General features: G+C 71.2%; 197 protein-coding genes, 4 tRNA genes and 1 pseudogene. 63 read left to right on the forward strand and 139 right to left on the reverse strand.

Translation table 11 applies throughout. The annotated features are described in order from the left end of the window. Window positions 1-22: 22 nt before the first annotated feature. Genes ABT070_RS02990 through ABT070_RS03010 form a run of 5 tightly spaced genes read right to left on the reverse strand, consistent with a single transcriptional unit; the run spans window position 23 to window position 5,603 of the window. Complete coding sequence (locus ABT070_RS02990) at window positions 23-988, reverse strand: SCO2521 family protein (protein WP_351753752.1); 966 nt, start codon at window positions 986-988, stop codon at window positions 23-25. A 1-nt stretch (window position 989) separates the two neighbouring features. Next, complete coding sequence (locus ABT070_RS02995; RefSeq protein ID WP_451099188.1) at window positions 990-1,988, reverse strand: SCO2522 family protein; 999 nt, start codon at window positions 1,986-1,988, stop codon at window positions 990-992. After that, window positions 1,985-2,905: an SCO2523 family variant P-loop protein gene (locus ABT070_RS03000; protein WP_351753754.1), complete on the reverse strand. Its 921-nt coding sequence runs from the start codon at window positions 2,903-2,905 to the stop codon at window positions 1,985-1,987. Before ABT070_RS03000 ends, ABT070_RS02995 begins: the two co-directional genes overlap by 4 nt. Window positions 2,906-2,907: 2 nt before the next feature. Beyond that, complete coding sequence (locus ABT070_RS03005) at window positions 2,908-4,767, reverse strand: SCO2524 family protein (RefSeq protein ID WP_351753757.1); 1,860 nt, start codon at window positions 4,765-4,767, stop codon at window positions 2,908-2,910. 50 nt (window positions 4,768-4,817) lie between these two features. Continuing rightward, window positions 4,818-5,603: an SCO2525 family SAM-dependent methyltransferase gene (locus ABT070_RS03010; protein WP_351753758.1), complete on the reverse strand. Its 786-nt coding sequence runs from the start codon at window positions 5,601-5,603 to the stop codon at window positions 4,818-4,820. A 177-nt stretch (window positions 5,604-5,780) separates the two neighbouring features. Between ABT070_RS03010 and ABT070_RS03015 the strand changes: the two genes are divergently transcribed. Beyond that, window positions 5,781-6,242 carry a GNAT family N-acetyltransferase gene (locus tag ABT070_RS03015; RefSeq protein ID WP_351753761.1) on the forward strand — a complete coding sequence of 154 codons (462 nt, stop codon included), beginning with the start codon at window positions 5,781-5,783 and terminating at the stop codon, window positions 6,240-6,242. Here the strand turns inward: ABT070_RS03015 and ABT070_RS03020 are convergent. Further along, complete coding sequence (locus ABT070_RS03020; protein ID WP_351753763.1) at window positions 6,232-6,684, reverse strand: protein-tyrosine phosphatase family protein; 453 nt, start codon at window positions 6,682-6,684, stop codon at window positions 6,232-6,234. The genes ABT070_RS03015 and ABT070_RS03020 overlap by 11 nt on opposite strands. Window positions 6,685-6,764: 80 nt before the next feature. On the opposite strand from ABT070_RS03020, the gene ABT070_RS03025 reads away from it, so the two are divergent. Both ABT070_RS03025 and ABT070_RS03030 read left to right on the forward strand, forming a co-directional pair. Further along, on the forward strand, window positions 6,765-7,391 hold the full coding sequence (locus ABT070_RS03025; RefSeq protein WP_351753765.1) for a SigE family RNA polymerase sigma factor: 627 nt from the start codon (window positions 6,765-6,767) through the stop codon (window positions 7,389-7,391). Continuing rightward, complete coding sequence (locus tag ABT070_RS03030; RefSeq protein WP_351753768.1) at window positions 7,388-8,368, forward strand: hypothetical protein; 981 nt, start codon at window positions 7,388-7,390, stop codon at window positions 8,366-8,368. The genes ABT070_RS03025 and ABT070_RS03030 overlap by 4 nt, the downstream gene beginning before the upstream one ends. Before the next feature lie 123 nt (window positions 8,369-8,491). Here ABT070_RS03030 and ABT070_RS03035 read toward each other — a convergent pair whose 3' ends face one another. The 5 genes from ABT070_RS03035 to leuA form a co-directional block, all read right to left on the reverse strand. Next, window positions 8,492-9,106: a response regulator gene (locus ABT070_RS03035; protein WP_451099396.1), complete on the reverse strand. Its 615-nt coding sequence runs from the start codon at window positions 9,104-9,106 to the stop codon at window positions 8,492-8,494. A gap of 56 nt (window positions 9,107-9,162) precedes the next feature. Continuing rightward, on the reverse strand, window positions 9,163-10,470 hold the full coding sequence (locus ABT070_RS03040) for a sensor histidine kinase (protein ID WP_351753774.1): 1,308 nt from the start codon (window positions 10,468-10,470) through the stop codon (window positions 9,163-9,165). A 68-nt stretch (window positions 10,471-10,538) separates the two neighbouring features. Next, the gene (locus ABT070_RS03045; protein ID WP_351754429.1) at window positions 10,539-12,632 is read right to left on the reverse strand and encodes an MMPL family transporter; all 2,094 of its coding nucleotides are present in this window, start codon (window positions 12,630-12,632) and stop codon (window positions 10,539-10,541) included. 159 nt (window positions 12,633-12,791) lie between these two features. Next, a complete protein-coding gene (locus ABT070_RS03050) occupies window positions 12,792-13,487 on the reverse strand; it encodes a TerB family tellurite resistance protein (protein WP_351753776.1) in 696 nt (231 codons plus the stop codon). A gap of 186 nt (window positions 13,488-13,673) precedes the next feature. Further along, window positions 13,674-15,395, reverse strand: a complete 1,722-nt coding sequence (gene leuA / locus ABT070_RS03055; RefSeq protein WP_351753778.1) for a 2-isopropylmalate synthase — start codon at window positions 15,393-15,395, stop codon at window positions 13,674-13,676. 552 nt (window positions 15,396-15,947) lie between these two features. Between leuA and ABT070_RS03060 the strand changes: the two genes are divergently transcribed. The 4 genes from ABT070_RS03060 (at window position 15,948) to ABT070_RS03075 (ending at window position 19,804) form a co-directional block, all read left to right on the forward strand. Next, window positions 15,948-16,832 (forward strand): M4 family metallopeptidase, encoded by an 885-nt coding sequence (locus ABT070_RS03060; RefSeq protein ID WP_451099393.1) that lies wholly within the window; start codon window positions 15,948-15,950, stop codon window positions 16,830-16,832. A 21-nt stretch (window positions 16,833-16,853) separates the two neighbouring features. Beyond that, on the forward strand, window positions 16,854-17,120 hold the full coding sequence (locus ABT070_RS03065; RefSeq protein ID WP_351753784.1) for a protealysin inhibitor emfourin: 267 nt from the start codon (window positions 16,854-16,856) through the stop codon (window positions 17,118-17,120). A 102-nt stretch (window positions 17,121-17,222) separates the two neighbouring features. Beyond that, window positions 17,223-18,545 (forward strand): GH1 family beta-glucosidase, encoded by a 1,323-nt coding sequence (locus ABT070_RS03070; protein ID WP_351753787.1) that lies wholly within the window; start codon window positions 17,223-17,225, stop codon window positions 18,543-18,545. Beyond that, complete coding sequence (locus tag ABT070_RS03075; RefSeq protein ID WP_351753790.1) at window positions 18,542-19,804, forward strand: MFS transporter; 1,263 nt, start codon at window positions 18,542-18,544, stop codon at window positions 19,802-19,804. The genes ABT070_RS03070 and ABT070_RS03075 overlap by 4 nt, the downstream gene beginning before the upstream one ends. Before the next feature lie 3 nt (window positions 19,805-19,807). Here ABT070_RS03075 and ABT070_RS03080 read toward each other — a convergent pair whose 3' ends face one another. Beyond that, window positions 19,808-20,659: an NAD-dependent epimerase/dehydratase family protein gene (locus tag ABT070_RS03080; protein WP_351753792.1), complete on the reverse strand. Its 852-nt coding sequence runs from the start codon at window positions 20,657-20,659 to the stop codon at window positions 19,808-19,810. Window positions 20,660-20,785: 126 nt separating this feature from the next. Here ABT070_RS03080 and ABT070_RS03085 point away from each other — a divergent pair, with 126 nt between their 5' ends. Next, a complete protein-coding gene (locus ABT070_RS03085) occupies window positions 20,786-21,646 on the forward strand; it encodes a helix-turn-helix transcriptional regulator (protein ID WP_351753793.1) in 861 nt (286 codons plus the stop codon). Between the two features lie 13 nt (window positions 21,647-21,659). On the opposite strand, the gene era is transcribed toward ABT070_RS03085, so the two are convergent. Further along, complete coding sequence (gene era / locus ABT070_RS03090) at window positions 21,660-22,613, reverse strand: GTPase Era (RefSeq protein WP_351753796.1); 954 nt, start codon at window positions 22,611-22,613, stop codon at window positions 21,660-21,662. Window positions 22,614-22,787: 174 nt separating this feature from the next. Here era and ABT070_RS03095 point away from each other — a divergent pair, with 174 nt between their 5' ends. Beyond that, the gene (locus ABT070_RS03095; protein ID WP_351753799.1) at window positions 22,788-24,098 is read left to right on the forward strand and encodes an ammonium transporter; all 1,311 of its coding nucleotides are present in this window, start codon (window positions 22,788-22,790) and stop codon (window positions 24,096-24,098) included. Further along, window positions 24,095-24,433 carry a P-II family nitrogen regulator gene (locus tag ABT070_RS03100; RefSeq protein WP_351753802.1) on the forward strand — a complete coding sequence of 113 codons (339 nt, stop codon included), beginning with the start codon at window positions 24,095-24,097 and terminating at the stop codon, window positions 24,431-24,433. The genes ABT070_RS03095 and ABT070_RS03100 overlap by 4 nt, the downstream gene beginning before the upstream one ends. Here the strand turns inward: ABT070_RS03100 and ABT070_RS03105 are convergent. The 12 genes from ABT070_RS03105 to ABT070_RS03160 all read right to left on the reverse strand — a co-directional run bounded on the left by ABT070_RS03105 (window position 24,430) and on the right by ABT070_RS03160 (window position 35,580). Further along, window positions 24,430-25,458: a WxL protein peptidoglycan domain-containing protein gene (locus ABT070_RS03105; RefSeq protein ID WP_351753804.1), complete on the reverse strand. Its 1,029-nt coding sequence runs from the start codon at window positions 25,456-25,458 to the stop codon at window positions 24,430-24,432. The two genes, ABT070_RS03100 and ABT070_RS03105, sit on opposite strands and share 4 nt — an antisense overlap. 143 nt (window positions 25,459-25,601) lie before the next feature. Continuing rightward, window positions 25,602-26,942 carry a beta-xylosidase gene (locus ABT070_RS03110; protein ID WP_351753806.1) on the reverse strand — a complete coding sequence of 447 codons (1,341 nt, stop codon included), beginning with the start codon at window positions 26,940-26,942 and terminating at the stop codon, window positions 25,602-25,604. 171 nt (window positions 26,943-27,113) lie between these two features. Next, complete coding sequence (locus tag ABT070_RS03115) at window positions 27,114-27,590, reverse strand: hypothetical protein (protein ID WP_351753809.1); 477 nt, start codon at window positions 27,588-27,590, stop codon at window positions 27,114-27,116. Window positions 27,591-27,858: 268 nt separating this feature from the next. Beyond that, the gene (locus ABT070_RS03120) at window positions 27,859-28,212 is read right to left on the reverse strand and encodes a cytidine deaminase-like protein (RefSeq protein ID WP_351753811.1); all 354 of its coding nucleotides are present in this window, start codon (window positions 28,210-28,212) and stop codon (window positions 27,859-27,861) included. Window positions 28,213-28,355: 143 nt separating this feature from the next. Next, entirely contained in the window at window positions 28,356-28,715 is a 360-nt protein-coding gene (locus ABT070_RS03125; protein ID WP_351753813.1) for an MmcQ/YjbR family DNA-binding protein, read from the reverse strand. 101 nt (window positions 28,716-28,816) lie between these two features. Next, window positions 28,817-30,124, reverse strand: a complete 1,308-nt coding sequence (locus tag ABT070_RS03130; protein ID WP_351753816.1) for a hemolysin family protein — start codon at window positions 30,122-30,124, stop codon at window positions 28,817-28,819. Further along, a complete protein-coding gene (ybeY, locus tag ABT070_RS03135; RefSeq protein WP_351753819.1) occupies window positions 30,121-30,618 on the reverse strand; it encodes an rRNA maturation RNase YbeY in 498 nt (165 codons plus the stop codon). The genes ABT070_RS03130 and ybeY overlap by 4 nt, the downstream gene beginning before the upstream one ends. 13 nt (window positions 30,619-30,631) lie before the next feature. Then, window positions 30,632-31,690: a PhoH family protein gene (locus ABT070_RS03140; RefSeq protein WP_351753822.1), complete on the reverse strand. Its 1,059-nt coding sequence runs from the start codon at window positions 31,688-31,690 to the stop codon at window positions 30,632-30,634. 135 nt (window positions 31,691-31,825) lie between these two features. Further along, window positions 31,826-33,007 carry a carbohydrate kinase family protein gene (locus tag ABT070_RS03145; RefSeq protein ID WP_351753825.1) on the reverse strand — a complete coding sequence of 394 codons (1,182 nt, stop codon included), beginning with the start codon at window positions 33,005-33,007 and terminating at the stop codon, window positions 31,826-31,828. 94 nt (window positions 33,008-33,101) lie between these two features. Then, the gene (locus ABT070_RS03150; RefSeq protein ID WP_351753828.1) at window positions 33,102-33,359 is read right to left on the reverse strand and encodes a hypothetical protein; all 258 of its coding nucleotides are present in this window, start codon (window positions 33,357-33,359) and stop codon (window positions 33,102-33,104) included. Next, window positions 33,356-34,645, reverse strand: a complete 1,290-nt coding sequence (locus ABT070_RS03155) for a glucarate dehydratase family protein (RefSeq protein WP_351753831.1) — start codon at window positions 34,643-34,645, stop codon at window positions 33,356-33,358. The genes ABT070_RS03150 and ABT070_RS03155 overlap by 4 nt, the downstream gene beginning before the upstream one ends. After that, window positions 34,642-35,580 carry a 5-dehydro-4-deoxyglucarate dehydratase gene (locus ABT070_RS03160; RefSeq protein WP_351753833.1) on the reverse strand — a complete coding sequence of 313 codons (939 nt, stop codon included), beginning with the start codon at window positions 35,578-35,580 and terminating at the stop codon, window positions 34,642-34,644. Before ABT070_RS03160 ends, ABT070_RS03155 begins: the two co-directional genes overlap by 4 nt. 141 nt (window positions 35,581-35,721) lie before the next feature. Here ABT070_RS03160 and ABT070_RS03165 point away from each other — a divergent pair, with 141 nt between their 5' ends. Both ABT070_RS03165 and ABT070_RS03170 read left to right on the forward strand, forming a co-directional pair. Then, complete coding sequence (locus tag ABT070_RS03165) at window positions 35,722-36,504, forward strand: IclR family transcriptional regulator (RefSeq protein WP_351753836.1); 783 nt, start codon at window positions 35,722-35,724, stop codon at window positions 36,502-36,504. Between the two features lie 176 nt (window positions 36,505-36,680). Then, window positions 36,681-37,964, forward strand: a complete 1,284-nt coding sequence (locus tag ABT070_RS03170; RefSeq protein WP_351753839.1) for an MFS transporter — start codon at window positions 36,681-36,683, stop codon at window positions 37,962-37,964. Window positions 37,965-37,992: 28 nt separating this feature from the next. Here ABT070_RS03170 and ABT070_RS03175 read toward each other — a convergent pair whose 3' ends face one another. From ABT070_RS03175 to ABT070_RS03190, 4 genes are all read right to left on the reverse strand, one after another. After that, complete coding sequence (locus ABT070_RS03175) at window positions 37,993-40,650, reverse strand: immunoglobulin domain-containing protein (RefSeq protein WP_351753842.1); 2,658 nt, start codon at window positions 40,648-40,650, stop codon at window positions 37,993-37,995. Between the two features lie 125 nt (window positions 40,651-40,775). Beyond that, window positions 40,776-41,312, reverse strand: a complete 537-nt coding sequence (locus tag ABT070_RS03180; protein ID WP_351753844.1) for a hypothetical protein — start codon at window positions 41,310-41,312, stop codon at window positions 40,776-40,778. 185 nt (window positions 41,313-41,497) lie between these two features. Next, window positions 41,498-42,481, reverse strand: a complete 984-nt coding sequence (locus ABT070_RS03185; RefSeq protein WP_351753847.1) for an HtaA domain-containing protein — start codon at window positions 42,479-42,481, stop codon at window positions 41,498-41,500. 78 nt (window positions 42,482-42,559) lie between these two features. Next, entirely contained in the window at window positions 42,560-43,348 is a 789-nt protein-coding gene (locus ABT070_RS03190) for a hypothetical protein (RefSeq protein WP_351753850.1), read from the reverse strand. 85 nt (window positions 43,349-43,433) lie between these two features. Between ABT070_RS03190 and ABT070_RS03195 the strand changes: the two genes are divergently transcribed. Next, entirely contained in the window at window positions 43,434-44,486 is a 1,053-nt protein-coding gene (locus ABT070_RS03195) for a heme/hemin ABC transporter substrate-binding protein (RefSeq protein WP_351753852.1), read from the forward strand. 27 nt (window positions 44,487-44,513) lie between these two features. On the opposite strand, the gene ABT070_RS03200 is transcribed toward ABT070_RS03195, so the two are convergent. The 10 genes from ABT070_RS03200 to hrcA all read right to left on the reverse strand — a co-directional run bounded on the left by ABT070_RS03200 (window position 44,514) and on the right by hrcA (window position 55,487). Beyond that, a complete protein-coding gene (locus ABT070_RS03200; protein WP_351753855.1) occupies window positions 44,514-45,503 on the reverse strand; it encodes an adenosine deaminase in 990 nt (329 codons plus the stop codon). Between the two features lie 115 nt (window positions 45,504-45,618). After that, the gene (locus tag ABT070_RS03205; protein WP_351753858.1) at window positions 45,619-46,524 is read right to left on the reverse strand and encodes a ribonuclease Z; all 906 of its coding nucleotides are present in this window, start codon (window positions 46,522-46,524) and stop codon (window positions 45,619-45,621) included. A 6-nt stretch (window positions 46,525-46,530) separates the two neighbouring features. Further along, complete coding sequence (locus tag ABT070_RS03210; protein WP_054244874.1) at window positions 46,531-46,884, reverse strand: histidine triad nucleotide-binding protein; 354 nt, start codon at window positions 46,882-46,884, stop codon at window positions 46,531-46,533. A 155-nt stretch (window positions 46,885-47,039) separates the two neighbouring features. Then, window positions 47,040-50,246, reverse strand: coding sequence for a S41 family peptidase (locus ABT070_RS03215; protein ID WP_351753861.1), 3,207 nt, complete (start codon window positions 50,244-50,246; stop codon window positions 47,040-47,042). Between the two features lie 45 nt (window positions 50,247-50,291). Next, a complete protein-coding gene (locus tag ABT070_RS03220; protein ID WP_351753863.1) occupies window positions 50,292-50,789 on the reverse strand; it encodes a hypothetical protein in 498 nt (165 codons plus the stop codon). A gap of 92 nt (window positions 50,790-50,881) precedes the next feature. Beyond that, window positions 50,882-51,274, reverse strand: a complete 393-nt coding sequence (locus ABT070_RS03225; protein WP_351753866.1) for a VOC family protein — start codon at window positions 51,272-51,274, stop codon at window positions 50,882-50,884. Between the two features lie 25 nt (window positions 51,275-51,299). Then, window positions 51,300-52,046 (reverse strand): 16S rRNA (uracil(1498)-N(3))-methyltransferase, encoded by a 747-nt coding sequence (locus ABT070_RS03230; protein ID WP_351753869.1) that lies wholly within the window; start codon window positions 52,044-52,046, stop codon window positions 51,300-51,302. After that, on the reverse strand, window positions 52,043-53,131 hold the full coding sequence (locus tag ABT070_RS03235; protein ID WP_351753872.1) for a nitronate monooxygenase: 1,089 nt from the start codon (window positions 53,129-53,131) through the stop codon (window positions 52,043-52,045). Before ABT070_RS03235 ends, ABT070_RS03230 begins: the two co-directional genes overlap by 4 nt. Window positions 53,132-53,333: 202 nt before the next feature. Next, window positions 53,334-54,470 (reverse strand): molecular chaperone DnaJ, encoded by a 1,137-nt coding sequence (dnaJ, locus tag ABT070_RS03240; RefSeq protein ID WP_351753874.1) that lies wholly within the window; start codon window positions 54,468-54,470, stop codon window positions 53,334-53,336. After that, a complete protein-coding gene (gene hrcA, locus ABT070_RS03245) occupies window positions 54,471-55,487 on the reverse strand; it encodes a heat-inducible transcriptional repressor HrcA (protein WP_351753877.1) in 1,017 nt (338 codons plus the stop codon). Between the two features lie 159 nt (window positions 55,488-55,646). On the opposite strand from hrcA, the gene ABT070_RS03250 reads away from it, so the two are divergent. Beyond that, on the forward strand, window positions 55,647-56,363 hold the full coding sequence (locus tag ABT070_RS03250) for an MBL fold metallo-hydrolase (RefSeq protein ID WP_351753879.1): 717 nt from the start codon (window positions 55,647-55,649) through the stop codon (window positions 56,361-56,363). Window positions 56,364-56,394: 31 nt separating this feature from the next. Further along, window positions 56,395-57,198: a DUF3097 domain-containing protein gene (locus ABT070_RS03255; protein ID WP_351753881.1), complete on the forward strand. Its 804-nt coding sequence runs from the start codon at window positions 56,395-56,397 to the stop codon at window positions 57,196-57,198. Window positions 57,199-57,334: 136 nt separating this feature from the next. Here the strand turns inward: ABT070_RS03255 and hemW are convergent, their stop codons facing one another. From hemW to lepA, 5 genes are all read right to left on the reverse strand, one after another. After that, window positions 57,335-58,567 (reverse strand): radical SAM family heme chaperone HemW, encoded by a 1,233-nt coding sequence (hemW, locus tag ABT070_RS03260; RefSeq protein WP_351753884.1) that lies wholly within the window; start codon window positions 58,565-58,567, stop codon window positions 57,335-57,337. Window positions 58,568-58,704: 137 nt separating this feature from the next. Next, window positions 58,705-59,796, reverse strand: a complete 1,092-nt coding sequence (locus ABT070_RS03265; protein ID WP_351753887.1) for a Dyp-type peroxidase — start codon at window positions 59,794-59,796, stop codon at window positions 58,705-58,707. A gap of 234 nt (window positions 59,797-60,030) precedes the next feature. Continuing rightward, the gene (locus tag ABT070_RS03270) at window positions 60,031-62,058 is read right to left on the reverse strand and encodes a SpoIIE family protein phosphatase (RefSeq protein ID WP_351753890.1); all 2,028 of its coding nucleotides are present in this window, start codon (window positions 62,056-62,058) and stop codon (window positions 60,031-60,033) included. Window positions 62,059-62,274: 216 nt separating this feature from the next. Next, window positions 62,275-64,149 (reverse strand): AMP-dependent synthetase/ligase, encoded by a 1,875-nt coding sequence (locus ABT070_RS03275; RefSeq protein WP_351753893.1) that lies wholly within the window; start codon window positions 64,147-64,149, stop codon window positions 62,275-62,277. 248 nt (window positions 64,150-64,397) lie between these two features. After that, window positions 64,398-66,266 (reverse strand): translation elongation factor 4, encoded by a 1,869-nt coding sequence (gene lepA / locus ABT070_RS03280; protein ID WP_351753896.1) that lies wholly within the window; start codon window positions 66,264-66,266, stop codon window positions 64,398-64,400. Window positions 66,267-66,534: 268 nt separating this feature from the next. Here lepA and rpsT point away from each other — a divergent pair, with 268 nt between their 5' ends. Continuing rightward, window positions 66,535-66,801 (forward strand): 30S ribosomal protein S20, encoded by a 267-nt coding sequence (rpsT, locus tag ABT070_RS03285; RefSeq protein WP_020127768.1) that lies wholly within the window; start codon window positions 66,535-66,537, stop codon window positions 66,799-66,801. A 333-nt stretch (window positions 66,802-67,134) separates the two neighbouring features. Here rpsT and ABT070_RS03290 read toward each other — a convergent pair whose 3' ends face one another. The 8 genes from ABT070_RS03290 to leuS form a co-directional block, all read right to left on the reverse strand. Continuing rightward, entirely contained in the window at window positions 67,135-67,530 is a 396-nt protein-coding gene (locus ABT070_RS03290) for a nuclear transport factor 2 family protein (RefSeq protein ID WP_351753900.1), read from the reverse strand. Between the two features lie 111 nt (window positions 67,531-67,641). After that, a complete protein-coding gene (gene holA, locus ABT070_RS03295; protein ID WP_351753903.1) occupies window positions 67,642-68,631 on the reverse strand; it encodes a DNA polymerase III subunit delta in 990 nt (329 codons plus the stop codon). A gap of 218 nt (window positions 68,632-68,849) precedes the next feature. After that, window positions 68,850-69,095, reverse strand: coding sequence for a hypothetical protein (locus ABT070_RS03300; protein WP_351753905.1), 246 nt, complete (start codon window positions 69,093-69,095; stop codon window positions 68,850-68,852). 246 nt (window positions 69,096-69,341) lie between these two features. Further along, window positions 69,342-72,092, reverse strand: coding sequence for a ComEC/Rec2 family competence protein (locus ABT070_RS03305; RefSeq protein WP_351753907.1), 2,751 nt, complete (start codon window positions 72,090-72,092; stop codon window positions 69,342-69,344). Beyond that, on the reverse strand, window positions 72,089-73,225 hold the full coding sequence (locus ABT070_RS03310; RefSeq protein ID WP_351753909.1) for a ComEA family DNA-binding protein: 1,137 nt from the start codon (window positions 73,223-73,225) through the stop codon (window positions 72,089-72,091). The genes ABT070_RS03305 and ABT070_RS03310 overlap by 4 nt, the downstream gene beginning before the upstream one ends. 107 nt (window positions 73,226-73,332) lie before the next feature. Next, window positions 73,333-74,178: a DegV family protein gene (locus ABT070_RS03315; RefSeq protein ID WP_351753911.1), complete on the reverse strand. Its 846-nt coding sequence runs from the start codon at window positions 74,176-74,178 to the stop codon at window positions 73,333-73,335. Between the two features lie 158 nt (window positions 74,179-74,336). After that, a complete protein-coding gene (locus tag ABT070_RS03320; RefSeq protein WP_351753914.1) occupies window positions 74,337-75,077 on the reverse strand; it encodes a hypothetical protein in 741 nt (246 codons plus the stop codon). A 256-nt stretch (window positions 75,078-75,333) separates the two neighbouring features. Continuing rightward, entirely contained in the window at window positions 75,334-78,219 is a 2,886-nt protein-coding gene (gene leuS / locus ABT070_RS03325) for a leucine--tRNA ligase (protein ID WP_351753917.1), read from the reverse strand. 428 nt (window positions 78,220-78,647) lie between these two features. On the opposite strand from leuS, the gene ABT070_RS03330 reads away from it, so the two are divergent. Together ABT070_RS03330 and ABT070_RS03335 are read left to right on the forward strand one after the other, a co-directional pair. Then, window positions 78,648-79,964, forward strand: a complete 1,317-nt coding sequence (locus tag ABT070_RS03330; RefSeq protein WP_351753920.1) for a ferric reductase-like transmembrane domain-containing protein — start codon at window positions 78,648-78,650, stop codon at window positions 79,962-79,964. Continuing rightward, complete coding sequence (locus ABT070_RS03335; RefSeq protein WP_351753923.1) at window positions 79,961-81,571, forward strand: NADH-ubiquinone oxidoreductase-F iron-sulfur binding region domain-containing protein; 1,611 nt, start codon at window positions 79,961-79,963, stop codon at window positions 81,569-81,571. Before ABT070_RS03330 ends, ABT070_RS03335 begins: the two co-directional genes overlap by 4 nt. 184 nt (window positions 81,572-81,755) lie before the next feature. Here the strand turns inward: ABT070_RS03335 and ABT070_RS03340 are convergent. From ABT070_RS03340 to ABT070_RS03355, 4 genes are all read right to left on the reverse strand, one after another. Continuing rightward, window positions 81,756-81,828: transfer RNA gene (locus tag ABT070_RS03340), tRNA-Ala, on the reverse strand. 131 nt (window positions 81,829-81,959) lie between these two features. Further along, on the reverse strand, window positions 81,960-82,193 hold the full coding sequence (locus ABT070_RS03345; RefSeq protein ID WP_003976229.1) for a hypothetical protein: 234 nt from the start codon (window positions 82,191-82,193) through the stop codon (window positions 81,960-81,962). A 3-nt stretch (window positions 82,194-82,196) separates the two neighbouring features. Beyond that, window positions 82,197-82,370, reverse strand: coding sequence for a hypothetical protein (locus tag ABT070_RS03350; RefSeq protein ID WP_199920286.1), 174 nt, complete (start codon window positions 82,368-82,370; stop codon window positions 82,197-82,199). Window positions 82,371-82,439: 69 nt separating this feature from the next. Next, window positions 82,440-83,942, reverse strand: a complete 1,503-nt coding sequence (locus tag ABT070_RS03355; protein ID WP_451099172.1) for an MFS transporter — start codon at window positions 83,940-83,942, stop codon at window positions 82,440-82,442. A gap of 94 nt (window positions 83,943-84,036) precedes the next feature. Here ABT070_RS03355 and ABT070_RS03360 point away from each other — a divergent pair, with 94 nt between their 5' ends. Further along, window positions 84,037-84,981: a helix-turn-helix transcriptional regulator gene (locus ABT070_RS03360; RefSeq protein ID WP_451099170.1), complete on the forward strand. Its 945-nt coding sequence runs from the start codon at window positions 84,037-84,039 to the stop codon at window positions 84,979-84,981. 91 nt (window positions 84,982-85,072) lie between these two features. Here ABT070_RS03360 and ABT070_RS03365 read toward each other — a convergent pair. From ABT070_RS03365 to ABT070_RS03395, 7 genes are all read right to left on the reverse strand, one after another. Next, window positions 85,073-85,145, reverse strand: a tRNA-Ala gene (locus tag ABT070_RS03365). 92 nt (window positions 85,146-85,237) lie between these two features. Continuing rightward, window positions 85,238-85,909, reverse strand: a complete 672-nt coding sequence (locus ABT070_RS03370; RefSeq protein WP_351753926.1) for a histidine phosphatase family protein — start codon at window positions 85,907-85,909, stop codon at window positions 85,238-85,240. Next, a complete protein-coding gene (gene rsfS / locus ABT070_RS03375; RefSeq protein WP_351753929.1) occupies window positions 85,906-86,358 on the reverse strand; it encodes a ribosome silencing factor in 453 nt (150 codons plus the stop codon). Before rsfS ends, ABT070_RS03370 begins: the two co-directional genes overlap by 4 nt. Window positions 86,359-86,479: 121 nt before the next feature. Further along, window positions 86,480-88,312 carry an LCP family protein gene (locus ABT070_RS03380; protein ID WP_351753932.1) on the reverse strand — a complete coding sequence of 611 codons (1,833 nt, stop codon included), beginning with the start codon at window positions 88,310-88,312 and terminating at the stop codon, window positions 86,480-86,482. Window positions 88,313-88,328: 16 nt separating this feature from the next. Then, window positions 88,329-88,955 (reverse strand): nicotinate-nucleotide adenylyltransferase, encoded by a 627-nt coding sequence (nadD, locus tag ABT070_RS03385; protein WP_351753934.1) that lies wholly within the window; start codon window positions 88,953-88,955, stop codon window positions 88,329-88,331. Window positions 88,956-89,052: 97 nt separating this feature from the next. Next, complete coding sequence (locus ABT070_RS03390) at window positions 89,053-89,217, reverse strand: hypothetical protein (protein ID WP_310430738.1); 165 nt, start codon at window positions 89,215-89,217, stop codon at window positions 89,053-89,055. 144 nt (window positions 89,218-89,361) lie between these two features. Then, window positions 89,362-89,523 (reverse strand): hypothetical protein, encoded by a 162-nt coding sequence (locus ABT070_RS03395; protein ID WP_020127786.1) that lies wholly within the window; start codon window positions 89,521-89,523, stop codon window positions 89,362-89,364. 156 nt (window positions 89,524-89,679) lie between these two features. Between ABT070_RS03395 and ABT070_RS03400 the strand changes: the two genes are divergently transcribed. Next, on the forward strand, window positions 89,680-90,837 hold the full coding sequence (locus ABT070_RS03400; protein WP_351754435.1) for a M48 family metallopeptidase: 1,158 nt from the start codon (window positions 89,680-89,682) through the stop codon (window positions 90,835-90,837). Window positions 90,838-90,903: 66 nt separating this feature from the next. Here ABT070_RS03400 and ABT070_RS03405 read toward each other — a convergent pair whose 3' ends face one another. From ABT070_RS03405 to proB, 5 genes are all read right to left on the reverse strand, one after another. Continuing rightward, window positions 90,904-91,974 carry an SCO2583 family membrane protein gene (locus ABT070_RS03405; RefSeq protein ID WP_351753938.1) on the reverse strand — a complete coding sequence of 357 codons (1,071 nt, stop codon included), beginning with the start codon at window positions 91,972-91,974 and terminating at the stop codon, window positions 90,904-90,906. A 66-nt stretch (window positions 91,975-92,040) separates the two neighbouring features. After that, on the reverse strand, window positions 92,041-92,625 hold the full coding sequence (locus ABT070_RS03410) for an SCO2584 family spore wall biosynthesis protein (RefSeq protein ID WP_451099165.1): 585 nt from the start codon (window positions 92,623-92,625) through the stop codon (window positions 92,041-92,043). Between the two features lie 94 nt (window positions 92,626-92,719). Further along, complete coding sequence (locus ABT070_RS03415; protein ID WP_351753944.1) at window positions 92,720-94,006, reverse strand: glutamate-5-semialdehyde dehydrogenase; 1,287 nt, start codon at window positions 94,004-94,006, stop codon at window positions 92,720-92,722. Between the two features lie 144 nt (window positions 94,007-94,150). Beyond that, on the reverse strand, window positions 94,151-94,708 hold the full coding sequence (locus ABT070_RS03420) for a DUF8830 family protein (protein ID WP_451099163.1): 558 nt from the start codon (window positions 94,706-94,708) through the stop codon (window positions 94,151-94,153). A gap of 123 nt (window positions 94,709-94,831) precedes the next feature. Beyond that, window positions 94,832-95,938, reverse strand: coding sequence for a glutamate 5-kinase (proB, locus tag ABT070_RS03425; RefSeq protein WP_351753947.1), 1,107 nt, complete (start codon window positions 95,936-95,938; stop codon window positions 94,832-94,834). A 238-nt stretch (window positions 95,939-96,176) separates the two neighbouring features. Between proB and ABT070_RS03430 the strand changes: the two genes are divergently transcribed. Beyond that, entirely contained in the window at window positions 96,177-97,577 is a 1,401-nt protein-coding gene (locus ABT070_RS03430) for a polysaccharide pyruvyl transferase family protein (RefSeq protein WP_351753950.1), read from the forward strand. 68 nt (window positions 97,578-97,645) lie between these two features. Here ABT070_RS03430 and ABT070_RS03435 read toward each other — a convergent pair whose 3' ends face one another. From ABT070_RS03435 to rplU, 7 genes are all read right to left on the reverse strand, one after another. After that, complete coding sequence (locus tag ABT070_RS03435) at window positions 97,646-98,872, reverse strand: glycosyltransferase family 2 protein (RefSeq protein ID WP_351753952.1); 1,227 nt, start codon at window positions 98,870-98,872, stop codon at window positions 97,646-97,648. A 176-nt stretch (window positions 98,873-99,048) separates the two neighbouring features. Next, a complete protein-coding gene (locus ABT070_RS03440) occupies window positions 99,049-101,148 on the reverse strand; it encodes a CDP-glycerol glycerophosphotransferase family protein (RefSeq protein WP_351753955.1) in 2,100 nt (699 codons plus the stop codon). A gap of 156 nt (window positions 101,149-101,304) precedes the next feature. Further along, the gene (locus ABT070_RS03445) at window positions 101,305-102,804 is read right to left on the reverse strand and encodes a D-ribitol-5-phosphate cytidylyltransferase (protein WP_351753957.1); all 1,500 of its coding nucleotides are present in this window, start codon (window positions 102,802-102,804) and stop codon (window positions 101,305-101,307) included. Between the two features lie 248 nt (window positions 102,805-103,052). Next, window positions 103,053-104,252, reverse strand: a complete 1,200-nt coding sequence (locus tag ABT070_RS03450) for a hypothetical protein (RefSeq protein WP_351753960.1) — start codon at window positions 104,250-104,252, stop codon at window positions 103,053-103,055. Window positions 104,253-104,485: 233 nt separating this feature from the next. After that, window positions 104,486-105,922, reverse strand: a complete 1,437-nt coding sequence (gene obgE, locus ABT070_RS03455; protein ID WP_351754440.1) for a GTPase ObgE — start codon at window positions 105,920-105,922, stop codon at window positions 104,486-104,488. A gap of 112 nt (window positions 105,923-106,034) precedes the next feature. After that, entirely contained in the window at window positions 106,035-106,289 is a 255-nt protein-coding gene (gene rpmA, locus ABT070_RS03460; protein ID WP_007381992.1) for a 50S ribosomal protein L27, read from the reverse strand. A gap of 14 nt (window positions 106,290-106,303) precedes the next feature. Continuing rightward, window positions 106,304-106,624, reverse strand: a complete 321-nt coding sequence (gene rplU, locus ABT070_RS03465) for a 50S ribosomal protein L21 (RefSeq protein WP_006374708.1) — start codon at window positions 106,622-106,624, stop codon at window positions 106,304-106,306. Between the two features lie 620 nt (window positions 106,625-107,244). On the opposite strand from rplU, the gene ABT070_RS03470 reads away from it, so the two are divergent. The 5 genes from ABT070_RS03470 (at window position 107,245) to ABT070_RS03490 (ending at window position 114,562) form a co-directional block, all read left to right on the forward strand. Beyond that, entirely contained in the window at window positions 107,245-108,915 is a 1,671-nt protein-coding gene (locus ABT070_RS03470) for a D-glucuronyl C5-epimerase family protein (protein ID WP_351753962.1), read from the forward strand. Window positions 108,916-109,018: 103 nt separating this feature from the next. Beyond that, on the forward strand, window positions 109,019-109,621 hold the full coding sequence (locus ABT070_RS03475) for an acyltransferase (protein WP_351753964.1): 603 nt from the start codon (window positions 109,019-109,021) through the stop codon (window positions 109,619-109,621). Window positions 109,622-109,863: 242 nt separating this feature from the next. Beyond that, entirely contained in the window at window positions 109,864-110,967 is a 1,104-nt protein-coding gene (gene wecB, locus ABT070_RS03480) for a non-hydrolyzing UDP-N-acetylglucosamine 2-epimerase (protein ID WP_351753967.1), read from the forward strand. Between the two features lie 200 nt (window positions 110,968-111,167). After that, entirely contained in the window at window positions 111,168-112,412 is a 1,245-nt protein-coding gene (locus tag ABT070_RS03485; RefSeq protein WP_351754443.1) for a glycosyltransferase, read from the forward strand. After that, the gene (locus ABT070_RS03490) at window positions 112,409-114,562 is read left to right on the forward strand and encodes a glycosyltransferase family protein (RefSeq protein WP_351753970.1); all 2,154 of its coding nucleotides are present in this window, start codon (window positions 112,409-112,411) and stop codon (window positions 114,560-114,562) included. The genes ABT070_RS03485 and ABT070_RS03490 overlap by 4 nt, the downstream gene beginning before the upstream one ends. Before the next feature lie 98 nt (window positions 114,563-114,660). On the opposite strand, the gene galE is transcribed toward ABT070_RS03490, so the two are convergent. The 9 genes from galE to ABT070_RS03535 form a co-directional block, all read right to left on the reverse strand. Next, window positions 114,661-115,629 (reverse strand): UDP-glucose 4-epimerase GalE, encoded by a 969-nt coding sequence (gene galE, locus ABT070_RS03495; RefSeq protein WP_351753973.1) that lies wholly within the window; start codon window positions 115,627-115,629, stop codon window positions 114,661-114,663. Window positions 115,630-115,702: 73 nt separating this feature from the next. Continuing rightward, a complete protein-coding gene (locus ABT070_RS03500) occupies window positions 115,703-116,986 on the reverse strand; it encodes a nucleotide sugar dehydrogenase (RefSeq protein ID WP_351753976.1) in 1,284 nt (427 codons plus the stop codon). A 9-nt stretch (window positions 116,987-116,995) separates the two neighbouring features. Further along, on the reverse strand, window positions 116,996-118,705 hold the full coding sequence (locus ABT070_RS03505) for a glycosyltransferase family 2 protein (protein WP_351753978.1): 1,710 nt from the start codon (window positions 118,703-118,705) through the stop codon (window positions 116,996-116,998). A gap of 110 nt (window positions 118,706-118,815) precedes the next feature. Beyond that, window positions 118,816-119,841 carry a Gfo/Idh/MocA family protein gene (locus ABT070_RS03510; protein ID WP_351753980.1) on the reverse strand — a complete coding sequence of 342 codons (1,026 nt, stop codon included), beginning with the start codon at window positions 119,839-119,841 and terminating at the stop codon, window positions 118,816-118,818. Then, window positions 119,838-120,953 (reverse strand): DegT/DnrJ/EryC1/StrS family aminotransferase, encoded by a 1,116-nt coding sequence (locus ABT070_RS03515; protein WP_351753983.1) that lies wholly within the window; start codon window positions 120,951-120,953, stop codon window positions 119,838-119,840. Before ABT070_RS03515 ends, ABT070_RS03510 begins: the two co-directional genes overlap by 4 nt. 441 nt (window positions 120,954-121,394) lie before the next feature. Then, window positions 121,395-125,543: an Rne/Rng family ribonuclease gene (locus ABT070_RS03520; protein WP_351753986.1), complete on the reverse strand. Its 4,149-nt coding sequence runs from the start codon at window positions 125,541-125,543 to the stop codon at window positions 121,395-121,397. A 277-nt stretch (window positions 125,544-125,820) separates the two neighbouring features. Further along, window positions 125,821-126,585, reverse strand: a complete 765-nt coding sequence (locus tag ABT070_RS03525; protein ID WP_351753989.1) for a TIGR03936 family radical SAM-associated protein — start codon at window positions 126,583-126,585, stop codon at window positions 125,821-125,823. A gap of 48 nt (window positions 126,586-126,633) precedes the next feature. Continuing rightward, complete coding sequence (locus ABT070_RS03530; protein WP_351753992.1) at window positions 126,634-127,788, reverse strand: hypothetical protein; 1,155 nt, start codon at window positions 127,786-127,788, stop codon at window positions 126,634-126,636. Between the two features lie 61 nt (window positions 127,789-127,849). After that, entirely contained in the window at window positions 127,850-129,001 is a 1,152-nt protein-coding gene (locus ABT070_RS03535; RefSeq protein ID WP_351753995.1) for a glycosyltransferase, read from the reverse strand. A gap of 199 nt (window positions 129,002-129,200) precedes the next feature. Between ABT070_RS03535 and ABT070_RS03540 the strand changes: the two genes are divergently transcribed. Further along, a complete protein-coding gene (locus tag ABT070_RS03540) occupies window positions 129,201-130,355 on the forward strand; it encodes a collagen-like triple helix repeat-containing protein (protein ID WP_351753997.1) in 1,155 nt (384 codons plus the stop codon). A 91-nt stretch (window positions 130,356-130,446) separates the two neighbouring features. Here ABT070_RS03540 and ABT070_RS03545 read toward each other — a convergent pair whose 3' ends face one another. The 11 genes from ABT070_RS03545 to ABT070_RS03595 all read right to left on the reverse strand — a co-directional run bounded on the left by ABT070_RS03545 (window position 130,447) and on the right by ABT070_RS03595 (window position 145,925). Then, the gene (locus ABT070_RS03545; RefSeq protein ID WP_351754000.1) at window positions 130,447-132,399 is read right to left on the reverse strand and encodes a TIGR03960 family B12-binding radical SAM protein; all 1,953 of its coding nucleotides are present in this window, start codon (window positions 132,397-132,399) and stop codon (window positions 130,447-130,449) included. Between the two features lie 91 nt (window positions 132,400-132,490). After that, entirely contained in the window at window positions 132,491-133,996 is a 1,506-nt protein-coding gene (locus ABT070_RS03550) for a CYTH and CHAD domain-containing protein (protein WP_351754003.1), read from the reverse strand. A 103-nt stretch (window positions 133,997-134,099) separates the two neighbouring features. Further along, the gene (rodA, locus tag ABT070_RS03555) at window positions 134,100-135,299 is read right to left on the reverse strand and encodes a rod shape-determining protein RodA (RefSeq protein ID WP_351754005.1); all 1,200 of its coding nucleotides are present in this window, start codon (window positions 135,297-135,299) and stop codon (window positions 134,100-134,102) included. Continuing rightward, a complete protein-coding gene (gene mrdA, locus ABT070_RS03560; RefSeq protein WP_351754007.1) occupies window positions 135,296-137,545 on the reverse strand; it encodes a penicillin-binding protein 2 in 2,250 nt (749 codons plus the stop codon). The genes rodA and mrdA overlap by 4 nt, the downstream gene beginning before the upstream one ends. A gap of 199 nt (window positions 137,546-137,744) precedes the next feature. Continuing rightward, the gene (gene mreD / locus ABT070_RS03565; RefSeq protein WP_351754010.1) at window positions 137,745-138,416 is read right to left on the reverse strand and encodes a rod shape-determining protein MreD; all 672 of its coding nucleotides are present in this window, start codon (window positions 138,414-138,416) and stop codon (window positions 137,745-137,747) included. Between the two features lie 14 nt (window positions 138,417-138,430). Next, window positions 138,431-139,369, reverse strand: a complete 939-nt coding sequence (gene mreC / locus ABT070_RS03570; RefSeq protein WP_351754013.1) for a rod shape-determining protein MreC — start codon at window positions 139,367-139,369, stop codon at window positions 138,431-138,433. Between the two features lie 182 nt (window positions 139,370-139,551). Then, a complete protein-coding gene (locus tag ABT070_RS03575; RefSeq protein WP_054244925.1) occupies window positions 139,552-140,571 on the reverse strand; it encodes a rod shape-determining protein in 1,020 nt (339 codons plus the stop codon). Window positions 140,572-140,802: 231 nt separating this feature from the next. Further along, on the reverse strand, window positions 140,803-141,216 hold the full coding sequence (gene ndk, locus ABT070_RS03580) for a nucleoside-diphosphate kinase (RefSeq protein ID WP_351754016.1): 414 nt from the start codon (window positions 141,214-141,216) through the stop codon (window positions 140,803-140,805). An 83-nt stretch (window positions 141,217-141,299) separates the two neighbouring features. Continuing rightward, entirely contained in the window at window positions 141,300-141,665 is a 366-nt protein-coding gene (locus ABT070_RS03585) for a DUF4233 domain-containing protein (RefSeq protein ID WP_351754018.1), read from the reverse strand. 11 nt (window positions 141,666-141,676) lie between these two features. Next, entirely contained in the window at window positions 141,677-143,203 is a 1,527-nt protein-coding gene (gene folC, locus ABT070_RS03590; protein ID WP_351754021.1) for a bifunctional tetrahydrofolate synthase/dihydrofolate synthase, read from the reverse strand. Window positions 143,204-143,300: 97 nt separating this feature from the next. After that, window positions 143,301-145,925, reverse strand: a complete 2,625-nt coding sequence (locus ABT070_RS03595; protein ID WP_351754024.1) for a valine--tRNA ligase — start codon at window positions 145,923-145,925, stop codon at window positions 143,301-143,303. A 135-nt stretch (window positions 145,926-146,060) separates the two neighbouring features. On the opposite strand from ABT070_RS03595, the gene ABT070_RS03600 reads away from it, so the two are divergent. Continuing rightward, the gene (locus ABT070_RS03600; protein WP_351754027.1) at window positions 146,061-147,062 is read left to right on the forward strand and encodes a hypothetical protein; all 1,002 of its coding nucleotides are present in this window, start codon (window positions 146,061-146,063) and stop codon (window positions 147,060-147,062) included. A 76-nt stretch (window positions 147,063-147,138) separates the two neighbouring features. Here ABT070_RS03600 and clpX read toward each other — a convergent pair whose 3' ends face one another. The 5 genes from clpX to ABT070_RS03625 all read right to left on the reverse strand — a co-directional run bounded on the left by clpX (window position 147,139) and on the right by ABT070_RS03625 (window position 152,435). Beyond that, entirely contained in the window at window positions 147,139-148,428 is a 1,290-nt protein-coding gene (clpX, locus tag ABT070_RS03605; RefSeq protein WP_351754030.1) for an ATP-dependent Clp protease ATP-binding subunit ClpX, read from the reverse strand. Between the two features lie 182 nt (window positions 148,429-148,610). Then, window positions 148,611-149,291 (reverse strand): ATP-dependent Clp protease proteolytic subunit, encoded by a 681-nt coding sequence (locus ABT070_RS03610; protein ID WP_351754032.1) that lies wholly within the window; start codon window positions 149,289-149,291, stop codon window positions 148,611-148,613. Between the two features lie 413 nt (window positions 149,292-149,704). Then, window positions 149,705-150,310: an ATP-dependent Clp protease proteolytic subunit gene (locus ABT070_RS03615; protein WP_028806515.1), complete on the reverse strand. Its 606-nt coding sequence runs from the start codon at window positions 150,308-150,310 to the stop codon at window positions 149,705-149,707. Window positions 150,311-150,726: 416 nt separating this feature from the next. Further along, window positions 150,727-152,112: a trigger factor gene (gene tig, locus ABT070_RS03620; protein WP_351754034.1), complete on the reverse strand. Its 1,386-nt coding sequence runs from the start codon at window positions 152,110-152,112 to the stop codon at window positions 150,727-150,729. Between the two features lie 246 nt (window positions 152,113-152,358). Continuing rightward, a tRNA-Pro gene (locus ABT070_RS03625) sits at window positions 152,359-152,435 on the reverse strand. 165 nt (window positions 152,436-152,600) lie between these two features. Between ABT070_RS03625 and ABT070_RS03630 the strand changes: the two genes are divergently transcribed. Beyond that, window positions 152,601-152,671, forward strand: a tRNA-Gly gene (locus tag ABT070_RS03630). Between the two features lie 69 nt (window positions 152,672-152,740). Here the strand turns inward: ABT070_RS03630 and ABT070_RS03635 are convergent. The 14 genes from ABT070_RS03635 to ABT070_RS03700 all read right to left on the reverse strand — a co-directional run bounded on the left by ABT070_RS03635 (window position 152,741) and on the right by ABT070_RS03700 (window position 160,153). Then, window positions 152,741-153,910, reverse strand: a complete 1,170-nt coding sequence (locus ABT070_RS03635) for a tyrosine-type recombinase/integrase (protein WP_351754037.1) — start codon at window positions 153,908-153,910, stop codon at window positions 152,741-152,743. Next, window positions 153,910-154,131, reverse strand: coding sequence for an excisionase family DNA-binding protein (locus tag ABT070_RS03640; protein WP_351754040.1), 222 nt, complete (start codon window positions 154,129-154,131; stop codon window positions 153,910-153,912). Before ABT070_RS03640 ends, ABT070_RS03635 begins: the two co-directional genes overlap by 1 nt. After that, entirely contained in the window at window positions 154,124-155,542 is a 1,419-nt protein-coding gene (gene repSA, locus ABT070_RS03645) for a replication initiator protein RepSA (protein WP_351754043.1), read from the reverse strand. The genes ABT070_RS03640 and repSA overlap by 8 nt, the downstream gene beginning before the upstream one ends. A gap of 2 nt (window positions 155,543-155,544) precedes the next feature. Then, complete coding sequence (locus tag ABT070_RS03650) at window positions 155,545-155,751, reverse strand: hypothetical protein (protein WP_351754045.1); 207 nt, start codon at window positions 155,749-155,751, stop codon at window positions 155,545-155,547. Between the two features lie 5 nt (window positions 155,752-155,756). Continuing rightward, window positions 155,757-155,942: a hypothetical protein gene (locus ABT070_RS03655; protein ID WP_351754047.1), complete on the reverse strand. Its 186-nt coding sequence runs from the start codon at window positions 155,940-155,942 to the stop codon at window positions 155,757-155,759. Window positions 155,943-156,035: 93 nt separating this feature from the next. Continuing rightward, window positions 156,036-156,581: a GGDEF domain-containing protein gene (locus ABT070_RS03660; protein WP_351754050.1), complete on the reverse strand. Its 546-nt coding sequence runs from the start codon at window positions 156,579-156,581 to the stop codon at window positions 156,036-156,038. Between the two features lie 3 nt (window positions 156,582-156,584). Next, window positions 156,585-156,899 (reverse strand): SpdD protein, encoded by a 315-nt coding sequence (locus tag ABT070_RS03665; RefSeq protein ID WP_351754052.1) that lies wholly within the window; start codon window positions 156,897-156,899, stop codon window positions 156,585-156,587. 14 nt (window positions 156,900-156,913) lie between these two features. Continuing rightward, a complete protein-coding gene (locus ABT070_RS03670) occupies window positions 156,914-157,069 on the reverse strand; it encodes a hypothetical protein (protein ID WP_328479507.1) in 156 nt (51 codons plus the stop codon). A gap of 12 nt (window positions 157,070-157,081) precedes the next feature. After that, a complete protein-coding gene (locus ABT070_RS03675; RefSeq protein WP_351754055.1) occupies window positions 157,082-157,270 on the reverse strand; it encodes a mobile element transfer protein in 189 nt (62 codons plus the stop codon). Between the two features lie 20 nt (window positions 157,271-157,290). After that, window positions 157,291-157,959 carry a DUF2637 domain-containing protein gene (locus ABT070_RS03680; protein WP_351754058.1) on the reverse strand — a complete coding sequence of 223 codons (669 nt, stop codon included), beginning with the start codon at window positions 157,957-157,959 and terminating at the stop codon, window positions 157,291-157,293. Then, window positions 157,956-158,228 (reverse strand): hypothetical protein, encoded by a 273-nt coding sequence (locus ABT070_RS03685; protein ID WP_351754060.1) that lies wholly within the window; start codon window positions 158,226-158,228, stop codon window positions 157,956-157,958. The genes ABT070_RS03680 and ABT070_RS03685 overlap by 4 nt, the downstream gene beginning before the upstream one ends. 79 nt (window positions 158,229-158,307) lie before the next feature. Continuing rightward, a complete protein-coding gene (locus ABT070_RS03690; RefSeq protein ID WP_351754062.1) occupies window positions 158,308-158,487 on the reverse strand; it encodes a hypothetical protein in 180 nt (59 codons plus the stop codon). Then, on the reverse strand, window positions 158,484-159,824 hold the full coding sequence (locus ABT070_RS03695; protein ID WP_351754064.1) for an FtsK/SpoIIIE domain-containing protein: 1,341 nt from the start codon (window positions 159,822-159,824) through the stop codon (window positions 158,484-158,486). The genes ABT070_RS03690 and ABT070_RS03695 overlap by 4 nt, the downstream gene beginning before the upstream one ends. 2 nt (window positions 159,825-159,826) lie before the next feature. Further along, window positions 159,827-160,153 carry an SCO3933 family regulatory protein gene (locus ABT070_RS03700; protein ID WP_030792406.1) on the reverse strand — a complete coding sequence of 109 codons (327 nt, stop codon included), beginning with the start codon at window positions 160,151-160,153 and terminating at the stop codon, window positions 159,827-159,829. A 190-nt stretch (window positions 160,154-160,343) separates the two neighbouring features. On the opposite strand from ABT070_RS03700, the gene ABT070_RS03705 reads away from it, so the two are divergent. Both ABT070_RS03705 and ABT070_RS03710 read left to right on the forward strand, forming a co-directional pair. Next, entirely contained in the window at window positions 160,344-160,664 is a 321-nt protein-coding gene (locus tag ABT070_RS03705; protein ID WP_351754067.1) for a putative quinol monooxygenase, read from the forward strand. Continuing rightward, window positions 160,661-161,899, forward strand: coding sequence for a helix-turn-helix domain-containing protein (locus ABT070_RS03710; RefSeq protein WP_351754069.1), 1,239 nt, complete (start codon window positions 160,661-160,663; stop codon window positions 161,897-161,899). Before ABT070_RS03705 ends, ABT070_RS03710 begins: the two co-directional genes overlap by 4 nt. Before the next feature lie 591 nt (window positions 161,900-162,490). Here ABT070_RS03710 and ABT070_RS03715 read toward each other — a convergent pair. Both ABT070_RS03715 and ABT070_RS03720 read right to left on the reverse strand, forming a co-directional pair. Further along, complete coding sequence (locus ABT070_RS03715) at window positions 162,491-163,219, reverse strand: TRADD-N-associated membrane domain-containing protein (protein WP_351754071.1); 729 nt, start codon at window positions 163,217-163,219, stop codon at window positions 162,491-162,493. Window positions 163,220-164,161: 942 nt separating this feature from the next. Then, window positions 164,162-164,356: a hypothetical protein gene (locus ABT070_RS03720; protein ID WP_351754074.1), complete on the reverse strand. Its 195-nt coding sequence runs from the start codon at window positions 164,354-164,356 to the stop codon at window positions 164,162-164,164. 401 nt (window positions 164,357-164,757) lie between these two features. Between ABT070_RS03720 and ABT070_RS03725 the strand changes: the two genes are divergently transcribed. Continuing rightward, window positions 164,758-165,966 (forward strand): acyltransferase family protein, encoded by a 1,209-nt coding sequence (locus ABT070_RS03725; RefSeq protein ID WP_351754076.1) that lies wholly within the window; start codon window positions 164,758-164,760, stop codon window positions 165,964-165,966. On the opposite strand, the gene ABT070_RS03730 is transcribed toward ABT070_RS03725, so the two are convergent. Together ABT070_RS03730 and ABT070_RS03735 are read right to left on the reverse strand one after the other, a co-directional pair. After that, a complete protein-coding gene (locus ABT070_RS03730) occupies window positions 165,963-166,421 on the reverse strand; it encodes an HD domain-containing protein (RefSeq protein WP_351754078.1) in 459 nt (152 codons plus the stop codon). The two genes, ABT070_RS03725 and ABT070_RS03730, sit on opposite strands and share 4 nt — an antisense overlap. A 90-nt stretch (window positions 166,422-166,511) precedes the next feature. Then, the gene (locus ABT070_RS03735; protein WP_351754080.1) at window positions 166,512-167,696 is read right to left on the reverse strand and encodes a SpoIIE family protein phosphatase; all 1,185 of its coding nucleotides are present in this window, start codon (window positions 167,694-167,696) and stop codon (window positions 166,512-166,514) included. 259 nt (window positions 167,697-167,955) lie between these two features. On the opposite strand from ABT070_RS03735, the gene ABT070_RS03740 reads away from it, so the two are divergent. Then, window positions 167,956-169,167 (forward strand): GNAT family N-acetyltransferase, encoded by a 1,212-nt coding sequence (locus tag ABT070_RS03740; RefSeq protein ID WP_351754083.1) that lies wholly within the window; start codon window positions 167,956-167,958, stop codon window positions 169,165-169,167. A 22-nt stretch (window positions 169,168-169,189) separates the two neighbouring features. Here ABT070_RS03740 and ABT070_RS03745 read toward each other — a convergent pair whose 3' ends face one another. Beyond that, window positions 169,190-169,996 carry an Fpg/Nei family DNA glycosylase gene (locus tag ABT070_RS03745; protein ID WP_351754086.1) on the reverse strand — a complete coding sequence of 269 codons (807 nt, stop codon included), beginning with the start codon at window positions 169,994-169,996 and terminating at the stop codon, window positions 169,190-169,192. Between the two features lie 99 nt (window positions 169,997-170,095). After that, on the reverse strand, window positions 170,096-170,581 hold the full coding sequence (locus ABT070_RS03750; protein ID WP_351754089.1) for a ribose-5-phosphate isomerase: 486 nt from the start codon (window positions 170,579-170,581) through the stop codon (window positions 170,096-170,098). Between the two features lie 216 nt (window positions 170,582-170,797). Between ABT070_RS03750 and ABT070_RS03755 the strand changes: the two genes are divergently transcribed. Continuing rightward, complete coding sequence (locus ABT070_RS03755) at window positions 170,798-172,324, forward strand: amino acid permease (protein ID WP_351754092.1); 1,527 nt, start codon at window positions 170,798-170,800, stop codon at window positions 172,322-172,324. 71 nt (window positions 172,325-172,395) lie between these two features. Here ABT070_RS03755 and ABT070_RS03760 read toward each other — a convergent pair whose 3' ends face one another. Further along, window positions 172,396-174,558, reverse strand: a complete 2,163-nt coding sequence (locus ABT070_RS03760) for a serine/threonine-protein kinase (protein WP_351754445.1) — start codon at window positions 174,556-174,558, stop codon at window positions 172,396-172,398. A 212-nt stretch (window positions 174,559-174,770) separates the two neighbouring features. On the opposite strand from ABT070_RS03760, the gene ABT070_RS03765 reads away from it, so the two are divergent. Beyond that, window positions 174,771-175,493, forward strand: coding sequence for an LPXTG cell wall anchor domain-containing protein (locus tag ABT070_RS03765; protein WP_351754094.1), 723 nt, complete (start codon window positions 174,771-174,773; stop codon window positions 175,491-175,493). A gap of 110 nt (window positions 175,494-175,603) precedes the next feature. Here the strand turns inward: ABT070_RS03765 and ABT070_RS03770 are convergent, their stop codons facing one another. Then, entirely contained in the window at window positions 175,604-176,182 is a 579-nt protein-coding gene (locus tag ABT070_RS03770) for a biotin transporter BioY (RefSeq protein WP_351754097.1), read from the reverse strand. 466 nt (window positions 176,183-176,648) lie between these two features. Between ABT070_RS03770 and ABT070_RS03775 the strand changes: the two genes are divergently transcribed. From ABT070_RS03775 to ABT070_RS03825, 11 genes are all read left to right on the forward strand, one after another. Next, on the forward strand, window positions 176,649-177,878 hold the full coding sequence (locus ABT070_RS03775) for an ROK family transcriptional regulator (RefSeq protein WP_351754100.1): 1,230 nt from the start codon (window positions 176,649-176,651) through the stop codon (window positions 177,876-177,878). Window positions 177,879-178,153: 275 nt separating this feature from the next. Beyond that, window positions 178,154-179,221 carry an ABC transporter substrate-binding protein gene (locus ABT070_RS03780; protein WP_351754104.1) on the forward strand — a complete coding sequence of 356 codons (1,068 nt, stop codon included), beginning with the start codon at window positions 178,154-178,156 and terminating at the stop codon, window positions 179,219-179,221. Between the two features lie 5 nt (window positions 179,222-179,226). Continuing rightward, the gene (locus ABT070_RS03785) at window positions 179,227-180,219 is read left to right on the forward strand and encodes an ABC transporter permease (RefSeq protein ID WP_351754106.1); all 993 of its coding nucleotides are present in this window, start codon (window positions 179,227-179,229) and stop codon (window positions 180,217-180,219) included. Then, on the forward strand, window positions 180,195-180,932 hold the full coding sequence (locus ABT070_RS03790) for an ABC transporter ATP-binding protein (RefSeq protein WP_351754109.1): 738 nt from the start codon (window positions 180,195-180,197) through the stop codon (window positions 180,930-180,932). Before ABT070_RS03785 ends, ABT070_RS03790 begins: the two co-directional genes overlap by 25 nt. Then, window positions 180,929-182,287, forward strand: coding sequence for an LLM class flavin-dependent oxidoreductase (locus ABT070_RS03795; protein ID WP_351754111.1), 1,359 nt, complete (start codon window positions 180,929-180,931; stop codon window positions 182,285-182,287). The genes ABT070_RS03790 and ABT070_RS03795 overlap by 4 nt, the downstream gene beginning before the upstream one ends. Window positions 182,288-182,310: 23 nt before the next feature. Then, window positions 182,311-183,204 carry a TauD/TfdA dioxygenase family protein gene (locus ABT070_RS03800; RefSeq protein ID WP_351754114.1) on the forward strand — a complete coding sequence of 298 codons (894 nt, stop codon included), beginning with the start codon at window positions 182,311-182,313 and terminating at the stop codon, window positions 183,202-183,204. 168 nt (window positions 183,205-183,372) lie between these two features. After that, a complete protein-coding gene (locus ABT070_RS03805) occupies window positions 183,373-184,014 on the forward strand; it encodes a superoxide dismutase (protein ID WP_351754117.1) in 642 nt (213 codons plus the stop codon). 181 nt (window positions 184,015-184,195) lie between these two features. Then, on the forward strand, window positions 184,196-184,438 hold the full coding sequence (locus ABT070_RS03810; protein ID WP_351754118.1) for a hypothetical protein: 243 nt from the start codon (window positions 184,196-184,198) through the stop codon (window positions 184,436-184,438). Window positions 184,439-184,574: 136 nt separating this feature from the next. Beyond that, window positions 184,575-186,818 carry an MMPL family transporter gene (locus ABT070_RS03815; protein WP_351754120.1) on the forward strand — a complete coding sequence of 748 codons (2,244 nt, stop codon included), beginning with the start codon at window positions 184,575-184,577 and terminating at the stop codon, window positions 186,816-186,818. A gap of 5 nt (window positions 186,819-186,823) precedes the next feature. Further along, window positions 186,824-188,023 carry a sensor histidine kinase gene (locus tag ABT070_RS03820; protein WP_351754123.1) on the forward strand — a complete coding sequence of 400 codons (1,200 nt, stop codon included), beginning with the start codon at window positions 186,824-186,826 and terminating at the stop codon, window positions 188,021-188,023. 5 nt (window positions 188,024-188,028) lie between these two features. Further along, entirely contained in the window at window positions 188,029-188,679 is a 651-nt protein-coding gene (locus tag ABT070_RS03825) for a response regulator (protein WP_351754126.1), read from the forward strand. A gap of 28 nt (window positions 188,680-188,707) precedes the next feature. On the opposite strand, the gene ABT070_RS03830 is transcribed toward ABT070_RS03825, so the two are convergent. Both ABT070_RS03830 and ABT070_RS03835 read right to left on the reverse strand, forming a co-directional pair. Further along, window positions 188,708-189,481, reverse strand: coding sequence for an SAM-dependent methyltransferase (locus ABT070_RS03830; protein WP_351754128.1), 774 nt, complete (start codon window positions 189,479-189,481; stop codon window positions 188,708-188,710). Window positions 189,482-189,527: 46 nt separating this feature from the next. Beyond that, on the reverse strand, window positions 189,528-190,172 hold the full coding sequence (locus ABT070_RS03835; protein ID WP_351754131.1) for a mycothiol-dependent nitroreductase Rv2466c family protein: 645 nt from the start codon (window positions 190,170-190,172) through the stop codon (window positions 189,528-189,530). A gap of 151 nt (window positions 190,173-190,323) precedes the next feature. Here ABT070_RS03835 and pepN (ABT070_RS03840) point away from each other — a divergent pair, with 151 nt between their 5' ends. Both pepN (ABT070_RS03840) and ABT070_RS03845 read left to right on the forward strand, forming a co-directional pair. Continuing rightward, window positions 190,324-192,918, forward strand: coding sequence for an aminopeptidase N (gene pepN / locus ABT070_RS03840; RefSeq protein WP_351754133.1), 2,595 nt, complete (start codon window positions 190,324-190,326; stop codon window positions 192,916-192,918). Window positions 192,919-193,138: 220 nt separating this feature from the next. Next, complete coding sequence (locus ABT070_RS03845; protein WP_351754135.1) at window positions 193,139-194,206, forward strand: hypothetical protein; 1,068 nt, start codon at window positions 193,139-193,141, stop codon at window positions 194,204-194,206. A 122-nt stretch (window positions 194,207-194,328) separates the two neighbouring features. On the opposite strand, the gene ABT070_RS03850 is transcribed toward ABT070_RS03845, so the two are convergent. Next, on the reverse strand, window positions 194,329-194,682 hold the full coding sequence (locus ABT070_RS03850) for a MerR family transcriptional regulator (RefSeq protein WP_351754138.1): 354 nt from the start codon (window positions 194,680-194,682) through the stop codon (window positions 194,329-194,331). Between the two features lie 72 nt (window positions 194,683-194,754). On the opposite strand from ABT070_RS03850, the gene ABT070_RS03855 reads away from it, so the two are divergent. After that, entirely contained in the window at window positions 194,755-195,213 is a 459-nt protein-coding gene (locus tag ABT070_RS03855) for a hypothetical protein (protein ID WP_351754140.1), read from the forward strand. Window positions 195,214-195,296: 83 nt separating this feature from the next. On the opposite strand, the pseudogene ABT070_RS03860 reads toward ABT070_RS03855, so the two are convergent. The 3 genes and pseudogenes from ABT070_RS03860 to ABT070_RS03870 form a co-directional block, all read right to left on the reverse strand. After that, window positions 195,297-197,110: pseudogene (locus ABT070_RS03860) on the reverse strand (TIGR03767 family metallophosphoesterase). Between the two features lie 293 nt (window positions 197,111-197,403). Then, the gene (locus ABT070_RS03865) at window positions 197,404-197,880 is read right to left on the reverse strand and encodes an NUDIX hydrolase (RefSeq protein WP_351754142.1); all 477 of its coding nucleotides are present in this window, start codon (window positions 197,878-197,880) and stop codon (window positions 197,404-197,406) included. A 9-nt stretch (window positions 197,881-197,889) separates the two neighbouring features. Further along, complete coding sequence (locus ABT070_RS03870) at window positions 197,890-198,816, reverse strand: pyridoxamine 5'-phosphate oxidase family protein (RefSeq protein ID WP_351754447.1); 927 nt, start codon at window positions 198,814-198,816, stop codon at window positions 197,890-197,892. A 169-nt stretch (window positions 198,817-198,985) separates the two neighbouring features. Here ABT070_RS03870 and ABT070_RS03875 point away from each other — a divergent pair, with 169 nt between their 5' ends. Together ABT070_RS03875 and ABT070_RS03880 are read left to right on the forward strand one after the other, a co-directional pair. Further along, window positions 198,986-199,525 carry a CGNR zinc finger domain-containing protein gene (locus ABT070_RS03875; RefSeq protein ID WP_351754145.1) on the forward strand — a complete coding sequence of 180 codons (540 nt, stop codon included), beginning with the start codon at window positions 198,986-198,988 and terminating at the stop codon, window positions 199,523-199,525. 216 nt (window positions 199,526-199,741) lie between these two features. After that, window positions 199,742-203,059, forward strand: coding sequence for a S8 family serine peptidase (locus tag ABT070_RS03880; protein ID WP_351754148.1), 3,318 nt, complete (start codon window positions 199,742-199,744; stop codon window positions 203,057-203,059). Between the two features lie 166 nt (window positions 203,060-203,225). On the opposite strand, the gene ABT070_RS03885 is transcribed toward ABT070_RS03880, so the two are convergent. Both ABT070_RS03885 and ABT070_RS03890 read right to left on the reverse strand, forming a co-directional pair. Further along, window positions 203,226-204,191, reverse strand: coding sequence for a hypothetical protein (locus ABT070_RS03885; RefSeq protein WP_351754150.1), 966 nt, complete (start codon window positions 204,189-204,191; stop codon window positions 203,226-203,228). Between the two features lies 1 nt (window position 204,192). Beyond that, on the reverse strand, window positions 204,193-204,729 hold the full coding sequence (locus tag ABT070_RS03890) for a sigma-70 family RNA polymerase sigma factor (protein ID WP_351754153.1): 537 nt from the start codon (window positions 204,727-204,729) through the stop codon (window positions 204,193-204,195). Between the two features lie 207 nt (window positions 204,730-204,936). Here ABT070_RS03890 and ABT070_RS03895 point away from each other — a divergent pair, with 207 nt between their 5' ends. Next, window positions 204,937-205,953, forward strand: coding sequence for an aspartate-semialdehyde dehydrogenase (locus ABT070_RS03895; RefSeq protein WP_351754156.1), 1,017 nt, complete (start codon window positions 204,937-204,939; stop codon window positions 205,951-205,953). 250 nt (window positions 205,954-206,203) lie between these two features. Here the strand turns inward: ABT070_RS03895 and ABT070_RS03900 are convergent, their stop codons facing one another. Then, on the reverse strand, window positions 206,204-206,728 hold the full coding sequence (locus tag ABT070_RS03900; protein WP_351754159.1) for a DUF1203 domain-containing protein: 525 nt from the start codon (window positions 206,726-206,728) through the stop codon (window positions 206,204-206,206). Between the two features lie 171 nt (window positions 206,729-206,899). On the opposite strand from ABT070_RS03900, the gene pepN (ABT070_RS03905) reads away from it, so the two are divergent. Continuing rightward, window positions 206,900-209,467, forward strand: coding sequence for an aminopeptidase N (gene pepN, locus ABT070_RS03905; protein ID WP_351754161.1), 2,568 nt, complete (start codon window positions 206,900-206,902; stop codon window positions 209,465-209,467). A gap of 272 nt (window positions 209,468-209,739) precedes the next feature. On the opposite strand, the gene ABT070_RS03910 is transcribed toward pepN (ABT070_RS03905), so the two are convergent. Beyond that, window positions 209,740-210,699, reverse strand: a complete 960-nt coding sequence (locus ABT070_RS03910) for an EamA family transporter (protein WP_351754164.1) — start codon at window positions 210,697-210,699, stop codon at window positions 209,740-209,742. A gap of 108 nt (window positions 210,700-210,807) precedes the next feature. Here ABT070_RS03910 and ABT070_RS03915 point away from each other — a divergent pair, with 108 nt between their 5' ends. Further along, window positions 210,808-211,329, forward strand: a complete 522-nt coding sequence (locus tag ABT070_RS03915) for a MarR family winged helix-turn-helix transcriptional regulator (protein ID WP_351754167.1) — start codon at window positions 210,808-210,810, stop codon at window positions 211,327-211,329. 111 nt (window positions 211,330-211,440) lie between these two features. Here ABT070_RS03915 and ABT070_RS03920 read toward each other — a convergent pair whose 3' ends face one another. Both ABT070_RS03920 and ABT070_RS03925 read right to left on the reverse strand, forming a co-directional pair. Continuing rightward, window positions 211,441-213,408 (reverse strand): amino acid adenylation domain-containing protein, encoded by a 1,968-nt coding sequence (locus ABT070_RS03920; RefSeq protein ID WP_351754169.1) that lies wholly within the window; start codon window positions 213,406-213,408, stop codon window positions 211,441-211,443. A gap of 118 nt (window positions 213,409-213,526) precedes the next feature. Continuing rightward, on the reverse strand, window positions 213,527-215,143 hold the full coding sequence (locus tag ABT070_RS03925) for an FAD-dependent monooxygenase (RefSeq protein WP_351754172.1): 1,617 nt from the start codon (window positions 215,141-215,143) through the stop codon (window positions 213,527-213,529). Window positions 215,144-215,314: 171 nt separating this feature from the next. Between ABT070_RS03925 and ABT070_RS03930 the strand changes: the two genes are divergently transcribed. After that, a complete protein-coding gene (locus ABT070_RS03930; RefSeq protein WP_351754175.1) occupies window positions 215,315-215,905 on the forward strand; it encodes a TetR/AcrR family transcriptional regulator in 591 nt (196 codons plus the stop codon). A gap of 144 nt (window positions 215,906-216,049) precedes the next feature. On the opposite strand, the gene ABT070_RS03935 is transcribed toward ABT070_RS03930, so the two are convergent. From ABT070_RS03935 to ABT070_RS03955, 5 genes are all read right to left on the reverse strand, one after another. After that, entirely contained in the window at window positions 216,050-216,331 is a 282-nt protein-coding gene (locus ABT070_RS03935; protein ID WP_314225819.1) for a hypothetical protein, read from the reverse strand. Window positions 216,332-216,467: 136 nt separating this feature from the next. Next, on the reverse strand, window positions 216,468-218,552 hold the full coding sequence (gene malQ / locus ABT070_RS03940; protein ID WP_351754179.1) for a 4-alpha-glucanotransferase: 2,085 nt from the start codon (window positions 218,550-218,552) through the stop codon (window positions 216,468-216,470). Continuing rightward, window positions 218,553-218,759: a hypothetical protein gene (locus ABT070_RS03945; RefSeq protein ID WP_451099130.1), complete on the reverse strand. Its 207-nt coding sequence runs from the start codon at window positions 218,757-218,759 to the stop codon at window positions 218,553-218,555. It abuts the gene before it with no gap. 265 nt (window positions 218,760-219,024) lie between these two features. Further along, a complete protein-coding gene (locus tag ABT070_RS03950; protein WP_351754181.1) occupies window positions 219,025-219,663 on the reverse strand; it encodes a putative immunity protein in 639 nt (212 codons plus the stop codon). A 313-nt stretch (window positions 219,664-219,976) separates the two neighbouring features. Then, window positions 219,977-220,513, reverse strand: coding sequence for an HNH endonuclease (locus ABT070_RS03955; protein WP_351754184.1), 537 nt, complete (start codon window positions 220,511-220,513; stop codon window positions 219,977-219,979). A 324-nt stretch (window positions 220,514-220,837) separates the two neighbouring features. Between ABT070_RS03955 and ABT070_RS03960 the strand changes: the two genes are divergently transcribed. The 8 genes from ABT070_RS03960 to ABT070_RS03995 all read left to right on the forward strand — a co-directional run bounded on the left by ABT070_RS03960 (window position 220,838) and on the right by ABT070_RS03995 (window position 230,624). After that, window positions 220,838-221,947, forward strand: a complete 1,110-nt coding sequence (locus ABT070_RS03960) for a mechanosensitive ion channel family protein (RefSeq protein WP_351754186.1) — start codon at window positions 220,838-220,840, stop codon at window positions 221,945-221,947. Between the two features lie 344 nt (window positions 221,948-222,291). Continuing rightward, window positions 222,292-223,503 (forward strand): ROK family transcriptional regulator, encoded by a 1,212-nt coding sequence (locus tag ABT070_RS03965; RefSeq protein ID WP_351754188.1) that lies wholly within the window; start codon window positions 222,292-222,294, stop codon window positions 223,501-223,503. Between the two features lie 119 nt (window positions 223,504-223,622). Further along, complete coding sequence (locus ABT070_RS03970; protein ID WP_351754191.1) at window positions 223,623-224,972, forward strand: ABC transporter substrate-binding protein; 1,350 nt, start codon at window positions 223,623-223,625, stop codon at window positions 224,970-224,972. A gap of 2 nt (window positions 224,973-224,974) precedes the next feature. Continuing rightward, window positions 224,975-225,916, forward strand: coding sequence for a carbohydrate ABC transporter permease (locus tag ABT070_RS03975; RefSeq protein ID WP_351754193.1), 942 nt, complete (start codon window positions 224,975-224,977; stop codon window positions 225,914-225,916). Window positions 225,917-225,920: 4 nt separating this feature from the next. Next, the gene (locus tag ABT070_RS03980) at window positions 225,921-226,814 is read left to right on the forward strand and encodes a carbohydrate ABC transporter permease (protein ID WP_351754196.1); all 894 of its coding nucleotides are present in this window, start codon (window positions 225,921-225,923) and stop codon (window positions 226,812-226,814) included. Between the two features lie 6 nt (window positions 226,815-226,820). Beyond that, complete coding sequence (locus ABT070_RS03985; protein WP_351754199.1) at window positions 226,821-228,086, forward strand: 6-phospho-beta-glucosidase; 1,266 nt, start codon at window positions 226,821-226,823, stop codon at window positions 228,084-228,086. Then, a complete protein-coding gene (locus ABT070_RS03990; RefSeq protein WP_351754201.1) occupies window positions 228,077-229,051 on the forward strand; it encodes an N-acetylglucosamine kinase in 975 nt (324 codons plus the stop codon). The genes ABT070_RS03985 and ABT070_RS03990 overlap by 10 nt, the downstream gene beginning before the upstream one ends. A gap of 163 nt (window positions 229,052-229,214) precedes the next feature. Continuing rightward, complete coding sequence (locus ABT070_RS03995; protein ID WP_351754203.1) at window positions 229,215-230,624, forward strand: GlnX family signal transduction membrane protein; 1,410 nt, start codon at window positions 229,215-229,217, stop codon at window positions 230,622-230,624. Window positions 230,625-230,686: the final 62 nt, after the last annotated feature.

The following is a 230,686-nucleotide window of genomic DNA, read 5'->3' on the forward strand; positions in this document are numbered from 1 at the left end:
CGCGAGCAGCTGTCGTGGTGCGTCAGGACAGGGCCGGCACCTCGCCCCGCACGAGGTTCTGCAGTGCCAGCTGGTCCCGGATGCGCTGTGCCATGGTGTTCCACTGTCTGCTGAACCCCGGGTGCCGCTCCAGTTCCTCCCAGGGCGGGCTCAGGGCACGGTCCAGGCGCGCCTGGGGCATCCACAGGTGCAGCAGATGCTCGACGAGCGGCCGCAGCACCTTCATCGCGGCCTTCTGGTTCTCGGAGCCGGGCGGCAGGCCGTCGAGCTTGTCCCCGACCGTCGTCAGCAGCCAGTCGTGCAGGGCCAGGTCCTCGCACAGCGTGGCCGCCGCCACGGGCGTGGTCCCTCGCGGCAGCCGCAGTTCGACGATCCGCAGGCCCGAGCCGAGTTCGGTGAAGAGCGCCGACGCCGGCTCGCCGTCGTCGGCCGGTGACGCGGTCCAGCGCAGGCTGGTGTCGGTCGTGGTGAGCGGGGCGTCGTGGTCCAGGAGGTCGTGCCGGCGGGAGATCCTCGCCAGCAGACTCTCGGCGATCGAGCCGACGTCCAGCCGGTCCTGCTGATGCCCGGTCAGGAAGCCCTCGGTGACCGACTTCTCGGGCAGCCTGCCGACCGGGACCAGGGACCCGGGCCGGACCAGGTAGTACCCCCAGGGGCGGCGCCGGTCGGGCCCGGTGGCCGGGGCGGAGAAGTACGCGGTCGACTGGAGGACGCGGCCCTCGACGAGCCCCGCGTGCGCCGCGACGGTGCCGACGGCGCGGATCTTGGCCCCGGTGGCGGTGGGCAGCCGGCAGTCGACGCCGGTGAGGACGTCCGGGGAGAGCGCGTGCCGGTTGGGGCGCCGGGAGGTCCGGACGGGTTCGTCGGCGCGCAGCCGCAGCAGCCGCACGGCCGTCCGCTCGTCCACCGCCTTGCGGGTGGGCAGCAGACAGGTCCGCACCTCGCCGCAGACGAGGACGGGACCGGAGGTCGTGCCCAGGCCGCTCATGTCACAGCCCCGGCGGGAACACGTAGGACGTGCGGTCCACGACTCCCGAGGGCACCGTGAAGCCCTCGCCGGCGGACCGCTCGGCGACCTGCTCCAGCGCCTCGGCCTCGACGTGGACCTGGTCGAGGATGACGCGTACGGCGTGCTCGACGGGCAGGAACCGGCTCGGCAGGACGCTGCACGTGCCGTAGGCGGTGAAGGGCGTCGCGGAGGGGTTGAGCTGGAGGACGGGCGGCAGCGCGTCCCACTCGGCCGGGAACTCCTCGCCCTGCCAGCGGGTGGGGGTCAGCACGGCCGCGCCGTTGTCCCGCAGCAGCCCGAGCCGGACCAGTTGCCAGACGGAGGCCAGGAAGGCGCAGGACCAGGTGCGCGCGTCCTCGGACCCGTTCCACAGTTCGACGTCCAGGAACACGGAGTGGCCGCGTGCCTCGGTCTCGCTCGGCGGCTGCCAGACGCCGCCGGAGTCCAGGGCGGCCGAGGTCCGCTGGGAGGGGGCGCGGCGTCCGTTGGTGAGCCAGCCGGTCCGGCCGACGGGCGGGCGGAAGCCGTTGCTGCCGGGCGGCGGCGACTCCACCAGCCGGTGCAGCACGGACTCGGCGAGTGCGGCCTTGTCGCGGTGGGCGGAGCCGCCGGCGGCGAGGGCGGGGCCCGCGCATCCCGACTCGCGGGCCAGGTAGTCGATGGTCAGTCCGGCCTCGGCCGCCGCCTCCAGCAGGGGCGGGATCAGCTCGGCGGGCGTGGACAGCCGGGAGAAGTAGTCGTCGATCAGGAAGCAGGTGCTGATCCGGGGCCGGCGGCCCGGCGGGAGCGGGCCGAGACCGGCCCGGGCCGCGTCCACCCAAGGACGTACGCCGGCGAAGTGCCGACGCAGCCGCGTGGCCCCCTCGGCGAAGTCCTCCATGTACAAGTGGCCTAATTCCAGGGAGAGATGGGAGAAAGGCAGGGATTCGGTGCGCGGGTCGGCGCTGCTCTCCCGGAAAGCGGTGCCCGGCCCCGTCACAACTGCCCCCAGAACTTGTCGTCGGTCAGCCGTTGCGCGAGATCTCCCATGGCCTGCCAGGTCTCGTTGTTGGCGATCCGGCGGTCGTGCACGTCCTCGTCGGTGATGAGGCGTTCCTGCCACTGGAGGACGGGTTCCAGGGGAATGGACGCCAGCACCCTGGTTCTGCCGATGCCCCGGCCCGCCGCGAGTTCCTCGAGTTCCTTGTCGCACTGCCGCATCCACGCGTACTGCGCGGGCGAGACCTGGGACCACAACGGCGACTCCAGATCGGGCACCGCGGCGCGTACGAACCTGATGGCGCCGCCCAGCACGTCCGGGTCGTGGCCGATGGCCGTACCGGCTTGCACAATGCCCTGTTTCCCGAATACGAGTTCGGCTGCCGCCATGACGTGCTGGCGGGTCCAGCGGTGATAGACGAGCCAGCGGTTCTTGAGGCGGCCGAGCCCGCCCCGGGGCGAAGTGGCGGCGAGTGCCAGGTCCATCGCATAACTGCGGCCGGCGCTCAGGTCGATGATGATGACGTCGAATTCGCGTTTCAGCCGAAGGACGAGGTCCACACAGCGGTGCAGGTTCTCCTCGTCGGTGACGAATTCACCGGCCGTGCGGTCGCCGGGCAGCAGCACCAGCCGCCCGGAGCCGCCGGGCCTGCCGCGCAGCACCGGGTGTTCGGTGCGCGCCCAGACGTCGACCCGCAGCGGCTCTCCCGTCTTGCCCTTCAGATAGGAGTGCAGGCCCCGCCCCTCGGCCTCGGAGAGGACGTCGGGCAGGTCGAACACGGCCGCGGCGGTGGGCGAGCCGAAGTCGAAGTCCAGGTAGCAGACGTCGTCCCCGTCCAGCGCGCGGTGGTACGCGAGGTTGGCGCTGGTGACGGAACGGCCGGTGCCTCCCTTGTCGGAGGCGGCGAAGACGATCACCTTCACACCCCCCGGGCGTCGGCGCCCCGGGCGCGGGCCAGGGCGTAGAGCCGGGCGAGGACGCCGAGGGCGAGCGAGTGGGCGGTGCCGGGCTGTTTGTCGACGAGCTGACGGGCGCGACGCAGGTCGGCCTCGATGCCCTTGATCTCTTCTCCCTGGGGGCTCTTGGGGGCGGGGGCGGGCTGCTCCAGCTGCTCCTTGCCGAACAGGTGGGCGGCCTCGCTGAGCGCCGCCTGGGCGAGCGCGGTCATCTCGGAGCTGCGGATCGGGTCCTGCGAGTAGAGGGCGTGCGCGGCGACCATGCACTCCGTGACGCGCTCGGTGATGCTCCAGGACAACGGTCCCGCGCGGACCGGTGATTCGGGGTACACGGCGTGCACGTTGTCCCACAGGCCGACGCCCTCGCCGTCGCTGACGCGACGCGCCCACAGGTGGTCGAGGATGTTCTCGGCCAGCGTGAGCAGACGGTCCTGCGAGCCGATGTTCCGGGACAGCGCGCAGAGTTGGACGGTCCGCTTGAGCAGCTGTGCGGAGAAGTCGCCCATCGTCCACTTCATGGCCGGGCCGATCTCCTCACTGCCCAGCAGCGGGAGGGTGACTCCGGGGTTGTGCAGGCCGATCGCCGGGTCCTCGCGGGCCGTGCGGCTGGTGATGCGGCCGCGTTCGGCGAGCCGTTCCATGACGGCGACGGTGCGGGTGAGGTCGTCGTCGGTGGCACGGCGGCGCACCAGGTCGTGGACGAGGATCGAGGCCACGGACAGGGAGAAGTACTCGGACTCCAACTGCTGGAGCGTGGTGCGCCACGGGATCTCCTCCAGCGGCCAGGTGGCGCCGTCGAAGCGGGCGATGCCCGACCAGTACTGCTGGGTGATCTCCCAGCGCAGCCGCAGCGCGTCGGCCAGCTTCTGCTGTTCGGCGGTGAGCAGGCCGAGGACGAGGGTGCGCTCGGAGGACAGGTCGGGGATGCCGTCGAGGGCGACGACGGTGAAGTACAGGTACGGCACGGCGTGGGCCACGCCCTGGGGCTGCTTGCCGATGTCCTGCGCGGTCTGCGCCTCGACCTCGACCTCGGGGGCGCCCTTCACCAGGCTCCAGGCCCAGCCGCACTCGAACAGCCGGTTCTCGTTGCGGAGTTGATCGGCGACGTCGGTGTCCAGGCCGAGGGTGACGCTCTCGCTGATGAGGGCGCGCAGCGACTTGAACCGGTCCTGGAAGCGTTGCAGGACCTGGCGGTCGGACAGCCGGCCCCGGCCGAGCAGCCGGGCGAGCGCCTGCCCCTGGTCGGAGGCGATGTCGACGACGTTGACGGTGAAGGAGCGCAGCAGGCTCACCATGGCCGCGGTCAGGCGGGCGCTGGTCGCCTCTTTCAGCTTGTCGATGCGGGCGAGGGTGCTCGCCCGCTGGGTCTTGCCCCGGTACACCTTGAGGAAGCCGAGGGTGGCCAGGCAGAGGGTGATCGACATGGAGTAGGAGTCGACGACTCCCACTTCCCCCTGCTCCTTGGAGAGCTCCTGCTCCGGGTCCTCCGGGGCGAAGTAGTAGCCGCCGGCGAAGGTGGGGCTCTCCTCCCCGCGGTGGTTCTCCATGAAGTCGCCGAGGATCTCCAGGAGGTTCATGGGGATCTCGCTGGAGTCACCCGCGTTCCTGAGGGCCCTCTCCACGTCCAGCTGAGTGGTGTCGGGGTCGTCCAGGCGGAACGGTTCGATTTCGGTGGCGGGGTAGAGAAGGCAGAGCAGACGCTCCGCGTCGGCGACGCTGCTGCGACCGCCCCATTCACCCCATTGCCATTCTCCGTTGTCGAAGGAATGGCGGGCGATGGCCTGCCACACCTCGAGCAGGTTCTGTCTCGGCTTGATCTGCATGCCCATTCCCCTCGCACAGGCCCGTCACCATGTAGAAGAACTCCGACTGCTCATTCGTCGCGTCGCTCTTTACGTTGCCCGCAGGCCAGGATCATACCCGTGTAGCCGTCCCGTACAAGTTGCTTCGGATTGGCCGTGCGGTGAATCTCGACATGGTCCGCGTAACCGCCCAGAACCGCCCGCACTTCGGCTTCGTCGATATCGCGGGCGGGGAATTCATGGGAACCGACGCGGTATCCTTCGGAATGCTCCATGAAGGCGGCGGCGAAAGGCGCGCCGGAATTCAGGGCGTTCATGAAGCACCCCACTCCTCGTCGGAATTCGGCGAGGGAGGTGGTGATGGATTCGGCGACGAAGAACATCGTGCCGAGATCCCAGCGGCGCTTGTCGGCGCAGAGATCGAAGAGACTGCCCGCCTCGGGCTGCTGGACGGCCTCTTTGAACCGGACCCTGGGTGTCATGTTGAGCGTGGCATATGCCTCGTCCTTGCACAGGACGTTCCAGAACTGATCCCAGTGGGGGGCATAGTCGGGGCACTGCCCCCGGAGGTAGTCCAGATTCCGGGCGGACCGCTCCAGAAGCGTGATCCGGTCGCACCAGGGAAGCATGGCCAGGGCCGGATAGAGATTGGGCCCCGCACCGACGTCGATACCGGAAGCCACCCGCCCGCGACCTCGGAAGTGATCACTGAAGTGATCGCGCACATGGGAGAGGATCTCCTCGTCCACGGCCTGCATCTCGAGGTAATTGTGGCTGATGTACACACCGGGATCGAAGTCGTCCCAGAGCACATCACCATTCAGCTTTTGGTCAGCGGCGGGAGGTACCGAGGTCATGATTCAGCGTAGCAGGACGCATGGGTCTTGAAGGAGTGGGTGCACAGAGCAATGATGGAGATCAGGTACGCAAATCGCACTGGCTGCAATTCGATTTGTCGACATTCACAAGGGGACCGCATGACTCCTCTTCCCGGAGATCGTTTTCCGTCGGGCACCGGTTCGACAATGAGCCAGATGTCCGGAGAAAGACCCTTACGGATCAGAGCGGTCACCGAGGCGGATCTACCCCATATCGTGCGCCTCGATGCCGCTGCCTTCCCCCACGGTCCCTACCCCTACTTCGTCCTGCGCCAACTCCTCGCCGCCTGCGCCGACCTCGTGTATGTCGTGGACGACGGCGCGGACCTCTACGGATACGTGCTCGGGACCTCGCCGAACGACGCGCAGAGCTGGGTTCTCAGCCTCGCCATCACCCCCGGACTGCGCGGAAAGGGTTTCGGCCGGCAACTGCTGACGAAACTGCTCGGTCAGCTGCGCGCGAAGGGCGCCCATTCCGTCCGGCTCTCCGTGGAGCCGCGCAACGACTCGGCCATCGCCCTGTACCGCTCCCTCGGCTTCGTCCCCGACCCCGGCGGACCCCGCGTGGACTACTTCGGCCCCGACGAGGACCGTCTCCTCATGACGCTCACTCTGTGAGTCCCCCGAACCCCCGCACATACCCGCGCTGCCAGGGCGTCTCCACCGCGCGTCGGTCGTAGTGGCGGCGGACGAACTCCACCGCCTCGCCCGGCGGTACGCCGTCCAGGACCGCCAGGCACGCCAGGGCCGTGCCGGTGCGGCCGCGGCCGCCGGCGCAGGCTATCTCCACGCGTTCGCCGGCCGCGCGGCGCCACGCCTCGATGAGGGTCTCCCGGGCCTGCGCGCGGTCGCCGGGCAGACGGAAGTCGGGCCAGCGGAGCCAGCGGGACTCCCAGGGCGGGCGCGGGGGCCGCGCGCCGAGGAGGTAGACGCCGTACGCGGGCGTGGGGGCCGTAGGGTCGAGGGGCCGGCGCAGGCCGCGGCCCCGAACCAGCCGGCCGGACGGCAGCAGGAGCACCCCGGGCTCGCCCTCACGCCAGACCCACGCGTCGCTTCTCATCACCCCATTCGAACGTGGTCACGCGGGACGGGCAACCGATTCGGCGCAATCGGTGGTCTGGGGGGCGAGGAGGGTGCTTGATGCAGGCCGAACAAGAGGACCGGTTCCAGGAGTTCGTCAGAGCCCGGTGGTCCCGGCTCGTACGGACCGCCTATCTGCTCACGGGGGACGTCCACCACGCGGAGGACCTGACGCAGACCGCGCTGGCCAAGGCGTACCGGTCGTGGCGGCGGATCTCGCGCAGCGACAACCCCGAGGCGTATGTGCGGCGGATGCTGGTCAGTTGCAACAGTGACCGGTTCCGCAAGCGGCGGGTCACCGAGGCGCTGACCGCGGCACCGCCGGAGCGGGCGGGGCGCGACGAGGGCGCGGGGCGGGTGGAGGAGCGTGGCTCACTGCTGGCCGGCCTCGCCCAACTGCCGCCGAAACAACGGGCGGTGGTGGTCCTGAGGTACTGGGAGGACCTGTCCGAGGCGGAGGTGGCCGACGTGCTCGGCTGCTCGCCCGGCACGGTCAAGAGCCAGGCGTCCAAGGGGCTCGCGAAGTTGCGCGCGTATCCCGGGCTGACCGCCGACCGCACGATGTCCGGTGGCCGGGGTCACGGGCCGGAGCGGGAACAGCGGCCGGAACAGCGGCCGGAGCAGGGGCAGGGGCAGGGGCACAGCCAGGTTCGGATCCAGGGTCGGGTTCAGGGAGGCAGCAGGTGAACGGGGCGGGAAAGCAGGTGGACCAGGGGGACTCCGGGTTCGAGGAGCGGATGCGTGAGCTGCTCGCCGAGGACGCGTACACCATCCAGCCCTCGTCGGCGCCGTATCCGGCGATCCGGCGGCGTGGACTGGCCGAGCGGCGACGGCGCGTGGCGATGACCTCGGCGGCGCTGATGACGCTGGCCGCGGTGCCGGTGGGGGCGTACGCCGTGGCCGGGGGGACCGGGGGGCGGGACGCCGACACGGCGGCGTCGAAGCCGTCGGTCAGCGCCCCGCACAGCACGGCCGGGAGCACGGCGGGAAGCACGGGTGGAAGCACCGGCTCAAGCCCGTCCGCGACCTCGGCGGGCACAGAGGGCGGACCCGCGCGGCCCGCCACGGACGGACAGCTGCTCGACGGGATCACCTTCGCGCAGGCGGCGGACGGGCTGGAGGAGTGTCTGGACGCCGAGGGCGGGCCGGCCGGCGGCGCCGGCGATCTCGGCGAGGCCGACGACTACCGGATCATCCTGGCGATCAAGAGCACCGGCGACTCCAACGACGCCGGGGACGGCATCTACGTCGTCGCGGTGAAGGAGCGGCCGGCGGGATTCCGGGTGGTCTGCTCCCTCAAGGACGGTGTGGCCTCGGGCATCAGCACCAGCTCCAGCGACGCCGACGCGCCGGGTGCGGGCCCGGTCGTGGCAGACATCAACGGCGGCAAGCTGTACCAGCAGTCGTTCATCGACAAGGGCAGGTGGAAACTGCCGTTCCGGTGGGGGGTCATCGGTACCGTCGAGGCGTCGGTGGCCAAGGTGACCGTCTCCTACGGCGACGGCGGCCCCGTGGCAGCGACCCTGGACCACGGCTGGTTCGTCGCCGCCGGCCTGCTGGACCAGCAGGTCACGCTGGCCCCGCACATCAAGGGCTACGACGGTTCCGGCAAGCTGGTCTACGACTCCGACGAGGACGAGACCTACGACCGGAAGCTGCCCTAGCGGCACCCGTCAGAACCCGGCACCCGCCAGGAGGCGGCACGTGTCAGAACCCGGCACCCGTCAGAAGGCGGCACCTGTCAGGGCGGCACCGCTCCCTGACCGGCACCGCCTCGGGCCTGCCGTTCAGGGAGCGCTCGGCCCCGGGGTCACCAGCCCCGACTCGTAGGCCACGATGACCAGTTGGGCCCGGTCCCGTGCGCCCAGCTTGCCCATGATCCGGCTGACGTGCGTCTTCGCGGTGAGCGGGCTGAGGCCCAGCTCCTCGGCGATCTCGGTGTTGGTGAGGCCCCTCGCGACCAGGGCCAGCACCTCGCACTCCCGGTCGGAGAGGCACTCCGGGCCGCCCGCCGCGGGCGGCCCGGAGGGGCTGCGCAGGAACTGGGCGATCAGCCGGGCGGTGGGCCCCGGCGACAGCAGCGCCTCGCCCGCGGCGACCGTGCGGATGGCGTCGAGGAGGTCGGCGGGCCGGGTGTCCTTCACCAGGAAGCCGGCCGCCCCCGCGCGCAGCGCCTCGACGATGTTCTCGTCGGTGTCGTACGTGGTCAGGACGAGGACGCGTACCCCGGCCAGCTCCTCGTCGGCGGCGATCAGCCGGGTCGCCTCGATGCCGTCGAGGTCGGGCATCCGGATGTCCATCACCACCAGGTCGGGGCGTCGGCCGCGGGCCAGCGCCACGGCCTCCCGGCCGGTTCCGGCCTGTCCGACCACCCGCATGTCCGGCGCCGACTCGACGAGCATCGCGAACGCCTCCCGTACGAGGGTCTGGTCGTCGGCGAGCAGCACTCTGAGCGGCTTCACCGGTCCCTCCCGTGCGGCAGCACGGCGCTCACTTCGAAGCCCTTCCCGTCGTCGCGCGGTCCGGCCTCCAGCGAGCCGCCGACGCTGCGCGCCCGCTCCCGCATCCCGACGATCCCGAAACCGGGCGCACGACCGCCTTCCGCCGCCCGGCCGCCTCCGCCCGCGCCGCCGTCCGCCCCCATGCCGCCGTCTCCCCCCGTGTCCGCGCCCGCGCCGTCGTCGGTGACCCTGAGCCGCAGGGCGTCCTGCTCCTCGTACACCCGGACCCGCACTCCGACCCCCGCCGCCAGGTCGTCGGGTCCGCCGTCCCGGCCGCCGTGCCGCACCGCGTTCGTCAGCGCCTCCTGCACGATCCGGTAGGCGGCCGCGCCGACCGCGGGCGGTACCTCCCCGGACCGTACCGTCAGTTCGACCCGCGCACCGGCCGCGCGGGCCGTCTCCGCGAGGTCGGGCAGACCGTGCAGACCCGGGAGCGAGCCCCGGGCGTCCGGTGCGCCGAGGTCGCGCAACACCTCCAGCGTCGTACGGAGTTCGCCGCGGGCGCTGCGGCAGGTCCCGGCGATGTCGTCGAGGGCCTTGGCGACGGCCGCGCGGTCGAGGCGGTCGGGGTCGGCGGCCAGGACGTGCGCGGCGACGGAGGTCTGCACACCGATCAGGGTGATGGTGTGCGCGAGGAGGTCGTGCAGGTCGCGGGCGATGCGCAGACGTTCCTCGGCGACGCGCCGGCGGGCCTCCTCCTCCCGGGTGCGTTCGGCGCGTTCGGCGCGCTCGACGATGGCGGCGACGTACCGGCGGTAGTAGCGGACGTCGATGCCGCAGAACAGACAGGCGATGATCCAGCCGGAGATCCGCAGGAGCTCCAGCGCTTCGGCCGGGTCGGTGAGGATGTCGACGATCAGGGCAGGGCCGAGGACGGCACCCCCGGTGATCAGGGTCCGGCGCACCGTGCCGGTCGCCGCGACCGTGTACAGCGCCACCATGGTCGTGGCGACGGGCCCGGCGTGGTTGTTGTCGAGGGCGTGGTACGGGGCGACGCAGGCCACCACCGCGAGCAGGACAAGTATCGGCCGACGGCGTCGCCACGCGAGGGGCACGTTCGCGGTCAGCAGCAGCGTCCAGCCGAGCGCGTCGGGCCGGGGCCCGTCGTCCACGAACAGGGCGAGGACCGTTCCGAGCAGGGTCGTCGCGACGGCCAGCAGTACGTCGTTGCGGGTGCCGTGCGGGGCGGTGCGGGGGTCGCGGTTGATCGCCGCCATGATCCGCTCGCCCCGGCGGGGTGACACCGTGGTCGTGGTCTCCTGCACGGGTTCATCCTGCGGCACGGGGGCGCCCCTCCGGGAGAGGAGGGGCGCCCCGCCGGTCCGCGAGCGGCTCACACCGGTTCCGTCTGCCGCTCGGGCCGGTCCGGCTGCTCGGGCCGCTCGGGCTCCGTCCCGGGCTCCCGCGACAGCCGCCCCGGCCACCACACCTTGCGTCCCAGCGCCACGCTCGCGCTGGTCACGAGATAGGTGCGGACGAGGAACGTGTCCAGCAGCACCCCCACCGCGATCACGAAGCCCAGCTCGACGAGTTGGACGAGCCCCATGTTCGTCAGCACGGCGAAGGTCGCGGCGAGGACGAGGCCGGCGGACGCGATGACCCCGCCGGTCGTCCGCAGCGCGGTCAGCGCCGCGGCGACGGGATCGGTGCCGCGCATGGACTCCTCCCGCATCCGGTGCATGAGGAAGATGCCGTAGTCGACCCCGAGGGCTACCAGGAACACGAAGGACAGCAGCCCCAGCCCCGGATCCGTGCCCTCGAAGCCGAACACCGGCCCGAACACCAGCCCGCCCAGGCCGAGCGCCGCACCCCACACCGCGACCACGGCGGCGACGAGCATCAGCGGCGCGACGAGCGAGCGCAGCAGCACGATCAGGACGAGCAGGACGGAGACGAGGACGATCGGCACGACGATGAGCCGGTCGCGGGCGTTGGTGTCCACGAGGTCGATCTGCTGGGCGCTCGGCCCGCCGACGTAGGAGCCGGCCAGCCGGTCCCGCAGTGCCTCGATGGTCGCCGTCTCGGCGGTGGACTGCGGCGGCGCGGCGGCGGTCACCGCGATCTCCGTCCAGCCTTCTGCGGTCCGGCCCTTGCGTGCCTCGGCGACGCCGTCCGTGTCCCGGATCGCGGCGAGGGTGGCGTCGGCCCGGCCGGCCGGGGTCAGCACGTCGATGGGCTGGGCGGACTGCTCGGGGAAGGCCTCGGCCAGCGTCTGCATGGCGACGACCGACTCGGGCCGGTCGACGAAGGAGTCCTGCTGCTTGACCGCGCCGGGCAGGTTCAGCACGCCCAGCGCGAGGGCGCCGAGCAGCACGGCGCCGGCCGCCAGGACGGTCCGCGGACGCCGTCCGGCCGAGGTGCCCATCGCGGCGAACAGCGACCGGCGGACCTTGGGTGTGCTGCCGTAGGCGGGCACCAGCGGCCAGAACACCCGGCGGCCCAGCAGGACGAGGAGCGCGGGCAGCAGCGTGAGCATCGTGACGAGCGCGCACAGCACCCCCACCGTGCCCAGCGGGCCCATGCCCCGGTTGGAGTTGAGGTCGGCGGCGAGCAGGCACAGCAGTCCGGCGGCGACGGTCCCGGAGGAGGCGAGCACGGCGGGACCGCAGCCGCGCAGCGCCGCCCGCATGGCGTCGTACGGCCGCTCCACGCGCCGCAGTTCCTCCCGGTAGCGGGAGACGAGCAACAGCGCGTAGTCCGTCCCCGCACCGAAGACGAGGATGGTCATGATGCCCGAGCTCTGCCCCGACACCGAGGTGCCGAAGCCCTGGTTGAGGCCGTAGGCGACGCCCATGGACAGGTAGTCGGCGATCCCGGCCGCGGCGAGCGGCACCAGCCACAGCACCGGGCTGCGGTAGATGAGGATCAGCAGGACGGCGACGACACCGACGGTGGTGTAGAGCAGCGGCCCGCCGAGCGAGTCGTAGACCTTGCTCGCGTCGGTGGCCAGCGCCCCCGTCCCGCCCACCTCGACGGTCAACCCGCCCTCGCTGTGGGCGACTTCCCGTACGTTCTCGACGAAGGCGTCCCGCTTCTCCTCGTCGGTGCCGGGCTCGTTGGTGGCGACCGGGTACATGAGCGTGGTGCCGTCGGCGGACGGGACGCCTCGCGGGGCCCCGGTCAGCGCGTGGTCCCCGGCGATCTCGGCGACCTGCTCCCGGGCCGTGGTCCGGTCGGCGGCGGTCAGCCCGCCGTCGCGGTGGTAGACCAGCACCAGCTCGGTGCTCTCACCGCCGGGCAACTGCTCCTGGAGCCTGGCGACCCTGGTCGAGTCGGCGCTCGCCGGCAGGTAGTCGGTGACCCGGTCGTGCTGTACGTCGGCGAGCTTGGCGGCGAACGGCGAGGCGAACGCGAGTATGCCCACCCACAGTGCGAGCACCACCCAGGGGATGGCGCTGCGCCGGCCCTTCGTCTTCCCGGTCCCCATGAAATCTCCGGCCCCCATGAAACGGGCCTCCCTTCGGCACGGCTGTCTGGTTGCGCTCTCCAGACTTCCGGCCCGCGGCGGGCGGATCGTCGCGCGTGAGGGCGAGTTCGGGAGTACTGCCGGGGGTGACCGGACGGGGGGACTACTCCCCGGGGAGTATCAGGACGGTGTCCGGGCCGCCACCAGCAACCGGGTCACGTCCTCCGCGCGGATCGTCAGGGCCGCGCCCACCGTCGTGAGGACCTCTCGTTCGGCCGGGGTGTACGGGCCGTCCGCGAGGGCGATGCGGGCGCCCTGGAGCAGGATCGATTCGCGGCCCACCGCGGCGAGGTGCGGGGCGAGCGGGTCGAGTGCCTCGTGGAGCTCTATGGCCAGTCCCGGGCCGTACGGTTCGCCGTGGTTCTGGCCGGTGTCGGAGGCGAGGGCGGCGACGAGCGCGGCGAGCTGTTCCTCCGTGCAGTCGGCGAAGCCGGCCGCCCGCACCGCGCCCGCCGCCGTCTCCAGGGACGTACGGGCGCAGGCGCCGCCCGCGGACAGGACCGCGAGGGCGACGGTGTGGACGGCGTCGCGGAGCATCGCCGAGAAGCGGATGGTGGTGGGGTGGTCGAGGACGTCGGTGCCGAAGTGACGGCGGCAGGCCGCGCACTCGACGACCGGGCCGGTCTCGCCGCGTGGCACGACCGGCATGCCGAGGAGGGTGAAGCGGCGCTGGCCGGTCAGCCGCTGGTAGTTGCGGTCGCCGCCGCAGCCCGGGCAGAAGAACTCGCCGTCGCCCGCGGGTGTCCACGCGGTACGGGTACCCAGGATGCGGGCAAGCCCGGTGACACGGCCGTCACGTCCCCGTTCTGGCAGCACGTCGCACCTCCGTAACCCCGCGGCAACATCGCCGCACGCCTCCGTGATGTTAGCCACATCCATGAGGTGTAGTCAGCACCCAGGACGAGACCTTCCCGTTACCTCCACCGGGGCGTGGCCGATATACGACGGGGCCCCGGCCGCCGTATACAGCGGTCGGGGCCCCGAAAGTCCCGGTCAGGCCGGTCAGCGGGTCGCGCGGTTGACGGCGGAGACGACCGCCTTCAGCGACGCACGCGTCGTGTTCGCGTCGATGCCGATCCCCCACAGGATCTTGTCGTCGATCGCGCATTCGATGTAGGAGGCGGCCTGCGCGGAGGCGCCCTCGCTCATCGTGTGCTCCTGGTAGTCGAGCAGGCGCACGTCGATGCCGACGGACTCCAGGGCGTTGAAGAAGGCCGAGATCGGGCCGTTGCCGGAGCCGGTCAGGACGGTGTCCTCGCCGTCGACCGTGGCCTCGACGGTCAGGGTGTCGACGCCGTCGGTGTCGGTCGTGGACTGGCCCGTGCGGACCTGGATACGGCCCCAGGGGTTCTCCGGGTTCGGCAGGTACTCGTCCTGGAAGACCCCCCAGATGGCGCCGCCGGTGACCTCGCCGCCCTCGGCGTCCGTCTTCGCCTGGATGAGCTTGGAGAACTCGATCTGCATCCGGCGGGGCAGGTCCAGCTTGTGGTCGTTCTTCAGGACGTACGCGATACCGCCCTTGCCGGACTGCGAGTTGACGCGGATGACGGCCTCGTAGGAGCGGCCGACGTCCTTCGGGTCGATCGGCAGGTACGGGACCGCCCACTCGATGTCGTCGACGGTGACGCCCTTGGCGGCCGCGTCGGCCTCCATCGCGTCGAAGCCCTTCTTGATGGCGTCCTGGTGGGAGCCGGAGAAGGACGTGTAGACCAGGTCGCCCACGTACGGGTGGCGCGGGTGGACCTCCATCTGGTTGCAGTACTCCCACGTGCGACGGATCTCGTCGATGTCGGAGAAGTCGATCTGCGGGTCGACGCCCTGGGAGAACAGGTTCATGCCCAGGGTGACCAGGTCGACGTTGCCGGTGCGCTCGCCCTGCCCGAACAGACAGCCCTCGACGCGGTCGGCGCCGGCCATCAGCGCCAGCTCGGCGGCGGCGACGGCCGTACCGCGGTCGTTGTGCGGGTGGACGGAGATGACGACGTGCTCGCGGCGGGAGATGTTCCGGCTCATCCACTCGAAGCGGTCGGCGTGGGTGGAGGGCGTGGAGCGCTCGACGGTGGCCGGCAGGTTCAGGATGATCTCGCGGCCCGGGCCGGGCTGCCAGACGTCCATGACGGCCTCGCAGACCTCCAGGGCGAAGTCCAGCTCGGTGTCGGTGAAGATCTCGGGGCTGTACTGGTAGCCGAACTCCGTCTCGGGGCCCAGCAGCTTCTCCGCGTACTCGACGACCAGACGGGTGCCGTCGACGGCGATCTGCTTGATGTCGTCCTTGGAGCCGCGGAAGACGACCCGGCGGAACACGGGTGCCGTGGCGTTGTACAGGTGGACGGTCGCCCGCTTGGCGCCCTTCAGGGACTCCACGGTCCGCTCGATCAGGTCCTCGCGGGCCTGGGTCAGTACGGAGATCGTCACGTCGTCCGGGATCGCGCCCTCTTCCTCGACGATCGAGCGCACGAAGTCGAAGTCGGTCTGGCCGGAGGCCGGGAAGCCGACCTCGATCTCCTTGTAGCCCATCGCGACCAGCTGGTCGAACATCCGGCGCTTGCGCTCGGGCGACATGGGGTCGATCAGGGCCTGGTTGCCGTCACGCAGGTCGGTGGAGAGCCAGCGAGGGGCGACGGTGATCCGCTTGTCGGGCCAGGTGCGGTCGGGGATGTCGACCTGGTCGTACTGTCCGTACTTGTGGATCGGCATGTGACTGGGCTGCTGGCGGTTCGCCATGATGCGGTGGCTCCTCGGGGTGACCGGAGATTGTCCGGACGGAAGGACGGCCGACGCGCAACACCAAGCACCGCGGGGAGGGGGTCGGCCTCGACTACAGGCCCTCGCCGCGGCAGCTAAGGAGAAGCAGCCCGAAATGCATAGTGCTCCGCAGCCTAGCCGAGCCGCTTCCGTCACGCGGGACCGTTCCAGTATGCGGGACCGACGGGAGGAACCACAGGAAAAGGTACAGAACGTGCGCCACGCCACTCGACCCCCCTCCGCCATAGCATCCGGCGTCGCGGGTCGAGCCCCTTTGTCACCGTATTTCACCAATCATGGTTGCCGGTGGTGACAGCGGTATGACGCAGTGCAAAGGTGCCGGACATGACGACTCACGGGGGCTTCGAGCCCGTCTTCTGCACCGTCGTACCGCCGCACGTCCTCGACCGGCTGGCGCGGAACGACAACCCCGCTCTCTCCGGTCCCGCCCGGCGCACCATCCTGCGCGACAGCGAGCTGCGCGCCCTGCGCCAGGTGAACACCGAGTACGGCCTGCTGGCCGCCCCGACGGTGAAAGCGCCGTCGGACCAGCCGCTGCGCACCCTCTACGACGCCGAGCACGGCACCTCCCTGCCCGGCACCAAGGTCCGCGCCGAGGGCCAGGACCCCGGACAGGACGCCACCGTCAACCGCGCCTACTCCGGGCTCGGCGCCACCTTCGACCTCTATCTGAAGGCCTACCAGCGCCACTCGATCGACGGCGACGGCCTGCCCCTCGACGCCACCGTCCACTACGACGAGGGCTACAACAACGCCTTCTGGAACGGCGAGCAGATGGTGTTCGGCGACGGCGACGGCGAGATCTTCGTCGACTTCACCAACTCCATCGACGTGATCGGGCACGAGCTCACCCACGGCGTCACGCAGTACACGGCGAACCTGACCTACAACGGCCAGCCGGGCGCCCTCAACGAGTCGATGTCCGACGTCTTCGGCTCGCTCATCAAGCAGTACTCGCTCGGCCAGACCGCCGCCGAGGCCGACTGGCTGATCGGCGCGGGCCTGCTCGCCCCGGACGTCACCGGCACCGCCCTGCGCTCCATGAAGGCGCCGGGCACCGCGTACGACGACGACGTCCTCGGCAAGGACCCGCAGCCCGCGACGATGGACGAGTACGTCCGCACCGGCCGCGACAACGGCGGCGTCCACATCAACTCCGGCATCCCCAACCACGCGTTCTACCTGGCCGCCACCGCCCTCGGCGGCTACGCCTGGGAGAAGGCAGGCCAGCTCTGGTACGACGTCCTGACCGGCGGCGAGCTCTCCGAGCGGGCCTTCTTCAGCGACTTCGCCAAGCTGACGGTGAAGGCCGCGCGCGAGCGCTTCGGCAGCGGCGGGGAGGAACTCCAGGCCGTGGAGAAGGCGTGGGAGCAGGTGGGGGTGCGGATTCTCTGAGTCCGTAATAGACAGGGACCCATGCGTATTCAGGTGAGTCGCACGGGCGGGTTCGCGGGCATCGAGCGCCGTGCCGAGGTCGACACCTCGGGACGGCCCGACGCCCCCGAGTGGCACGCCCTGGCCGAGCGGGCGGTCGCCGCCGGCCGGGGCGCGCCTCCGGTCGGCGTACCGGACGGCTTCAGCTACGAGATCACCGTGGACGGCAGGACGGTGCACGCGGCCGATCCCCGGCTCACGGAGGAGCAGCGCGAGCTGATCTCGCGGGTCCTGAAGGAAGGCGCCTGAGGGGGCGCGCGGGGGCTTGCGAAGAGCTCGCGGGAGGGTCATAACTGGCAGTTCACGCCGGGACGTTGACTTCCTTACCCAGCGGTAAGCATGATCCCGCCCATGGCGAACGATCCGCGCGACGCGGCGAACCCGATGCCCCGGTTCCCGGCAGACTTCCTGTGGGGCGTGTCCACCTCCGCGCATCAGATCGAGGGCGCGGCGGAGCTCCGCGAACCTTCGGTCTGGGACACCTTCACCGCCGTGCCGGGACGGGTGAAGGACGGCTCCACGGCGGCGGTGGCCTGCGACCACTACCACCGCTACCCCGAGGACGTGGCGCTCCTGTCGGGCCTGGGCGTGGACGCCTACCGCTTCTCGGTCTCATGGCCGAGGGTGGACTCGCCCGGCGGTCTCGACTTCTACGACCGGCTCGTCGACGAGCTGTGCGCGGCCGGCGTACGCCCGGTCCCCACCCTCTTCCACTGGGACCTGCCGGCCCGGCTCGACTGGCTGGAGCGGGACACGGCGGCCCGGTTCGCCGAGTACGTGTCGGTGGTCGCCGGGCGTCTCGGCGACCGCGTGCGGAAGTGGATCACCATCAACGAGCCCGCCGAGCACACCCTGCTGGGGCACGCCCTCGGCACCCACGCGCCCGGCAGGCAGCTGCTGTTCGACGCGCTCCCGGCCGCCCACCACCAGTTGCTGGGGCACGGCCTCGCCGTCCAGGCGCTGCGCGCGGCCGGGGCCACGGACATCGGCATCGCCAACTCCCACGGCCCGACCTGGCCGGCCTCCCGGGAACCGGCCGACATCGAGGCGGCGGCCTTCTACGACGTCCTGCTGAACCGGCTGTTCGCGGAGCCGATCCTGCTGGGCGAATACCCGGAAGGCCTCGGCGAGTTGATGCCGGGAGACGTGCAGGCCGACCTCAAGGTGATCTCGGAGCCGCTCGACTGGTACGGGATCAACTACTACGCCCCGACGAAGGTGGGCGCCCCCCAGGGCACGGAGATCGAGTTCGGCGGCATCCGCATGCCGGCCGAACTGCCCTTCTCCGTCCAGCAGATAGAGGACGTCCCGGTGACGGACTTCGGCTGGCCGGTCGTCCCCGAGGGCCTGACGGAACTCCTCACCACCTTCCGCGACCGCTACGGCGACCGGCTCCCCCCGGTCGTCATCACCGAGAACGGATGCAGTTACGAGGGCGTGGACGACCAGGAGCGCATCGCCTACCTGGACGGCCATCTCCGGGCCCTGCACCGGGCGGTCGAGGCGGGCGTCGACGTGCGCGGCTACTTCGTGTGGTCGCTGCTCGACAACTTCGAGTGGGCGGAGGGGTACGAGCGCCGCTTCGGCCTGGTCCACGTGGACTTCGAGACCCAGGAGCGGACCCCGAAGGCGTCGTACGCCTGGCTGCGGGACGTCCTGCGGGCCCAGAGATGACGACGGCGGACAGGGCTCCGGCGGCCGCCGCCCTGGCCGAGCCCGTCGAGCGGGTGGGCCGGGGCTGGACGTCGGCCCTGTCCCTCGCCAACGGGGCGATCTGGGTGGGCTGGTACGGCCCCCTCCAGATCCTGCTGGCCTCCCAGGCCGAGGACTTCGCACCCGGCTCGGGCATGTCGAAGGAGACGATGCTGGCCTGGGTGACGGGCGTGGGCGCGGTGGCGTCCCTGGCCGCGAACCCCCTCTTCGGCGCGCTGTCGGACCGCACGACCTCCCGCCGGGGCCGCCGTACGCCGTGGATCGTGGCGGGAACGGCGGGCGGCGCCCTCTCCCTGCTGCTGCTCGCGGGAGCGCACGGGGTCTGGACCATGGCGGCGGGCTGGTGCCTGGTCCAGCTCACGCTGAACGCGGCCTTCGCGGCGGTGACGGCCGCCGTCCCCGACCGGGTCCCCCGGCTCCAACGGGGCTCGGTGGGCGGCTGGTTGGGCGCGGCCCAGATCCTGGGCGTGGTCGGCGGCACCGGACTCGCGACGGCCGCCGGGGGCGTCGGCGCGGGATACGTGGCGTGCGCGGTGTTCACGACGCTCGGCGTGCTGCCCTACGTGCTGCGGTACGAGGATCTGCGGCTGGCGGCGGCGGACCGGCCGGCCTGGTCCTGGCGGGGCTTCGCGGCCGGGTTCTGGCTGAGCCCGCGCACCTACCCCGACCTGGGCTGGGCATGGCTCACCCGCTTCCTGATGAACCTGAGCAACGCGCTGGTGCTGCTCTACCTCCTCTACTACCTGCGCGACCGCCTGCACCACTCCGACCCCGAACAGGGCGTGCTGATCCTGACGGCGGTGAACGGGCTGACGCTGCTCGCCACGGTGGTCGTCGGGGGCGCGTGGTCGGACCGGGTCGGCAGGCGCAAGCCGTTCGTCATCTGGTCGGGCGTGCTGATGGCGGTGGCGACGGCGGGACTGGCGCTCTGGCAGACCTGGCCGGGGGCGATCGTCGCGGCGGCGGTGCTGGGCATCGGCTTCGGCGTGTTCACGTCGGTCGACTTCGCGCTGATGACGGACGTGCTGCCGAAGGCCGGCGACCGGGGCAAGGACCTGGGCGTCATCAACGTGGCCAACGCCCTGCCCCAGGTCGCGGCCCCCGTCCTCGCCGCGCCGATCGTGACCTACCTGGGCGGCTACCGGGTGCTGTACCTGGTGGCGGCGGTGGTCGGGCTGGCGGGGGCGGTGCTGGTGGGCCGGATCCGGGGGGTGGACTGACCGTCAGAGGACTCCGGCGTCCCGGGCCGCCCAGACGCTCGGATAGAGGGGCCGGAAGCCGAGGTCACGGCGGATGCGCTGGGTGGACATGATCCCGAACCACGGGTCGGGATCGGTCCGGGTGCGCAGCTCGTCGGGCACCTCGACGCCGTTGAGCTGGTGCAGCTCGACCGCGGTCACCGGGGCGTCGTCGGCGATGTTGTAGACCGGGCTCGTGACGCCCGGCGCGTACAGCAGACGCAGCAGGCCCTGGGCGACGTCCGCGTGGTGGGCCATCTGGAGCCGCTGGGTTCCCGCCCAGTGCGCGGCCCAGCGCAACGACTGGGCGAGATGCGGATCGCCCTCGCCGTAGACGAACGGCAGCCGGCCGACGCGCACCTCCATGCCCTCCGACGCGAGGAGCTCCCGCTCGGCCGCCGCCTTCGACTCGGCGTAGGCGCCCCACATCTCGCCGCCGGGCCGGATCTCGTCCTCCTCGGTCAGTGGGCGGCCCCGCCCCACGCCGTACACGATCCCCGTGCTGACCTGCACGAACCGCTTGACGCCTGCGGCCAGCGCGGCGCTGCCGAGTGCCACCGCCGCGTCCCGGTTGACGGCCCACGCCTCCTCGTCCGGCACCCCGCGGAAGGACGCCGCGACATTCACGACCGCGTCCACCCCGGCCACCGCCTTGCCGAGCGCCTCCGCGTCCCGCAGATCCCCGGTCAGCACCTCGGCGCCCAGCTCCGCGAACCGCTCCGCGCGGGCGGCGTCACGCACCAGCACCCGCACCTTCCCCGGTCCCGCCTGCGCCAGCAGCCTCGGCACGAAACGCCGTCCGACCTGCCCTGTCGTACCCGTCACCAGTGTCAACATCGTCGTCCGCTCCATTCGGTCTGGTCCCTCCACCCTCGGGCGGAGCCGCGGCGGCCGGGAGAGACCCGTCGATCAGGGGATCGGCAGTCCCTGGATACGAGCGGCGGAATGCCGCAGCCTGGAGGGGTGAACCGAGCCGAACTCGCCGACTTCCTGCGCCGCGAACGGGCCCGTCTGACCCCCTCCGACGTGGGGCTGACGGCGGGCGCCCGCCGTCGCACGTCCGGGCTGCGCCGCGAGGAGGTGGCCCAGCTGGTGGGGATGTCGGTGGACTACTACACGCGGCTGGAGCAGGCCCGGGGGCCGCGCCCGTCCCGCCAGATGCTGACGGCGCTGGCCCGCGCGCTGCGGCTGACCGCCGACGAGCGCGACCATCTGTTCCATCTGACCGGCGAGGAGCCGCCGCGCCGGGAGACGGCGTCGACCCACGTCGCGCCCGGGCTGATGCTGATCCTGGACCGCCTGGACGACACCTCGGCGCAGGTGGTGACCGACTGCGGGGAGGTGCTGGCCCAGAACGCGATGGCCCGTGCGCTGACCCGCGATGTCATGTCCCGCCCCCGGCGGGCGCGGAACCTGGCCCGCGTGTACTTCCTGGACCCGGACGCGCGCGAAATGTTCCCGGAGGAGGACCGGGCGGGCCACGCCCGCGCCCATGTGGCCAATCTGCGCGCGGTGGCCGCCGCCCGTCCCGACGACCCGGAACCGGCCGCGCTGGTCGCCGAACTGCGCGCCGGCAGCGAGGAGTTCGCCCGCCTCTGGGACGAGCACCAGGTGTCCCTGCGGCACAAGGCGACGAAACGCTTCCTGCACCCGCTGGTCGGCCTGCTGGACCTGGACTGCGAGGTCCTGCTCAGCCACGAGCACCGCCAGCTGCTGATCATCCACACGGCCCGCCCGGGCACGGACTCCTACGAGCGGCTCCGACTGCTCCGGGTGGTGGGGCTCCAGGACATGTCCCCGCAGCCGACGCCCCTCGACGGATGAGCTGGAGGACGAGCTAGAACCCCAGCTTGCGCAGCTGCTTCGGGTCGCGCTGCCAGTCCTTCGCCACCTTCACGTGCAGGTCGAGGAAGACCGGCGTGCCCAGCAGCGCTTCGATCTGCTTGCGGGACTTGATGCCCACGTCCTTCAGGCGCTTGCCCTTGGGGCCGATGATGATGCCCTTCTGGCTGGTGCGCTCGATGTAGATGTTCGCGTGGATGTCGAGGAGCGGCTTGTCGGCCGGACGGTCCTCGCGCGGGAGCATCTCCTCGACGACCACCGCGATGGAGTGCGGGAGCTCGTCGCGTACGCCTTCCAGCGCCGCCTCGCGGATCAGCTCGGCGACCATCACCTGCTCGGGCTCGTCCGTCAGGTCGCCCTCGGGGTAGAGCGGCGGGCTCTCCGGGAGCATCGGGGCGAGCAGGTCCGCCAGCAGCCCGACCTGCTGGTCGCCGACCGCCGAGACCGGCACGATCTCCGCCCACTCGAACCCCAGCTCCTTGCCGAGCTGGTCGATCGCGATGAGCTGCTCGGCGAGCGTCTTGGAGTCCACGAGGTCGGTCTTCGTCACGACCGCGACCTTCGGGGTCCGCTTGATCCCGGCCAGCTCCTTGGCGATGAAGCGGTCGCCGGGGCCCAGCTTCTCGTTGGCCGGCAGGCAGAAGCCGATGACGTCGACCTCGGCCCAGGTGGCGCGCACGACGTCGTTGAGCCGCTCGCCGAGCAGGGTGCGCGGCTTGTGCAGGCCCGGGGTGTCGACCAGGATCAACTGGGCGTCAGGGCGGTGCACGATGCCCCGTACCGTGTGCCGGGTGGTCTGTGGACGGTTCGAGGTGATCGCCACCTTCTTCCCGACCAGAGCGTTCGTGAGGGTGGACTTGCCCGCGTTGGGACGGCCCACGAAGCAGGCGAAGCCGGCGCGGTGGGGGGCCTCGGCCGACTGCTCGGATGACTGGTTACGGACGCTCATGGGCCCCATTCTCCCTGATCCACGGAGCCCCGCCGCACACACGAGCGGCAGTGCCCTCCCTCGTGAGCTCCCGGAAACCTCCACGCAACGAAACGTCATGGAAACACACCTGTACGCGACCCGAAACCGGAACCCGTGAACCTCTGACGAGCCCCCGCATCGTTGGAGACCCCCGTGACTCTGGCCGCCGCCCATGCGAACACCGGCGACACCGCCTGGCTGCTCGCCGCCACCGCCCTCGTCCTGCTGATGACCCCGGGCCTGGCCCTCTTCTACGGCGGCATGGTCCGCACGAAGAGCGTCCTCAACATGCTCATGATGAGCTTCGTGTCGATCGCGCTGGTCACGGTGGTGTGGCTGACGGCCGGCTACTCGCTCGCGTTCGGCGACGACGTCGGGGGCGGGCTGATCGGCGGGCTGGAGCACGCCGGGATGGCGGACCTCGGCCCGGACAGCGTGCAGGGCACGGTCCCCACCCTCCTGTTCGCCACCTTCCAGCTCACCTTCGCGATCATCACGGCCGCCCTGATCAGCGGCGCCATCGCGGACCGGGCGAAGTTCGGCGCGTGGCTGGTCTTCGTACCGGTCTGGGCACTCCTCGTATACGTTCCCGTCGCGCACTGGGTGTGGGGCCCCGGCGGCTGGATCCTCGACCGGCTCGGCGCCCTCGACTTCGCCGGCGGTCTCCCCGTCGAGATCACCTCGGGTGCCTCGGGACTGGCGTTGTGCCTGGTCCTGGGCCCGCGGCTGGGCTTCAAGAAGGACGCGATGCGTCCGCACAACCTTCCCATGGTGATGCTGGGCGCGGGTCTGCTCTGGTTCGGCTGGTTCGGCTTCAACGCGGGCTCCGCCCTGGGCGCGAACGGGCTGGCGGCCGCCGCCTTCCTCAACACCATGGCCGCCGGCTGCACCGGCCTGCTCGGCTGGCTGTTCGTCGAGCAGAAGCGCGACGGCCACCCGACGACGCTGGGCGCGGCGTCCGGCGCGGTCGCGGGCCTGGTGGCCATCACACCGTCCTGCGGCTCGGTCTCCCTGCTCGGCGCGCTGGCCGTCGGCCTCACGGCCGGTGTCGTCTGCTCCTACGCCGTGGCCTGGAAGTTCCGGTTCGACTACGACGACTCCCTCGACGTGGTCGGGGTCCACCTGGTCGGCGGGGTCATCGGCACGCTCCTCATCGGCGTCTTCGCGGTGGACGCCATGACCGGCGGCGCCGAGGGCCTGCTCTACGGCGGCGGGCTCGCCCAGCTCGGCAGGCAGCTGGTCGCCGTGATCGTCGTCGGGGCGTACGCCTTCACCGTCACGTACGGCATCGGCAGGGTTCTCGACAAGACGATCGGCCTGCGCGCGCACGAGGACCACGAGCACACCGGCCTGGACCTTACGGTGCACGCCGAGACGGCATACGATCACGGCGTCCTGGGCCACGGCGCCCCGGTCGGCTCGCACTCCGCCCTCTCCGCCCAGAAGGTCAAGCCACAGGAATGAAGCTCATCACCGCGATCGTCAAGCCCTACCGCCTCGACGAGGTCAAGACGGCCCTCCAGGAGCTCGGCGTGCACGGCCTGACCGTGACCGAGGCCAGCGGCTACGGCCGGCAGCGCGGCCACACCGAGGTGTACCGGGGCGCCGAGTACCAGGTCGACCTCGTGCCCAAGGTGCGGATCGAGGTCGTCGTCGACGACGCCGCGTCCGATGCCGTGATCGACGCGGTGGTGCTGGCCGCGCGGACCGGGAAGATCGGGGACGGGAAGGTCTGGGCCGTGCCGGTCGAGACGGTCGTGCGGGTGCGGACGGGCGAGCGGGGGCCCGACGCGCTTTAACCTCCGGCGGTCCGGCTGAGTTTCGGCTGCGGGTCCGTGGGGGCTTGTCGCGCCCCGCGGCGGAGCCGCAGAATGTCAGCGCCCCGCGCCCCTTCAGAGCGCGTTCGCCGGCGTCTGATCAGCAGCCAGACGCCTGCTCCGACCCCGGCCGCCAGCAAGGCCGCCACCAGCCAGGGCACCGCCACGAAGGACGCTTTCGCCGACTCCTCGGTGCCCTTGGCGGTCGCGGTCAGCCTGACGTCGGTCCAGTCGAGCTGGGGGGCGTCGCCCCAGCGTTCGGTGAGGCGGACGCGCTGGCCCGGGAGGAGCTGGGAGGGGAGCTTCTTCAGATCCCGGGTCAGGAGCGTACGGCCGAACAGGCCGCTGGCCTTCAGCTCCACCTTCGGTGCGAGGGTGACGTTGCCGGTGTTGTGCAGGGTGTAGGAGATCGTCGCCGTGCTGTCGCCGAGGCCGGGGATCAGCGGCTGGCCGTGGCTGATCTCGACGTTCTCGACGGCGAGCGCGGGCAGTGTGGGCCCGCCGACCTGGAGGTAGACCCGGGCGCCGACGGCCCGCTGGACGCCCAGCGCGACCCCGCCGTCACCCTGTTCGACCCGTTCGTCGAGGGCCACGATCGCCCCCGGATGGTCGCCCGGCTCGGCGCCCTCGGGCACCCGGACGGTGAACGGCACGGTGACCGTCGCGCGGCCGGGCACGGTGACCCGGTCCTTCGGCAGCTCGGCCCACGCGCCCACGCCGCGCATCTTCTCGCCGAGCGACTTCACGGCGAACCCGCCGTCGCGCGCGGTGTTGTAGGCGTCGGCCGCGTACAGCCGGAAGGTGAGGGGCTCGTCCGTCTTGTTGGCGACGACGACCTCGTCCTCGATCGTCTGGCCGGGATCGGCCGAGACATAGAAGTAGGGCCGCGCGGCGACGGCCGAGGAGACGGGATAGACCGACCAGCTGCCGTTGTCGGCGGCGCGGGCGGGGGTCGCGAGCGTCAGGAACAACAGCAGCGGCAGGAGGAGGACGTACGGCTTGCGCATGGGTGCGGACCCCCGGCGAACGGGTCCCGGCCGGCGGGTCCCGGTCGGCGGGCCCCGACGAACGGGCTTGGACGGTGGGGCGGACGGGCGGGTGCGGACCTGTGGGGCGGGCGCCCGGCCACCGGTGGACGTGGTGCGTACGCTCAGGTGAGCGTGAGGGTCAGGACGCCGGCGTAGCTGCCCGGAGGCGTGAACGACGGTACGTCGAGGGACAGTCGGGCGTCGGTGGTGAACTCACCACCGGTGGCCGTGCCGTCGGGCGTGGACGCCAGGGTCGCCCCCGCGGCGCCGATCGTGCCCGCCGAACCGGCCTGACAGGTGCTCGGGCTGCCCGCCTTGGTCGTGCACGCGGGCGTCCAGCTCAGCTTGCCGGCGTCGATCTTGGCGCCGGGGCCGCTGAAGTCGGTGACCTTGCCGGTCAGGGACCAGCCCGCGGGCCCGCCGCGGAAGTCCTTGACGGTCACGGTCTGCAGCGCGCCGGTCGAGGCCCCGCCCTGGCCGAAGTCGACCGCGGACAGCTGGACGGCGTCCCCGGCCTGGGACATCGACAGCGTGCCCGCCCGGACCGTGGTGGTCACCTTCTGGCTGCCCTCCGGTACGGGCTGGTCGTCGATGACGACGTACGCGACCGGTCCGGCACCGAGGTCCGAGCTCCACGCGCCGCCCTCGTACGCCACGACACCGGTCGTGGTGAGGTCGCTGACGACGAGCGAGCCCGAGATGCCGCCCTGCGCGTCCGCGGTCACGGTCGCCGTGTCCGCGGTCTGGGCGGACGCGGAGCGCCCGGCCAGCGTGACGCTCGCGCCCGCGGTGAAGCCGCTGCCGGTGACGGCGACGGCCGCGCCCGGGCTTCCGGAGGCCGAACCCAGCGAGATCGCGCGGGTGTTGGCCGGCGGGTTGTCGGCGGCCGTGACGGTCTCCGACACCGGGGCGGGCGGGTTGGTCACCGTGCAGGGGGTGTCCAGCTCCAGGATGTAGCTGGTGTGGATGTTGTAGTCACCGGGCGAGAGGGTGATCGCGCCGGGCGTGGTGACCGTGAAGGTGCCGGTCATGGAGAACGACGGGAAGGCGCCCTTGCCGGGCACCGGGTCGTTCTTCTTCGGCCCCGTGACCGTGACGCTGCCGGTCTGCGCACCGCCGAGGGTGACCTTGCCCGTCGGCGTCATGATGTCGGCCGGCAGGGCGAGGTCGGTGGGGTTGCTCGCGGCGGGCGTGACCACCGTGTACGTGACGGCGACGGTGTCGCCGACGTCGGGAGTGGTGTTGTCCACCGTGATCTTCGCGGTGGTCGTGCCGTCGATCGGCGGGAGGCCCGCGATGGCCGGCGGGATGCAGTGCGTGGGGTAGTCCACGTTGGACGCGGCGCCGGCCGGGGCCGCCAGCGCCCCTCCGGCGGTGACCGCGAGCGCGGTCGCCCCGAGCAGCGACGCCCAGCGCCGTCTTCGGGAACCTCGGGTGCTTCCGGAACTTCGGGGTGAACCCATGTTGCCCCCTCCTCCAGGGTGCGGGCGCAGCGGCTCTTCTGCGCCGACAGGGGGCATTGAGATGCGGATCGCACGAGAAGTCAATGGACATCACGCGGTGAACTGATGGGCCGTCAGCTTCCTGGCGCAGCCGGGAAACCGACGGCCTGTCGGCTCAGTTTCCAACCGCTATCAGCTGAACACGAACGGACCCGGCGTCTGCGTCGCGCTCGTCGTACAGGTGACGGTGATCCCGAAGACGACCATCTTCAGGGAGCCGCCGTAGAAGTTCAGGCTGTCACCCGAGGCCACGGTCCCGTTGAGCGGACCGACCGTGATCGTGGAGCCGGCCGGCATGGCGGGGTTCACCGTGCCGGAGAAGACCCTCGCGGAACCGGTCGAGTTCGCCATCGTGAGCGTGGAACTGATGCTGTTCGCGCCGATCGAGATCGGCGTGGTGATCGCGGTGGACGTGAGCTTGAGGGTGGCGGCCGTGCCCGTCTGGGTGGCCGTGAGGGTGGCTGCGCCGCCTCCGAAGAGACCGCAACTGGCGGTGACGTTCGCCGTCAGCGGGGTGACGGCGACAGCCGAGGGCGCGAGGGCCAGTCCGGTGACCGCGAGGGCCCCGACCAGCATTGCCGCACCTGATCCGATTCGCTTGCCTCTCATGGGATCCGCTCCCTTCCCGAGTACGGGAATCCATGTGGGGGGTGGATGGACGGGAGATACCGGCGGACCACCGCCCGGGAGGGATGGGTGCGGACACCCTGCCCGGGTTCAGATCTGACGGTCGGGTCCGATGATCAGGCCTGACGGTCGAATCTGACGGTCCGTCGGAACTTGCGGTTCCATTGATGCGCGAGCGATACGAGAACGGCAAGGTTGAAATCCGGCCTACCTCCGGCCGGCCCCCTCGACGAGCCGCTTCCGGCTCCCGTCAGCCCGCGGAGAGGGTGAGCCGAACCGTCCCGTCCGGGGAGGCCACCAGCACCGGCGTCCCCGCCCCGCCGAGATCCCGTACGGCGGCCAGATCCGCCTCGGCGGCCGCCTCCGACGAGGTCACCACGGCCGCCGCCTCCAGGGACTCCGCCCCCGAGGCCACCGCCATGGCCACCGCCGTCTGGAGCGCGCTCAACCGCAGCGACGGCAGATCCACCGTCCCCGCGACATACGTACGTCCGGTCTCGTCCCGTACGGCGGCCCCCTCGGGCACACCGTTGCGGGCCCGCGCGGAACGGGCCAGGGTGACGATCTTGCGGTCCTCGGGATCGAGCACGTTGCTGTCGGTCATGCCCCGAGCATACGAAGAACCGATGCGCTCACCGCGTCTGCCCTGCGCGTTCGCGTGACGGGTGGTGCCGCCACCACCGGCAGGGACGACTCCCCGGCCGTTGCGATGGCCGGAAGGGCGCGGGCCGCGCGGCCGCGGAGGGCTCAGGGCCGGTCGAGCCGCAGCCGTTCGGCCCGCGGCAGACCGGCGACCACCAGATCGTAGGAGTCCTCGACGAGTTCCCGGACCAGCCGGTCAGGGAGCTCCCCGTCGACCGTCACCGTGTTCCAGTGCCGCTTGTTCATGTGCCACCCGGGGACGATCAGCCCCTCGTGCTCACCGCGCAGGCGCACCGCGTCGTCCGGGTCGCACTTGAGGTTCACCGTCAGGGGCCGCGCGTCCAGGGTCGTCAGGGCGAACAGCTTGCCGCCGACCTTGAACACCGAGATCTCCGGCCGGAAGGGGAAGTCCTCCACGACCGCGTTGAAGGAGAGACACAAGGCACGCAGTTGCTGAGGTGTCACTCCATCACTCCATCACTCGGCCACTCGGTCATGCGGTCACTCGGTCACTCGGTCACGCGGTCACGCGGTCACGCGGAACCGTGGCTCCGGCGGGGACCCCGTCATTCGGGTTTCGTCTCGTCCTCCGGCCGGTCCGCCGGTTTCACCGGCTCGACCAGCACTGTGACGATCTTGTTCCGGCGGCCGGCCGCGGTCTCCGCCGTCAGCCGCAGCGCGCGCCCGTCCGGCAGGTCGACCACGCTCGACGCCCCGGCGATGGGCACCCGGCCCAGGGCCTTGGCGAGCAGCCCGCCGACGGTCTCCACGTCCTCGTCGTCGTACTCCTCGATGCCGTACAGCTCGCCGAGGTCGGTGATGTCGAGGCGGGCGGTGACCCGGTGCCGGTCGTCGCCGAGCTCCTCCACGGGCGGGAGTTCACGGTCGTACTCGTCGGTGATCTCGCCGACGATCTCCTCGAGGATGTCCTCGATGGTGACGATGCCGGCCGTGCCGCCGTACTCGTCGATGACGACGGCGACGTGGTTGCGGTCCTGCTGCATCTCCCGCAGCAGGTCACCGGCGTTCTTGGTGTCGGGGACGAAGGCGGCGGGCCGCATCGCCGTCGACACCAGCTCGCCCTCGGCGTCCCGGTTGATGTGCGTCTTGCGGACCAGGTCCTTCAGATACACGATGCCGACGATGTCGTCCTCGTTCTCGCCGGTCACCGGTATGCGGGAGAAACCGGAGCGCAGGGCGAGGGTCAGGGCCTGGCGGATGGTCTTGTACCGCTCGATGACGACGAGGTCGGTCCTCGGGACCATGACCTCGCGTACGAGGGTGTCGCCGAGCTCGAAGACGGAGTGCACCATGCGGCGCTCGTCGTCCTCGATCAGGGACTCCTTCTCGGCGAGGTCGACCAGCGCGCGCAGCTCCGCCTCGGAGGCGAACGGGCCCCGGCGGAAACCCTTGCCGGGGGTCAGCGCGTTGCCGATGAGGATCAGGAGCGACGGGATGGGGCCCATGATCCGCGCCAGCGGAAGCAGTACGTACGCGGCCGCCGTCGCGGTGTTCAGCGGGTGCTGGCGGCCGATGGTGCGCGGGGACACGCCCACGGCGACGTACGACACGAGGACCATCACGCCGATCGCCGCGAACAGGGCCGGAGTCGTGCCGTCGATCTGCTGGAGGCAGGCGTAGGTGACCAGCGCGGCGGCCGCCATCTCGCAGGCGACGCGGACCAGCAGCGCCACGTTCAGATAGCGGGTGGGGTCGGCGGCGATCTGCGCCAGCTTGGCGCTGCCCCGCCGGCCGGAACGCACGGCTTCCTCGGCGCGGAAGCTGGAGACGCGCGCGAGGCCCGCCTCCGCGCAGGCGGCGAGCCAGGCGACGACGACCAGCGCGATCGCGCCGGCGACGAGGGTCGGACTCATGAGACGGTCGGGGCCGGGGACGGGCCGGTCAGGCCCTTCTCCGCACGCCAGCCGTCGACGATGGCGGCCTGCAGACCGAACATCTCGGCCTTCTCGTCGGCCTCCTCGTGGTCGTAGCCCAGCAGGTGCAGCACCCCGTGGACGGCGAGCAGTTGGAGCTCCTCGTCCATGGAGTGCTGCGTCGGCGCCTCCGTGCCCTGCCGGGCGGCGACCTCGGGGCAGAGCACGATGTCGCCGAGGAGGCCCTGCGGGGGCTCGTCGTCGTCCTTCGACGGCGGACGCAGCTCGTCCATCGGGAAGGACATGACGTCCGTCGGCCCCGGCAGGTCCATCCACTGGATGTGCAACTGCTCCATGGCGTCGGCGTCCACGACGATCACCGAGAGCTCGGAGAGCGGGTGGATGCGCATCCGCGCGAGCGCGTAGCGGGCGATGTCGAGGATCGCCTGCTCGTCGACCTCGGTTCCGGACTCGTTGTTGACGTCGATCGACATGGTGCTGACTTGTCTACTTCCGCTTGTTACGGCCGCCCTGGTGGGTGCCGTTCTCCGTACCGTTCTCGCTGTCGTACTTCTCGTACGCGTCGACGATACGGCCGACCAGCCTGTGCCGGACGACGTCCTGGGAGGACAGGCGGGAGAAGTGGACGTCGTCGACCCCCTCCAGGATGTCCTGGACCTGACGCAGACCCGACTTCGTGCCGTTCGGCAGGTCCACCTGGGTCACGTCACCCGTGATCACGATCTTCGACTCGAAGCCGAGCCGGGTGAGGAACATCTTCATCTGCTCGGGGCTCGTGTTCTGAGCCTCGTCCAGAATGATGAAGGCGTCGTTCAGGGTCCGACCCCGCATATAGGCGAGCGGCGCCACCTCGATCGTCCCCGAGGCCATCAGCTTCGGGATCGAGTCCGGGTCCAGCATGTCGTGCAGCGCGTCGTACAGCGGGCGCAGATAGGGGTCGATCTTCTCGTACAGCGTGCCCGGGAGGAAGCCGAGCCGCTCCCCCGCCTCGACCGCCGGGCGGGTCAGGATGATGCGGTTGACCTGCTTGGACTGGAGGGCCTGGACTGCCTTGGCCATGGCCAGATAGGTCTTGCCGGTACCGGCCGGGCCGATGCCGAAGACGATCGTGTGCTTGTCGATCGCGTCGACGTACCGCTTCTGGTTGAGGGTCTTGGGTCTGATGGTGCGACCGCGCGAGGACAGGATGTTCTGCGTCAGAACCTCGGCCGGGGTCTCCTGGCCGTCACTCGTCCCGTTCTCACTCGCCCGCAGCATGGCGATCGAGCGTTCCACTGCGTCCTCCGTCATCGGCTGCCCGGTGCGGAGCACCAGCATCATCTCGTCGAACAGGCGCTGGACGAGAGCGACTTCCCGTGGGTCGCCGACCGCGCTGATCTCATTGCCCCGGACGTGGATGTCAGCCGCCGGGAAGGCCGTCTCTATCACGCGCAGGAGGGAGTCTCCGGATCCCAGCACCGCCACCATGGGGTGCTGGGCGGGAACGGTGAACTGTGCTCTCGCCTTGCCCTGCGCGGGCGTGTGAGCTGTGGGTGTCTGAGTCATAGGCCGGCCCGAAGGCCTCTACGTCCTCCCGGATGCGTCGCGCCTGCCACAAGGGCGGCCTGGCGAGTTCAAGGGTACGCCAGGGGACTGACAACGCCGTAGGGCTTTTCCGGGTCCCGCGACGGGGCCGGACGACTATGCGGAGCGGCCGAAACCGATCGTCGGCACCGCTCTGCGCAGCGGCCACGGGGTGGCCTCCTCCGCCGCAGTGAGCAGTGCCGGGAGCAGGCTGTCGAGGAACGCGTAGCGCCGCAGCGCCTCGGGGTCCTGGCTCTCGACCGACTGGACCCTGCGCCACCAGGCCGCGATCTCGGACCAGCCGGGGGCGGAGAGCGAGCCGCCGAACTCCTGCACGGAGAGGGCCGCGGTGAGGCCGGCGAAGGCGAGGCGGTCGGCGAGCGGCCAGTCGGCGAGCGTGCCGGTGACGAATCCGGCCACGAAGACGTCCCCGGCGCCGGTCGGGTCGAGGGCCTCGACGGCGATGGCCGGGACCTCCGCGGACTCGCCGGTGCGCCGGTCCACCGCGTAGGCGCCCTCCGCGCCGAGCGTCACGACCGCGAGCGGTACGTGCTCGGTGAGGGCGTGGGCGGCGGCACGGGGACAGGCGGCGCCGGTGTAGCGCATCGCCTCCTCCGCGTTCGGCAGGAAGGCCTCGCAGTGCGCCAGGTCGGTGAGGCCGGCCAGGTCCCAGGCACCGGTGTCGTCCCAGCCGACGTCGGCGAAGATGCGGGTGCCGCGCCCGGCGGCCCGCTCGATCCAGGGGTCGCGCCTGCCCGGGGTGAGGGAGGCGACGGCGGCGCGGGCGTGCGGCGGGTGCTCCGGGGCGCCCTCCTCGGCCGTCATGGCTTCCGGCGGCGGTTCGTGTCCGTGGGAGACCATGGTCCGCTCGCCCTCGTAGGCCATGGAGACGGTGACCGGCGAGTGCCAGCCGGGGACGGAGCGCGAGGTGCTGAGGTCGATGCCCTCGCCCTGTTCGAGGGCGTCCCAGCAGTACTCGCCGTAGTGGTCGTCCCCGAAGGCCGCCGCGAGGGAGGTGCGCAGGCCGAGCCGGGCGAGGGCGGTGGCCATGTTGGCGACCCCGCCCGGGCTCGAGCCCATTCCGCGCGCCCAGGACTCGGTCCCGCGCACCGGGGCGGAGTCGAGTCCGGTGAAGATGATGTCGAGGAAGACGGTGCCGGTGAGGTAGACGTCCCACGGCGGATCGCCGGGGGCGCGCCGGGCGGCCAGGGGGTCGACCCGGGCAGCAGGGCAGATCTGGCCGGCCTTGCCGGTCTGGCGGTGGCGTCCCTCTCCGGTGGACGCGTTGGACGCGGTCACGGTGCGCTCCCTGACGTGGTGCCGATCCGGCCAGTGTGCACCACGCCACCGACAACACCCCGTCTGTCACACGCGGCGCGGGGACACCTACCCCTCAGTACCCGCGAGCGGCGCCCTCGGGCCACACCCCGTCCACCGGCAGACCCGCCGCCCGCGCTGCGAGGCCGGTATCGGCGGGGCGGGCTCCGGCCTCGGCGGACGGCAGGCCGGCGCCCCCGGCGGGGCGGGCGACGCCGATCGGCCGTCGATCGCGCGCGGACACGGCACCGACGTCGGCGCCGCCGGCCCGCAGGGCGTGCGGTCCGCCGATGCCGTCCACGATCGACGGCAGGGCCCCCGGCCCGGAGGTCACCAGCGGGGGACGGCCGGGGTGACCCAGTCGGGGTCGGCCTGGCGCATGGCCGCCGCGTCGTCGCGCTCGCGCAGGGCGCCGTCGTCGTCGAGCCAGCGCCGGTGCAGGAACCGGAGCTTGTCGCGGTCGAGTTCGACGCCCAGGCCGGGCGCGTCCGACACGGTGACCTTGCCGTCGTCGAAGGTGAGGCGTTCGGTGAGGACGTCCTCCGACTGCCAGGGGTAGTGGGAGTCGCAGGCGTGGTGGAGGTTCGGGACGGTGGACGCCACCTGGGTCATGGCGGCCAGCGAGATACCCAGGTGGGTGTTGGAGTGCATGGAGATCCCGACGCCGAACGTCCGGCAGATCTCGGCGAGTTGCCGGGTGTTGCGCAGTCCGCCCCAGTAGTGGTGGTCGGAGAGGACGACCTGGACGGCGTCGCGGGTGAACGCCTCCTTGATCTCGGCGAACGTCGTCACGCACATGTTGGTGGCGAGCGGCACGTCGGTCCTCGCGGCCACCTCGGCCATGGCCGGGGTGCCGAGGGCCGGGTCCTCCAGGTATTCGAGGAGGCCGCCGATCTCGTCGGCCACCCTCAGTGAGGTCGCCACGGACCAGGCGCCGTTGGGGTCGAGCCGCAGCGGGTGGCCGGGGAACGCCTCGGCCAGTGCCCGTACGGCGGCGATCTCCTCGTCCGGCGGGAAGACACCGCCCTTGAGCTTGAAGGAGGTGAAGCCGTAGCGCTCCTTGAAGCGCCGGGCCTGCTCGACGACCCCGGCCGGGTCGACGGCGGCGCCCCAGCCGTCCTTCTCCGCGGGGACGCCCTCGGGGTGGTCGGCCCACTTGTAGAAGAGGTAGGCGCTGTATTCGACCGCGTCGCGCACCTTGCCGCCGAGCAGCGTGTGCACGGGCAGGCCGAGCGCCTTGCCGAGGGCGTCGAGGCAGGCGACCTCGAAGGCGGAGACGACGGACAGCCGCAGCTTGTCGGCGGTCTGGACGCCGCGCAGCCCGCCGACGTCCACCTGTCCGGAGACCCGGGAGCCGTCGACGGCCACCTCGTCGGCGATGGTGAACAGGCCGTTCAGGTCGCTCACCGGGCGGCCGTGCAGCTTCTCGGCGAACGGGCGGGCCAGTTCGAGGTACTTGGTGTCGCCGTAGGTCTCGCCGACGCCGGTGACCCCGTCCGCCGTCTCGACCTCCACGATCAGCCGGGGCGTGTACGGCTGGTGCACGCCCTGCGTGTTGAGCAGGGGCGGGTCGGCGACCAGGATCGGGGTCAGGCGGACGTCGGTGATCGTGAGGTTCACAGCGCGGCTCCTACGAGGTCGAGGCCGGTGCTCAGCAGGGTCCTGAGGTCGGCGAGGTCGGTCGGCGAGGGGTCGGTGAGCGGGGCGCGGACCGGTCCGACGGGGCGGCCGCGCAGCCGGGCCGCCGCCTTCACCAGGGACACGGCGTACCCCGGCACCCGGTCGCGGAGTTCGACGAGCGGGACGTAGAAGTCGCGCAGCAGCCGGTCCACCGCCTTGTCGTCGCCGTCGCGCAGCGCGCCGAAGAAGGCGTTCGCGATCTCCGGGGCGAAGGCGTGGACGGCGGAGGAGTAGGCGGGCACGCCCACGGTGGCGTAGGCGCGGGCCTGGATCTCGGCGGTGGCGGCGCCGTTGAAGAAGAGGAAGCCGTCGGGGGCGGCGAGGGTGAGCCGCTGGAGGCGGTCGAGGTCGCTGTGGCCGTCCTTGAGGCCGATGACGCCCGGGATCGCGGCGACCCGCCGCAGCGAGGCGGCGGTGAAGGCGACCTGGCCGCGCTGGTAGGCGATGAGGGGCAGCCGGGTGCGGGCGGCGAGCTGCTCCAGCTGGGCGACGAGGCCGTCCTGCGGGGCGGCGACGAGGTAGTGCGGCAGGACGAGGAGGGCGTCGGCGCCGGCCTCTTCCGCGATGCGCGCGAACCGGGCGGCCTGGGCCCAGCCGTAGCCGACCCCGGCGACGACGGGCAGGCGGCCGCCCGCCTCCTCCACGGCGATCGTGACCACCTGCCGGTACTCGTCCTCGTCGAGGGAGAAGAACTCGCCGGTGCCGCAGGCGGGGAAGACGGCGCCGGGTGCGGTCGCGATCCGGTCCGCGACGTGCGTGCGGAAGCCGTCGGGGTCGAGGGAGCCGTCGTCGTGGAAGCTCGTGAGCGGGAACGACAGCACCCCCTGTGTCATGCCGTCCCGCAGGCGTCGGACCGTTTCCCTGTCGAGGCTCACCCTCGGTCATCTCCCTATGTAGACGCTATCCACGTATGAGGATGGAGATTAGATACGCGAACGCCGACCGTCAATGGGCGTGCGCCGCGACGCACCGGCCGGGCGTGCGCCCCTCCCCCCGCACACCCTTACGATCGGCACATGTCGGAGACAGGCGGCGTCCGCGAGGTGAAGTCCGCGGCGCGCACGGTCGAGCTGCTGGAACTGCTCGCGGCGCGCGGCGACCGGCCGGCGCGGCTCCAGGAGCTGGCGGACGAGCTGAGCGTGCCGCGCAGCTCGATGTACGCGCTGCTCCAGACCCTGATCAGCCGGGGCTGGGTGCGCACGGACGTGACCGGCTCCCTGTACGGCATCGGCATCCACGCCCTGCTGACCGGCACGAGCTATCTCGACTCCGACCCGCGCGTGCGGCTGGTGCGGCCCTACCTCGACGAGGCGTCCGAGGCGCTGGGCGAGACGATCCACCTGGGCCGGCTGGACGGCCGCGGAGTGGCGTACCTGGCCACCCGCGAGTCGCACGAGTACCTGCGCACGATCAGCCGGGTCGGGCGGCGGCTCCCGGCGCACGTCGGCGCGCTGGGCAAGGCGCTGCTGGCGCAGCGGCCGGACGGCGAGCTGCCCGAGGGGCCGTACGAGGCGTTCACCCCGCACTCCCGCACCAGCCGTCAGGCGCTGCTCGCCGACCTCGCCGGGGTACGGGCGCGCGGGTACTCCGTGGACCGCGAGGAGGGTGTCCTCGGCATCGTCGGTTTCGGGTTCGCGCTGCGCTACGACACCCCCGCGCAGGACGCGGTCAGCTGCTCGGTGCCGGTGGCCCGGCTGACGCCGGAGCACGAGGAGCGGATCGTCGCGGTGATGTGGGAGATCAGGGCGAAGATCGAGGCGACGGCGCCGGGTTCGAGCGGCGCGGCCGACTGGCGTTAGCGCTCGCCGCTACCCGGTCTCCCCCGCTCCAAACGCAAAGTGATCCACATCACCCATCCCCCTCTTCATCTCGCACCGCGTGCTTGATACAAATTGCCCGCGCGTTCCTGTCCGTCGACGGTCGGCGCCCCACCCCCTCTTTCCGAGCCGTCCCTTTCGCATGCCCTGGAACGCCCGTGTTCGCCCCTCGCACCACCCTGCCCTGGCCCGTCGTCGCCCTGTTCGCGTCCGGGTACCTCGCCCCCTATCTGCTGCCGACCGTGGTCGGCCGACTGGACGCCGGGCTGCCGCTGTCCGCCACCGAGGCCGGAGCCGTCGGCAGTGCGCTGCTGCTCGGTTCGGCCGCCGCCGGGTTCCTGCTCGCCTCCCGCGTGGAGCGGATCGGGGCGCGGAGCCTCGCCCGGACCGGACTGGCCCTCGCCGTGCTCGGCTACGGCGGTGCCGCCCTCGCCGGCGGGGTGAGCGCCGTCGTCGCGGGCGCGGTCCTCGGCGGTTTCGGCTCCGGCACGGTCACGACGGTCGCCGCCACCCGGATCGCCGCCCATCCCGACCCGCACCGCGTCTCCACGGCGGGCCTGCTCGGGGTCTCCGCGCTCGCGGGCGCCGTCTATCTGACGGTTCCGCACCTGGGCGCGGGGCACGGGCAGCCGCTGGCCGCGATCGCCCTCACCGCGCTCGCGGTATGGCCGCTGACGGGGCGTCTGCCCGGCCGGACGGCACCCGCCCGCACCCGCCGTGCGGACCGCCCGCCGCTGCCCCGGCTCCGCGCCGGACTCGTCCTGGCCGCCGCCATGCCCTGCTGGTCGCTAGTCCAGAACGCGCTCTGGGGCGTGAGCGGGCGCATCGGCCTGACCCAGGCGCACCTCACCGAGGCCGGCGTCGGCGTCGTCTTCGCGGTGGCGCTGGGGGCCGGGCTCACCGGAGTGCTGGGCGCGGGGGCACTCGGGGCGAGGCTCGGGCGGGCGGTGCCCATCGGCGCCGGGACCGTCCTGATCGCCGGCTGTGTCGTCGCCAGCGCCCGAGCGACCGGGCCGGTGGGTTTCGCGGCCGGCGAGATCGCCTGGAACACGCTCTACCCGATCGTGCTGTCGTACCTGATCGGGCTGGCCGCCTCGCTCGACCCGCGCGGCCGCTGGGCGGTGCTCGTCGGGTCGGCGGGCTCGCTGGGGACGGCGGCGGGGCCGCTGACCGGGAGCGTGCTGTCGGCGTGGGCCGGGTTCCCGGTGATGGGGCTGGTGCTGGGGGCCGGGCTGCTCGTGGTCGCGGTGCCGATGACCGCCGTCGCCCTGCGCACGGGCGGCGGCACGCGCTCCGCGGGCGCGGTCCGGCGGCGGGGCGGCGCCCCGGAACCGCAGGTGGTGGTGGAGATCCCGGTGGAGGGCTCGGCGGTACCCGTCCGGGAGGCGTACGGCACGGCCGGACCCCGGCGGGCGGGCGCCGCGCCGGGGTCCGGTGACTGAGGCCGCCCGACCGGCCCCTCGTCGTCCGCTACTCGGTTCGCGCCGCCCTTGCCCGCCGGTGGACGTACCAGCCGGCCGCGGTGAGCAGCAGCGCCAGGCCGGCCGCCGTGCCGACGGTGGCGCCGGTGGCGGCGAGGCTGCCGCCGGAGGTCGAGCCGGTCGCCGACGTGCCCGTGCCGCTCGTGCCACCGGTGCCGCCGGTACCGCCCGTGCCGGAGCCGGACGTCGTGCCGCCGGACGTGCCCGAGGTCGAACCGCCGTCCGCGCCGCCGGTGGTGCCGCCGGTCGTGGTGCCGTCGTCGGTGTCCACCGGGTCCTGGCCGACGAACGCGACCGGGACCTTCACGTCCTGGGAGCGGTCGCCGGACAGGGTGTGGTCGGCGCGGGTGGCCAGCACGCACTTCGCCTTGAAGCAGTCGGTGAACTCGTCCTTCGCGTCCACGGTGAGTTCGACCGAGAAGGTGCCGCCGGTGCCGTACGGGGTCGCCAGTTCCTCGCCGTAGTCCGGCGGGTTGGAGGAGATCCACGCCGAGCTGTGCGAGCCGCCGGTCATGTCGACGCCGCCGATGCACGGGGTCGGCAGTTCGCCGTCGCCGTTGTCGACGCACAGGGCGACGTAGACGCCCTTGTCGACGTCGTAGCCGGAGCCGGTGATCTTCACCGTCTGGCCCTCGGTGGCGAGGTCGTTGACCGGGGTGACGGTGAGCTTCTGGCCCTCGGCGCCGGTGCCGGTCCTCGTCCCGGAGGGACCGGAGGGGGTCTCGCCGCCGCCCCCGGTGGCGCCGCCGTCGCCGCTCGCCTCCGTGACGGTCAGCGTGATCGGTGACGTGCGGGTCGTGCCCACCGTGTTGGTGAACTCGGCGCGGTACTCGTAGCCGTCCTGGCCCGCCTTCGCCGTGAAGGCGTACGCGTTCTTCGTCGCCCCCTCGATCCTCGACCAGGTCTGGCCGCCGTCGGGGCTGACGCTCCAGCTCACGGTGGGCTCGGGGGTGCCCTCGGCCGCCGCGACGAAGGTGACCGCGTCACCGGGTGCGACGGACCGGTCGGTGGGCGACTGGACGACCTTGGGGGACATCCGGACGTCGAGCCTGACGACCTTGCTCTCGGCCGCCTTGGTGACGTAGACGGAGGTGGCGCCGGGGGTCACGGCGACGCCCGCGTAGGTGCCCACCCGGACGCTGCCCGGCAGGGCGACCGGGGCGGCGGCCGGCTCGAAGGTCGCGCTGTCGAGGATCTCCAGCGAACCCGCGTTGTCCGTGGCGCCGTCGGCGAGGTCCTCACGCAGTACGAAGGCCCGCCCGGTGACCTTGTCGAAGGCCACCGCCATGGCCCGGTCCGCGCCGGTCAGGGTGGTCAGCAGCCTGGCGTCCTTGTCGAGGACGAGCACGGACATCCCGTTGCCGACCCAGACGTTGCCGGTCGCCGGGTCCGGCTCGACGAAGGTGAGGACGTCGGGGGTGAGTTCGGCCGTGGCGGTGACCTCGAAGGAGGCGGTGTCGACGCGGCGCAGCACCGTCCTGTCCCCGGCGGTGCCGAGGGACCAGGCGGCGCCGTGGGCGGCGTCCACGCCGAGCTCGCCGCCGCCCTCCAGGGTGACGGTGTCCTTGACGGTCGCGGTGGCGGTCTCGACGCGGCGCAGCTCGGGTCCGGCCGCGATCAGGACGGTGGACGTGTCGGCGTCCTGGCCGACGCCGGTGTAGGAGGTGCCGGTGGCCCAGATGCCCTGCGCGGCCGTGTCGCCGTCCTTGGCGGTGCCGATGCCGCGCAGCGGGTAGTGGAAGACGACGCCGTCGCCGGGGAGCGGGGCGATGATCCGTCGGACCACCCGGGCGGCCATGGCGCCGTTCAGACCGGGGGCCTGCGCGATGTGGCCGAGCGCGGTGCCGTTGCGGGCGTCCAGGACGTACAGGCCCTGTTCGGCGACGGTCGAGGTGTCGGGGATGTTGTCCGCGCCGACGTACAGCTTTCCGGAGTCGGGGTGCAGCAGCAGGTCCAGGGGCCGGCCGGCGTTGGTGCCGGCGAACTCGGTCGCCTTCGCCTCCACGTAGCTGACGGTGCCCGCCGGGACGTCGACGCCGTCGCCGCCGTCGTCTCCGTCGCCCGGGTCCTGGCCCTCGAAGGTGAGCGGGATACGGACGTCCTGGGATCGGTTGCCGGAGCCGTTGTGGTCGACCCGGGTGACGACCGAGCAGGCGACCTGGAGACAGTCGAGGCCGGCGTCCTCGGCCTTGACGTTCAGGTCGACGCCGAAGGTGCCGCCTTCGCCCCACCGGACGGCGACCGTGCCCGCGCCCTCGTCGGAGGCGTCCCTGGGGATGATCCAGATCGAGGAGCCGCTGCCGCCGTCCTGGTCGGCGCCGCCGAGGCAGGGGGTGGGCACGCGGTCGTCGCCGTTGTCCTTGCAGACGGCGACGTAGATGCCGAGCGTGTCGTCGTAGCCGGAACCGGTGACGCGCAGGGTCTCGCCGTCCGGGTCGAGGCCCGCGGAGGCGGAGACCGTGAGCTTCTGGCCGTCCTTGCCGAGCGCCGTCCTCGGGGTGTCGGCGGCCGCGGCGGGCGAGCCGGAGGTGACGGCCATGGCTGCGGCGGCCACCAGGGCGGCGGCTCCCAGGAGCGCCGCGGGACGCCTGAGCCGGGCTCTGATCGTGCCGTCGTGCCGCTGCCGGCCGGTGCTGTCGTCTGTCATGAAGGGTTCCTCGGGTGACGGATGCTCACTGGAAGGCGGGACGGTCCGGAACGGGCCGGCCGGGTGGCCGGCCCGTTCTTCGGCCCGTGTGACCGGCCCGTGAATCCGGTCGGGGCTACGAACGCCTACGAGAAGGTGACCGGGACGTGCACGTCGTACTTGCGGTCGTTGGTGTCGAAGTGGTCGGCGCGCGTGACGACGGCGCACTCGACGTCCTGGCCGCAGACGCTGCCGTCCTCGAGGGTGGCCTGGACGTAGATCTGCACGCTGAAGGTGCCGCCGGTGCCGAACTTGGAGCTGTTGGCGAACAGGCCGCCGAAGACGTTGTTGATCCAGTGCGAGGCGCCGGTGGAGCCCGACTCGTCCTGGCCGCCGAGGCACGGGGTGGGCTTGTTCACGCCCGCGGCGCCGTCGACGACACACAGGCCGACGTAGATGCCCTGGCCGGTGTTGTAGCCGGAGCCGGTGACGGTGATGACCTGGCCGGCCGCGGCGGCCGTGGCGGGGGCCGTCAGCGAGAGGTTGTAGGTGGTGCTGCCGTCGACGATCGTGCGGGTCGAGGTGGCGGCGGAGGCCGAGGTGGCCAGGCCCAGGGTGAGGGCGGCGGAGGCGGCGACGGCGAGACCGGCGCGGGCGATGGTGCGGGGGGCGGGAACTCTCATGACGGAAGGCCTCTCTCGTCCGGGGAAGAACTTAGGTAAGGCAAACCTAAGTACGATCTTCGGTTGTTTGTCAACAGACGGCAAAAAACCCCAACCGACCTGCTGTTCAAGGGCTTTCGGGCATGCCGAGGAGCGGACCGACCGGCCCGCTCCTCGCTGCGACTGCAAACGGCGTAACACGCCGATCAGCTCGGGGCCTCGACCCCGAACCGGGCGCTCGCCGCGCCCTGTTCACCACCCACGACGGTCAGCTCCACCGTGTGCTCCCCCTCGAAGGCGTTGACGTACACCGGGAAGCTCCGCTCGATCCCGCCCCGCGCGTCGGCCACCGCCTGGTAGCGCGTGTCGCCGTCGATGGCGACCAGCACGACCGCACCGGGCGTGAACCCCTCACCGGTGACCGTCTGTTCGGCGCCCGCGGTGAGCGCGGCACGGGCCACGGCGACGACGGGTTTCCCCGGTCCGCCCGCCTGCGGTTCCGCTTCGGCGCCCGGGGACGCCGACGGCGGCCCGGTCCCCTCCGGGGCCGACGGCCCCGCCTCCCCCGCCTCCTCGGCCTCTCCCGTCCCGTCCGCCCCGCTTGTCCCCGCTGTCACGTCGAGGACGCCCAGCCCGTCCCCCGCCGTGAACTCCGCCCCGCTCCAGGAGGACAGCAGCGCCGCCCCCTCCGCGGTGAGGGACGCCCGCAGCCCGGTCCAGGTCACCGCGGTCGCCCGTACGACGGGGTCGGCGCCGCCCGCCGCCAGCCGGGCCAGGGCCAGCTCGCGCGCCCGCCCTTCGACGACCGTGCGGGCGTACAGGGCACCCCCGTCACCGGTCAGCCGCAAACGCAGCCCGGCGAGGACGAGCGGCTGCGCCGCCGGGCCCTCCAAGCGCGCCGCGCCGCCCAACTCCAGTTCGGCGGAGCCGGTTTCGGGGTCGGCGTCGCCACCGAGGGCCGGGAACGAGGCGCGATCCGCGCCCGCCCGTACGGCAGGCCGCGTGACGTCGAGCGACACACCCCGGCGGGCCAGTCCGGCCCCGGCCGTGGCCCAGCTCGCGGAGCCGCCGGACACCTCGCGCGCCGGCGCGTCCCCCTCGGCCCGGACCTGCGCGGCCGCCGCGGTCGGACAGCACAGCGCGAACAGGGCACCGGCCGCCAGGGCCGCGGCGCCGGGTCTCTTCACCATCTTCGGTTCTCCCTCTGCGATATGAGGTGATGTCAGCTCGGTGCCCGCGGTGGAGTCAGCTCGGTGCCCGCGGTGGAGTCAGCTCGGGTTCGGGGCGCTTCCGGTACGGCGTCGGCGGGCCCAGAACCAGACGCCGGTCCCGGCGCCGACCAACCCGGCGGCGGTGAGCCCGGCGGGCAGTGCGAGGTCGGACCCGGTGCTGGCCATCGACCCGTCGGCGGCCCCGTCTGCCGCCTCGGTGGCGCCCGATCCCCCGGTCGTGCCCGCCCCGGCCGTCGCGCTCGCGCTCGGCGTCGCCGGCGTACCGGAGCCGCCCGTCGCGCCCGACGCCCCGAACGTCACCGGGATCCGGACCGTCTGGGTCTGGTCGCCGCCCCGGGTGTGGTCGTTGCGGGTGATGACCGCGCAGGTCACCCCGGCGGCGGCGCAGTCGGTGTTGGCGTCCTTGGCGCGCACCTTGAGCCGCACGCCGAACGTGCCCTTGTGGGCGCTGCCGTCGTACGGCTCGGCCAGTCCCTCGCCGTAGGAGGGCGGGTTGGAGGAGACCCACACGGACGCGCCCGACTCGCCGGACATGTCGACGCCGCCGACGCAGGGCGTGGGGGTCTTGCCGGCGCCGTTGTCGACGCAGAAGGCGACGTAGATGCCCTTCTCGGTGTTGTAGCCGGAGCCGGTCACGGTGACCGTCTCGCCCGCCGGGTCGAGGCCGGACGACTTGGACACCGTGAGTTTCTGACCCTCGGGGCCGGTCGCCGATCCGCCCGCCGCCGCGGCCGGGGAGGCCGCGGGGAGCAGGAGTGCGGACGCCGAGGCGACCGCCAGGAGACAGCCAACTCCGTGGCCGCGCAGGCCACTTGCCGAGATCATGGAACACCCCCACCACGTGGAACTAAGGGAAGGCTAACCTAAACTATTCTCCAACTGTGCACCAGCGGAGCGGAAAGGAAAGGCCATGCGCGTAGCCGGGAGACGCCGGTCCGGAAGACGCCTCGCCGCCCTCGGGCTGGCCCTCGCCGTACTGACGGGGGCCTGCGCGGGAAGCGGCGCGGGAAGCGGGAACACGGGAGACCCGGACGCGGCACCCACGTCCGCGAGCGCGCGGGCCGCCGCCGCGCAGGAACAGCTCGCGAAGAACTCGCTCGTCCCCCTCGAAGGACCGGCCCCCACCCCGGAGTTGCCGGTCACCGTCGACTCCTCCGACGGCCGCCGGGTCACCGTGACGGACGCCTCGCGCATCCTGCCGCTCAACGGGGGCGTGGCGGAGATCGTGTTCACGCTCGGGCTGGGCGACCGCGTCGTCGGCCGGGACATCACGGCCACCTTCGCGGAGGCGAAGAAGCTCCCCCAGGTCACCAAGGCGCACGACGTGAGCGCCGAGAGCGTGCTGTCGCTGCGGCCGACGGTGGTCCTGGCCGACACGGACACCGGCCCCGCGGAGGCGGTCGAGCAGATCCGGGACGCCGGGATCCCCGTCGTCGTGCTCGACCCGGCGACCGAGCTCTCCGACGTCACCACCCGCACCACGCTCATCGCCCAGGCCCTGGGTGTGCCGGCCGCCGGGAAGGCGCTCGACGCGCGGATGAGCGCCGAACTCGCCGCGGCCCGCGCGGGCGTGCCCGAGGGCAGCGAGCCCAAGGTCGCCTTCCTCTACATGCGCGGCAGCGCGGCCGTCTATCTGATCGGCGGCAAGGGCTCCGGCGCCGACTCGCTGCTGGCGGCGGCGGGCGCGCGGGACGCGGGCACGGCGGCCGGGCTGGACAAGCCGTTCACCCCCGTCACCACCGAGGCCCTCGCCCAGGCGCAGCCGGACGTCATCCTGATGATGACCAAGGGCCTGGAGTCGGTCGGCGGCCTCGACGGCCTCCTCCAGATCCCCGGCATCGCCCAGACCCCGGCGGGCATGAACCGCAGGATCGTCGACCTGGAGGACGGTGTGCTGCTGAGCTTCGGCCCCCGCACACCCCTCGTCATCGACATCCTGGTCGACCGCATCCACCGGGCCTGACCAGGACAGTCCCGGGCCGTGTCCGGCCTAGAACGTGTAGGCGTCGACCTCCGCGAGACACCGCGCCCGCCGCTCCTCGTCGTCCTCCAGGAAGGAGGCGACGAAGGAGTTGCGGGCCAGCTCGCGCAGCCGCTCCTCGCCCAGGCCCAGCGCGGCGCCCACGGCGTCGAAGTTGTCGCCGGCGTACCCGCCGAAGTAGGCGGGGTCGTCCGAGTTGACCGTGCACAGCAGCCCGGCGTCGAGCATGGCGGACAGCGGGTGGTCGGCGAGGACGTCGACGGTCCGCAGCCGCACGTTGGACAGCGGGCACAGCGTCAGCGGGATCCGCTCGCGCACCAGCCGCTCCACGAGCGCCGGGTCCTCCATGCACCGGAGCCCGTGGTCGACGCGCTCCACGCCGAGCACGTCCAGGGCCTCGGTGATGTACTCCGGCGGCCCCTCCTCACCGGCGTGCGCGACACGCCGCAGCCCGAGCGCGGCCGCCGCCTCGTACACCTCGCGGAACTTCACCGGCGGATGCCCGACCTCGGCGGAGTCCAGGCCGACACCGATGATCCGGTCGAGGTGGGGCCGCGCCGCCTCCAGGGTCTCCATCGCCGACTCGGCGGACTCGTCGCGCAGGAAGCACAGGATCAGCCGGGTCGAGATGCCGTGCGCGGCCTCGCTGCGGCCCAGCGCGCGCCACAGTCCGTCCACGACCGTGCCCATGCCGACCCCGCGGGCGAGGTGGGCCTGCGGGTCGAAGAAGATCTCCGCGTGCCGCACGCCCTGTGCGGCGGCCCGCGTGAGGTAGGCGTTCGCGAGGTCCTCGAAGTCGCGCTCGGTGCGCAGGACCGTCATGAGCTCGTAGTACAGGTTCAGGAACGACTGGAGGTCCTCGAACCGATACGCCTTGCGGAGCTCGTCCGTGTCGGCGTACGGCAGCGCGACCCCGTTGCGGGCGGCCAGCTCGAAAGCCAGCTCGGGCTCCAGGGTTCCTTCGATGTGCAGGTGCAGTTCAGCTTTGGGGAGGGACATCAAAGCATCGTACGGCTGCTCCCGCTCGGATTCCGCTTTGCGAGGTCTGCGCCGACCACCCCTGCCGACCTGCTTTTCCGCCGGGGGTCCGGAGGCTGTCCCCCGGACCGGCGTGCTACCGCCGTTTCGGAACCGGCACTCGCAGCAGGTCGTGCGCCACGGTCAGCTCGCCCTCGAACCCGGCCGCCCGCGCCTGCCGCTCGAACTCCTCCGGCTCGGAGTAGCGCTGACTGAAGTGGGTCAGGACCAGATGCCGCACCCCGGCGTCACGGGCCACCCGCGCGGCCTGACCGGCGGTCAGATGGCCGTGGTCCGTGGCGAGTTGCTCGTCGTCGTCGAGGAAGGTCGACTCGATGACGAGCAGATCGGCGCCGTCGGCGAGCGCGTGCACCCCCTCGCACAGCCGGGTGTCCATCACGAACGCGAACCGCTGCCCGCCGCGCACCTCGCTCACGTCGTCCAGCGACACCCCGTCGATCGAACCCTCCCGCTGGATCCGGCCGACGTCCGGCCCCTTGATGCCGTGCGCGGCGAGCCGCTCGGGCAGCATGCGGCGGCCGTCGGGCTCGACGAGCCGGTAGCCGTAGGACTCGACGGGGTGCGAGAGCCTGGCGGCTTCGAGACGGTAGGACGCGGTGGTGGCGAGGACCCCGTCCGCGTCGACCGGGGCCTCGGTGATGCCGACGGTCTCGCGATAGGCGGTGGAGTAGCGCAGCCGCTCGAAGAAGCGCTGACCGGAGCGCGGGTAGTGCGCGGTGACCGGGTGCGGGACCTTGTCCAGGTTGATGCGCTGGATGACACCGGCGAGCCCGAGGGAGTGGTCGCCGTGGAAGTGCGTGACGCAGATCCGGTTGAGGTCGTGCGCCGCGACCCCGGCACGCAGCATCTGCCGCTGGGTGCCCTCGCCCGGGTCGAAGAGGACGCCCTCGCCGTCCCAGCGCAGCAGATAGCCGTTGTGGTTGCGATGCCGGGTCGGGACCTGGCTGGCGGTGCCGAGGACCACCAGTTCACGTACGGACACGGCGGCCTATCCGGGGGGCCAGTGCAGACCGCGGCCGCCCACGACGTGCGCGTGGGCGTGCCAGACGGTCTGGCCCGCGCCGGCGCCGGTGTTGAAGACGACGCGGTAGCTCTCCAGCTTGTCCTCGTCCGCGACCGCCTGCGTCTCGCGCAGCACGTCGGCGGCGAGCTCCGGCGCGCCGGCGGCCAGTGCGGCGGCGTCCCGGTAGTGCGCCTTCGGGATCACCAGGACGTGGGTGGGCGCCTGCGGGTTGATGTCCCGGAAGGCGATGGTCGTCTCGGTCTCCCGCACGATCGTCGCCGGGATGTTCCCCGCGACGATCTTGCAGAACAGACAGTCGTCCTGCGGTTCCCCTGCCATGCGGGTTCCTCCTCAGACGGTTGATCAGTACGGGGGCATGGTAGCCGGGGGCGCGTTGTTCCAGCCTGCCCGGCGTTCGAGGACGAGTCCGTTCCGGCCGGAGCGGGGTCCCCGGGGGCCGGCCCCCGGAGACGGCCGCACCGACGCCGGGCGGGCTACGACCCCGGGAGCGGCGGAGGCGTCTTCGCGGGGGTTTCCCGCAGAGCGGCCAGCGCCAGCGAGACCGCCTCGTCCAGCTGGACGTCCCTCCCCGCGACGTAATCCTGCGGAGCGCAGATCACCTCGACGTCGGGATCGACGCCGTGGTTCTCCACGCCCCACTCGTACCCCTCCAGCCAGAACGCGTACTTGGGCTGCGTGACCAGCGTCCCGTCCACCAACCGGTACCGGCTGTCGATCCCGATCGTCCCGCCCCACGTACGCGTGCCGACGACAGGCCCGATCCCGAGCGCCTTGATCGCCGCGTTGACGATGTCCCCGTCGGACCCGGAGAACTCGTTGGCTACGGCGACGACGGGCCCCCGGGGCGCGTCCTCCGGATAGCTGGACGCCCGCATCCCGCGCGGCAGGTCCCAGCCGACGATGCGCCGGGCGAGCTTCTCGACGACCAGCTGCGAGGTGTGCCCGCCCCGGTTCTCCCGGACGTCCACGATCAGCCCCTCCCGCGCGACCTCCACCCGCAGGTCACGGTGGATCTGGGCCCACCCGGGCGCCTGCATGTCGGGCACGTGCAGATACCCCAGCCGTCCGTCGGACGCCTCGTGCACGTACGCCCGCCGGTCGGTGACCCACGCGTGGTAGCGCAGCGCCTCCTCGTCCGCGACGGGGACGACGACGGCGTGCCTCGGCTCGCCCCCGCCGGACGGCGAGATCGTCAGCTCGACGACCTTGCCCGCGGTGCCGACGAGCAGCGGTCCGGGCCCGGTGACCGGGTCCACCGGCTGCCCGCCGACGGCGACGATCGCGTCGCCGGCCCGCACCGCGACGCCGGGCGCGGCGAGCGGGGAGCGCGCGTCGGGGTCGGAGGTCTCCGAGGGCAGCACCCGGTCGATGCGCCAACTGCCGTCCGGGTGAAGGGAGATGTCGGCGCCCAGCAGGCCCTGCCGGGCGCCGCCGCCATGGCCGCCGCGCGGCATGACGTAGGCGTGCGAGGTGCCGAGTTCGCCGTGCACCTCCCACAGCAGGTCGACGAGGTCGTCGTGGGTGGCGACCCGTTCGAGCACGGGCCGGTAGCGGTCGAGGACGCCGTCCCAGTCGACGCCGCCCAGGTCGGGCCGCCAGAAGTTGTCCCGCATGATCCGGCCGGTCTCGTCGTACATCTGCCGCCACTCGGCGGCCGGGTCGACGCTGCGGCGGATCCGGCCGAGGTCGACGGTGATGTTGCTGTCGCTGTCCTCGTCGCCGGAGGCGCGCCGGTCGCTGGGCACGACCTTGAGCTTGCCGTCCGTCCACAGCAGCAGCCGCTTGCCGTCGCCGCTGACCTCGAAGCCGTCGGCGTCGGCGGCGAGGTGCTCGATGCGCTGCTGGGCGAGGTCGTAACGCTCCAGTTCGGTGTGCGGGTCGGGGTCGTCCGGGGTGGCGCGGGAGGCGCCGAGGACTCCGCGCACGGGATGGCGCAGCCACAGCACGCCGTCCTTCGCCGCGGCCAGCCCGGAGTAGCGGCCGGCCTCCACGGGGAAGGGGACTATCCGGTCGGCGAGGCCTTCGAGGTCGATACGGGTGGTCGGGGTGCCCTCGCTGTCGGGGGTCTCGTCCTTGTCGGGGGTCTCGAAGGGCCTGCCGTGCCGCTGCGGGCCGAACGGGGACGGGGTCGTCGCCGCGAGGGTGATGAGGTGCGGGCGGGCCCCGGCCACGAAGGACAGGTCGAAGACGTGCTGGTCGTACACCGGGTCGAAGGCGCGTGTGGAGAGGAACGCGAGGTGCTTGCCGTCGAGGGTGAAGGCGGGCGCGTAGTCCCGGAAGCGCAGCGGGGTCGCCTCGGTTACCGACAGGTCGGTGACGTTGGCGAGCTTGAGCTGGCTGAGCGGGCGCGGCCCGGGGTGCGACCAGGCCAGCCAGGCCGAGTCGGGCGAGAAGACCAGGTCGGACACCTCGCCGTCGGAGCTGCTGTCGACCTCGCGGACCTCACCGGTCTCCCGCTCGACGAGCAGCAGCCGTCCGTCGTGCGCGGCGACGGCGGCCCGGCTGCCGTCGGGCGCCATGGCGAGCTCCAGGACCCGCCCGAGCCGTCCGGCGGCGAGCCGGCGCGGAGTGGCGCCGGGGGCCGCCCCGGTGGCCGGGGCGAACTCCAGCGCGTCCTCGCCCTCGGCGTCGGTCACCCACACGACCCACTCCTCGCCCTCCGTGCGGAAGGTGCGCGGCAGCCGGGCCCGGACACCGGGTTCGGCGGCGAGCGCGCGGGCGGGCCCGGAGCGGTGGGTCACCCAGTGGACGGCGCCGCGCACCTCCACGGCACTGCCGCGCGCGGTGTGGTCGGGCGCGGCCTCGCCCAGCCACCGGGAGGCGGCCACCGGGTACGGCCTGCGGTCGGTGCGCTGCCCGCCGAGGCGGATGTCGAGCCGGCGCGGTTCGGCGCCGTCCAGGTCGTCGAGGAGCCACAGCTCACCCGCGGACATGTACACGACCCGAGTGCCGTCACCGGCGGCGTGCCGGGCGTAGAAACCCTCGAGAGGCGTGTGCCGCCGCAGGTCGGCCCCGTCGGCGAGGGACGAGTACAGCGCCCCGGTGCCCTCGTGGTCCGACAGGAACGCGATCCGCTCCCCCGCCCACACGGGGTACTCGATGTTCCCGTCGAGCTCCTCGTGCAGCCGGACGAACTCCCCGTCGCCCTCCCGGTCGATCCACAACTTGCCCGCCGTACCGCCCCGGTAGCGCTTCCAGTGGGCGGCCTCCCGCCCCATCGGCGCGGACAGCACCACGGTGTGCGGGCCCTGCGCGACCGTGCCGACCGGCCCGTACGGCAGGGTCTCCGCCGGTCCGCCGTCGACGGGGACGGCGCGGGCCCAACTGCGGCGCAGGGTCGCCTGGTCGTAGGTGCTGACGGCGAGGACCCGGCCGTCCGGGGTCCAGCCCCGCACCCGGGTCTGCCAGCTCCCCCAGTACGTCAGCCGGGTCGAAGGCCCGCCGTCGACGGGGGCGATGTGCACCTCGGGGGCGCCGTCGCGGGTGGATGTCCAGGCCACGGTGGTGCCGTCGGGCGAGATACGCGGCAGGGTGACCGGCACGTTGTCGGCGCTGACCCGCCAGGCGCGGCCGCCGTCGAGGGGAGCCAGCCACACGTCGTCCTCGGCGGCGAAGGCCACCGACTCGCCGTGCAGATGGGGGTATCGGAGGTATGCGGCAGGCGTCGCGGGCTGTGTCACCGAATCACTGTATGCAACGGCGGGACCGCAGGTCAGGGGTTTCGATCACTTCTTTCCGCCGCCACCGCCACCGCCGCCGCCCACGGTCTCGGTGACGGTCACGGTCACGGTGACCGTCGGCCGGCCGCCGGGCCGGTCGGAACCGGACGGCGCGACCGGCGACGGCGTCGCGGACTTGCAGTCGCCGAGACCGCTCACCCGGAACAACTGCTTCTTGCCGACGACGGCGGTGAGATCCCCCCGCACACAGGCCCCGTCGACCGCCCGCGCGACCTGCCCCTCGACCGTGATGTCCCGCCCGTCGGTGGTCTTCCCCCGGCAGTCCACGGAGGCGACGGTCCCCGCCTTCTCCTGGTCCTCGTACTGAGCCGTGCAGGTCAGCCAGCGCACGTTCACGTCCCGCCGCTGGATCTCGGCCGTCGCGGCCTCGTCGGTGGTGTACGCCACGGACATGCTGCTCAGCCCGCCCGGCTCGCACGCCACCACGCCGACCGCCGCCACGGCCACCAACGGGAGAAGCCAAATCCGCCTCAATGCCCCCATGGACGGCAGCGTGCCACTCGGGCGGGCGGTGCGGTAGCCCGTATGCGGTCACGTTCGCCGCGGGTCCTCCGGCGGACGCGTCGCCGTGGCGCTCAGCCGCGCAGCAGCAGCCACTCCTGAAGCTCCACCAGATTGCCCTCCGGGTCCTTCAGATGGGCCACCCGCATCCGGTCGGCCATCGGGGCGGGTCCGTGGATCAGGGGGACGCCGTGGGCGGTGATCCGCGCGCACGTGGCGTCCAGGTCGTCGACGCGCAGGGCCACCAGGGAGCGGTGCCCGTTCGCCGTGCCGCCCAGTTCGCCGAGCACCTCCGCCATCATCGCGCGGTCCTGGATGGCTATCCCCGTCGAACCGGTGGCGGGCGAGAACTTCTCGTACGGTCCCCGCTCCGCCCCCGACTGCGGCTTGAGGCCGAGGACCTCGGCGTAGAAGCGATAGCAGGCGGCGAAGTCGGTGACCAGCAGCCTTACCTGGACGAATTCCACGATGTCCTCCCGGAGAGCGGGCGGGTCAGGACCAGCGGCCGGTCCTGCCCAGGATGAGGGACGCGGCCGCCGTGCCGGCGGTCGAGGTGCGCAGGACGCTCCGCCCGAGCCGGTACGCCCTGGCGCCCGCCTCCGCGAAGAGCGCCAACTCGTCCGGGGAGACTCCCCCTTCGGGTCCCACGACGAGCACGATCTCGCCCGTGGCGGGCAGGGCGGCGGTGGCCAGCGGCTCGCTGCCGTAGTCACGGTCCTCGTGCAGGACGGCGGCGAAGTCGGCGCGGGCGAGAACCTCCGCCACCTGCCGGGACGTCGACACGTCGGCGACCTCGGGGAAGCGGACCCGACGGGACTGCTTGCCGGCCTCGCGGGCGGTGGCCCGCCACTTGGCGAGCGCCTTCGCGCCGCGCTCGCCCTTCCACTGGGTGATGCAGCGCGCGGCGGCCCACGGCACGATCGCGTCGACGCCGGTCTCGGTCATCGTCTCGACGGCCAGCTCGCCCCGGTCGCCCTTGGGCAGCGCCTGGACGACGGTGATCCGGGGCGCCTCGGCGGGCTCCTCGATCACCTCTCCCAGGCTCACCACCAGCCGGTCCTTGCCCTCGGCGGCGACGACCCCGCCACGCGCCCAGCGTCCGGCGCCGTCGGTGAGGACGACCTCCTCACCGGTCCGCAGCCGCTTCACCGAGACAGCGTGCCGGCCTTCGGGACCGTCCAGCACGAACTCGGAGCGGGAGGCGGGGAGTTCGTCGACGACGAAGACGGGCGCCGTCATCCGGCACCGCCCTCACCGGCCGGGAACTCCGACAACGCTGTCCGCGCGTCGGCGAGTTCGGAGACCAGGACCTCCACCAGCTGCCCGGCGGGCAGCTCGCGGGCCAGCCGGTGGCCCTGGCCCGCCCACAGCGCCATGCCCTGCGCGTCGCCCGCCTTGGCGGCCGCCTTGCGCAGCGGCGAGGTGAGGTGGTGGACCTCCGGGTAGGCGGCCGGCGCGTACGGGCCGTGCTCGCGCAGGAAGCGGTTGACCAGGCCGCGGGCCGGGCGGCCGGAGAAGGCACGGGTCAGCTCGGTCCGCACGAAGAGGGGGTTGGTCAGCGCCTGCTTGTGCACTGCGTGCGCGCCGGACTCGGGCGTGACGAGGAACGCGGTCCCCAGCTGGGCCGCGTCCGCGCCGGCCGCGAGGACCGCGGCGATCTGGCTGCCGCGCATGAGCCCGCCCGCGGCGACGATCGGCAGGTTCACGGACTCGCGGACCTGGGCGATCAGCGCGAGCAGCCCTATGCCGGAGCGGTCGTTCTCCGGGTTGTCCCGGTGGGTGCCCTGGTGGCCGCCGGCCTCCACACCCTGCACGATCACCGCGTCCGCGCCGGCCCGCTCCACCGCGCGGGCCTCCTCGGCGGTGGTCACCGTGACCAGCGTGACCGTTCCCGCGCGCCGCAGGGAGTCCAGCGCCTCGCCGCCCGGGATGCCGAAGTGGAACGACACCACCGGCACCGGGTTGTCCAGCAGCACCGCGAGCTTGGCGTCGTAGCCGTCGTCACGGCCGCTGTCCGGATCGCCCAGCTCGGTCTCGTACCAGGCGGCCTCACCGGCCAGCTGGTGGGCGTAGACCTCGATGGCGCCCGTCTCCGCGTGGTCGGGCTGCGGCATGAACAGGTTCACGCCGAAGGGACGGGCGGTGAGGCTCCGCAGCTGCTTGATCTCCTGGTACATGCCGTCGGCCGTCTTGTACCCGGCGGCGAGGAACCCGAGCCCACCGGCCTCGCACACGGCGGCCGCGAGCCGCGGGAGGGAGACACCGCCCGCCATGGGGGCCTGCACGATCGGATACGGGAAGAGATCGGTCAGTGCGGAGGACATGACGGCATGTTGTCACGTCCTCCGAACAAGTCCGAATCGACCCTTCCCCTTGACACCTGCTGTCACGTGTCGGCGGATCCCGCCCGTCGGGTGACCGAGGACGAGGCCCGTTCAGGGCCGGCACGGGGGGCTGGGGGCGCGGCCCTCAGGGACGGGAAGGGGATGCGGCGGCGGGGGCGGAACCGCCCCCGCACACCCACCGTCACCGCCCGTTGAACGCGTCCTTCAGCCGGGAGAACAGCCCCTGCTGCCCGGGCTGGAACTGCCCGATGGGCCGCTCCTCGCCCCGCATCTTGGCCAGCTCCCGCAGCACCCGCTCCTGCTCGGGATCGAGCTTGCTCGGCGTCTGGACCTCGACGTGCACGATGAGGTCACCGCGCCCCCCGCCCCGCAGATGCGTGATGCCGCGGCCGTGCAACGGGATCGACTGGCCGGACTGGGTGCCGGGCCGGATGTCGACCTCCTCCAGCCCGTCCAGCGTCTCCAGCGGCACCTTGGTGCCGAGCGCCGCCGCCGTCATCGGCAGCGTCACCGTGCAGTGCAGGTCGTCACCGCGCCGCTGGAACATCGCGTGCGGCAGCTCGTGGATCTCGACGTACAGGTCACCGGCGGGGCCGCCGCCGGGGCCGACCTCGCCCTCGCCCGCGAGCTGGATCCGGGTGCCGTTGTCGACACCGGCCGGGATCTTCACGGTCAGCGTGCGGCGCGAGCGCACCCGTCCGTCGCCCGCGCACTCCGGGCACGGGGTCGGCACGACCGTGCCGAAGCCCTGGCACTGCGGGCACGGCCGCGAGGTCATGACCTGTCCGAGGAAGGACCGCGTCACCTGCGACACCTCGCCGCGACCGCGGCACATGTCACACGTCTGCGCCGTGGTGCCGGGGGCCGCGCCCTCGCCACTGCACGTCGAGCAGACGATCGCCGTGTCGACCTGGAGGTCCTTGGTCGTGCCGAAGGCCGCCTCCTCGAGGTCGATCTCCAGCCGGATCATCGCGTCCTGGCCGCGCCGGGTCCGCGAACGCGGACCGCGCTGCGACGCCGTCCCGAAGAACGCGTCCATGATGTCCGAGAAGTTCCCGAAGCCACCGGCGCCGAAGCCGCCCGCGCCACCGCCTCCGGACTGCGACAGCGGGTCGCCGCCGAGGTCGTAGACCTGCTTCTTCTGCGGATCCGACAACACCTCGTAGGCGGCGTTGATCTCCTTGAACCGCTCCTGGGTCTTCGGATCCGGATTGACGTCCGGGTGCAGCTCGCGCGCGAGCCGCCGGAAGGCCTTCTTGATCTCTTCCTGCGACGCATCGCGGCGCACGCCGAGAACGGCGTAGTAGTCCGTGGCCACCTACGACTCCGCCAGGATCTGTCCGACGTACCGTGCCACCGCTCGTACCGCTCCCATCGTTCCCGGGTAATCCATGCGGGTCGGTCCGACCACGCCCAGCTTGGCGACTGCTTCGCCGCCCGAACCGTAGCCGACCGACACCACCGAAGTGGAGTTGAGTCCCTCATAGGCGTTCTCGTGACCGATGCGTACGGTCATGCCCGAATCGCCTGCCTCGCCAAGGAGCTTGAGGAGCACGACCTGCTCCTCCAGTGCCTCCAGGACGGGCCGGATGGTGAGGGGAAAGTCATGTCCGAAGCGGGTGAGATTGGCGGTACCGCCGATCATCAGCCGCTCCTCGTTCTCCTCGACGAGTGTCTCCAGCAGGGTGGAGAGCACCGTCGTGACCGTGCCCCGGTCCTCGGCCTCGAAGGCCTCCGGCAGATCCTCCACCAGCTGCGGCACGTCCGCGAAGCGGCGCCCCGCGACCCGGCTGTTGAGCCGGGCGCGCAGATCCGCCAGCGAGGCCTCCCCGAAGGGCGCCGCGCAGTCCACCATCCGCTGCTCGACCCGCCCGGTGTCCGTGATCAGCACGAGCATCAGGCGTGCGGGCGCGAGCGAGAGAAGCTCCACGTGCCGCACGGTCGAGCGGGTCAGTGACGGGTACTGCACGACGGCGACCTGCCGGGTGAGCTGCGCGAGCAGCCGTACGGTCCGGGCCACGACGTCGTCGAGGTCGACGGCGCCGTCGAGGAAGTTCTGGATGGCCCGCCGCTCGGGACCGGTCATCGGCTTGACGCCGGCCAGCTTGTCGACGAACAGCCGGTAGCCCTTGTCCGTGGGGATCCGCCCGGCACTGGTGTGCGGCTGGGCGATGTACCCCTCGTCCTCCAGGGCGGCCATGTCGTTACGGACCGTCGCCGGGGACACGCCGAGGCTGTGCCGCTCGGTGAGCGCCTTCGACCCCACGGGTTCCTCGGTGCCGACGTAGTCCTGGACGATGGCCCGCAGCACCTGGAGCCTGCGTTCACTCAGCATCGCGCGCACACCTCCAGCAGTCGTCCCCAGTCCCCTGGGCGCCTTGTCTGGCACTCTTCACATCCGAGTGCCAGCGTTCCCCGGCCCAGTGTACGGCTGTGGGGTACACCCGGGGCAAGGTCGGCCCATGGTGCAGCGTCGTAGGGCTAGCGTCGCGGTATGACGGTGACTTGGGAAGAGCTCGGATGGGAGCGGGTCGCGGCCGGGGTGGGCCGGGTGCGGCTGCCGGGCTGGGACTGCACGGCGGGGCTGGTCGTCGGGGCGGGCGCGGTGCTGATGATCGACGCGGGGTCGAGCCTGGCCGAGGGGGTGCGGCTGCGGGCCTGGGCCGAGGAACTCAGCGGCTCCCGTGTGACCCATCTCGCGCTCACCCACCCGCACTTCGACCATGTGTTCGGGGCGGCGGCGTTCGCGGGCGCGGAGGTCTTCGGGGCGGTCGGGGCGGACACCGTGACGGCCGGGGAACTGCGGGCGGACGCGGTGCGCAACGGTCTCGACGAGGCGGCGGCGACCGAGGCCGCGGACACGCTCGTGCGGCCCCGGCACCTCGTCTGCGGCGAGCGGACCCTCGACCTGGGCGGCGGCCGGCAGGTTCTGCTGGCGAACGTCGGACCCGGTCACACCGCCCACGACCTGGCGGTCCTGATCCCCGGCGACCCCGAGACGGTGTTCTGCGGCGACCTCGTCGAGGAGTCCGGCGAGCCCCAGGCCGGGCCCGACGCCGTACCGTCCCACTGGGCCGCCGCCCTCGACCGCCTCCTCGAACTCGGCGGCGAGGACGCGCTGTACGTGCCCGGTCACGGGGCGGTGGTGGACGCGGCGTTCGTACGGGCGCAGCGGGACGCGCTGAGCACCCGTTTCGGCGTGTCGCCCTGATCGGCCCCACGCTTCTCCTATCGTCATCCGAATGCGCCAGTACTCCGCCGACCTCACCCCGCCCTGGAAGAGGCCGAAGCCGGTCCCCGAGGTCCCGGCGGAGCCCGGGCTGGTGGTGGAGGAGCCCGGCACCGGGTTCTGCGGGGCGGTGATCCGCTGCGAGGCGGGCACGGTGACCCTGGAGGACCGCTTCGGCAAGCACCGGGTGTTCCCGCTGGAGCCGCGCGGCTTCCTGCTGGAGGGCAGGGTCGTGACCCTCGTGAGACCCGCGTCGTCCTCGCCCGTACGCCCCACCCGTACCGCCTCCGGTTCGGTCGCCGTCCCCGGCGCCCGCGCACGTGTCGCCCGCGCCGGCCGTATCTACGTCGAGGGCCGGCACGACGCCGAGCTGGTCGAGCGGGTGTGGGGCGACGACCTGCGCGTCGAGGGCGTGGTCGTGGAGTACCTGGAAGGCGTGGACGACCTGCCGTCGATCGTCGCCGAGTTCGCGCCCGGCCCCGACGCGAAACTGGGCGTCCTGGTGGACCACCTCGTCCCCGGGACGAAGGAGTGGCGCATCGCCCGGTCGGTCACGAGCGAACACGCCCTGGTCGTCGGCCACCCGTACATCGACATCTGGGAGGCCGTGAAACCGTCGTCCGTCGGCATCGAGGCCTGGCCCCGGGTACCGCACGGCCAGGACTGGAAGACGGGCGTGTGCCGGGCCCTCGGCTGGCCGGAGAACACCGGGGCAGTCTGGCAGGCGATCCTGAAGCGGGTGGAGTCCTACAAGGACCTCGAACCGGAACTGCTGGGCCGGGTCGAAGAACTGATCGACTTCGTGACCGTGCCCTGACCCCTCGGCCCTGATCCCTGAGTCTTCGGCCCTGAGCCATGAGCCCTGGGCCCTGACGGCTGCGACCTACCGCCTGGAGTCTGCGGGCTGCGGGCTGCGGGCTGCGGGCTGCGGGCTGCGGGCTGCGGACAGGTGCTCAGTCCACCAGGTCCCGCACCACCGCGTCCGCCAGCAGCCGCCCGCGCAGGGTGAGCACGGCACGCCCCTCGTCGTAGGGGCCGCTGTCGAGCAGCCCGTCCGCCAGGGCCCGCCGCGACGCCGCGAGTCCGTCCGGCCGCAGCAGGTCCAGCGGTACGCCCTCCCGCAGCCGCAGCTCCAGCAGGATCCGCTCCACCCGGCGGTCCTCGGCCGGCAGCAGCTCCCGGCCGGCCCCCGGCGACCGTCCGGCCGCGAGCGCCGCCGCGTACGCCCCCGGGTGCTTCACGTTCCACCAGCGGACGCCGCCCACGTGCGAGTGCGCTCCCGGGCCCGCGCCCCACCAGTCGGCGCCGCGCCAGTACAGCTCGTTGTGCAGGCAGCGGGCCGCGTCGGAGGTGGCCCAGTTGGACACCTCGTACCATTCGTAGCCCGCCGCGGCGAAGATCTCCTCGGCGATCAGGTAGCGGTCGGCGTGGACGTCGTCGTCCGTCATCGGGACCTCGCCCCGGCGGATCCGGCGGGCGAGCTGGGTGCCCTCCTCGACGATCAGGGCGTACGCCGACACGTGGTCGGGGCCGGCGCCCAGAGCGGCCTCCAGCGAGGCCCGCCAGTCGTCGTCCGACTCGCCCGGGGTGCCGTAGATCAGGTCCAGGTTGACGTGGTCGAAGCCGGCCTCCCGGGCCTCCGCCACGCACCGCTCGGGCCGGCCGGGGGTGTGCGTGCGGTCGAGCACCTTCAGCACGTGCTGCCTGGCGCTCTGCATGCCGAAGGAGATCCGGTTGAAGCCGCCTTGGCGGAGGGTGGCCAGGTACTCGGGGTCGACGGACTCCGGGTTCGCCTCGGTCGTCACCTCCGCGTCCGCCGCCAGCCCGAACTCGTCACGGATCGCGCCGAGCATCCGTACCAGGTCGGAGGCGGGCAGCAGGGTCGGCGTACCGCCCCCGACGAAGACCGTGCGGACCTCGCGCCGGTCGTCGCCGAGGACCTTGCGGGCCAGGCGGATCTCGTCGATCAGGGTGTCGGCGTAGTTCTCGCGGGAGGCGAGGACACCTCCGGTGCCGCGCAGCTCGGTGGCGGTGTAGGTGTTGAAGTCGCAGTAGCCGCAGCGGGTCGCGCAGTACGGGACGTGCAGATAGAACCCGAGGGGGCGGTCGGCGGCGCCGGCGAGCGCGTGCGCGGGGAGCGCGCCGTCGTCGGGGACCGGCTCACCGTCGGGAAGTGCGGAAGGCATGTCGTCCATTGTCCCGTACGCCCGACCCACCCCGGATGCCCCGCCACCACGGGACCCAGGGGCACCGGACACCGGACGTCAGGCAGGCGCGATGTCAGGCGGACGTCGGGCGAATGGCGGCTGCCCGGCGGGGGCCATCAGTCCAGGAGTTCCGCGCCCAGCGGCCGCCCCGCACGTGCGCCCGGCAGGACGTACGCCACCGCCGAGCCCCGCGCCTCGGTGAACCCGCTCAGGTCGTCCTGAGCCGCCATCCGGCGCTGTACCCGTGCGAAGAGCGCGGGGTCCCGCATGAAGGCGAGGAACAGCATGCCCTGGTCGGTGGGGCCGTCGGCGTAGGAGTAGCCGCGGCGCAGCATCCGGGCGCCCGCGTCGAGGCGGGGACTGACGGCCCGGACGTGGGAGCGCGGCGGGGCGGCCTCCTCGGGGCCTCCGGTCGACCGGCCGCCGTCCAGCGGGCCGCCGGTCGAGCGGTCACGGCCGATGATCTCCTCCTGGCGGCGCACGGCGAGCCGCGCGAAGTCCTCGACGCGCAGATGGATCCGCCGTACGACGAGGTAGGTGGCGTTGCCCGACCACACCCAGCGTTCGCTCTCCTCGGGGGTGGGATCGGCGGGCCCGTCCTTGAAGCCGAGCAGGCTGCGCGGGGTGGTGCCGCCGTCGGGGGACGGCGGCAGGAAGCCGTCCTGCCGCCAGCGCGGGTACAGGGTCTCCCCGGCCAGCCGGGTCAGGGTCGCGGCGATCGCCTCGGTGGCGTCCGCGGTGTCGGCGCAGAGCTGCACCAGGAGGTCGCCGCCGCAGCGGTCGGGGTCGAGACGGTCACCCGTGAAGGCGGGCAGGTCGCGCAGGGCTGCCGGGGGCCGCAGGCCGAGGCGGGCGGGGAGGGCGGGGCCGATGCCGAGGGTGGCGGTGAGGCGGGCGGCGCGCGAGCTGTCCGCCTCCAGCGTCTCGGCGAGGGCGCGCGTCCACGAACCGAGCACCGCCTTCAGCGCACGCGCGCCCGCCGCGCCGCTCAGGGCGGGGTCGAGGTCGTACGCCAGGAGCAGCACGGTGGCCTGCCGCGGGGTCGTCACCCCGGCCTGGCGCAGGCCGTGGAAGCCGGGCCCGCGGGCGTCCTGGGGCGGATCGGCGTCGCGGGTACAGGCGGTCACGGTCAGCCCGAGCCCCGCGCCGGCGATCAGGACGCGTCGGCGGGTGGGCGTGTCACTTACGGCATTCGTCGCCTTCAGCACGAACCGGACGATACATGCGCAGATCCGGCCACCCGGTTTCCCCCGCCCCACCCGGCGCCCCCAGCCTCCCCCTGGCCGCCGCCGCACGCGTGTTCGACCGGCTCCGCCGGGCTCGCCACCGGACCTCCGCCGCCGCGCCTTCACCACCGGACCTCCGCGGCCGCACCCCCACCACCGCGCCCTCGCCACCGCACAAACCCGGCGGACGGGCCCGGCGGACGGGCCCGGCGGCGGCTACTCCGCCTGAAGCACCAGCAGCGCCAGGTCGTCCTCCGGCGGCCGCTCCCCGAACTCGTGCACCAGCCGGCGGATCCGCTCCGCGATCAGCTCCGCGTCGAGCCCCGCACAGCCCGCCAGCGCCACGGCGAGACCGTCCTCGTCGTCGAACTGCCTCAGGCCCGACCGCCGTTCCGTGACGCCGTCGGTGACGCACAGCAGGCTGTCGCCGGGCCGCAGCTCCAGGCTGTCGCTGGTGTACGTGACGTCCTCGATGACCCCGAGCAGGGTCTGCGGGCGCCCGCCCGTGGCGACCGAGCCGTCCGGCGCGAGCAGCAGCGGCAGCGGGTGCCCGGCGGAGGCGAGGGTGCAGCGGACCCCTCCCTCGAAGGGGGCCAGTTCGCCGTAGAGGAGCGACAGGAAGCGGGTCTGCGGGCCGTCGCCCGGCCCGGCGGGGCCGACGAAGGCTCGGGCGGCGGCGTCGGCGGCCTCGGTCGCGTCGTCGAGGAGGAGCTGGTTGAGCCGGTCCAGGACGTCGGCCACGCCATAGCCCTCACGGGCCAGCAGCCGCAGCCAGGGCCGGGCCAGGCCGATGACGACGGCCGCCTCCGGACCCTTGCCCTGCACATCGCCCACCGCGAAGCACCAACGGCCGTCGCCCGCCGGGAACAGGTCGTAGAAGTCGCCGCTCGGGCCGCCCTGCTCACGCGGTTCGTAGACGAGGGCGCTGCGCACTCCGGGGATCTCGGCGACCGCGCCGGGCAGCAGCCCGCGCTGCAGAACGGCGCTGATGGTGGCCTGGCGGGCGTACTGACGGGCCGCGCCGATGGCGAGCGCCACCCGGCGGCCGAGATCCTCGACGAGCCCGGTGACCTCGTCGGCGAAGGCGGGCAGCCCGGCCTGCCCGATGACCAGGGTGCCGAGCGGCCGGCCGCCGGCGATCAGCCGGTAGGCGAGGGCCGTGCCCTGCGGGCCGAGCGCCGCACCGGGCCAGGGGAACGGCTCGGGCCCGGAGCGGGGACCGCCGTCGGGCGGACAGGGCGGATCCTTCTCCAGCGCCCGGCGCAGCTCCTCGACGCGGTTCTCGCAGCCGTGCCAGACCCGGGCCAGCCGTGGCCCGGGCCCGCCCGCCCACTCACCGCGTCCGCTCACCTCGTCCTCGAGCCACACCGCGCACCAGTCGGCGAGCCGGGGCACGAGCAGCTGGCCGGTCAGCGCGGCCACCAGATCCTCGTCGAGCTGCCCGGCGAGCAGATCGGACGCCTCGGCGAGAAAGGAGAGGGCGCCGCGGTTGAGCCAGTCCCGGTCGCGCGACCCGACCGGTTGCGGAACCGGGGCCAGGGCCTCCAGGAGACCCGGGGCCGTGTCGTCGAGCGGGCCGTCGGGGTGGGCGGTGAGGCCGGCGTGGCTGAAGCAGCCGAGGTGCGCCGCGCGGGCGGGGACCTCGTGCTCGTGGCCGGGATGCGGCTGGTCACCGTGGCCGGGGAGGTCGGCGTCGCGGGACTCGGCGACCGTCGGCAGCAGCCGGGCCCAGACCGTCTTCGTCCCCCTGCGGTACGTCACTCCCCAGGCGTCGGCGAGCGCGGCGACCAGGCGCAGGCCGCGGCCGTACTCCGGTGTCCCGTACGACGGTTCGGCGGTGCCGTCGCGCGGGGCGCGGGAGGGGTGGTGGTCGGAGACCTCGACGACGACCGCGCGGCAGCCACCGGGGTGCCCGGGGTGTTCGGGATCCTCCTCCAGCCGGCACGCCAGCTCGACGTCGGTGCCGGCGTGCACGACGGCGTTCGTGACGAGCTCGCTGACGACGAGCGTGGTGTCCTGCGCGAGGCGCTCGCCCGGTCCCCCGGCCTCCTCGGCGCCGAGCAGGCCGAGACCGGCCCACTCCGTCAGCGCGGCGCGCACCAGCTCGCGGGCGGCGCCGGGCGCGAGGGGGCTGCCGTTCAGGGTCGCGCGGGTGTGCGGGAGCGCGACCGAGTGCGTACTCGGGTGCGCGGGCGCGCCCTGGGCACGGGACACGGTGTCCCGTTGCGTCGGAATGGCCCCCATGCGCAGCTCCCCGGGCGGTTCGGATGCCCACAGGGTGACAGACCGATCCCGGCCATGAGCGCTGGGTTACCGAAGTGGGCCGTCCTGAGCGAGAACCGTGCTGCGCAACTGTCCGCGCGTGCTCGATGACGCACGCTTGAGGGGCGGAATCCGAGCATTCGGACTCCGCCCCGGTCGCGCGCCGACGCGCTGCTCCTCGCGCCGTCGCGCCCCGCGCTACGCCTCGCGCGATCCGGCGTACATCTCGTCGATGAGGTGCTTGTACTCCCGCTCCACGACGGGCCGCTTCAGCTTCAGGCTGGGCGTGATCTCGCCGTGCTCGACGTCCAGGTCCCGGGGCAGCAGCCGGAACTTCTTGATGGTCTGCCAGCGCTGGAGACCCTCGTTGAGCTGCTTGACGTAGCCCTCGACGAGCTCCACGGTGACGGGCGCGGCGACGACGTCCGCGTACGACTTTCCGGCCAGCCCGTTGTCCTTCGCCCAGTCGAGGAGCGAGACCTCGTCGAGGGCGATGAGCGCCGTGCAGAAGTTCCGGTCGGCGCCGTGCACGAGGATGTTGGAGACGTACGGGCACACCGCCTTGAACTGTCCCTCGACCTCGGCGGGCGCGATGTACTTGCCGCCGGACGTCTTGATGAGGTCCTTCTTGCGGTCGGTGATGCGCAGATACCCGTCGGGCGACAGCTCGCCGATGTCGCCGGTGTGGAACCAGCCGTCGGCCTCCAGGACCTCGGCGGTCTTCTCGGGGAGCCCGTGGTAGCCCTCCATGATGCCGGGGCCGCGCAGCAGGATCTCGCCGTCGTCGGCGATCCGCACCTCCGTGCCGGGCAGCGGCTTGCCGACCGTGCCGGTGCGGTAGGCCTCACCGGGGTTGACGAAGGAGGCCGCGGAGGACTCCGTCAGGCCGTAGCCCTCGAGGATGTGGATGCCGGCGCCGGCGAAGAAGTAGCCGATCTCCGGTGCGAGCGCCGCCGACCCGGAGACACACGCGCGCAGGTTGCCGCCGAAGGCCTCGCGGATCTTGGCGTAGACGAGCGCGTCGGCGACCTTGTGCTTGGCGCCGAGCCCGAAGGGGACGGCGACGGTGCCGGTGCGCCGGAAGTTGTCCTGGGCGGCCTTGGCGTACTCGCGGGAGACCCCGGCGGCCCACTGGAAGATCTTGAGCTTGGCCCCGCCGCCCGCGCGGGCCTTGGCGGCGACCCCGTTGTAGACCTTCTCGAAGATGCGCGGCACGGCGGCCATGTACGTCGGCCGGACGACCGGCAGGTTCTCGATGATCTTGTCGACGCGGCCGTCGACGGCGGTGACGTGCCCGACCTCGATCTGGCCGGAGGTCAGGACCTTGCCGAAGACGTGGGCGAGCGGCAGCCACAGGTACTGCACGTCGTCGGGGCCGACCAGGCCGGTCGCGGCGATCGCCTTCGCCATGTACGACCAGTTGTCGTGCGGCAGCCGGACGCCCTTGGGCCGGCCGGTGGTGCCGGAGGTGTAGATGAGGGTGGCGAGCTGGTCCTTGGTGATCGCGCCGACCCGCTCCTTGATCAGCTCGGCTTCCTTCTCCAGCCGGGCGGCGCCACGCTTCTCCAGCTCGTCGAGGGTGAGGATCCAGTCGGAGGTCTCCACACCGGCCGGGTCGATCACGACCACATGGGTGAGGGCGGGCAGCTCGGCCCGCTTCTCGACGGCCTTGGCGAGCTGGGCCGCGTCCTCGGCGATCAGCACCTTGGACTCGGAGTCCGCGAGGATGAACGCGGACTCCTCGGCGTTGGTCTGCGGGTAGACGGTGGTCGTGGCGGCCCCGGCGCACATGATGCCGAGGTCGGCGAGGATCCACTCGAGCCGGGTCGAGGCGGCGAGCGCGACGCGCTGCTCGGCCTGTACGCCCAGCTCGATGAGGCCGGCCGCGATCGCGTAGACCCGTTCGGCGGCCTGCGCCCAGCTCAGCGACTTCCAGTCGTCGGGGCCCTCACCGGCCGCGGCCGGTACCGGGTACCGGTATGCCTCGGCGTCGGGCGTGGCCGCCACGCGCTCCAGGAAGAGGCCCGCGACGGACGGCGGACGGTTCTCGATCAGTGTCTGTGTGTCGCTCACGACATCCTCCGGGCCCGCGACGATGCGGCTGGCTCATTGCCGGCGTCGTTCGACGCGGCGGTTGCTGACAGCGGCGGTTGTTGACGGCGGCTGTTGTTTAACTCACGAGTAACTACCGAGCAGGGATCAGAGTAGAGGGCGACTGGCCAGCACGTAAGGGGCTCCGGGCAGTCACTTTCTCCTGAATACAGCCACAGGGCCCGCCGCGCTGTCGCGCGACGGGCCCTGAGAACCTGCGTACATCGTGGCTATTTCTTGCCCTTGCCCGATCCCGGGTTGTCGTCACTGCTCAGGACGGCGATGAAGGCCTCCTGCGGAACCTCCACGGAACCCACCATCTTCATCCGCTTCTTGCCCTCCTTCTGCTTCTCCAGCAGCTTCCGCTTACGGGAGATGTCACCGCCGTAGCACTTGGCGAGGACGTCCTTGCGGATGGCGCGGATGGTCTCGCGGGCGATGACCCGGGAGCCGATGGCCGCCTGGATGGGCACCTCGAAGGCCTGCCGCGGGATGAGCTCGCGCAGCTTGGCGACGAGCCGCACGCCGTACGCGTACGCCGCGTCCTTGTGCGTGACCGCCGAGAAGGCGTCCACCTTGTCGCCGTGCAGCAGGATGTCGACCTTGACCAGGCTGGAGGCCTGCTCTCCGGTGGGCTCGTAGTCCAGGGAGGCGTAACCGCGCGTCTTGGACTTCAGCTGGTCGAAGAAGTCGAAGACGATCTCCGCGAGCGGGAGCGTGTAGCGGATCTCGACCCGGTCCTCCGAGAGGTAGTCCATGCCGAGCAGGGTGCCGCGCCGGGTCTGGCACAGCTCCATGATCGACCCGATGAACTCGGAAGGGGCGAGGATCGTGGCGCGTACGACGGGCTCGTACACGTCGTCGATCTTCCCCTCGGGGAACTCGCTCGGGTTGGTGACCGTGTGCTCGGAGCCGTCCTCCATGACCACGCGGTAGACCACGTTGGGCGCGGTGGCGATCAGGTCGAGCCCGAACTCGCGCTCCAGCCGCTCGCGGATCACGTCGAGGTGCAGCAGGCCCAGGAAGCCGACGCGGAAGCCGAAGCCGAGGGCGGCGGAGGTCTCCGGCTCGTACACCAGCGCGGCGTCGTTGAGCTGGAGCTTGTCGAGGGCGTCGCGCAGCTCGGGGTAGTCGGATCCGTCCAGCGGATACAGGCCCGAGAAGACCATCGGCTTCGGGTCCTTGTAACCGCCGAGCGCCTCGGTGGCCCCCTTGTGCAGGGTGGTGATCGTGTCACCGACCTTGGACTGGCGGACGTCCTTCACACCGGTGATGAGGTAGCCCACCTCGCCGACGCCGAGGCCGTCGGCCGCCTTCATCTCGGGGGCCGAGACGCCGATCTCCAGCAGCTCGTGCGTCGCGCCGGTGGACATCATCCGGATCCGCTCACGCTTGTTGAGCTGACCGTCGATGACACGCACGTACGTCACGACGCCGCGGTAGGAGTCGTACACCGAGTCGAAGATCATCGCGCGCGCGGGGGCGTCCTGGACGCCGACCGGGGCGGGGACCTCGGCGACGACCCGGTCCAGCAGCGCCTCGACGCCCAGACCGGTCTTGGCGGAGACCTTCAGCACGTCCGCGGGGTCGCAGCCGATGAGGTTGGCGAGCTCCTCGGAGAACTTCTCGGGCTGGGCGGCCGGAAGGTCGATCTTGTTCAGTACGGGGATGATCTTGAGGTCGTTCTCCATCGCCAGGTAGAGGTTGGCGAGAGTCTGGGCCTCGATGCCCTGGGCGGCGTCGACCAGGAGGACGGTCCCCTCACAGGCGGCCAGCGACCGGGACACCTCGTACGTGAAGTCCACGTGCCCGGGGGTGTCGATCATGTTGAGGATGTGGGTCCGGCCCGGGTCCCCGGTCGGGGCCCAGGGCAGTCGGACCGCCTGGGACTTGATCGTGATGCCGCGCTCGCGCTCGATGTCCATGCGGTCGAGGTACTGAGCACGCATCTGCCGCTGATCGACCACTCCGGTCAGCTGGAGCATGCGGTCGGCGAGCGTGGACTTGCCGTGGTCGATGTGCGCGATGATGCAGAAATTGCGGATCAGAGCCGGGGCGGTACGGCTCGGCTCGGGCACATTGTTAGGGGTCGCGGGCACGCAGGGTCCTGTCTCTTGAGGCGCCTTGTGCCTCGGGTCGGATCGATACGTAGGCTCCATGGTCCCACGGGTGGGGACCGGGGACCGGTTTGGGCCACTCGGGGAGCCACTGGTACTCTGGGCAGCTGTGTCTCCTGCCCTCTCAGCACGAGGCACGTCTCCTCGGAGAACTTCTCGGACAACACTCTCGGGGAACTTCGGGGTATCTCGGAAAATCATCGGTACGGGACCTTCGCGGGCCCGTACCTGAACCTGAAAAGGCTCATTCGTGGCGAACATCAAGTCCCAGATCAAGCGGATCAAGACCAACGAGAAGGCTCGGCTGCGCAACAAGGCCGTCAAGTCCTCCCTGAAGACCGCGATCCGCAAGGCCCGCGAGGCTGCTGCCGCGGGTGACGTCGAGAAGGCCACCGAGTACCAGCGCGCCGCGGCGCGTCAGCTCGACAAGGCCGTCTCGAAGGGCGTCATCCACAAGAACCAGGCCGCCAACAAGAAGTCGGCGCTTGCTTCCAAGGTCGAGACCCTCAAGGGCTGATCCCCTCAGATGTGATCGCCGGAAGGACCAGGGCGGGCCCTCTCTCATCCGCCCCCGACCGGCACCCCCGGATCGCGCACGGCCTGCGTTCGCCACGCGGGCGCGATCCAGCAGCTTGAATCTTTGAACCGAAGGCCCCCGCGCCTCGCCCTTCCCCAGGGCGGGCACGGGGGCCTTCGGTCTGCCCCGGGGTCTTCGGTCCCCACGGGGCCTTCGGCCGGTCGCGGGGCCTTCGGTCAGCTGCGGGGGCTTCGGTCAGCCGTGGGGTCTTCGGCCGGTCGCGGGTTGTTCGGTCAGCCGCGGGAAGCCTTCCGCACGGCACGGCGGGTGCCGTCAGGTCCAGAAGTCGTTGCTCACGTCGATGTCCTCGACGCACTCGTCGAGATCGCTGATCTTGTCGCCGACGATCCGGAAGACGATGCCCCCGTTGTCGTCGATGTGCTTGCCGTTGCGGTCGGCGGTGATCCGGTGCAGGGAGACGGCGTGTCCACGGTCGTCGACGAGCACGGTGCGCAGATCGACGCGCAACGAACCGCCCGTCTCCGAGAACAGCCTGCCGTACATCTCCATGACCGCGTCGAGGCCCTTGAAGTCGCCGGAGAGCATGTGGGAACCGGGCACGTGGTGCGTACAGTCCCCCGTCATCATCCCGCGCAGGGTGTCCATGTCTCCGCGGGTGAAGGCCTCGTATCCCTTGCGGACGAGTGCCGCGTGCGGGTGTTCAGCCATGTCGATCGCCACCTTTCGCATACGCCGGCGATGTGCGGCTGGTACCCCCGATTCTCCTCCCCGGCAGGGGAACGGCTACTGGATCACCCCGGTGGCACCCGGGCCGTACCGCTACCCGCGTCCCCCGGACCGCGCCGCCCGCGCGACGGCCACGACGGCCTTCTCGAGGGCGTACTCGGGATCGTCACCGCCGCCCTTCACTCCCGCGTCCGCGTCCGCGACGGCCCGCAGCGCGACGGCCACTCCGTCCGGCGTCCAGCCCCGCATCTGCTGACGCACCCGGTCGATCTTCCAGGGCGGCATACCCAGCTCCCGCGCGAGATCGGCCGGCCGGCCGCCGCGCGCCGAGGACAGCTTGCCGATGGCCCGCACCCCCTGGGCCAGCGCACTGGTGATCAGCACCGGCGCGACCCCGGTCGCCAGCGACCAGCGCAGCGCCTCCAGCGCCTCGGCGGCACGCCCCTCCACCGCCCGGTCGGCGACGGTGAAGCTCGAGGCCTCGGCCCGCCCTGTGTAGTACCGCCCGACGACGGCCTCGTCGATGGTCCCCTCGACATCGGCGACCAGCTGGGACACGGCCGACGCCAGCTCCCGCAGATCGCTGCCGATGGCGTCGACGAGGGTCTGACACGCCTCGGGCGTGGCCGACCGCCCGGTCGCCCGGAACTCCTGTCGCACGAAGGCCAGCCGGTCCGCCGGCTTGGTCATCTTCGGACAGGCCACCTCCCGCGCCCCCGCCTTGCGCGCGGCGTCCAGCAGCCCCTTGCCCTTGACCCCGCCGGCGTGCAGCAGCACCAGCGTGATCTCCTCGGCGGGCGCGCCCAGGTACGCCTTGACGTCCTTGACCGTGTCGGCGGACAGATCATGCGCGTTGCGTACGACCACGACCTTGCGCTCCGCGAAGAGCGACGGGCTGGTCAGCTCGGCCAGCGTGCCGGGCTGCACCTGCTCCGGAGTCAGGTCGCGCACGTCCGTGTCGGCGTCGGCGGCCCTGGCGGCGGCCACCACCTCCTGCACGGCACGGTCGAGCAGGAGGTCCTCCTGGCCCACGGCAAGCGTCAGCGGGGCGAGAGGGTCGTCATTCGCAGTCTTCCTGGCCATCCCGGAAAGCATCCCACGAGCCACTGACAACCCGACCCCCACCACCGGACCACCGCAAGGTCACTGACGAGCCGCTGACGAGCCACCGCCGGGTCACTGACGAGCCGCTGACGAGTCTCCCCGGGTCACCGCCGAGCCACCGCCGAGTCTCCTCGGGTCACCGCCGAGCCGCTGACGAGCCACCGCCGAGCCACCGCCGAGCCACTGTCGGGTCACGCTCACGGCTCCTCCCGCCAGCCCTCCCACTCTCCCGCGAACTCGTCCAGCGCGGCCGCGTCGAGCCGTTCCTCCTCGTCCCCCAGCAGGACGAGCCACTGCGCGTCCTCCGCGTCGTCCTCGCCCGCCAACGCGTCCCGGACGACCCTCGGCTCCTCGCGAACCCCGAACCGCTCCCCGAGCGCCTGCGCCACCTCCTCCGCGGCATCGCGATCGGGCAGCACCAGCACATGTCTCACATCACTCACCGCACCATTTTCCGACACGCTCGGGAGCCGACGCCCCAACCTGCCGTCCGGACGGCCATCCCGACGGCCCCCGACCAGTCACCCCGCTTATCACCCCGCTTATCACCCCGGCTGATCACGCCCTCTGATCACGCCGGCCGGGCTACACCGGCCGGTCCTCCCAGCCGGTCACACCTCCCGGCACACCAACCGGTCACACCGGCCGTCAGCCGAGAGGCTCTCCGCTCTCCGATCTCACCCTCACTCTCAGTCCCGTGTCACCCGCAGCTCCCCGTCCGTCCCGGCGGCCACCGCCAGCGCGCCGTCCCGGTCCGTCCGCAGCACGGTCGCCCCACCCGCGCGGAGCGCCGCGACCGTGCTGGGCGCGGGATGCCCGTACGGGTTGTCCGCGCCGCACGAGATCAGCGCCAGCCGTGGCGCCACGGCGCGTATCAGGTCAGGATCCTGGTAGGCCGAGCCGTGATGGGCCACCTTGAGCACGTCCACCCCACGCACCAGCGGTGCCGCCGACGACCGCAACAGCGCCTGCTGGGCCGGGGGTTCGAGGTCGCCGAGCAACAGCATCCGCAGCCCGGCCACCCGCACGAGCAGCGTCACGCTCGCGTCGTTCGGCCCGTCCGGTCGCGGCGCCGGACTCGGCGGCGGCCACAGCACCTCCCAGTCGAGAGCACCGAGCCGCCGTCGCTCCCCGGCCGCGGCCCGCACCACCGGCACATGTCTCGCCTCCGCCTCCCTCCGTACGAACTCCACCTGGTCCGGGGGCTCCTCGAACCCCGTCGTCTCGATCGCCCCCACCGCCCGGCCCCGCAGCACCCCCGGCAGCCCGGCCACGTGATCGGCGTGGAAGTGGGTCAGCACCACGAGCGGCACCCGGGTGATCCCGAGCTTGCGCAGACACCGGTCGACCAGTGCCGGATCCGGTCCGGCGTCCACCACCACGCCGGCGCCCCCACCCGCCGCCAGGACGGTCGCGTCACCCTGCCCCACGTCGCACATCGCAAGCCGCCAGCCCGGTGGCGGCCAGCCCGTGAGCACCCGGGTCAGCGGCGGCGGTTGCGCCACCGCCAGCAGAAGCAGCGCCCCGCAGACCGCGCACAGCCAGGGGTGCCGCGACAGCCGCCGCCCGAGCAGCAGCACCCCGCCCGTGACCAGGGCGAGCAGCAACGCCCCACCCCAGCTCCCCGGCCAGTCCACTCCCCCGCCGGGCAGCGCCGCCCCGGTCCGCGCGACACCCGCGATCCACCCGGCCGGCCAACTCGCGCACCAGGCCAGCGTCTCGGCCACCGGCATCGCCACGGGAGCGGTCGCCAGCACCGCGAAGCCCAGTACCGTCGCCGGCGCGACCGCGAACTCCACCAGGAGGTTGCAGGGCACCGCCACCAGGCTCACCCGCGCCGACAGCACAGCCACGACCGGCGCGCACAGCGCCTGCGCGGCTCCCGCGGCCGCCAACGCCTCCGCGAGCCGCGGGGGCACCCGGCGCCGTCGCAGCGCGGCACTCCAGCGTGGCGCCAGCGTCAGCAGGGCCCCGGTGGCCAGGACGGACAGCAGGAACCCGTAACTCCGGGCCAGCCACGGGTCGTACAGCACCAACAGGAGCACCGCCGTCGCCAGCGCCGGGATCAGGGACCGACGGCGGCCCGTCGCCAGGGCGAGCAGCACGATCGCTCCGCAGGCCGCGGCGCGCAGCACACTCGGGTCGGGTCGGCACACCACCACGAAGCCGAGCGTGAGCGCTCCACCGAGCAGCGCGGTCGCCCGGAGCGGAATGCCGAGGCGAGGTGCCAGACCCCGGCGCTCGACGTGCTGGGCCAGCCCGGGCGGGCCGAGGAGCAGGACGAGGATGATGGTGAGGTTGCTCCCCGAAACGGCGAGGGTGTGGGCCAGATCCGTCGCTTTGAACGCCTCGTCCAGTTCGGGCGTGATCCGCGAGGTGTCCCCGACGACCAGCCCCGGCAGCAGTGCCCGCGCGTCCGCCGGAAGTCCCTCGGTGGCCTCCCGGAGCCCCGCCCGCAGCCGCCCCGCCCACCGCTGCGCGCCCGACGGTTCCCGCACGACCGACGGCACCGCTCGGCCCCGGACCCTCAGCACGGCCGCGAACCGGTCCCCGCCGGCCAGCGCGGGCACCAGCCGCCCGGTCACCCGCACCCGTGTGGACGGCAACAGCCCCAGCCACGAAGCCCCGGACCGCACTCCGGACCGCGCCCCGAAGCCTTTCGCACCGCCGGACACGGGCCGGCCGGCAGCCTCCTCGGGAGCACCGCCGAAATGCCGAGGCCCCGGTACGCCAAGGCCGGACACCTCGCGGCCGGACATCTCGCGACCGGGCGCCTGATGGTCGGGCGCCCGACGGCCTTCGGGATCAGCCCGTGCTCCACCCCCGCCCCAGCGCGAACCGACGTCCACCAGCACCAGCACCGGGGCCCGCGTCGTCACGGCCGTCCGGGTCGCCCCCTCGACGCTGCGTACCTCGGCGTCGATCAGAACGGAGTCCGAGGTCACATGGTCCCCTCTGACCCGGGGCCGGTTGAGTCGTGGGTCGGAGGTGATCTCGACCTCGGCGGTGACGGTCGCGTACTCCCGCGCCAACTCCGGCACCGGCCCCCGGCGCAGATCGGCCCCGTGCAGCCCGGCCGACGCGGCGGCCGCGCCCACGCAGAGCAACGAGGCGGCGACGGTGACCCGGGGCCACATGCGCCGGCCCGCGACGGACCCCGCACCACGTCCCGCCGCACGCCGCCGCACGATCAGAAGGGCGCCGGCGGCCGGCAGAAAGACGGCCACGATGCCGATCACCCACCCCGCGGACGCGTCCAACGTCAGCGCCGCCGTCGCCCAGGCCGCGAGTGCGGGTGGCACGAGCCGTAGATCGACCGGCCCTTCCTGACGCGGATGGGCGTCACCCAGCCGCTTCCCTGAGGCCGCGTGCACGGGCCGGCGGGCAGGGGACCCGGGCCCCGCCCGCACACCGACGGCCTCGGTCTTCTCGCGCCTCATGGCCGCACGAGATTCCGCAGGTCGGCGAAGCGCCGCTCGCCGATGCCGTTGACCTCACGCAGTTCGTCCACCGACCGGAAACCGCCGTGCTGCGCCCGGTAGTCGATGATGTGCTGCGCCAGCACGGGTCCCACGCCGGGCAACGTGTCGAACTGGTCCACGGTGGCCGTGTTGAGGGAGACGGGGGCCGGGGGCCCGGCTCCCATGCCGGTACCGGTGGAACCCGCCGCCGAGCCCGGTCCCGTCCCGGCGGCCCCGGCCGGCGGGACGGGACCGCCGACGACGACCTGCTCCCCGTCCACGAGGAAACGCGCGCGGTTGAGGCCGTCGGTGTCGGTGCCCGGTCGCACACCACCGGCCGCGCCCAGTGCGTCGACCACCCGTGAACCGGCCGGGAGGCGGTGGATGCCGGGCTTCCTCACCTTGCCGCTGACGTCCACCACGATCTCGGCCCCGGCCGTGCTCCCCGCGCCCGGCGAGCCTGCGGAAGGGACGGGCCCGGCGGCCGGGTTCGGCTCCCCCGCCTCGTAGGGAGCGGCGGCGGCTCGCACCACCTCCGGTGCCCGCACCGGCTGGGCCCGGCCGACCCAGAAGTGCTGCACGGCGAAGGCGGCGGCGACGACGAGCAGCACCGAGAGCGCGAGCACGCTCCTGCGTTCCAGTCCGCACCGCGCCAGCAGCCACACCGGCATCCGCTCTCGCAGGGCAAGCCCCACCCGCTCCTGCCAGGGCCCGGCGACACGAGAACCACTCCCCTTGCGCACCTCGTCGCCGTCAATGCCGATGTCGCCACCGCCACCGCCACCGCCACCAGCATCCACATGGACATGGGCATGGGCATCCGCACCGGCATCGGCGTTGTTCTGCTCACCCTCACCGTCGCTGACCTCCGCCTGCGGCGCACCCTGCGTCTTCAGGGGGCCCGGCGGCCCCATCCCCATCTCCCCTTGCTCCCGGGGCCGTTGGGCGAACAACACCTTCGCCCGACGGCGGTTCTCCTCCGCCGAGGCATGCCGGTGTCCGGTCCGGGCACCGCCCGGCGGACGGGGACGGCGGGAACGGCCGTCGGAGCCGGGGCCCCGACCGGGGCCGCTGGTCGCGTTCGGGCTGCGTGGACGTGATCGAAGTGCCATGCGACGAGGATCGGACACTTCGCCACATCACGATGATCTTGCTGAATTTCCGTGGAAGAACGCCCAGTTGTGGATAACTCCACCACTCACACGAGTGAGCCGGGCCTTCAGCGCGGCGAGACCACGACCCCCAGCAGCCCTGGCCCGGTATGCGCCCCGATCACCGCGCCGACCTCGCTCACATGCAGGTCGGCGAGTCCGGGCACGCGGGACCGCAGACGGTCGGCGAGAGCGGACGCCCGGTCGGGAGCCGCGAGATGGTGGACAGCGATGTCGACGGGCGCGCTGCCCGCCCGGTCGGCCCCGAGTTCCTCCAGGCGCGCGATCGCCTTCGATGCCGTCCGTACCTTCTCCAGGAGGTCGATGCGCCCCCCGTTCAGCTGGAGCAGCGGCTTCACCGCGAGCGCGGAGCCCAACAGGGCCTGGGCGGCGCCGATCCGACCGCCGCGGCGCAGGTAGTCCAGGGTGTCGACGTAGAAGTAGGCGGCGGTGCCGGCGGCCCGTTTCTCCGCCGCGGTGACCGCCTCGTCGACCGTGCCGCCCGCCTCGGCGACCTCGGCCGCCGCGAGCGCGCAGAAGCCGAGCGCCATCGCGACCATGCCGGTGTCCACCACCCGTACCGGCACCGGCGCCTCACGCGCCGCGACGACCGCGGCGTCGTAGGTGCCGGACAGCTCGGCGGAGAGGTGGAGGGAGACGATGCCGGTGGCGCCGGACTCGGCGATCCTGCGATACGTCTCGGCGAAGAGCTGCGGGCTGGGACGCGAGGTGGTGACGGAACGTCGCTTCTGCAGGGCCTGCGCGAGGGAACGGGTCGAGACCTCGGTGCCCTCTTCAAGAGCCTGGTCGCCGAGGACGACGGTCAGGGGCACCGTGGTGATGCCGTGACGCTCCATCGTCCGCTGCGGCAAGTAGGCCGTTGAATCCGTGACGATCGCGACATGGCGGGACATGACCTGGAGGTTACCTGGCGTAGCCCCCGCGCGGCAGCCCGGCCCCTCGCAGCTGGGCCGCCCTTGACCGAATCAAGTACCACGCCCAACGGCACCTGATCCAGGACCGCGTCACATGACGAACCGGGGTCCCGGAGGGCAGGAATCCGGCAGCGGGCTCACGTGGTGCTCTCGGGGCGCGGCTTCTTCTGCCAGGGGTAGGCGGGGCGCGGTCCCGGCGGGGTGATGGCGGGCCGGGTCGGTTCCTGCGCGGTACGCGCGCCGGGTGTCTCCGGCCAGGTCTGTCCTGCCGCCGCGCCGTCGGCGGCCGGTGCCTCGGGCCAGGGGGGCGGCGGTGTCTGTGCGGAGGAGTCCGACGTGGTCCAGTGCCGCAGAGCACCGGCCTCGACGTCGATCTGGGTGCTGAGGGAGTCGAGGTCGTCGTCCGCGAAGCGGCGGGCGCGGTCTCGGGCCGCCCAGCGCAGCGAGTCCGCCGATCCCACGATGCGCTCGGTACGCTCCCGCAGCGAAGGCAGCCGCGCGGCGAGCGTCGCCCGGTCCGGTTCGGATTCCAGGCGTTTGAGCTCGCCGTCCAGTTCGTGGCCGTGCGCGCTGAGCCGTTGGAACAGGGCGAGGGACTCCTTGAGGGACTCGTCCTCGCCGACGCCCGCGTACAGCGCGTCCTGGGTGGCCCGCATCGACGTGCGCAGCTTGAGCCTCAACTGGGCGATCTCGCCGGCCGGGCCGAACTGGGCGAAGGACTTGGCCCGCAGTGTGTGGTCCTCGACCGTGCGGCGGGCCTGGTCGATGGTGCGGTCGACGCCCCGCTTGGCGGCGCCGATCACCTTCACCGTGGCGTAGGCGCCGAGCACCAGGAAAAGCACGAAGAGCAGGGCGACGACTGCGATCACTGCTTCCACGAGCTCCTCCTCCGGCCTTTCACGACACATCCGGCGCCGCGCGGGGCACGCCGTACTTCAAACGGTAAACGAGAAGGGCAGGCTCGGAGTTCCAGAAGAACCCCGAACCTGCCCGTAGGGGACTACCCGGAGCCGCACCCACCGGCCCGCGGCACCCGACCCGGCCGCGCGCGGCACCCGGTCGCGCGCACCACCCGGTCATGATCGTCCGTAGGACCCGCTGATGCGTACCGCCCCGTCACGCTCACGCTCATGCTCACGCCGGAACGATGTTCACCAGCTTCGGCGCCCGCACGATGACCTTGCGGATCCCGGCCCCGCCCAGCGCCTTGACGACCCCCTCGTCGGCCAGCGCCACCTTCTCCAGCTCCTCGTCGGAGATCGCCGGGGACACCTCCAGGCGCGCCTTGACCTTGCCCTTGATCTGCACGACGCAGGTCACGCTCTCGTCCACGACGTACGCCGGGTCGGCGACCGGCAGGTCCTGGTGGACGACCGAGTCGGTGTGGCCCAGCCGGCGCCACAGCTCCTCGGCGACGTGCGGGGCCAGCGGGGCGACCAGCAGCACCAGGGGCTCGGCGACGGAACGCGACACCGCGCCGCCCGCCTTGGTCAGGTGGTTGTTCAGCTCGGTGATCTTGGCGATGGCGGTGTTGAAGCGCAGGCCCTCCAGGTCCTGGCGCACTCCGTCGATCGCCTTGTGCAGGGCCCGCAGGGTGTCCTCATCGGGCTCGGCCTCGACGACGCTCAGCTCGCCGGTGGTCTCGTCGACGACGTTGCGCCACAGCCGCTGCAGCAGGCGGTACTGGCCCACCACCGCGCGCGTGTCCCACGGGCGCGACACGTCCAGCGGGCCCATCGCCATCTCGTACAGGCGCAGGGTGTCGGCGCCGTACTCGGCGCAGATCTCGTCCGGAGTGACCGCGTTCTTCAGGGACTTGCCCATCTTGCCCAGCAGGCGGCTGACCTTCTCGCCCTGGTGGAAGTACGCGCCGTCGCGCTCCTCCACCTCGGCGGCCGGCACCGGGAAGCCGCGGCTGTCACGGTAGACGTAGGCCTGGATCATGCCCTGGTTGAACAGCTTGTGGAACGGCTCCGCGGAGGAGACGTGCCCCAGGTCGAACAGGACCTTGGACCAGAAGCGGGCGTACAGCAGGTGCAGTACGGCGTGCTCGGCACCGCCGACGTACAGGTCGACACCGCCGTGGGGCTGGCCCTCGCGCGGGCCCATCCAGTACTGCTCGATCTCCGGGTCGACCAGCTTCTCGCTGTTGTGCGGGTCCAGGTAGCGCAGCTCGTACCAGCAGGAACCGGCCCAGTTCGGCATGGTGTTGGTCTCGCGGCGGTACTTGCGCGGGCCGTTGCCGTCGCCCAGGTCCAGGGTGACGTTCACCCAGTCCTCGTTGCGCGACAGCGGCGTCTCCGGGGAGGTGTCCGCGTCGTCCGGGTCGAAGGTGCGCGGCGAGTAGTCCTCGACCTCCGGCAGCTCCAGCGGCAGCATCGACTCGGGCAGCGAGTGGGCGACGCCGTCCTCGTCGTAGACGATCGGGAAGGGCTCGCCCCAGTAGCGCTGCCGGCTGAACAGCCAGTCGCGCAGGCGGAAGTTGACGGTGCCCTTGCCGATGCTCTTGCGCGCCAGCCACTCGGTGATGCGCGCCTTGGCCTCGACGACGCCCAGGCCGTCCAGCGAGATGTCGTCGTTGGAGGAGCCGATGATCTTCGCGTCGTACGACCCGAAGGCGTTCTCCCACGTCGACGTGTCGGTGCCGCGGCCGTCGGTCGGCTCGACGATGCAGCGGATCGGCAGTTCGAAGGCGCGCGCGAACTCGAAGTCGCGCTGGTCGCCCGCCGGGACGGCCATGATCGCGCCGGTGCCGTAGCCCATCAGCACGTAGTCGGCGATGAAGACGGGGACCTGCTCGCCGTTGGCCGGGTTGGTCGCGTACACGCCGGTGAAGACGCCGGTCTTGTCCTTGGCCTCGGCCTGGCGCTCGACGTCGGACTTCGACGCGGCCTGCGCCCGGTATGCGGCGACTGCCTCGGCCGGGCTCGCGTGGCCGCCGGTCCAGACGTCGTGCGTGCCCTCGGGCCAGGTGTCCGGGGTGAACTTGTCGACCAGCGGGTGCTCGGGCGCCAGGACCATGTAGGTCGCCCCGAACAGGGTGTCCGGGCGCGTGGTGAAGACCGTGATGCGCTCGCCGTCGACGGGGAAGTCGACGCGGGCGCCCTCGGAGCGGCCGATCCAGTTGCGCTGCTGGAGCTTGATCGCCTCGGGCCAGTCCAGCGCGTCCAGGTCGTCCAGCAGCCGGTCCGCGTAGGCGGTGATGCGCATGTTCCACTGGCGCAGCTTGGCCTTGAAGACGGGGAAGTTGCCGCGCTCGGAACGGCCGTCGGCGGTGACCTCCTCGTTGGCCAGCACGGTGCCCAGACCGGGGCACCAGTTGACCGGGGCCTCGGAGGCGTAGGCCAGGCGGTACTCGCTCAGGACGTCGGCGCGCTCGGCGGCGGTCAGCTCGTTCCACGCGCGCGTGGCGCCCGGTACACCGCGCTCACCGGACTCGAACTGGGCGATCAGCTCGGTGATCGGACGGGCCTTGTCCGCCTCGTCGTCGTACCAGGAGTTGAAGATCTGCAGGAAGATCCACTGGGTCCACTTGTAGTAGTCCGGGTCGATCGTGGCGAACGACCGGCGCCTGTCGTGGCCCAGGCCCAGCCGGCGCAGCTGGGACTTCATGTTGTTGATGGCCGCTTCGGTGGTGATCCGAGGGTGCTCGCCCGTCTGCACGGCGTGCTGCTCGGCGGGCAGGCCGAAGGCGTCGAAGCCCAGGGTGTGCAGGACGTTGTGCCCGGTCATGCGCTGGAAGCGCGCGAAGACGTCGGTCGCGATGTAGCCCAGGGGGTGGCCGACGTGCAGGCCCGCACCGGAGGGGTACGGGAACATGTCCATGATGAACTTCTTGGGCCGGGCCACCAGCTCGGGGTCACCGGCCAGGTCGCCCTTCGGGTTCGGTGCGGCGTACGTACCCTCGGCGTCCCAGAAGTCCTGCCAGCGTGCTTCGATCTCGGCGGCCATGGCAGCCGTGTAGCGGTGCGGCGCTGCCTCCGCCGGTGCAGCGGCGGCAGCGGGGTTCGTCTCGCTCATGGTCCTCAAAGCTCCATCGATCGTCTCTGCCAGCGGGTTGTCGTCCAGGAAACGAAAAATCCCCTCGCACAGGAGGGGACGCCGCGCCGATTCCGAACCGTCCGATCACCGGCGGTCGGGACTGATCAGCGCGGCTCGCTAAGCAGAAGGCGTACAGCACGCATGGCGTTAGGGTACCGCAGGCCTTGAGCAAGCCGCGACGCTCGTACGTATGCATGGTCGCGACAACGTTGCTGCGACCACAATGGCGAGGCCGGAACTGAACCAAGATCAAGGGTTACTTCGCGTAACAGTAGCTAAGGGACATCACAACAGCCACATTGTCGTTTGATAACAGCGCAATAACTCAAACCTCGTACCCATCGGTATGGAGCCACTTAGAGTTCGGCAGCGGGACCGCTTTCCCGAAACTGCTCGGAGTTGCCCCCATGAACCCTCGTCCTAGTAACAGCTCGCTCCCCAAGCCCGGTCGGTCGGCCTATGGGGTGGCGACGGCTGTCGTCCTGGTCCTCATACCCGTGGTCGTCCTGGTCGGCGGCGACCAGTTCCAGGCGTTCCTCAACTTCGGTGCGGGCGTGCTGTCACTGGTATGCCTCACCTGCTCGGTCATCTGGGGTCTCGTCGCCCAGGACCGGCTCATCCTCAACACGCGTCAGCGGATCATCGCGCAGGGCATCCACCGGGTGACCGCCGTGGGCTCGATCGCGTTCCTCGTCGTGCACATCTCCGTCAAACTGATACTGCAGCACACCGTCCTGATCGCCGCGCTGATCCCGTTCAGCCTGGGCATCAAGGGCAGCGCCGGGCTCATCGGCCTCGGCTCCCTGGCCGCCCTGCTCATGATCTTCGTCGGCATCACCGGCGCGCTGCGCAACCGGTTCTCCGCACCCGCCGAGGTGGCCGCCCGCTGGCGCGCGATGCACATGCTGGCCTACCCGGCGCTGTGCGCGGCCCTGATCCACGGCCTGTTCGCGGGGCGCGCCGCCAAGCCGTTCTTCATGGTCTCGTACGAGCTGTGCCTGGCCGGGGTCATGGCCGCCCTCGCGCTGCGCGCCGCCCCGCGCCCGTTCAAGCGCAAGGTCGCCGACCGGATCGCCACGGTCCTGGGCACCCAGGACCGCTCCGCGATGGACGGCCTGGACGCGTCACGCGCGCGTGTGGGAGAGACCGGATCGTCCGCGCTGCCCGGCTACGAGGGCCGCTCGGGCCGCTCGCCGCTGACCGACACGATGAGCTCCACCCGGATGTCCCCGCCGTCGTCGCCGCTGTACGACACTCCCGCGCCCGCCGCCCAGGAGCCCGCGAACGGCTTCGCGGCCGCCTATCGCGCCGTCAACACACCGCAGCGCGGCCAGCAGCAGCCCTACGCGGCCGACCAGACGGCGCGGATGAACGTGCCGTTCGACATCCAGGCCACCGAGGCGATCCCCCGGGTCGACACCGGCGGCAGCACCTCGGGCAGCTGGCCGGTCCCGTCCCCGCCGCCGGTCGGCGAGGCTCCCCCGTCGGCCTACGACCCGCTCCAGGACACGGGATTCAACATCCCCGTCTATGACAATTCGGGCACCGCCGGGTACGGCGGACGTGACGTGTACGACACCGGTGAGACGAACCCCGCCTACGGGACGTACAACCAGAACGACACGTACAACAGCGGTCCCGCCAATGAACCATCACCTGGCTCGTCGTTCGACGCACCGGGTTCGGGCGAACCTTGGAACACGCCTTCCGGAGGCTATAGGTGAACGAGGCCCTGCCCGACGTCCCAGAAGTCCGCGTGGTCGGGCTTCCACAGCTCACGTCGGGCTTCGACCTTGTCGAGAGACTCGATCTGCCCATGCACCTCAAGGTGCACGGGCCGCTCGAACCCCTGGGCGGAGAGGCCCTCGCGAAGCTCTCCGAGAACATCAACCTGAAGGGCCGCGGCGGCGCGGGCTTCCCCTTCCACAAGAAGCTGCGCTCGGTCGCCGAGGCGGCGATCAAGCGCGGCGTACGGCCGGTCGTCGTCGTCAACGGCAGCGAGGACGAACCGGCCTGCCGCAAGGACACGGTGCTCATCAACCGTGCCCCGCACCTCATCCTGGACGGCGCGCTGCTGGTCGCGGAGGCGCTGGGTGCCCGCACGCTCGTGGTGGGGGTCACCCGCGAATCCACTCAGCGCTCCATGGAGGCCGCGCTCGCCGAGCGCGGCCTCAGCAACGGCCGCAGATCGGCGCTGAAGGCGTTCGTCCAGCGCAACCCGATCCGCATGGTCACCGGCGCCGCCGCGTCACTGGTCCGCTCCATCGACGGCGGCCCGCCGATCCCGCCCGGCCGCAAGATCAGCGCCTCGCAGAACGGCGTCGGCGGCGCACCGACCCTGCTCTCCAACGCCGAGACGTTCGCCCAGCTCGCCATCGCCGCCCGCATCGGCCCGGAGCGCTACGGCAACACCGGCCTGTACGACGAGCCGGGCACCGTCATGCTGACGGTCTCCGGCGCGGTCGCCCGCCCGATGGTGATCGAGGTTCCCACGGGCGTGCCGCTGCGCTACGTCCTCCAGCTCGCCGGTGCCCCGCCGGTGCCCCAGGGCGTGCTGACCGGCGGCTACCACGGCAAGTGGATCGACGCGGCGACCGTCAACGAGGCGATCGTCTCCCGCAACTCCCTCGACGCGGTGGGCGGGGCGCTCGGCGCCGGCGCGATCCTGCCGATCAGCCAGGAGACCTGCCCGCTGGGCGAGTCGCTGCGCGTGGCCCAGTGGCTGGCCGACGAGAGCGCGGGACAGTGCGGTCCCTGCTACCTCGGCCTGCCGGCCGCCGCGCGCGGCATGGAGGACATCATCAACGGCGGCGGCCCGGCCGCGCTGGAAGCGCTCAAGCAGGTCGCCAAGAACGTCAAGCGGCGTGGTGCGTGCTCGCACCCGGACGGCTCCGCGATGTTCCTGGAGTCGACCATCAAGGCGTTCACCGACGACCTGGCCGCCCATGTCCTCGGCAACGGCTGCGGACGCCCCGTGGAGGGCGTTCTGCCGCTCTTCGAGGCCGGCATGGCCCCGGCGGCCATCACGAGCGGCATCCCGCCGGAGGAGAGCGGCTCGAGCCGCCAGAAGATCTTCGTCGACTGGACGCTGTGCCGCGGCCACGGCCTGTGCGCCGACATCCTCCCCGAGGTCTTCCAACTGGGCGCCGACGGCTTCCCGACGGTGGCACAGGCGAAGGTGCCGCAGAACGCGGAGGCGAAGGCGCTGCGAGCGGTACGCCGCTGCCCGGCCCTCGCCCTGCGCGTCGAGGAGGACACGCGCCCGCAGGCACCCGCCCGCAACCTCCCGGTCCTCTCCCAGGGCCGCGGCCGCCGCGCCCTCGGCCGCTAGGGCGCCGCACCGGCGACAGACCGGCAGACCGGGGCCGACAGGCCGGACCGACGGCTCGGGGCCGCCTGTTCTCAGGCGGCCCCGAGCCGTCGGTCCTGACGGAATGTCCGAAGAGGGAACGCCGGAACGCATCCGAACGCAAAAAGATCTCGCCGGATCGAATCCGATCCGGCGAGATCTGCTGTGGAGCTAAGGAGAATTGAACTCCTGACCTCCTGCATGCCATGCAGGCGCTCTACCAACTGAGCTATAGCCCCTCGCGGCCGAGCAGCGAAGCCGCTTCCTGACCGTGCCGCCCGGTTTCCCCGGCGGCGACGCCAACATTACCGGCCCGGGGCGTGGACCACCAAATCGTTTCCGCCCTGTCCGGTTTCGACCGTTGTGCGGGTCAAGCGGTGACGAACGAGTAGAACCGCTTGAGCGTGCAGTGCTCCTCGAGGAGCCGCCCGTAGATCGGCTCGCCCTCCAGCTCCCGGTACGTCTCGATCGGGTCGCCTTTTATGATCAGCGCCCGCGCGCATTCCTCGCACCAGTACTGGTAGTCGGGGTTGACCGGCTCCATGTCGCGGACGATCGGAGTGCCGCTGCCGCACCAGTCGCACTTTCGCCTGTGTGCACCCATCGATCAGCTCCAGCTGTGGCCGCAGGCCGTGCACACGTAGGAAATCCCGCCGTTGTCACCGAGAACCTGGGCCACATGACCGGAACCACAGGAGGGGCAGCTGAGCCGGGTGGCCTTGTCCGGTGTCACCGCCGCTTCGGAGAGGTCACCGACCTCTCCGAGGATGCTCGCAGGCATCGCTACTCCCTCCCGTCGGGCCGCGCTCCCTTCCGGCCGTTTGATTCTGCCACGGCCGGGCCAATACGGTCAGCGACGCCTCAGTACCAGTCCGGACACGGCACCCAGGACAGCTGTCGTAGCGAGCGCGAACATGCATGTGAGAAGCGCTTCCGAAGAGGTATACGCCTCTGGGCCCCCATGTGACTCAAGCCGGTGGAAGAACAGTGTGCCGAAGGCCGCGACGCCGATCAGCTGCCCGAGCTGGGTCACCGTGGCGAGCAGTCCGCTGGCGTCCGCCGCGTCCTCGGGCCGCACCGCCGCCAGCGCCCCGGTGAGCGTAGGGCTGAAGGCGAGGGCGAGCCCCACGCCCACACCGGCGTACGCCGGGTACAGCCAGGCACCGCCGTGGTCGCCGCCCCGGAAGGCCAGCCCCACTCCCAGCACGGACAGTGCGGTGAGCGTGAACCCCGCCGGGGCCAGGGAGCGTTGCCAGGAGGCGGGCCACCTGCGCCAGGTCAGTCCGACCACTCCGAAGACCACCGCGGTCGGCGCGAAGGTGAGGCCGGCGCGCAGCGCGCTGTAGCCGAGGCCGCCCTGGACGTGCAGGGTCAGCACGAACAGGAAGCCCCCGTTGACCGCCATGACGGCCAGGACGCGCAGGACGGCGAGACCCATCCCGGGGTGACGCAGGACACGGGGCGCGATCAGCGGGGCGCCGCCCCGACGGGCGAGCCGGGCCTCGTAGCCGCGGAACAGCACCAGCACGAGAGCCCCGACGGCCAGCGACAGCCAGGACCACAGCGGCCAGTCCTTCTCCTGTCCGAGCACGAGCGGCACCGTGATCAGCGAGACGGCGGCGCCCAGAAGCACGAGACCGGGCCAGTCCATCCCGCGCGCCCCCTCCCGCGCTCTCGCGCCCGCCGCTGCCCGTCCCACTCCCCCACCACGGGGCAGGACCCGCCTGCCGACGATCAGCAGGACCAGGCCCACCGGCACGTTCACGAGGAACACCGGCCGCCAGCCGGTGCCCAGCAGGTCGGCGGCGACCAGGACGCCGCCCACCACCTGTCCGGCCGCCGCGCCGACGGCGAGGACCGCCGAGTAGGCGCCCAGCGCCCGCACCCGGGCCTCGCCGGTGAACGTGCGCTGGATCAGGCTGAGCACCTGCGGGATCATCACCGCCGACCCGGCGCCCTGCACCAGTCGGAACACGATCAGTTCGGTACTGCCCTGAGCCAGCCCGCAGGCCAGCGAGGCGGTCGTGAACAGAGCGAGCCCGACGAGGTGGACGCGGCCGTGCCCGAACCGGTCGCCGAGGCGCGCGCCGGTGATCAGCAGCACCGAGTAGGTGATGGCGTAGCCGGCGACGACCAGTTGGAGGTCCGCGCCGGACGCGTTCAGGTCGGAACCGATCGTGGGGGCCGCGACGTTCACGATGAAGACGTCGAGCAGTGCCATGAACTGGGCCGCGAGCACGACCGCCAGCAACCGCCGGGGCCGATTGTCAGTGCCAGGGTCTTTACTGGCGGCAGGACTTGAAGCGGGTGGAACGGGCGCGGGGACCGGGCTCGTCCGGGGTGTCGTCGTCATGCCGTAGAGCGTGACGAGGATCCGGTACGGGTGCCGAGAGCCCGCTGATGCTGGTACTGACGGCACCTGGCAGGGGACGGGCGGGGGATCGACCATGGGGGACGTGACGACGGTGACACGAACAGGCACGGAGACAAGGACGGCGACAGGGAACGAGCCGGGACCGGCGCCGCGACCCGCGCCGGGGTCGCCGCATCGGCGCCGCCCCGAACTGGCCTCGTTCCTGCGCAGCAGGCGGGCCCGGGTGACACCGGGTGACGTCGGCATGCCACCCGGGCTGCGGCGCCGCACACCGGGACTGCGGCGCGAGGAGGTCGCGCAGCTCTCGGGCGTGGGCGTGACCTGGTACACCTGGCTGGAGCAGGGCCGCCCGATCAACGCCTCCGCGCAGGTCCTGGACGCCGTGGCGCGCACGCTGCGGCTCGATCCGCCGGAGCGGGAGCATCTGTACCACCTGGCGGAGGTGCCCTACGCGCCCGTGCCGGAAGCCCTGGTGCAGAGCGTGGGCCCGGAGATCCAGGGCATCATCGACGCCCTGGCGCCCCGGCCGGCGGTGGTCTACAACTCCCGCTACGACATCCTGGCCGCCAACCCCGTCTATCGCGACCTGTTCATCATTCCGGTGGACGCCTGCGCGCCGGGGCCGGACAACGCGCTGTGGCGGCTGTTCACGGTCCGGGAGCAGGACTGCCCACTGCTCTTCCGGGACAAGGAGCTGCCGGTGATGGTGGCGACCCTGCGGGCGGCGTACGGGCTGCATGCCGGTGAGCCCGGGTGGGAGGACTTCATACGCCGGCTGTCGCGGGCGAGCCCGCTGTTCACGCGGCTGTGGGAGTCCGGTGACGTGGCGGAGCCCGGCCGCCGGGTGAAGGTCTTCCGGCACGAGGCGGTGGGCGAGCTGCGGATGACGTCGATGTCACTGTCGATCAACGGGATGCCCGAGTGCCGGATCGTCGTCTACACCCCGGACGACGAGGAGACGGCGCGCCGCACGGCCGTGCTGCGGAACGGAGCGACAAAAAATCCCGCCCCCCGATGAGGGGGACGGGATCTTCGTGAACAGATCTCGACCGATCGCTACCGATCTTTGACAACTCAACAGAGTGTCGACCGACAGACCAGGTGATCCGTGGAGCTAAGGAGAATTGAACTCCTGACCTCCTGCATGCCATGCAGGCGCTCTACCAACTGAGCTATAGCCCCTTGTGTTCTCCCCGCTCGGCGGGCGAACAAGAAGAACTTTAGCCTGCGACCTGCCGGAAAGTGAAATCCGGGTCCCGGCGGCCGCACGGCCCTCAGTCGTCGTCGCCGAGCACCGGCTCGGGCAGGGTGCCGGCGTTGTGCTCGAGCAGGCGCCAGCCCCGAGCGCCCTCACCGAGGACGGACCAGCAGCAGTTGGAGAGACCGCCGAGAGCCTCCCAGTGGTGGGCGTCCAGGCCGAGGAGACGGCCGATCGTGGTGCGGATGGTGCCGCCGTGACTGACGACGACGAGCGTGCCGTCCTCGGGCAGCTTCTCGGCGTGCCGCAGCACCACGGGAGCCGCGCGGTCGGCGACCTCGGACTCCAGTTCGCCGCCGCCCCGGCGGACCGGCTCACCGCGCTTCCACGCCGTGTACTCGGCACCGTGGGCGGCGATGATCTCGTCGTGCGTCAGCCCCTGCCAGAGGCCCGCGTACGTCTCGCGCAGGGCCTCGTCGTGGGTCACCTCGAGGCCGGTGAGGGCGACGAGCTCGGCGGCCGTGTTCGCGGCCCGCGACAGATCCGAGGAGACGATCGCGTCGGGCCGGAGCGAGGCGAGCAGCCGGGCCGCGCGGCGGGCCTGGGCCACGCCGGTCTCGGTCAGCTCCACGTCCGTCGTGCCCTGGAAGCGGCGCTCCACGTTCCAGGCGGTCTGGCCGTGCCGCCACAGGATGACGCGGCGGCCACGGCCCGGCCGCCGGTCGGCGGCCGGCTCGGGGGCGCTCACCGCAGGTCCCCGAAACCGGCGGTGTCGTCCTCCTCGGCCTCGGCCTGCAGCTTGGCGTGCTCCTGGGCCTTGCCGCGGGTCGCCTTGGCGTCGGCGGGCAGCTCGAGCTCGGGGCAGTCCTTCCACAGCCGCTCCAGAGCGTAGAAGACGCGCTCCTCGCTGTGCTGGACGTGGACGACGATGTCGACGTAGTCGAGCAGGATCCAGCGGGCGTCGCGGTCACCCTCCCGACGTACGGGCTTGGCGCCGAGCTCCTTCTGGAGGCGCTCCTCGATCTCGTCGACGATCGACTTGACCTGGCGGTCGTTGGGCGCGGAGGCCAGCAGGAAGGCGTCCGTGATCGACAGCACGTCGCTGACGTCGTACGCGATGATGTCGTGCGCGAGCTTGTCGGCAGCCGCCTGGGCGGCGGACTGGATGAGCTCGATGGAGCGGTCGGTGGCGGTCACTACGTGGCTTTCCGTCGGCGGACACTTGTCCCCAAGGGTCTCACGGTCCGCCGACGGCACCCCACGTGATGAGGGGATCACCCGCGCGGGGGCCGTTTCCGTCCGGCCCCCGCGAGTGATCTCAGTCGGCCGACCCGGCCGCGGAGGGCTTGTAGTCCTCGCCCAGGACTACCGCGACGTCCGCGTTCGCGGAGACCGTGCCCTTCTTCACCGCGTCGGCGTCCAGGCCCAGGGTCTTGGCGACCTCAGTGGCGTTCTCCTTGCCGGCGGGGTCCGCGTAGAGCACCCGGGAGGCGGCCTTCGTGCTCGACGGGGTGCCGGCCTCCAGGAAGGTGAAGCCGCCGTTGAGGAGGACCACGCGCGCGTCCTCGGTGTATGCCTTGGTGCCGCTCGCGTTCTGGACGGAGACGCTGACGGCCGCGTCCTTGTCGGGGCTCTTCGCGGCGCCGCCGAGGACGTCCTTGACGACGCTCGCGCTGGCCTCCGCGTTGAGGGTGCCGTCGTTCTGCACGGGCAGCAGCGCGGTCTTGTAGTCGCCGCCCTTGGCGAGATCCGCGAGCTTGGCCAGGAAGGCGCCGAGGTCCTTGTCGGTCAGCGAGGGGTCGAGGATCTGCGCCAGGGTCTGGACGGTGACGGTGGCGCCCTGCGCGTCCGACGACACCTTGCGCAGCACTCCCTGCATGACCTGGCCGAACCGCTGCAGTTGGGCGTTCTGGGCCTCGCCCGTGGCGCGGTAGGTGGCGTACGCGACGGCCATCTTGCCGCTGAGGGTCTGTCCCTCGCCCTTGCCGACGAGCGGTGCCGTGCCCTTCTTGGCGGCCGGGTCGGGCACCGCGGTGTCGGTGTCGACGTCGATGTTGCCGACGAGGTCGACGAGGTTCTGGAGGTAGGGCGTGTCGAGCCGCCAGGTGCCCTCGATGTCGGTGCCGAGGACGGTGTCGAGGGCGTCGCGCGTACCGGCCGAGCCGTCGTCGTCGACGGACTTGGCGAGGGTCGTCGTGGTGCCGTCCTCGTCGGTGACGACGAGGGAGTTGGGCAGCAGGACCGTGGCGGCCTGCTTGGTGGTCGTGTTGTCGACGAGCAGCACCGTGGACGTGCCGCCACCGGAGGTGTTGTGGAGGTGGACGACGACGACGTCACGTTTCTGCGCGGCGGTGGCGGTCGTGGCGCCGGTGCCGGAGTCCGGGGACGACGACAGGCCGGGCAGCTTCCCGGCGTACCAGAGGTAGCCCACTCCCCCGGCCGCGACCAGCGCGAGGACCACGGCGAGGGCGACGAGGCGGCTGCGCGCGCGGCGCTTGATCTCCTCACGGCGCTCGGTGCGGTTCTCGGTGAAGTTCAGCCAGTCGATGACGTCCTCGGAGTCGCCGTCGGGCTCCTCCACGAACGCGAACTGCTCCGTCTCGTAGTCCTGTCGGGGTCGCCCGGGCGCTTCGGACGCACCGCGCCCGTCCGCCGCGGCACCGGGCCGCCCGTCGACGTCGACGCCGGTGTCGGCCGCTGTCTCCGCCCCGGTCTCGACCGGACCGCTCTGCTGCGGGATGTACGCGGTCTGCTCGGCGGCGCGGGGCTGTTCGACCCGCGGCCGCTGCCCGCCGGCGGTCTGCCCGTAGGGGTCGTACGGGGCCTGGGTCGCGGTGCCGTAGGGGTCGTAGCCGACGGACTCCTGGCGGCCGGTGTCGTACGGGTCGTAGGCGGGCGTGGGCGGCTGCTGACCGGTGTCGTACGGGTCGTAGGCAGGCGTCTGCCGCCCGCCCGTGTCGTAGGGGTCGTAGCCGTACCCCTGCTGCCCCTGGGACTGGTGCGTCTGCTGCCCCTGCTGCCCGTACGGGTCGTAGGGCTGCTGCGGCACCTGCTGCGACGGGACCTGTCGGTAGACGGGCTGCCCGAACTCGTCGTAGCCGACGAGCTCGTACTGGTCGCCCCCGTACCCCGCGTCGTATCGGTCGTTCACCGGTACCCCTCTCGGCTCACTCGCCGCGGTACAGCTCGCGCTTGGTGATGTAGCGCACGACTCCGTCAGGCACCAGATACCAGACGGGGTCGCCCTTGGCGACTCTCGCGCGGCAGTCTGTGGAGGAGATGGCGAGCGCGGGAACCTCGACGAGCGAGACCCCGCCTTCGGGCAGACCGGGGTCCGTGAGGTTGTGTCCCGGCCGGGTGACGCCGATGAAGTGCGCGAGGGAGAACAGCTCCTCGCTGTCCCGCCAGGTCAGGATCTGGCCCAGGGCGTCGGCGCCGGTGATGAAGAAGAGGTCGGTCTCGAGGTTGAGCGCCCGGAGATCGCGCAGCGTGTCCACGGTGTACGTGGGGCCACCGCGGTCGATGTCGATACGGCTCACCGAGAACTGCGGGTTCTCGGCGGTCGCGATGACCGTCATCAGGTAGCGGTCCTCGGCCGGGGAGACACTGCGGTGGGTCTTCTGCCACGGCTGGCCGGTCGGGACGAACACGACCTCGTCCAGGTGGAACTGCGCGGCGACCTCACTGGCCGCCACGAGGTGTCCGTGGTGGATCGGATCGAACGTCCCGCCCATGACGCCGAGGCGGCGCTTGCCCGGGTTCGACGGGCCGGTAGGCATGTCCTGCTCTCCCATGCGTGCAGACCCTACCGGCCCGGTCCCGGGGCCCCGGCCGGCGGATGCCCGGAGCGCCCCGCTATGCCGGACTGCCCGTCGTTGAACACGTCGTGTCTCAGCGGTCGCGGTTGAAGCGGGTGGTGATCCACAGCAGGAGCAGCAGGATGAGGAAAGCGCTGCCGCCGGTGACCAGCGGGCTCAAGCTCTCGTGGTTGCCACCGTGTTCCTCGCCCTCGGCGGCGAGGGTGACCAGCTGGGCAGCGGTGCTGTGAAGGCTCATCTTCGGCAGGACCTATCCGATGGTGGTCCCCCCGCTCGAGAGAGTCGAGAGTGGGGGAGGGCGGGATGGAGATGTCGGCCCATCGTAAGCGGGCGGCCCGGCGGCGATCACGCCGACTCCGCCATTGGGAACCTTCCCGACGGCTCAGTCGTCCTTCCGCTTGTAGCCCCGCAGCAGGAACCACGCGGTGAGCACACAGCCCAGGATCATCACGACCAGTACGACGCGGAGCAGATTCCCCGCCCCCTGCTGCTGGGCGGCGCCGGCGGCCTCGGTGAGCCAGGCGGCTGCGGGGTGGTGCTCCATGGGGCGGGACTCCTTCGGTGTAGTGCCCGTCCACGGTAACTCCGCCTAGGCTGAGCTCGGCTTCGGGGGCGCAAAGGGCCGCACAAGGGTCCGTAAAGGGTCAGGCAGAGGGCCACACAACAGGTAGCGGCCACACAGACGCACATGGGGGAAGACATGTCCGACGACGGCCACGAGCGGAACGGCAGCGGCCACGAGAACGTGCCGAGCAGGCAGCGCAGGCGCTTCCCGGGAATCTCCTCCCGTGCGTACGAGCACCCTGCCGACCGCTCCGCCCTGGTGGCGCTGCGCAAGCTGAGCGGCTTCGACACCGTGTTCAAGGCGCTCAGCGGGCTGCTGCCCGAGCGGAGTCTGCGGCTGCTGTTCCTGTCCGACTCCGTGCGGGTCTCCGACCAGCAGTTCGCGCACCTCAACGACATGCTGCGGGACGCCTGTTACATCCTGGACCTGGAGAAGGTCCCGCCGATGTACGTGACTCAGGACCCGCAGCCCAACGCGATGTGCATCGGTCTGGACGAGCCGATCATCGTGGTCACCACCGGACTCGTCGAGCTGCTCGACGAGGAGGAGATGCGCGCGGTCGTCGGCCACGAGGTGGGTCACGCCCTGTCCGGGCACGCCGTGTACCGCACGATCCTGCTGTTCCTGACGAACCTGGCGATCCGGGTCGCCTGGATCCCGCTGGGCAACCTCGCGATCATGGCGATCGTCACGGCGCTGCGCGAGTGGTTCCGCAAGTCGGAGCTGTCCGCCGACCGGGCGGGTCTCCTCGTCGGCCAGGACCTGAAGGCCTCGATGCGGGGCCTGATGAAGATCGCCGGCGGCAACCACCTGCACGAGATGAACGTGGACGCCTTCCTGAAGCAGGCCGAGGAGTACGAGGCCGGCGGCGACCTGCGCGACTCCGTGCTGAAGATCCTGAACGTGCTGCCCCGCACCCACCCCTTCACCACCGTGCGCGCGGCCGAGCTGAAGAAGTGGGCCGAGTCCCGCGACCACCAGCGGATCATGGACGGCCACTACCCGCGGCGCACCGAGGACAAGGACACCTCGGTGACGGACTCCTTCCGCGAGTCCGCGAGCCACTACGCGACGAGCGTCAAGAGCTCCAAGGACCCGTTGATGAAGCTGGTCAGCGACATCGCGGGCGGGGCGGGCGACCTGGGCGGCCGGGTGCGCCGCGGCTTCGGCGGGTTCGCGGGCTCGGCTCCGGCGGAGGACCAGCCGCCGAGGAACGGGGCGGACGGCCCGGACGGCGACTCGGACGGCGGCCCGGACGGGCCTACGGACACGCCTCCGCGCGCCGACGGCTGATCCGCGGCCGCAGCGGAGGCGCGGCCTGCGTTGCTTCGCGCGGCCCTGAGCGGCCCTGAGCGGCGTTCACACCCTCGGCTGGGCGCTCGTCGCCAGCGATCCGCACAGGGCCGTCGCGCCGCCCGTCGCGTAGGGGTCCGTGCCGGCCGGCCCGCCCGTCTTCGCGGTCTCGCCGGCCAGCAGGGGACGCAGATGGTTCGTGGAGTCCTCGGCGCAGGACAGCGGGCCGGCCTGGACGTAGGACACGATCAGCTGGACCTGGTGGGTGCGCAGGTCGTTGCGGTCGAAGCGGAAGTGCAGCTCGCGGCGGACGGTGAACAGGGAGGCCGAGGTGTCGGCGCCCGTGCCGGTCGGCCGCAGCGCGTACACGAAGGTGTGGTCCGCGGTGACCTCGAGGGTCGCGGAGTCGGTCTCGGCGGCCTGGAGCGTGCCCTGGACGCGGATCTTGCTGTCGGCCAGCTGGGCCTGGGCGGGGTCGAAGCGGACCAGCCAGCCGGTCGGCGCGTGTCTGCCGTCGGCGGCCGGGTGGCTGAAGCTCTCGTCGAACTGGTCGAGCTGCTCGGCGGCGACCAGGGCCCGCACGGGCCGCACCTGCTGCCGGGTGAGCACCTCGGGGTAGAGGGAGGAGTGCACGATGTACTCCTTGGCCGCGGTCAGGGCGGTGACGACCTGGCTGTCGGAGAAGTGCGCGGTGCGCCGGGAGGCGGGCAGCGGGATGCCCTCGGCGCCGATGCGGAAGTGCGCGGCGGGGCTGCGCGCGAACAGCGACTCGGGATCGGCCGCCCCGGGGACGACGCCCTGCGGGGAGAGCGGGATGACGGTCATCCGCAGAGGCTCGACGGACCGGCGCGCCACGGGGCTCTGGTAGGGGTTGCGTACACCCATGTAGACGGCGGTGCCGAAGGCGACGGCGATCAGCATGACCAGGATCAGTGCCTGCCGCGACAGGCCCCGGCGCCGGGGCGGTCGGCGGCGGACGGCCGGCGCGTGGTCGGCCATGCGCTCCTGCGCGGAGTACTCCTGGATGCGGGCAGCACGGACGAACGATTCGTCGAAGACGACGGATCGGTACTCGTCCTCTCCACCTCCGGGATTGCCCTCGGGTGTCCCCTCCGGTGGGTCTCCAGGCCCGGCCATACTTTCAGAGTAGGTCGCGCGGACCCCAGGTAAACGCCCTGCCGTACGACAACTTCTGACAGACGTTCAGGGTGTACGCGGAACGGCCGACACGGGTGGCTGGGAGTAGTCGGCGGACGCCGAGGGAGGCGGCACGCTTCCCTGCTCGAGACCGGTCGTGGCGGGCGAGGGCAGCTGGTCCCGGCTGCTCGACGAGGCGCCCCGGTAGACCGCGGCGAAGGCCAGCGCGACCATGCCGACGCCCATGACCAGAGCCAGCATCCAGGCGACGGGGCGATGCCAGCGGACCTGCCTGCCGTACGCCCCGGGGACGCCGTAGCGGCGTTCCCATGCCTCGGGGAGGTCGGCGTCGTCCAGATCGTCGAGGTCGGGATCATGGCCGAAATCGCCGGGTCCGTCGGAACCGTAGGCGTCGTCGTAGCGGTCGCCTCTGGCGCGGGCTCTGCGGGCCTCGGCCTCGGAGGCCTCGGCTCTCGCCTCCGCGGCGGCCAGGAGACGTTCGACGGCGGTCGGCTCGTGGACCACGGCCGCCTTGATGAACGCCTCGTCGAAGACCACGGAGGCGAACTCTTCGTCCGACACCCCGTGGTCGTGGTCGTCGTCGGGCTCCCAGCCGTCAGGAAACGGCCTGCCCCCCACGTCCTCCGGCACGAATCCAGAGTAGACCTGGGGGGTCAATTTGGGCAGTCGGTAGGGAAATTCATCCGCCGGATGAGACACCGCTCACGACGCCCCGAAGGAGGTTTCAGCGCCGTACGTGCCCGTCGCCCGTGACGATGTACTTGGTGCTGGTCAGCTCCGGGAGGCCCATCGGGCCGCGGGCGTGCAGCTTCTGGGTGGAGATGCCGATCTCCGCGCCGAAGCCGAACTCGCCGCCGTCGGTGAAGCGGGTGGAGGCGTTCACGGCCACCGTGGTCGAGTCGACCAACTGGGTGAAACGGCGGGCGGCCTGCTGCGAGGTGGTGACGATGGCCTCGGTGTGCCCGGAGGTCCACAGCCGGATGTGCTCGACGGCCCGGTCCAGCGAGTCGACGACGGCGGCGGCGATGTCGTAGGAGAGGTACTCCGTCTCCCAGTCCTCGGGCGTGGCCTCGACCACGGTCGCCTTGGAGTCCTTGGCGTAGGCCAGCACGCGCTCATCGGCGTGCACGGTGACGCCCGCCTCGGCGAGGGCGTCGAGGGCGCGCGGCAGGAACCGGGGGGCGATGTCCTGGTGGACCAGGAGGGTCTCGGCTGCGTTGCAGACGCTGACCCGGTGCGCCTTGGAGTTGATCAGGATGTCGATCGCCATGTCGAGGTCGGCGTGGGCGTCGACGTAGACGTGGCAGTTGCCGGTGCCGGTCTCGATGACCGGGACGGTGGACTCCGTGACCACGGTCCGGATGAGCGAGGCCCCGCCGCGCGGGATCAGGACGTCGACCAGGCCGCGGGCCCGCATCAGCTCGCGCACGCTGTCGCGGCCCTCGCCGGGCACCAGCTGCACGGCGTCGGCGGGCAGCCCGGCCCCGCCGACGGCGTCGCGGATCACTCGGACGAGAGCGGTGTTCGACTCGTAGGCGGAGGACGAGCCGCGCAGCAGGACCGCGTTGCCGGACTTCAGGCAGAGGGCGGCGGCGTCCACGGTGACGTTCGGGCGGGCCTCGTAGATGATGCCGACGACGCCGAGCGGGACGCGGACCTGGCGCAGGTCGATGCCGTTGGGGAGGGTCGAGCCGCGGACGACCTCGCCGACCGGGTCGGGCAGCGCGACGACGTCCCGGACGTCCGAGGCGATGGCCCGCACCCGCTCCGGGGTGAGGGTGAGCCGGTCCACGATCGCCTCGCTGGTGCCCGCCTCACGGGCCTTGGCGATGTCCTTCGCGTTGGCCTCGACGATTTCGCTCGTACGGACCTCCAGCGCGTCCGCGATGGCGAGCAGCGCGTCGTCCTTGGCGGCCCGGGGCAGCGGCGCGAGGTCGGCGGCGGCCGCCTTGGCGCGGTAGGCGGCACGGGTGACCGGGGACATGGAGTCGTACGGCGAGAGCGTGGTCATAGGGGAAGGGTAGTGCGCCGCGCGGGCCGGTCCACCGTTCGTTCCACACCCCGAGATGTGCCCCGGGGCGGGCCTTGGGACGGGCCACGGGACGCGCCGCGGGACGCGCCGCTCGAACGCTCCCGAGGTCCGCCGACGACGGCGTCAGTACGGATGGACGCCGACCGGGGTCGCGGGCGCCGGTCCATAACCCTCCGCGATGCGCTGGTGGTAGGTCTGGCGGTCGATGACCTCCAGGCCGACGATCTCCCAGGGCGGCAGCCCGGCGGTCTGGCGGTGCTCCCCCCACAGCCGCAGGGCGACGGCGGCCGCGTCGTGCAGGTCGCGGGCCTCCTCCCAGTACCGGATCTCGGCGTGGTCGCCCGCGTATCTGCTGGTCAGGAGGAAGGGATGGTCGTGGGCGAGCTGCTCGAGGGCCCGCCGGACCTCCTTCAGCGGGGCCTCCTCACCGGAGACGCTGAGGGTGACATGCCACAGCCGGGGAAGGTCCACGGGCTGCCCGCCCTGGGACTCGGCGCCCTCCTGGGCCAGGTACCGCTCGCCCGCCGCCACGCTGGTCAGGGCGCGCTCCTCGCCCGGCGCGCGCGCCGGCGCGGAACCCGCGGCGCGGGACGAAGCCGGACCGGCCGTACGCGGCGCCGCCGAACCGGTTTCGCCGGTACTCCCACGGGTCGCTGCCACCCCAGGGCGCACTCGTCTCACGACGGCCTCCTTTACGCAGCGCTCGTGCGGAATCTGTCCCTGGAACAAAGTTGAGCAGGCCGCACGGCTCCGCGGGGCGGTTTCACGGAACGTCCCCCACCGGTACGGACCGTTCGAGCGGGTTTACGGGTGCAGGATCACCAGGTCGTCCCGGTGGACGACCTCGCGCTCGTACTCCGCGCCCAGCTCCCGCGCCAGTTCCCTGGTCGACCGCCCGATCAGCTGGGGGATCTCCTTGGCGTCGAAGTTGACGAGGCCGCGGGCCACCGCGCGCCCCCGGGTGTCCCGCAGTTCGACGGGGTCGCCCGCGCTGAACTCGCCCTCGACGGCGGCGATCCCGGCCGGCAGCAGCGAGGTGCGCCGCTCGACCACCGCGCGCACGGCACCGTCGTCCAGCGTCAGGGAGCCCTGCGGGGTGGAGGCGTGCTGGAGCCACAGCAGCCGGTCGGCGGAGCGCTTGCCGGTGGCGTGGAAGTAGGTGCCGGTGTCCCCGCCGGTGAAGGCGTCGGCCGCGTGGACGGCGCTGGTGAGGACCACGGGAATGCCGGCGGCGGCCGCGATCCTGGCGGCCTCGACCTTGGTGACCATGCCGCCGGTGCCGACGCCCGCCTTGCCGGTGCTGCCGATCTCGACGTGCGCCAGGTCCCCGGGGCGCCGCACCTCGGCGATCCGTGAGGTGCCCGGCTTGCTGGGGTCGCCGTCGTACACGCCGTCGACGTCGGACAGCAGGACCAGCAGGTCGGCGTGGACGAGGTGGGCGACGAGGGCGGCGAGCCGGTCGTTGTCGCCGAAGCGGATCTCGTCGGTGGCCACCGTGTCGTTCTCGTTGACGATCGGGAACGCGCCCATCGCGAGCAGCTCGTCGAGGGTGCGGGAGGCGTTGCGGTGGTGGGCCCGCCGGCTCATGTCGTCGCTGGTCAGCAGTACCTGGCCGACGCGGACGCCGTAGCGGGCGAAGGAGGCGGTGTAGCGGGCCACGAGCAGGCCCTGGCCGACGCTCGCGGCCGCCTGCTGGCGGGCGAGGTCCCGGGGGCGGCGGCGCAGGCCCAGCGGGGCGAGTCCTGCGGCGATGGCGCCCGAGGAGACGAGCACGATCTCCTTCTCGCCTCCGCTGCGGCTCTTGGCGAGGACGTCGACGAGCGCGTCGACCCGGTCGGCGTCGAGTCCGCCGGAGGCGGTGGTCAGCGACGAGGAGCCGACCTTGACGACGATCCTGCGGGCCTCGCTCACGGCCTGCCTTGCCCCTGCCACCTTGTTCTTCGCCCCTCGCGTAGGTCGACGGCTGCCCGCCTGGCAATCTACGCGAACAGGGGCGGAGGCCGCGCAGGGGTTTCACTTCGCGGACAGCACTCGGCCGTAACCGTTCGCTCACGCTTTGCGTACGGCAAAAAAGGTTGTACTGGTTCCCCATCTGATTTGAAGAGAACACAAATTTATTTTGAAGTTTGTGTCACCTACAGTTCGCTCTGTGAAGCGCATACTCCTTAGATCGGGGAAGAGCCCCTTCGACGTCGTCCCGGTCGAGGAAGCCCTCCACCGCGATGTGATCGCCACCAACTCCGGCAACCTGATCTTCAGCGATGCCGCGCACAAGATCCTCACCACGCCGGACTCCGAGGTCTTCTCGAACGGCATGCGGACCGACGTGAACGCGGCGGCCCGCATCAACGAGGAGTACGACGCCTTCGTCGTGCCCCTCGCCAACGCGTTCCGGCCGACCTTCGAGCAGCCGCTGCAACGGCTGACCAGGCTCATATCGAAGCTGAAGATCCCGGTCGTGGTGATGGGCGTCGGCGCCCAGACCGGTGTGACCTACGACCCGGCGCGGCTGAAGCCCATGGAGCCCAGCGTGCGCGCCTTCTGCGCGGCGGTGCTGGAGCGCAGCGCCTCCATAGGCGTGCGGGGCGAGTTCACCGAGCAGTACCTCACCGACATGGGCTTCCGGGACGTCGAGGTCATCGGCTGCCCGTCGATGTTCATGCACGGCGACCGGCTGCCCGTCGAGAAGAAGACGCGGACCCTGACCGCGGAGGCGCGGATCGCCGTCAACGGTTCGCACACGGCGGTGCGCGGCGGCGGTCTGCACAAGGTCATCACCCGCACCCACGAGCGCTACCCGAACCTGCGCTACATAGGCCAGAACCTCACCGACGCCAAGCAGCTGCACTGGCGGGACGTGGACTCCCCGGCCGGCCGGATCACCGAGATGCCGACCCACCCCGACCACCCGATGTACCGGGAGGACAAGGCCCGGGTCTACATCGACCCGATCACCTGGATCGACGACCTGCGGGACTTCGACTACTCGTTCGGCTCGCGCATCCACGGCAACATCGCGGCACTGCTGGCGGGCACGCCCGCGACCGTGCTGGCCTTCGACTCGCGCACGCTGGAGCTGTGCCGCTACTTCGAGATACCGCACCGGCTGCTCAGCGAGGTGCCCGCGGACCTCGACCCGGCCGAGCTGTACGAGGAGGCCGACTTCACCGGGCTCAGCGGCAACCACAAGGAGCGCTTCGACCGGTTCACCGCGTTCCTGGACAAGAACGGGCTGCCGAACACCTTCACCCACGGCGACGGCGGCGTGGCCTTCGAGAAGAAGCTGCGCTCGCTGTCCTTCCCGGCGGGCGTGCGCCCCTGGAACGACGCCGACCTGGCCTCGCTGGCCGGCAGGTTCGGCTGGCTCCAGCAGCGCATCACCGAACTGGACTCCCACAACGCCCAGCTGAAGCGGGACCTGGCGAAGAACCGGCCCGGCGCGAAGGCCGCGGCCAAGGCCGCCGCGGTCATCCCCGCCCCGTCGATCTACCGTCGCGCGAAGCGCGCGGTGGGCGGCCCGCTGCGCCGCGCGCTGAAGCCGAGCAAGTAGGACCGGCCGAGCACGTCGGACGGCATCACGACCGGGCGGCACCATGCCGGGCGGCACCCCGCGCGGGCTCACGCGGCCGCCGGGCCGCCCGGTCGCATCGGATGCCGGAGCCGGCGGAGCCTGCGGCGGACCTTGCGGGTGAAGCCGCGGAGGAAGGTCTCGGTCGGGTCCTTGCGCCAGCCCGGGAAGTCCTTGGCCTCGCGGGGCTCGGCGAGGTAGATCCGGTCGGGCAGGCCCGCCGTGCGGGAGCCGTAGTGCGGATAGGCCAGGTAGAGCTGGGTGTTGCGCTTCTTCAGGACCGGGGCCGGCTCGCTCTTGGCCTTGATGAACTCAAGGACGTCCACCAGGAGTTCGGGGCGCTGCCGGGCCACCAGCTCCAGGCGCAGCCGCTCGTGGACCCGGAGCCGCTGCGCGACGCCCTCGTTCCAGTAGGTGTCCATCAGCGGCTTGGCCAGCTCCATCTTGGTGCGCCGGATCTCCTCGTCGTTGCGGAGGAAGACGGGCCCGAACTGCGGCAGCACGGTGACGAGGAACGGGCGGACCATGAGCACGTCCCGCTTGGCGCCGGGCGGGACGAGCCGCTCCAGCAGTCCCATCAGGGCGCGGGCGGAGTCGAAGCGCAGGGTGTAACTCCCGCTCTTCGTCACATGCTTGCCGTCGGTGCGGCCCACCAGGTAGTAGCAGGTGTAGTCGGCGACCACGGAGACGCCGTCGGCCCGCAGATAGGCCTCCATCGTGAACAGGGCGTCCTCGCCGGTCCACAGCGACTCGTCGAAGCGTATGCCGTGACGCTCCAGGAACTCCCGGCGGAACAGCTTCTGCGCGCTGAGGGTGAACTTGATGTTGGAGGAGTAGACGTCCGTACGGTCGAGGGTCTCGCCCCACATCGACTTCGGGGGCTTGCGGTTGATGCCCTCGACCCGGCCGAGGACCACGTCCGTGCCGTTGCGGTCGGCCATGGCCACCATGCGCTCCAGGGCCTCGGCGCCGAGCCGGTCGTCGGCGTCCAGGAAGAAGACGTAGCGCCCGGTGGCCTTGGCGAGGCCGACGTTGCGCGGGCCGCTGGGGCCGCCCGAGTTCTCCTGGCGGACCACGGTGACGGCCATGGGCACGCGGGCGGCGAACTCCTCCAGGTACTCCCCGGTGCCGTCCTGGGAACCGTCGTCCACGGCGATGACCTCCAGGCGCGCCGCGTCCAGGGTCTGTGCCTCGACCGACGCCAGGCACTCGACCAGATACGGCATCGCTTCGTACGCCCCGATGACCACCGTGACGTCAGGCTGCGCAGCGGTCACTTTTCCCTCTCCACACGCACCGGTTCCCCCACATGAACACTTTGGATACCCGGTAGACGATGGATGAACGGGGTGGGTTGCCTGGGTTTCGGTACGTGTCCCACATCACAGGACGCAACTGAGGCCGGGCCCCCGGAGAGAACTCTCCGGGGGCCCGGCCTCAGGAAATACGGGTGTCAGCCGGCCGTAACGCCCTTGGCATCCTTGGGCAGTTCCGTCGCGTCGTCCGGCGCGGCACCGACCGCGTCGTCCGCCGACACGGCGTGCGACTCCTGGCCGACGTTGCGCGCCTCCGCCTTCAGCGCGAGGTCGGTGATCGCGGTGTCGAACTGTTCGAGCGAGGTGGGCTCGTCGGGTCCGAGCAGGTAGTCCTTGAGTTCCTTGCGGTCCTTGGCCAGCGGATCGCCGGCCGGGTCGCGGACCGCGTCCAGCAGCTGGTCCAGCTCGGCGGCGTCGTTGCCGAGGATCACGGCCGCGCGCACGGCGGTGTTCTGCCGCCTGAACTCCTCGGCGCCCAGCTCCGCGGAGTCCGCGACCGCATACGGCTTGCCGCTCGCGATGAAGTCGGAGACCACGCTGGAGATGTCCGAGACCATCGCCTCGCAGGCGTTGAAGCAGTCGTACAGGCGGGGTCCGGCGCCGGTGATCACCCGGTGCTCGAAGGAGGGGAAGGAGCGCCAGTAGGTCTCGTTCCACTCGGCGCGCAGCCGGGCGGCCTCTTCGTGCTTGCGGACGTCGACGATGCCGTCACGGCTCGTCACGGCCTCGTCGGCGCGCTCGTCGAAGGCGAGGGAGAGACCGTCCAGCCGGGCCTTGAGGCGGGTCAGTTCCGCCTTGGCCCTGGCCTCGGCCGCCGGGTCAGCGGTGAAGCGGGGGTCGCCCGCGCGCTGGGCGGAGGCCTTCTTGATCAGGGCGGTGATCCGGCGGTGCGCGGCGCCGGCCTTGGCGCTGCGGGTGCCGGTGAAGGGGTGCGGCTTGTACAGGACGCGGACCGGGGGATCGGCCGCGACCAGCTTCTTCACGATGTTCTCGCCGGCCAGCAGGAGCGAGGTGTTGCCCGGGTTGTCGTCCCAGCCCTCCCAGGTGGGCGCGTACAGCACCGTCGCGATACGGCCCTCGGGTGTGCCCTCGGAGGTCCGGATCGGCGCCAGCTGCGGACGGCCGACCTCCACGATGTCCTCGTCGCGGATGCCGACGTCGGCGATGGCGTAGCGGTCGCGGCCCGCGCGGCCGGCGGTCCACACCTCGTCGTAGACCTTGCTGAACGGGTTGACGCTGGCGAGCTTGTCGCTGTCGCCGTGGCCGATGAAGACGTGCTTCATGGTCGGCACCCGCAGCAGGTGGATGTTCTTGCCGACGTTCGCGCAGTACAACGCGACCCGCACCATGGACAGGTCCATGTTCATCAGGTGCACCCCCCCGGGCACGCAGACGACAGGGACCGAGGTGGGCGCCATCTTCTCCAGGACGGTGCGCTCACGCAGGATGACCAGGGGCCGGGACTCCATCTGCTCCATGGTCTCCAGCCACATGTTGACCTGGTACGCGGAGTCGTCGGAGCCGGAGAAGTACAGCACCGTCTGCGGCCGGTACTCGCGCAGCCAGGCGCTGACCGTGCCGAGGACCTTGTCGGCCTTCGGCGGCAGCCGCTTGGCCCGCAGGTACGGCACCAGCGCCAGCACGTACAGCGCGCCCAGGCCCAGGGTGACGCCGATACCGGCGAAGCCCGCGGCCTCGGAGTCGGTGAGCGCGCTGACGAGGAGACCCACGACGGCCGCGAGGTCGAGGTGGAGCATCTTCACGGTGGCGCGGCTCAGCAGGCGGCGCGGCGGGGCGTCCGGTATGCGCAGCCTGGAGGCCAGGTCGACGTTCCTGGTCACCACCGGCATCTGACGGCGCTTGCCGATCAGGGTGATCAGCGCGCCGTGCGGGGCCTGGAGGCCGAAGAACACCGTGAAGCACGCGATCGCCGCGTAGAAGACCGGCTCCTGGGAGAGGTCGAGTCTCGCCAGCAGCAGGATCAGCAACAGCTCGCGGACCAGGAACCGGGTGGACAGACCGGCCCGCACCTTGCCCAGGAGGGCGATGAGGCGGCTGCCTTTGCGGTGGAGGTAGAGGTCCGCCAGGTACGTCACGGCGGCCGCGGCGGCGAAGGCGGGGACGCTCGGAACGAGCGCGGCCGCCATGAGGCCGGGGTAGCCCAGCGTCATGAGGACCGCCGCGGCCAGTTCGGCCGCGCTGCCCACCCGGGCTACGCGAATAGCGGTGGATATCACGGAGAAACCTGCTCTGGGAGGGGGCCGGTCATAGGTACTAAAAGTCCGGAAAATCCTTTGTGAAGGTTTCGGGAGTTTTACGGATCAGGCCTCTGTGAATTCTCCGTAAACAGGGAGCCACAGAGGCCTGAAAAATCGATGGCTATTTCCGATGGATTATGCCATGCCATCCTGTCGGTCGAGCACTCCGGCCAGGGCCTGCTCGAAGCCCGACGCCCGGCCGGCGGCCGCCGTCGGGTCCTGCTGGCGGACGTCGATCACATGCCCGGTGAGCTCGGAGAGCAGCACGTCGAGCGAGGTGCGGGCGACCGCCTCCGAGGAGAGCAGACTGCCCGAGGGCTCCTGCCCGAAGGCCTTGGTACGCATGGGCGTGGCCGTGCGCTCCGGGTTGACGCAATTCACCCGGATGCCGTCACCGGCCCACTCGTCGGAGAGGGCCTGGGTGAGGTTCACCATGGCCGCCTTGGTCGAGGAGTACAGGCTGTACTCGGCACGTCCCCGGGTGTAACTGCTGGAGGTGTACAGCAGCAGCTGGCCCTTCGTCTCCGCCAGGTACTTGTACGCCGAACGTGCGATCTGCACCGGTGCCAGGTAGTTGACTTTCAGCGCTTCCTCGATGGTCGCGTTGTCGGTCTCGGCCAGCTTGCCGATGCGCAGCACGCCCGCGGTGTTGACGACGTAGTCGATGCGCCCGGTCTCGCTGTACGCCTTCGACAGGGCGTCGTCGACCTCCTCCGGGTTCTCCACGTGCGTGCCGGTGGTGGAGCGGCCCAGGGCGTAGACCGTGGCGCCGTAGGACCCGGCGAGCTCGGCGATGTCCTTGCCGATGCCGTACGAACCGCCGAAGACGACCACGGTCTTGCCGGTGAGGAGCTCGCGGTAGACCTCCTCGCCGTTCTGCTCGGGGGTGGCGGAGGAGGCCAGCTGGAAGAGCTTGTCGGCGATGAAGACGTCGACGGGCTGGGTCACCTTCATGTTGTACTCGTCACCCGCCACGACGTGGATCGGCACGTCCGGCAGGTAGCGCAGCACGACGGTGCAGTCGTCGGTGGCCTGGAAGTTGGGGTCGCCCGCCGCCACCTCGTAGGCCCGGCGGATGGTGGACAGCTTGAACGCCTGCGGGGTCTGGCCGCGGCGCAGCCGGGAGCGGTCCGGGATCTCGGTGATGAACTCGCCGTCCTCGCCGTGCGTGCGCGTGACGATGATGGTGTCCGCGGACGGGATGGCGACGTCGACCGCCTGGTAGCGCTCCAGCGCCGTGACGCAGTCGTCGATGACCCGCCGCGAGAGCAGGGGGCGCACGGCGTCGTGGAAGAGGACGTTGAGGTCCTCGCCGTCGGCCAGCCCCTCGCCCAGGGCCGCGATGGCGCGCTCGGTGGTCTCGTTCCGCGTGGAGCCGCCCTCGATGATCTTCCGGACCTTCTTGAACCCGGCCTTGGACACGATCTTCTCGATGTCCGGCACGTAGCCCGGTGCCATCAGCACGATGATCTCGTCGATCGAGTCGGCCTTCTCGAAGGTGGTCAGGGTGTGCTCGATGACTGCCTTGCCGGCGATCTTCAGCAGCTGCTTGGGGATCGACAGACCCACGCGCTGGCCGGTGCCACCGGCCAGGATCACTGCGGTGGTACGGGGCTTGGCTATGTGCTGGGACACAGTGGACCTACCTTGGGGCGACAGGGAACGGGGAAATGGTCCCACTTGCGGTTACCGCGATGCAAGGTGAGCGCCGTTCGCTGCAAATGTGTACGCAACCTGGCATTCACCTGGCCTCGACGGCGATTCCTAAGACTCCGACGCGGCTTCCCATGGATGGTCCCGGGAAATCCTGTGAGTTACTCCACAAGGAGTATGTCATTGCCGAGAGTGACGGAGTGACACGGGCAGGGGCGCGCCGCACGGCGTCAGTGCCGCCGCAGCCGCTTGAGGCAGCGGTGCCCGAGAACCCGGACGAGCTCCCTCGACGAGGTCTGGTGCACCGCGCGCGCCGAGGTCCCGCCGGGCGCCGCGGCCACCGCGGCGAGCGCCCCGTACAGGGCCTGAGCGGCCACCTCGGGGGCGATCCGGGCTTCGCCGCCCGGCCCCTGCCCGGCGGGCAGGGGCGCGGCGGACAGCAGGGCCGGGTCGCCGATCACCCGTACCCCCGTCGCCCCGATCCGGTCGGCCATCTCGGCGCCGATCCCGGCGGCCGCCCGGACGGCCCAGTCGGGTGTGGAGATCCTCACGTCCTGTGAGGTGGGGCTGCACGTGTTCTTCATATGCATGACGGCGCCGTTACGAACCAGCAGGGAATAGAGCTCGTCCGGGAGGCCATTTCCGCGGAATTCCTTGTTGAGGTTGCGCAGCATTTCGGTCTCGGCGAGGGTGAGAGAGCGATTCGCCGTGTCCGGAACGGGCTGAAGGAGATTCGCGGGCAGTCCGAGCAGCCCCTCGAAGGTGCGCATCAGCCCGCCCCGGTCCCGGTCGTCCACCACGACGACGGTGACCCGCTCCGGCCCGATCACCCGCACCCACCGCTCGACCAGCCGGTCGTGCCTGTGCCGGCGCCAGAAACTGGGGTTGGGCTTCTCGTAGGGGGCCTTGCGGAGCATGTGCTCCAGCCACTCCTCGTAGCCCATGCGCAGGCCGTTCTGCACGTACTGCTGCCACTGCGAGGGCATGATCCTCACCAGCGGGCGCAGGGTGACCAGCACCTGCACCGACTCACCGCCGAGCTGCTCGACGATCCGCCCGGCGGTCGCGTCGTCGGGGGCGTCGGCGAAGAACTCGCTGCTGATCACGCAGGTGTGGCGGCCGGTGGCGTGCACCTGTTCCACGAGCCGCGTCCAGTGCCGCTCGGTGGGCGTGGTGTCGCCGATCATCCCGCTCCGGGAGCAGGCGGCCAGCACGGCCTGCATGGGGTGTCTGCTCTGCGCCGGGTACGCGACGCCGTACGCCGGCAGTTTCTCCTTGGCCGCGAAGAGCGCGCCCTGGATCGAGGTGGTCCCGGTCTTGTGCGGCCCTATGTGCAGCAGGCGGGTGCCGGCGGCCAGCGGGGTGGGTTCCGTGGGGGCCGGGACGCTGTCACTCGTACAGTCCGCGGGGTTCGTACAGTCCGTCTCCATGGTCAGAAGACGGTAAGAGAGGTTCCTTAGGGGACGCTGAGAGGAGCCTGGGGCACAGATGAGTCCCGGGCTCCGGTCGGCGTTTCCTCCCTCGGGGTCCGTGCCTGCGCCCGGGCGGAGAGAGACCCGTGGCGGCCGGCCGACGGACGGCCGACCGCCACGGGTCCGCGAAGACGAAGCCGGAGGAGCCGGCCGGGCCACAAGGGCCGCAAGGGCCAGCGGGACCGCAAGGGCTAGAAGGGCTCGAAGCCCTCGAACTCCTCGGCCGCCTCGTCCCGTTCGGCCTGCTTGTCCCGGCGGCGCGTGGTCGCGGGACGCGGCTCCTCGAAGCGGTGGTCCTCGCCTCGGCGGCCGAGCATCTCGGCGCCGGCCGTCACGGACGGCTCCCAGTCGAAGACGACCGCGTTGTCCTCGGGACCGATGGCGACGCCGTCGCCGCCCCGGGCGCCCGCCTTCATCAACGCGGCCTCCACACCGAGGCGGTTGAGCCGGTCGGCGAGATAGCCGACGGCCTCGTCGTTGTTGAAGTCGGTCTGGCGCACCCAGCGTTCGGGCTTCTCGCCCCGGACGCGGTACAGGCCGTCCTCCTCCAGCGTGACGGTGAAGCCGGTGTCGTCGACCGCCTTCGGACGGATGACGATCCGGGTCGCCTCCTCCTTCGGCTTGGCCGCGCGCGCGGCGCCCACCATCTCGGCGATGGCGAAGGACAGCTCCTTCAAGCCCATGTGGGCGACCGCGGACACCTCGAAGACGCGGTAGCCGCGCGCCTCCAGATCCGGGCGGACCATCTCGGCGAGGTCCTTGCCGTCCGGTACGTCGATCTTGTTCAGCACCACGAGCCGCGGCCGGTTGCCGAGGCCGCCGTACTGCTTGAGCTCCTCCTCGATCATGTCGAGGTCGGAGAGCGGGTCGCGCTCGGACTCCAGGGTCGCCGTGTCCAGCACGTGCACGAGGACGCTGCACCGCTCGACGTGGCGCAGGAACTCCAGGCCCAGGCCCTTGCCCTGGCTGGCGCCCGGGATCAGGCCCGGCACGTCGGCGATGGTGTAGACCGTGGAGCCGGCCGTCACGACGCCCAGGTTCGGGACGAGGGTCGTGAACGGGTAGTCCGCGATCTTCGGCTTGGCGGCGGACAGGACGGAGATCAGCGAGGACTTGCCCGCGCTCGGGAAGCCGACGAGGGCCACGTCCGCGACCGTCTTCAGCTCCAGGACGATGTCCTGGAAGTCACCGGGCACGCCGAGCAGCGCGAAGCCGGGCGCCTTGCGGCGGGCCGACGACAGCGCCGCGTTGCCGAGGCCGCCGCGGCCGCCCTGGGCGGCGATGTACGAGGTGCCATGGCCGACCAGGTCCGCCAGCACGTTGCCGGCCTTGTCCTGGATCACGGTGCCGTCCGGGACCGGCAGGATCAGGTCCTGGCCGTCCTTGCCGGAGCGGTTGCCGCCCTCGCCGGGCTTGCCGTTGGTGGCGTTGCGGTGGGGCTTGTGGTGATAGTCGAGGAGCGTGGTGACCGACTGGTCGACGACCAGGATCACATCGCCGCCACGGCCGCCGTTGCCCCCGTCGGGGCCACCGAGCGGCTTGAACTTCTCACGGTGGACGGAGGCACAGCCGTGGCCTCCGTTACCCGCGGCGACATGGAGTTCGACGCGGTCCACGAAGGTGGTCATGGTGGGTGCCTCCAGCACTGCGAAAACGTACGGGTTTCTTACTGCCTAACACGCGAAAGGCGGACCCGCCTTCCCACACGGGAAGTGAGGTCCGCCTCGCGAAAGCTTCCGATCAGGCGACCGGAACGATGTTCACGACCTTGCGGCCACGGTGGGTACCGAACTCCACCGCGCCGGCGTTCAGCGCGAACAGCGTGTCGTCGCCGCCACGGCCGACGCCCGCACCGGGGTGGAAGTGCGTGCCGCGCTGGCGGACCAGGATCTCACCAGCGTTGACGACCTGACCGCCGAAGCGCTTCACGCCGAGCCGCTGGGCATTGGAGTCGCGACCGTTCCGGGTGGACGATGCGCCCTTCTTGTGTGCCATGTCTCCTCAGTCCCTTACTTCGCAGCCGCGGGGATCTCAGTGACCTTGATCGCCGTGTACTGCTGGCGGTGGCCCTGACGACGGCGGTAGCCGGTCTTGTTCTTGTAGCGAAGGATGTCGATCTTGACGCCCTTGTGGTGGTCCACGATCTCGGCCTGGACCTTGATGCCGGCCAGCACCCACGGGTCGCTGGTCACAGCGTCGCCGTCGACAACGAGCAGGGTCGAGAGCTCGACCGTGTCGCCAACCTTGGCAGTGGAAATCTTGTCAACCTCAACGATGTCGCCGACAGCAACCTTGTGCTGGCGACCACCGCTGCGCACGATGGCGTACACGCTGATCTCACTCTCTCGCTCTGGGACCGCATCCCCGAAGTCCAGCCGCCCGGGAACGAACACGGACGGCCTCTCCCGACCACCGAGGTAACCGGCACCCGGAAGGAAGAGGGTTTACGGGGATGTGGCGTGTCAGCCGACACGCCGAGGGTCAAGGCTACGGGCCCCGGCTTGAGGGGTCAAACCGGGCCCGACCCTGCCGGCTCGGCTCCGATCGTCTTCCGCTCCCCGGCCTCGCACGCAGGTGACATGCCCCCGTCGGGTCTCCGCCGGAAGCCGGCCCCTGCGCCTCCGACGACCCGCCCCGCGTGCGCGTATCCCGTATCAACCCCGCCACCGGATCACAGTTCCATCACGGAACGCGCCCACCCCTGGCCGGATATCCCGCGACGCACCGATATGCCCCGACTGCCCCTCGATCGCCTCCGATCGAACTTCTCCTGTCCGTCACAGAAACGCACAGGATTCACATACGATCCACATTCACTGTCAATTCAAGATCATTCGTTGATCGTGGCCGATCAACACCCTTGGGGGGGACCAGAGTTATGGCTGGAAAGAGGCGTGCCGAAATCGGCCGGAGACGTTTCATACGGCTGGCCGGGGGTGGCGCCGCAGGCGTGGCGGTCGTGGGAGGCGGAGCCGTCACCGCGATGGCCACCGGGGTGTTCGAGTCACCGACGCCGCCGGACCCGTTCGCCAACATGCCGCGGTCGATCGCGCTGAGCCTGCCGTCCGGCACGGGCGGGGAGCCCATACCCGTACCGCCGCTGCCGGACCCGCTGGAGGGCGGCAGCGTCAGCGCGCCGAGCGCCGGCACGCGCATCCCTTACACGGGCGGCACGCCGACCGAGACGGACGTCCCGACCACCCTGCCGTTCGAGTTCCAGAAGGCCGGCTACCAGATCGACCCCGATCTGCCGGAGGCCATGCGGCCATGGCGCAACCGGGCCACCACCTGGGCCAACGTCAACCTCTCGTCGGGGGACTACCACCTGAACTCCGACGGCGTGTACATGAAGTACACGGCCGACGGGAAGTCCTACGACCACCCCGTGGGGCAGATCCAGTTCGGCCTCGGCTGCATCACCAGCTACCGCGTCGAGACGGACCCGACCCGCAAGGCCGTGTTCCTCAAGCGCGCCAAGGCCCAGGCCGACCGGCTGATCGCCAAGCGGGTCGAGACCCGCGGCGCCTGGTACTTCCCGTACCCGTTCGACTTCACCCACGCCGAGCACAGCGGTGTCGTCTACAAGGCGCCCTGGTACTCCGGCATGGCCCAGGGCGAGGCGATCAGCCTCTTCGCCCAGCTCGCCGCCCTGGAGGACGGGCTCAGCGCGGACGAGCGGGCCCTGTACCGGTCGGCCGCCGACGGCGCCTTCGCCTCCCTGCTGCGCGCCGACAACACGAACCCGTGGGTGGTGAACAAGGACAAGGCCGGCTACCTCTGGATCCAGGAGTACCCGTTCAAGACGGCCGGCACGGGCGACTACACGTACAACGGCATGATCTTCGCCATGTTCGGCGTCTGGGACTACCACCAGCTGACCGGCAACGAGCTCGCCGCCCAGCTGTACGACGGCGCCGCCACGACGATCGCCCGGTACTTCGCCCTGCTGCGCAACCCGCGCTGGTTCTCGTACTACTGCCAGACGCACCGGATCCCGGCGAACACCTATCACCACCACCACATCACGCTGTGGCAGCAGCTGAACTGGCAGACCAACAGCTCGGTCTTCGCCCACCAGCTGGACATGCTGATCGAGGACGTCCCGCCGGGCGTGAAGTCCGGCTCGGTGATCGCGATCGCCGCCGGCACGCACACCCTTTACAAGCTGGACACCAAGGCCGACGGCAGCTGGGTCAAGGCCAAGGCGGACAAGATCCTCAGCTCGAAGAAGGTCGTCTTCGCCCGGGCCACCCAGGCCCCGATCGACATGCGGCGACGCATCCAGGGCGCGGGCGTCTGGTACCGGATCAGCGCCGGAGCGTACAAGGGCTACTGGATCGGGGAGGCCTACCCGAAGGCGTTCCTGCGCGGTGAGCACATCACCGTCGCCTACCGGGCGCCGCGCACGCTCACGATCGCCGCGAACGCCTCCGTCGAGGCGATCAGCTTCGGCACCAACGGCGTGGCCGGCACGCTCAAGACGCTGAAGTACTCCGCGGCGCAGACCCTCCAGTTCGACCGCAGGGCGGTCGTGAACGGGCGGCCGATGCTGCGGATCACCTCGGAGGAGTTCGCCGGGTACTGGATTCCCGCCACCCAGGTCACCACCGACGGACACTGATCGACACGGTTCGGGCCGGTACGCGTCAGGGGCCGCTCCCGTCGAACGGGCGGCCCCTCCCCGTATGCTCGCGATGCGTAGCCAGACACCGGAAGGCGGAGAAGTGAACTACAGGGTCCAGCCCAGCGCCCAGGTCGACGCGGGTGCCGAGATCGGCGCCGGGAGCAGTGTGTGGGACCTCGCACAGATCCGGGAGGGCGCGCGGCTCGGCGAGGGCTGCGTGGTCGGCCGCGGGGCGTACGTCGGTTCCGGTGTCCGCATGGGCGACAACTGCAAGCTCCAGAACTACGCGCTGGTCTACGAGCCGGCCGAGCTCGGCGACGGCGTCTTCATCGGCCCCGCCGTGGTCCTCACCAACGACCACAACCCGCGTTCCGTGGACCCCGAGGGCAAGCAGAAGCGCGGTGGCGACTGGGAGGCCGTCGGCGTGCGGATCTCCGACGGGGCGTCCATCGGGGCGCGTGCCGTGTGTGTCGCGCCCCTCACCGTCGGCCGCTGGGCGATGGTCGCCGCGGGCGCCGTCGTCACCAAGGACGTGCCGGACTTCGCGCTGGTCGTGGGCGTCCCGGCCCGCCGCGTCGGGTGGGTAGGACGGGCCGGCGTCCGGCTCGTCGAACGGGAGGGTGAGCCCGATGTGTGGGAGTGCCCGCAGAGCGGCGCCCTCTTCGACGAGAAGGACGGGACACTGGTCGAGCGCACCGCGTAGCGCCCGTCCGCGTTGACCCGATTTACGTACCTGTAAACGCAAGGTTCACGAAATCGTTATGCGAGCGAGTCGAAGCCCGAAAGCCGTGTTCTGACCACGGCTTGGACGGACATGGACAGGACACGACAGGACGCGCTCCCCCCACGGGGCAACCCACTGCGGATCCGACGCGTCCAACCCTTTGCCTACCATTCCCTTTGCTCGCGAACCCCACATGCCCGCCCCCAGTAGAAGAGTGCTCTGTGAAAGTCATCAGCATCGTCGGTGCCCGTCCCCAGTTGGTGAAGCTCGCCCCCATCGCGGCCGCCTTCGCGGAAACCGAGCACGAGCACGTCATCGTGCACACCGGGCAGCACTACGACGCCGACCTCTCGGACGTCTTCTTCTCCGGACTCGGCATCCCGGATCCCGACGTCCACCTCGGGGTCGGCTCCGGCAGCCACGGCGTGCAGACCGGCGCCGTCCTCTCCGCGCTCGACCCGGTCCTCGACCGTGAGCAGCCCGACTGGGTACTCGTCTACGGCGACACCAACTCCACCATCGCCGGCGCGCTGTCGGCCGTGAAGATGCACCTGCCCGTGGCGCACCTGGAGGCGGGCCTGCGCTCCTTCAACCGGCGGATGCCGGAGGAGCACAACCGCGTCCTCACCGACCACAGCGCCGACCTGCTCCTCGCGCCGACCGAGGAGGCCATGCGCCACCTCGCGAACGAGGGCCTCGCCGACCGCGCCCGGCTGGCCGGCGACGTGATGGTCGACATCTGCCTGCGCATCCGCGACCAGGTCCGCGCCGGCGAGTTCCCGGCGCCGGAGCTGCCCGAGGGCATCGACCCGACGCAGCCCTTCCTGCTGGCGACCCTGCACCGCCCGGACAACACCGACGACCCCGCGCGACTCGCCGCGATCGTCGACTCGCTCGCCAAGCTGCCGGTGCCGGTGGCGCTCGCCGCCCACCCGAGGCTCGTCGCCCGCGCCCACGAGCACGGCATCGACCTGTCCCAGGGCAACCTGCACGTCGGCCGCCCGCTGCCGTACGCGAGCCTGGTCGCCGCCGTGCTGGCGTCCGTGGGCGTGGTGACGGACTCCGGCGGCCTCCAGAAGGAGGCGTTCCTGCTGGAGCGCATCTGCACCACGATCCGCCCGGAGACGGAGTGGGTGGAAACCGTCAACACCGGCTGGAACGTCCTTGTACCCGACCCGCACACGCTGTCGCCCCAGGACTGGGCCGAGACCGTGACCCGTGCCGTGCCGACCGACGACCCCGGCATCCCGTACGGCGACGGCCGCGCGGCGCACAACGTCGTCCGTCTCATGGAGGAATGGAAGGGGGGCAGCCGGCCCGCCTGACATGAGGAACGGAACCGGGGAGCGTGGCCGTCCGCCTGCGGACGGCCACATGTGACCCACAGTCCGTGCATGTCAGCGTGCTAGCGTCAACCGCTATGTCATCGTCTCCCCCGTCCGGGCCGCCTGCGGAAGGCAAGCGACCGCACGTCATCTATCTCGCCATCGGCTTCCCGCCCGCCGCCAAGAGCTCCACCTACCGGATGCGCGAGACCGCCAACCAGTTCGTGAAGGTCGGCTGGGACGTCACGGTCGTCAACATCGCCCGGGAGTCCTGGGAACTCGACTCGGGCATCGACCTCTCGCTGCTGGACCAGGTCGACCCCCAGGTGAAGATCGTCGAGCTGCCGCTGGCGCGCGAGGATCTCGAGACGGACATCCGCCTCTTCGACGAGGCGCGTGCCCTCGACCCCAACGGCTGGGTCGCCAAGCTCCGCAAGCGCCAGACCGAGAACTTCCCCGAGCCGAACTTCGGCGAGTGGCGTAACGACCTCGAGCAGGCCGTGCAGCGCATCCACCGGGAACACCCGGCGGACCTGGTGCTCGCCAGCTGCGTGCCGTACGTGAACCTCGCCGCGGCCTGGAAGCTGTGGGAGGACGCGAAGGTGCCGTACGCGGTGGACTTCCGCGACGGCTGGTCCATCGACGTCATCGACGGCGTCGAGGCCTTCGCCCGCGACTCCGCCGAGGGCCGCTGGGAGCAGAAGATCCTGGACCACGCGGCGTCGCTGTGGGTCGTCAACGACCCCATCGCCGACCACTACCGGGCGCGCTACCCCGCGTTCGCGGACCGCGTGCACGTCGTCCGCAACGGCTACGACGCGGACAGCTCTCCGGGCCGGGCGCACAACCCGGACCCCGACTCCGGACTCGTCTTCGGCTACCTCGGCACGGTCAACTTCACCGTCCCGCACCTGGAGACGGTGCTGAACGCCTGGCGTGCGGCCCGTGCGAAGGAGCCGCTGCTGGCGAACGCGCGCTTCGAGCTGCGCGGCCACCTCGGCAACGGCGCCAGCCGCGGGGCGAACCGACACGCCGAGGTCTTCAAGGAGGCCGAGGCCGACGGCGTCGTCTTCGGCGGCCCTGCCGCCAAGGCCGAGGTCTCCTCGATCTACGCCCGCTGGGACGCCATGGTGCTGATCCTCATCGGCGGCCGGTTCGTGACCTCCGGCAAGGTGTACGAGTACATGGCGACCGGCCTGCCGATCGTGTCGGCGCACGCCGTCGAGCACGACGCCTCGAACGTGCTGAGGGGCCACCCGCTGTGGACCGGCGCCCCCGGCATCGACGAGGCGGGCCTGACCGAGTCCTTCATCAAGGCCGCCCACATGGCGGTCGAGACCACCGACGAGGAGCACGCCGACGCGATGGCCCACGCCGACCAGTTCACTCGTGAGGCGCTGATGTCCGTCGCCGTCAAGAACCTTGTCGAGGAGCTCGCCAAGTGACCGAAGTCCTGCTCGTGGCGTCCGTCAGGCCGAATTTCGGCGTGCTCGCCGACACGGTGCGCAAGTTCAACGCCCAGGGCGCGCGCGTGCACCTGGCGGGCATGTTCCACCTGGAGGCCGAGGGCGTCCCGGAGGAACTCGCCCAGGTCGAGCTGGCCGGTGCGCACCAGCTGCCGCGCACGCTCAAGCACCGCAGCCAGGCCGTGCGCCGCCGGCTCGGCAAGGCCCCGCGCGGCCTGCGCAACTGGACCCAGGTGCGGAGCGACTCGTGGCTGCGCTCCCACGGCCGCAAGGCGGACGTGCTCGTCGCCCTCGACGTGGCCGCCGTGTACACGGTGTGGCGGCTCGCCGAGTACAACCGCACCGCCGCGGCCAGGTTCGGGCTCGCGCCCGCGCTGAAGGCCGTCGAGGAACTGCGGGAGCAGGGCGGCACCACGGCCCGCCACTCCACCGTCCTGCCACCGCTGAGCGCCGTCGCGCGTGATGTGAAGCGTTCGGTCGACCGGCTGCCCGCGCAGCTGGTGCGCACCGTGACCCCGCGGCCCCTGATGCGTTCCGGCGTCGGCGCCCGCCTGTGGCGCTCTGCCGTGACCGCGCCCGGCATGCCCATAAAGGTGCGCGCCGCGACCTCGCGGTACGTCGCCGAGGGCATGCAGTGGGCGGGCCGCACCAGCGGTGCCGCGCTCACCCTCGCGGACGCCGCCTCGAAGATCCCGGACCTCCAGCTGCGGGCGGACCTCTACAACGAGGGCGTCATGCAGGAGCTGAAGAAGGGCATCAGCCCCCGCTTCCTGGGCAAGGCGGTCGCGGCCCAGCTCGCGAACGCCGACGCGCTCTTCGCCGAGGGCAGGACCGACGAGGCGGCCGAGGCGCTCAACCGCACCCTGTTCCTGCACTTCCACCGGGTGCTGCACATCGACCAGTTGTCGTCGCCGCTGGCGAAGGACGCCGAGGGCTTCGTCGCCCCGCTGCACCGCTCCAAGGCGTTCCAGGCACTGAGCCGCCCGCGCGGCCGCAAGGTGCCCGCCGCGCCCGCCCCCACCGACCGCCCGCTGCGGCTGCTGGTGACGACGAGCGCCAACGACAACTTCCTGCACCTGATCAAGGAGCACTTCGCCGGCCACCCCGGCGTCGAGCTGCGCTATCTCGACCTGGCCGCGAACAAGCACCTGAAGCGGATCTCCTGGGCGGCTCCGCGCATGCTCAAGGACCGCCTGGTGGGCGACACGAGCGACTACCAGGAAGAGGTGGAGCGTCTGATGCGCCCGCACCTCGACTGGGCCGACACCGTGTTCCTGGAGTGGGCGGCCGGTCCGGCCGGCATGCTCACCTCGATCGACCCGGGCGACACCCGGATCGTGGTGCGCCTGCACAGCTACGAGGCGTTCACGCGCTGGCCGCACATGACGGACTTCTCCCGGATCGACGACCTCGTCTTCGTCGCCCCGCACGTGAAGGACCTGACGGCCTCGCTCGTGCCGACGCTGCGCGGCGAGCAGGCCCCGGAGTTCCACCTCATCGACAACGCCATGGACCTGTCGGGCTTCAACCGTGCGAAGCCGGCCGAGGCCCGCTTCAACCTCGGTCTGATCGGCATCAGCCAGGTCGCCAAGGACCCCAAGTGGGCCCTGGACGTCCTGGAGCGGGTCCGCAGGCACGACGAGCGCTACCGGCTGCTCCTGGTCGGCGGCGACATGGACCCGAAGACCAGCCAGGCCACCAAGGACTACCTGGCCGAGTTCGAGGAGCTGCTGGCCCCGCTGGAGGAGTCCGGTGCGGTGGTCCGGCTCGGCGCGACGGACGACGTCCCGTCGAAGCTCGTCGAGATCGGTACGATCCTCAGCTCCTCGGTGCGCGAGGGCTGCCACGTCGGTGTGATGGAGGGCGCGGCCAGCGGTGCCGTCCCCGTCGTCCGCGACTGGCCGTTCTACGCGGGCAAGCCCAACAGCGCCCGCACCCTCTACCCCGAGGGCTGGGTCGTGGCCTCCCCCGCCGAGGCGGCCGAGCGGATCCTGAAGATCACGGCCACGGAGGAGTCCTGGCGCGGGGCGGGCAAGCTCGCCAACGAGCACGCGCTGAGCGTGTGGGACTGGCCCGTGGTGCAGAAGCACTTCGAGAAGCTGTTCCTCGAAGCGGACCGGACCGGCTGAGAACGAGCCGGCCCTTCGCCGCACGAGTGAAGCCGCCGTATGAGTGAGGGCCCCCGGGATCATCCCGGGGGCCCTCACTCATACGCTCGCTCGGGCGCTCACGGGTGCCGCAGCCGCCATCCCGCCCACGCCGACTCCACCATCTCCCGCACACCGCGCTCCGCGCTCCAGCCGAGCTCCTGGTGGATGAGGTCGCCGGAGGCCACGACCCGGGCCGGGTCGCCCGGACGGCGGCCGGACACGTCGGGCTCGATCTCCGGGCAGCCCGCGACGTCCTGGATGACGCCGATCATCTCGGCGACCGAGACACCCTCGCCACGGCCGATGTTGAGGACCAGCCGGGCCTCGGGATCGGCGGCCAGCCGGCGGGCGGCCGCGACATGCGCGGCGGCGATGTCCTCGACGTGGATGTAGTCGCGGACGCAGGTCCCGTCGGGCGTCGGATAGTCGTCACCGAAGATCCGGGGCGCCTCCCCCGCCTCGAGGCGCTCGAAGACCATCGGGACGAGGTTGAAGACGCCGTCGTCGCCCAGCTCGGGCGTGGCCGCGCCCGCCACGTTGAAGTAGCGCAGCGACGCGGTCGCCATCCCGTGCCGGGCGCCGACCGCCCCGACCAGCCACTCGCCGGCGAGCTTGGTCTCGCCGTAGGGGTTGATCGGCGCGCACGGCGTCTTCTCGGTGACGAGATCGACGTCGGGCATGCCGTACACGGCGGCGGACGAGGAGAACAGGAACCGGCCGACTCCCGCGGCGACGGCGGCGTCCAGCAGGACCCGCATGCCCTCGACGTTCTCGCGGTAGTAGTACAGCGGCCGGTCCACGGACTCGCCCACCTGCTTCTTGCCCGCGATGTGCACGATGCCGGTGATGCCGTGCTCGCGCAGCACCCGCTCGACGGTGTCGCCGTCGAGCACCGTGCCGACCTCCAGCACCACACCGTCGGGGAGCCGCTCGGCCCGGCCCGTGCTCAGGTCGTCGAGGACGACGACCCGCTCACCGGCGTCCGTCATCGCCTTCACGACATGCGAGCCGATGAAACCGGCGCCGCCCGTGATCAGCCAGGACATGGGAAAACCTTCCTGCACCAGGGCCCCGCCCCCTGATACGGGACGGGGCCACGAGGTTGTTCGCGTACGAGCGTCAGCCGCCGATGACGACGCGGCGGACGCCCTTCCAGGCCTCCGGGTCCGTCGTACGGCGACCGTCGACCAGCACGGTGACGTCCGGCAGGTCGGCCGGGGTCAGCGTGCGGTACTCGGCGTGATCGGCCTGGAGGACCGCCGCGGTGACCTTCTCGCCCGCGTGCGGGGTGAGGCCGTGGGCGGCGAGCTCCTCGTCGGTGTACATCGGGTCCGAGACGAAGGGCACCGCGCCCCGCGCCTTGAGGGCCTCGACGGTCGGGAAGACGCCGGAGAAGGCGGTCTCCTTCACGCCACCGCGGTAGGCGGCGCCCAGCACCAGCACGCCCACGCCGGTCAGGTCGCCGTAGGCGGCGGCCAGCAGGTCGACGGCGTACTCGGGCATCGCGGCGTTCGCCTCACGGGCGGAGCGCACGACGGTCGCGGCCGGGTCGTTCCACAGGTACATCCGCGGGTAGATCGGGATGCAGTGACCGCCGACGGCGATGCCCGGCTGGTGGATGTGGCTGTAGGGCTGCGAGTTGCAGGCCTCGATGACCTTCTTGACGTCGATGCCGTTGCTGTCGGCGAAGCGCGCGAACTGGTTCGCCAGGCCGATGTTGACGTCCCGGTAGGTCGTCTCGGCGAGCTTGGCCAGCTCGGAGGCCTCGGCGGTGCCCAGGTCCCACACGCCGTTGGCCTGCGGCAGGTCGGCGCGCTCGTCGAAGTCCAGGACCTGCTCGTAGAACTCCACACCACGGGCGCTCGACGCCTCGTCGATGCCACCGACCAGCTTGGGGTAGCGGCGCAGGTCGGCGAAGACCCGGCCGGTCAGCACCCGCTCCGGGGAGAACACCAGGTGGAAGTCCTCGCCCGCGGTCAGCCCCGAGCCCTCGGCCAGCATCGGCGCCCAGCGGGTGCGGGTGGTGCCGACGGGCAGCGTGGTCTCGTAGCTGACGAGCGTGCCGGGCTTGAGGCCCTGGGCGATCGCCTTCGTCGCGGAGTCCATCCAGCCGAAGTCCGGGGTGCCCTCGGCGTCCACGAACAGCGGGACGACCACGACGACGGCCTCGGACTCGGCGACGGCGGACGCGGTGTCCGTGGTCGCGCTCAGCAGCCCGGCGTCGACGGCCTGCTTCAGCTTGACGTCGAGGTCGTGCTCGCCGGGGAACGGCTCGACACCGGCGTTGACCAGCTCGACGACCTTCTCGTTGACGTCCGCGCCGATGACCCGGTGGCCCTTGGAGGCGAACTGCACGGCCAGCGGCAGGCCGATCTTGCCGAGTGCTACTACACAGATGTTCATGGAGGGTCGCTACTTCCTTTTGGAACCGGTCGGCTTCTTGGAGCCGGTCGGCTTGGACTTCTTGGCGCCGGCGGCCCGCTTCAGGCGGCCGGCCCCGGACTTCAGTTTCCGCACGAGTCTCCCGAGCCCCCGACGGAGCAACGTGATCTTCGGCGGGTACATCTGGGCCGTGTCGATCACGACACGCCCCTTGTCGTTCACCACGGCCGACGCCCGGTAGGGGTCCCCCTCCCGGCCCCACTGGCGGGCCAGCGGCATGGGCAGGTCCTTGCCCCGTACGGGAATCTCGTACGTCGAACCGGCCACGTCCAGGTATACCCGCACCCCCCGCTTCGCGGTGACGTACGCCAGCGGGACCCGGGCGTGCAGCACGGTGGCCGCGCCGTCCGCGGAAGGCTCGAGCGTGATCTCGCCCACCGGCGCCGGCAGGACGTGGTCCGCCTTCAGCCGGCGCGCGCCGGGCTTGTTCGCCGACTTGGGCATGGCCTTGTCGGCGAGCCGCAGCACCGCGCCGTCGACGTCGCCGAGCACCGGCACCCGCACGGACAGCGTGTAGGTGAGCGCCTCGCCCTGCTGCTCCCAGGCGGAGGCCAGCAGCTCGGTGCCCTGGGCGAGACGGCCGGGCACGGACTCCCCGACCAGCTCGTAGACCCGGTCGGCCAGGCCGATGCGCGGGTCGCGGAAGCCGGCGTACCGGGCGTAGGCGCGTTCGCCCTCGAGGACGAACGGCGGCGCCCCGTGCTCCTTCTCCGAGCTGATCGCCTCGGCGAGCTCGTCGATCGCGCCGGCCCGGGCGAGTGCTATGCGCACCCGGCGCTTCACGTCCATCGCGTCACGGACGCCGTCGGTGAAGTAGGCGTCGGCGAGCCGCGCGATGCCCGCGCAGAGCTGCCGCTGGAGCTCGCGGTCCAGGCCGGGGAAGTCGTCCTGGACGAGCTTGGCGAGCTCCCAGGTGAAGTGCCGGCGCAGCAACGCGTCCCGCTCGGGGCCCGCGTCGACGAGACCGGCCGTGAAGTCCATGATCTCGGCGGCTGCCCGCAGCCGCGCCAGGTGGTCGGCGCGGTACGTGATGTTGCTGGCGTCACCGCGCTTGACCGCGTAGTAGCAGGTGTAGTCGGCCACCACCGAGATCTTCTTCGCGCGGACGCACGCCTCGATGGTGAACGGCTGGTCGCTGCCCACGGGCAGGTGCTCGGGGAAGCGCAGCTTGTACTTCTCGACCAGGTCCCGGCGGAACAGCTTGGTGTTGGCCAGCGTGAAGGGCAGCGCGGAGTGGTACAGGCTGACGTCCGGGTCGTTCTCCTTGTACAGCGCCTGGTGCACGTACCGGCCGTTGGTGCCGACCATCTTGCCGACCACGACGTCGGAGCCGTGCTGGTCGGCGCAGTCCACCATCCGCTCCAGCGCTTCCTCACCGAGGTAGTCGTCGGAGCCGATGAAGTACACGTAACGGCCGGTGGCCACGTCCAGCGCCCGGTTGCTGGGCGCGGCCGGGCCGCCGGAGTTCGGCTGGTGGAGCACCTTGACGGTGTCCGGGTACAGCGCGGCGAAACGGTCCAGCTCGGTGCCGCTGTCGTCGGTGGAGCCGTCGTCGACCGCGACGATCTCCAGCCGCTCACGGCCGATGCTCTGCCCGACGAGGGAGTTCAGGCACTCCGTCAGGTACGGCATCGTGTTGTAGACGGCAACGACGACGCTGACGTCAGGCGCAGCACACATTCTCCGGCTCCTGGTCTCCGACAGCCGACGGCCGGCTGGGTCCTGCGGGGAAAGTCTCACAGAACATAGGAGTCCTGCCGAGCACGCACCGTTCCCCCGATGTGTGATGCTCAGCTGCCATCTGCGGCCAGATCCTCCGGCTGAAGGGACACGGTGCGGTTGCTGGTCGCCGACTCGAGGACCGCGGCCGCCACCTCGACGGTACGCATGCCCTGGCGCAGGGTACAGATGTCGGCCTGCTTGCCGAGCACCGCGTCCCGGAACAGCTCGTGCTCGACGAGCAGCGGCTCCCGCTTCGGGATGGCGTACCGGATCATGTCGCCCTCGGACACCCCGCGGAACGCCCGCAGGGCCTCCCACTCGGTGGTCACGGCGGCGTTGGAGTGGAACGTGAGGTCGGCGGTGAGGGTGTCGGCGATGAAGCAGCCGCGCTCACCGGTGACCGAGGTGAACCGCTCCTTGAGCGGGCTCAGCCAGTTCACCAGGTGGTTGACCATGGTGCCGTCGTCGAGACGCCCCACCGCGGAGACCATGTCCTCGTGCTCACGGCCGCTCTTGGAGACGGTGTGCGCGGCGATGGACACGTACTGGCGTCCGGTCACCCAGCCGGTGAGGTCGATGTCGTGGGTGGCGAGGTCCTTGACGACGCCGACGTCCGCGATGCGGTGCGGGAAGGGTCCCTGGCGGCGGGTGACGACCTGGTAGACGTCACCGAGCTCACCGGCCTCCAGCCGGGCGCGCAGCGACATCAGCGCCGGGTTGCAGCGCTCGATGTGACCGACACCGGCCACCAGACCACGCGACTCGAACGCCTCGACGAGACGACGGGCGCCGTCGACGGTGTCGGCGACCGGCTTCTCGACCAGCGCGCACACGCCGGCCTCGGCGAGCGCCAGACCGACCGGCTCGTGCAGGGCGGTCGGGCAGGCCACGACGGCGTAGTCCACGCCGAGGGCGATGAGCTCCTCGACGGTGTTCAGGATCGGCGCGCCCTGGGCGGCGCCGAACTTGTCGCCCATCGGGTCGACGACGCCGACGAGGTCGACGCCCTCCAGACCCGACAGGACGCGGGCGTGGTGACGCCCCATGGAACCGAGGCCGACGAGTCCCGCTCGCAGCGACTTCCCGGTACTCACAGTTGCTCCCCCAGAGCATTGACGGCGATGACGATGCGCTCAAGATCCTGGGCGGACAGGGCCGGGTGCACGGGCAGGGACACGACCTGGGCGGCCGCGCGGTCCGTCTCGGGCAGGTCCCAGTCACGGCCGGCCTTCTGGTCCGGCTCCCAGTACGGCTTCAGCCGGTGGATGGGAGTCGGGTAGTACACGGCGTTGCCGATGCCGGCCTCGGTCAGCTTGGCCATGGCGGCGTCGCGGTCACCCAGGACCCGCAACGTGTACTGGTGGTAGATGTGCCGCGCGCCCTCGGCGACCTTCGGCGTGACCACGTTGGGCGCGGTGATGTGCTCGGTGAGGTACGCGGCGTTGGCGATGCGCTGCTCGGTCCAGCCGTCCAGCTTGCCGCGCTGGACGCGGCCGATGGCGGCGGACACGTCCGTCATGCGCACGTTGGCGCCGACGATCTCGTTGGCGTAGCGCTTCTCCATGCCCTGGTTGCGCAGCAGGCGCAGGGTGCGGGCGGTCTCCGCGTCCCCGGTGGAGATCATGCCGCCCTCGAGGCTGTGCATGTTCTTCGTCGGGTAGAAGCTGAAGGTGCCCGCGGCGCCGAAGGCGCCGACCGGGGTGCCGTGCAGCGCGGCCGCGTGGGCCTGGCAGGCGTCCTCGATCACGGCGAGCCCGTGCTGCCCGGCGATCGCCATGATCTTGTCCATGGCGGCCGGGTGACCGTACAGGTGCACCGGCATGATCGCGGCGGTGCGCGGCGACAGGGCGGCCTCGACCGCGGCCGGGTCCAGACAGTACGTCTCCGGGTCGATGTCGACGAAGACCACGTCGGCGCCGACCAGCCGTACGGCGTTGGCGGAGGCGGCGAAGGAGAACGACGGCACGATGACCTCGTCGCCCGGGCCGAGGCCGAGGGCGAGGAGCGAAAGGTGCAGCGCGGAGGTTCCGGAGTTGACCGCGACGCAGTGACGCCCGTCGACGAGCTCCGAGAACTCCTCCTCGAAGGCGGCCACCTCGGGCCCCTGGACGACCATGCCGCTGCGCAGCACGCGCACCGCGGCCTCGATCTCCTCCTCGCCGATCACGGGTTTGGCGGCCGGTATGAACTCATGGGCGTCGGTCATCGACATCCCCTCCTCTACGGCGACCTCTTAGCCGCACCACGTCTTGCATGGTCGGGAAGAGACCGTGTCGATGCTCAGCACGGCCGCATCCCTGGTTGTCCGCCGATGCCGGTGAGCGGGGCGGACGGGTTGTACACAGGACCCCGCCCCCTGAGGGCTCCTTGCGGGAAGTCGGCCGTGTCCGGTTGGAAGACCGGATGTGCTCATCGGCCGGGGTCACGGTGTGCATGTCATGGGCCACCGGGACCACAGTGCACGTTACCAGCACGCGGACAGCGATTTTCCCCAGGGTTACCACAGTGAAACTCACAGAGAGCGTGCGCTCCGTCACAAGCGAGAACCGGACGACACAGGGTAACTCGCTGCTGAACGCAATGCGACGCGGGCACCCGGAGGATACCGGGTTGCCCGCGCCGCATCAGAACCGGAGCGAAGCGGAGGTCACTCCTCCGTCGAGACCGACACGGTCGGCTGGCTCTGCTGGGCCGCCGACGTCGTCGTCTTCGACACCGCCTTCGCGGCCTTCTTCGCCGTCGTCTTCTTGGCGACGGTCTTCTTCGCGGTCGTCTTCTTCGCCGCCGCCGTCTTCTTGGTGGCGGCCTTCTTCGCCGTGGCCTTCTTCGCCGTCTTGCGGGCGGCCGCCTTCTTCGCCGGAGCGGCCTCCGCCTCCTCGGCGGGCGCCTCGCTCTCCTCGACGACGGTCTCCGCCACGGCCGACGGCACGACCACGACGGCCGTCTCCTCGGACGCGGTCGGCGCGGTGGCCTTGCGCACGGCACGGCGCCGCGGGCGGGCCGGAGCCGCACTCTCGACGACGGGCTCGGCGACGTGCTCCGCCTCGGGCTCCTCCACCGGAGCGGCCTCGGCGGCCGGGGCCGGCGCGACCGGCTCGGCGACCGTCAGCACGGTGGTCTCCGCCCCTGCGGGCGAACCGGCCGGCGCGGACACCTTGCGGGTGGCGCGACGACGGGCCCGGCCCTTGGGCGCGGCCTCGTCGACCGGGGCCTCGACGACCGGCGCCTCGACGACCGGGTCCTCGACGGCGACCGGCTCGGCCTGCGCGGTGACCGCCTCGGCCGGCTGCACCGGACGCGCGGTCTCCGCCTCGGCGGTGACGTCCTGCGCGGTGGGCGTCTCGACGACCGCCTCCGCGGCAGCCTCGACAGGCTTTTCCGCGGCGCTCGCCTCGGAGCCGCCCGCCCTGCGCGGCGCGGCGCCCCTCGGCGCACCCGCCGGAGCGGACGCCCGGCGGCTCGCCCGACGGCGGCCCCGGCCACGCGTGGCAGCGGCCTCCGCCTCGGCGATGCTGCTGTACAGCTCCTCGTCCGGCGCGAACTCGGGGGCCTCGAGCGCGATCGGCTCGGCCACCTCGGCGGCGACCTCGGCCTCGCTCTCCGTCTCCTGCCCGGCGCTCACGAACGGCTCGACGACATCGGCCGTCACCGTCTCGTGCTCGTGGTCGTGGCCCTGTCCGTCGCCGCCGCGGCCGCGCTTCTTGCGCTTGCCGCCGCCACCGACCGCGGTCGGCTGCTCCATGTGGACGATGACCCCGCGCCCGTTGCAGTGCACGCAGGTCTCGGAGAACGACTCCAGCAGCCCCTGGCCCACCCGCTTACGGGTCATCTGCACGAGCCCCAGCGAGGTCACCTCGGCGACCTGGTGCTTCGTACGGTCGCGGCCCAGGCACTCCAGCAGGCGCCTGAGCACCAGGTCCCGGTTGGACTCCAGCACCATGTCGATGAAGTCGATCACGATGATGCCGCCGAGGTCGCGCAGCCGCAGCTGGCGAACGATCTCCTCGGCCGCCTCCAGGTTGTTCCTGGTGACCGTCTCCTCGAGGTTGCCGCCCTGACCGGTGAACTTGCCGGTGTTGACGTCGACGACGACCATCGCCTCGGTCCGGTCGATCACCAGCGAACCGCCGCTGGGCAGCCAGACCTTGCGGTCCAGCGCCTTGGCGAGCTGCTCGTCGATCCGGTACGTGGCGAAGACGTCGACCTCGGAGGTCCACCTGGACAGGCGGTCGGCCAGGTCGGGCGCGACGTGCGCGACGTACCCGTGGATGGTCGACCAGGCCTCGTCACCGCTGACGATGACCTTGGAGAAGTCCTCGTTGAAGATGTCGCGCACGACCCGGACGGTCATGTCCGGCTCGCCGTACAGCAGCGTCGGGGCGTTGCCGCCCTTGGCCTTCTTCTGGATCTCCTCCCACTGCGCCTGGAGCCGCTCGACGTCACGGCGCAGCTCGTCCTCGCTCGCGCCCTCGGCGGCGGTGCGCACGATGACGCCCGCGTCCTCGGGGACGATCTTCTTGAGGATCGTCTTCAGCCGGGCCCGCTCGGTGTCGGGCAGCTTGCGGCTGATACCGGTCATCGAGCCCTCGGGCACGTACACGAGGTAGCGGCCCGGGAGGGAGACCTGGCTGGTCAGCCGGGCGCCCTTGTGGCCGATCGGGTCCTTCGTCACCTGGACGAGGACCGGCTGGCCCGACTTGAGGGCGGCCTCGATGCGACGCGGCCCGTTGGCCATGCCGAGCGCCTCGAAGTTGACCTCACCGGCGTACAGGACGGCGTTGCGCCCCTTGCCGATGTCGATGAAGGCGGCCTCCATCGACGGCAGCACGTTCTGGACCTTGCCCAGGTAGACGTTGCCGACGTAGGAGGTGGCCTGCTCCTTGTTGACGTAGTGCTCGACGAGCACGTTGTCTTCCAGGACGCCGATCTGGGTGCGCTCGCCGCTCTGGCGGACGACCATCACCCGCTCGACGGCCTCGCGGCGGGCCAGGAACTCGGCCTCGGTGATGATCGGCACCCGCCGGCGGCCCTGCTCACGGCCTTCCCGGCGGCGCTGCTTCTTGGCCTCCAGACGGGTCGAGCCCTTGATGGACTGCACCTCGTCGGACGGCTCGGAGGGCTTGCGCGGCTCACGGACCTTGACGACCGTGCGCTCCGGGTCCCCGTCGGACGGCTCGGCGTCGGGAGAGGAGTCACCGGCGCGACGACGCCGGCGACGGCGACGACGGCTGCCGGCGGTGGAGCCACCGGCGTCCTCATCGGCGTCCTCCGCGTCCTCGTCCTCCTGCTCGGCGGTGTCCTCGGCGTCCTGCGCGGCCTGTTCGGCGGCGAACTCGTCGGACTCGGCGTCCCCCTCGCCGTCGGCGGCATCGCCACGGCGACGGCGACGGCCGCCACGACGGCGACGACGGCGCGACCCGGTCTCCTCGGTCTCGTCGTCACCGTCGACGGCGTCCTCGGCCTCGTCGGCCTCCTCCGGCTCGGTCTCCGGCTCGTCCGCGACGGCGGGGGCGGCGGGTGCGGCCGCGGCGGTCCGGCCGGTCTCGGCCTCGTCGCCGAAACCGGATCCCCGGCGACGACGGCGACGACGCGACCCGGTCGGCTCCTCCGGAGCCTCCTGAGCCACCTCGACGTCCTCGGGCTCCTCGGTCTCCGTCACCTCGACCCCGGCGGCGGCAGCCTCGGCTGCGGCCCGCTGCGGCGTCTGGAACTGCGGCTCGGCGAACACGGGCGCCTGGAACACGGCGACCGCGGGCCGCGCCGGACGACGCGTCGCGTCGCCCTCCGCGCTCTCCTGCGAGGGCGCGGAGAAACCTCCGGCGGCCCGACGGACCACACGACGACGCCCACGGCGGGAGCCGGCGTCCTCGTCGGCCTCGGCGGACTGCGCGGGCTGAGCGGGCTGAGCGGTTTCGGCGGCGGGCGTGGCCTCGGCCGGAGCGGCGGGAGCCTCGGGGGCCTTCGCCTCCTCGACGGGGGCGACGGCAGCGGTGACGGCCGGCTCGGGAACCTCGGCCTCGGCGGGCGCGGTCACCCGACGCGTGGCGCGACGGCGGGTCCGGGGAGCGGGCTCGGCGGGCGCCTCGGCGGGCACGGCCGAAGCCTCGGCCTCGGCGATCGCGGCCGGAGCCTCGGTGACGACGGCGGGCGTCTCGGCCTCCGGCGCACCGGCGGGCGCGGTCGCCCGGCGGGTGGCGCGGCGGCGCGTGCGGGGCGCGGCCTCGGCGGGCGTCTCGTCGGCCGGCCGGGCGACGGGCTCGGACTCCGCGGCGGGCTGCTCCACGGCTGCGGGCTCGACGACCTCGGCCGGAGCCTCGGAGGGCGTGGCCACGCGACGTGTGGCGCGGCGACGGCTGCGGCGAGGAGCGGCGTCCTCGGCGGCGGCCTCCTCGGCGGGGGCTTCCTCCACGGCGGGCGCGCTCACCTCGGCGGCGGCCACGGGCAGAACGGTCTCGGCGGCCTCGTCGGCGGCCGGAGCCCCGGCGGGCGCGGAGGCACGGCGGGTGGCCCGGCGCCGGGTGCGCGGCGCGGCCTCGGCGGCTTCCTCGGCCTTGGTGTCGGCCGTGCCGTCGGCCTGGGCGGCCTCGTCTTCGAGAGGCTCCTGTGCCAACTGCTCGGCGGACTCCACGGCCGGTATGGCCGGCGTGGTGGTCTCGGCCGAGGTGTCGGCGGCGGCGACCGGCGGACCCGCCGGCCGGGAAGCGGCACGGCGCCGACGACGCGGCGGCAGGGTGTCGCTGGGGGTGTTCGCTTCGGAGTCCGTGGCGGACTCTGCGGATTCGGTTGGCTCGAGCATGCGGGCGTTTCTCCCGTCAGGCTCCCGGGCGCCGCACCTGGTCCGGCGTCGATCACGAGGGATCGATCGCCGTTGACGTCCGCGGCTCGCGCGATGCGCGGTGCCGCCGTCCGGGGCGCGGGCGCCGCACGGGAGCTCTCTGTGTCCTGTCTCGCCGGTTCCGTACGCCGAATGCGTACGGCCTGGCGAAAGTCTTCTGGTCGGTTCGCCGCCCGACCCAGGTGGCTCCCGAGTACGAGGGCGGCGCTACGACGTTCGTTCCTTCGCGGAACCTTCCCTACGCGGGCGCCTTCGCGGTGGCAGCGGGATCGGCCGTTGTGGGGGCCTGAGCTGCCTCGCGGTCGGGCGCGAGCGGGTCGGTCACCGTGCCGGTCTCTTCATCGAGCAGCCCCTGCGCCAGCCTGGTCACCGCTACGGGGACCGGCGGCGCCAGGTCGGCCACGGCGCGAAGACCGGACAGGACGTCGTCGGGTCGTACAGCAGGCGTCACGTGCCGAACAACCAGCCGCAGTATCGCACAGGGCTGGTCCGTCGGCCTATCAGCAGGTTCACTGTCCGTCTCGAGTTGTACGACAGCGGCGCGGGCGTCGAAGGTTCGGACGCCGTTCTTGGCCATGCGCTGGACCTCGACGGCGTCGGCCTTGTTGAAGGCCTCGACCGCGCGATCGGCGTCGGCCGGGTCCACCCCGACCAGCCGCAACTCCCATACGGAGGCCGTCAGCCGGTCGGCGAGACCCGAGGTCCGCACCTCGACCGCGTCGACGACGTCGAGCCCGGTGGGCAGCGACTCGTCGAGGAGGATTCTCAGCTTCTCCGGGTCACGCGCCGCGGTGAGCGCGATCTCCAGGTACTCCGCCTCACTGCCCGTGCCGGTGGGTGCGGCATTGGCGTACGACACCTTCGGATGCGGCGTGAACCCCGCCGAGTACGCCATCGGCACCTCGGCACGGCGCAACGCACGCTCGAAGGCGCGCTGGAAGTCACGGTGGCTGGTGAACCGGAGGCGGCCGCGCTTGGTGTAGCGCAGTCGGATGCGCTGCACCGCGGGTGCGGGCGGCGGGCCTTCGGGCTGTCGCTTGCCCAGTGTCGTTCAGTCCTTCGTGAGAGCGGTCGTACTCCTACCAAGAGTACGTGCCTCGCCCTCCGATGGTTCCCGCCGGCCGACCGGCTCCCGCTCCCGCGACTCCCCGAAAAGCATCCGCCGCACGTCCGCGCGGGCCTGCCGGGCGGTCTCCCGGGCGGCGGCCAGGGTCTGCCGGGTGGTCCGGCCCACGCTGCGCGCGGCCCGCGCGGCGGGACGCAGCACGGCGTCCCGGACGACATGCCCGACCGGGGTGAGGACGGTCCGGTACGCCCAGCGCACGGGCTCGACGAAGATCCACCGGAAGAGGGTCCCGAGGAACCCTCCGACGGCCCGCGAGATCCGCCCGGCGATCCGCCAGGCGTGCCCGAGGGCGTCCCCCACCTCGCGCGCGACGACCGCCAGGACGCGGCCGACGGGAACGAGCACCCAGCGCCACAGGGCGAGCGCGGGCAGCACGACCAGGATCCGGGCGGTCCAGTACAGGACCAGGCCGATCCCGGTGACGAGCAGCGCCAGGAGCCGCCACACCCCCCGCGCGCACCAGGCTATCGCCCGCCCCACCGGCGCGAGGAGCCACCGGTGGACCCAGCGGGCCGGAACGACGACGAGGTGGCGCACCAGCCACGCCACGGCGGTGTACGCGCCGACACCGACCGCGGCGAGCACGGCGCCGATCCCCTTCAGCAGCCACCGGCACGCGTGCCCGGCCGGCGTCAGCACCCGCGCGTACACCCACGCCAGTGCGGCCCCGATCCCCCGCGCCAGCCACGCGATGCCGTGCCCGACCGGAGTCAGGACGTACCGGTAGGACCACACCACCGGCATCACGAGCAGCACCTGTACGAGCCATCCGAGCGCCCTGCCCGAGGGGACGACGACGTACCGCCACAGCCCGACCAACGGCCGGACGAACAGCGCCTTCCCGAGCCACGACAGGGCCCGCCCCAGCGGCCGCAGCACCGTGTCCCGCAGCAGGCGCCCCACGACGACGAGCGCGTCCCACACCATCCGCACGGGCACGACGAGCACGAGCACGACGATCCGCACCGGCAGCCGGATCGCCACGACGAGACACCCCTCGGGCTCCCGTGCGGGCTCCCGCACGGGCAGCTGCGCGGGCGGTCCGGCGGGCGGTCCGGCGGGCGGTTTCTCCAGGTCCATAACGACGTAGACGCTACAACGGCCCCGGTGGATGCGTTGCTGAGGGAGGGTCAGGGGCGGGTCACTTCTTCCGGGGCCGCGCCGCCTTCCCCGCCCGGGACGCCTTCGGGCGGCGTTCCGGGCCGGCCGGCCGGGGGACGGCCTTGACGTGGGGTGCGGAGAACTCGCGGTTGGTCTCCGTCTGGCGGCGGACGGCGTCGGGCAGGTCCGGCATCGCCAGCAGTGTGTCGCACGCCCGGACGGCGACCGGGTGGTCGCCGACCCAGTAGGCGCAGATGGAGAACTCGAAGAGCAGACCCCACCGGTACACCCAGGACCTGGTGAAGAGCAGGTCGTCCGGCTCGCCCCTGCCGACGACCGCGCCGAGCAGGGCGTACGCGGTCTGGTAGCGGCTCTGCCGACGCAGGCGCGAGGCCATTTCGTAGACGGCTTCGAGGCGGGCCGGGCGGGAGTCCCAGGCCCGGGAGAACGCGTTCATGGCCCCGGGCCAGTCGTCCGTCTTCTCCGCCCGCAGGATCCCGGCCTCCAGGAGCGAGCAGTAGACCTCCTCGCCCCAGCCGCCCAGCTCGGCGCGCCGCTCGTACAGCGCGATCGCCTCGGCCGCGTGGCCCAGGTCGCGCTCGGTGTTGGCCAGGTAGAAAACGGTGCGCGGATTGGTGGGGTCGCGCTCCAACTCGCCCCGCAGCAGGCGCGCGTCGCGCTCGAACTTGTCGCTGCGGCAGCCGCCGTCCGCGTGGTCCTCGATGACGAGGGCGTCCAGGTTCTCCTGCCGGTCGGGGCCGTCGGTGCACGGGTACTCGTGGGTGACTCCCTCGTAGCGCCAGACCCGGCCGCCCCGCATGAGGTGCTTGAAGCGGTGCTGGGTGCCCGGGGTGTCGTAGCGCAGCATGTACGAGTCCGCCGTCAGCCGGGGCAGCGGGGCGTCCTGGCGCATGACGTGGTCGGCGTCGAGAGTGAGCAGGTAGTCGGCCTTGCCGCGGGCGTGCCGGATGTTCTGCGTCCGGTTGTGCCCGAAGTCGACCCAGGGCTCCTCGTGGAGTTCGCCCGGGATGCCGTCCAGCACCTTGCGGATCAGGTCCTGTGTGCCGTCCGTCGAGCCGGTGTCGGAGATCACCCAGTGGTCGATGAGGGGCCGTACGGACTCCAGGCAGCGTTCGATCACGCGCGCCTCGTCCTTGACGATCATGCACAGGCACAGGGTCTGGTGGGTCACGGGCGTCAACGTGACACAGGTCCGCTCCCCGGCCGCTCGCTCCACGCGAGGAGTACCCCATCAGCACGCATCGATTAGTCCGATACGTCTATAAAAATTATCTTTTGGACCTTGTGTCTCGCGGGAACCGGTCCGCTCAGGTCAAGCTCGCCCTCAGGTTCGGGGAGCGCCCGGACCGAGCAATGCAAGGAGCACGCAAATGCGACCTGAGTTCGGACCGTACTCCCTCCTCGGGCCGGTGGCCCGACACAGATGCAAGCAGGCCGGCATGGTGGCCTCGCTCGCGGTGATCCTGGCCGCCGGCGTGATCAGCCCGGCCGCGGCGGCGGCCCGCAGCGTCACCGGCCGGGTGCAGGCGGAACTGCCCTCGCCCGGCGACAAGTGCAAGCCGGGTCACCACAAGCCGGATCGGCACACGTCGAGGGCGGTCGAAGCCGGCGGCAACGACCAGTGCAAGGGCCCGACGGGTCCCACCGGCCCCAAGGGTCCGAAGGGCCCCAAGGGTGACAAGGGAGCCACCGGCGCGACCGGTGCGACCGGAGCAACAGGTGCGACGGGTGCCACCGGCGCGGACGGCATCGACGGCATCGACGGCGCGACCGGGGCCACCGGAGCGGACGGCGTGGACGGCGTGGACGGGGCCACCGGTGCGACCGGCGCGGACGGCATCGACGGCGCGACCGGAGCCACCGGAGCGGACGGCGTCGACGGCGCGACCGGGGCCACCGGCGCCACGGGCACGAACGGGGTCGACGGAGCCACCGGGGCCACGGGCGCGACCGGCACGAACGGCGTGGACGGAGCCACCGGTGCGACCGGCGCCACGGGCACGAACGGGGTCGACGGAGCGACGGGAGCCACGGGGGCGACCGGCACGAACGGCGTCGACGGCGTCACCGGACCGACGGGTGCGACCGGAGCCACCGGGGCGACGGGCCCCTGCTCCGACATCGACTCCGCGCAGGACTCCAACAACTTCGAGCTGAGGGTCGCGCTGACCGGCGGGCACACCTTCGCGGGTATCCACGACCTCCGCGGTATCGCGCCCCGCCCGTTCCTGTGGACCGACCTCAGCACCCACACCAACTACCCCGCGGGCGGGGTGGACGCCGACGGACGTGACGTCGGCTTCGTCTGCGGCGCCGCCGTCAACGGGCACAGCGCCAACGCCGGGAACCCCATCAAGTTCGACGTCGTGACCACCACCGGCCAGGTCTGGGAGACCACCTGCGTCGCGGTCACCGGCACCAACCCGGCCACTCTGAACTGCAACGACCTTGTCACCGGCTTGCCCAACCCCTGGACCAAGGTGGTCCTGCAACCGTTGGCGAACGTCATCAACGGCGGCTCGTGACGGACCCGCACCACGCCGGAAGCGATGCCCGGAGGTCCGCCGACCGACCTCCGGGCAGTGTCGCGATACCCCGCAGAGCCGCCGCGAATCCTCAGTGGCTGTGCGCCGCGCTGCCCGCCGGCTGCTTCACCGTCAACGGCAACAGCTTCTTGCCGGTCGGACCGACCTGGATGTGGGTGTCCATCGCCGGGCACACCCCGCAGTCGAAGCACGGCGTCCAGCGGCAGTCCTCGACCTCCGTCTCGTCGAGGGCGTCCTGCCAGTCCTCCCAGAGCCAGTCCTTGTCCAGGCCCGAGTCCAGGTGGTCCCAGGGCAGGACCTCCTCGTAGGACTTCTCACGGGTCGTGTACCAGTCGACGTCCACGCCGAAGGCGGGCAGCGTCTTGTCGGCGCAGGCCATCCAGCGGTCGTAGGAGAAGTGCTCGCGCCAGCCGTCGAAGCGGCCGCCGTCCTCGTAGACGGCCCGGATGACGGCGCCGATACGGCGGTCGCCGCGCGAGAGGAGTCCCTCGACGATGCCCGGCTTGCCGTCGTGGTAGCGGAAGCCGATGGAACGGCCGTACTTCTTGTCGCCGCGGATCTTGTCCCGGAGCTTCTGCAGACGCGCGTCGGTCTCCTCGGCGGAGAGCTGCGGCGCCCACTGGAACGGGGTGTGCGGCTTCGGCACGAACCCGCCGATCGACACCGTGCAGCGGATGTCGTTCTGGCCGGAGACCTTGCGGCCCTCGGCGATCACCTTCATCGCCATGTCGGCGATCTGCAGGACGTCCTCGTCCGTCTCCGTCGGCAGACCGCACATGAAGTACAGCTTCACCTGGCGCCAGCCGTTGCCGTACGCGGTGGAGACCGTCCGGATCAGGTCCTCTTCGGAGACCATCTTGTTGATGACCTTGCGCATGCGCTCCGAGCCGCCCTCGGGGGCGAAGGTCAGACCGGACCGACGGCCGTTGCGGGTCAGCTCGTTCGCCAGGTCCACGTTGAAGGCGTCCACGCGGGTGGAGGGGAGGGACAGGCCGATCTTGTCCTCCGTGTAGCGGTCCGCGAGGCCCTTCGCGACCTCGCCGATCTCGCTGTGGTCGGCGCTCGACAGCGAGAGCAGTCCGACCTCCTCGAAGCCGGTCGCCTTCAGGCCCTTCTCGACCATGTCGCCGATACCGGTGATCGACCGCTCGCGCACCGGGCGCGTGATCATGCCGGCCTGGCAGAAACGGCAGCCGCGGGTGCAGCCGCGGAAGATCTCCACCGACATCCGCTCGTGCACCGTCTCGGCGAGCGGGACCAGCGGCTGCTTGGGGTAGGGCCACTCGTCCAGGTCCATGACCGTGTGCTTCGACACGCGCCACGGAACGCCCGACTTGTTCGGCACCACCCGGGCGATACGGCCGTCCGGCAGGTACTCCACGTCGTAGAAGCGCGGGATGTACACGGCGCCCGTCTTCGCGAGACGGAAGAGGACCTCCTCGCGGCCGCCCGGCCGGCCCTCCGCCTTCCACTCGCGGATGATCTTCGTCATGTCCAGCACGGCCTGCTCGCCGTCGCCGATGACCGCCGCGTCGATGAAGTCGGCGATCGGCTCGGGGTTGAACGCCGCGTGGCCGCCCGCCAGCACGATCGGGTCGTCGAGACCGCGATCCTTGGACTCCAGCGGGATACCCGCGAGGTCCAGCGCCGTCAGCATGTTCGTGTAGCCCAGCTCCGTGGAGAAGGACAGTCCGAACACGTCGAAGGCCTTCACCGGACGGTGGGCGTCCACGGTGAACTGCGGGACCGCGTGCTCCCGCATCAGCGCCTCCAGGTCCGGCCACACGCTGTACGTGCGCTCGGCCAGGACCCCCTGCTGCTCGTTCAGCACCTCGTAAAGGATCATGACGCCCTGGTTGGGCAGCCCGACCTCGTACGCGTCCGGGTACATGAGCGCCCAGCGGACGTCGCAGGACTCCCAGGGCTTGACGGTGGAGTTGAGCTCGCCGCCCACGTACTGGATCGGCTTCTGCACATGCGGGAGCAAGGCTTCTAGCTGCGGGAAGACCGAATCGACAGACATCGCGGCGTTACCTTCGTGAGCTGACGGGGACAGGGGTGACCATCAAGCCTAACCCGCTCGGAGGACTCCCCCGTCCGCGAAGATCCCGCCCCTAGACCTCCATCGAACCGCTGGTCTTCCTCCACTCGGCCGGCAGGGCCTCCTCCACCCGCTCCGCGCGCCGCTCCTCACGGGCGTAGAGCACGCCGTACGTGAAGGCGCTCTCCCCCGCCGCGTGCGCCACCGCGGACAGCTCCCGCAGGGTGGTGCGGGCCATGACGCTGTCCTGGTGGTCGCCGAGCAGACTCTGGAGCGACTTCATGGACTTGACCAGGGTCTTGGCCGTGCCGCCGAGGGCCGGGCCGGCCGTCTCGGCCGCGTACCGCGTCCGCTTGGCCTTCTTGCGGGCCTCGTGCAGCGCGAGGTCGCGGTCGGTACCCGACGGCTGCTCCATGGCCTCCTCTACCAGCGCGGACACCTTCCCGAAGTCCTTGCGTACGGCCTTGGCGAGCACCTGGTCCGGCTTCCTGACAGCCGTCCTGAGCATCGGCGGGTCGGTGACCACGGCGTCCAGGGTGTCGAGGAGCGTCAGATAGCGCTGCGAGTCGAGCACACCGAGCAGCCGGCGGCGGGAACCGTGCTCCCCGGCCTTGGCCCAGGTGCGCAGCCGGTCGTGGACCGGGCCGGAGACCAGGGCGGAGGGCAGTTCGCCGAGGCCCGCGTCCAGCCGTTCGGCCAGCACCTCGTGGTCGCGGCCCACGCCCAGCTCTCCGGCCAGCCATTTCAGTTCGGCGCCGATCGGGTCGGTGACCTCCCGGTCGAGGACCTTGCGGAAGGACCGGAAGGTGCTGCGCAGCCGGCGGGTGGCGACCCGCATGTCGTGGATCGACTCCTCAGCGTCCTGGCGCACGGCCGGGTCCAGCTCGACGATCGCGTCCCGCTGGGCACGGATGTACGCCAGGACGTGGTCACCGGCGGTGACGGGCTCGGCGGGGCCCTCGTCCTTCGGCCGCGGATGCCCGCCCTTCGTCTCCGCCAGCGCCCGCGCCAGCTTCGACGCCGACTTCGACGGCCGGACGCCCGCCTTGCGCAACCGCTTCTCCACCTTGTCGAGCAGGACCGGATCGCCGCCGTCGGCGAGCTCCACCTCGATCTCGGTCCACTGGGCGCTGCCCTCGCCGCCGAACTTCCGGTCCGCGCGTACCGCGTCCACGCTCGCCTCGGCGAGCAGCCGCCCCTGGGCGTCGACGAGTTCGCGGATGTCCCGGCTGGAGCGCAGCCGCACCACGGGCACGAGCTGTCCCTCACGTACGCGGGAACGGACCAGCCCGGCGAGCTCGTCGGGTACGGCGTCGGAGAGCGGGGCCCGGATCTCGTCCCGGACGCCGGGTGCCACCGGCAGTTTCAGGTGCCAGCCGGCGTCGGAGCCGCCGGTGCGGCGACGCAACGTGATCGAGGCCGCGGCCAGACGTAGGTCGGAGGTGTCGTAGTAGGTCGCGTCCAGCTCGGTGACGCCCTTGTCGAGGACGGACGCGACCCCGGCGACACCGGTCAGGTCGGGCAGCCCGCTCTCATCGGATTCGTACTTGCGCTCGATCTCGCGTTTCGTCTCCGTCATGAATCGAACCTAGTCGGAGTCGGGCCCGAGCGGCAGTGCGCCCGAGGCCCGACTCATGACCCGACCAGGGGAAAACAGAAGGTCTGACGCCGTCTCGTGCCTCTCACGCCGACATGGGCCGCTGCACCCGGATGGACTGGAGCAACCCCAACGCCACCCATACCGCGAACATCGACGTGCCTCCGTAGGAGACGAACGGCAACGGCAGACCCGTCACCGGCATGATCCCCAGGGTCATCCCGATGTTCTCGAAGGACTGGAAGGCGAACCAGGCCACGATGCCCGCGGCGACGATCGTGCCGTACAGCTCCGTGGTCTCACGCGCTATGCGGCTGGCACGCCAGAGGATCACCCCGAGCAGGACGATGATCAGGCCCGCGCCCATGAAGCCGAGTTCCTCGCCGGCGACGGTGAAGACGAAGTCCGTCTGCTGTTCCGGGACGAACTGGCCCGTGGTCTGTGAGCCGTGGAACAGCCCGGCGCCGGTGAGGCCGCCGGAGCCGATCGCGATCCGCGCCTGGTTGGTGTTGTAGCCGACGCCCGCGGGGTCGAGGCTCGGGTTGGCGAAGGCGGCGAATCGGGCGATCTGGTACTCGTCCAGGATGTGCAGCTGCCAGACGGCGATCCCGCCGGCCGCGCCCGCGCCGAGCAGTCCGAAGACCCAGCGGTTGGAGGCGCCGGAGGCCAGCAGCACCCCCAGCACGATCATCACCATGACCATGACCGACCCGAGATCGGGCATCAGCATCACGATCAGCATGGGGATGGCCGCGAGCCCGAGGGACTGGAGCACGGTGCGGTGGTCCGGGTAGAGCTTGTCCCCGGCGTCGACCCGGGCCGCGAGCAGCATCGCCATGCCCAGGATGATCGTGATCTTCACGAACTCCGAGGGCTGGAGCGAGAAGCCGCCGCCGACCACGATCCAGGAGTGCGCGCCGTTGACCGTCGAGCCCAGCGGCGTCAGCACCGCCAGGATCCCCATGAGCGAGAGGCCGTAGAGGACCGGTACCGCGTTGCGCAGGGTGCGGTGGCCGAGCCAGATCGTGCCGATCATCAGGCAGATGCCGATGCCGGTGTTCATCAGGTGCCGGACCAGGAAGTAGTACGGGTCGCCCTGGTTGATCTCGGTGCGGTTGCGGGTCGCCGAGTAGACCAGGAGCGAGCCGATCAGCGACAGGGCGATCGCCGACATCAGTATCGGCCAGTCCAGCCGCCGGGCCAGCGAGTCACGGGCGAAGACCCGGGTCCAGCCGGCCCGCGCGGGCCCGTATCCGGAGACGGAGAAACCGTTCGCGCCGCTCATGTGCACATCCTCCGGCTTCCCCTCTTCCGCCGTCGCCTGCGGGTGTCTCGGTTGGTGCTCGTGTTCTGCTGCACGGTGGCACCCGGCTGCGTCTCGTCCGGCTCCGGCACGCCCTCCTGGCTGACGCGCTGCTCCTTCGCCGGGTCCTTGGAGACCTTCGGGGCCTTGATCGTGCCGTCCGCCTGGACCTTCGGGAGGCTGGTCTGCGGGGTGGGCAGCAGGGCGTTCTTCTTGTCGATCTTGCCGTCGTCGGCGACGCCGTACATCGCGTTGTAGATGTGCCGCACGGCCTCACCGGAGGCGCCCGAACCGGTACCGGCCTGAGCGATCGTCATCACGACCGTGTAGTCCTTGCTGTACGTGGCGAGCCAGGACGTCGTCTGCTTGCCGTAGACTTCCGCGGTACCGGTCTTGGCGTGCAGCGGGATCTCCTCCTGCGGCCAGCCGCCGAACTTCCAGGCGGCGGTACCGCGCGTGACCACGCCCTCCAGCGCGGCGTCCATGCCCTTGATCGTCGCCTTGTCGACCGGCAGCTTGCCCTGGACCTTGGGCTTGATCTCCTGGACGGTCTTGCCGTCGGCGCTGACGATCGCCTTGCCGATGGTCGGGGTGTACATCGTGCCGCCGTTGGCGAGCGCCCCGTAGATCACGGCCTCCTGGACCGGGGTGACGAGGGTGTCGCCCTGACCGATGGAGTAGTTGATCGAGTCGCCCTCGCGCATCTTGTTGCCCTCGAGGCAGTTCTCGTACGCGATCATCTCGACGTAACTGCCGTTCTTCTTGCCGTACTTGCACCAGGAGTCCTTGTTGGCCTTCCAGTAGGACTCCTTCCACTGGCGGTCCGGGACGCGGCCGGTGACCTCGTTGGGCAGGTCGATGCCGGTCACCTTGCCGAGGCCGAACTGGTGGGCGGCCTTGTAGAAGTAGTCCTTGGGCTCACCCTTCGCCGGGTTGATGCCGCCGTCCTTCTTCCACTCCCGGTCCGCGAGGCCGTAGAAGACGGTGTCGCAGGAGACCTCCAGGGCCCGGCCGAGCGAGATGGGGCCGAAGCTCTCCCCCTCGAAGTTCTTGAAGACCTGGCCGCCCACCGAGTACGAGCTGGTGCACGGGTAGCCGCCGTCCCACTCGTAGCCCGCCTCGACCGCGGCGGCCGTGGAGACCACCTTGAAGGTCGAACCGGGCGCGGACTGACCCTGTATGGCCCGGTTCAGCAGCGGGTAGTCGGAGTTCTTCCCGGTGAGCTTCTTGTAGTCCTTGGCGGAGATGCCGCCGACCCAGACGTTGGGGTCGTAGGCCGGGGCGGACGCCATCGCGACGACACGGCCCGTCTTGGCCTCCATCACCACGACCGCTCCGGAGTCGGCCTTGTAGTTCTCGCCGGTGATCTTGTCGAACTGGGTGCGGGCGATCTTCATCGCGTTGTTCAGTTCGTACTCGGCGACCCGCTGCACGCGGGCGTCGATGCTGGTGACGAGGTTGGAGCCGGGCTGGGCCGCGTCCGCCTCGGCCTGGCCGATGACCCGGCCGAGGTTGTCCACCTCGTAGCGGGTGACGCCGGCCTTGCCGCGCAGCTCCTTGTCGTACTGGCGCTCCAGGCCGCTGCGGCCGACCTGGTCGGAGCGCAGGTAGGGCGAGTCGGTGTCCTGGGCCTTGGTGAGCTCGTCGTCCGTCACCGGGGAGAGGTAGCCGAGGACCTGGGCGGTGTTGGCGTTGCCGGGGGCCGCGTAACGGCGCACGGCCTCGGGCTCGGCGGTGATGCCGGGGAAGTCCTCGGCGCGCTCGCGGATCTGGAGGGCCTGCTTGGCGGTGGCCTCGTCGGTGATCGGGATCGGCTGGTAGGGCGAGCCGTTCCAGCAGGGCTGGGGCGTCTTCGCGTCGCACAGCCGGACCTTCTGCTCCACCTCCTCGGCGCTCAGGCCGAGGACGCCCGCGAGCTTGGCCAGGACCGCCTTGCCGTCGTCCTTCTGCTTCAGCAGGTCGGTGCGGGAGGCGGAGACCACGAGCCGTGTCTCGTTGTCGGCGAGGGCCACCCCTCGCGCGTCCAGGATCGAGCCGCGCACGGCGGGCTCGACGACCTGCTGGACGTGGTTGCCGGAGGCCTCCTTGGCGTACTCCGCGCCCTCCCGGATCTGCAGGTACCACAGGCGGCCGCCGAGGGTGCCGAGCAGGGAGAGGACGAGGATCTGGATCACGACGAGCCTGATCTGGACCCGTGGGGTCCGACCGGTCTCGGGAATGTTGGTCACTGCGGTGCCTCCCCCTCTCAGTACGCGGACGTGTGCACGCGGACAGGTGTGCGTACGAATGATGAACGACGGGCCTGTGAGGCCGCGTTCCGCCAGAACTTCCCCGTTCGGGTGAACCCACGGGCGGACCCACGGACGGACCCACGGGCAGACCCGCGGACGAGCCCTCGGGTGGACATTCGGGTGAACCCGCCCGCGCTCACAGCCGCTTGACCCCCTTGATGCGACCGGCGCGCGCCCCGCGTGAACGGGCCGCCTTCAGCTTCAGCCCGTTGCGCTGCCCGCCGATCCTGAGACCCGTCCCGGAGGAGAGCCAGCCGGACGAGATGTTCGGGCTCTTGGCGGCGGAGTTGGTCTCCGCCAGGGGGTCGTTGTCGGCGCGCCGGGCCAGGAACATGACCGCGGGGACGACGAACGGGGCCAGCAGCAGGTCGTACAGGCCGGCCGTGAACAGCAGGCCGGTGAGGCCGACATGGCGGGCGGCGGTGTCGCCGACGAGGGCGCCCACCCCGGCGTACAGCAGGGTGGAGCCGATCGCGGCGCCGACGACCACGACCATCGGGCCGGTGGCCGACTTGATCTGCCCGCTCTCCGGCTTGATGAGCCCGGCGAGGTAGCCGATCACGCACAGCACGAGGGCGTAGCGCCCGGCGGCATGGTCGGCGGGCGGCGCGAGGTCGGCGAGCAGACCGGCGCCGAAGCCGATGAGGGCGCCGCCGACATGGCCGTAGACCATGGCGAGGCCCAGCACGGTGAGCAGGAGGAGGTCGGGGACGGCGCCCGGGAGATGGAGGCGGGCGAGGACGCTCACCTGGATCACCAGGGCGACGACGACCAGCGGGACGGAGAGCAGGATCCGGTTGACGCGCATGGGGTTGTCAGCTCCTACTGCTGCTGGCCGTCTACGGGTGCGTTCGCGTTCGGAGTGACCGTGACGGTCACCGTCGGCGTGGGGACCGGCTTGGGCTTCGAGGGGAGCACGGTGTCGCGCGGGTCCTTCTTCGGAGCCTCGACGACCACGCCCACGATGTCGAGCTTGGTGAAGCTGACGTACGGCGTGACGTAGAGGGTGCGGGTGAGGTCGCCGCCGGAGGGGTCGACGCGGGAGACGACGCCGACGGGGACGCCGGGCACGAAGGGCTTGTCGGCCTGCGAGCCGAAGGTGACCAGCCGGTCGCCCTTCTTCACCTCGGCCTTGCCGTTGAGGAGTTCGACGCGCAGCGGCCGGTCGCCCTGCCCGGAGGCGAAGCCGAGCTCGTCGGACGCCTCCATCCTGGTGCCGACGGTGAAGTCGGGGTCGCTGGCCAGGAGCACGGTCGCCGTACCGGGCCCGACGGTGGTGACCCGCCCGACCAGACCGTCCCCGTTGAGGACCGTCATGTCGCGCTTGACGCCGTCGTTCGCGCCGACGTCGATGGTGATGGTCCAGGAGAAGCCCTGGGCCGCTCCTATCGCGATGACCTCCGCGCCCTTGATGCCGTACTGGCCCGTGCCGGCGATCTTCAGCATCTTGTCGAGCTGCGCCAGCCGGCTGCGGTTGCGGTCGTCGCTGCCGAGCTTCGCCTTGAGAGCCGCGTTCTCCTTCTCCAGATCGGTGAGCCGGTCATGGCGTTCACCGGAGTCCCGGACGGCGGAGACGGCGTTGCCGACGGGATCCACCGCCGACGACACGCCGTTCTCGATCGGACCGAAGGCCGCGGCCGCGGCCTGCCGGGCACCGTCGACCGGGGAATCCTCCCCACCCCGGATGTCCACCGTGATCAGCGCGAACGCTACGGCGATCAGCAGCACCAGGAGCAGCCGGCTCTCTCGTGTGTCCCTCACGTGCGGCGGCCGTGCCCTTCCTCGAGAAAAAACCAAGAACAGGAATCAGGAAGCAGGATCAGGAATAGGGGGTAGCCCCGGGCCAAGATGACCAAGGGCGCTTTGTGGGAGCTTATGCCTAGATATCAACGATCCGCCGCACGAGAGGAGGTCATCCCGTACGGCGGAATCGAAGCGTTACGTCATCTGCGGGGCGCGGCGTCCAGGACCTGCTGGAGCGCCTCGAACTCCTCCACGCACTTCCCGGAGCCGAGCGCCACGCTGTCCAGCGGGTCCTCGGCGATGTGGATGGGCATACCGGTCTCCCGGCGCAGCCGCTCGTCCAGACCACGCAGCAGGGCTCCGCCGCCGGTCAGAACGATTCCGCGGTCCATGATGTCGCCGGACAGCTCCGGCGGGCACTTGTCGAGCGTGGTCTTCACCGCGTCGACGATCGCGTTGACCGGCTCCTCGATCGCCTTGCGCACTTCGGCGGCCGAGATGACGACGGTCTTGGGCAGTCCGGAGACGAGGTCCCGGCCACGGATTTCGGTGTGCTGGTCGTCGTCGAGGTCGTACGCGGAACCGATCGTGATCTTGATCTGCTCAGCCGTGCGCTCACCGAGGAGGAGCGAGTACTCCTTCTTGATGTGCTGGATGATCGAGCTGTCCAGCTCGTCGCCCGCGACGCGGATGGACTGGGCGGTGACGATGCCGCCGAGCGAGATGACCGCGACCTCCGTGGTGCCGCCGCCGATGTCCACCACCATGTTGCCCGTGGCCTCGTGGACCGGCAGGCCGGAGCCGATGGCCGCGGCCATGGGCTCCTCGATGATGTGCACCTGACGGGCGCCGGCCTGGGTCGACGCCTCGATGACGGCGCGGCGCTCGACGCCCGTGATGCCCGAGGGCACACAGACGACGACCCGCGGACGAGCCAGATACCGCCGCTTGTGGATCTTCAGGATGAAGTAGCGGAGCATCCGCTCGGTGATCTCGAAGTCGGCGATCACGCCGTCCTTCAGCGGACGCACGGCAACGATGTTGCCGGGCGTGCGTCCGATCATCTTCTTCGCTTCGGCGCCGACCGCGAGGATGCCACCGGTGTTGGTGTTGATCGCGACGACGGACGGCTCGTTGAGTACGATCCCGCGACCCCTGACGTACACCAGCGTGTTGGCGGTCCCGAGGTCGACAGCCATGTCACGGCCGATGAACGACATTGAGTTCCCCATCAGGATTCGACTGGCCTTCCATGAGCTTTGAGGGCTTATCAGGTCGGCGAGGTGGGTGCTGTGACGTGAAGGCTTCCATCGTAAACGCGCCTGCACGAACACTGCGGAGCGGTCTCCGCCATTGTTTGCAGATGCTGTGAGGGTTCGCTTCCGGAGACGGGCGTTCGGGGGCTCACGTTCCCTCGACCGCCCGCTTCAGGCGCGCCGGACTCCGTCGGATCAGACGCGACCGGGGAAGAAGATCTTCACCTCACGCTCGGCGGACTCCTCGGAGTCGGACGCGTGGATCAGGTTCTCGCGGACGATCACACCGTAGTCGCCGCGGATGGAGCCGGGGGCCGCGGCGATCGGGTCGGTCGGACCCGCGAGCGCGCGCACACCCTCGATGACCCGGTCGCCCTCGACGATCAGCGCGACGACCGGACCGGAGGCCATGAACTCCACCAGCGGCTCGTAGAAGGGCTTGCCCTTGTGCTCGCCGTAGTGCTGCTCCAGCGTGTCCTGGTCCAGGGTCCGCAGTTCCAGCGCGGTGATCTGCCAGCCGGCCTTGCGCTCGATACGGCTGATGATCTCGCCGGTCAGGCCACGACGGACGGCGTCGGGCTTGAGCAGGACGAGGGTGCGCTGGCTCACGAGGTGACTCCTTCTACTGCCGGTGTGTTTCTACTGCCGGTGTGTGCGGTGGGATGAGGTTACAGGGCGTGTCCTGCCACTTGTCACGCAGCGTCAGCGGTATCCGGAGAGCCTGCCGCGGCCTGGGCCGCGAAGCGCGCCTTCGCCTCGTCGACCTTCCGCCCGAAGTGCACGGACGACCACCACAGGGCCCCGAAGAGCACCCCCAGGAAGAACATGATCGGGACGAAGAAGCCGGACGCGACGAGGGCGATCTGGAGCGCCCAGCCGAGGGCGACGCCCCCGGGCCTGGTGACCATGCCGCACAGCAGCACGCTGAAGAACATGGCGATGCCGCACACCGTCCACACCGTGGCGGTGGACAGGTCGGCGTCCTTCATGGCGACCAGACCGGCGAAGCCGATGACGAAGAACTCGCCGATCAGCGTCGAGGAGCAGAGCGTACGCATCGTGGGGGACCTCAGCCCTTTCCGAGGAGGAGCAGCCGGGCCTCGCCGACCGTGATGACGGAACCGGTGACCAGCACCGCGCCGCCCGCGAACTCGCCCTCCTCCTCGGCGAGCGTGACCGCCGCCTCCAGAGCGTCGGGCAGCCTCGGCTCGACCTGGACGCGGTCGTCGCCGAACACCTCGACGGCGATCGCGGCCAGTTCGTCGGCGTCCATCGCGCGGTGGCTGGAGTTCTGGGTGACGACGACCTCGGCGAAGATCGGCTCGAAGGCCTCGAGGAGCCCCCGCACGTTCTTGTCGCCGCTGGCTCCGACCACACCGATCAGCCGGCTGAAGTCGAAGGCCTCGCCGACGGCCTCGGCGGTGGCACGGGCGCCGGCCGGGTTGTGGGCGGCGTCGAGGACCACGGTCGGGGAGCGTCGTACGACTTCGAGGCGGCCCGGCGAGGAGACGGCCGCGAAGGCCTTGCGAACCGTGTCGATGTCGAGCGGCTCGGGCCGCTGCGAGCCGACGCCGAAGAACGCCTCGACGGCGGCGAGCGCGACGGCCGCGTTGTGCGCCTGGTAGGGGCCGTGCAGCGGCAGGTACACCTCGGGGTACTCGCCGCCCAGGCCGCGCAGGGTGACCATCTGTCCGCCGACGGCGACCTGGCGGGAGACGACCCCGAACTCCAGCCCTTCGCGGGCCACGGTCGCGTCGACCTCGACGGCCCTCTTCAGCAGCACCTGGGCCGCGTCGACGGGCTGCTGGGCCAGGATGACGGTCGCGTCCTGCTTGATGATCCCGCCCTTCTCGGCGGCGATCTCGGCGGTCGTCTCCCCCAGCCGGTCGGTGTGGTCCAGGTCGATGGGCGTGACGACGGCGACGTCACCGTCGATCACGTTGGTCGCGTCCCACGAGCCGCCCATCCCCACCTCCACGACGGCGACGTCGACCGGGGCGTCCGAGAAGGCTGCGTACGCCATGCCGGTGAGCACCTCGAAGAAGGACAGCCGGTACTCCTGCATGCCGTCGACCATCTCGACGTAGGCCTTGATGTCCTCGTACGTCTCGATGAACCGCTCGGCGGAGATCGGCGCGCCGTCCAGGCTGATCCGCTCGGTGATCGACTGGACGTGCGGGGAGGTGTACCGGCCCGTGCGCAGGTCGAAGCCGTTCAGCAGCGCCTCGACCATGCGGGCGGTGGAGGTCTTGCCGTTGGTCCCGGTGATGTGGATCGAGGGGTACGACCGCTGCGGGTCCCCCAGCACGTCCATCAGCGCGGCGATGCGGTCGACCGAGGGCTCCAGCTTGGTCTCGCCCCAGCGGGTGGCCAGCTCCGCCTCTACCTCGCGCAGGGCCTTGTCGATCTCGGGGTCCCCGGGACGCGTGGGCACATCGGCCTGCGGCGCGCCGCCCTGGGTGCGGAGGGTACGGCTGCCGGCTTCGATGACCGCGAGATCGGGGTCGCGGTCGGTCTCCTCCGCGATGATCTCGTCGAAGGGATCGAGGGGGTCGGGCAGGTCGTCTTGGTTGCCGTTCGGGGGGAGCTCGCTCACGGGGCCAGTCTACGGACGGCCGGTGACGGACGTAGGCGAAGGCCCCCGGAACCGTACCGGTCCCGGGGGCCTTCGTCGTCATGACGCCTTACGGTGCCTACGCCTGCGGCAGGCGCTCCAGCTGGGTCCGGATGCGGGCGATGTCCTCGTCCGCCTTGGCGAGGCGGCCGCGGATCTTCTCGACCACGTTGTCCGGGGCCTTCGCCAGGAACGCCTCGTTGCCGAGCTTGGCCTCGGCCTGGGCCTTCTCCTTCTCGGCGGCCGCGAGGTCCTTGGCCAGACGCTTGCGCTCCGCGACCACGTCGATCGTGCCGGACAGGTCCAGCGCGACCGTGGCGCCGGCGACCGGCAGAGTCGCCGTCGCCGAGAAGGCGTCGCCCTCCGGCTGGAGACGGAGGAGCTGGCGGATGGCGGTCTCGTGCGGTGCCAGCGCCGTGCCGTCGAGCGTCAGCCGGGCCGGGACCCGCTGGCCGGGCTGGAGGCCCTGGTCGGCGCGGAAGCGGCGGACCTCGGTGATCACGGACTGGAGGCTGCGGATCTCCTGCTCGGCGGCCGTGTCCCGGAAGCCGCTGTCCTTGGGCCACTCGGCGATGACGACGGACTCGCCACCGGTGAGCGTGGTCCACAGCGTCTCCGTGACGAACGGGACCACCGGGTGCAGCAGCTTGAGGGTGACGTCGAGGACCTCGCCGAGGACGCGTCCGGAGACCTTCGCGGCCTCGCCGCCTGCCATGAACGTCGTCTTGGACAGCTCGACGTACCAGTCGAAGACCTCGTCCCAGGCGAAGTGGAACAGCGCGTCGGAGAGCTTCGCGAACTGGAAGTCCTCGTAGAGCGCGTCCACTTCGGCGACGACCGAGTTGAGGCGGGACAGGATCCAGCGGTCGGTGGCCGACATCTTCGAGGCGTCCGGCAGCGGCCCGTCGACCGTGGCGCCGTTCATCAGCGCGAAGCGCGTCGCGTTCCAGATCTTGTTGGCGAAGTTGCGGGAGCCCTGGACCCAGTCCTCGCCGATCGGGACGTCGACCCCGGGGTTGGCGCCGCGGGCCAGGGTGAACCGGAGCGCGTCGGAGCCGTACTTGTCCATCCAGTCCAGCGGGTTGACCGCGTTCCCGAAGGACTTCGACATCTTCTTGCCGAACTGGTCGCGGACCATGCCGTGCAGGGCGATGGTGTGGAACGGCGGGGTGCCGTCCATCGCGTACAGGCCGAACATCATCATCCGGGCGACCCAGAAGAAGAGGATGTCGTAGCCGGTGACCAGGACGGAGTTCGGGTAGAACTTCGCGAGCGACTCGGTCTGTTCGGGCCAGCCGAGCGTGGAGAACGGCCACAGGCCGGAGGAGAACCAGGTGTCGAGGACGTCGGTGTCCTGGCGCCATCCCTCGCCCGTCGGGGCCTCGTCGTCGGGACCGACGCAGACGATCTCGCCGTTCGGCCCGTACCAGACCGGGATCCGGTGACCCCACCACAACTGCCGCGAGATGCACCAGTCGTGGAGGTTGTCGACCCAGTCGAAGTAGCGCTTCTCCATCTCCTGCGGGTGGATCTTGACGCGGCCGTCGCGGACGGCGTCACCGGCGGCCTTCGCCAGCGGGCCGACCTTGACCCACCACTGCATGGACAGGCGCGGCTCGATGGTGGTCTTGCAGCGCGAGCAGTGTCCGACGGAGTGGCTGTAGGGCCGCTTCTCGGCGACGATCCGGCCCTCGGCGCGCAGGGCGGCGACGATGGCGGAGCGGGCCTCGAGCCGGTCCAGGCCCTGGAAGGGGCCGTGGGCCGTGATGACGGCGTGCTCGTCCATGATGGTGAGGGACGGCAGGTCGTGGCGCTGGCCGATCTCGAAGTCGTTCGGGTCGTGGGCCGGGGTCACCTTGACCGCGCCGGTGCCGAACTCCGGGTCGACGTGCGTGTCCGCGACGACCGGGATGGAGCGCTCGGTCAGCGGAAGACGGATCTCCTTGCCGACCAGGTGCTTGTAGCGCTCGTCGTCGGGGTGGACGGCGACGGCCGTGTCGCCGAGCATCGTCTCGGCGCGGGTCGTGGCGACGACGATGGTGTCGTCCCCCTCGCCGTACTTCATGGAGACGAGCTCGCCGTCGTCGTCCTGGTACTCGACCTCGATGTCGGAGATCGCGGTGAGACAGCGCGGACACCAGTTGATGATGCGCTCGGCGCGGTAGATCAGCTCGTCGTCGTAGAGCCGCTTGAAGATGGTCTGGACGGCCTGCGAGAGACCCTCGTCCATGGTGAAGCGCTCACGCGACCACGCGACGCCGTCTCCCAGACGGCGCATCTGGCCGCTGATCTGGCCGCCGGACTCGCCCTTCCACTGCCAGACGCGCTCGACGAACGCCTCACGGCCGAGGTCGTGCCGGGACTTGCCCTCCTTGCCCAGCTCCCGCTCGACGACGTTCTGCGTGGCGATGCCGGCGTGGTCCATGCCGGGCTGCCACAGCGTCTCGTGGCCCTGCATGCGCTTGCGGCGGGTGAGGGCGTCGATGAGCGTGTGCTCGAAGGCGTGCCCGAGGTGCAGGCTGCCCGTGACGTTCGGCGGCGGGATGACGACGGTGTACGGGGGCTTCTCGCTCTTCGCGTCGGCCTCGAAGTAGCCCCGCTCCACCCAGCGCTCGTACAGCGGCCCCTCTACGTCGGCCGGCGCGTACTGGGTCGGCAGTTCGGTGTGGGGCGCTGATGGCTGCTGCTGAGCGTTCTCGGTCACGCGCCCAGTTTAGGGGTGTCACGGCGCCGTCCCGAAACGTGTTTCCTCTGTAACGGTGAGGGCCCCGCCGCCATACCCGTGTTGGCTTTGAGCCAGGATGTGAAAATCACATAAGCACTGGAGGGGAACCCAGAAATGAGTCACAACCAGCCGGGCCCGTACGGCGGGCCGCCCCAGCAGCCCGGACCGTACGGCCAGCCCGGCCCGTACGGTCAGCCGCCACAGGCACCTCAGCCCGGCTACGGCTACCCCCAGCAGCCTCCCGCCCCGCAGCCCGGCTACGGCTACCCGCAGCAGCCCCCGCAGGGCGTCCCCCCGCAGACCCCGCCCTACGGCCAGCAGCCGCCGTACGGCCAGCAGCCGACGCCTCCTTACGGCCAGCAGCCCCCCTACGGCCAGCCTCCCTACGGCGTCCCGCAGCCCCCGCCGCCGAGCGGCGGCGGGAAGAAGGCCGGCATCATCGTCGGCGCGGTCGCGGTCGTCGCCGCGATCGGCGTGGGCGCGTACTTCGTGATCGGCGGAGGCGGCGGCGCGGGCGGCCTGAAGGACGACGGCGCCCACAAGCTGGCCACGCCGACGAAGGTGCTCACCGAGTACACGCGGGCCTCCGACGACGGCGCGAGCGCCGGCGACGACACGGCGGCGGAGCTGGAGAAGAGCGGCGTCAAGGACGGCAAGTCGGTCATCGGCGTCTACTCGACGGCGGACCTGAGCGGGTACGACCCCGAGGACCCGAGCACCGTCCCCGACGCGTCCGAGCTCGCGACGGCCAAGGGCATCACCTACGCCGGCGCCTACGGCACGATCGCCGACCCCGAGACGGCGCTCGACGCCTTCTTCGCCGGCTTCAAGAAGTCGTCCGAGGAGAGCTCCTCCGAGTCCAGCAGCAGCGGCGCCGCGACCGAGCTGGTCGGCGAGCCGGTGGCGGCCGACCTCGACGGCGCGGTCATGAAGTGCCAGGCGGCCAAGGGCACCGACACGCTCACCAAGCAGGAGAAGACCGACTGGTTCTGCGCCTGGGCCGACTACAGCACCATCGCCATGGTCTCGCCGGGTGACGCGACGAAGGGCATCACCAAGGACGTGGCGATCGACATCACCACGAAGCTGCGTGACGAGGTCCGCGTCAAGTCCTGACGCTCCGCACTGCTCGACCTCACGACGAAGGGGCCCCGGTCGACCGACCGGGGCCCCTTCGTCGTACGGGTGTGGATCAGGCGGTCTTCTGCTCGCCCGGGCCGCGGCCGCCGCGCGCGTCACGCGGGATCAGGGTCGGGTTGACGTTGGAGAGGACCACGTCCGCCGTGATGACGACGCGGGCCACGTCCTTGCGGGACGGAACCTCGTACATGACCCCCTGGAGGACTTCCTCCATGATGGCGCGCAGTCCGCGCGCGCCGGTCTGGCGGAGGATGGCCTGGTCGGCGATGGCCTCCAGCGCCTCCCGCTCGAAGTCCAGCTCCACACCGTCGAGTTCGAAGAGCCGCTGGTACTGCTTCACCAGCGCGTTGCGCGGCTCGATCAGGATCTGGAGGAGCGCCTCGCGGTCCAGGTTGTGGACCGAGGTGATGACCGGGAGACGGCCGATGAACTCCGGGATCATGCCGAACTTGACCAGGTCCTCCGGCATGACGGCCTCGAACTGGTCCTTGGACTCCAGCTCGCGCTTGGAGCGGATCGTAGCGCCGAAGCCGATGCCCTTGGCGCCGGCCCGGGTCTCGATGATCTTCTCCAGGCCCGAGAAGGCGCCGCCCACGATGAACAGCACGTTCGTCGTGTCGATCTGGATGAACTCCTGGTGCGGGTGCTTGCGGCCGCCCTGCGGCGGGACCGAGGCGGTGGTGCCCTCCAGGATCTTCAGCAGGGCCTGCTGCACGCCCTCGCCCGACACGTCACGGGTGATGGAGGGGTTCTCGCTCTTGCGCGCGACCTTGTCGATCTCATCGATGTAGATGATCCCGGTCTCGGCCTTCTTGACGTCGTAGTCCGCGGCCTGGATCAGCTTCAGCAGGATGTTCTCGACGTCCTCGCCGACGTAGCCCGCCTCGGTCAGCGCCGTGGCGTCGGCGATGGCGAACGGGACGTTCAGCATGCGCGCCAGGGTCTGTGCCAGGAGCGTCTTGCCCGAGCCCGTGGGGCCGAGCAGGAGGATGTTGGACTTCGCCAACTCGATGGCGTCCTCGCGGCCTTGGGCGCCGCCGTTCTCACCCGCCTGGACGCGCTTGTAGTGGTTGTACACCGCGACCGACAGGGCCTTCTTGGCGGGCTCCTGGCCCACCACGTAGCCCTCGAGGAACTCGTAGATCTCGCGCGGCTTCGGGAGTTCCTCCCAGCGGACCTCGCTCGTCTCCGCGAGCTCTTCCTCGATGATCTCGTTGCAGAGATCGATGCACTCGTCGCAGATGTACACACCGGGCCCTGCGATGAGCTTCTTGACCTGCTTCTGGCTCTTGCCGCAGAACGAGCACTTGAGCAGATCGCCGCCGTCACCGATGCGTGCCACGGTGTGCTTCCCCTTCGCCTGGGAGACGACTGGACGCTTTCGAATCCAGCGGCTCCTGGTGCTGCCTTATCCCGACGGTACCTTGCCGGGCCCCCCGTTCGGGCCCCCCTTGGCACGGTTCACTGTGACGTGGACCGTGTCACACCGTGCCGAGGGGGGCCCGAACGGGACGACCCCGTGCGCTAAACGAGCGAGTTGTTGTTCAGCTTGCGGGTGGAAATGATCTGGTCGACCAGGCCGTACGCCAGGGCGTCCTCGGCCGTGAGGATCTTGTCGCGCTCGATGTCCTCGCGGATCTTCTCGATCGGCGTGGTCGAGTGCTTGGCCAGCATGTCCTCCAGCTGCGCACGCATCCGGAGGATCTCGTTGGCGGCGATCTCCAGGTCCGAGACCTGACCGCGGCCGGTCTCGCTGTAGGGCTGGTGGATCAGCACACGCGCGTTCGGCAGCGCCATGCGCTTGCCCGGCGTACCGGCGGCCAGCAGGATCGCCGCGGCGGAGGCCGCCTGACCCATGCAGACCGTCTGGATGTCGGGCTTCACGAACTGCATCGTGTCGTAGATCGCGGTCAGCGCCGTGAAGGAGCCGCCGGGGCTGTTGATGTAGACCGAGATGTCCCGGTCGGGGTCCATCGACTCCAGGCACAGCAGCTGCGCCATGACGTCGTTGGCGGAGGCGTCGTCGATCTGCACGCCCAGGAAGATCACGCGCTCCTCGAAGAGCTTCGCGTACGGGTCGTACTCGCGGACGCCCTGGGAGGTGCGCTCGACGAAGCGCGGGATGACGTAGCGGGATTCGGCGCGAGGGCCGGTGTATTCGGCCTCGGTGCGGGCGTAGATGCCGCTGCCGGGGAAGTCGTTCACGGTGTCTCCTGAAAAGAGGACTGGGGCGGTGGGCTGGAGGGGCTGGATGGGGCGCTGACGGCTTCAGGGGGCCTCTGTGGCCCAGGAGGCCCGGCGGGGCCCCTGAGGGCTCCGGGCGGCCTCCCAGGGCTCCCAGGGACTTCCGGGGGCTTCGGGGCCTCCGGAGAGGCTCCGAGGGAGCTCCTGGAAGTCCGGGAGTCCCGGAGGGCCTCCCGGGGGCTCCGGGACTCCCGGTGCCGCCGGGTGCCGCTCGGTGCCTCCGGCGGGCTCCCGGGGCTTCGGAACTCCGGGGCCTTCGAGGGCTTTCGGAACTCCGCGGGGCTCCGGGGTGCTCCCGGAGACTCCGGAAGGGGCTCAGGGAGTCAGGGGGCTCCGCGGAGCGCCCTGCGTGGCCCTGCTGCCGTCAGTGGTCCTCAGGCCGCCCCGGTACCGCCGCCGCCCGGCATGCCGGCAGCCGTCGGGATGACGTCGTCGATGAGGCCGTACTCCTTGGCCTCGAAGGCGTCGAACCAGCGGTCGCGGTCCGAGTCGCGGGTGACCTGCTCGACCGTCTGGCCGGTGTGCTGCGAGGTCAGCTCGGCCATGCGCTTCTTGGTGTGCAGCAGCCGCTCGGCGTGGATCTTGATGTCGGAGGCCGACCCCGCCAGACCCGCGGAGGGCTGGTGGATCAGGATCTCGGCGTTCGGCAGCGCGAAGCGCTTGCCGGGAGTGCCCGCGCTGAGCAGGAACTGCCCCATGGAGGCCGCGAGGCCCATGGCGATGGTCACCACGTCGTTCTTGATGAACTGCATCGTGTCGTAGATCGCCATGCCGGCCGTGATCGAGCCGCCGGGGCTGTTGATGTACAGGTAGATGTCCTTGTCCGGATCGGCGGCAAGGAGCAGCAGCTGTGCGGTGATCTTGTTGGCGATGTCGTCGTCGACCGCCTGGCCGAGGAAGATGATCCGCTCGCCGAGCAGCCGGTTGTAGACCTGGTCGCCGAGGCCACCACCGATGGGGTCGCCGGCGGCTGTGGGCATCAGATTCGTCACGTATCCACCTGCTCGTCTTACGACGGCGCCGGGCCGTCTCACGTGTACTGCTGGGGGCAACGGAGACTCCCCTGCCCTCGTACTCATGGACCCTAACGCGCGGGTCCCTTCGGAGAATCCCGGAGAGGAGGGTGTTCGCCGGGGGCGTAGACGGGGGGCTCCCGTTCGCGAGCCGGCGCGGGCCGTCACGCGGACGATCGTGGCCGGTCGCGCTCCGCAGCGGAGCCGCGGACCGGCACCCCGCCCGCGCCTCCCGGGCAGGCCGTCCCGCCGACCGCACCGACGACCGCCCCGCCGACCGGCCGAGGGCCTCCCGCCGGCCGTCCCGCCGGATGACAGAAGGGCCCCGGAGCGCATACCGCCCCGGGGCCCTCATGTCTGCGTCAGAGGAGACGCGAGGCCGCTCAGGCCTCGGTCTTCTCCTCGGTGTTCTCCTCGGAGGTCTCCGCCTCGGCGGCGGCCTCCTCGGTGTCTTCCTCGTCGTCCAGGTCGATGACCTCGCCGTTGGTGTCCTTCACCGTGGCGGACTCGACGACCGTGGCCAGAGCCTTGCCGCGCGCGACCTCGCCGACCAGGAGCGGAACCTGGCCGCCCTCGACGACCGCCTGGGCGAACTGGTCGGGGGACATGCCGGAGGAGGCGGCACGGCGCATGAGGTGCTCGGTGAGCTCCTCCTGGTTGACGTTCAGCTTCTCGCGCTTGACGAGCTCGTCGAGCACGAACTGGGTCTTGATGCCCTTGACCGCGGCCTCACGGGTCTCGGTCTCGAACTCCTCGGCGGTCTTGCCCTGGATCTCCAGGTACTTGTCGAGGTCGAGGCCCATCTGGCCGAGCTGGTGGTGCTCCAGGTTGTGCTTGCGGGTGTTGACCTCGTCCTCGAGCAGCTTCTCGGGGACGGGCACCTCGACGAGCTCCAGCAGCTTCTCCAGGACGCGCTCCTGGGCCTGCGTGGCCTGGTCGTACTGCTTCGTGTTCTCGAGGCGCTTGCGGCTGTCCGCCTTGAGCTCCTCGAGGGTGTCGAACTCGGAGGCGAGCTGCGCGAACTCGTCGTCCAGCTCGGGAAGCTCGCGGGCGGCGACCTGGGTGACCTTGACGGTGACCTCGGCCTCCTTGCCGGCCGCCGAGCCGCCCTTGAGCTCGGAGGAGAAGGTGGCCTCGCCACCGGCCTCCAGGCCCTTCACGGCCTCGTCGATGCCTTCCAGCAGCTCACCCGAGCCGATGGTGTAGGACACGCCGCTGGCGACGCCGTCCTCGAGGATCTCGCCGTCGACCTTGGCCTCCAGGTCGACGGTCACGACGTCCCCGTCCTCGGCGGCGCGCTCGACCGGGGAGGTCGAGGCGAAGCGCTCGCGGAGCTGCTCGACCGCCTTGTCGATGTCCTCCTCGGACACCTCGACGGCGTCGACCTCGACCTCGATGGAGGAGAAGTCCTCGGGGAGCTCCAGCGACGGGCGGATGTCGACCTCGGCGGTGAAGTTCAGCGTCTCGCCGTCCTTCAGCTCCGTGATGTCGACCTCGGGCTGGCCGAGGACGTCGATCTCGGCCTCGTTGACCGCCTCCGTGTAGAACTTCGGCAGCGCGTCGTTGACGGCCTCCTCCAGCACGGCGCCACGGCCGAAGCGCTGGTCGATGACCCGGGCGGGGATCTTGCCCTTACGGAAGCCCTTCACCGTGACCTGCTGGTTGATCTTCTTGTACGCCGCGTCGAGGCTGTCCTTGAGCTCCTCGAAGGGCACCTCGATGCTGAGCCGAACCCGAGTCGGGTTCAGGGTCTCCACGGCGCTCTTCACGGTTCGGTCTCCTTGGGGGCTGACTTCTTGGTTTCTGCCGGAGCCAGACCGGCTCCCGCGGATGTGCCGCCCGGAGGACTTACCAGAGGATGAGGCATACGGGCGTGCAGCTTGCATAGTAACGGCAGCGACGACACGCCCCAAAGGCGATCAAGCGAGGTGACCGCGCAGATGGCCGAGGACGGCCGGTGATGGCCGTTCATCGGTCACCGATGGTCGAGTCGATGACCGCTGGTGGCCGGTCGTTGGTCGGGGTGGCGGGATTTGAACCCACGGCCTTCCGCTCCCAAAGCGGACGCGCTACCAAGCTGCGCCACACCCCGTCTGGTGCGACACGTAGGGTACATGCCCGCAGGCCGCCTGACCGCCGCTTTTGCCGAGCCTCGGGGCGCGCCGCGGCGGGCCCCGGAAACGGGGTGTGCGCGGCAGGTCGCCGACCCGCTACGATGCCTGAAGTGCCGCGGTCACTGACCTGCGGCGTGTTGTGTGCGGGCGTAGCTCAATGGTAGAGCACTAGTCTTCCAAACTAGCTACGCGGGTTCGATTCCCGTCGCCCGCTCTGTACGGCTCAGGGCCAGGTCGGAGGTTGATTTCTCCGCCTGGCCCTGATCGTTTTCGGGGGCTGCGTTCAGCCCGTCGTGCCCCCCGCGTGCCCCTTGGGCTTTCGATCTTGCTTCTTCTTGGCTTTCCGAGCTTCCTTGCGCCCCTTGTTGACGAGCCCGCTCACGGCGTCGGCGATCAGTCGGTCACGGTCGGCGCTAGCGTGCTGATAGATCAGCGCGGCGCGAGCGCTGCTGTGACCCATGCGCGCCATCAGCTCACGCGTGCTCGCCCCGGTCGACGCGGCGAGGGTGTTGCCCGTGTGGCGGAGATCATGGAAGTGCAGGCCCTTGATCCCGGCATCCGAACACGCCTTGTGCCACAGCCGGTTGAAGTGGTTGCGGCGAGGAGTCGCACCCTTGGCTCCGACAAACACCCGACCGTCAGCACCGTGTTCGGCGTACAGGTCCAGGTGTACACGGATCTCCGAGAGGATCGCGGCCGGAATGGCGACGGTGCGCTTGCCGGCCGCGCTTTTGGGTGCCTTGATCTCCCGCTGCCCGTTGTTCAGTTCGGCGACGGCCCGGCGCACGCGCACGGATCCACCGTCGAGGTCGACGTCACGGCGATGCAGCCCGATCAGCTCGCCGAAGCGGAGGCCGAGGAAGCCGGCCATGAGCACGAGCGCCCGGTAGCGCGGCTGGATCGCGTCGGCCAGGTCGTACACCTCTCGCACCGTCGCGGTCGGCCGTTCGGGGGTGTGCACGGTGCTGGCTCCTATGATCGTGCACGGGTTGCGCCGGATCATCAGATCACTTACAGCCGTGCGCATGATCCCGCGTAGTAGGGCGTACGCGTTCGCGACGGTGGTCGGGCCCGTGCCTTCGGCGAGTTTGTCAGCGCGCCAACGGCGGACGAGCGGGGGCGAGATCTCGGCGACGTTGACCGCGCCGAAGGTGGGCTCGAGGTGCTGACGCAGGAGCGACCTGTAGAGCTGCCGTGTGGTGGTGGCCAGCTCGCGTTCCCTGATCCACGCGGCGGCGTACTCGCTGAACGGCACCTTTCCGGCGTCCGGGTCGTGCCAGTCCCCGCGCCGCATCTCGGTCTGTTTGTCGGCCAACCAGTCGTCAGCGTCCCGCTTGGTGGCGAAGGTGTCCGGGGCGGGCCGCAGGAGCCCGTCAGGGCCAACGTAGCGGGCCTGGTAGCGGCCGGACGGCAGCTTGCGGACCCGGCCGAACTGTCGACGCTTGCCGGCCATCAGGCAGCCACCTTCCGGGCAACGGACCCGCGACGAGGCTGCACCATGTTGGCCGCGATGAAGGCTTCAACCACGCTCTCCGGGATGCGGACGTAGCGACCGACCTTGACGTACGCGATCCGGCGCTCTTCGATCAGGCGACGCGGGAAGCGCTCCCCGCTCTCCTCCCAGGTCCCCAGCCGTACAGCGACCTGAGCCACATTGAGCAGTCGGTCAGCCATGCTCGCCCTCCCTCGTGTCTGCGTGCAGTTCTCCACGTGCGGTCTCGCGGTTGAGTTGGATGTCGCGGCGGATGTTGGCGGCGAGCCAGGATTCGCCGGGGGTGTGGCCGTGGCCGGCGTAGGACCAGTGGGCGAGGGTCAGGGTCGTTGCCTCCGTGTCGTCGGGATCGGGCAGGCCGAGGGCTTCGCGCTGTTGGGCAGCGCGGTAGTCGGCGCGGGTCTGGCGGAGCGCGCCAAGGGTGGTCGAGTAGCGGCGGGACTTGGTGGAGAAGTGGCCGCGGAAGCCGAGCATGTGAGCCCAGTCACGGAGCTTGCGGTCCGGGTAGAGCGGGTGGAGGTCAAGGCAGGCTTCGATGAGCCTGCGGGGGTGATCGGGGACGCCGAGGAGGACGAGGGCTTCTTTGTTGCCGATGCGTCGGTCGACGGTGCCGGTGGTCTCGGCTGCTTTGGTGGCGTACTTGGCGACGTAGGAGGCGACGGCCTGTTCGGTGATCTCTTCGCCGTGGCCGAAGGCGCCGATCTCCTGGACGTCGAGTTGGGTGCCCCAGCGCAGGGTGCGGGCCGGTTCGGTGCGGGCCGGCTGGTCGGGGTGGGGCTGATACCGGGCGGGTGGCACGTCGACCGCGACGCGGGCAGCGGCGGCATGAATCGCACCGGTGAGGAGGGCGAGGGTCGCCCAGGCCGGGGGCGGGGAGTCGGGTCCGTCCGGTCCGTCGAAGCGGATCACTGCGTGGAAGTGCACGGCACCGCGCTTCTGGTACTCAGCGACCTTGCCGAACGAGATGCGCGCCTGCTCATGAGCGTCTTTCTGCGTGAGGCCAGCCCGCTTCGCGATCTCACGGCGCAGGTAGATCGTGAAGTACCGCCACAGGTCGGATGCGTGGTTGTTCCACAGCACCGCGCCCGCGTAGTCGTACGTGCCGGCGTTGAGCGGGGTACCGAGTTCGGGCGCGTCCTCGCCGTGGCGGGTGCCGCAGCGGCAGGGCCGGTTGCCGGGGCGGTTGTGGACCGGGCCGAAGGACGGGGCGGTCAGGGTGGCGAAGACGCGGGGGTGATCGCGGATGGTGTGCGGGGTGCCCTTGGCGGGGTCGCCGACGAGTCCGGCGCGGATCAGGTGGTAGGTGTCGCCGGCGTAGGTCCAGGCGCAGGAGGGGCAGCGCGAGGCACGGCGGTTGCCGCAGGCGATCCGGAGTCGGCCGCCGGGCTCGGTGTCTGTCGCGTAGTGGTGCAGGACGTGTCCGGTGGCCTTGTCGCGGGTGACGGTCGAGCCCTGGAGGTGGATGGGGTCGGTGCAGCCGCCGGTTCGGCGGATCTGGTCTTGGATGCGGTCGAAGCCGGGGGACCCGGCCAGCCTCAGCACGTCGGCGAGGGTGGCCGGGTCCAGGCCCGCCGCGGTGGCGGTGTCGGGCACGGTCACTTCCTCCGGTGGGCGGGGCCGTGGTTGTCGGTGTAGTCGTCGACCAGGGCCTTGACGTCGTTGTCGCCGTTGGCGTGGTCCTCGGCACCGCAGCCGCCGCATACGTAGTCGCCTTGCGAGCGGGTGTACTGCGTGCCGCCGCGGACGCGGAGGCCGGGACTTTCCTCGGTCGGGATGAGGTTGGCGGGCAGTTTGCGGAACATGCCGGTCACCTCCCGGCCGGGACGGTCGAGGCGGTGGCGGGACGGGTGCGGCCGGTGCCCTTGCAGGTCGGGCAGGTCACGCGGAGGGTGACGCGGGTGCCGTCACGGTGGCGGGTGCCGGTGGTGATGGCGGCGGTGGCGAAGCCGTCGCAGTCGCGGCAGACGGGCGTGTTCCGGGCGTGCTGGGGCATGATGAGGCTTCCCTTTCGGGTCCGTTGGATCTGGATGGGGTCAGGCGCCCGGAGCGGCGGAAGTTTGGCGACCGAGGCCGCTCCGGGGGCCGTTCAGTTGTGGACGTTGCGCCTGCCGTGTCCCTTGGCCGCGTACATCCCGGCGTCGGCGGCGGACAGTGCGTCGGTAAGGGTCGGGACCGGCAGGTCGGTGCGGTGGCAGGAGCCGACCGAGGCGGAGACCAGCAGCAGCACGCCGGCGTGCGGGACGGGCCGGGCGAGGGTGCTGCGCAGGGTGTCGAGTCCCGGGGTGTGGCGGGGGTCGGTGACGATGGCGGCGAACTCGTCTCCCCCGAGCCGGGCGGCGATGCCGTGACGTCCGCACCAGTCACGCAGCCGGCGGGCAGTCGCGGTGAGGACCGCGTCCCCGGCGGCATGGCCGTGGGTGTCGTTGGTGGCCTTGAAGTCGTCCAAGTCGATCAGGACGACCAGTGCCGCCGGGTGCCGGATGAGCAGGTGTTCGGCGCGGGTGATCCATCCGGCACGGGTGTGCAGGCCGGTCAGCGGGTCGCGGCGGGCGGTGGCCAGGCGGCGGACGAGGAGCCCACCATGGACGGCCCAGCCGAGCGCCGGTAATGCGGCGGCGATCACGGTTTCCATCGCTCACCTGCCCTTGTGCAGGTCGTTGACGAGCCCGCGCAGGACAACGGCGACGACGGCGACGGAGACGCCTGTGATGGCGACCGCGAGCAGGAGCGAGACCAGGACGGCGCCGACGACGAGGACGACGGCCCCACCGCCGGCGGCGAGGGCGAGGGCACTGCCCGGGGTGAGCTGGACGGTGGGCCGGTTGGAGACCGGGGCGGCCGGGAGCGGCGCCGTGGCCGACGGCTGAACGGGCGCCGCGGTGTGGACGGTCGGGGCGGGGGCCGTGGCGGGCGGAGCAGTGTCCTGGGGCGGGTACTTCGGCGTGAACACGAGGGCGGTCCCTTCTACTTGACGATCGTGGCGATGGTGGGGGCGAGGAAGCTGTCGGCGACGAGGTAGCCGCCGAGGAGGAGCAGGGCGACCAGCCACCACGGCGGGCGGGCGAGCTTGATGCCGAGGTAGCCGACGGCGATCACGGCGAGCCAGAGGGGGACGTCCATGACGAGGGCCTCCTAGGCGGTGCAGCGGTGGGTGCGGGCGGCAAGTTCGGCGGCGGCGCGGTCGCGGTAGTCGGTGGAGAAGCCGCAGCCGGGGGCCGTGCAGGCGGCGGTGTGCATCTCCCGGCCGCGCCGGTCGTAGTAGGTGGCGACCTGGACGGGGCCGATGCGGATGCGGTCACGGAAGCGGCGGTGAACGGCCATGGGTGATCTGTCCTTTCCGATCAGGTGAGTTGGAGTTGTGCGGCGATCGCTGCGCTGGTCGGTTCAGGCAGGCCCAGTCGGGCGGACAGGACGTCAGCGGGCATCGGGCTGCCGGTAGAGGCCCGATGGGCATCGGCGATCTTTCGAGCGTGGTCCAGCAGCGCGGCCGGGACCGCGGAGACGTCAGCCGTGGGCTGCGATGGGGCGGGGGCCAGTTCCGGCACGGTTAAGGCCGGGCCGGAGATGGGTTCGTCGGTGCGCTGCATCTCGACTTCCGGCGCGGCCGGTTCGTCCACAGCCTGTGCGGGAGCGGCCGGTTCGGCGGGGCTGTGAACCAGGAGCGTTCCGCCGAGGAAGGCGAGGGCGGGCCAGCCGGCGACGAGGATCCGCAGCCAGGACGGCACGTTGCCGAGGTCGAGGAGCCCGGCGGTCGCGATGTTCGCACCGAGCGAGGCGGTCAGGGCGATCACGAACCAGGTCCACGCGGAGCGGTCCCGACGAGCGGTCCGCAGACGACGCCAGGCGGCGACCAACAGCAGGTCGACCGAGATCGGATAGGCCCAGGCTTTCCAGCCGGTCTGTCCGGCAGCTTCGGCCAGGTCATGCAGGTGGGCGAAGGACAGCGCGCCGGCGATGACGGCTTGGACAAGAACAGCATCCGGGCGCAGGGACTGTGTCGAGGCGCTCATGTCTGGCTCCGCGGAGGGCGGCCCAGGACCTGGGCAACGGCGTCGCGGTCGACAGCGGTGTAGGCGGTGCGGACGCCGGACACCGAGAGCCCTGCCGCCTCAGCGAGCGACGCCAGCGTGTAGGGACGCGGGCCAGCGAACTCCCTGCCATAAGCCAAGTGGGCTCGTATCTGCTGGTCCAACTGATCGCGCGCGTTCCGGAGGGCGGCGAGCTGGCTGAGAAACTCAGCCGGCGGGAGGGTGTTCAGCGCTGTCACGTGCTGAGGCATGGGAAGGGCCTCCCTATTCAGGCGAGACGGATGAGGATCGGAGCCGGGTTGGGGTCGACAGCCCGGCTCCAGGACGCCTTCAGCCATCGGCTGAGATCACGCCAGCGCCGAGGCAGTTGAGGCAGAGGCCGGTCTGTTGGCCGACCGGGCGTCGCTTGCGGCCCACGTGGACGGTGCGGGAGACCTCTCCGGAGCCCAGGCAGACCGGGCACTTCGGAGGTTCCGGGGCGGTGGCCTTTCGCGCGACCACGGCGATCACTCCGTGACCGGGCGGGGCTTGACCAGGGACGGACCGGCCGCCGGAGTCTCAGCGGGCACGAAGGGGCGGAAGGGGTCCAGGAACGGCAGGTCCGGGACCAGGTGGACGAACTCCCGACAGACCGCGATCACTTCGGCCTTGGAAGTATCCGGGGTGCGGATCTTCGACCAGCCACCGGAGGCATCCGCCGCGACGGCCGTTCCGGGGCGTTCCATCGGAATCTGGCTCGCGACCGGAACAGCGTCGGGAGCGACGTCCGCCAGGCCCATTTCGGCGGTCTGTTTGTCGTTGACACGGTGCACGACCCGACCGGTGAGCTGGGCCCGGAGCATCGTTGCGCCTTTGCCCAGTTCGGAGCCGAAGCGTTGGCCACAGATCTCCAGGTAGATGCCGGCCGCCCGGGCCATCTGAGCCAGCCGGATCAGCGAGGTCACGAGATGCTCGCGCCGTTCCTCGTCCTTGCGCGAGGAGATCAGGAAGAGCTCCGCAACCTCGTCGACCAGGACGACCACCGGCACCGGCCGGACGCTCTCTGGCAGCTCCCACAGGTCGGAAGCGCCATGCAGGCTCAGCAGGTCGAAACGCTCTTCCATCTCTGCGACCAGGACACCGAGCAGCGAATCGGCTTCATCCGGGGTGGTGGCCAACGCGGAGAGACGGGGCGCGAAGCCGGACTGTTCCACACCGCGCTTGCAGTCGATGCCGACCAGCGCCACCGGCAGTTGCGCCAGCCCCTTGATCAGGTTGCGCTGGAACATCGACTTGCCGGACAGGTTCGCCCCGAGAGTGAGAGCCATCGGGGCCTTGCGGTAGTCCCGCTCGAACACCGTCGCGTCTTCCCGCAGAGCCACCGGCACGATCAGGTCGCGTGGCCGGGCCTTACGCGGCATCCGCACCCGGCGCAGGACGTCGTAGCCGGTCATCCGCAGCTCCACGAAGCCGGGCTTCGTTTCCACCACGGTCACCGAGTGCACACCCCACGCGTGACGCAGCCGTTCCGAGGACGCCATCAGGTCGGCGGGCTCCAGGCCGGCCGGGAGCCGCAGGGTGACCCGCAGTCCGGTCGACGTGCCGCGCATCCGACGGATCTTCGGCGGAACCGGCTGCACCTCACGGCGGGCGACGTTGCGAGTCACGAACGCCCGCAGGCGCGAGGGCCGGACCGTCAGCCCGCACACGTCCATCGTCGACCGGTACGAGAGAGCGAATCGCCCCCACGTCACCGGCAGGCCGACCAGCGACCAGTACACGCCCGGGGCGCGGTGCTTCGCGTAGCCGAGACCGCCGGCCCCTGCTAACGCCCCTGTGGCTTCGAGCCACACCGACAGGTCCGACATGGTCAGGCCGCCGGGGTGATCGCGACCGCGCTGAACGAGATACCCGAGCGCTTCTCGCCCTTGATCACGTTCTCCCAGTCCCGAGCCTTGAGGCCGATCACCGTGACGGGCATGCCGGGTGCCAGGCCCTCCGGAAAGCCGTTCTCCGGAACGTTGACCTTCAGGAGGTTGCCCTCCCCCTCGTCCGAGACCAGCAGGCCCACGGTCGACATGGCCCGGCCCTCAGCGTTCACGGCCCGCTCGCCGGTCTGGAAGTTCTTCACCTTCGGCTCCGGCGCGGTTGCCACGAACACCAAGGCGGTCGACGTGTCGATCTTGAAAGACGGCATTATGGAGTTCTCCCCTTGTGGGATGAGCCCCGGGCTGCGTTGTGATCTTGGCGGATGGCACGCAGTCCGGGGTGCCTTGTTTCCTGACAACTCCGAAGCTACTCGCAGTTTTTCTGCGGGTCAACAGAAAATCTGCGACTAGCAGCAAAACTCTGAGTCTGCGAGACTGCTACGGGAAGAAGGAGGAGTTATGGCAAACTTTGCTCTCTTTGTCCGCTTCACTCTGCGCGATGGCACGGGAGATGCTTTCGATGCCCTGGTGAAGGAGACGGAAGCGGGGATTCAGGCGCACGAGCCAGGAACGCTGGTCTACGCCTGCCACACGGTCGAGGGAGCGCCCAACGAGCGGATCTTCTTCGAGATCTACGCCGATCGGGCAGCCTTCGAGGAGCATGAACGCCAGCCGCACACACTGCGCTTCTTGAGCGAGCGCACGCAGTACATCGAGAAGACCGATGTGGACTGGCTGGAGCCGTACGCCGGCAAGTACCCGGCCGGGACTGCGAAGTGAGTACTCCCCCGCCCACGACCGGCCAGCGGATCAAGGAACTTCGGCGGACCGCAGGTATGTCGCAAGCCGACCTCGCTACCGCCATGGGGCGATCCGAGAGCTGGGTGTCCCAGGTCGAGCGTGGCGTGCAGCCCGTCGAACGCCTGGCGATCCTTCAGGGCCTCGCCGATGCCCTGGGCGTCTCCGTACGAGAGATCCGTCCCGATGCCTCCCCGTCCCTAGCAGCTCCTGTGGACGAGACCGCCGAGCCGGAGAGCAACGATCTAGACGGCTTGCGCGTGGCCCTCACCGGTCACCCTGCCTTGGGCAGCCTGTTCGACCGCGCACCGACTTCCCCTGCGCCCACGCTTGTCGAGTTCCGCGACCTTGTTGACCAGGCATGGGAGTACGTACACGCATCGAGCTTTGCGGCTTTGAGCGATCACCTTGCCAAGTTGCTCCCCGAAATCGAGGTCGCGGTACGCCACGCGCCGGCAGCCGATCGCGTCGAGCTGCACTCACTCAGGGCACGCAGTTACCAGGCAGCCGCCGCCAGCTTCACCCGGCAGGACCAGGCGGATGCCGCATGGGTAGCCGCGGATCGCGCCTTGCAGGCAGCCGAGATGGCTGGCCAGCCGCTCGAGGTGGTGGCCAGCCTCTTTCGTATGGCTCACGCATTCATGCGTCAGCAGCACATGGACCAGGCCGAGCAAGCCGCAAAGTCGGCGGTCGACGTCTTGGATCCACGGGCAGAGAACCCCGCCTGTCCCCCAGAGGAACTGTCGCTTCTCGGCGCCATGAACCTTGTGCTTGCCGTGATCAACGCACGGGAGGGCAACCGATCCGAGACGCAGGTACACCTCACCCGAGCAGGAGAGATCGCCACGCGTCTTGGCGAGGACCGGAACGACTTCGACACCGAGTTCGGCCCCACGAACGTGAGGCTCCACGCCGTGAGCACGGCCGTAGAACTGGGGGACGCTGGACTTGCGTTGGAGATCGCGGCGGAAGTCGACGCTGGTGGGCTCTCAGCCGAACGTCAGGCACGCTTTCTGCTCGACGTAGCCCGGGCACATTCGCAGCGCCGACACGTGGGCGAGGCGACCGCCGCGCTCCTGGAGGCCGAGACTCACGCGCCCGAGCAGATTCGCGATCACCACTTGGCCCGCGAGATCATCCGCGACCTGATCCAACTATCGGGCCGACGCGTACCCGAGACGCTCCGAGAGCTTGCCGACCGAAGCGGCGTGAGCTGAGTTGTTACAGGTTTCTCTACCTCATCAAGTGCTCGCTTCGCTCGCTCCAGGTGGGCGGAGCCCAGGGGGAAAGAGCACATCGACGGCGGCGGGACCACCTGACGATTCCCGGCACCTCAAGGACTGATCAGTCTTCTCACGTCGTTCGAAAAGGGGCCGCGCACAGCGCGGCGGCGCCGGTCGCCGCCGCCGGGCCTGCCCCTCCTCGTCTTCGCCGCCGGGGCTGGCCCGCCGTCGACGCCCGCGCCCACAAGGGGGCGAAATACATGCCGGGGCTACAAGGGGACAGCTACACGGCTCGCCCACCAGGTACAGGCAAAGACACATGCCTCCGGCGGGGGCGCTCAGGCTCCAGGATGGCGGGGGCACCGTTCGCGAGTGCCGGCCCGTAGATGGCAGGCGCGGGGATGCTGCCATCCCGTCCGCCGTCGACCCAGGCAGAGCCGAGCAGACGCGGCCCAGGGCGTCAAGGTCGTTCGTACAGTGGCGCGCTCCACCTTGACGCCCTGAACCACGCCCGCTCCACGGTGTGTGGGTCGACGGCAGACGGGATGGCAGCGGGGGCAGGTGAAGGGGATCTTCCCTTCCGCCTCAGTGTTGCTGCGTCTGTTCCGGCACCACTGAAGGCGCCTCAAGGAGCTGCGGTCCAATCGCAGGCATCTCGGCGCCTGCGAGTTTCATGATCAGTCCAGCTTGCAGACGGGTCCTCACCTCGGGGTCCGTCACTTCACCAAGCAGTGCAATTGCCTGTTCACCAGCACGTTCGGCAAGCATGTCGGCGCGAAGCGCCTCGGTCTGATCGGCCATGTGCTTCAAGGCAATATCCGCTCGCCGATGCACCAACTGCCCAATCACCGTGGAGACGACACCCGAGCAGCTAGTGACAATTGAAGCGAACATGTCACCGCTAGTCTCTGCTCGCCAGATGGCCAGAGTCACGCCGGAAAGGATCACCAGCACGCCGATCGCAGAGATCACCTGGCTTGCGTAGAAACTGCGGCGCGCCTGAGTGAGCCCGTACGAGTAGTACTCGATCAGCACGCTCGCGAACTGGTCATCTCGCCTTCGCGCATCCTCGCGCGGTTGAGTGCCGTCGCCATCCGGTTCGCCGCCCTCACGGTCAACGACCGCGATGTTGCCGCTAGCAAGGTCGCCCCACGTGATGCCGCCACCAGGTCCCGAGCCGGCTAGACGTTTTGCCGTCTCGCGCTGCTCGCGCTCGAACCCCCGCCTGCTCGACCACAGCGTAAAACCGACGGCGACTCCTGCGGTGGTGGCCCCCAGGGCAGCCGCCGCGGTGGCAAACACGCCATCTTGCATTCGCAGTCCCCATCCCCTAGGCAGCTCACCCCATCGAGGCCGCAAGTGATTCTACGTACTCAACAAGGCTCAGCCAGTCCATACCGAGCAGACCCCGGCTGCAGCACGCCATCCGCCAGCCATGCGCGAGGGGGCATCCCTCAAACGAGTCTAAATCGCGATCTACTGGGATCAAGCTAGATTCGTTCACACTCGAACCCATGGGGGCGGTAGAGGATCGCGAGCGGTACTCATGCCATAGGTACGGAGAGGCGAGCCCGACCGTGTGTGACCGCAGGCGGATCAGCCTCATGACGAGGCTCTGCGAGACGTGCTGGAACGTCTTCGCCAACGAGATGGCCGAGGCCGACGGAGCGACAGCCGCCCCCAGGCCGGAGCCCGAACTCGGCAACGCGTCTTGGTTGAGCCGCCGATTTGCCCGTATTACAGTCGATTGATTCGCATATACCCGACCAACTGAGACCGTTGGGTCAGCCTGGCCACCGCGGAACTCCCCGCCAAGGACGCCTCTGCGCCCTTCCAGTGACGTTTGGCGAGGGTCCCGGATCCTTCCCGCGTCGCCGCCAATATCGTGGCCGTACGGGTCCGTGGAGTCGATCCGCTGCCCAGCGAGCCGGTTGCGCCGGCTCAACCGGATGATGTGCGGCCCGGAGCGGTGAGTCGAGGGTCACACTCAACACTGCGGCGGACCGTGCCCCCAGCGTGCCCGATCGAGCAGCGACCGGCGGGGAGCCGCGGGGAACGTCGGCGAGCGTCGCGAGAACACGCAGGCCAGCGTTTCTCCAGGTCAGCCCGCAACCGCATACGCGGTCTTCCAAACTAGCTACGCGGGTTCGATTCCCGTCGCCCGCTCTGTACGACCCGGGCCGGGTCGGAGATCCACTTCTCCGACCCGGCCCTCGTCATGTCCGGACGGCCCGCCCGGACACGCGGGGGCGGGCCTCAGAAGCTGATCGAGTTGATGGTGTCCGCGAGGGAGTCGAGGAACCGGTTGATCGACGGGGCCATGCCGGTCGAGGCGAGGAAGAAGCCGAACAGGATCGCGACTATCGCCGGCCCCGCCTTGATCGACCCCCCTCGGACGAGCACCACCAGGATGATCGCCAACAGCAGCACCACTGACAGTGAAATGGCCACAACTGATCACACACCCTCGGTCGGTACGCACTCCCGAGACCATCGTGCCACCAACGGGGCCTCCCTATGCGGCCCGTGACACATCATCGCGTGGGTCCGTCCGTCCGGGGTGCGCCGCACAGCAATTCGAGCACCTGCCCGCACAGGGAATTGGGGCAGGTCGTTGCCGTGTCCACACAACGCCTGCGCAGGTAATTCGAATTATGGCCGCAGCCACATCAACTACGGGTGCACAACCGGCGTTATGCACCTTTTAGTCGGGATGAATCGTGACATCAAGGCCGAGCGCGACCCATCACGACTACCCCCAACAGCCGATCCGCAAGCAATCCCGAGGGCAATAACAAGGAATGACCTGGGGCGTTTTACGAATACGCGCGCGCGACGCTAGGGTGCCTCAAATGTTCCACGCCGCCTCGTCTCTCGTTCCGAGCCCCCGCTCGTCCCAGAACCAGAACGATCAGCACGACCCGTCCGGGGACAGATCCGCCGAGCGACCGTCCCCACGTCCCGCCGCGCGGCGGGACGCGTTCTTCGACAACGCGAAGTACCTGGCGATCGTGCTGGTGGCGATGGGGCACGCCTGGGAGGCGCTCAAGGGCGACAGCCGGGTCCTCACGGCGGCGTACGTGCTGCTGTACACGTTCCACATGCCGGCCTTCATCGTCATCTCCGGCTTCTTCTCCCGCAGTTTCGACGGGAGCCCCGGCAAGCTCAAGCGGCTGGTGACGGGCGTCGTCGTGCCGTACATCGTCTTCGAGACCGCCTACCCGCTCCTGAAGACGTACGTCGACGGCTCTCCCCAGGACATCAGCCTGCTCGACCCGTACTACCTGACCTGGTTCCTGTGCGCGCTGTTCATCTGGCGGCTGACCACGCCCATCTGGAAGCTGGTCCGTCATCCGCTACCGGTCGCGCTGGGCATCGCCATGCTGGCGTCCGCCACTCCGAACATCGGCGGTGATCTGGACCTCCAGCGCGTCCTTCAGTTCCTGCCGTTCTTCGTGCTGGGCCTGAACCTGAAGCCGGAGCACTTCGCCCTGGTGCGCCGGCGCTCGTTCCGGATCGCGGCGGTGCCGGTGTTCGCCTTCGCGCTGGTCTTCTCCTGGTGGGCGGTGCCGCGGATGAACAGCGGATGGCTCTACCACCGCAACTCCGCGCAGGAACTGGGCGTCCCGTGGTGGGTCGGGCCCGTCATGCAGCTCGCCCTGTTCGGCTGCTCCCTGCTGCTGACCGCCTGCTTCCTCTCCTGGGTGCCGGGTCGCACGATGTGGTTCACGGCGCTCGGCGCGGGCACCCTCTACGGCTATCTGATGCACGGCCTGCTGCTCAAGACCGCCGACTACCGCGGCTGGTTCGACCACCCCGCGCTGCACCGCCCGCTCGGGGAGATCGCCGTCACCGTGGCCGTGGCCGCGGCGGTCACCGTGTTGTGCACCAAGCCCGTTCGGCGGGTGCTGCGGTTCGCGGTGGAACCGAGGATGGACTGGGCCTTCAAGCGGGACGCCGCCGAACTCGCCCGCGAGCGCGGCAAGCCGGAGAAGGGCGAGCGCCGGCAGCAGCCCGACGTACGGGACCAGCGGGAGCGGCCGGCGGACGTCGCGGGCTAGGCCCTCTCGTCCCGGCGGGCGGTGAGACCGAGGAGAGCGCGCATCCGTGCGTACTTCTCGGTCAGCCGCGCCCGGGTCGCCGCGTCCAGGACCGCGAGCCGCGCCGGGTCCGCGTTGTGCGCCAGGTCCGCCTCCTTCACCAGCAGGGCCCCCGGTGTGGCCAGGATGCGGCCCGCGTACGCCTCCGGGGTCTCCCCCGCCCGTTTGGTCATCGCCAGGACGACGGCCTTCGTACGGTCGCTCAGCGCCGCCTCGTCGAGCCAGCTCTCGGACAGGGCGTCGTCCTCGACCGCGTCGTGCAGCCAGGCGGCCGCGATCTGCTCGGCGTCGCCGCCACGCGCGCGTACGCCCTCGGCGACCGCCTGGAGGTGCTCGGCGTAGGGCCGGCCCGCCTTGTCGGTCTGTCCCCGGTGGGCGGCACGGGCGAGACTCTCGACCTCGGACAGGGTGAGCATGACGGGTGGTCCCCCTCGGGAGCTTCGGGAGCTTCGGGAGTCTCGGGAACCTCAGCGGTCCCGGCGGCGCTCAGGACGGTTCGGGAGAGCTCAGGACAGTGGGACCGACTGGGCCGTGGGGCCCTCGCGGCAGACCAGCAACAGGGCACGGTCGTCGTTGACGTCCTTGGCCACCGCCTCGATCAGGTGCCAGGCGGCGCCCTGGAAGCCGCCGGCCACATACCGGTCGGCCTCACCGGTGAGGCGGTCGATGCCCTCGACGATGTCCCGGTCGGAGGTCTCCACCAGGCCGTCGGTGAACAGCATCAGCACGTCACCGGGGCGCAGCGAGCCCTTCACCGGGTCGAACTGGGCACCGTCGTACACCCCGAGGAGGGGGCCCTCGGCGGCCTTCTCCTCCCAGCGGCCGCTGCCCGCGCTGAGCTGGAGGCCCGGCGGATGGCCGGCCGAGTAGAGCTCGTAGTCGCCGGAGTCGAGGTCGAGGACCAGGTGGATGGAGGTCGCGAAGCCCTCGTCCCAGTCCTGGCGGAGCAGATAGCCGTTGGCGGCCGGAAGGAAGGCGTGCGGCGGCAGCGAACCGAGCAGGCCGCCGAACGCGCCCGACAGCAGAAGGGCGCGGGAACCGGCGTCCATGCCCTTGCCGGAGACGTCCGTGAGGACGACCTCCATGGTCCGGCCGCCGTTCGTCCGGGCCGCGACGACGAAGTCACCGGAGAACGACTGGCCTCCCGCCGGCCGCAGCGCCATCTCGCGGTGCCAGCCGTGCGGCAGGCTCGGCAGCTTGCTCTGCACCCGGATGCGTTCGCGCAGGTCGAAGAGCATGGTGCCGCCGCGCCGCCAGGGCACGCCGACCCGGCTGCGGAACTGGGCGATGAGCAGGCCGAAGAAACCGCATGCTGCGACGACCAGGACCACGCCCGGGGTGACCCTGGACGGGCCCTCGGTGTAGGGGCCCAGTTGCACCGACTCCACGATGAGGGCGGTGGCCGCCGCCGCGTACAGGCCGAGCAGGCTCGACGGGCGCAGCAGCAGTCCGCCGGCGACGATCGGCAGGACGAGCGCGGCCGGTGAGCACCACACCGAGTTGGCGAGTGTGGTGACGGCGATCAGCGGAACGGTGAGCAGCAGGAAGGCCAGCGCGATCCAGTCCGAACCGTCGCCGCGGAAGTAGTCCACGGCGCTTCTGCGCAGGCCGGTGCGGACCCGGTGCATCAAGTGCTTCAACCGGGCCGTCAACGTTTCGGCTTCCGCGCGCCGCTGCCGTCCTACTGCCATTAGTTCGGGACCCTATCCATCGAACCCGTCGCTTGGCACGGGAGGTCCCACTTGTCCCCCCTCCGAGGCTCAACTTCACAGTGAACTTCACGGAAAGCGCTCGCGCCCCGAGGAGGAAGAAATTGGCTGGCTCGTCCTGCGGGGGGCTGCTAGGCATGAGTCCATGACGAGTGAGGCGACGGGCCGCGCGACCTCTTCCGCGGCCGGGCGCCGGGAACAGCGGAAGGTGCGGGAAATGCGGGAGTCGCGGGAACCAAGGGTGTTGCAACAGGACGAATGGGACGAGTGGTACGACACCCTGCTCCGTGCCTTCGGCGGGATCGGGGAGTCGACCGAGGAACGGGAGCTGTTCCGGGCGCTCACCTCGTACGAGCGCTCCCTGGGCGTGTGGGACGGCGGCCGGTGCGTGGCCACGGCCGGGGCGTACGACTTCCGGCTGACGGTGCCGGGCGGGGCCTCGGTGCCGGCGGCGGGTGTGACGATGGTCGGCGTCAGCGCGACCCACCGGCGGCGCGGGGTGCTGACGTCGATGATGCGGCGGCAGCTGGACGATGTGCGGGCGTGGGGCGAGCCGCTCGCGATCCTCACCGCCTCCGAACCGGACATCTACGGACGGTTCGGGTACGCGGCGGCGACCTTCGGACTGCACGCCGAGATCGACACCAGCCGGGTGCGGCTGTCCGTACCGGCCGGCACGGACGACGTACGGCTGCGGTACGCCGACCCCGGCGCGGAGCTGGAGGTGTGCGAGTCGGTGTACGCGCGGACCGTGCCCGCCCGGGCCGGGATGCTCGCGCGCCGGCCCGGCTGGGAGCGACTGGGGCTGCTGGATCCGGAGAGCGAGCGGGCCGGGGCCTCGCCGCTGCAGTGCGTGCTCGCCGAGCGGGACGGCGAGGTCACCGGGTACGTCCGCTTCCGGGTGCGGTCCGAGTGGCAGGACAGCGGGCACAACGGTCGGGTGCTGCTCCAGGACCTGACGGGGGTCGATCCGGTGACGGAGGCGGCGCTGTGGCGGTTCCTCTTCGGGATCGACCTCACGACCACGCTGAAGGTGCGGGGGCGGCCGATGGACGAGGCGTGGCAGCATCTCGTCTCCGACATCCGGCGGTGCGAACTGCGGGTGCGGGACTCGTTGTACGTGCGGCTGGTCGACGTGGGCGCGGCGCTCGAGGCGCGGACGTACCAGGCGCCGGTGGACGTGGTGCTGGAGGTCGAGGACGCCTTCTGCCCCTGGAACTCGGGGCGTTGGCGGCTGTCGGGCGACACCAAGGGAGCGGTGTGCGTGCCCACCTCCGACACCCCTGAACTCGCGCTTTCCGTAAGGGAGTTGGGTGCCGCTTATCTCGGTGGTGTCAGCCTTGCCTCGCTGGCCGGGGCCGGGCGGGTGCGGGAGCTGCGGCGGGGCGCGCTGACGGAGGCCGCGGTGGGCTTCGGGGCGAGCACCGCCCCTTGGCTGCCGCACGGGTTCTGATGTCCCGACGGGACCCGCGCGGTCAGTTCGTCTGACAGGTCGGGCACCAGAAGAGGTTGCGGGCGGCGAGGTCGGCGGTACGGACGGCGTCGCCGCAGAGGTGGCAGGGCTGGTGGGTCCGGCGGTAGACGTACACCTCGCCGCCGTGGTCGTCGACGCGGGGCGGGCGGCCCATCGCCTCCGGGGTGTGCTGCGGACGGACCGTGTCGATGCGGTTGTTGCGGACGCCCTCACGCATCAGGACGACCAGGTCGGCCCAGATCGCGTCCCACTCGGCGGGCGTGATGTCCCTGCCCGCGCGGTACGGGTCGATGCCGTGCCGGAAGAGGACTTCCGCCCGGTAGACGTTGCCGACGCCGGCGATGATCTTCTGGTCCATGAGGAGGGCGGCGATCGTCGTACGGCTGCGGGAGACGCGGCCGTACGCGGCCAGGGGGTCGGCGTCGGCGCGCAGGGGGTCGGCGCCGAGGCGGGCGTGTATCGCCTGCTTCTCGTCGCCCGTGATCAGGGCGCAGGTGGTGGGGCCCCGGAGGTCCACGTAGGCGGTGGGGCCGGTGAGGCGGAGCCGGACCGTGTCCGTGGGCGGCGGCGCGGGGGCCGGGCCGAAGTCGACCTTGCCGAAGAGGCCCAGGTGGATGTGGATCCACCGGTCGCCGGCGAAACCGAGGAAGAGGTGTTTGCCGTGGGCCTCGGTGCCGGTGAGGGGGGTGTCGGCGAGGAGGGCCGCGGCGTCGGCGAACCTGCCCTGGGGGCTGGTCGTTCGAAGGGGGTGGTGGGTGAAGCGGGCGTAGTCCTGCGCCAGTCGGTGGATCGTGTGCCCTTCCGGCACCGGAGTCTCCCTTGCTCTCCCATCCACCCGATCCGGCCGGGTGAACGGTCCTCCCCACTCACCGGGGCCTCTGCACCCCGGTGAGGTCCCGCCCCTCGGCTACTGCTGGGGGTGGTGGGGCGGGATCGCCGGGAGGTCGCCCGTGGTCTCGTACGACGAGAGCATGTCGATGCGGCGGATGTGGCGCTCGTCCTCGGAGAACGGGGTCGCGAGGAAGGTCTCGACGAACTTCGTCGCCTCGTCCTGCGAGTGCATGCGGGAGCCGACGGCGACGACGTTGGCGTTGTTGTGCTGGCGGCCGAGGGACGCGGTCTCCTCGCTCCAGGCCAGGGCGGCACGGACGCCCTTCACCTTGTTCGCCGCGATCTGCTCGCCGTTGCCGGAGCCGCCGATCACGATGCCGAGGGACTCGGGGTCCGCGGCCGTCCGCTCCGCGGCGCGGAGGCAGAAGGGCGGGTAGTCGTCCTGGGCGTCGTAGATGTGCGGGCCGCAGTCGACCGGGTCGTGACCCGCCGCCTTGAGCCATTCGACGAGGTGGTTCTTGAGTTCGAAGCCGGCATGGTCCGAGCCGAGATACACGCGCATGGGATGAGTGTGACACGAGTGTTGCGGGGTAGCAGCGCCGGGTGCCGCGTCCGAAAACACTGGGCAATCCCATAGAAGCTCAGGAAAACCTCAAGTAACGATCTGGAATCATAGGTTCCCGAATTCATTCACCTCGGATTCACTGGACCGGCTCGTACGCCCCCCACGCACGACGCACCTGATTCCCCTCACGCGGCGCAAAGGAAAACCATCCTCATGACTTCGCAGCCGACCCTCACCAAGGCCGACGACGGCCCCGGAGGTTCCGGAGAACCCGGGACCGGATCCGGATCCGGGCTTCACGCAGGGCTCAAGAACCGGCATCTGTCGATGATCGCCATCGGCGGGGTCATCGGAGCCGGATTGTTCGTCGGTTCCAGTTCCGGTATCGCCACCGCAGGGCCGGGCATTCTGCTGTCCTACGCTCTCGTCGGCACGCTCGTGGTGCTGGTGATGCGCATGCTCGGCGAGATGTCCGCGGCCAATCCGACCTCCGGTTCGTTCTCCGCGCACGCCGACCGGGCGCTCGGCCGCTGGGCCGGTTTCTCCATCGGCTGGCTGTACTGGTTCTTCTGGGTCGTCGTGCTCGCGGTGGAGGCCACCGCGGGGGCCAAGATCCTCGAAGGGTGGATGCCCGGCGTACCGCAGTGGGGATGGGCGCTCATCGTGATGGTGGTGCTGACCGCCACCAACCTCGTCTCCGTCGGCTCCTACGGCGAGTTCGAGTTCTGGTTCGCCGGGATCAAGGTCGTCGCGATCGGCGCCTTCATCGTCGTCGGCGGACTCGCCGTCTTCGGCGTGCTGCCCGGTGTCGACAGCGACAAGGCGGGACTCGGCAACCTCACCGACCACGGCGGCTTCCTGCCCCACGGACCCGGCGCCATCCTCACCGGTGTGCTGCTCGTCGTCTTCTCCTTCATGGGCAGCGAGATCGCGACCCTCGCGGCCGGCGAGTCCGAGAACCCGCAGCGCGCCGTGACGAAGTCCACGAACAGCATCATCTGGCGTATCGGCGTCTTCTACCTCGGGTCGATCTTCGTCGTCGTCACGCTGCTTCCCTGGGACGACGCGTCCATCAAGGAGCAGGGCTCCTATGTGGCCGCCCTCGACTCCCTCGGGATCGCGCACGCCGGTCAGATCATGAACTTCATCGTGCTGACGTCGGTGCTGTCCTGTCTCAACTCCGGTCTCTACACGGCCTCCCGCATGGCCTTCTCGCTCGGTCAGCGGGGTGACGCGCCGAAGATGTTCGCCCGGACGACGAGTCGCGGTGTCCCGCTCGCGGCGATCGTCGCCTCGGTGGCGTTCGGATTCGTCGCCGTCTTCTTCAACTACAGGTTCCCGGACTCCGTCTTCCTCTTCCTCGTGAACTCCAGTGGCGCCGTGGCCCTGTTCGTCTGGCTCGTGATCTGCTTCTCGCAGCTGCGGATGCGGAAGATCATCCAGGCCGAGGCGCCGGAGAAGCTGGTCGTGAAGATGTGGCTGTACCCGTACCTGACCTGGGCGACGGCCGCGCTGATCGTCTTCGTGCTCGGTTACATGCTGACCGACACCGAGGGAGAGAGCAGCGGGCGGACGACCGTGCTGCTGTCGCTGCTCGTCGCCGCCCTCGTGGTGGCCGTCGCCTTCCTGAAGGAGGGCCGGGTCAAGGCCAGGGCCAAGGCCGGCGCCTCCGCCCCCGCCTCTTCCTCCGCGTCCCCGTCCGCCTCCGCTTCCGCCTCCGTCGGGCGCGAGGTCGAGTAGGTGCGCTCGTAGGGCGAGGAAAGGGGTCCGCCGCGGCGGGCCCCTTTCCGCTCTCCCACCTCACCGCCACGTCACATCACGGTGAAGCTGTCCTTGACCTTCTCGTAGGTCTTCAGGGCCGCCGCCTCGGCCGCGGGCTGGTACCAGGTGTTGATCTGGTACGACTTCCCGCTCTCGTTGAAGCCCAGGAGCCGGGCGTGCCAGGGGGTGCCCTGGAGGGTGAACGTGTACTCCCAGACGACCGCCGGCAGGCCCCGGAACGTCGTCTCCTCCAGGCGGATCTTGCTGTAGTCCCGGCCCTGGTGGGCGTTCCGTTCGGAGGTCCGCCAGGTGTCCATCAGATCGCCACGGGCCAGGGAGGACTTGGCGACGAGTTCCTGACTGCCGTCGGGGGACGTGTAGTGCACCTCCGCGCCCGTCTTCACATCCCGCCGCCAGTCCTTGGGTGTCGCCCACGCGAAGCCTCCGGCCTCCTGGTGCGCGCCGGGCGGCAGGCTCTGGGGCCTGAACGTCCCCTCGACGGTGGACGACGCCGAGGGACTCGAACCGTATCCGGCGCCGGCACTCGAGCTGGTGGCCGGGGACGGCTCGGGCGAGGAGCCGCCCGCCTGGTCGTCGCCGTCGTGCGAGCCGGGGGCCGCCGCCAGCACGATCGCGAGGACCACGGCCACGACGACGGCACCGACGCCGGCGACCGCGCCGGTACGGCGACCGGTCCATCCCCCCGTACGAAGGGCGCGACCCGTACGACCCGTACGACCCGTGCCGTGTACGGCATCCCCCTGCGAGCGGCTGCCGCCGACGCCGGAAGTGGCCGCAACGGCGGGGCCCGGCAGCTCACCGCCGGGCGGCAGGCCCGCTCGACGGGTCGGCGACGGGTTCGGGGCGGGGTTGCGTTCCGTCACCGCGGCGGAACGGGAGAGCGAGATCCCGGAGCGTGGGGGTGAGGTTCCCGGCGGACCGGGGGACGGCGGTTCGGAGCCCGACTCCGAGCGCATCTCCGAGGCCGCTTCGCTGGAGGCTTCGGGGACGACATCGGCGGAGGTCTCAGGGACGGGATCAGGGGAGCCCTCGGTCCCGTCAGATGTGCCAGGTGCGGCGGATGCTTCGGGTGCTTCGAACGCTTCGGGTACTTCGGGTACTTCTGGCGACCGGGTCGGGTGGGGCGTCCTCGTGGCGTTCAGGAGTACGCGGGTCGGCGATTCCCGCAGCGGCAGCTCCCCCACGTCCGAGACCGGTTCCGGGCCGCGATCCCCGGTTGCCCCCTCGGCCTCCTCGCCCCCCTCGACCTCCTCGTCCCTGACCACCGTCAGCGTAGGCGTAGGCGTAGGCGTAGGCGGCGGGAAGGCTATGCCTTCGAGGGTGGATTCCAGGTCGGCGAGGGTGGGGCGGACCGTGGGTTCCTTCTCCAGGAGGGCGGTGAGGATGCCGTACAACGGGCCCGCGTCGGACGGGAGTCGGGGTTCCTCGTAGAGGACCGCGTGCAGGGTCGCCAGGGTGGTGTCCCGGGAGAAGGGGGAGTGGCCGGTCAGTGCGGCGCAGAGCGTCGCGCCCAGGGACCACACATCGGAGGGCGGGCCCTGCGGTTGGCCCGAGATGCGCTCGGGGGCCATGTAGTCGGGGGAGCCGACCAGCATGCCGACCATGGTCAACGCCTTGGTGTCCTGGATCGCGGCGATGCCGAAGTCGGTGAGGACGATCCGCCGCACACCGGTCTCCCCGTCGCCCGTACTCCCCCGGTCCCCCGTCCTCCCCTCGTTCCCTGTGTCCCCCGTCCGTCCCGCGCTCCCCGTCCGCCCCGCGTTCCGTGCGCCTTCCACCAGGACGTTGCCCGGTTTGATGTCGCGGTGCAGTACGCCCCTCGCGTGCACCTGGCGCAGTGCCGTGACCAGGCCCAGGCCGATCCGGGCGGTTTCGCGGGGACCCAGCGGGCCTTCCTCGGCCATGATCCGTTCGAGAGAGCGGCCCACGACCAACTCCATGACGATCCAGAGGCGTTCGCCCTCGTCCACGACGTCGTAGACACGCACCACGTTGGGATGGTCGATCCGGGCGGTGGCCCTGGCCTCGCGCAGGGTGCGTTCGCGGCGGGTGCGGGTGTCCTCCGAGTCGAGGCCGTCGATACGCATTTCCTTCACCGCGACCTGCCGGTCGAGAACTTCGTCGGCGGCTCGCCACACGCGCCCCATTCCCCCCTGGCCGATACTCTCGACCAGCCGGTAGCGCCCCGTCACCAGCAACCCGGAGAAACCGCCACTCCCCGAATTCCCTGTGTTCCCCGGATTCTCTGCGTTTCCCGCATTTCCCGGCAATCCGCTGCACCCCCTCCATTGCCCGGCCCCTGGAACACAATAGTCACACTTACTGCCCTACCAGCATAGTGCGAAGAAATCTTGTGGTACCTCTTCCAGTACTGCGAATTCAGGCGCAGCCAAGGGGGGCGAACATGAGTTCTCGTCGCGCGACGACCGTCGCCGGATCGCTGGTCGTGGCATCTTTCTCGGCGGTGTTGATCCTTTCCTTCCCTGCCGGGGCGGACGATCAGGGACCCGGGAGCGGCAAAGGGGGAAAGCCCGTCGACGAGGCGCCCGCGGGCGTGAAGACGACGACGACACTGCCGGAGCGGATCTCGGTCGACAACAGTTCCAAGAAAACGGCGATCATCGCCACGGTGAAGAACGAGGGGACCAAGGACAGCGGACGGATAAGGCTTTTGGTCGTCGGCTTCGACGGCCTGACGGTCAAAAGCGTTCAGGGGTGTGACGCCATCGCGGAGAAAGATCTTCCGGAAGGATCCAACAGCGGTTTCGCCTGCCCCATCGACAATCTCGCGGCCGGGGCGTCGAAGTCGTACGCCGTCGACGCCACCTTCGATCTGAGCAAGACCGGGAAGATCTGTCTGCCCGTCCAGACCGGTGACGGGAAGAAGACGTTCTGGCAGCAGGGCCCGGTGCCGTTCGGTACGACGAACCCGTCGCCCAACGCGCCCGCCACCCCGCTGCTCCTCGGCACCGACAACACGCCCGTGGGTCCCGGCGGCGAGGAACTGCCCAAGACCGGCGTCGGCCGGGACGTGTTGCCGCTCGGCGCGGCCGGAGCGGCGCTGCTCGCGGCGGGCGCGGCCGGGCTGTGGTGGTCCCAGCGCCGGCCGGAGCAGCGGGAGGGCTGAGCCCGCCGCACGCGCGACGGGCGTGAGAGGAAACGCGAAAGGGGTTCGCCGGGCCGGGTCGCGTGCTGCGAGCCGGTCCGGCGAACCCCTTCGTGAGCGCCTGCGGGCGGTTACTCCTTGACGAGCTTCCAGGCCGTCGGAAGCAGACCCATCGCCAGGACCGCCTTGACGGCGTCGCCGATCAGGAACGGGGTGAGGCCGGCCGCGATCGCGGCGGAGGCGGACATGTCGGCGGCGTAGGCCAGGTACGGGACGCCGACGAGGTAGATGATCGCCTCGCCCAGGAGCATCGTGACCGCCATGCGCGGCACGGAGCGGTCGGCGCCCCGGCGGGCCAGGGCGCCCACGGCGGCGGTCGCGAGGATCATGCCGAGGATGTAGCCGAAGGAGACGGAGACGCCGGAACCGCCGCCCGCGAACCACGGCACGCCGGCGAGACCGGCCACCGCGTAGACGGCGAGGGAGGAGACCCCGCGGCGGACGCCGAGGGTGGTGCCGACGAGCAGCGCGGCGAAGGTCTGGCCGGTCACCGGGACCGGGGAGCCGGGAACCGGGACCGCGATCTGGGCCGCGAGGCCGGTGAGCGCGGCACCGCCGAGCACGAGCGCGATGTCCCGGACACGGGAAGCGGGGAGAAGGTCGGCGAGGACCTTTCCGGGACGAGCGGGGCTGACGGCGGCGGTGCTCATGGGGACTCCGCGGGACGGGGACGGACGGGACACGGCGACGCTATCCCAGGGGGGTCGAGGTGATCACCGTCCGCGATCGACAAACGCTCGAGCGCGAGGTTGGTGGGCTCCTGACAAAGAGTGCGGGTTACACGCGGTACGAGGTGACCCCGGTCACTGAGGTGGAGTGGCTCGGGATACGCGGGGACCCCGGGCGGTCTCTGTAGGGTTTCGCCAATCGAACGGCGGGCGTCTCGCCCGTCGGTCGCCATCTGGGCAGGGCTGGCCCCCCTTTGCTAGCTTCGAGCCATGGTTGCCCAGGCCCAGTCCCTGAACTTCTCGTCGCGTCGCCATGTCGACCTGCGACGCGTGGGCGCGGCCGCCTGTCGCCCTCCGGTGTGAGGCGGGCGGAGCCGATCATCCGGCGCGCCGCGCCCCACAGACGGCGCAGTGTCGGACCGGCTCCCGACTTCCGAGGAAGTTCCCCATGCCCCGTACCGCGGTTCCTCCCGCCCCGACCTCTCCCGTTACCCGGGTCGCCGACAGCGACCGGCGGCGTACCAGCGCCAGTGTGATCATGCGGTCCGTGCTGGAGCACGGACCGGTCGCCCGCTCCACCATCGCCCGGCTCACCGGGCTGTCCCCCGCTTCCGTCACCGACCACTGCGCCCGGCTCACCGGGCTCGGGCTGATCCGGGAGGCGGCGGCGCCCCGACGCAGCAACGGGGTGGGCCGGCCGCACGTTCCGGTGGATCTGGACGACTCGCGGTTCGTGGTGGGCGGGGTGCATGTGGCGGTGCCTTACACGACCGTGTCGCTGCTGGATCTGCGCGGCCGGGTGGTGGCACGGCGGGAGTTGAAGCATCGGGGCCGCCTCGAACCGTCCGAGCTGCTGGCGCGGGCCGCCGACGGGCTCGGCGCGCTGCTGAAGGAGACTCCCGGCTGCCGGGCTCTCGGGGTGGGGGTCGCCGTCGGCGGCTGGGTGGACCGGGACTCGGGCACCGTCGTCGAGCATCCGCTGCTGGGCTGGCGGGACGTGCCGGTGCGGGAGACGGTCGGCGCGCACACCGGGCTGCCGGTCCAGGTGGACGGGCACGCGCGGGCGTTGGTCAACGCGGAGCGGCTGTTCGGGCGGGCGCGCGGCGACCTCAGCGTGCTGCATCTGTTCGTCGGGAACGTGGTCGACGCGGCGTTCGCCACGAACGACGAGGTGCACCACGGGCCGCGTTCGCAGGCGGGAGCCATCGCGCATCTGCCGTTGGCCGGCGGCACGGAGTCCTGCGAATGCGGCCGGGTCGGCTGCCTCCAGGTGGAGCTGAGCGAGCGGACGTTGTGCCGGCGGGCCCGGCAGGCCGGGGTGATCGACGGGGTGAACCCGATGCACGTGGTCGCCGCGGCACAGGCCGGTGACCCGGTGGCCGCACGGCTGTTGCGGGAGCGGGCGCGGATGGTGGGCCGGGCGGCCGGGCTGCTGCTCGACGTGCTCAATCCGGAGCGGGTCGTCGTCACCGAGGTGGGCGTGCTGTTCCGGGAGGACTGCCTCGCCGCGCTGCGGGACGAGGTCGGGGCGGGGCGTTCCGCCGCCGTCTCACCGAGCAGTTTCCCCGACTCCGTGCTGGCCGTGGCGGGCGGGGCGGTGGCGCTGGACGTCCTCTACCGGGATCCGCTGGCCTCGTCGTGGCCTCGCCCCCATGGCGTCCCACCTGAGTCGAGTTAATTCAGAAACTCCGAATGTTGACAGGCCCCACACGTGGACAGGAACATCTTTCTCATGAGCTGTCGCACTTTCTGTTGCTGACGCCCCGGCGCGCCGGGAGCGCGTCCTTCTCCTGCCTCTAGTCGCAGGATTCGTTTCGGTTTTGTTGCAGATCCCTTGCGGATTTCTTGCGGATATCTCTCGATTCCCGAAGTCCCCTTGCAGTCTCTGCCACGCCCGCTTTCCTCTGCCGGCTTCCGCCTGCCTTGTCTCCGTTTTCCCCTGGGGGTTCTCCCGTGCCTGTTTCCCGTACGACCGGTGTCGACCGGCGTCTCTTCCTCGCCTCGCTGCTGGGCGCCGCCGCCGGTGTCGCCGGGCTCAGCGGCTGCGCCGAGAGCAGTGCCGCCACCGGTGGCGAGGGCGCCTCCACGGCCCCGCTCGCCGACAAGGTGCCGGCCGGCACGAGCCTGAAGATCGCTTCCTACCAGGGCTCGCAGCAGTTGCAGCTGAAGCTGGCGAAGCTCCCCGAACTGCCCTTCACGGTGTCGAGTTGGCTGAACATCGGGGCCGGCCCCGACGTCATCAACGCCTTCCGCGCCAAGTCCCTGGACGTTGCCAACAACGCGGGCATTCCGCCGATCCAGGCGCATTACCAGGGCTTCGACGCGAAAATCGTCGCGATCAACATCACCCGCAAGCCGAACTACGTCTTCGCCACCAAGCCGGGCAGCGACATCAAGACCGTCGACGACTTCCGCGGAAAGAAGCTGGCGTTCTCCCAGGGGCAGGCGCAGGGCGTCGTGCTGCTGCGGGCGCTGAAGAAGGCGGGCCTGAAGTACGACGACGTGAGGCTGGTCCCGCTGACCAGCAACCAGTTCCTCACCGCCCTGCAGTCGGGCCAGGTGGACATCGCCCCGCTCGGCAACACCCAGTCGCCCGCCTATCTCAAGCAGTACGGGTCGAAGGGCGCCCGCATCATCGCCACCGACGTCGTCGACCTGCTCAGCCTGCTGTGGGCGCCGGCGTCCGTGCTGAACGACAAGGCGAAGGCCGCCGCCGTCGCCGCGTACATCCCGCAGTGGGCGCAGGGCCTGGTGTGGAGCTACGAGAACCCGGACGCCTGGAACGAGGAGTTCTACGTCAAGACGCAGAACCTGACCCTCGACCAGGCCCAGTCGATCACCGCGCTCGCCAACAAGCCGCTGTTCCCGCCGAGTTGGGACGAGGCCATCAAGTGGGAGCAGGAGACCGCGGACCTCCTCGCGGAGGGCGGCTTCGTGAAGAAGTTCGACGTCTCCTCGCTGTTCGACCACCGCTTCGAGGGCATCGCCGCCAAGTCCGTGGCAGCCGAGTACCGGAGTTGACCGCCATGACCACCAGCGCAAGCACGAGCACGAGCACGGACGCCGGCGCGACCACGACCACCGGCACGACCGAGGACACCGGCACGGCCGCGGACAACGGCACGACCGAGACCACGGTCCCCGCCGGCACCGGCACGACCGAGACCACGGTCCCCGCCGACGCCGCCAAGGCAGCCGCCGGCACCGCCGACGACGCCCCTCCAGGTCGCCGCCGGCAACGACGCCGTGGCCTCTCCCCCGGCAAACCGTGGCCCGCCTCACGGCTCGTCGGGCCCCTGCTGCTCATCGTCCTGTGGGCCGCCGCCTCGGCCGCCGGGCAGCTGGACACCGGGGCGATCCCCGCACCCTGGACGGTGCTGCGGACCGGCGTGAACCTGTGGACCGACGGGACACTGACCACCGACGTCCTCACCTCGCTGGAGCGCGCCGCCTACGGCTTCGCGATCGGTCTGACCGCCGGGGTCGTGCTCGCGCTGGCCTCGGGGCTGACCCGGTCCGGCGAGGCCCTGATCGACGGGACCGTGCAGCTCAACCGGGCGATCCCGACCCTCGGTCTGATCCCGCTGTTCATCCTCTGGCTGGGCATCGGCGAGACCTTCAAGATCGCGATCATCGCCATCGTGGTCTACATCCCGATCTACCTCAACACGCATGCCGCGCTGTCCGGCATCGACCACCGGTTCGTCGAACTCGCCGAGGTGCAGGGCCTGTCGAAGGTCCAGTTCATCCGGCAGATCGTGATCCCCGGCGCACTGCCCGGATTCTTCGTGGGACTCCGGCTCGGGGTGACCGGTTCCTGGCTGGGCCTGGTGGTCCTGGAGCAGATCAACGCCACCAGCGGCCTCGGCTACATGATGTTCCAGGCCCAGAACTACGGCCAGTCGGACGTCATCCTCGTCGGCCTCCTCATCTACGGCGTCTTCGGTCTCCTCTCCGACACCGTGGTCCGTCTCATCGAACGGAGGGTGCTGTCGTGGCGCCGCACACTGAGCAGCTGACCCGCTCCACCGCCGTCCGTCTGCGCGGTCTGACCCGGTCGTTCGAGGACCGCACGGTCCTCGACGGCATCGACCTGGACATCCCCGCCGGCCAGTTCGTGGCGCTCCTCGGCCACAGCGGGTCCGGCAAGAGCACCCTGCTGCGGGCGGTCGCCCACCTCGACCACGAGGTCGTCGGCAGCGGGCAGCTCACGGCCCCGGAGCGGGTGTCGGTGGTCTTCCAGGACTCCCGGCTGCTGCCCTGGCGGCGGGTGCTGGACAACGTGCTGCTGGGGCTGGACGGCAAGGAGGCGGAGCAGAAGGGCCGCGAGGCCCTCGCCGAGGTGGGGCTGAAGGGCCGCGAGCGGGCCTGGCCCAACGAGCTGTCCGGCGGTGAGGCGCAACGTGCCGCGCTGGCCCGCTCGCTGGTCCGTGAGCCCGAACTCCTGCTGGCCGACGAGCCGTTCGGGGCGCTGGACGCGCTCACCCGGATCAAGATGCACTCCCTGCTGCGCGAGCTGTGGGAGCGCCACAGGCCTTCCGTGCTGCTCGTCACCCACGACGTGGACGAGGCGATCGTGCTCGCCGACCGGGTCCTCGTCCTCGACCACGGCCGTATCGGCCTCGACCTGACCATCGACCGCCCGCACCCGCGCTCGTACCGGGACCCGCTGCTCGGCGAGTACCGCGAACGCCTGCTCGCCGCCCTGGGCGTCACGGAGGACCACAAGTGACCACGGCTCACAACGGACGACAGCTCCACCTCAACGCGTTCCTGATGAACACCGGCCACCACGAGGCGTCCTGGCGGCTCCCGGAGAGCGACCCGTACGCCCACGTGGAGCTGGACCACTACGTCCACCTGGCCCGGATCGCCGAACGCGGCACCTTCGACTCCCTGTTCCTGGCCGACGGCCCGCAGCTCTGGGGCAACATCGCCCAGCGACCGGCCGGTTCCCTGGAGCCGCTCACGCTGCTCACCGCGCTGGCCACGGCCACCCGGCACATCGGTCTCATCGCCACCGCCTCCACCTCCTACAACTCCCCCTACAACCTGGCCCGTAAGTTCGCCTCCCTCGACATCATCAGCGGCGGCCGGGCGGGCTGGAACATCGTCACCACCGCCGGCGCCGAGGCCGCCCGCAACTTCGGTCTGGACGCCGAGCCCGCGCACGCCGAGCGCTACGCCCGGGCCGGGGAGTTCCTCGACGTGGCCCTGAAACTCTGGGACAGCTGGGAGGACGACGCGATCGTCGCCGACAAGGCGGCCGGCGTCTGGGGCGACGACACGAAGGTCCACCCGCCCCGGCACCAGGGCACGTACTTCAGCGTCGAGGGCGCCCTCAACGTCCCGCGTTCGCCCCAGGGTTACCCGCTGCTGGTGCAGGCCGGGTCGAGCGAGGACGGCAAGGCGTTCGCGGCCCGGTACGCGGAGGCGGTGTTCACCGCGCAGCAGACGCTCGCCGACGCGCAGGCCTTCTACGCCGACCTCAAGTCCCGGACCCGGCAGGCCGGCCGGGATCCCGAGCACATCAAGGTGCTGCCCGGGATCGTCCCGGTGATCGGCTCGACGGAGGCCGAGGCCCGCGCGAACGAGCAGATCCTGGAGGACCACATCGTGCACACGCACGGGGTCGAGCGGCTGGAGCAGCTGCTCCAGCTGGAGCCGGGCGCCCTGGAACTGGACTCGGAGCTGCCCGCCGACCTGCCGCCGGAGAGCGCGATCGAGGGCGCCAAGAGCCGCTACACCCTCGTGGTGGAGCTGGCCCGGCGCGAGCGCCTCACCGTACGGCAGCTGATCGGGCGGCTCGGCGGCGGGCGCGGGCACCTCACCTTCGCGGGTACGCCCGAGCAGGTCGCCGACGCGATCGAGAGCTGGTTCACCCAGGGCGCCGCCGACGGGTTCAACATCATGCCCGCGGTGCTGCCCTCCGGTCTGGACGCCTTCGTCGACCACGTCGTGCCGATCCTGCGCGCCCGCGGTCTGCTGCGCACCGAGTACGGCCCGCGCACGACCCTGCGCGAGAGGTACGGCCTCCCGCGCCCCGCCAACCAGTACGTGAACGCAGCCGCACCCGCCCTCGTCTGACCCCCGCCCGAAAGGACCTTCCCATGAGCATCGAGATCCGCAAGGTCACCGCGAACATCGGCGCCCAGGTCTTCGGCGTCGACATCGCGAAGCCCCTCGACGAGGAGACGTACACCGCCCTGCGCGAGGCGCTCAACGTCCACAAGGCCCTGGTCTTCGACGACGTGGACCTGGACGACGAGGGCCAGCAGGCCTTCGTCCGCCACTTCGGCGACCTCACCACCGCCCACCCGACCGTGCCGGCGATCGACAGCGCCCCGAACGTGCTGCCGGTCGACAGCGAGCGCGGCCGCGCGGCCAACCACTGGCACACGGACGTCACCTTCGTCCTCAACCCGCCGCAGGCCAGCACCCTGCGCAGCCTGGTCCTTCCGCCGTACGGCGGCGAGACCCTGATCACCAGCTCGGCGGCCGCCTACCGTCAGCTGCCGGAGCCGCTGAGGCAGCTCGCCGACAGCCTGTGGGCCGAGCACACCAACGACTACGACTACGCGGTGCCGCAGGAGGCGGTCGACGAGGAGCAGGCCGCCGCGCGCGCCCAGTTCACCTCGATCAAGTACCGCACGGTCCACCCGGTGGTCCGTGTGCACCCGCTGACCGGCGAGCGCGGCCTGTTCATCGGCGGGTTCGCCCAGCGCATCGTGGGCCTGTCGGTGGCCGAGTCCCGCAAGATCCTGGACCTGCTCCAGTCGTACGTCACGCGGCCGGAGAACATCCTGCGCCACCGCTGGTCGGAGAACCAGCTGGTCCTGTTCGACAACCGCATCACCCAGCACTACGCGGTCGACAACTACGACGGACAGCCCCGCCGGCTGCACCGGGTGACGGTCGCGGGCGACATCCCGGTCGGCATCGACGGCAAGGAGAGCTACTCGATCGAGGGCGACGCGGCGCACTACACCTCCGTAGCCGCCTAGCCGCACCGCGGATCCGTCCGGCCCGTCCGGACCGTCGGCCCTCACGTGAAAGACGCGTGAGGGCCTTCGCGTTGCCGCCACGCCCTCTCGTTCTTGCCCGGAACCCCCTTCTTGTTGCTAGCCTGCACCTGCAAGTAACTTGCAATAAGAGGTTCGAGGGGATCCCGCATGCCCGTCTACACGCTGCCCGAACTGCCCTACGACTACTCCGCGCTCGCGCCCGTGATCAGCCCGGAGATCATCGAGCTGCACCACGACAAGCACCACGCGGCCTATGTGAAGGGCGCCAACGACACCCTGGAGCAGTTGGCGCAGGCGCGGGACAAGGAGCAGTGGGCGGCCCTCAACGGCCTGGAGAAGAACCTGGCCTTCCACCTCTCCGGCCACATCCTGCACAGCATCTACTGGGCCAACATGACCGGCGACGGCGGCGGCGAGCCCCTCGCGGCGGACGGCGTCGGCGACCTCGCGGACGCGATCACCGAGTCCTTCGGCTCGTTCGCCGGCTTCAAGGCCCAGCTGACCAAGGCGTCCGCGACCACCCAGGGTTCCGGCTGGGGCGTCCTCGCCTACGAGCCGCTCAGCGGTCACCTGATCGTCGAACAGGTCTACGACCACCAGGGCAACGTCGGCCAGGGTTCCGTGCCGATCCTCGTCTTCGACGCCTGGGAGCACGCCTTCTACCTCCAGTACCGGAACCAGAAGGTCGACTTCATCGAGGCGATGTGGGCCGTCGTGAACTGGCAGGACGTGGCGCGGCGGCTCGAGGCCGCCAGGTCCCGTGCGGACGTGCTGCTGCTCGCCCCCTGAGCCGGCCGTGAAGCGTCCTGCCTCGTGATCGTCTTCTCACCCTTCACGGCGGCAGGCGGAGTGAAGGAACGGCCCCGCGAGGACATGACTCGCGGGGCCGTTCCCGTGCGGTCCGCTCCCGTGCGCGCGGGCGGGCGCGGGGGCTTCCCAAGGAACGGCGTTCCGGGCGACAGTGGCCCGCATGGGTCTTCCGAAGCGGCGTTGCCCCAACTGCGGGGACACCGAGCAGCACTTCCGGCACCTGCACGGCCCCGAGCGGGCCTTCGCCCTGACGCAGACGCAGGTACCGGTGCACAGGGCGGAACTCGACAAGTACCGGCGCTGCACCCACGAGGGCTGTGTGCGGGTGCAGTCCTACTTCAACTGGCGGTCCGGCTTCGATCTCCCGGAGGAGTTCCGGACACCGCCGCGGACGGCCGCCTAGGCGCTGCCTCCTCGCCTGCTCCTCGCCGGTCCCGGCCGGGGGACATCCCCCCGCTCCGGGTCCACCGATCGGTGGACGGGAAGTTCAACCGGGCACCTCTGTCCGCCGACTGCCCTGGCCGGACAGGCTTTTGGGCATGAACTCACTCACTGTGCGCATGGCGCGTTCCAGCGCCCGGCACCCCTGGCGGGCGATCGTCGGCTGGCTGGTGTTCGTGTTGCTGTGCCTGGCGGCCGGCGGTGCCGTCGGAATGAACAGCGCGAGGACGGCCGACTACCGGGTCGGCGAGGCCGGCCGGGCCGAGGCCGTCGCGGCCGAAGGACACCTGGAACGCAGATCCACCGAGCAGGTGCTGATCTCCGCGCGGTCGGGCGCCCTCGACGCCGAGGCGGCCCGGTCCGCCGTCCGGGATCTCACCGCCCGCATGGAGCGGCTGCCCGAGGTCGCGGAGGTGGCCGCGCCGGTCGACTCCGCCGACGGCCGGATCCGCATGGTCGAGGTGGCCCTGAAGGGCGAGGAGCGGGACGCCAAGGACAAGGTCGACGCGCTCACCGCGCAGACCGCGGCCGTCCAGCGGGCCCACCCCGAGCTGCTGCTCCAGGAGACCGGCAGCCCCTCCATCAGCAAGGGGGTCGACGCACAGCGCGGTGACGACCTCGCGCTCTCCGAGAAGATCACCCTGCCGGTCACCCTGCTGACCCTGCTGGTCGTCTTCGGCTCGCTCACCATGGCCGCCGTGCCGCTGCTGCTCGCGCTGTCGTCGATCGCGGCGGCCGTCGGACTGTCCATGGTGGCCTCGCACGTCTCCCCGGACACCGGGGTCGGCACCAACGTCATCCTCATGATCGGCCTCGCCGTCGGCGTCGACTACACGCTCTTCCATCTGAAGCGGGAGCGCGAGGAGCGGGCCCGCTCCGGGGGGCGGCTGAGCTCGCAGGCCCTGGTCGAGCTGGCGGCCGCCACCTCGGGCCGGGCGGTGGTGGTCTCCGGGTTCGCGGTCGTCGCCTCCACGGCCACGCTGTACCTGGCCTCGGACGTCGTCTTCTCCTCGCTCGCCACCGGCACCGTCGTGGTCGTCCTGGTCGCGATGGCCAGCTCCCTGACGGCGCTCCCCGCGCTGCTGACGGTGCTCGGGAAGCGGGCGGAGCGCAGGGCCGCCCGCCGGGCGGAGCGGGGCAGGCCCGCCCGCCGTCCCCGCGGCGGGAGCGACGGGACCGACGGGACCGACGGGAGCGACGGGAGCGGCGGGAACGGCGGCCGGATCTGGACCGCGCTGCTGCGCCCCGCCGCCCGGCACCCCCTCGCCACCCTCTGCGTCTCCGTGCTCGCCCTGCTCGCGCTCGTCGTCCCGCTGGCCGGACTGCACATCACGGAGATGAGCCGGGACACCCACTCCCGCGAGATCCCCGCGATGCGGGTGTACGACCGGCTGAACGAGGCGTTCCCGCAGCAGCGGGTCACCCACCAGGTGGTCGTGCGCGCCGACGCCGCACAGGCCGACGAGGTCGCCGAAGCACTGGACGCACTGGCCGGGCTCACGGACGCCGACCCCCTGTTCACCGGCACGCCCCGGCTCCGCACCTCCGCGGACCACCGTGTCAGCACCCTCGAACTGCGCGTGCCGTACCTCGGGAACTCCGACCGGGCGTACGACTCCCTCGACCATCTGCGCCACGACTACCTGCCCGGCACGGTCGGCCGGATCGCCGGCGCCGAGTACGGCGTGAGCGGTGACGTGGCCCGGTACACCGACTATCCGGCACACCAGAACGGCAAACTGCCTCTCGTCCTCGGGGCGTTGCTGCTGGTGACCTTCCTGATGACGCTGTACGCGTTCCGCTCCGTCGCCCTCGGGCTGATCGGTGTGGTGCTGAACCTGCTGTCGGCGGCGGCCGCGCTCGGGCTGCTGGTCCTGGTGTTCCAGCACACCTGGGCCGAGGGACTGCTGGACTTCCGCTCGACCGGCTCGATCGGGTCACGCGTGCCGCTGTTCCTGTTCGTGATCCTCTTCGGACTCTCCATGGACTACCAGGTGTTCGTCGTCAGCCGGATCAGGGAGGCCGTGCTCGCGGGCACCCCCACCCGGCAGGCGGTGCTCGACGGGGTGCGCCGGTCGGCGAGCGTGGTGACCAGCGCGGCGGTCGTGATGACGACGGTGTTCGTGAGCTTCGTCTTCCTCCATATCATCGAGATGAAGCAGATCGGGTTCGTGCTCGCGGCGGCCGTCCTGCTGGACGCCTTCGTCGTACGCATCCTGATCCTGCCGTCGGCGATGCTGCTGCTGGGCGAGCGGAGCTGGTGGCCGTCGCGGCCGGACCGGGGGCCGGCGGGCCCGCAGGCCCAAGTGCCCACCGGGCGGCCGGTGGTCGACGTACGTTGATCGGTATGACCGCTCTCGCCGGGCCCTCCGCCGACGTCTTCTGGGCCACCTCCCTGCGCCGCTGGAACGCGGTGTGCTGGGTGCTGTTCGCCGCGATGGCCGTCGGGATCGCCACCCTGGGCCGGCCCGGCGGGGGCATGTACCAGGCGCTCGCACTGCTGGGCAGCGTGGTGCTGTGCTACGCGCTCCTCGACCGCTTCCCCGGCAACCCCGTCGTACGGCCGCACGGCTATCTCACGGTGCTGGTGCTCGCGCTCGGCGGGCTGGCGTATCTGCGCACCAGTTACGCGGCGCTGTTCATGGTGACGCTGCCGCACTACTGGATGTTCGGGCGGACCCCGAGGATCTCCATGGGGTTCCTCGGACTCGCCACCGCGTCGACACTGCTGGGCAGTTGGCTCCAGCAGGGCTGGTCGGCGGAGTTCCTCGGCGAGACGGCCGTGTCCACCCTCATCGTCGTCGCGGTGGGGGTGCTGATCGGGCTGTGGGCACACTCGGTGGTCGCACAGAGCACCGAACGGGCGCGGCTCATCGAGGAGTTGGAGCGGACCCAGGCGCAGCTCTCCGCGGCGCACCAGCGGCAGGGTGCGGCGGACGAGCGGGAGCGGCTGGCCCGCGAGATCCACGACACCCTCGCGCAGGGCTTCGCGTCGATCGTGGTGCTGGCGGAGGCGGCCCGGGCCGGGCAGGCGGCCGATCCGGCGCGCAGCGCCCAGCAGCTGCGGTCGATCGAGTCGACGGCCCGCGAGAACCTGGCGGAGGCGAGGGAGCTGGTCGGCTCGGGCGGGCAGGCGGGCGCCGCGGTGGCGGGCCCCGCGGCGCCGGCCCTGCGGCGGGTCCTGGACCGCTTCGTGGAGGACACCGGGCTCACCGTGGACGCCGATCTGGCGGACCTCGACTGCGATCAGCGGACCCGGATCGCGCTGCTGCGCTGCACCCAGGAGTCCCTGGCCAATGTCCGCAAGCACGCCAGGGCCTCCACGGTCGGGGTGGTGCTGGCCCGGCGGGCCTACGGGGTGGAGCTGGAGATCACCGACGACGGCGCCGGGTTCGTGGTGAAGGAGTCGAGAGGCTTCGGACTGGACGGGATGCGCAAGCGGGTGGCGGAACTGGGCGGACGGCTGACGGTGACCAGCTCGGTCGGGGACGGCACGCGGATCCTGGCGTCGATCCCGCTGGCCCAGGGCCCGGAGGGAGCGCGATGAGGGCGATGAGCGAGGTGAGCGAGGTGACGGCGCTGCGGGTCGTCGTGGTCGACGACCACACCGTGATGCGGGCCGGGGTGGTGGCCCTGCTGGCCGGTGAGGACGGCATCGAGATCGTCGGCGAGGCGGGGGACGGCCGCGCCGCGCTCGAACTCGTCGCACTGCACGACCCCGACGTGGCTCTGGTCGATCTGCGGATGCCGGTCCTCGACGGGGTCAGGACGACGACGGAGATCGTCGCCCGCCATCCGCGCACCCGGGTGCTGATCCTGACGACGTACGACACGGACGCGGACATCGAGCGCGGGGTGGAGGCCGGCGCCATCGGCTATCTGCTGAAGGACACCACCCGCGAGCAGCTCGTCGACGCGATCCGGGCGGCGGCGCGCGGGGAGACGGTGCTCGCGCCCCGGGTGGCCCAGAAGCTGGTGGCCCGGCTGCGGCGCCCGGTCCAGGAGGCGCTGACCGCCCGGGAGACGGACGTCCTCGGCGCGGTCGCCGACGGGCTGACCAACGCCGAGATCGGCCGGCGTCTGGTGATCTCGGAGGCCACCGTCAAGACCCATCTGCTGCGCCTGTTCGCCAAGCTCGACGTGAACGACCGGACCCGGGCGGTGGTGGTGGCCATGGAGCGGGGGCTGCTGCGCCGGCCGTGACCCCGGCAAAGGGGCGCCGCGCCGGGTGTCAGGGCTTGCGGCCGACGCCGCCGTGCTGGCCGATCGGCAGCGGAGGCGTTCCGTCCGGGCGCCACATCGGGACGGACACCACACCGGGCGCCACCAGGTCGAGCCCCTCGAAGTAGCCCTCGATCTGGTCGACCGGGCGCAGGAAGTACGGGACGGCACCGGTCTCGTTGTAGGCGTCCTGGGCCTGCTCGTAGGCGGGATCGGTGCCACGGGAGCCGTCGTTGACGCAGAGGAAGCTGCCCGGGGGCAGGCCGGCCAGCAGGGCGCCGACGAGGTCGCGGGCGCGGTCGTAGCTCTCGACGTGGCCGAGGATGCCGCTGAGGATCAGGGCGGTGGGGCGGGTGAGGTCGAGGGTCCGGCCCGCCGCTTCCAGGATGCGCGCGGGCTCGTAGAGGTTCAGGTCCTCGTAGGAGGTCACGCCCTCGGGGGTGGAGGTGAGCAGCGCGCGGGCGTGGGCGAGGACCAGCGGGTCGTTGTCGACGTAGACGATCCGCGACTCGGGGGCGAGGCGCTGGGCGACCTCGTGGGTGTTGTCGACGGTGGGCAGGCCGGTGCCGACGTCGAGGAACTGGCGGATGCCCGCGTCCTCGACGAGGTAGCGGATGCCGCGGCCGAGGAAGGCACGGCTGCTGCGGGCGATGGTGACGATGCCGGGGAAGACGGCGGTGTAGGCGTCGCCGGCCGCCTCGTCCACGGGGTAGTTGTCCTTGCCGCCCAGCCAGTAGTTCCAGATACGGGCCGAGTGCGGTACCGAGGTGTCGATCTCCGTCATGGGTCCATGGTGCCCCGCGAGCGGCGCTCGCGGGGCACCACCGCCGTCACAGGTTGCTGAAGTCCGGGCCCTTGGTGCGGGAGCGCTTGATCTCGTAGAAACCGGGGACCGAGGCGACGGCGACGGTGCCGTCCCAGAGGCGGGCGGCCTCCTCGCCCTTCGGTGCGGGGGTGACCACGGGACCGAAGAAGGCGATCTGCTCACCGTCGGGGCCGGGGACGGCGATGACGGGGGTGCCGACGTCCTGGCCGACCTTCTCGATGCCCTCCTTGTGGGAGGCGCGCAGCTGGGCGTCGAACTCGAAGACCGACTGCTCGGCGTACTCGATCAGGGACGCGGGCAGACCGACGTCCTTGAGCGCGCCGGCGATGGCCTCCAAGGTCGGGCCCTCGCCGTTGTTGTGGATGCGGGTGCCGAGCGCGGTGTAGAGGGGGCCGAGGACGTCGGCGCCGTGCAGCTGCCAGGCGGCGGTGACCACGCGTACCGGCTGCCAGGCCTTGACCGCGAGCATCTCGCGGTACTCCTCGGGCAGCTCGTCGAGCTTGTTCTCGTTGAGGACGGCGAGGCTCATGATGTGCCAGCGGACCTCGATGTCACGGACCTTCTCCACTTCCAGCACCCACCGGGAGGTCATCCAGGCCCACGGGCACAGCGGGTCGAACCAGAAGTCGACGGGGGTCTTCTCCGACATGTCTCTCCTCGAGCAATCCTCATGAGATAAGCCTTTCTCCCCTGAACACCGCCGTCCGTGCCGCACATTCCCTGCTGCCCGGCGTCAGGGGCGCGTGGCAGGATCACTCCTGTCCGAAAGCCCGTGCTCAACGCACTGAGGGAGTACCGCCGTGCCCGGTGAGAACCTGTCCCGCGACGAAGCCCGGGAGCGGGCCGCCCTGCTGTCCGTCGACGGGTACGACGTGTCCCTCGACATCCGGTCGGCGGTCGGCGACCGGACCGGGGACGAACCTCGCACCTTCCGGTCGGTCACCACGGTCCGCTTCCGCTGCAACGAGCCCGGCGCGTCGAGTTTCGTGGACCTGATCGCGCCGAGTGTGACCTCCGTCTCCCTCAACGGCCGCGACCTCGACCCCGGCGAGGTCTTCGACGGCACCCGGATCCTGCTGGAGGACCTGGCCGCGGAGAACGAGCTGATCGTCGACGCCCGGTGCGCCTATTCCCGTACCGGCGAGGGCCTGCACCGCTTCGTCGACCCGGAGGACGGCGAGGTGTACCTGTACACCCAGTACGAGCCGGCCGACGCCCGCCGGGTCTTCGCGGGCTTCGAGCAGCCCGACCTCAAGGCCCCGTTCCGCTTCGAGGTGCGGGCGCCCGAGGAGTGGGTGGTGTGGAGCAACGGCGTCGGCGAGCTCGCCGACGGGGTATGGCGCTTCGCGGAGACGAAGCCGATCTCGACGTACATCACCTGTGTCGTGGCCGGCCCGTACCACTATGTGACGGACACCTACACCCGCGACCTGGGTGACGGTACGACGCTGGAGATCCCCCTCGGCGCGATGTGCCGCAAGGGTCTGGCGCCCCACTTCGACTCCGCGGACGTCTTCCTCGTCACCAAGCAGGGCCTGGACTTCTTCCACGACCACTTCGACTACCCGTACCCGTTCGGCAAGTACGACCAGGCGTTCGTGCCCGAGTACAACCTCGGCGCGATGGAGAACCCGGGTCTGGTGACCTTCCGCGAGGAGTACATCTTCCGGGGCAAGGTGACGCAGGCGTCGTACGAGGCGCGGGCGAACGTCATCCTGCACGAGATGGCGCACATGTGGTTCGGCGACCTGGTCACCATGGTGTGGTGGGACGACCTGTGGCTGAAGGAGTCCTTCGCCGACTTCATGGGCACGTTCGCGAACGTCGGCGCGACCCGCTTCACCGACGCCTGGATCACCTTCGCCAACCGCCGCAAGGCGTGGGCCTACCGCGCGGACCAGCTCCCCTCCACCCACCCGATCACCGCCGACATCCGCGACCTCCAGGACGCGAAGCTGAACTTCGACGGCATCACGTACGCCAAGGGCGCCTCCGTCCTGAAGCAGCTGGTGGCGTACGTCGGCCAGGACGCGTTCCTGGAGGGCGCCCGGCGCTACTTCAAGCGGCACGCGTACGGCAACACGCGCCTCGGCGACCTGCTGTCGGTGCTCGGGGAGACCAGCGGCCGGGACATGGCCGGCTGGTCCCGGTCCTGGCTGCAGACGGCGGGCGTGAACTCGCTGACCCCGCAGGTGCTGCTGGACCCGCAGGGCCGGATCGACGAGCTGGCGGTGCTCCAGGAGGCCGCCGAGGCGTACCCCGAACTGCGGCCGCACCGGGTGGCGATCGGCCTGTACCGCCGCGAGGACGACCGTCTCGTGCGGTACGCGCGCGCCGAGGCGGACGTCGACGGTCCGCGTACCGTCGTGACGGAGCTGGCGGGCGCCGAGACCCCGGAGCTGGTGCTGGTCAACGACGACGACCTGACGTACTGCAAGATCCGCTTCGACGAGACCTCGCTGGCCACGCTGCGCGAACACCTGGGTTCGATGACCGACCCGCTGGCCCGGGCCCTGTGCTGGTCGGCGCTGTGGAACCTAACCCGGGACGCGCTGCTGCCCGCGCCCGAGTTCGTGGACCTGGTGATGCGGTTCGGGCACCGCGAGTCCGACATCGGCGTCCTGCAGATGCTGCACGCGTGGGCGGACTCGGCACTGGTCCACTACGCCCCGCGGTCCTGGCGGCGGACGGGCGAGGAGATGCTGGCCGACACCGCGCTGCGGGATCTGCGGGCGGCCGAGCCGGGCAGCGAGCACCAGCTGGCCTGGGCGCGCTTCTTCGCGACGGTGGCGTCCAGCGACTCCGACTTCGAGCTGCTCCAGGGCCTGCTGGACGGCTCGGCGAAGATCGACGGCCTGGAGGTGGACCAGGAGCTGCGCTGGGTGTTCGTGGAGCCGCTGGTCGCGCACGGGTACGCCGACGAGAAGGCGCTGGCGGCCGAACTGGCCCGTGACGACACCGCGTCCGGCAAGCGGCATCAGGTCCGCTGTCTCGCGGCCCGCCCGTCGGCGGCGGTCAAGGCGCAGGCCTGGGCCCAGCTGGTGGAGTCGGACTCGCTGTCCAACGCGCTGGTGGAGGCGACGATCGCGGGATTCGCCCAGCCCTCGCAGCGGGAGCTGCTCGTGCCGTACACGGAGAAGTACTTCGCGTCGATCGAGCGGATCTGGGCCGAGCGGTCGATCCAGATCGCGATGACCGTCGTCAAGGGCCTGTTCCCGTCGCTGCAGGACTCCCCCCGGACGCTGGAGGCGACGGACGCGTGGCTCACGGCGCACGAGTCGGCGCCCCCGGCGCTGCGCCGGCTGGTGCTGGAGGCGCGCGACGACCTGGCACGGTCGCTGCGGGCACAGGCGGGCGGCGCGCAGACGAGTGACGCGGGGGCCGAGACCGGCTGAGGCTTCCGGCCCTGAGCTTTGGCCATGAATTCCGCTGACGGTCACCGTTACGGAATTCAGGCAATCCGACCCGTAACCCCTGGCTCCCCCATCCGGGACCAGGGGTTTTCGGCGCCCCATCGGCATCCGAACACCCGTCCTTTAGGGCGAGCTTGTCCGGATTTGCCGACGGGCGTGTAACAGCGGTTACGAGACGGGCCGGGTGCGGAATCCCCGTTGCATGAACCACCACAACACCCCGCTCCCCCAGGTTCCCTCGGCGTCCCCCCGCCCCGTCCGCCACCTGTCGGACGTACAGCGCCGCGTCACCACCACGGCCCAGCTCCGCTCGCACGGCGTCGCACCGACCGAGGCGAACGAGCAGAGCCGTCCCGGCGGCCCCTGGCAGCAGATCCTCCCCGGCGTGTACCTGCTCCACCCCGGCCCGCCGACCAGCGAGGAGCGGCTGCACGCGGTGCTGATGTACGCGGGCCGCGACACGGCGACGCCGCCGCCCGGGGTGCCGACCCAGCCGGGCGCCGGGGACCCGCACCGGCCGGTGTACAAGGAGGCGATGATCACCGGGCTGGCGGCCCTGAACCTGCACGGGCTCGCGTCCGCTCCCCCGCTGCCGTCCCTGGAGCACATCGACGTCCTGGTCCCGCGGCTGCGCCGGCTGCGCTCGACGGGCTGCGCCCATGTCGTCCGCACGGGCAGCCTGCCGGCTCCCGAGCAGGCCACCGGAGTTCCGGTGGCGCCCGTGCCCCGCGCGCTCGCCGACGCCGTGGCCCGGCTGACGGACGCGGGGACGGTGCAGCGGCTGCTGACGGAGGCGGTACGCGGAGGCCATTGCGAACCGGCCGCGGTGGTACGGGAGTTGAACAACGCCAAGTTGCTGAGCCGCCCGCACGTGGTGGACGCGGTCGACTCGCTGCTCGCGGAGGGACGCGCCATCGCGGAGGACCGGCTGTACGCGATGGTCCACGAGTACGGCCTTCCCGACCCGGTGTGGAACGTGGACCTCCGTCTGCCGGGCGGTCCTCACCTGGGAGGTCTCGACGCGTACTGGCCGGATCAGGCGGTGGCGGTCGAACTGGACACCCGGGCGCCGAGGCAGGACGAGGACGCCCTCTGGTCGGAGTACGCCCGCAAGCGCGAACATCTGGAGCGGCTCGGCATCACGGTCGTCCACATCACGCCGAAGAAGCTGCGGGACACGATGGAACAGCAGGCGGCGGTGGTCCGCACGGCGTTGATGGCCTCGGGCGACAGGGACCCGGCCGCGTATGTCGTGGTGCTGCCCCGATAGTGACGGACCGGGGCGGGACCAGGAGGGGAGAGGAGGGGCCGTCGGGCGTGACCCGACGGCCCCTCCTCATGCCGTCACCCGGTCACGGCGGCACACCGTCACGGCGTCACGGCGTCACGGCGTCATGCCGTACGCAGCGGACAGCCCGTGCCTACCCGGTCGGCGAGTTCGGCGCGCAGGGCGGCGAGTTCGGCCATGCGGGCGTCCACGACCTGGATCTTCTGCTCGAAGAGCGCGGACAGGGCGTCCGCGGAGTCGGGCGCCTCACGCAGTTCCTCGCCGTGCCGGGCGATCTCCGCGAGGGTGAACCCCAGCGTCTGCGCGGTACGGACGTAGGCCAGCCACTCCACCGTCTCCGGCCCGAAGTCGCGGTACCCGTTGGGCAGTCGACGGCCCTCGACGAGGCCGACCCTCTCGTAGAAGCGGATGGTGTCCCGGGTGGTGCCGGTACGGGCAGCCAGCTCGCCGATGCGCATGCGGGAAGCCTCCGTCAGGTAGCGGTCCGACGCTTGACCTTGGAGCGTAGTCCAGTGTCTAGCGTCGGCCTCATGACCACTTCCGCTCCCGCTCCTCTTCCCGCTCCCTCTCCCGCTCCCGCATCGCTCCTCGATCCCGACGGGCCCTCCTATCTCCGTGTCGTCCGCGCCAGCGCCTGGTACGACCTCGTCGTCACGGCCGGCTTCGCGACGCCGTGGACGTACGCGCTGGTCCACGACGTGCTGTCGACGTGGAGCCGAGCCTGGGGGCTGGGCGTGTTCCCGCAGACCGACCCGATCCAGATCCTGTTCGCGAACCTGATGGGGTCGGTCGTGATCGTCTGGGCCGTTCTGCGTCTGACCAGGCCGCTGCCGGTGCACGGACTGCTCGACGGCGCCGCCCGCGCGCTGTTCACGGCCTGGATGGCGTACGCGCTGGCCCAGGGCGCCCCGGGGGTGCTGTGGCCGTTCCTCGGCGTGGAAGCGGCCTGGGGCGTGGCGCAGTCGGTGCCGTGGCTGCGGAAGAGGTGAGGCTCGGGACGGCTCGGACCGGACGGATCAGACCGGACGGATCAGGCCGGACCGATCAGGCCGGACCGATCAGGCCGGACGGATCATCTGCGGCCGCCCTTCTTCAGGACCAGCTCCGTGTTGCGGTCCTTCGCGTCGCCCGCCAGCCGTGCCCCGTCGAAGCGGGCGTTCGCGGACAGCTCGCGGTAGAGGGCCGCGAGGCCGGTCTGGGAGAGGTCGGTGTGGTCCGTGCGGTGCGGGGCGGACGACTCGATGAGGGTGGTGTGGATCGAGAGGCTGCCGTCCTTGTTGTCCACCAGCTCGACCACCCGGGCGAGCTGCGGGAACTCCACGTGGGAGGCCGTGGAGATCTCCCAGAAGGTGCCGCCCGCGGCGGATCCCTCACCGGATCCCTTGTGCGGGGTGATGTCGTTGCGGTGGATGTGGCCGTTGATCCAGGCCACCACGTTGGGGTGGCGGCCGAGCAGCGCGGTCAGCTCGGCTCCGTCGTGCCGGCGCTCGGCCGGGCGGGCCGGGTCGGGGCGGGTGTTGGACATGCTCTTGCCGGTGTGGTGGCTGAAGACGACGGCGTACGCGTCCCTGTGGGCCCGCAGGGTCGCGTCCAGCCAGGTCAGCTGTGCCGTGCCGATGGAGCCGTCGAAGTGGCCGCCGGGGTCGGTGGTGTCGAGGCTGACACCGATCACGCCGTCGGCGATCGGGAAGGTGTAGTACTGCGTGCCCGCGTCCAGGTTCGCGGCCGTGTAGCCGTGGCCGACCGGCCCGCCCACACCCTTGTGGGCCGGGTCCAGATGGGCCCTGAGGTGGTCGGCGGGCGTGTAGGGGGCCCGTCGCTCGTCCGGGGTGACCGCGCGGGACTTGCGGGCGTGCGACTTCAGCAGGTCGCGGATGACCTCGCCCCGGGGATCCTTGTCCCCGCTGATGCTCTGCTGGAGTTTCGTCGCCTCCGCGGGGCTCAGTTCCATCAGTTTGCGGCCGCCCACCGCGTACTCGGCGAGATAGGGGTCGCCTTGCGCGTAGCAGCCGAGCGGCATCGCGTCGTGGTTGCCGACGGTGGAGTACCAGGGCAGGTTCAGGCCGGGGCTGCGCACCTCGCGGATCGCGGCCGTGAGGAAGCCGTCCAGGTGCGGGAACCCACGCTGTTTGTAGGCGTCGCGGGTGGTGGAATCGGGCTGCCAGTACAGGGGCACACCGCTGTTCTGGACGCCCTCGTAGTGGCGCGGGTCCCCGGAGTTGGGGGTGACGCGGCCACCGCTCATCACCTTCAGGTACCACTCCAGCTCGGTGTGGGCGTTGTTGTCGGTGTTGTCGCCGGTGGTGATGACGAAGTCCAGCGGGGCGCCGGTGACGGGCGCCGTCCGCAGCGCGTTGACCCGCTCCACCAGGGCGACCGCTCCCTGCACGGTGAGCGCCTCCTGCGGACGCCAGGCGATCTCGTTCGCGGCCCGGAGATACTCCAGGCGCAGCGGGTGCTGGCTGTCGATCAGGTGCAGGTCGGTGAGCTGGACGAAGGCGGCGAGGGTCGTACGGCGGCCCGCCCGGCCCGGCACGGGCGCGGCCAGGTCGCCGCGGACGACGCGCCGCCAGCCCGGAGCGCTGCCGAGGCGCCGGTATCCGGAGCCGGCTCGCGGGGGGCGACGGAGGCGAGGGTGGTGCCCTTGGTGTAGGGGGCGGAGGGTACGGCGGGAGCGGCGGGAGCGGCGGGAGCCGGCGCGGCTTCCCTGACCGGGGCGGCCGGCGCCGCTGCTGCGGCGGGTGGCCCCGCGGGGGCCGCCTCGCTGTCGGTGGGGCGCAGGGCGTAGCCGACGCCCGCGGAGACGGAGACGGCCGCGGTGGCGGCGAGGACGGTACGACGGTCGACCCCCAGGACGGAGGACGTGACAGAGCGTGTGCGCGGCATGGCGCGATCTCCCCGAGTACGAACGCGTCGACGGTGGGCGCGGGCGGTCGCGGCAGCGAACGTCCCGCTCCCCCGGATGCTCGGCACCGGGAATGGCCTGCGCGTGAACGCCTTCGCAACGGCCAACGCCGATCGCGTACGTGGATCTCGGGGGCCCCGATCGGCCCGGGGCGGACCTCGGCTGCTCCGCACACCGCCCGGAGCCGGTCACTCCGTGTTCATCTCGCGGGGTATCGCTCGTGGGGTACCGCCCGTGGAGCGACGCTCACGGGACAGCGCTCAAGGGGTTCGGCTCATGCCCCGGGACCGGCCGCCGGGGGCACGAACACCCTTCCCTCCACCGGCCGTTCACGCCACAGCCGCAGGGCGGTGTCGACCAGCCGGACCCGGGTCAGGGCGGGCACCGTGTCCAGGTCGTGCCAGGCGGCCAGATCGGTGGAGCCGTTCACCTCGTTGCGCAGTTCGCCTCCGACGACCCGGCCCTCGTAGACGACCCGGACGCCGTGGTGGTCCACGGGCCCGCGCAGGGCGCCGCGGCGGAAGACGTGGTGGGCGGAGTCGATGCCGAGCAGGCCGGTGACCTCGACGCGGTAGCCGGTCTCCTCGTCCAGCTCGCGCACGACGGTGTCGAGGGGGTCCTCGCCGTGTTCCATGCCACCGCCGGGCAGCACCCATTCGAGGGTGCCGTCGGCGGCCGGCGAGCGGGCGAGCAGGAGCTGTCCGTCACGGACGCAGACGGCATAGGCCGCCACCCTCAACTTCTTGCGCATGGGGGGACGTTAGCCGGTCGGATCCGGGTTCGCAGGGGAGTATTCCGGCGCGGACCAGCACAGCGGCAGTGCGGCGGGGGTGTCGACCGCCTCCGTGACGGTGAAGTGGACCGTGCGTTCGCCGTCGGGGGCGAAGCGGGTGCGGGCCTCGCCCGTGAGCTGGAGGGTGCGACCCGTCGTCCAGTCGAGGAAGAGCAGGCCGGCACGGGGGTCCGTGGCGAGATTGCCCAGGGTGAGGAACATGGAGTTGCCGGGGTGGTCGCGCCAGGTGAGCGTGCGCGGTGAGGTGACGTGCACGAAACCGGGGTTGCCGCCGCGGTGGCCGAGTTCGGCGCCGGCGCCGTCGGGGTGGAGGGTGGCGAGGAAGAAGGTGTCGGCGGCGGCGAGGAACTCCCGCTGTTCCGCCGTCAGTCCGGAGCCTCGGCGCGGGCTGCCGGGCGCGCGGTCCACCGTCTCGTAGGTCTCCCTGCGCTGTATGTACTTGGGGCAGTTGGCGAACACCCGGTCGGTCTCGACGGCGAAACCGCGCGGGGTGGGCCGCAGCCGGCCGTTCAGCCGTACCCGGCGCCGGGTCCGCGGGTCGAGGACGAGCGTGCCCACGGGGGTTCCGGGGGTGGCCAGCGCCGCCGCGAGGGGGTCGGCCGGGGGCGTCCCGTCCGTGCCGCCGGGAGTGTCCGCGCGGGAGGTTCCGGTCGCGACCGAGAACCGGCGGGGTCCGGTGGCCCGGACGAAGCCGGGGGCGCCCGTGACCGCCGACGCCCACACCCGGCCGTCGGCCGGGTCGGCCGCGCCCACGACCAGCAGCGGCTGGAGCTCCAGGAAGGCGGCGACGACCGGCCTGATGCCCTCGCCGATCGCCCGGCCCATGTGGTCGGCGAGTTCGCGGACCCCGACGCGGTCCTGAACCGCACGCGAGCCGGAATGGTAGACGCCCATGACGTGCCCGACCTCCTCCACTCCGACGACCGCCTCGGTCACCGCGGTCTCCATGCTCCGGTATCGCACACCGACCCCGGACTTAACCACTCACACTAAAGTTAGCGGTTAGAATCGTGTACGTCAACCGGTCACGTACTCTTGAGCGGTTAGCCCGGAAGGAGCTCCGATGTCCGCCACCACCCCCGACCCCCGCCCCCTGACCGGCGAGCCCCTCGCGCTCGACCTGCTCAACACCCGGTGGGTACGGGAGGGCGCCGTCGAGGATCTGCTGCGGGACACGGACGGGCTCGCCGTCTGGCTCGCCGCGAACGGGCTGAACGGGCGGTTCACGGCCGACGCGACGACCCTGCGGCACACCCTCCGGGCGCGCGACGCGCTCAAGGCCGCGGTGGACGGCCCGGCGGACACCACCGGCGTCGACACCATGCTCGGACACGGGCGGATCCGGCCCACCCTCACCGCCGAAGGACCGGGCGAGCGCGCCGAGTTCAGGGACGACGCCTGGGGTCCCGGCTGGCTGGCCGCCCGGAACTACCTGGAGCTGCTCGCCGCCGCCCCCGACCGGATCCGCCGCTGCGCGCACGAGGCCTGCGTGCTGCACTTCTTCGACACCTCACGCAACGGCACCCGCCGCTGGTGCTCCATGGCGGCCTGCGGCAACCGCGCGAAGGCCTCCCGGCACTACGCCCGCGCCAAGGACGCCTGACCCCGTCGCAATCCGCACAACCGGCGGACAGCCCTCACACAGGGGGCTCGTAGAGGGTTTTCCCCATACATCCATATCGATTCGGTCAACTCTCCCCAAACAGCTGTCCCTTAGGTAAAGCTTTGCGGTCATCCGGGACCGCATTCCGGACGACCGTGATCAGGCAGGAACGGCCTGGTCACGTGGTGCTCGTTCCTTTACCTACAAGGGATGCCGATGACCCTCACCCCCCAGCGTGAACCGATATCGGGCGCAAGACGTGTGGCCCGGATAGCCGTGGCCGCGGGCCTGGTGGCCGCGCTGTCCGCGGCCGGCCCCATACCCATGGCCTTCTCCGCCGACGCCGGCCAGACCCCGGCCGCGGCCGACCCGGGCGCGAAGTCCGCCCACGACAAGCTCGGCTCCGACGACGCCGACCTCCTCGCCGAGGCCAAGGCCGCCGGCGACAAGAACGTCACGCTGATGGTCGCGACCGCCCCCGGACAGACCGAGCAGGTCGCCAAGGAGCTGGACGCGGTCAAGGGCGGCTCCGTGGGCCAGTCCTACGACAAGGTCGGCTACGTCCGCGCCACCGTCCCGACGGGCCGGGCCGACTCGGCGATCGCCGCCGCGGCCAAGCTGACCTCGGTGCACGCCATCGACCTGCGGCAGGACATCGCCCTCGACGACCCGACGCCGAGCGCGGACACCGCGAAGGGCGCCAAGTCCGCCGCGACGAAGACCAAGACCTACGCGGCGCCGAACAAGAACACCCCCGCCGAGAACCCGTACAACCCGTCCTTCGAGACGGGCGCCGTCGACTTCGTGAAGAAGAACCCGAAGGCGGACGGCCGCGGTGTCACCATCGGCGTCCTCGACTCCGGCGTGGACCTGGCGCACCCCGCGCTCCAGAAGACCACCACCGGCGAGCGCAAGATCGTCGACTGGGTGACGGCGACCGACCCGATCCTCGACGGCGACGCCTCCTGGCGTGCGATGACGACCTCCGTGTCCGGGCCCAGCTTCACCTTCGGCGGCCGGACCTGGACGGCGAAGCCCGGGGCCTACCAGGTCAACCTCTTCCGGGAGTCCGCCACCGCGGGCGGTGACGCCAAGGGTGACGTCAACCGCGACGGCGACACCACCGACGTGTGGGGCGTCCTGTACGACGCGGCCGCCGGCACGGTCACCGTGGATGTGAACAACAACGGCGACTTCGCCGACGACACCGCGATGAAGCCGTACAAGGACGGCTACCAGATCGGGTACTTCGGCACCGACAACCCGGCGACCGACGTCGCCGAGCGGCAGCCCTTCGTCGTGCAGATCCGCAAGGACGTGCCGATGGACCCGTACGGCGGCGACTGGGTCGGCAAGAAGGCCGACTTCGCCAACATCGGTCTCATCGCCAGCGAGCACGGCACGCACGTCGCCGGCATCACCGCCGCGAACGGACTGTTCGGCGGCAGGATGAACGGCGCCGCGCCCGGCGCGAAGATCGTCTCCTCCCGCGCCTGCGTCTTCGGCCCGGGCTGCACCAACGTCGCCCTCACCGAGGGCATGATCGACCTGGTCGCCAACCGCGGCGTCGACATCGTCAACATGTCGATCGGCGGTCTGCCGGGTCTGAACGACGGCAACAACGCGCGCGCCGAGCTGTACACGCGCCTCATCGACACCTACGGCGTCCAGCTGGTCATCTCGGCCGGCAACGAGGGCCCCGGCGCCAACACCATCGGCGACCCCGGTCTCGCCGACAAGGTGATCTCGGTCGGCGCGGCCATCTCCAAGGAGACCTGGGCCGCCAACTACGGCTCGCAGGTGACGAAGAAGTACGCGCTGCTGCCCTTCTCCTCGCGCGGCCCGCGTGAGGACGGCGGCTTCACGCCGACGCTCGTCGCCCCGGGCGCCGCGATCAACACCACGCAGACCTGGCTGGAGGGCGCCCCGGTCGCCGAGGCGGGCTACCCGCTGCCGGCCGGCTACTCCATGCTCCAGGGCACCTCGATGGCCTCCCCGCAGGCCGCGGGCGCCTCGGCGCTGCTGATCTCGGCCGCCAAGCAGGCCAAGGTCGCGCTCACCCCGGCGATCCTGCGCACGGCACTGACCTCGACCGCCGACCACATCAAGGGTCTCCAGGCGTACGAGGAGGGCGCGGGCGCCATCAACATCGTGGACGCCTGGAAGTCCATCAGGAAGGGCGCCACCGCCCACGACTACGCCGTCAAGGCGCCGGTCGACACCGCGCTCGACTTCGCGCTGAAGACGCCGGGCTTCGGCACCGGCATCTACGACCGTGAGGGCGGCCTGAAGGCCGGTCAGAAGAAGACGTACGACGTCACCATCACCCGTACGTCCGGCGCCGACAAGGCGATCCGCCACGAGCTGCACCTCGAGAACAACGCGGCCGGCACCTTCAGGATCCTCGGCTCGGACGAGGTGAAGCTGTCGCTGAACAAGCCGGTCACCGTCAGGATCCAGGCCCAGCCGAAGGCCGCGGGCATCGCCAGCGCGATCCTGGAGGTCGACGACCCGAAGACCGAGGGCCTCGACAAGCAGATCCTCAACACGGTCGTCGTCTCGACGCCGGTGAAGTACACCTTCCACGCGTCGAACTCCGTGCAGCGCAACAGCTCGCAGTCCTACTTCCTGACCGTGCCCGAGGGCGCCCAGGCGTTCGAGGTCGCGATCAGCGGGCTGAAGGACAAGAGCCAGACCCGGTTCATCTCGATCCACCCGTACGGTGTCGCGGTCGAGGACAGCTCCACGATCTACTGCTACAACAACTACCTCGACGGCAACGGCTGCAAGCCCGACGCCCGTTCGTACCAGAACCCGCAGCCCGGGGTCTGGGAGATCGAGGTCGAGTCGCGCCGCACCTCGCCGCTGCTCGACAACCCGTACAAGCTGGACGCCACCGTCTACGGCGCGGCCTTCGACCCGGCGACCGTGACCGTGCCCGAGGCGAAGGTCGGCACCCCGGCCCCCGTCTCCTGGAAGGTCACGAACAACTTCGCCGCCATCGACGGCAAGCTGGCCGGCGGCCCGCTCGGCTCGTCCAAGGCGACCCGCCCGACCATCGCGAACGGCGCGACCGAGACCACCACGGTCGAGGTCCCGGCCGGCGCCAAGTCGCTGGACGTCTCCATCGGCAACGTCTCCGACGCCTCCGCCGACCTGGACCTGACGGTCTTCGACGCGGCCGGCAACCAGGTCGCCCAGCAGGCCGACGGCGACTCGGAGGAGGCGGTCTCCATCCCGTCGCCCGCCGCCGGCACGTACACCATCGAGGTCGCGGGCTACTCGGTCCCGGCCGGCACGACGGCGTACGACTACCTGGACGTGTTCTTCTCGTCCACGCTCGGCACCGTCACCGTCGACGAGTCGACGCCGGTGAAGCTCGGCACGGGCGCCTCGGCGTCGGTCTCCGCGACCGTCACCGCCGTGGCCGCCGCGCCCGAGGGCCGGGCCTTCTTCGGTCAGGTCCAGCTGGTGAACGCGCGGGGCACCGTCGCGGGCATCGGCAACGTGGCCATCGAGAAGGTCACTCCGTAACCACTACCGGTCGAACCGGTCGAACCGGCCGAAACGGTCGATCGATGACGGTCGACGGGCAGTGATCCGCGGTCAGTGATCCGCGGTCAGTGATCCGCGGTCAGCAGGTCGACCGGCAGCGGTCGACAGGGGCGGGCGTCCACCAGGGCGCCCGCCCTTCGCCGTGTCACGGCGTGCCCTGCTGTTCGCAGGTCACGCCCTCCGTCTCGGGCAGGGCCCGGGTGAGCGCATCACGTTCGGAGGAGATGTCGGACTCGCCGACCGCCCAGACGTCGGGGGTGGCGGCCCCCTTCGCGAAGGCGACCAGGACGTGGTCGCCCTCCCGCAGCAGCGGATCCATGTCCGCCTCCATCACGAAGTCGACCTCGGGCCCGGCCCCGGCCGGCCGGTAGGCGTGGGTGACCTGCAGGGTGACCCGCTCCCGGGTGGTGCCCGCCACCCGGCCGACGGCGGTGACGTCCCCCTCGACCACGAGCCGGGCGCAGGCCAGATAGCCGGGGTCGCCGAGGAGACTCGACCCGCCGCCCGCCGACGCCTCGGACTTCTCGTCGGACGCCGCCCCGCTGTCGGCGCTCTTGTCCGACGCGCTGCCGGCCACCCCCTGGCCGACCTGGACGACCACCCACCCGCCGCCCAGCACCAGCGCACCGGCGGCCGCCACCCCGGCGAGCCGCAGGGCGAGGGGACGGGTCCGGCGCGGTGGGCGCAGCTGCCGTACCGGGGCGGGCGCCGCCGCCCGCGTCCGCTCACGCGCCGGCTCGGTCAGGACGTCCGCGAGGACGCCGAGCTGCTCGCGCAGGAGCGCCACGTCGGCGGTCGCCGAGCGGTGGGCGGCCAGGTAGGCGGAATCGGCGCGGGCTTCCGCGGAGAGTCCGGAGAGAGGCACGTCGAGAACGGCGGCCATCAACGCGTCCATACCGTCGTACCCTTCCGACCCGTCCTGACCCGCGTAGGCGTCCTGGCCCTCATGCGCGTCGCGACTCTCGTACCCGTCGCGACCCTCGTGCACGTCACGACCCTCGTGATCGTTGTCGTTGCGACTCTCGTGATGGTTGTCGTTGCGGCTCTCGTGATCGTTGCGGTTCTCGTCGTGCGGTCCGTATCCGTCTCCGTGTCCGGGTCGGGCGGTCACGTCACACCACCTCGTCTTCGTGCAGGCGGGCACGCAGGGCCCGGACCGCCGTGTGCAGACGGCTCTTGACCGTGCCCTCCGGGACGCCCAGTTCCTGGGCTATCGAGCGCACCGGCAGGTCGGCGTAGAAACGCAGGACGAGAACCTGGCGCTGGGCGTCGGGCAGGTCGTCCAGGCCCTGCGCGACGGCGAGGGAGAGCACGCTGGTGTCCTCTCCGGAGGGGAGCTCGTGCTGGCGCAGCGAGGCCAGCCGCTCCCCCAGCCGCTCCTGGCGGCGCTTGGCACGGTGCCAGTCCATGGCGAGGTTGGAGGCGACGACCGCCGCCCACGCGGAGACGTCGCGCGGCGTCTCGTACCCCTTCGCCGCGCGCTCCAGGAGCCGCAGGCGGACCTGCTGCACCCCGTCCGGCAGGTCGGCCTGCGGCACCCCGCCCAGCGCGAGCACCGCCCGCACCCGGCGTTCCTGCGCCGCGTCCAGCGGATCGTCGTCCTGTCCGGACCCGTCCCCCTGGGCGCGCCGGGCTTTTCTGCGCAGCACAGCACCCCTCCCTACCGCGTTTCCTCTACGACGCCGTGGCGCGCGAAAACGTTCGCCGGCACCGTGGGGAATCCTCGGGAGGCGTACGTCACACCGTCGGGCGTCCCAGTCCTCGGGCATGGTGGGCAAAGAATTGGACAGGTGGGCCGGGGTCGGCCGCATGATGGAAAAGTCCGTAAAGAGCCGTGAACAGAGCAAGGAGTCGCCGTGAGGGTCGGAATCGTCGGAGCCACCGGTCAGGTCGGCACGGTCATGCGCAGGATCCTCAAGGAGCGTGACTTCCCCGTCACGGAGCTGCGTCTGTTCGCGTCGGCCCGTTCGGCGGGGACGGTCCTGGACGGCGTGACGGTGGAGGACGCGGCGACGGCCGACTACGCGAACCTCGACATCGTCCTGTTCTCCGCCGGCGGCGCGACCTCGCGGGCGCTGGCCGAGAAGGTCGCCGCACAGGGCCCGGTCGTGATCGACAACTCGTCGGCGTGGCGCAAGGACCCCGAGGTCCCCCTGGTCGTCTCCGAGGTGAACCCGCACGCGATCGTGGACCGCCCCAAGGGCATCATCGCCAACCCGAACTGCACGACGATGGCCGCGATGCCGGTCCTGAAGCCGCTGCACGCGGAGGCCGGCCTCGAAGCGCTGGTCGTCGCGACGTACCAGGCGGTGTCCGGCTCGGGCCTCGCGGGCGTGGCGGAGCTGCACGGACAGGCGCAGAAGGTCGTGCCCGACGCGGACCGGCTGACGCACGACGGCGAGGCCGTCGATTACCCGGAGCCGCAGGTCTACAAGCGCCCCATCGCCTTCAACGTGATCCCGCTCGCGGGCTCGGTCGTCGAGGACGGCCTGAACGAGACCGACGAGGAGCAGAAGCTCCGCAACGAGTCCCGCAAGATCCTGGAGATCCCCGGACTGAAGGTCTCCGGCACCTGTGTGCGCGTCCCGGTCTTCTCCGGCCACTCCCTCCAGGTCAACGCCCGTTTCGCGCGCCCGATCAGCGCCCAGCGCGCGACGGAGCTGCTGGGCGGCGCCCCGGGCGTGGCCCTCAGCGACATCCCGACCCCGCTCCAGGCGGCCGGCAAGGACCCGTCGTTCGTGGGCCGCATCCGCGAGGACGAGACCGTGGAGCACGGCCTCGCCCTGTTCATCTCCAGCGACAACCTCCGCAAGGGCGCCGCGCTGAACGCGATCCAGATCGCGGAGCTGGTGGCGGCCGAGCTGAAGAGCTGACGCCGACGCCCGGGGTTCCCGAGCGGCGGCGAGGAGGGGCGGGTGCACCAAGCACCCGCCCCTCCCCCATGCCCGGACCGCCCGGGGGGGGCGAGGCCCGGGGCGGGCCGGGGCAGGGCTGGAGCCGGGGGCGGGCCGGGGCGAGGCCAGGGCCGAAGGGCGGGCCGGGGCCGAGGTCAGGATCGAGGCCTTAGCCGAGGCCGGGATCGAGGCCGAGGCCGGGGGCAGGATCGGGGCCGGGGCCCAGTGGTCAGCTTCGGCGCACCTCGTACAGGAAGCAGCCGTACTCGACGGCCCTGACGTGGACGAGGGCGACCTCGGGGTCGGTGAACGCCTCGGCGAAGGCCGCGTCGAACCCGTCGGGGTCCTCGACGAGCCGGCCGCCCAGGATGCGCCCGGCGGCGGAGTAGCGGCGCACGGCCCGACGGGCGCGGGTGAACGGCAGGCCTTCCCCGGCCGGACCCCGGCACGCGCGCGCGTGGATGAAGACCGGGCCCTGCTCGTCGTACGGGCCGGGGTCGGCGCCGGTCGCCGCCGCCCAGCGGCGCAGCGGGGCGTAGGAGACCAGCGCGATCAGCTCGCCGGGCTCGCTGTGGCGCAGACAGCAGCGCAGCGGGGCGCCGCCCTCCTCGTCGGTGAGCGGGACGGCCGGGCGACCCGCGTCGTCGGTGGAACGCAGTTCGTCGAGCACGTCCGGCGGGACGGGCCGCGCGGAATGGGTGACCGGGTGCGTGGCTGAGTGGGTGACGGTGTGGGTGGCTGCCTGGGTGGTCATGTCCCGAGCCTCCCGCTCACCGCCCGGCCTCACCGGCGGAATCCGGACGTCGAGCTCCGGCCGCCGGGACGGGCAGCGAGGTGGACGGCCGGCTGCCCGGAACGTCGTCGCCCCAGGCAGGTGTCCCGTGGAAGGATGGCGCAACCGACACATATCCGAGGAGATGACCGCGTGCCTGGCACAAACCTGACTCGCGAAGAGGCGCAGCAGCGGGCGAAGCTGCTCACCGTTGACTCGTACGAGATCGATCTCGACCTCTCCGGCGCGCAGGAGGGAGGGACCTACCGGTCCGTCACGACGGTGCGCTTCGACGTCGCGGAGGGGGACGCCGAGTCCTTCATCGACCTGGTGGCGCCCACCGTCCACGAGGTCACGCTGAACGGGGACACGCTCGACGCGGAGGGGCTCTTCAAGGACTCCAGGATCGCGCTGCCGGGCCTGCTGGAGGGCCGTAACGTCCTGCGGGTCGTCGCGGAATGCGCGTACACCAACACCGGTGAGGGGCTGCACCGGTTCGTCGACCCGGTCGACGAACAGGCCTACCTGTACACGCAGTTCGAGGTGCCGGACGCCCGCCGCGTCTTCGCGTCCTTCGAGCAGCCGGACCTCAAGGCCACCTTCCGGTTCACCGTGAAGGCGCCGTCCGGCTGGACCGTCATCTCCAACTCCCCGACGCCCGAGCCCCAGGACGACGTCTGGGCCTTCGAGCCGACCCCGCGGATCTCCAGCTACATCACCGCGCTCATCGTCGGGCCGTACCACAGCGTGCACAGCGTGTACGAGAAGGACGGACAGTCGGTGCCCCTGGGCATCTACTGCCGGCCCTCCCTCGCCGAGTACCTCGACTCGGACGCGATCTTCGAGGTCACGCGGCAGGGCTTCGACTGGTTCCAGGAGAAGTTCGACTACGCGTACCCGTTCGCGAAGTACGACCAGCTGTTCGTGCCGGAGTTCAACGCGGGCGCGATGGAGAACGCGGGCGCGGTCACCATCCGGGACCAGTACGTGTTCCGGTCGAAGGTGACCGACGCGGCGTACGAGCTGCGCGCGGAGACGATCCTGCACGAGCTGGCCCACATGTGGTTCGGCGACCTGGTCACCATGGAGTGGTGGAACGACCTGTGGCTGAACGAGTCGTTCGCCACGTACACCTCCATCGCCTGCCAGGCGTACTACCCGCAGTCGCGCTGGCCGCACTCGTGGACCACGTTCGCGAACTCCATGAAGACCTGGGCGTACCGGCAGGACCAGCTGCCGTCCACCCACCCGATCATGGCCGAGATCCGCGACCTGGACGACGTCCTCGTCAACTTCGACGGCATCACCTACGCCAAGGGCGCGTCCGTCCTGAAGCAGCTCGTGGCGTACGTCGGCATGGACGAGTTCTTCGCCGGTGTGCAGGCCTACTTCAAGCGGCACGCGTTCGGCAACACGCGCCTGTCCGACCTGCTCGGCGCGCTGGAGGAGACCTCCGGCCGTGACCTCGGCACCTGGTCGCAGAAGTGGCTCCAGACCGCCGGCATCAACATCCTCCGTCCCGAGATCGAGACGGACGCCCAGGGTGTCATCACGTCCTTCGCGATCCGCCAGGAGGCCCCGGCGCTCCCGGCCGGCGCCAAGGGCGAGCCGATCCTGCGCCCGCACCGCATCGCCGTCGGCCTGTACGAACTCGACGACGACAGCGGCAAGCTGGTGCGCGACGAGCGCGTGGAGCTGGACATCGACGGCGAGCTGACGGCCGTACCGCAGCTGGTCGGCAAGCGCCGTCCGGAGGTCGTCCTGCTCAACGACGACGACCTGTCGTACGCCAAGGTCCGCCTCGACGAGCAGTCGCTCGCCTTCGTCACCGAGCACCTCGGCGACTTCGAGTCGTCCCTGCCGCGCGCCCTGTGCTGGGCGTCCGCCTGGGACATGACCCGGGACGGCGAACTGCCCACCCGCGACTACCTGTCCCTGGTGCTGTCCGGCATCGGCAAGGAGTCCGACATCGGTGTGGTCCAGTCGCTGCACCGCCAGGTCAAGCTCGCCATCGACCTGTACGCCGCCCCGGCCACCCGCGAGGCCCTGCTGACCCGCTGGACGGACGCCACGCTGGCGCATCTGCGGTCCTCGGCGGCGGGCAGCGACCACCAGCTGGCGTGGGCGCGCGCGTTCGCGGCCACCGCCCGTACGCCGGAGCAGATCGACCTCCTGGAGTCGCTGCTCGACGGAGGCCAGACCATCGAGGGCCTGGCCGTCGACACCGAGCTGCGCTGGGCGTTCGTCCAGCGGCTGGTGGCCGTGGGGACCTTCGACGAGGCGGACATCGCCGCCGAGTACGAGCGGGACAAGACGGCCGCCGGTGAGCGGCACGCGGCGACCGCGCGGGCCGCCCGCCCGACCCCGGAGGCCAAGGCGGAGGCGTGGGCGTCGGTCGTGGACTCCGACGAGCTGCCGAACGCCGTGCAGGAGGCGGTCATCGGCGGCTTCGTCCAGACCGACCAGCGTGAGCTGCTCGCGCCGTACACGGACCGGTACTTCGAGGTCGTCAAGGGCATCTGGGACTCCCGTTCGCACGAGATCGCCCAGCAGATCGCGATCGGCCTCTACCCGGCGGTCCAGGTCTCCCGGGAGACCCTGGACAAGACGGACGCCTGGCTGGCCTCGGCCGAGCCGAACGCGGCCCTGCGCCGCCTCGTCTCCGAGGCCCGCGCGGGCGTGGACCGCGCGCTGAAGGCCCAGGCGGCCGACGCGCAGTAGTCCTGGCAGTCCGTTACGCGGCGGAGGGCGCCCGATGTCACATCGGGCGCCCTCCGCCATGCGCACCCGCTGCTCCGTCCCTGCCCTGCCCCGTCCCTGCCTCACCATGCCCTGCCATGCCCGGGACGGGTCGAGTCCGATCGGGTCCGGTCCGGTCGGGTCGGGTCCGGTCCAGTCCGGTCCGGTCCGGTCCGGTCGGGTCGGGTCGGGCCAAGGCCGGGCCTCGCCGCGCCAGGCCAGGTCAGGAGGCGCCAGGTCCGGCCGCGTCGCGCTCATCGGCGGAGCGCCGGACCTGTCACGCCCGGCCGGTCCCGGTCCCGGTCCTCGCGAGCGTTCCCCTCAGCGGGCCGGAAGGTGCGTACGGCCGTCCCGGCGGTCCTCCCGCCGACCCTCAGCTGCCCCGCGACCGTCGCGCCGAACGCCAGCGCCATACCCGTCAGCTGTACCGGGGTCAGCGCCTGGCCGAGGGCGGCCCAGCCGACGACGGCCGCGGTCAGCGGGGAAAGCGGGCCGAGGAAGGTGACCTGGGTGGCGGTGAGCCGGCCGATGCCGCGGAACCAGAGCCAGTACGAGACCGCCGTGTTCGCCAGGGCGAGGTAGAGGTAGCCGCCGACCGCACGGCCGTCCAGGGCGGGCGGGGCGCCCTCGACGAGGAAGGCGAGCGGGGCGATGAGCAGGCCGCCCGCGGTCAGCTGCCAGCCGGCTAGGGCGAGCGGGCCGACGCCGTCCGGGCGGCCCCACCGCTTGGTGAGGACCGTGCCGGCCGACATCGAGGCCGTGGAGGCGAGCGCCGCGAGCACGCCGAGCGTGTCCAGCGCCCCGGCCGCCCTCAGCACCACCAGGCTGACGCCGAACGCGGCCACGACCCCGGCCACCACGGTCCGGGCGGTCGGCCGCTGGCCCAGCAGCAGTGCCGAGAGCCCGACGACGAACAGCGGTCCGATCGAGCCGACGACGGCCGCCAGGCCGCCGGGCAGCCGGTAGGCGGAGAGGAAGAGGAGCGGGAAGAAGGCGCCGATGTTCAGCGCGCCGAGTATCGCGGCCTTCCCCCACCAGACACCGCGCGGCAGGACCCGGCCGAGGGCGAGCAGCAGCAGCCCGGCGGGCAGGGCCCGCATCAGGCCGGTGAACAGGGGGCGGTCGGCGGGGAGGAACTCGGTGGTGACCGCGTAGGTGGTGCCCCAGGAGACCGGGGCGAGGGCGGTGAGCAGAACGGTCGTGGGCCTCTTCATGGAAATAGCTTAGCGCTAAGCGACTTACCGTCAAGCGGCTTAGCGCTGATTCGCTTGCCTTCGAGCCACTTTCTCGCGGGTGACCGGAAACGGAGGGATACTCCTCCCATGAGCAGCCCGCAGCCCCCGCGCAAGGACCCGGTCGACGCGATCATCGAGCAGTGGGCGACGGTCCGGCCGGACCTCGACACCGGCGCCATGGAGGTCTTCGGCCGGATCACCCGGCTCTCGCGCGCGATGGGCGACCGGCTGGAGAAGGCGTACGCGGCCCTCGGCATCGGACGCGGCGAGTTCGACGTACTCGCCACCCTGCGCCGCTCCGGCGAGCCCTACACCCTCTCACCCCGCGAGCTGTCGGCGACGCTCATGCTCACCACCGGCGGCATGACCGGCCGCCTCGACAAACTGGAACGGGCCGCGCTGCTGCGCCGCTCCCCCGACCCGCACGACCGCCGCGGCCTCCAGGTGACGCTGACCGAGAAGGGCCTCGAACTGGTCGACCGGGCGGTCGGCGAGGGCCTCGCCGCCCAGACCGAGGCCCTGACCTCCGCCCTGGCCCCCGATCGGGCCGCTCAACTGGCGGGCCTGTTGCGGGAGTTGCTGTCGACGACGGAGACACCGAGGAGCTGAACCGGAGGCGGTCGACGCGTCGGCGGGTGCTCGGCGCGCGTCGGCGGAGTGCTCGGCGCGTCGGCCGGGAGCCGCTCGGCACGTCAGCCGGGGAGCCGCTCGGGAAGGCGGTCAGTCGCCGAAGGGCCAGGTGTAGCCGAGCTCTTCGGCGCGCTCGCGGGTGCCGCCGCTCACCCGGCCGTAGTTCTTCGGGTCCTCCTCGGACAGGCGGCGCAGGGCCGCGGCGGCCTGCGCCTCGGGCGGGGTGCCGTCGTCCGGGACGGTCCAGCGGAACACGAGCGGATCCCCTTCCGGGCGCCCCGCGCCGAGTCCCGGCTGGTACCAGAAGTGCACCTGGACGGTGTCCGGGTCCTCCGAGCCGGTGCCGGTCCAGCCTCCGCGCGCGTCCCACCGGCTCAGCAGCTCAGGTCGTTCGACCAGTCCCGCCTTGATGAGCCGGGCCACGGCGCGGGCCCGCCAGGACCAGGCCCGGTCCGTCTCCGCGCGAGCGATCTCGGCGTCGTAGGCGGCGGCGTCGAACCGGAGGGCCGGGAGTTCGGGTGCGGGCCCCCGGACGCCCGGCGGGGGCGGCCGCCGCCAGTCCTCCCACACGACCCGGTCGCCGTCGCGGCGGATGGTGACGTGGAGCGCGCCGCAGCACCCCTCGCCGCACCAGGCCTCCGCCAGCCGCACCCGGCGGGGCTCCGGTACGGCCCGCAGCAGACCCTCGTCGAGGAGCAGCTCCGGGCTGTGCGCGGGCCCGTGCGCGAAGACCGCCGGGACGAGGGGACGCCCGTCCACGAGGATGCGGGTCTCGACAAGTCCCCGGTCCACGGGGTCTCCGGCCACGATCTCGACCCGCAGCCCGCTTTCGGGCGGGGCGGGGCGAGTGAACGGCCGCCGGCCGGTACGCCGGATCCAGCCGACCCGGAGCCGCCGAGCCGCGTCGCCCTCCGACATCGCCCCGCCCTCCGGAGTCGCCCCGGCCACCTGGGGCGCCCCGGCCGGGGCGCGCGCGTCGGCCGGGCGCTCCGCGTCGAGGTCGGCCGGGACGGTCCAGGAGGGCTCGGCCAGCAGCCGGTCGAGGGATCCGAGGAGCGTCTCGCGGCAGCCGGAGGGCCAGTCCAGCAGCGCTCCGGGGCCGCTGCTCAGATCGAGGGCGAGGGAGAGAAGGGTGGCGTGCTGTTCGAGGGTCGGCGGCAGAAGACCGGCCCGGGTGACGACGGTTTCGTACACGGCGGGTGCCTCGCGGTAGGTGAGAAGTTCGGTCACGTCGTCGCTCGCGCACGCCATCCGGACGAGCAGCCGGGCCGCCCGGGCGAGCAGGGCCGGGTCGGCGGGACGCTCGGCGAGCAGGTCGGGCAACCGGACGGCCTCCGCGATACGGCGGGCGGTCGCGGCCCCGAGGAAGCGGGGTTCGGCACGGAAGGCCACCAGCTCCGAGCGGACGGCCGGTTCGTCCCCCGTCCCCAACGCATGGACGAGCGGCCGCAGTTCGCCCCGGCGCACGGAGGTCACGAGCCAGAGGACTGCGGCGGACCGGCGGTCGAGGGCGTCGAGGGCCTGGACGGCCGGCCCGGTGAGCGATCGGAGCAGCCCGAGGGTGGAGATATACGGCACGTCCTCGGGCTCGCCGAGGCGGGTGAGAAGGGCGATGCCCACGGTGACGGCGGGCACGGTGCTGCCGCTCCGGGTCAGTCGCCTGGCCAGGACGCGGACGGTGGCATGCTCGTCGGACGGCAGCGGCAGGGCGGCGACGGCCGACCGGATCAGCTGCCGGTGGCGGCCCCGGACGCCGAGTTCGGCGAAGCGGCGGTGCAGGGCCGCCGGATCCTCCGGCAGCGGGTTCAGCGCCTTCTGGACGACACCCGCCGCCTCCCTGCGGGACAGCCCCGCGTCAGAGGGCCCCGAGGGGAGACCGGCGGGCGAGCCGGCGGAAAGGTCAGCAGGCAAGTCGGCACGGAGACCGGCACGGAGATCTACGGGGACGTCGGCGGGGAGGTCGAAGCCGCGGCCGGGCGGGAGCCCGTCCGGCGACTCCTGCCGCAGACGCAACACCTGTTCGTACAGGGCGGGCGGCGGCACGGCCGGGGCGCTCACCGAGCGGTGTGGAACTCGATTCGGCAGGTCATGCGCAGGAGCCTGTCAGCCCGGCCACGGCCTGTCGACGCAATTACCGGCACCGCACCGCCGTGCGCCGGCGCTTTCCGGCGCTCGCTCAGCCGACGTGCGTCGCGAGGGCGGCCTCGACGGCGGCCGGGTCGGCGGTGTCGGACGCCCAGGCCGCATAGCCGTCGGGACGTACCAGCAGTGCCGTACGCCGGTCACTCGCCCAGTGCGCCACGGCGAGCCGGTCCTTGCGGACGGCCGCCCCCCTGTCGCCGTCCGCCTCCGGAGTGATCAGGACGAAGCGACCGCCGCGCAGCTCCTCGTAGAGGCGACCGCCGTCGGCGAGCGCGACGTCCGGGATCCGGGTGCCGGTGAGCCGGTGGGCGCCCCGAGGAGCCGGGTAGCGGTAGCCGATGCCGGTGAGCTGACCGACCGCCCTGCGGCGGGCGGGAGCCGCGGCGCCGAGGAAGCCGGTCAGCGCGGCACGCAGGGCCAGGGTCCAGGGGCGCTTGGCCATGGCGAGACGGACGATGCCACCGCTGCTGCGCAGGACGGACCTGCCGACGGGATGCCGTTCGGCCTGATAGGTGTCCAGGAGGTCGGCGGACGCGTGACCGTGGACCACCTGGGCGAGCTTCCAGCTCAGGTTGGCCGCGTCCTGGAGGCCGGTGTTCATGCCCTGGCCGCCGGCCGGGGTGTGCACGTGCGCGGCGTCGCCGGCCAGGAACACGCGGCCGACGCGGTAGGCGGGCGCCTGGCGTTCGTCGCTGTGGAAGCGGGACATCCAGCGTGCGTCGTACATCCCGAAGTCACGGCCGAGGGCGAGCCGTGCGACCTCCTTGACCTCGTCGAGGCCGAGCGGCTCGCTGTCGGGGACGTCACGGGCGCGGTTCCAGCCGATGAGCCGGTAGTAGCCGTCACCGAAGGGCGCGAGGAAGGCGAAGGCGTCGCCGACGGCATTGACGGTGAGCAGCGTCTCGGGCTCCTCGGCGAGCCTGACGTCCGCGAGGACGACGGAGCGGATGACGGAACGGCCCGGGAAGGGCAGTCCGATCGCGTCCCGCACGACACTGCGCATGCCGTCGGCGCCCACGACATACGCCGCTCGCAGTTCCCCACTCGCCCCACCCGCCGCACCCGATGCATCCGCCGCCCCACCGATCGCGGTCGCGGCGGTGTCGGTGGTGGGGGAGGCGCCGTCGAGGACGGTGTCGCCGACCGGGCCGGTGGCGGCGGTGATGGTGCCGGTGGTGGCGGTGGCGGTGGCGGTGCGGACCTGCACGGTCACGCCGTCCGCGTCCTGGCTCAGACCGGTCACCTCGGTCTCGTACCGGAACTCCACGCCCGCCTCGACGGCACGCCGTCGCAGCGCCTTCTCCACCTCGTACTGCGGGATGACGAGGAGGTGGTTGAAGCGGGAGGGGAGGGTGTCGAGGGCGACGGTCAGGCCCCCGAAGAGACGGAGGCGGTCGAGGGGGCGGCCTGCCTGCTCGAGTTCGTCGGCGAGACCGCGGGCGTCGAGCTGTTCGAGGGTGCGGGCGTGCAGGACGAAGGCGCGGGAGAGGTTGCTGATGTGGTGCGGACGCTTCTCGACGAGGGTGACCGGGACGCCGGCGGTGGCGAGGTCACCGGCCAGAAGCAGGCCGGTGGGCCCGGACCCGACGACGATCACGGGGCGGGGGGTGCTGGTGCCGGTGCTGTCGGTGGTGCCAGTGGTGCCGGTCATCGTGGCCTCCTGGGTGCCAACGCTTGTTGGTCAACAGCCATTGGCCAACAGTTGTTGGTCAACAGTTGTTGGTCAACGCTTGTTGGTCAACGCTTGTTGGCAAACATAGAACCGCCGCGCGCCGAATGTCAACGCTTGTTGGCCTACGTATGTTGGCCTACGCTCGTTGGCATGCCAGACAGCAAGCCCGCAGGCTCCCCCCGCCGCTCCGACGCCACCCGCACCGCCATCCTCGACGCCGCCCGCGAACGCTTCGCCGCCGACGGCTACGAGCGGGCCACCATCCGCGCCGTCGCGCGGGACGCGAGCATCGACCCGTCGATGGTGATGCGCTACTACGGCAGCAAGGAGGGCCTCTTCGCGGCGGCCGTCGCCGTCGACCTGAAACTGCCCGACCTCACCGCGCTTCCCCGCGAGGAGGCCGGCCGGGCCCTCGTGACCCACTTCCTCGACATGTGGGAGGAGAACGAGGTGCTCACCGCGCTGCTCCGGGTCGGCGTGACCAACCAGGCCGGGGCCGAGCGGATGCAGGGCATCTTCCGCGACCAGATCCTGCCGGTGGCCCGCACGGTCTGCCCCGATCCCGAGCAGGTCCCGGCCCGGGCGGCGCTCTGCGCGACCCAGCTGCTCGGACTCGCCCTCACCCGTTACGTCCTGCGCTTCCCGCCGGTCGTGGCGTTGCCTCGCGAGGAGGCGGTGGCGTGGCTGGCGCCCACGGTGCAGCGCTATCTGACGGCGCCCCACCCCTCGGACCCGGCCTAGAAACCCGGCCTGGAAACCCGGCCTGGAAACCCGGCCCGGAAACGCGTCGAGGGCGTCGGCTCCTTCTCCGTGCGACATGCGCGTACGGAGAAGGAGCCGACGCCCTCGGGCCCGAATCGGGCCGGGAGTCAGGGGGCCGGCGAGTTAGGCCTTGGCCTTCGCCTGGCCCTTGACGGTGATGTTGGAGCTGGTGGTGTCGCCCCTGTCCTTCGACTTGTCCAGGACCCACACCAGGCCGGCGATCAGCGCGAACAGCGCGAGGGGGGCCACCACATAGAGGCCCAGCGTCTCGCCGACGCTCAGACCCGGGCCGGGGTCGTCACCGTCGTCGCGGGTCAGCGCGAGCGCGGGGGACGACATGAGCAGCATCATCAGCGTCGTACCGGCAGCCAGGGCGCCGGCGCGCAGGGCGTTCTTCTTGTCCACGGTGCCCAAGTTAGCGAACGGTGCCGGGGAGCGCGCGCCCGGGGTGCCGTATGAGGCGCCGGGCGCTCGTACGGCCGTCCCGGGGACTGCCGCCGTCGCCCCCCGTCGCGGTCCCGAAAGGCCCTGTCCGCCGCGCTCAGGTACCGGGCGGGCCGTGCTCCTCCCGCAGTACCTCGATCAGCGCCCGCAGCCGGGGCGAGGCCGCCAACTCCTCCAGGGTCACCGGGCGGCCGGTCGCGTCCGCGATCGGCAGTCGCCAGTTCGGATACTGGTCCCAGGTGCCGGGGAGGTTCTGCGGGCGACGGTCTCCGACGCCGTCCGGGAGCCAGACGCCGATCATGCGGGCGGGGGTGCGCAGCAGGAAACGGTGGACGGCCTGGACCTCGGCCTCCTCCGAGGAGAGGTCGCTGCCGCCGCCGATGCCGGCCAGGAGTCCGAGGCGGGTGAGCAGGCCCAGCCACTCGGCCGTGTCGTTGGCCGCTTCGGCGCGCTCCTCCTCCACGGACCGGGTCAACAGGCCGAGCCGGTCACGGAGTTCGACGTGCTCACCGGTGAGCCGGGCGGCGGTGGACGGCAGGTCGTGCGTGGTGGCGGTGGCCAGGCAGTCGTCGCGCCAGCGGTCGGGGGGCAGGGGGCGCCCGTCGCCGTCCCAGTCCCGTTCGAACCACAGCACGGACGTACCGAGCACCCCCCGTTCGCGCAACGCCTCGCGCACGCCCGGCTCGACGGTGCCCAGGTCCTCGCCGATCACCACCGAACCGGCCCGGGAGGCCTCCAGCACCAGGACGGCGAGCATGGCCTCGGCGTCGTAGCGGACGTAGGCGCCCTCGGTCGGCGGCTCGCCCTGCGGGACCCACCAGAGACGGAACAGGCCCATGACGTGGTCGATGCGCAGGGCGCCGGCGTACCGGAAGAGGGCCTTGAGGAGCCGCCGGTAGGGGGCGTAGCCGGAGGCGGCCAGCCGGTCCGGGCGCCAGGGCGGCAGACCCCAGTCCTGGCCACGCGCGTTGAAGGCGTCCGGTGGGGCGCCCACCGACATACCGGCGGCGAAGTACTCCTGCTGCGCCCACGCGTCGGCGCCCTCGGGGTGCACGCCGACCGCCAGGTCGTGCACGATCCCGACGGGCATGCCCGCCTCGCGCGCGGCGCGCTGGGCGGCGGTGAGCTGGGCGTCGGTGAGCCAGGCGAGACGGGAGTGGAAGTCGACACGGTCCATCAGCTCGCGGCGGGCGCGGGTCGTCTCGGCGGAGCGCGGGTCCTGGAGCCCGGTCGGCCACTGCCGCCACTGCGACCCGTGCACCTCGGCGAGCGCGCACCAGGTGGCGTGGTCCTCCAGGGCCTGGCCCTGTTCGGCGAGGAAGTCGCAGTAGGCGGCGCTGCGGCCGGGCCCGAGCGGTACCCGGGCAACCAGCTCCAGCGCCTCCCGCTTCAACTCCCACACGGCGTCCCGGTCGATCAACTCGCCCTTTTCCAGGACGGCTTCGCGCAGTCGTCCGGCACGTTCGCGCAACGCGGAGCGCGCATCCCCGTCGTCCTGGACGTAGGCGAACTCGGGGACGTCCTCGACCCGCAGATGCACCGGGTCGGGGAAGCGACGCGAGGAGGGACGGTACGGGGAGGGGTCGGTCGGGGTGCCGGGCACGGCCGCGTGCAAGGGGTTGACCTGCACGAACCCGGCGCCCAGCGCCCGTCCGGCCCAGGCGGTCAGCTCGCCGAGGTCACCGAGGTCGCCCATGCCCCAGGAGCGCCGGGAAAGGAGGGAGTACAGCTGGACGAGGAGTCCGTACGAGCGTCCCGTGGACGTGGGCAGCCGGGGCGGGGCGACGACGAGATGGGCGCGGCCGGTCCGCCCGTCGGGCGCGGTGACCGTCAGCAGATGCACTCCGAGCGGGAGTTGCTCAACGGAGTCGCGAGCCTCGCCCTCCTCGGTCTCCACCCGCAGGACGGTGCCCTCGGGCAGCGCGGCGAGCGCCTCGCAGGGGTTCCCGCGCCAGCACACCACGGTCGGCGGCAGCAGCCGCTCGCGCAGCTCCCGTTCCCGGGCGGCGAGCGCGGCACGTACGTCCTTCGGGGTGCCGGCGTCGACGCCGAGGGCGGCCAGGGCGCGGGTGACGGCACCGGCCGAGGCCGTGACCGTGCGGTCCGGGGAGGGCTGGTAGGAGGTGGCGACGCCGTGCAGCGCGGCGAGCCGGGCGAGCTCCTCTCCGGGGGGCGCGGTCATCTAGGGCCTCGTGGAGTCGGAGTCCGCGACGGCGAGCGGCGGCTCGCTGGTCAGGGGCTCGGCGTCGGGCAGCGGGGGTTCGCTGGTCAGCGGGGGTTCGGCGTAGGTGCCCTCGGCGCCGAGGGCGCTGAGGTAGGGGTCATCGAGCTCGACGGGGGTGGCGGCGGAGTGCTCCGCCAGGCGTTTGGAGCGGGCCGGTGCGATCACCGTGGCCTCCTCATCAGTACGGCATCGGATACCCCAGCCCTACCCAGCGGACGCGGGGACAGACGTCCTCACGTCATTACACGCCGCCACCCCCTCCCTCGGCCCGCGCCGACACGGCGGCCCGGCGTGCCGAAACGAAGGCGCACGACGTCACACCACGGCGCACGACATCACACCGCGGCGCACCCCGGCACACTGCGGCACACCGCGAACGAGACCGCCGTACAGGAGACGGTTTTCGGCCGCATGCCCTCGACACCCCGCCTCAGGCGCGCAGAGCGGCGTCGAGAGCGCGTATGAGCTCTCCCACGCGCCCGCCTCCGGGAGGTGCGGCCGGCAGCCGGCCGAGCACCGCGGCCACCGCCGCCGGCACGTGCTGCCCCGCCCACTCCAGGGTCCCCACCCCGACAGGGCTCCCCTCAGTGACAGGGCTCACGGCGGTGACAGGGCTCACGGCGGTGACGGTCCGGTCTTCCACCGCCTGCTCTTCCACCGCTGCCAGCCCTTCCGCCGCTGCCAGCTCTTCCGCTCGCGCCGCGTGCGCCGCCGCACCGAGGATGTGCTTCACCTGGTGAGCGTCGGCGAGGGGATGCAGATACGCGGCGGCGGCCGCGTGGCTCGCCGCTCGTGCCGCGTCGGCCGCGGCAGGCGAGCCAGGTGAGGCGGGTGAGGCGGCCTCCTGCGCCGCCCGGTACGCCGCCCACGCGCTCTTGCGCAGGGCGCCCGTGCGCCGACCGCCCTCGGCGAAGGCGTCCGCCGCTTCGACGGCGTCCCGAGGGCGCGGGTCCGCTGGAACGCTCCGTTCGAAGACCGGCAGCGCTCTGCGCGCGCAGTCGGCCGCGTAGCCCGCGATCTCGCGCAGTTCGTGTTCGCTCAGCTCGATCTTGTCCGACGTGGAGGGCACGGCTCCATCCTGCCGCCGCCCGAACCCCGCCGACCAGACCGGTGCCACTCGGACCAGTGCCGTTCGGGCCTGTGCCGTTCAGGCCTGTGCCACTCGGACCTGTGCCGGACCAGTGCCGCCGTTCAGGCCGGTGTCGCTCCGGCCTGCCCCGCCCAGACCTGCGCCGCCCAGACCTGCCCCGTCCAGGGCGGCGCCACGCATGACGATGCGGCCCCGGGGGCGCAGGGACCCCCCGGAGCCGGTCGCACCCGACTCCGGGCCGTGGTGACGCGGTGCGAGAAACGCGGGCGGCGCAATACGAAGACCCGGATCGTCAGGCGGAGATGCCGTCGATCCGGGCCAGAGCGTCGTCCGCGCCGTACGGCTGCAAGTACGGCAGCCAGCGCGGGTCCCTATGCCCGGTGCCGATGATGCGCCAGGCGAGTCCAGAGGGCGGAGCGGGTTTGTGGCGCAGCCGCCAGCCGATCTCGACGAGGTGCCGGTCGGCCTTGACGTGGTTGCAGCGACGGCAGGACGCCACGACGTTGTCCCACACGTGCTTGCCCCCGCGACTGCGCGGGATGACGTGGTCGACGCTGGTTGCGACGCCACCGCAGTACATGCACCGGCCCCCGTCCCGGGCGAAGAGCGCCCGACGGGTCAGAGGAACGGGCCCCCGATAGGGAACCCGGACGAATCGCTTGAGCCGGACCACGCTGGGTGCGGAGACTGTGACGGTCGCGCTGTGCAGGAAGGCGCCGGATTCCTCGAGGGAGATCGCCTTGTTCTCCAGGACGAGGACGAGCGCGCGGCGGAGCGGTACGACGCCGAGCGGCTCGTACGACGCGTTGAGGACCAGGACATGCGGCACGGATGCCTCCTTGGGCGTCGGCGGCGCGTGGCTCGCGCCGGGACGATCTGTGGTCAGTCTCCCCTCTTGCCTGGTGGACGCGCCACCATGTCCCGGTAACGGGCTGGGAGTGTTTTCGACCACACCCTGTTGTCTCCCCAGGATCATGGCCTGTTCAAGCGCAGGTGAGGACTGTCTCTCCTTCACGGAACCGGCCGGACCACACACAATGCCCCGTTAGTGTGGTGGTTCTGCCCGTCCGGTGACCTTTCCGTGACCTCGCAGCGCGTGTCGCCCTTGACCGCCGCACCGAATGGAGCAGTGCAGCACCTGGAGGTACCTGCCGTGTCCTTGCCCGCCGTCCTACTGGCCGCCGACGCGTCGCCGTCGCCGACTCCCTCGGAGTCGCCGACCGCGGTGACCGTCCCGTCCCTCCAGGACGCCCAGGAGAGCGCGACGAACGCTGCCAGCTGGGTCGAGCAGAACTGGTCGACCTGGCTGGCGATCGGTCTGCGCGTGCTGTTGATCCTGGTGATCGCGGTGGTGCTGAGAGTGGTGGTGCAGCGGGCGATCACCAAGCTGATCGACCGGATGAACCGCACCGTCTCCTCGGTGGACGGCACGGCGCTGGGCGGGCTGCTGGTCAACAACGAGCGTCGGCGTCAGCGCTCGCAGGCGATCGGCTCGGTGCTGCGTTCGGTGGCGAGTTTCGTGATCCTCGGCACGGCCGCCCTGATGGTGCTGGGCACCTTCGAGATCAATCTTGCCCCGCTGCTGGCCTCCGCCGGTGTGGCGGGCGTGGCGATCGGTTTCGGTGCGCGCAACCTGGTGACGGACTTCCTGTCCGGTGTGTTCATGATCCTTGAGGACCAGTACGGCGTCGGCGACCAGATCGACGCGGGCGTCGCCACCGGCGAGGTCATCGAGGTGGGGCTGCGTGTGACGAAGCTGCGCGGCGCCAACGGTGAGATCTGGTACGTCCGCAACGGCGAGGTCAAGCGGATCGGCAACCTCTCGCAGGGCTGGGCGACGGCCGGCGTCGACGTGACCGTCAAGGCGTCCGAGGACCTCGACCTGGTCAAGGCCACCCTGGACGAGGTCGCCGAGAAGATGAGCAAGGAAGAGCCCTGGAACGAGCTCCTGTGGAGCCCGATCGAGGTGCTCGGCCTGGACAGCGTCCTGCTCGACTCGATGGTCGTCCGCGTCTCCGCGAAGACGATGCCCGGCAAGGCCCTGGTCGTCGAGCGGGAGCTGCGCTGGCGCGTCAAGCGCGCCTTCGACGCGGCCGACATCCGCATCGTGGGCGGCGCGACGGCCACCGTCACGGAGGACCTGGCCGACCCGACGGCCGCGGTCGCGGCCCCGTCGGTGTTCTCCAACGCGGACTCGCCGCAGGTGGCGGCGGCGGCGCCGATCACGCCCCAGCGCGCGACGACGACTCCTTCGGCCAAGTAGCCCGTACGCCGAAAGGCCGCACCCCGGAAGCCCCGGTGTGCGGCCTTCCGGCGTTCCCGGGCCCGCGCGCCGACCTTCCCGGGCCCGCGCGCCGACCTTCCCGGGCCCGCACGCCGGCGTTCCCGGGCCCGTACGGACATTCGGATGTTCCGCCCCCGAAGTGCCCCCGAAGTAACGACTCTGTTGCCTCGGGGGCGTTTCCCCTTTCACTCCTTGACGTCCCCTTCGTGACGGGTCTACGTTCCTGCCAGCCGATAGGAAACTTTCCTAACAGTGACCGGATGTGGACTTGCGTCCGGCGTACTTGAGAAGCTGGGCAGTTCAGAAAGGCAGGTGTCGACCCCATGGCAGCAACCGCCGGTACGCCGGGCACCCCGCGCGTCCTGCGCGCCATGAACGACCGCGCCGCCCTCGACCTCCTGCTGGCGCACGGCCCCCTGTCCCGCACCCGGATCGGCAAGCTCACCGGCCTGTCGAAGCCCACCGCCTCACAGCTGCTGGCCCGGCTGGAGGCGGCGGGACTGGTCCTCGCGACCGGCACCACCGAGGGACGCCCCGGCCCCAACGCCCAGCTGTACGAGGTCAATCCGGCCGCCGCGTACGCCGCGGGGCTCGACGTCACCCCCGAACGCGTCCTGGCCGCCGTCGCCGACGCCACCGGCCGGACCGTGGGCGGGTTCGAGGTGCCCACGCCCGGCCGCAAGACCGCCGACGCCGTCGTACGGCAGGTCACCGACGCCCTCGACGGCGCGGTGAAGGCGGCGGGCCTCGCCCGGGACGACGTGCGCCGGCTCGTCGTCGCCACCCCCGGCGCCTTCGACCCCACCACCGGTCGTCTGCGCTACGCCTCCCACCTGCCCGGCTGGCACTCCCCCGCGCTGCTCGACGATCTCGCCGCGGCCCTGCCGATGCCGGTCGAGTACGAGAACGACGTCAACCTCGCCGCCGTCGCCGAGCAGCGCCTGGGCGCGGCACGCGGGCACGAGGACTTCGTCCTGCTGTGGAACGAGGGCGGTCTCGGCGCCGCCCTGGTCCTCGGCGGCCGGCTGCACCGCGGCTGGACCGGCGGCGCCGGAGAGGTCGGCTTCCTGCCGGTCCCCGGCGCGCCCCTGGTCCGGCAGGTGACCAAGGCCAACAGCGGTGGCTTCCAGGAGCTGGCGGGCTCACAGGCCGTCCCCCGGCTGGCCCGGGAACTCGGCGTCACCGACATCCCGTCCGGGCCGTACGCCGAGGTCGCCGCCGCGCTCGTCGAGCGCGCCGCCGCCGAGGACACCCCCGTGCACCGGCAGCTGCTCCAGACGTACGCGACCCGGCTCGCGACCGGTCTCGCCTCGCTCGTCTCCGTACTCGACCCCGAACTCGTCGTCCTCAGCGGCGCCTCCCTGACCGCCGGCGGCGAGGTGCTGCGCGCCCTCGTCCAGGACGAACTGGCGGAACTGGCCGCGTCCCGGCCGAAGCTGGTCATGGGCGACGTCACCGAACGGCCCGTGCTGCGCGGCGCGTTGGAGAGCGCGCTGGCGGCCACCCGCGACGAGGTCTTCGACACCTCGCGCTAGCCGCACCACCACCCCCTCCCCCGAACCCTCACCCCGTCCCGCGCCACCACCCGCGCCACCCGCTCCACCCCGCCTCATCGCGTTCCACTCACCCTGCCCTGTCCCTGGAAGGCTCCGCCATGCCCACACGCATACCCGTAGTCGTCCGAAAGGCGGCTTTTGCCCTCACCGCCTCCACGGCCCTCCTGCTGAGCACCACCGCCTGTACCGGCCAGTCCGCGACCGGCTCCGACGACGACGCGTCGAAGGAGACGACCCTCACCTTCTGGCACGCCTGGAGCGCGCCGAACGAGGTGGCGGCCGTGAAGTCACTGATCGCGGGCTTCGAGAAGGCACACCCCAACATCCATGTGAACGTCGTCGGCAACATGACCGACGACAAGATCAACCAGGCGCTGCGCGCGGGCGGCACCAAGGCGCCGGACGTGATCTCGTCGTTCACCACCAACAACGTGGGCAAGTTCTGCTCGTCGGGCGCCCTCGTCGACCTCAACCCCTTCTTCGAGAAGGCGGACATCGACCCGTCCACGACCTTCCCGAAGGCCATGAACGAGTACACCCAGTTCGACGGCAACCGCTGCGCCGTCCCGCTGCTGGGCGACGCCTACGGCCTGTACTACAACAAGACGGCGTTCGAGAAGGCGGGCATCACCGCTCCCCCCAAGACCTGGTCCGAGTTCGAGGCCGACGCCAAGAAGCTGACGATCACCCAGGGGAACACGTACAAGCAGCTCGGCTTCATGCCGAACTACCACGGCTGGGAGACGACCACCGAGCACTACCTCGGCCAGTTCTCCCCGACGTACTTCGACACGGCCGGCAAGTCGACCATCGCCACGGACCCGGCCGTCGCGTCCGCCTTCACCGTCCAGAAGAAGCTCGTCGACGACCTCGGCGGCTTCAAGAAGCTGGAGACCTTCCGCTCCACGCTCGGCGACGAGTGGGGCCCCAAGCACCCCTTCCAGACCGGTCAGGTCGCCATGCAGCTCGACGGCGAGTGGCGGCTGGGCATGGCTCTGGAGGCCAAGCCGGACTTCGAGATCGGCGTCGCCCCGCTGCCCGTCCCGGACGACCAGGCGGCCCAGTACGGCAAGGGGTACATCACCGGCACCATCGCCGGCATCGCCGCCACCAGCAAGAAGCAGAACGCGGCCTGGGAGCTGGTGAAGTACATGACCACCGACACGGACGCGGTCGTCGCCTTCTCCAACGCCATCCACAACGTGCCGTCCACGCTGGCCGCCCTGAAGTCCCCGGACCTCAAGTACGACGCGCGTTTCAAGACGTTCCTGGACATCGCCGCGAACCCGGACTCGACCACCTCGCCCGCGTCGATCAACGGCGGCGTCTACCTCACCACCGTGCAGCAGCTCGGCTACGACTACGAGAGCGGCAAGGTCACCGACCTGAAGGCCGGCCTGAAGAAGGCGGCGGCGCAGATCGACACGGACATCGCGCAGGCGAAGTAGCGATGACCACCCACACGTTGAGGGCGAAGCGCCGGCGCTCGGCACTGCGCACCCTCGCCTTCCTCTCCCCCTGGCTGATCGGTTTCGCGGTCTTCTTCGCGTACCCGATGATCTCGACGGTCTACTTCTCGTTCATGCACTACGACGGCTTCAAGCCGCCGACGTGGAGCGGCACGCAGAACTGGACGTACGTCTTCGAGCACTACCCCTTCTTCTGGCCGGCCCTGCGCAACACGCTCTGGCTCGTCGTGATCATGGTGACCCTGCGCGTCCTGTTCGGACTCGGGATCGGCATGCTCATCACGAAGATCAAGACCGGTACGGGCGTCTTCCGCACCCTCTTCTACCTGCCCTACCTGGCCCCGCCGGTGGCGGCCACCATGGCCTTCGCCTTCCTCCTCAACCCCGGCACCGGCCCGGTCAACTCGATCCTGGAGAAGATCGGCATCCCGGCGCCGGCGTGGTTCAACGACCCGAACTGGTCGAAGCCGGCCCTCACCCTGCTGGCCCTGTGGGGCATCGGCGACCTGATGGTCATCTTCATGGCCTCGCTGCTCGACGTGCCGAAGGAGCAGTACGAGGCGGCCGAACTGGACGGCGCGACACCGTGGCAGCGGTTCCGGTACGTCACGCTGCCGAACATCTCGCCGATCATCATGTTCGCCGCCGTCACCGGCGTCATCGGGGCCATGCAGTACTACACACAGCCCCTGGTGGCCGGAAAGGTCGCCTCGGGGGTGATCCAGGGCGCGGGCACCATGTTCGAGCCCGGCTACCCGGAGCACTCCACGCTCACCCTTCCCCAACTCGTCTACAACCTCGGCTTCCAGCGCTTCGACTACGGCTCCGCCTGTGTCGTCGCCCTGGTCCTGTTCGCCCTGTCGATGGCGTTCACCGCGCTGTTGATGCGGCGCCGGGGCGGCCTCATCCAGGCAGGTGACTGACCGTATGACGCACGTACTGGACCGTCCGGTGGAGTCCCCGGCCCACTCCTCGCCCGCCGAGCGCACCGCCCGCCGCAAGGCGCTGCTGGAATGGATCGCGGTCCACTCCCTCGGCGTGGCCGCGGCCCTCTTCTTCACCCTCCCCTTCGTGTTCGTGTTCCTGACGTCCCTGATGAGCGACTCACAGGCACTCAGCCGGGACCTGATCCCGCACACCTGGGAGTGGGCCAACTACAAGAAGGTCTTCGACACCCCGGGCTTCCTCACCTGGTGGAAGAACACGCTGATCTACGCCGGACTGGGCACGGTCCTCACCGTCGTCTCGTCCGTCCCGGTGGCGTACGCGCTGGCCAAGTTCCGCTTCCGGGGCCGGAATCTGACGCTCATGCTGGTGATCTCGATGATGATGCTGCCCCCGCAGGTGGTCGTCATCCCGATGTACCTGTTCTGGGCGAAGCAGCTGGACCTGTCGGGCACCCTGTGGCCGATGATCATTCCGCTGGCGTTCGGCGACGCGTTCTCGATCTTCCTGCTGCGCCAGTTCCTGCTGACCATCCCGAACGAGTACCTGGACGCGGCGAAGGTGGACGGCTGCGGTGACCTGCGCACCCTGCTGAAGGTCGTCCTGCCGATGGCGAAGCCCGGCATCGCCGCCGTCGCCCTCTTCCAGTTCTTCGCCGCCTGGAACGACTACTTCGGTCCGCAGATCTACGCCTCCGAAAATCCGAACGCGTGGACCCTCTCCTACGCCCTGGAGTCCTTCAAGGGCGCGCACCACACCGACTGGAACCTCACCATGGCGGCCACCGTGCTGGTCATGGCCCCCGTGATCCTCGTGTTCTTCTTCGCCCAGAAGGCGTTCGTCGAAGGTGTCACCCTCACCGGAGTAAAGGGTTAACAAGCCATGAAACTCACCGTGGTCGGCGGCGGCTCGACCTACACGCCCGAACTCATCGACGGCTTCGCACGCCTGCGGGACAGCCTTCCCGTGGAGGAACTGGTCCTCGTCGACCCGGCAGCCGACCGCCTGGAGCTCGTCGGCGGCCTCGCCCGGCGGATCTTCGCCCGGCAGGACCACCCGGGGCGCATCGTGACGACGTCCGATCTGGACGCGGCCGTCGAGGGTGCCGACGCCGTGCTGCTCCAGCTCCGCGTCGGCGGCCAGGCGGCCCGCGAGCAGGACGAGACGTGGCCGCTGGAGTGCGGCTGCGTCGGACAGGAGACGACCGGAGCGGGCGGCCTCGCCAAGGCGCTGCGGACCGTCCCGGTGGTCCTGGACATCGCCGAACGGGTCCGCCGGACCAACCCGCACGCCTGGATCATCGACTTCACCAACCCGGTCGGCATCGTCACCCGCGCCCTCCTCCAGGCCGGCCACAAGGCCGTCGGCCTGTGCAACGTGGCGATCGGACTCCAGAGGAAGTTCGCCGCCCTGCTCGACGTCACCCCGGCCGACGTCCACCTGGACCACGTGGGCCTCAACCACCTCACCTGGGAGACCGGGGTGCGCCTCGGCGGCCCCGAGGGCGAGGACGTCCTGCCGGGCCTCCTGGCCGCCCACGCCGACACGATCGCCGCCGACCTGCGCCTGCCCCGCGTACTCCTGGACCGGCTGGGCACGATCCCCTCCTACTACCTGCGCTACTACTACGCGCACGACGAGGTCGTACGGGAGCTGCGCACGAAGCCGTCGAGGGCGTCGGAGGTGGCCGCGATGGAACGCCGGCTGCTGTCGCTGTACGCCGACCCGGCCCTGGACGAGAAGCCGGAGCTGCTGGCGAAGCGCGGCGGCGCCTACTACTCGGAGGCCGCGGTGGACCTGGCGGCGGCACTGCTGACCGGCTCCGGCAGCCCGTACCAGGTGGTGAACACCCTCAACAACGGCACGCTGCCCTTCCTCCCCGACGACGCGGTGATCGAGGTGCAGGCGGCGGTGGGGCCCAAGGGGCCGTCCCCGCTCCCGGTACCGCCCGTCGACCCGCTCTACGCGGGCCTGACGGCGAACGTGACGGCGTACGAGGACCTGGCTCTGCAAGCGGCCCTGCACGGCGGCCGCGACCGGGTCTTCAAGGCCCTGCTGTCGCACCCCCTGATCGCCCAGTACGAGTACGCCGAGCGGCTGACCGACCAACTCGTCGCACACAACCGGGAGCATCTCGCGTGGGCCTGACGGCAAGCGTGCTCGCCATCGACGCGGGCAACAGCAAGACGGACGTCGCGGTCGTGGCGGCCGACGGGGAGGTCCTCGCCACCGCTCGCGGCGACGGCTTCCGCCCGCCCGCGGTGGGCGTGACGGCGGCGGTGGACTCCCTGGCGGACACCGTCACGCGCGCGTACACGGCGGCCGGCGTCGACTCGGCGGTCCATGTCTCGGCCTGCCTGGCCAACGCGGACCTGCCGGTGGAGGAGGAGCAGCTGGCGGCGGCCCTGCACGCACGCGCGTGGGGCGCCTCCGTGGACGTCCGCAACGACACGTTCGCGATCCTGCGGGCGGGCGTCGCCGACCCCCGGGGGGTGGCCGTCGTCTGCGGCGCCGGCATCAACTGCGTCGGCATGCGTCCCGACGGCCGCACCGCCCGCTTCCCGGCCCTCGGCCGGCTCTCCGGCGACTGGGGCGGCGGCTGGGGCCTGGCCGAGGAGGCGATATGGCACGCGGCGAGGGCGGAGGACGGCAGGGGCGGACCGACGGTCCTCACCGACGCGCTCCCGTCCCACTTCGGTCTGCCGTCCATGTACGCCCTGATCGAGGCCCTCCACCTGGAGCACATCTCCCCGTCCCGCCGCCACGAACTGACCCCGGTCCTCTTCGGGACGGCACGGGACGGGGACGCGGTGGCGCGCACGATCGTCGACCGGCTGGCCCAGGAGGTGGTGTCGATGGCGACGGTGGCCCTGACCCGTCTGGACCTTCTGGAGGAGGAGACACCGGTACTTCTGGGGGGAGGCGTTCTCACGGCGGGCCACGAGCAGCTGGACGACGGGGTACGGGAACTCCTGGCCGCACGGGCGCCGAAGGCGGTGGCGAGCGTCGTACGGGAGCGCCCGGTGCTGGGGGCCGCGCTGCTGGGCCTGGACCGGCTGGGGGCGGACGCCGACGTGCAGCGAAGGGTGCGGAGGCACTTCGACGCGGGCTGAGTGACCGCAGGTGTCCCCGAACACAACACGGGCCCCCACGACGGAACCGAACACCCACCCGACGCGTTCTCATGGACAGGGGTGACTGCGATCTGATCAAGATCCAGTGAAGGCCGGTGCGCATGACCGGTCCCGCCAGCGATACTGGCGGCGGTAGATGACCATGGGGGAGGTCAAAAACGTGGCAAACCCGGCACCAGGCAGCACCGTAGCGCCACTTGCGCCGGCCTCGGCGCCACCGCCGACGCGCCGTACGGCGTTCGCCGAGGGCGTCGACAAGGCGCGCGCCGCGGCGACCACGGAGCCGGGCCGGCTCCGTATCATCGGCGCCTTCCTCGCCCTGCTCGTCCTCGCCTTCGGCGCCGTGACGGCCTGGCAGACGACCGACCGCGCGGCCGCCGCGGACGACGTGCTGCACAAGAGCCAGCCGCTGAGCACGGCCGCGGCCGACATCTACCGTGCGCTGGCCGACGCCAACACGGCGGCCTCCAGCGGTTTCCTGGCGGGGGGCCAGGAGACGGCGGAGTCCCGGCAGCGCTACGAGGAGGACATCGACGAGGCCGCCTCCAAGCTCGTCACGGCGGCCAACAACGCCGACCCCGATTCGCCCTCCACGGCGTTCATCACCAAGCTGAACAAACTGCTGCCCGAGTACAAGGGCCTGGTGGAGCGCGCGCGGACGTACAACCGGCAGGGTTTCCCGGTCGGCGGCGCCTATCTGCGGTACGCGAACCAGAAGATGCAGGGCGAGATGCTCCCGGCGGCCCAGGATCTCTACACGAAGGAGAACCAGCGCCTCGAGGACGACTACGCCGACGCCACCCCCTACCCGTGGGCGGCGATCGGGCTGGGCGTCCTCGCGCTGGCCGGTCTCTCCTGGGCGCAGCACCGCAACTACCGCCGTACGAACCGCGTCCTCAACCACGGTCTGGTCGCGGCGACGGCGACCACCACGGTCGTCCTGCTCTGGCTGGTCGTCGGCCACAGCGTGGCCCGCGCGGGTCTCGACGACTCCTACGACCACGGAGTCCGCTCGCTGAACGTCCTGCACGACGCCCGGATCGCCTCGCTCAAGGCGCGCGGCAACGAGAACCTCACGCTGGTGGCGCGCGGCGCCGAGACGGTGAAGGTGACGGCCGACGGCGACGAGGTGACGCTCGACAAGTACGACCACGACTTCACCACCGAGATCACCACCCTCGGCAAGGGCCTCACCCTCGCGGCGAAGCTCGCCGACGACCAGGCGGGCGAGAAGCCGGTCACCTCGGCCGAGAGCAACATGGCCGAGTGGAAGAAACGCCACACGGCGGCCCGTGAGCAGGACGACAACGGCAACTACGAGCAGGCGCTGGCCCTGGTGATCGGCGGCAAGGACGCGACCGGAGCCTGCTTCGACGGCGTCGACGAGAACCTCGCGAACGCGCTGGCGCACGAGCAGACCGAGTTCCGGCAGGCGGCCGGAAACGGTCTGGACGCGATGACCGGCCTGCCGATCGGCGCCGCCGTGCTCGCCGTGCTGGGCGCCGCGGGCGCGGTCGTCGGCATCGGCCGCAGGCTGTCGGAGTACCGGTGAACAGGCGCGAGCCGGTGAACGGGCGCGGATCGGTGAACAGGCCGCTGCCGGTGGGCAGGAGC

The sequence above is a fragment of the Streptomyces sp. NPDC002884 genome (assembly GCF_040295245.1).
GTDB lineage: Bacteria > Actinomycetota > Actinomycetes > Streptomycetales > Streptomycetaceae > Streptomyces.

Bases quoted from the DNA above. Each gene is read 5' to 3' on its own strand.
- ABT070_RS02990 (WP_351753752.1), bottom strand. From the start codon at position 988: ATGAGCGGCCTGGGCACGACCTCCGGTCCCGTCCTCGTCTGCGGCGAG.
- ABT070_RS03005 (WP_351753757.1), bottom strand. From the start codon at position 4,767: ATGCAGATCAAGCCGAGACAGAACCTGCTCGAGGTGTGGCAGGCCATC.
- ABT070_RS03010 (WP_351753758.1), bottom strand. From the start codon at position 5,603: ATGACCTCGGTACCTCCCGCCGCTGACCAAAAGCTGAATGGTGATGTG.
- ABT070_RS03015 (WP_351753761.1), top strand. From the start codon at position 5,781: ATGTCCGGAGAAAGACCCTTACGGATCAGAGCGGTCACCGAGGCGGAT.
- ABT070_RS03020 (WP_351753763.1), bottom strand. From the start codon at position 6,684: ATGAGAAGCGACGCGTGGGTCTGGCGTGAGGGCGAGCCCGGGGTGCTC.
- ABT070_RS03025 (WP_351753765.1), top strand. From the start codon at position 6,765: ATGCAGGCCGAACAAGAGGACCGGTTCCAGGAGTTCGTCAGAGCCCGG.
- ABT070_RS03035 (WP_451099396.1), bottom strand. From the start codon at position 9,106: ATGCTCGTCGAGTCGGCGCCGGACATGCGGGTGGTCGGACAGGCCGGA.
- ABT070_RS03045 (WP_351754429.1), bottom strand. From the start codon at position 12,632: ATGGGGACCGGGAAGACGAAGGGCCGGCGCAGCGCCATCCCCTGGGTG.
- leuA (WP_351753778.1), bottom strand. From the start codon at position 15,395: ATGGCGAACCGCCAGCAGCCCAGTCACATGCCGATCCACAAGTACGGA.
- ABT070_RS03065 (WP_351753784.1), top strand. From the start codon at position 16,854: ATGCGTATTCAGGTGAGTCGCACGGGCGGGTTCGCGGGCATCGAGCGC.
- ABT070_RS03070 (WP_351753787.1), top strand. From the start codon at position 17,223: ATGGCGAACGATCCGCGCGACGCGGCGAACCCGATGCCCCGGTTCCCG.
- ABT070_RS03075 (WP_351753790.1), top strand. From the start codon at position 18,542: ATGACGACGGCGGACAGGGCTCCGGCGGCCGCCGCCCTGGCCGAGCCC.
- ABT070_RS03080 (WP_351753792.1), bottom strand. From the start codon at position 20,659: ATGTTGACACTGGTGACGGGTACGACAGGGCAGGTCGGACGGCGTTTC.
- era (WP_351753796.1), bottom strand. From the start codon at position 22,613: ATGAGCGTCCGTAACCAGTCATCCGAGCAGTCGGCCGAGGCCCCCCAC.
- ABT070_RS03100 (WP_351753802.1), top strand. From the start codon at position 24,095: ATGAAGCTCATCACCGCGATCGTCAAGCCCTACCGCCTCGACGAGGTC.
- ABT070_RS03105 (WP_351753804.1), bottom strand. From the start codon at position 25,458: ATGCGCAAGCCGTACGTCCTCCTCCTGCCGCTGCTGTTGTTCCTGACG.
- ABT070_RS03110 (WP_351753806.1), bottom strand. From the start codon at position 26,942: ATGGGTTCACCCCGAAGTTCCGGAAGCACCCGAGGTTCCCGAAGACGG.
- ABT070_RS03115 (WP_351753809.1), bottom strand. From the start codon at position 27,590: ATGAGAGGCAAGCGAATCGGATCAGGTGCGGCAATGCTGGTCGGGGCC.
- ABT070_RS03120 (WP_351753811.1), bottom strand. From the start codon at position 28,212: ATGACCGACAGCAACGTGCTCGATCCCGAGGACCGCAAGATCGTCACC.
- ABT070_RS03130 (WP_351753816.1), bottom strand. From the start codon at position 30,124: ATGAGTCCGACCCTCGTCGCCGGCGCGATCGCGCTGGTCGTCGTCGCC.
- ybeY (WP_351753819.1), bottom strand. From the start codon at position 30,618: ATGTCGATCGACGTCAACAACGAGTCCGGAACCGAGGTCGACGAGCAG.
- ABT070_RS03140 (WP_351753822.1), bottom strand. From the start codon at position 31,690: ATGACTCAGACACCCACAGCTCACACGCCCGCGCAGGGCAAGGCGAGA.
- ABT070_RS03165 (WP_351753836.1), top strand. From the start codon at position 35,722: ATGTCGGAGACAGGCGGCGTCCGCGAGGTGAAGTCCGCGGCGCGCACG.
- ABT070_RS03175 (WP_351753842.1), bottom strand. From the start codon at position 40,650: ATGACAGACGACAGCACCGGCCGGCAGCGGCACGACGGCACGATCAGA.
- ABT070_RS03180 (WP_351753844.1), bottom strand. From the start codon at position 41,312: ATGAGAGTTCCCGCCCCCCGCACCATCGCCCGCGCCGGTCTCGCCGTC.
- ABT070_RS03185 (WP_351753847.1), bottom strand. From the start codon at position 42,481: ATGGTGAAGAGACCCGGCGCCGCGGCCCTGGCGGCCGGTGCCCTGTTC.
- ABT070_RS03190 (WP_351753850.1), bottom strand. From the start codon at position 43,348: ATGATCTCGGCAAGTGGCCTGCGCGGCCACGGAGTTGGCTGTCTCCTG.
- ABT070_RS03195 (WP_351753852.1), top strand. From the start codon at position 43,434: ATGCGCGTAGCCGGGAGACGCCGGTCCGGAAGACGCCTCGCCGCCCTC.
- ABT070_RS03200 (WP_351753855.1), bottom strand. From the start codon at position 45,503: ATGTCCCTCCCCAAAGCTGAACTGCACCTGCACATCGAAGGAACCCTG.
- ABT070_RS03210 (WP_054244874.1), bottom strand. From the start codon at position 46,884: ATGGCAGGGGAACCGCAGGACGACTGTCTGTTCTGCAAGATCGTCGCG.
- ABT070_RS03220 (WP_351753863.1), bottom strand. From the start codon at position 50,789: ATGGGGGCATTGAGGCGGATTTGGCTTCTCCCGTTGGTGGCCGTGGCG.
- ABT070_RS03230 (WP_351753869.1), bottom strand. From the start codon at position 52,046: ATGACGGCGCCCGTCTTCGTCGTCGACGAACTCCCCGCCTCCCGCTCC.
- ABT070_RS03235 (WP_351753872.1), bottom strand. From the start codon at position 53,131: ATGTCCTCCGCACTGACCGATCTCTTCCCGTATCCGATCGTGCAGGCC.
- hrcA (WP_351753877.1), bottom strand. From the start codon at position 55,487: ATGCTGAGTGAACGCAGGCTCCAGGTGCTGCGGGCCATCGTCCAGGAC.
- ABT070_RS03250 (WP_351753879.1), top strand. From the start codon at position 55,647: ATGACGGTGACTTGGGAAGAGCTCGGATGGGAGCGGGTCGCGGCCGGG.
- ABT070_RS03255 (WP_351753881.1), top strand. From the start codon at position 56,395: ATGCGCCAGTACTCCGCCGACCTCACCCCGCCCTGGAAGAGGCCGAAG.
- hemW (WP_351753884.1), bottom strand. From the start codon at position 58,567: ATGCCTTCCGCACTTCCCGACGGTGAGCCGGTCCCCGACGACGGCGCG.
- ABT070_RS03270 (WP_351753890.1), bottom strand. From the start codon at position 62,058: ATGGGGGCCATTCCGACGCAACGGGACACCGTGTCCCGTGCCCAGGGC.
- ABT070_RS03290 (WP_351753900.1), bottom strand. From the start codon at position 67,530: ATGGCTGAACACCCGCACGCGGCACTCGTCCGCAAGGGATACGAGGCC.
- holA (WP_351753903.1), bottom strand. From the start codon at position 68,631: ATGGCCAGGAAGACTGCGAATGACGACCCTCTCGCCCCGCTGACGCTT.
- ABT070_RS03305 (WP_351753907.1), bottom strand. From the start codon at position 72,092: ATGAGGCGCGAGAAGACCGAGGCCGTCGGTGTGCGGGCGGGGCCCGGG.
- ABT070_RS03310 (WP_351753909.1), bottom strand. From the start codon at position 73,225: ATGGCACTTCGATCACGTCCACGCAGCCCGAACGCGACCAGCGGCCCC.
- ABT070_RS03315 (WP_351753911.1), bottom strand. From the start codon at position 74,178: ATGTCCCGCCATGTCGCGATCGTCACGGATTCAACGGCCTACTTGCCG.
- leuS (WP_351753917.1), bottom strand. From the start codon at position 78,219: ATGAGCGAGACGAACCCCGCTGCCGCCGCTGCACCGGCGGAGGCAGCG.
- ABT070_RS03330 (WP_351753920.1), top strand. From the start codon at position 78,648: ATGAACCCTCGTCCTAGTAACAGCTCGCTCCCCAAGCCCGGTCGGTCG.
- ABT070_RS03345 (WP_003976229.1), bottom strand. From the start codon at position 82,193: ATGGGTGCACACAGGCGAAAGTGCGACTGGTGCGGCAGCGGCACTCCG.
- ABT070_RS03350 (WP_199920286.1), bottom strand. From the start codon at position 82,370: ATGCCTGCGAGCATCCTCGGAGAGGTCGGTGACCTCTCCGAAGCGGCG.
- ABT070_RS03355 (WP_451099172.1), bottom strand. From the start codon at position 83,942: ATGACGACGACACCCCGGACGAGCCCGGTCCCCGCGCCCGTTCCACCC.
- ABT070_RS03360 (WP_451099170.1), top strand. From the start codon at position 84,037: ATGGGGGACGTGACGACGGTGACACGAACAGGCACGGAGACAAGGACG.
- nadD (WP_351753934.1), bottom strand. From the start codon at position 88,955: ATGGGAGAGCAGGACATGCCTACCGGCCCGTCGAACCCGGGCAAGCGC.
- ABT070_RS03390 (WP_310430738.1), bottom strand. From the start codon at position 89,217: ATGAGCCTTCACAGCACCGCTGCCCAGCTGGTCACCCTCGCCGCCGAG.
- ABT070_RS03395 (WP_020127786.1), bottom strand. From the start codon at position 89,523: ATGGAGCACCACCCCGCAGCCGCCTGGCTCACCGAGGCCGCCGGCGCC.
- ABT070_RS03400 (WP_351754435.1), top strand. From the start codon at position 89,680: ATGTCCGACGACGGCCACGAGCGGAACGGCAGCGGCCACGAGAACGTG.
- ABT070_RS03405 (WP_351753938.1), bottom strand. From the start codon at position 91,974: ATGGCCGGGCCTGGAGACCCACCGGAGGGGACACCCGAGGGCAATCCC.
- ABT070_RS03415 (WP_351753944.1), bottom strand. From the start codon at position 94,006: ATGACCACGCTCTCGCCGTACGACTCCATGTCCCCGGTCACCCGTGCC.
- ABT070_RS03450 (WP_351753960.1), bottom strand. From the start codon at position 104,252: ATGGAGACGGACTGTACGAACCCCGCGGACTGTACGAGTGACAGCGTC.
- obgE (WP_351754440.1), bottom strand. From the start codon at position 105,922: ATGACCACCTTCGTGGACCGCGTCGAACTCCATGTCGCCGCGGGTAAC.
- rpmA (WP_007381992.1), bottom strand. From the start codon at position 106,289: ATGGCACACAAGAAGGGCGCATCGTCCACCCGGAACGGTCGCGACTCC.
- ABT070_RS03485 (WP_351754443.1), top strand. From the start codon at position 111,168: ATGCGCGAGACCGCCAACCAGTTCGTGAAGGTCGGCTGGGACGTCACG.
- galE (WP_351753973.1), bottom strand. From the start codon at position 115,629: ATGTCCTGGCTGATCACGGGCGGCGCCGGTTTCATCGGCTCGCATGTC.
- ABT070_RS03500 (WP_351753976.1), bottom strand. From the start codon at position 116,986: ATGAACATCTGTGTAGTAGCACTCGGCAAGATCGGCCTGCCGCTGGCC.
- ABT070_RS03505 (WP_351753978.1), bottom strand. From the start codon at position 118,705: ATGTGTGCTGCGCCTGACGTCAGCGTCGTCGTTGCCGTCTACAACACG.
- ABT070_RS03515 (WP_351753983.1), bottom strand. From the start codon at position 120,953: ATGACCGACGCCCATGAGTTCATACCGGCCGCCAAACCCGTGATCGGC.
- ABT070_RS03520 (WP_351753986.1), bottom strand. From the start codon at position 125,543: ATGCTCGAGCCAACCGAATCCGCAGAGTCCGCCACGGACTCCGAAGCG.
- ABT070_RS03530 (WP_351753992.1), bottom strand. From the start codon at position 127,788: ATGGACCTGGAGAAACCGCCCGCCGGACCGCCCGCCGGACCGCCCGCG.
- ABT070_RS03540 (WP_351753997.1), top strand. From the start codon at position 129,201: ATGCGACCTGAGTTCGGACCGTACTCCCTCCTCGGGCCGGTGGCCCGA.
- ABT070_RS03545 (WP_351754000.1), bottom strand. From the start codon at position 132,399: ATGTCTGTCGATTCGGTCTTCCCGCAGCTAGAAGCCTTGCTCCCGCAT.
- ABT070_RS03550 (WP_351754003.1), bottom strand. From the start codon at position 133,996: ATGACGGAGACGAAACGCGAGATCGAGCGCAAGTACGAATCCGATGAG.
- rodA (WP_351754005.1), bottom strand. From the start codon at position 135,299: ATGAGCGGCGCGAACGGTTTCTCCGTCTCCGGATACGGGCCCGCGCGG.
- mreD (WP_351754010.1), bottom strand. From the start codon at position 138,416: ATGCGCGTCAACCGGATCCTGCTCTCCGTCCCGCTGGTCGTCGTCGCC.
- ABT070_RS03575 (WP_054244925.1), bottom strand. From the start codon at position 140,571: ATGTCGTTCATCGGCCGTGACATGGCTGTCGACCTCGGGACCGCCAAC.
- ABT070_RS03585 (WP_351754018.1), bottom strand. From the start codon at position 141,665: ATGCGTACGCTCTGCTCCTCGACGCTGATCGGCGAGTTCTTCGTCATC.
- ABT070_RS03600 (WP_351754027.1), top strand. From the start codon at position 146,061: ATGAGTCACAACCAGCCGGGCCCGTACGGCGGGCCGCCCCAGCAGCCC.
- ABT070_RS03615 (WP_028806515.1), bottom strand. From the start codon at position 150,310: ATGCCCACAGCCGCCGGCGACCCCATCGGTGGTGGCCTCGGCGACCAG.
- ABT070_RS03635 (WP_351754037.1), bottom strand. From the start codon at position 153,910: ATGGCCGGCAAGCGTCGACAGTTCGGCCGGGTCCGCAAGCTGCCGTCC.
- ABT070_RS03640 (WP_351754040.1), bottom strand. From the start codon at position 154,131: ATGGCTGACCGACTGCTCAATGTGGCTCAGGTCGCTGTACGGCTGGGG.
- ABT070_RS03650 (WP_351754045.1), bottom strand. From the start codon at position 155,751: ATGTTCCGCAAACTGCCCGCCAACCTCATCCCGACCGAGGAAAGTCCC.
- ABT070_RS03655 (WP_351754047.1), bottom strand. From the start codon at position 155,942: ATGCCCCAGCACGCCCGGAACACGCCCGTCTGCCGCGACTGCGACGGC.
- ABT070_RS03660 (WP_351754050.1), bottom strand. From the start codon at position 156,581: ATGGAAACCGTGATCGCCGCCGCATTACCGGCGCTCGGCTGGGCCGTC.
- ABT070_RS03670 (WP_328479507.1), bottom strand. From the start codon at position 157,069: ATGGACGTCCCCCTCTGGCTCGCCGTGATCGCCGTCGGCTACCTCGGC.
- ABT070_RS03675 (WP_351754055.1), bottom strand. From the start codon at position 157,270: ATGGCCGTTCACCGCCGCTTCCGTGACCGCATCCGCATCGGCCCCGTC.
- ABT070_RS03680 (WP_351754058.1), bottom strand. From the start codon at position 157,959: ATGAGCGCCTCGACACAGTCCCTGCGCCCGGATGCTGTTCTTGTCCAA.
- ABT070_RS03685 (WP_351754060.1), bottom strand. From the start codon at position 158,228: ATGCCTCAGCACGTGACAGCGCTGAACACCCTCCCGCCGGCTGAGTTT.
- ABT070_RS03695 (WP_351754064.1), bottom strand. From the start codon at position 159,824: ATGTCGGACCTGTCGGTGTGGCTCGAAGCCACAGGGGCGTTAGCAGGG.
- ABT070_RS03700 (WP_030792406.1), bottom strand. From the start codon at position 160,153: ATGCCGTCTTTCAAGATCGACACGTCGACCGCCTTGGTGTTCGTGGCA.
- ABT070_RS03705 (WP_351754067.1), top strand. From the start codon at position 160,344: ATGGCAAACTTTGCTCTCTTTGTCCGCTTCACTCTGCGCGATGGCACG.
- ABT070_RS03715 (WP_351754071.1), bottom strand. From the start codon at position 163,219: ATGCAAGATGGCGTGTTTGCCACCGCGGCGGCTGCCCTGGGGGCCACC.
- ABT070_RS03725 (WP_351754076.1), top strand. From the start codon at position 164,758: ATGTTCCACGCCGCCTCGTCTCTCGTTCCGAGCCCCCGCTCGTCCCAG.
- ABT070_RS03730 (WP_351754078.1), bottom strand. From the start codon at position 166,421: ATGCTCACCCTGTCCGAGGTCGAGAGTCTCGCCCGTGCCGCCCACCGG.
- ABT070_RS03735 (WP_351754080.1), bottom strand. From the start codon at position 167,696: ATGGCAGTAGGACGGCAGCGGCGCGCGGAAGCCGAAACGTTGACGGCC.
- ABT070_RS03750 (WP_351754089.1), bottom strand. From the start codon at position 170,581: ATGCGCGTGTATCTCGGCTCGGACCATGCCGGCTTCGAACTCAAGAAC.
- ABT070_RS03755 (WP_351754092.1), top strand. From the start codon at position 170,798: ATGACTTCGCAGCCGACCCTCACCAAGGCCGACGACGGCCCCGGAGGT.
- ABT070_RS03765 (WP_351754094.1), top strand. From the start codon at position 174,771: ATGAGTTCTCGTCGCGCGACGACCGTCGCCGGATCGCTGGTCGTGGCA.
- ABT070_RS03770 (WP_351754097.1), bottom strand. From the start codon at position 176,182: ATGAGCACCGCCGCCGTCAGCCCCGCTCGTCCCGGAAAGGTCCTCGCC.
- ABT070_RS03775 (WP_351754100.1), top strand. From the start codon at position 176,649: ATGCCCCGTACCGCGGTTCCTCCCGCCCCGACCTCTCCCGTTACCCGG.
- ABT070_RS03785 (WP_351754106.1), top strand. From the start codon at position 179,227: ATGACCACCAGCGCAAGCACGAGCACGAGCACGGACGCCGGCGCGACC.
- ABT070_RS03800 (WP_351754114.1), top strand. From the start codon at position 182,311: ATGAGCATCGAGATCCGCAAGGTCACCGCGAACATCGGCGCCCAGGTC.
- ABT070_RS03805 (WP_351754117.1), top strand. From the start codon at position 183,373: ATGCCCGTCTACACGCTGCCCGAACTGCCCTACGACTACTCCGCGCTC.
- ABT070_RS03810 (WP_351754118.1), top strand. From the start codon at position 184,196: ATGGGTCTTCCGAAGCGGCGTTGCCCCAACTGCGGGGACACCGAGCAG.
- ABT070_RS03815 (WP_351754120.1), top strand. From the start codon at position 184,575: ATGAACTCACTCACTGTGCGCATGGCGCGTTCCAGCGCCCGGCACCCC.
- ABT070_RS03820 (WP_351754123.1), top strand. From the start codon at position 186,824: ATGACCGCTCTCGCCGGGCCCTCCGCCGACGTCTTCTGGGCCACCTCC.
- ABT070_RS03825 (WP_351754126.1), top strand. From the start codon at position 188,029: ATGAGCGAGGTGAGCGAGGTGACGGCGCTGCGGGTCGTCGTGGTCGAC.
- ABT070_RS03830 (WP_351754128.1), bottom strand. From the start codon at position 189,481: ATGACGGAGATCGACACCTCGGTACCGCACTCGGCCCGTATCTGGAAC.
- ABT070_RS03835 (WP_351754131.1), bottom strand. From the start codon at position 190,172: ATGTCGGAGAAGACCCCCGTCGACTTCTGGTTCGACCCGCTGTGCCCG.
- ABT070_RS03845 (WP_351754135.1), top strand. From the start codon at position 193,139: ATGAACCACCACAACACCCCGCTCCCCCAGGTTCCCTCGGCGTCCCCC.
- ABT070_RS03850 (WP_351754138.1), bottom strand. From the start codon at position 194,682: ATGCGCATCGGCGAGCTGGCTGCCCGTACCGGCACCACCCGGGACACC.
- ABT070_RS03855 (WP_351754140.1), top strand. From the start codon at position 194,755: ATGACCACTTCCGCTCCCGCTCCTCTTCCCGCTCCCTCTCCCGCTCCC.
- ABT070_RS03865 (WP_351754142.1), bottom strand. From the start codon at position 197,880: ATGCGCAAGAAGTTGAGGGTGGCGGCCTATGCCGTCTGCGTCCGTGAC.
- ABT070_RS03870 (WP_351754447.1), bottom strand. From the start codon at position 198,816: ATGGGCGTCTACCATTCCGGCTCGCGTGCGGTTCAGGACCGCGTCGGG.
- ABT070_RS03875 (WP_351754145.1), top strand. From the start codon at position 198,986: ATGTCCGCCACCACCCCCGACCCCCGCCCCCTGACCGGCGAGCCCCTC.
- ABT070_RS03880 (WP_351754148.1), top strand. From the start codon at position 199,742: ATGACCCTCACCCCCCAGCGTGAACCGATATCGGGCGCAAGACGTGTG.
- ABT070_RS03900 (WP_351754159.1), bottom strand. From the start codon at position 206,728: ATGACCACCCAGGCAGCCACCCACACCGTCACCCACTCAGCCACGCAC.
- ABT070_RS03910 (WP_351754164.1), bottom strand. From the start codon at position 210,699: ATGAAGAGGCCCACGACCGTTCTGCTCACCGCCCTCGCCCCGGTCTCC.
- ABT070_RS03915 (WP_351754167.1), top strand. From the start codon at position 210,808: ATGAGCAGCCCGCAGCCCCCGCGCAAGGACCCGGTCGACGCGATCATC.
- ABT070_RS03925 (WP_351754172.1), bottom strand. From the start codon at position 215,143: ATGACCGGCACCACTGGCACCACCGACAGCACCGGCACCAGCACCCCC.
- ABT070_RS03930 (WP_351754175.1), top strand. From the start codon at position 215,315: ATGCCAGACAGCAAGCCCGCAGGCTCCCCCCGCCGCTCCGACGCCACC.
- malQ (WP_351754179.1), bottom strand. From the start codon at position 218,552: ATGACCGCGCCCCCCGGAGAGGAGCTCGCCCGGCTCGCCGCGCTGCAC.
- ABT070_RS03965 (WP_351754188.1), top strand. From the start codon at position 222,292: ATGGCAGCAACCGCCGGTACGCCGGGCACCCCGCGCGTCCTGCGCGCC.
- ABT070_RS03970 (WP_351754191.1), top strand. From the start codon at position 223,623: ATGCCCACACGCATACCCGTAGTCGTCCGAAAGGCGGCTTTTGCCCTC.
- ABT070_RS03975 (WP_351754193.1), top strand. From the start codon at position 224,975: ATGACCACCCACACGTTGAGGGCGAAGCGCCGGCGCTCGGCACTGCGC.
- ABT070_RS03980 (WP_351754196.1), top strand. From the start codon at position 225,921: ATGACGCACGTACTGGACCGTCCGGTGGAGTCCCCGGCCCACTCCTCG.
- ABT070_RS03985 (WP_351754199.1), top strand. From the start codon at position 226,821: ATGAAACTCACCGTGGTCGGCGGCGGCTCGACCTACACGCCCGAACTC.
- ABT070_RS03995 (WP_351754203.1), top strand. From the start codon at position 229,215: ATGGGGGAGGTCAAAAACGTGGCAAACCCGGCACCAGGCAGCACCGTA.